This is a genomic window from Janthinobacterium kumbetense, from assembly GCF_023703445.1.
In the GTDB taxonomy this organism is placed as follows: Bacteria; Pseudomonadota; Gammaproteobacteria; order Burkholderiales; family Burkholderiaceae_D; genus Janthinobacterium; species Janthinobacterium kumbetense.
Genome location: NZ_JAMQGR010000006.1, coordinates 1 through 230,686 on the forward strand (window position 1 = coordinate 1; position 230,686 = coordinate 230,686).

A 230,686-nucleotide genomic window follows, 5' to 3' on the forward strand; every position below is an offset into this window, starting at 1 on the left:
GTAGCCGCAGCAAATCACAAAGTCGTTGATGCCATGGCTTGAATAGCTTTTCATGATATGCCACAAAATTGGCTTGCCGCCAATTTCAATCATGGGCTTGGGTTTGGTGTGGGTCTCTTCGGAGATCCGGGTGCCGAGGCCACCCGCAAGAATGACTGCTTTCATTTTTATTATTCCTATTGAACGAATTAAATTTGCCTGCCTCATTGGTTTGCGGGCTGGCGCCCGTACAACTGATCGGCCAGCGCAGTGCCTGGTGGCAAAGTATAAGTTCGGTGTACAGGTCAGGCCACACGCTACCATGTCTGCTCTTGTCCCTGCTTTTCCGCATCGCTCAAGTTGATACCTTGATGCTTGCCACTAACTCGCCGGCCCATGGCCTGATCGCGTAGCGTTGTTTTTTGGTATGGTAATTTTCGCAACGCCGGGCGTCATGAATAGAAAACCGGCTGGAAAAATAGCTCGGTAGACTGGATACCTGTTGCGCTAATTTTCCGAGCAAGCTTTCCGAGCAAGCGTGCTTATCACATCAGTTGCTGGTTCATCGTTCCGTGCAAGCCGAGTCAGCATGAAGTGAAATTATAAAATAATAAACTTCGGCTCTCCTGTTACCAAAATCATCTAAAATTTCCCATGCGACAAAAAACAATTAGCTCTTGATTATAATTCAGAACACATGGAATTGCCATGTATGCATCGCTTCAACGGACACCGTCCGGTTACAGGTGGATCGGAAAGAATGTGAAATAAAGCACGCAATAATGCCTGATATTAAAAATATCCAAACGGCAATTATTATTGTGGAGACGAACAGTGTTTATTAAAGCTCCAAGCAAATCCAATGTTGTTACATTTGCTTGCGTTTGGCGCGAGAGTCGGACGTGTATGTGGTGGAATATGTAATGATGTTAAAAGATTCTCTATCTAAACATTGCATGGCAACCATTTCAGGGTGCTGACTGCAATGTCTTGGAGCGTCAGGTTAGGCGTGCTGCGTCATGTGTGGCCACCAAGCCACACATTTCTTCACCATGATTTTGGGCTGACGTTATTGAGCGATTTTCTTGCCGTAGCAATGCGGGCATGACACTTCATACACATATTCCGGCGCCAGCTGCTGGCGCGGCGTGACGACGGCGCGGCAGACGAAACATTGCACGGTTTCCGTTGGTTCCAGTTTCGGGTTCAGCGCCGTGCGGTAATCGAAGACGAAGCAGTCGCCCGTGTAGTGCTCGCCGCCCACTTCCTCGAAATACTTCAGGATGCCGCCGTCGAGCTGGTACACGCTGTCATAGCCGATTTCCTTCATGTGGATGGCGGCCTTTTCGCAGCGGATGCCGCCCGTGCAGAAGGTGACGACGGTCTTGCCTTCCAGCTCATCCTTGTGGGCGGCAGCCACGGCCGGGAATTCCGTGAACTTGTCGATGCGGTAATCAAGCGTGTTGTTGAACGTACCCACGTCCACTTCAAAGGCGTTGCGCGTTTCCATCATGACCACGGGTTTGCCCGCATCGTCGACGCCGGCGTCGAGCCAGCGCTTGAGCGTATGCGCGTCGACGGACGGGGCGCGGCCCAGTTCCGGCTTGATCAGCGGCATGCGCATGGTGATGATTTCTTTTTTCAGCTTGACCAGCATGCGCTTGTGCGATTGTTCGTTCGACAAGCTTTCCTTCCACTCCAGATCGGCCAGACGCGCGTCGCTGCGGACCCAGGCGAGGAAGGCATCGATATGCTCGCGCGTGCCCGACAGGAACATGTTGATGCCTTCCGGCGTCAGCAGGATCGTTCCCTTCAGTTCCAGCGCCAGGCATTGCTCCTGATACAAGGGACGCATGGCTTCCGTATCGTCGAGCGTAATGAATTTATACGCGGCGATATTGACAAACGTGGTGGCGGACGGGCTGACGGCGGCGGAAACGGCGGGTGTTGCTGGGGTGATGGCTTGCATGATGGCGATCGGCTTAGACTGAACAGCCGATATTATAAGCCCGACAGGCCTGGCGGGATACCCGGCCAGCCACGTTTTGCCGTGCCGGCGGGCTGTGCAGGGCAGGAATTTCTTGCCCGCAACCGGGGGCCGCACCGCCGGTCCGGGGCCGCGACGCGGTAGAATAGACCCCATTGAATTTTGCACGAAACGGTACACAGGATGGAAATGGTAATGCAAGAGGCCGGCGCTCCGGCAGGTTCACAGCAAGCGATGCAGCCCGGCCCTGCCTTCGTCCATTTGCGCGTGCACTCGGAGTACTCGATCGTCGATGGCCTGGTGCGCATCGACGACGTGGTCAAGGCGGCGGCGAAGGACAAGCAGGTGGCGCTGGCCGTCACCGACCTGTCGAACCTGTTTGGCATGGTCAAGTTCTACAAGGAAGCGCGCGGCAAGGGCATCAAGCCCATCGTCGGCGTCGACGTGTGGATCACGAATGACGACAACCGCGAAAAGCCGTCGCGGCTGCTGCTGCTGGCGAAGAACCGCATGGGCTATCTGCAACTGTGCGAATTGCTGTCGACGGCCTGGTTGACGAACCAGTACAAGGGCCGTGCCGAGCTGCGCATCGAATGGCTGCAGGCGCTGGCGACGAATACCTATGAGCTGTATCCGGGCGAAAGCGCGGCGAATGGCTTGATCGTCCTGTCGGGCGCGCACTTCGGCGATGTTGGCACGGCCATCGAGAATGGCAACCTGGCCCTGGCCGAGCGCAATGCGCAACGCTGGGCCGAGATTTTCCCTGGCCATTTCTATATCGAGATCCAGCGCGGCGGCCAGGCCAACCAGGAAGCGCAGGTGCGCCACGCGGTGGCGCTGGCAGCCAAGCTGGGCCTGCCCGTGGTGGCCACGCATCCCGTGCAATTCATTTCCCCCGAAGAATTCATTGCCCACGAAGCCCGCACCTGTATCGCCGAAGGCGAAATGCTGGCCAATGCCAAGCGGGTAAAGCGCTTCAATGACAGCCAGCGCTTCCTGTCGCAGGCCGACATGGCGGAATTGTTCGCCGACTTGCCGGCCGCGCTGGCCAATTCCGTGGAAATCGCCAAGCGCTGCAATCTGACTTTGACCCTGGGCAAGCCGCAACTGCCGAACTTCCCCACGCCCGAAGGCATGACGATCGATCAGTTCCTCGTCGCCGAATCGCAGGCGGGCCTGGAAAAACGTTTATTACAGCTGTATCCCGATCCCGAACGGCGTGAAAAGGAGCGCCCGCGCTACGAGTCGCGCCTGAAATTCGAGACAGACACGATCTGCAACATGAAATTCCCCGGCTACTTCCTGATCGTGGCCGAGTTTATCCAGTGGGCCAAGGAAAACGGCGTGCCCGTCGGCCCGGGCCGCGGTTCGGGCGCGGGTTCGCTGGTGGCGTATTCGCTGCTGATTACCGATCTTGATCCATTGCAATACAACCTGCTGTTCGAGCGCTTCCTGAATCCCGAACGCGTCTCGATGCCCGACTTCGATATTGACTTTTGTCAAGAAGGGCGCGACAGAGTCATCCAGCACGTCAAGGATTTGTATGGCAAGGAGGCTGTCTCGCAGATCGCCACCTTCGGTACCATGGCGGCCAAGGGCGCGATCCGCGACGTGGGCCGCGTGATGGATTTCGGCTACAACTTCTGCGACGGCATCTCCAAGCTGATCCCGTTCAAGCCCGGCAAACCCGTGTCGATCGCCGACGCCATCGAGGAAGAACCGTTGCTCAAGGAACGCCTGGAAAACGAGGAAGAGGTCAAGCAGCTGCTGGACCTGGCGCAGCAGGTCGAAGGCATCACGCGCAATATCGGCATGCACGCGGGGGGCGTGCTGATCGCTCCGGGCAAGCTGACGGATTTCTGCCCGCTGTACACGCAGGGCGGCGATTCGGGCGTCGTGTCGCAGTACGACAAGGATGACGTGGAAGCCGTCGGCCTCGTGAAGTTCGACTTTTTGGGCTTGACCACGCTGACGATTCTCGACCGCGCCGTGCGCTACATCAAGCAGCTTGATCCCGCGCAAGCCAATTTCGATCTGGCCACCTTGCCGCTGAACGACAAACCATCGTATGACTTGCTGACCAAGGCCAAGACCGTGGCCGTGTTCCAGCTGGAGTCGCGCGGCATGCAGGGCATGCTGAAAGACGCGCGTCCCGACCGCTTCGAGGACATTATCGCGCTGGTGGCGCTGTATCGTCCGGGCCCGATGGACCTGATTCCGGATTTCTGCAAGCGCAAGCACGGCGAACGCTTCGATTATCCCGATCCGCGCACGGAATCGATTCTGTCCGAAACCTACGGCATCATGGTGTATCAGGAGCAGGTGATGCAGATGGCGCAGATCGTCGGCGGCTACTCGCTGGGCGGCGCCGACATGCTGCGCCGCGCCATGGGTAAAAAGAAAGCCGAAGAGATGGCCGAGCACCGCGAGATCTTCCGCGCCGGTGCGGCGAAAGATGGCTTGACGGCGGAAAAGGCCGACGAGATCTTCGATTTGATGGAAAAGTTCGCCGGCTACGGTTTCAACAAATCGCACGCCGCCGCCTATGCCTTGCTGTCGTATCACACGGCTTACCTGAAAGCGCACCACACGGCCGCCTTCATGGCCGCCAACTTGTCGCTGGCCATGGACGACACGGACAAGATCAAGATCTTGGTGGAAGACTCGCTGGAAATCTGCAAGCTGACCTTGTTGCCGCCGGATATCAACGAATCCGATTACCGCTTCATGCCGAGCGGCGCGGCGCCATCCGTGAGCGGCAAGAAAGTCACGCAGATCCGCTATGGCCTGGGCGCCGTGAAGGGGTCCGGCCAGAACGCCATCGAAGCCATCATCGCCGCGCGTGAGGCGGGCGGGCCATTCACCAGCCTGTTCGATTTCTGCAAGCGAGTTGATAAAAAGCAAATCAATCGCCGCACCATCGAATCCCTGATTCGCAGCGGCGCCTTCGATTGCCTGAAGGTCGACCGCGCCATCCTGCTCGCGTCCGTGGCGTTCGCCATGGAGTGCGCCGACCAGGCGGCCAAGGCGGCAAACCAGGTGAGCCTGTTCGGCGGCGACGACAGCGACATGGTGGCGCCGCCCGAGTACGTCAAGGTGCCCGTGTGGACAGATAAACAGCGCCTGACGGAAGAAAAGATCGCGCTGGGCTTCTACCTGTCCGGCCACCTGTTCGATTCGTATGCGCCCGAGGCACGTCGTTTTGCCCGCACGAAACTGTCGGAACTGTCGCCGTCGCGCGAACCGCGCATGATGGCGGGCGTCATCACGGGTTTGCGCACGCAGATGACGCAGCGCGGCAAGATCCTCATCGTTACGCTCGACGACAAGAGCGGTACGGTGGAAGTGACGGTGTACGGCGAATTGTTCGATTCCAACCGGAAAATCTTTAAGGAAGATGAATTCCTCGCCGTCGTGGGCAAGGTGTCGGAAGACCGCTTTTCGGGCGGCTTGCGCATCACGGCCGAGAGCGCCTTCGACATCATCTCTGCGCGCGTGCAGTATGGCCGCCAGCTGGGCTTGACTCTGCCCACGACGCTGGACATGAAGCGCATCAGCGACGTGATCATGCCGCACCGGGCTGCGGACGGACTGCCGATCGCCGCCAAGGTCAGCCCGCAAGGCGTCAGTTGCGTGCTGCAGTTCGGGGACGAATGGAAAGTGGCACCATCGGATGAATTGCAGATGGCGCTGGAGCAAATGCTGGGTGCGCAAGAAGTGGCGGTCGAATACTGACCGGCACCGCCCGGCGCATGCAACAAAGCCAAACCGCAGACATGCTGGTTTGGCTTTTTTCGTTTACATGTCTTTCAGGCCCGTGATCGCATAGCCCTTGGCGGCGATCTGCTGGTGCGGCTGTTCGATATGGTAGTTTGGCAAGATCTCGGCATCGTCAGCCACTTCGCTGGCGCGTACTTCCAGCTGCCAGTCGGTATTGGTAACTTCTTCCGGAATGAGCTTTCCTTCCGGCACGGCGAGGTAGGAAAAAATGCCGTCGTGCTCGGCCCGGCGGTAGATGTCTACGCGCATGACTTGCCTCCTAGTAAGCGTTGGGGGAACCGGCGCACCGCAGTGCATGCCGATAGTGCTAGCGTAACAGGATTGGGCCGCGCATGGGTTGAAGCGTGTGTTGCAGGAGGGGCGGCGGTGCGGCAGCGATGGCAAACAACGATGCGGGGGCGGGGCATCGTGCAGTGGCCGGGGGACTCAGGCGATAGCGGAAGCGTAGTCGTCGTCATCCAGATCGACCGCTTGCCGTACTTCGTTGGCGGCTGCCGCAGCGCCTGCCGTGGCGAGCTGCACCGGGCTGCGATGGGCGTCGAGGCCGTTACGCAGGCTGCTGATCATGGCCAGCGTCAGTTCGTGGCGTTTGCGTGCTTCCGAGCGCTTTTTCGAGGGAATGTCTTCCAGGGCAGGCAGGGGCAAGTTTTCGCATGGCAACTCAAAATCGCCATCCGTGCGTGCCTGAGCGCCGAGTTCTTGCCAAAGGGCATTGTAGTCGGCGAACAAACGCCCCTTTTTGGCGGAATGATGGACGGCGCGGTTGACGTTGCCTACAAGCACCATATTGCGGCAGCCATGTTCATGTGCCAGCTGGCGCACCAATCGCACCATCAGGGCCTTGGGGCGCATGCCATGCAGGTCGCGCGTGGCTTCGCGCACGCGGCGCAAGCCTTCCGCGCCGCGCGGGCCCTGGATGCAACCGATGCCCACGCTCATGCTGGCGCGCGCGCGCGAACCGAAAAAGGTAAACGCGACCGAGTAGATCACGTCATCGCCGTGCGCCAGTTGCAGGACCATCTCGCCTTCGCGGTCCATCGGTTGTAGCGAACACAGCTGCAGGTGGTAGGGCGCGCCCGACTTTCCCGGCACGGTGCCCAGCCGCACCGGCGCGCGCGCCGCCTGCGTCATCAACTTGCCCCAGCCCTGTTGCAGGATGAAATGATAGTGTTCGACCAGCAAGGCGACGCGCTGACGGCACGACAGGTTCGTGCTCAGGTAAGGGCGGTACACCTTGTGCATCAGGCGCGGGTAGGCTTGCAGCAAGTCCTGGAACACGGGGTGGGAATTGAGCAGCTGCAGCCAGATGCGCGTCTGGCGGCGCTGCAGTTGCGCCCGCAATTGCAGCTTGAGCAGCTCGCGCATGCGGGACATGCCTGGCGGCATATTGCTCAGGCCCGCATGCAGGGTAATAGCTTGTGTCATCAAAGAGTTTTCATGTGAATGTGGATGGGCCGGACGCGGGGTGCTGGCGGCGCTTCAGGCCGGCGGCGGCCCGCTCATGCCGTCGGTGTCGGCCAGCAATACCGTGGCGCTGCGCGTAGCGCGCGCCAGCTTGCGCGCGAGCGCACCGGAAAAACGACGCTGCCAGGGACTATGACGCAGGGCCGGCAGGACGATTTCGTGGCAACCGAGCAGTTCAGCCGTATCGAGGATCGTAAACAGCAGCTCGCCGGCAAAAATATGGGTATTGAAGGCGAGTTGAGAGCGGCTCAGGTACAGTCCCGCCTCGTGCATCATGTGCTGCGTGGCCGGGTCCAGCGCATGGCATTCGCCGGCGTTGTGCTGGGGCAAGCCATCGGCCCGGCGCGCTGGCGCCGGTGTCACGTGCAGCAGGCTGACGCTGACCTGGATACCCCATTCCTGCAGGCGCCTGGCGTAGCGCGCACCGTAGATGATGTCGCTGGCGCGCTTGACGGGCAGGAGCAGCAGCAAGGTATCCTGGCCCGGCTTGCCGCCCGTGCCCGCGGCGCTGTCCGGGGCGCGGTGACGTTGCGGGGCAAGGCGCGATGCATGCATGGAAGGGATCGCCATAGTGGGAAAACCATGTCATCTTATCCATGCCATCCCCCTCTGTAAATTGGCGAAACAGCGTACGGGTTTCCCTTATGCCGTCACGGTTTTAATAGCGGTAAGTGACGTACACGGCGCCGACCGGGGAGGTCTTGCGCTGCACGATGGGGCTCTTGGCCGCGTCGCCCAGGCGGCTCTCGACGCCGACCAGGGTATTGATGCCCCAGCGCGCATCGAAGCGGTGCTCCCAGTTGATGGTGGCCTGTGCTTCATAGAAACCGCCCTTGGGCGTGTATTGCTTGAACGAGGTGTTCGCGGCCTGGGTGGCCGTCACGCCATACATGGTCTGCACGTACTTGCGCTCGCCCCAGCCCAGCTGCCCGCCGATGGTTACGCTGTCCTGCTGCGCGCCCTTGGCATCGGTCCGGCCGTAGATCTGGCCCGTCGCGCCGAAATGCACATTCGCGCCATTTTCGCGGTTTGACAGGGGAATGTCGCTCGACACGCTCAGCGACAGGCCCGGCAAGGGCGAATACCCCGCGCTGAGCAGAGCGCTGGCGTTGCCCTTGACTTCGCCCATGCCCTTCAGGTAATCGCTGCCGCCCCAGCCATTGGCGCCATTGCGCTTGTGGTCTTCGCGGTTGCCGCGGTAGCCCAATGCCGCGCTGTAGCTGAAGGGGCCGGCCTGGCCGCCATAGCCGATGCCGCGCGAAGTGCTGAAGAACAGGCCATTGGCCATGGCGTAATCGAGGATGATCAGGGGCGAGGCCGACAGCTTGTCGGCGCCGGAATAGCTGGACACGGCAGCGACGCCGCCGCCGATGGTGAAGACATTTTGCGGGGCCGGTTCGGCCGCGGCGGCGGCCAGCGGGTTGAGGATCATGCCGCTGGCGAGTGCCAGCGCGGTCAGCAGGGTTGTGGGTGCGTGCATGGAATTTTCCGTCAGGTGGAGAACCGAGTCCGGAGTGGCTCGATTGACTGCCGACAGTATCCATCCTTGCCATGAAGGAAAAATGAGCCTTTTATTAAGATTGGATGAAGAACGCTTCTTTACCCATTCTTCAGCTTGCGGTGGTTTAATACTCACCATGAAGATACTGCTGATTGAAGACGATATGGACCTGGGCAATGGCGTGCGGATCGCCCTGCGCGACCAGGGCATGCAAGTGGTCTGGGTGCGCAGCCTGGAGGATGCGGCGCGCAGCATCGAGCACGACAGTTGCGAACTGGTGCTGCTGGACCTGGGCTTGCCCGACGGCGATGGCCTCGATTTGCTGGCCCGGCTGCGCGCGGCGCGTCTGCCGGTGCTGATCCTCAGTGCCCGCGATACGCTGGAGCAGCGCTTGCGGGGCCTGGACGGCGGCGCCGACGATTACCTGGTGAAGCCCTTCGTGCTGGCCGAGCTGCTGTCGCGCGTGCGCGCCCTGGCACGCCGCAGCTACGGTTTCGATGGCGACACCATCGAGTTGCGCGGCCTGCTGCTGCAGGTGCCCACGCGCAGGGTCAGTGTGCATGGACGGCCCGTGGAACTCACCGCCAGTGAATATGCCCTGCTGAAAACCTTGCTGATGCGCGCCAACCGGGTCATCACGCGCCGCGTGCTGGAAGAGCATATCCTGCCAGGCGGGCTGGCCAATGCCAGCAATACCCTGGATGTGCATATGGGTAACTTGCGCCGCAAGATAGGCGAGGGGTATATCCGTACCGTGCGCGGCGTCGGCTATGTCATCGATCAGCAGGGCGAGACATCCGTCCCGCCGGGTACCGGCGCATGATGGGCCGTTTATGGGCCATGCTGCGCCGGCCCACCCTGGTGCGCCGCCTGATGATGGCGCAAATGCTGATGCTGACCGTGCTGTGGAGCCTGGCCGTGGCGTATGTGCTGTTCGAGGGCACGAGCGAAGCGAGCAATGTGACCCGCGGGGTCTTGCACGCCATTATCAGCGTGGCCGACAACCTGGCTGACCAGCCCGTGCGCCAGGAGCAAAGCTTGCGCGCCATCGACGAAGCCTTGCGCGAGGAATTTGAAATGGGGAAGGTGCCGGAACTGGCGCCGCGCATCCTGGTCTGGCGCGAGGGCAAGCTGGTCTACAAGTCGCCGAATGCGCCCAGCGGCATCCGCAGCGCCGGCCCGGAACAGATGGAAGTGGTGTACGTCAAGGGCCAGGCCTGGCGCAGCCGTAGCCTGGCCGAAGGGGCCACCCGCGTGACCGTGCTGGAAGTGGGCGGCGCCTGGCAATTTTTCATCACGATCAATTCACGCGGCTACTACCTGCTGCCGTTGCTGATCAGCCTGCCGTTCCTGCTGGTGCCGGCCTGGCTGTCGATCCGCCTTGCCATGCGCCCGTGGCGCAAGGTGGCGCAGGAGGTGGCGGCGCGCGGGCCGCAGGATCTGCGTCCGCTGACGTTCAAGCCGCCGCATGGCGAACTGGCGGCGCTGGTCGACAATATCAATGCCCTGCTGCAGCGGGTCGATGCCAGTGCCGCGCGCGAACGCAGCTTCATCGCCGACGCCACGCATGAGCTGCGCACGCCGCTGGCGGCCATGCGCGTGAATGTCGAGGCCTTGCAGGGACAGGCGCATGATGCTCGCCAGCAAGAGCTGCTGGACGGTATCTTGAACAGCGGCAACCGGGCCGCGCGCCTGGTGGGCCAGTTGCTGCAGCTGACGCGCAGCGAAGTGCAGGCGGGCGGGGGCGAGCTGCCGCGGCGCCAGGCGCTCGATACCTTGCTGCAGGATCGGCTGGCGGCCCTGTCCGGCCTGGCGCAGGCGGGCGATATCGAGCTCGAATTGCAAGCCAGCGTTTCGCTCAGCGTGCCCGGGCAGCGCGAGAGCCTCGTGTCGCTGATCGACAACCTGGTGGAAAACGCCATCAAGTACAGCCCGCGCGGCAGCAGCGTGACGGTGTCGCTGCATGCGGAGCGGGGCCAGGCCGTGTTGCATGTGGCCGACCAGGGGCCGGGTATCGCGCCGGCGCTGTATGAACGCGTGTTCGACCGCTTTTTCCGCGCGCCGCAGCAGGCGCAGCCGGGCAGCGGCCTGGGCTTGTCCATCGTCGCTTCCGTCGTGCAACAGCATGGCGGCACGATTCAGTTGCACAGAGGCAATGGCGGCCTGGGCTTGCTGGTGGAGGTGCGCCTGCCGCTGGCCGAGGCCTGATTCTGTCGGCGCGCCTTGCGATATTGCATGAAAATTATTTTGTGTGCTTATAACGCAAGATGGCATGGCGTGGCGCACGCTTGCGATGCATAATGCGGGACAGTTAAAAAACACCGTTATGCGCCCACTCCTGTCCCGCTACCTGCCGTATCCCGCCTTTGTCGGCCTGTATCTGCTGTTTGACTGGGCCACGTATATCGATCCGATGTACGGGCTGAACATCACCCCCTGGAATCCCGATCCCGCGCTGGGCCTGGTATTTTGGCTGATCCACGGCCGCAAGGCGGCGCTGCCGTGGTTTATCGCCCTGGTGGCCGGCGAGGTGCTGGTGCGCGGCATGCCGGCAGGCCTGCCCCTGACCTTGCTCTGTTCGGCGTGGCTGATGCTCGGCTATGGCGGTATCGGCGCAGTCTTGCGCCGCAGTTTCAGTAGCAGCGACATCTTCGACAACCGGCGCCGCCTGAGCGCCTGGGTTGCCATCGTGCTGCTGGGCACCGTGCTCAATGCGCTCGGCTACATTTCCCTGCTGTCGCTGACGGGACGCATCCCGGCCGGCGAATGGGGGACGGCAGTCTGGCGCTTCGGCATCGGCGACATGGTCGGCATGCTGGTATCGATGCCGTTGATCTGGGTGCTGTTCAGCGAGCGGGGGCGCGAACGCCTGCATGCCGCCGTCTGGCGCTGGGAAACCCTGGCGTATCTGGCCCTGGCCAGCTTCGTGCTGTGGAGCCTCTTCGGTTCCATCGTGCGTTCCGAATACAAGCATTTCTATTTCCTGTTTCTCCCCGTGATCTGGGCCGCCTCGCGCCAGGGCTTGCATGGCGCCGTGCTGGCCGTGTTTGTATTGCAACTATGCATCATTACTCTGGTGAAATGGACGCATGCGGTCGATATCCAGTTTTATGAATTGCAGCTGCTCGATGCCGTGCTGGCGCTGGTGGGGTTTTTTATCGGCATCGTCGTCGATGAAATGCGCCAGGTGGCCGACGAATTGAAACACACGATGCGCCTGGCCGCCGCCGGTGAGATGGCGGCGGCGCTCGCGCATGAGCTGAACCAGCCGCTGACGGCCTTGTCGACCTATGGCAAGGCGTGCGAATACTTGCTGGAACGGGGCGAGACCGGCGCCCTGCTGCAGGGCGCCGTGGGGCATATGATCGTCGAATCGGGCCGCGCCGCGGACGTGGTACGCCGCCTGCGCGACTTTTTCCGCACGGGCGCGATGCAGCTCGAAGCGGTGGAGGCGAGCGTCTTGATCGAGGGCATGGCGCGGCAGTTCACGCCGCTGTTCCATGAGCATGGCATCGAACTGGTGCTGGCGCCGCCGTCGCCGCTGGCCGTCAACGCCGACCGCCTGCAAATCGAGCTGGTATTGCGTAATTTATTGGCCAATGCGCAGGATGCGGTGATGGGCCAGCCGCGCGGCCGGCGCCGCATCACGGTCTCTGCCGAGCGGCTCGAAGGCGGGCGGCTGCGGCTGTCCGTGGAGGATAGCGGCCCCGGCATTTCCAATAGCCTGGCGGCACGCCTGTTCGAACCGTTCGTCTCGACCAAGGCCAGCGGCCTGGGTCTGGGGCTGGTGCTCAGCCGCAGCATTGTCGAAGCGCATGGCGGCCAGTTATGGGCCGAAGTGGGCAAGCATGGCATTTTTCGTTTTGTCCTGCCCCTGGCGTGCGCCAGCGCGGCCGCTACAGGAGAGTATGGTGACAAGTAATTTGACGGTGTTTATCGTGGATGACGATCCCGCCGTGCGCGATGCGCTGGGTTTGCTGCTGGGCATACGCGGCTACCGCACGGCCCTGTTTTCCTGCGGCGAGGATTTCCTGCACAGCTGGCGGCCCGAGTGGGCCGGCTGCCTGCTGATCGATATCCGCATGTCCGGCATGGATGGCCTGAGCCTGCAGCGCCGTTTGCTGGAGTTGAAATGCATGCTGCCCATCATCATTATCACGGGGCACGGCGACGTCACCCTGGCACGCCAGGCTTTCAAGGCGCAGGCCAGCGATTTCCTGGAAAAACCGTTTGACCACGACAAGCTGCTGGCCGCCATCGATGAAGCGTTTTCGCGCGAGGCGCATGCGCGCGGCCAGTTGCTGCGCCAGGTGGAGGGGCAAGCCTTGCTGCGCGCGCTGACGCCGCGCGAGCGGGAAGTGATGCATCTGGTGGTGACGGGCCAGCACAACCGCGATATCGCCCCGGCACTGGGCATTTCCGTGCGCACGGTGGAAGTGCACAAGGCGCGCCTGATGGACAAGCTGGGTGTCGACAACGTGGCCGACCTGGTGCGCATCAGCATGCTGGGCACCGGCTAGCCGCTGCCGCGTTGTCTAGGCGATGGTCTGCAATACCTGATCGACCGAGATCGCCTTGACCCAGTCGCTGCGCCGGGCCACCGTGATGACGGTGCTGTTGGCGCTGTCGAACGGCGCCCATTCCGGATTCTTCTTGCGCATCAGCGCCACCACGGGCACATGCACGGCGTTCGCCAGATGCATGATCGACGTTTCCACCGAAATAATCAGGTCGCATTGCGCCAGCATGGCCGGCAGCTGGAAAAAGTTGTCGACGGCGCTGAAGGCTTGCGTGCGCGGCAAGTTGTGCGCCTGCACGACGGCATTCACCTTGGCCAGTTCCTGCGGCATGGCATTGATCAGGAAGCAGGCATTTGCCCACTTTGGCATCGCCTGCATGCGCGCGATCAGTTCGGCGATGCGCTCCAGCGGCCAGCCGCGCTTGTGCGACTTGGCAAACGGATTCAATAGCACCAGCGGACCCTGGCGCGGGGCAAAGCCCCAGGCGGCCAGCTGCTGCTGCGCCTGCTGCAACGCGTGCTCGGGAATGTGCACGAAGGGATAGCGTTCGGCCACGGGAATGTCGAGTCCCGTCAATTGACGGAACCAGTCCGCATAGACGCTGCTGATATGGTGCTCGCCCGCATCCTGTCCCGCATACGAGGCCAGCACGGCATCGATCTTGCGGTAGGCCAGGTAATGCCAGGGGCGCAGCGGACTGAACGGTTTGCGCGTGCCGATTACCAGTCCATTCGGGCTGATCGCGCGGGCAAGATCCGCGTATTGCTGTGGCCGTACGTGGGCCAATGACACGACGACAGGATAGCGTTCCGCCTTGGCCTCGCGCAGGGATTCTTCGTACAGCGCCGGGCTGTAGGTCTTGCGGTACACCTTGGCGAACAGGCCCGATTGCTCCACCCAGTCGTACAGCGAATAGGTACGCAAGCCTTCCCATTGCCTGGAGTCGGACGTGCGGCGGACTTCATCGACCCACAGGTGGATCTGGATATGGGGATAGGCCGCGGCAAAGGCGCGGAAGCCGTTTTGCAGGTAGGTAAAGTCTCCCAGCGCCAGATGGGCGATGAAAAGAATTTTGTCCGACTTTTGTAGAAGTTCGGCGGGAATCAAAGGCGTCATGTATCAGTACGATTTCAGGTATTCGGTCGATGGTGTCAAACCACTTGCTGGGAAAATTGCAGGCGATGCAGATTGGCATACGCGCCGTTGGCATCCAATAATTGCTGGTGACTGCCGGTTTCCATTATTTTCCCATGTGACAATACCACGATACGGTCCGCACGTTCAATTGTTGATAGCCTATGAGCAATAACTAAGGTGGTTTTTCCTTGCATCAGGTGTTCCAGTGCCGCTTGTACGGCCCGTTCCGCCTCCGTATCCAGTGCCGAGGTGGCTTCATCGAGGATCAGGATGGGCGCATCCTTGTAGATGGCGCGGGCGATGGCCACGCGCTGGCGCTGGCCGCCGGACAGGCGCGAGCCGTTGTCGCCCAGGCGCGTGTCCAGGCCATCTGGCAAGCCGTCGATGACGTCCGACAGGAAGGCGGCAGCCGCCGCCGCTTCGATACGCTGCCGGTCCGGCGCCGCATCGCCATACGCGATATTCGCGGCCAGGGTATCGTCGAACAGCACCACCTGCTGGCTGACCATGGCGATCTGGCTGCGCAGGCTGGTCAGGGCGATGGCATCGATATTCTGCCCATCGAGCAAGATCTCGCCACTGCTGGCCGAGTAAAAGCCGGGCAGCAGGCTGACCAGGGTCGATTTGCCGCCGCCGGACATGCCGACAAAGGCGACCGTTTGTCCTGACGCAATGCTCAGGTCGATGTGCCGCAGGGCTGGTTCCTGATGTCCGGGGTAGGCAAAGCTTACGTCCCTGAACTCGATGCGGCCTTTGCTGCGGCCAGCGAGCGGCGTGCCGCCCGTGCGCTCTGGCGTCTTGTCGATCAGTAAAAAGACTTCTTCGGCGGCGGCCATGCCGCGCTGCAGGGGGCCGTTGACTTCGGCCAGCTGTTTTAAGGGCGTCAGCAGCATCAGCATGGCCGTGATGAAGGATACGAAGCCGCCGACCGTGATCTGCCCCTGCTCCGACTGGAACAGGGCCATCACGATGACCAGGGCCACGGCGGCGGCCGTGATCACCTGGGTGATGGGCACGGTGGCGGAAAAGGTCGTGGTCATGCGCATGCTGTAGCGGCGCAATTGCTCGGCACGCTCTTCGAAGCGCGATTTTTCGTAGTCCTGGCCGCCGAAGATCTTGATCACTTGCTGGGCGCGCGTGGTTTCCTCGATGACCTGGGTCAGCTCGGCATTGACGGCCAGCGAGTCGCGGTTGAGTTTTTTCAGGCGCTTGCCCGTGGTGCGCACGACGATGGTCAGCAGGGGCAGCAGCACCAGGGTCACGAGGGTCAGCACCCAGTTCAGGTACAGCAGCCACGCCAGCAGGCCCAGCACGGTCAGCGAGGAGCGCACGATCGAGGTAAACACCTTGGTCACCATTTCGATGATCTGCTGCACCTCAAACATGATGGAGTTGATGACTTTGCCCACCGTGTGCGTGTTGTAGAAGTCGATGGGCAAGTTGAGCATGCTGGCAAACATCCTGCGCCGCAACTCGTTGAGGATGCGCGTGGAGACGTAGCTCATCAGATAGCTGCTGGCGAACGTCGACGCGCCGCGCATGGCAAAGATGCCGATGACGATCAGCGGCACCAGCCAGAAGGAAAAATTCACCTTGCCGCCAAAGCCATTGTCGAGCAGCAGCTTGAGCGCATACGGCAGCAGCGGTTCCGTGGCCGCCGTGACGACCATCGCCAGCAAGGCCAGGGCCAGGTGTTTCTTGTAGGGCGCGTGCAGTGCGGTGAGGCGCTTCAGGTCGGGCGTGAGCATCGGTATGGTTCCTTGCAGGGGACAGCAAAAACGGTCAGGCGAAAAACGAACTCAGGCAATGCGTTCTTGCTGGCGCAGCATGGCCCACAGTATCACCATCGGGAAGACCAGCATGATGATGCCGATATTCAGGGTGAGCGAGCTCGTCGTCAGGCCAAAAATCATGTAGCAGGTGCACAGCATCACGCCGGCCAGCGCAAATGGTTGCGCGCTTGCGGGGCCGTGACGCAATGCCCTCGTGAACAGAGTCAGCGGTAGCAGGAATAGCAGCAGCAGGGCCAGCAGGCCGAAGATGCCACGCTTGACCAGGGAGTCGATGTAATCGTTATGCGCGTTGGTGTAATGCAACACAATTTCGCTCATTTTTCCTTCCGTCGACAGTTTTTTCTTTGCCTCCAAGTAGCCGTTGCGTCCCATGCCGAACCAAAGATGGTCATTGGATAAAGTTAATGCTGTACGCCACATTTCCAGCCGTTGGCCGACTGACGTGCTGACGTTGTCGCTGTCTTCAAATTTTTTCAAATCTTCCACGGCATCCGTCGCGCGTTCAAGCACGGGGGAATTGGGCACTATGTAGGATAGTACCGCCACGGCCAGCAGCGCCGCCAGCAGGCCAGTCATATAGTGCTTGCCGCGTGTTCTCGCGTAGTGGACGACAAATATGCATCCGCAGACGGGCAGCGCCAGCCAGCCACCGCGGCTACCGCTGATGATGGAGCCGAAAATTCCGATTAAGCCGCCTGCCAGCAATAGCACGCTCCAGGCGATTCGATGGCGCTGTTTGATGGCCCACTCGATCCCACATAACGTCAACATGCCAAACAGCATGCTGACATTGCCATAGTGAATAGCGTTACTGGTGGCGGCTTGTGGCCGGAAGGGGCTGCTAGGAATATATTGCGTAGCCGCCAAGGCTGCCCCCGCGATGGCGCCAATTGCCAGGCCGCTCCACCATGCCGCCGCCCGCGGCGGATAAGCAATCAGCAGCAGCAGCACGGGCAAGGCCAGCAGCACCCGCAAGGGCATGTCGAGTTCTCGCGCCGGATCGCCGTGGTACAGCATATTGGCGGTGAAAATAAGGAAGTAGGCCAGCATCACGCCCATCAGCAGATAGTCCCGGCGCTGCAGATGCAGGCGGGGGCGCTTCCATAGCAGCCAGCTGCTGGCCAGCAGCAGGACCAGCGCGCCAAAGGAATATCCGCTGTTGACAGCCAACGCCAATGCCGAAAAGAGAAAAACACAAACAGAGGTCAGGCCGAGCATGAATATCCTTGTTAACGCACATCGTCGCCATTATGGCAACTGTAGCAACATAAAGTAGGCGTCATTGTAATCGAAGGTGGCAGCAAAAACGTCCCTGGGAGATTTACTCTTCGATAACTGTATAGGCGATCTCAAGGGGGAAATGAAAAAAACCATGGTTTTTAGACATGGTTTTTTTGTAAGCAATGGTAACTTGCTGTTATTTTGCCAAGACCGCAAGGTCGGTCATGCGTCTCAGGCGGTGGCTGGCACGCGGGTGGCCACGCCGGTGGCGATGGCCGCTTGCGACACGGCAGGCGCGACCCAGCTGCGCAGGCGTTCGTCGAACGGCGATGGAATCAGTTGCAGCGGCGTCAGCGCGCTGCTCTCGTGACCCGGCAACGGTTCCTTGGCCAGCGCGGCGATGGCGCGCACGCAGGCCAGCTTCATTTCTTCGTTGATGGTGGTGGCGCCCACGTCGAGTGCGCCACGGAAGATGTACGGGAAGCACAGCACGTTGTTGATCTGGTTCGGGTAGTCCGAGCGGCCCGTGGCGACGATGGCGTCGTCGCGCACGGCATGCACTTTTTCCGGGGCGATTTCCGGATGCGGATTGGCCAGGGCGAAGATCAAAGGCTTGGCGGCCATCGATTCGACCATCTGCGCGCTCACCACGCCGCCCTTCGAGACGCCGATGAAAATGTCGGCGCCAACCATGGCGTCGGCCAGGTCGCGGTCGCTGGTGTCGTTCGCGTAGCGCGCCTTGTTCTCTTCCATGTTGGCATCACGGCCCGGGTAGATCACGCCCTGGCTGTCGCATACTTTCAGCAGCGATTTATTCAGGCCCAGCGAGACGAGCAAGTCCAGGCAGGCGATCGAGGCCGCGCCGGCGCCCGAGACGGCCACTTTCACGTTGCCGATATCCTTGCCCACCAGTTCCAGGCCGTTCAGGATGCCGGCCGCGACGATGATGGCCGTGCCATGCTGGTCGTCGTGGAAGACGGGAATGTTCATGCGCTTGCGCAATTGCTGTTCGATGTAGAAGCAGTCCGGCGCCTTGATGTCTTCCAGGTTGATGCCGCCGAAGGTCGGCTCCATGCGCACCACGGTGTCGATGAACAGGTCGGGATCGTTCTCGGCCAGTTCGATGTCGAACACGTCGACGTCGGCAAATTGCTTGAACAGGCAAGCCTTGCCTTCCATCACCGGCTTGCTGGCCAGCGGACCGATATCGCCCAGGCCCAGCACGGCCGTGCCATTGGTGATCACGGCCACCAGGTTGCTGCGCGACGTGTAGGTGCCGGCCGTGCGCGGATCTTCCACGATCGCTTCGCAGGCGAAGGCCACGCCTGGCGAGTACGCCAGGGTCAGTGCGCGGGCGTCGCCCAGCGGTTTGGTTGGCGTGACGGAAATCTTGCCTGCGCGAGGTTCCGCGTGATAGGCGAGGGCGGCTTCTTTCAGGTTGAAGGTTTCGCCGTTCTGTTCGGCGTGCTTGCTGTGCGAAGTAGACATAGGAATTCTGGGAAGGGCATACAGGGCCCGAGTGGTCAATCCGAGCCATGGTATGCAAGCGTTTGCACGCTGTCAAGGCTGGATTGTACTTAAGAGTGTCAAAACCGCTTTGGGAAACGGCTTTATCTCAATGCAAGCGTTTGCTCAGTTTTTGACGGAATGGGGAATTTTTACGATAAAATCACGGTATTGCGATCCGGGAAGCCCATGACAAACAAGAACCCCACCTTAAGCGACGTCGCGCGGGCCAGTGGCGTGCACTTTTCCACCGTGTCGCGCGTGATGAACCCGGCAACGCGGCAAATGGTCAGCGCCGAGGTGGCCGCGCGCGTGCTGGCCGAAGCGGGCCGGCTCGGCTACCGGCCGAACCGCGCCGCCTCCACCCTCGTCACGCGCAAGTCGCGCATCATCGGCGTGGTCTTGCCCGACATTACCAACGCTGTCTTTCCGCCTATCCTGCTGGGCATCGAGGAAGGCTTGCGCAAGCATGGCTACCTGGCCATCGTCGCCAATGTCGGCGCTGACGAGGAAGAGCAGCTGTTCGTCATCAACCGCCTGCTGGGGCAGCAGGTCGATGGCCTGATTTTGGCTACCGCACGGCGCGACGATCCCGTCATCAAGATGTGCATCGACCAGAATGTGCCGGTGGTGACCGTCAACCGCAGCGACGAGACGGGCGTTGCTTCCTGCGTCGTCAGCGACGACGTGGTCGGCATGCGCCTGGCCGTGGAACACTTGCTGGCGCTGGGCCACCGGCATATCGCGCATATTGCCGGCCCGGAAAACCTGTCCACCGGCCACGTGCGCCGCCTCGGTTTCCTGGCCGCCATCCAGGCCAGCGAACTCGATCCCTCGCAAGCCTTCGTGTTTGAAAGCAGCGGCTATTCGCGCGAATGCGGCAAGGCCGCCCTGCTGGAACTGCTGCGCCAGTCGCCTCAGACGACGGCCGTGGTGACGGGCAGCGACCTGGTGGCCCTCGGCTGCTACGACGCCATCCGCGAACTGGGCTTGAGCTGCCCCGAAGATATTTCTGTCGTGGGCCACAACGACATGCCCTACATGGACATGATCCGCCCGCCCCTGACTACCATCCGCATCCGCCACCACGGCATCGGCACGGAAGCGGCCCGGCTGATCCTGCAAACCATCGATTCGCCCGACTCCGCCGTGCTCGACGTGCGCCTGAAACCCGAGCTGGTGGTGCGCGAATCGACGGCCGCTCCCCGAGGCTGAGGCCGCGCCTGGGGCCGCGCCGCTGCAAGGTGGTACACTGGCGCCCCTCAACGTATTTTGCCCCTCTATCGCCATGACCAAAACCAACACGCCTTCCCCGAAACGCCGCGAAGAGGGCGTCGCCAAGCTGACCGTCAATCCCTTCCTCGATGCCGAGTTTTACGCGCGCATGCGCGATTACACGGAGCGCGATGCGGCCATCATCAAGGAATTGAAGGCGATCGCCGAGATTCGTGCCGGCAACAAGCAGCCCGACCCCCGCCTGGCGCCGTCGCTGGAAGCCCTGCGCAGCACCGTCAAAAAAGGCTTGAGCTTTGGCGAGATGCTGGAGCGCATGGCCGCCGGCAAGGAAAAAGGCTTGTGGGAGCCGTGGATGACGACCTTCGGCATTGAAATTCGCGCCGTCAACTACGGCGCCGGCCCGCGCAACGCCTGCCTGGTGCTGGACCTGGCCGCGAATGCCCCCGCGCACGCCATGTTCGCCAAGGCGGGCATCCAGAACTGGCGCAGCCTGGCGGCAGACGACTGCTCCGTCGTGCGCTCGGAAAAGGCGACGGAAACCACGCCCTTGAAAGTGTATGCCGTGTTTTATCTGGACCCGCTGCCAGCCTGATCCGCCAGCAGTACCAGCGCCAGCACGATCAGCATCACGCCCGACAGCCGTTCCAGCGACGGCAGCGCGCGCGCAAAGCGCTGCCGCAGGGCGGCGCTGCCGATGGCCAGCGCCACCGCCATATCCCACGCCAGCACGGCAAAGACCATCCACGCGCCATACGCCACCATCGCAACGGGACTCGTCTGCCTGGCGGCCAGCACGGTGGCCAGGCTGACATAGAACAGCGCATTCTTCGGGTTCAGGATGGCGGAGACAAACCCCATCGCGACACCGCCGCGCCAGCGCGCCTTGCCGGTGGCGGGCTTTGCCTCCAGGCTGCTCTTGCCCGCATGGCGCAGGAACAGCCAGCCCAGGTACAGCAGATAGGCGCATCCCGCCAGCCGCACCAGCATGAATGCCGTGCTGCCCGCCCGCAGCACCGATAGTCCCGCAAACGCCGCCACGATAAACACCGCATTGGCCACGGTAATGCCCACGCACGTGCCGGCGGCGCCGCGCCAGCCGTGGGCCAGCGAGGTGCGCGCGATCAGGAAAAAATCGGGACCGGGCGACAGCAGGGAAAGAAAGTGGGCGGCGGCGATGAAGAGAAAATCCTGCATGGAGTTTGGCTCCGGCAATGGCGATGCGCGAGTATGCCGGGGCTGGCGACAGCCTGTATTGAAGAAAATTGCAGGCGTTCTAGCTGCCCTGGCCGCGATAGCGCCCCGGCGTGATACCCGCATGCGCCTTGAACACGCGCTGCAGGTGGCTCTGGTCGGCAAAGCCGAGCTCATGCGCCAGTTGCGCCAACGCCGTCCCGGCCTGCAAGCGGCTGCGCGCGCGGTTGACGTGCATATTCAGCTGGTAGGCATGCGGCGTCAGGCCCGTGGCGGCGCGAAAGGCGCGGATCAATTGATACGGGCTCAGGCCTGCCGCCTCCGCCAGTTGCCGCAGGCTGGCCGAGGGCAGCGCCTGCAGCGTTGCGAGCACGGGCGCCAGCTGCTGCGGCACCGGCTTGCGTTCCGAAGGCAGCAGATCCGCACAGACGCTGGTGCAGGCGACCAGAAACGCCAGCAGCGCCGCATTTTTCTCCGCCGCGCCGGCCGTTGAAAACAGCAGCGCATTCATGGCGCAAAACTGCGCGTACAGCAGCGGGCACTGCAACACCGCCGCCGTATCGCCATCGAGCGCCGGCGCGTGTGCTTGCAGCCACCGCGCATCGAGATGCAGCATCTGGTAGCTCCACAGGGCGTCGGGCAGGGGATTGCAGGCGTGTACGCAGCCGGCCGGCACCAGCACCAGGCTGCCATTGCCGAGTGCAACCTTGCCGTCTTTGCTGCCGGTAAAGATGCTGCCGCCAGAGTCGACGGCGCCGATGGAAAACGTGGGATGGCTGTGGGGCTTGTAGCAAGCCCGGCTGTGGCAGGCGCGCCGGCTCTCCACGTGGGGGAGAGACGGGTCGCGCCAGAAGGCGGTGGTGCCCGGCATGACTACATCAGGATCACGTCGTACTGCTCCTGGTGGTAGGCATTCTCCACCTGCAGCGAAATCTTCTTGCCGATGAAATCGCCGAGCATGGCCAGGTGCTGCGATTCTTCTTCGAGGAATAAATCCACGACTTCCTGCGAGGCGAGGATGCGGAATTCGCGCGGGTTGAACTGCTTTGCTTCGCGCAGCAATTCGCGCAGGATTTCATAGCAGATGGTGCGCGAGGTTTTCACTTGCCCCTTGCCGGCGCAGGCGGGGCACGGTTCGCACAGGATATGGGCCAGCGATTCGCGCGTGCGCTTGCGCGTCATTTCCACCAGGCCCAGCGGCGAGAAATTGCTCACCGAGACCTTGGTGCGGTCGCGCGACAGGGTGCGTTTCAGTTCGGCCAGCACGGCGTTGCGGTGCTCGGCGTTGTCCATGTCGATGAAGTCGAGGATGATGATGCCGCCCAGGTTGCGCAGGCGCAGCTGGCGCGCGATGGCGTGCGCCGCTTCCAGGTTGGTCTTGAAAATCGTGTCGGCAAAATTGCGTCCGCCGACGAAGCCGCCCGTGTTGACGTCGATGGTGGTCATCGCTTCCGTCTGGTCGACGATCAGGTAGCCGCCCGATTTCAGGTCGACCCGGCGGCCCAGCGCGCGCAAGATCTCTTCTTCCACGCCGTACAGGTCGAACAATGGACGCTCGCCCGTGTAGTGCTGCAGGCGCGTCAGTTCGCTGGGCGTGTAGATTTCCGCGAATTCCCGCAGTTTCACATAATTTTCGCGCGAGTCGACCTGGATGGTGGCCGTTTCATCGCCGACGAAGTCGCGCAGCACGCGCTGCGCCAGGCTCAAGTCTTGGTGCAGCAGGCTGGTGGCGGGACGTGTGCGCGCACCGTGCGTGATCGTGCTCCAGGTTTTTCTCAGGTAGTCGACGTCCGCCTTCAAGTCCGCGTCGGACGCGTCTTCAGCCATGGTGCGCACGATGTAGCCGCCCTTTTCATCGGTGGGCAGCAGGTTTTGCAGGCGCACGCGCAGCTGCTCGCGCTCCGCTTCCTTCTCGATTTTCTGCGAAATGCCGATATGTTTATCCTGCGGCAGGTACACCAGCATGCGCCCGGCGATGGAAATCTGCGTCGACAGGCGCGCGCCCTTGGTGCCGATCGGGTCCTTGATCACCTGTACCGTCAGCACCTGGCCGTCAAACAGGATTTTTTCGATGGGCGCCGGCGTGGCGTTCTGGCCGTCGTGGCCGCGCGCTTCCCAGATGTCGGCCACGTGCAGGAAGGCGGCCCGTTCCAGGCCGATGTCGATGAAGGCCGACTGCATGCCCGGCAATACGCGCACCACTTTGCCGGAATACACATTGCCGGCCAGGCCGCGCGTGAGCGTGCGCTCGATGTGCAATTCCTGCACGGCGCCCTGCAGGATGAGGGCGACGCGCGTTTCTTGCGGCGTGATATTGATCAGGATGTCTTCGTTCATGGAGGCGCGGGAGTGGAGGCAACGAATGACATCATACCCGATCAGGGCAGGGGCAAACCTGCCAGTCGCAGCAACTGTGCAGTTTCGTAAAGGGGCAGGCCCATGATGCCGGAATGGCTGCCTTCGATGTGCTCGACGAACAGCGCGGCGCTGCCCTGGATGCCGTAGCCGCCGGCCTTGTCGTACGGTTCCGGCGTGGCGCAATACGCGGCGATCGAGGCGGGCGACAGCACGCCGAAGCGCACTTGCGAGATCTGCGTGCGCTGCTCGGCGAAATCCTTGTAGTGCACGGCGATCGAGGTGAGTACCTCGTGCGTGCGGCCAGACAGCTGCTGCAGCATGGCCACGGCCTCGGCCCGGTCTGCCGGCTTGCCGAGGATGACGCCGTCGATGGTGACGGTGGTGTCGGCCGCCAGCACGGGGCGCGGCTTCAGGTGGCGGCGGCGCACCAGGTCCCAGGCGAAGGCGGCTTTTTCATTCGCCACGCGGGCCACATAGTCGAGCGCCGACTCGCCGGGGAAGACTTCCTCGGTGACGTCGGCGCCGCGCGGGCCGTCGCTGCGCAGCAGCAGTAATTCGAAATCGACGCCGATCTGGCGCAGCAATTCGCGCCGGCGCGGGCTTTTGGAGGCGAGATAGATCTTGTTATCAGCCGGTTTCATGGGGGAGTTCAGACGCGGTGGTAGGGGTGGTTTTGCGTGATCGACCAGGCGCGGTACAGCTGCTCGGTGAGGATCACGCGCACCACGCCGTGCGGCAGGGTCATGCTGGAAATGCGCAGCATGCCTTCGGCACGTGCCTTGAGTTGCGGATCGAGGCCGTCGGCGCCGCCGATCAGGAAGGCCGTGTCGCGGCCATCCTGCTGCCACGCCATCAGCTGCTGCGACAGGCCGACGCTGGTCAGGTCCTTGCCGCGTTCATCGAGGGCGATGATGCGCACGCCCTTGGGCAGGACGGCTTCGATGCGTTCGCGTTCCAGCGCCATCGCCGTGGCTGCGGTCTTGCTGCCGGAACGCTCCACCGGCTTGATTTCTTTCAGCACGATGCGCAATTCCGGCGGCATGCGCTTCGCGTATTCAGCGAAGCCCGTCTCTATCCAGGCCGGCATTTTATGGCCGACCGCAGCGATGATGAGCTGCATCGAGGCTTACGCTTCGACTTTTTTGATACGCTTGATCACGGTTTTTGCCGGTGCAGCATCGGCTGCCGGCTTGGCCGCGCGTGGGGCGCGCACTTTTTTCTCCGGCAGCGCTTTCAGGGCTTTCACGGCAGCCGCTTCGGTCTTGGTTGGCGCGACTTTCACGGTCTTGCCGACGGCTTTGGAAGCGGTGGCTTTTTTCGCCGGGGCTTTCTTGGCGGCGGTGGTGGCTGCCGCGGCTTTCTTGGCAGGCGCCTTTTTCTCGATCACGGGCGTCGCTTCCACATTGGCCTTGCTTGCCGCCAGGTGGCCGCTGACCTTTTTCGGCTCGTCGCCGGCCGCTTTTTTCGGCGCGCGCTTGGCGGCACCCAGCTTGACCGGGGTGTCGCCCCAGATTTCTTCCAGGCGGTAGTAGGCGCGGATAGGCGCTTGCATGATGTGGACGATCATGTCGCCCAGATCGACCAGCACCCATTCACCGGTGTCCTCGCCTTCCATGCCGATGATGTCGCCGCCGGCGTCCTTGACCTTGTTGCGTACCGAGGCGGCCAGCGCCTTGGTTTGACGGTTCGAGGTACCGGAAACGATCGCGATGCGGTCGAACAGGCTGGTCAGGTGGCTCGTTTCGAAGACGGCGATGTCTTGGCCTTTGACGTCTTCAAGGGCGTCAATGACGAGGGTTTGCAGTTTTTTGATGTCCATTTAGCTTTTGTATAAATTATGTTGTTCAATATAGTCTAGCACTAGCGGGGAAACAAGCGGGTTTGCCCGATTCCCCCGTTGTAATGCCGCACGTATTTCGGTGGCGGAGATATCCACCGCGAAGTCCTGTGCCAGATAAGTCAGACCGTGCGGCGTGTTGCGGATGCTTTCCAGTGACCCCAGGCGGCGCGAAAATTCTTCGGCGACCACTTGTGGCACTGCGGTGTCATTCAGCGCGAAGCCGGGGCGGGCCGCGACGCAGATATGCGCGTATTCAAATAATTGCTGCCATTCGCGCCATGTCGCGAGCCGCTGCAGCTGGTCGGCGCCCATCAGGAAAACGATGGAAGCGCGCGGACCCAGCTCGGCGCGTACCTGGCGCAAGGTATCGATGGTGTAGCTGGCCTGGCCATGTTCGCTGCGCGCGATTTCCTGGCGGTCGATCACGACCGGCAGGGGCAGGCCGGCAAACGCCAGGCCGGCCATCTCGGCGCGCTGCTGGCCCGTGGCGCCCAGCTTGCTTTTTTGCCAGGGCGCGCCTGCCGGAATCACGCGCAGTTCATCGGCGTGCAGCAGGCTGGAAAAATGCGTGCCCAGCGCGACATGCCCCATATGCACCGGATCGTAGCTGCCACCGAGCAGCGCCACGCATGCCCTGCTACCTGGGTTCACGCCTGCAGCCAGTCGCGATGCACGAGGAAGTCAGTATACAACGCCGCTTCGGGACTGCCCGCTTCCGGGTGCCAGTCGTAGCGCCACTTGACCACGGGCGGCATCGACATCAGGATCGCCTCGGTGCGTCCGCCCGACTGCAGGCCAAACAGGGTGCCGCGGTCGAACACCAGGTTGAACTCGACATAGCGTCCGCGCCGGTAGCACTGGAAGTCGCGTTCGCGTTCGCCGTAGGGCGTGTCCTTGCGGCGCGCCAGGATCGGCACATAGGCGTCGATGAAGGCGTCGCCGGCGCTGCGCATCATGGCGAAACTGTCGTCAAAGCCCAGGGCATTGAAGTCGTCGAAGAAAATACCACCCGCGCCGCGCGCTTCGCGCCGGTGCTTCAGGTAGAAGTAATCGTCGCACCACTGCTTGAACTTCGGATGCAGTTCCTCGCCAAACGGCGCCAGCGCATCATGGCACACCTGGTGAAAGTGCTTCACGTCGCCCGCGTCGCCATAATACGGCGTCAGGTCCATGCCGCCGCCGAACCACCATACGGGTTCGCCATCGGCATTCACGGTGGTGAAGAAACGCACATTCATGTGCACCGTGGGCGCATACGGATTACGCGGATGCAGCACCAGCGACACGCCCATCGCCTCCCACGCCTTGCCACCGAGTTCAGGGCGCGCGGCCGCTGCCGATGGCGGCAATGCGGCGCCGGTGACGTGCGAAAAATTCACGCCGCCACGCTCGAACACATTGCCTTCCTCGATCAGCCGTGAAATGCCGCCGCCGCCCTCGGGGCGCTGCCAGGCATCGGTCAGGAAGGGCTTGCCGTCCTGCGCTTCGAGCGCCTGCACGATACGGCTTTGCAAATCGAGCAAATAGGCCTTGACGGCCGAAGGAGAGGGAGTTGACGACATCGCGTGGGCCGACGAGGCCGAAATAAAAAAGTAAGGACGGATTGTACCCTGTTACGCGTTTTTGTGATAGGGCGGCGCTTGCGCTGTGCGTTTGTGTTGTGGATCAGCGTGCCGGTGGCGTGGCATCGTCCTGCACTACCGTGATGGACAGGTCCGCGCCGGCGCCGGGCAGGCGCGCGCTTTCCACGGCGTGCGCGGCGCGCTGCTGCAAGTCGGGCCGCCCGACGCCCTGCCCGGCGACGGGGGCTGCGGAGGAGGAGGGTGCCTGCCCGGAGACGATGGCGCGGCCGGCAAAGGCCAGTACCAGCACCAGCAGCGCGGCCATCACCCACGTTTCCGGGCGCGCATAGGCGGGGCGTTCCCGGCGGGCCTGGCGCGCGGCGCCATCGACGATGATGCGGCCCAGCTCCGAGCTGTGCTGGCGCGTGCGCAGTAGCTCGAATTGCTGCGCCGTCAAGGTGCCTTGCCGGAGCATTTCGCGCAGTGCGTCAATCGGCGAGGCGAGCAGGCGGTTCTCCGGCAAGCTGGCGTGGGCGGCATCGCGCTGCCACTGGTTGATCAGGTCTTCGTCGTACAGGGTGTCGATGGCCTGGCCGTTGACCAGCTTTAGCGCGTCGGCGGCCAGTTGCTGGCGCTCGAGCAGGGCTTCGCCGCCATGCCGGCGCGGCAGATCCTGTACGCGTCGCAGGAAGTCGTCCTGTGGCAGCAGGTCAGTGCGCAGCAGCCATGCCAGGGCCTCGGCGGGACCGGCGCCGGCGGCCAGTCGTGGCATGTCGACGTCGTCTTCCTCGTCCAGGGCGAGGATTTCTAGTTCGGCGATAGCGTCGTCGAGTTCATTGTCCGTGATCAGGCGGAGTTGGCGTACCTGAGCGAGGGCGGGATGGACGTGGCTGGTCATGGGTTGCAACTTTGTCTGAAAGGCAAAATCTTAGCGCAAGGTCCGTTTTCCCGGCGCGCCAATCAAAACAGGGCCGGGGCGGATGCATTCCGCGCCGGCCCTGCCGTTTGCCGCCTGTGGCGGGCTTAGTGCTTCAGGCCGCGCCAGCCGATGTCGCGGCGGTACTGCGCGCCGTCGAAATGGATTTTTTCCACGGTTTCATACGCCTGTTTCTGCGCCATCTTGATGCTGTCGCCCAGGCCCACCACGCACAGCACGCGGCCGCCGTTGGTCACCAGGCGTTCGCCCTCGATGCGGGTGCCGGCATGGAAGGTGACGGAATCATGCGTTTCGGCCGGGATGTCGCCGATGGAGGTACCCTTGACGGGATCGTCCGGATAGCCGGCGGCGGCCATCACGACGCCAACGGCCGTGCGGCGGTCCCATTCCAGTTCCACGGCGTCGAGCGTGCCGTTGACGGCGTGTTCCATGACGGTCACCAGGTCGGTCTTCAGGCGCGCCATGATGGGCTGCGTTTCCGGGTCGCCCATGCGGCAGTTGAATTCCAAGGTCTTCGGCGTGCCCTTGTCGTCGATCATCAGGCCCGCATACAGGAAGCCCGTGAACGTGATGCCGTCCTTGGCCATGCCCTGGATGGTTGGCACGATGATTTCGCGCATGACGCGCGCATGCATGGCCGGGGTGACGATAGGTGCCGGCGAATACGCGCCCATGCCGCCCGTGTTCGGGCCCTGGTCGTGGTCTTTCAGGCGTTTGTGGTCCTGGCTGGTGGCCAGCGGCAGGATGTTCTTGCCATCGCACATGACGATGAAGCTCGCTTCTTCGCCGGCGAGGAATTCCTCGATGACGATGCGCGCGCCGGCGTCGCCGAACTGGTTATCGGACAGCATCATGTCGACCGCCTGGTGCGCTTCTTCCAGGGTCATGGCAACGACGACGCCCTTGCCGGCGGCCAGGCCGTCGGCCTTGATGACGATCGGCGCGCCCATGGCGTCGACATAGGCATGTGCGGGAGCGACGTCGGAGAAGGTCTGGTAAGCGGCCGTCGGGATGCCGTGGCGCTGCATGAAGGCCTTGGCGAAGTCCTTCGACGATTCCAGCTGTGCCGCTTCTTTTGTCGGGCCGAAGATTTTCAGGCCGCGCGAACGGAACAGGTTGACGATGCCGGCCGCCAGCGGCACTTCCGGGCCGACGACGGTCAGGCCGATGTGTTCCTGCTGAACGAAGTCGGCCAGCAATTGCGGGTCGCTGATGTCGAGATTGACCAGGCGCGCATCGCGCGCGGTGCCGCCGTTGCCCGGCGCGACATACACCATCTGTATGCGTTCGGACTGGGCCAGTTTCCAGGCCAGGGCGTGTTCGCGGCCGCCAGAGCCGACTACCAGAATTTTCATAGGAACCGTTCGTTCAGTGTGGGTTGCAGGGCGGTGCTGCCGCCCTTGAGGTGTATAGCTTATTTTTTGCTTAGTTTTCGATCAGGGCATTCGTAAACACTTCCTGCACGTCGTCCAGCAGCTCCAGCGCATCGATCAGCTTTTGCATCTTGATGGCGTCGTCGCCCGTGTAGACGGTTTCCGTCGCCGGTTTCATGATGACTTCGGCCACTTCGGCCTTGAAGCCGGCCGCTTCCAGCGCCTCCTTGACGGCGGCGAAATCATGCACGGGAGTGACCACTTCGAAGCCGCCCTCTTCATCGGCGATGACGTCGTCGGCGCCCGCTTCCAGGGCCGCTTCCATCAGCTTGTCTTCATCGGTGCCCGGCGCGAACAGCAGCTGGCCGCAGTGCTGGAACATGAAGGCGACCGAGCCTTCGTTGCCCATGTTGCCGCCGTTCTTGTTGAAGGCGTTGCGTACTTCAGCCACCGTGCGTACCTTGTTGTCGGTCATGCATTCGACGATGACGGCTGCGCCGCCCACGCCGTAGCCTTCGTAGCGCACTTCTTCGTAGTTGGCGCCATCGACGCCGCCGCTGCCGCGGTTGATCGCGCGCTGGACGTTGTCTTTTGGCATGTTCGCATCGGCCGCCTTGTCGACTGCCAGGCGCAGGCGCGGATTGGTGATGGCGTCGGCGCCGCCCATGCGGGCCGCGACCGTGATTTCCTTGATCAGGCGCGTCCAGATTTTGCCGCGCTTGGCATCGGTGGCAGCCTTTTTATGCTTGATATTGGCCCATTTGCTATGTCCTGCCATGTCGAATCTTCCTTAGACGGGTGTTCAATTGTGGCCGACATTTTAGCATATCGGCCCCCTGCGAAGCGGCGCGGCCCCGTCATCAGGATGACACAATCTGTTGCTAAAGTGACGCGCTTTCACCATATCGAGGGCGCGACATCATGGCAAGTCAAATGGACAGGCGGCAATTTCTGAAATTGGGCGGCTTTATTACCGTCTCCGTGGCCACTGTCGGCCTCGCCGCCTGCGGCAGCACCGATTACAGCGATCCTGGCGTGCCGCTGGCCTCGGGCAGCGACTGGAAATTCCCGCAAAGCGTGGCTTCGGGCGACCCGCGTGCCGACAGCGCCATGCTGTGGACGCGCGTCGTGCCCGCCAGTTTCGACGCCGTCGCGCCCGCCGTGGCCGGCAAGTCCGACGTCGCCGTGCGCCTGATCGTCAGCGCCAGCGACAATACGGCCGCCCTGGGCGGCAACACGGCCCTGGCCGGCACACCCATCGTCGATGCGAAATTGCCGCTGAAAGCCGATTTCGACAATACCCTGCGCCACAAGGTGACGGGCTTGCAGCCGGGCCAGGTGTATTTTTACCAATTCATCGCCGGCGACGTGCGCTCGAACGTGGGCCGCTTCAAGACGGCGCCTGCCGCGACCAGCGACGTTGCTCAGCTGCAATTCGCCTACCTGACATGCCAGGACTGGAGCATCAATCACTGGGGGGCGCTGTCGCACATCGCCGCCAACGAATCGCTCGATTTTATCGTCCACCTGGGCGATTACATCTATGAAACGGTGGGCGAAGCCTTCCAGAGCGGCGCCGTGGAAAGCCGCCACGACCAGCTGAAATTGCCTGACGGCACGTATAAAAGCGGCACGTCCGGCGCCAAATACGCGACCACGGTGGCCGATTACCGCTATCTGTACAAGAAATACCGCACCGATGCGCGTCTGCAAGCCGTGCACGAGCGCTTTGCCTTCATCGCCATCTGGGATGACCATGAATTCACGGACGACGCCTGGCAGGATGCGTCCACCTATGAAGGCATCGTGGCGACCGACGGCAGCGATTTGCACCAGCCGGCCCGCCGCCGCAGCGCCAACCAGGCCTGGTTCGAATACATGCCGGCCGACGTCACGTTCGACGCGGCCGCGACGACGTTCCAGAATATCCAGATTTACCGCGATTTCCAGTTCGGTAAACTGATGCAGCTGGTGATGACGGACGAGCGCCTGTACCGCGCCGACCATGCGATCGCAGAGTCGACCACCAATCCCGCCACGGGCAAGCCGCTGGGCAGCATCGGCAGCCGCTACCTGGTGCCGCAAGCGCTGTTCGACAGCGTGGAAGGGCAGAAAATGGCGGCCGCCACCAAAGCCGGCGCCGATCCGCTGGCGGCAGTGGGCATGCTGGGCAACACACAGCGCGACTGGTGGAAGGGCAAGATGAAGGCGGCCACGTCGACCTGGAAGCTGTGGGGCAATGAAGTGTCGTTGCTGCGCATGGGCTTGAATGGCACGGATGCGATCGCCACCCTGCTGGCGCTGAGCGCCATGGCCAACGTGGGCAAAGCCATCGCCAGCACCCTGCCATTGGTGGGCGGCAGCGTGCCGCTGGCCTGCGCCATCGTGGCCGCTTCGACGGCGGGCGCATCGTCAAGCGTGGCGCAGGCCGCCGCCATGGCGATTGCCGGCGCGGCAGCCAATGCCGGCGCGCAGGGCGCCGCTGCCGTGGGTGCCGGTTTGAGCGCGGCCCAGGCCGGCATCACGGTGGCTGCCTACAACAGCGCTTCGCCGGCGGCGGCCGCGCAAGTGATCGCCTTCGGCTGGATCAAGCCCGACGTGCAAGCCAAGGGCGCCGCATCGAGCTTTGTCGCCGCTTCCGGCCAGCAAGCCGCGCTGACGCCATTCTTCACGCGCTTCCTGCTCAATTGCGACCAGTGGGATGGCTACAACAGCGAGCGCAAGAACCTGATGGCGCACCTGAAAACCAATGCCATCGGCAACGTGGTGGCCATCACGGGCGATATCCACTCGTTTTTTGCGGGTACGGTCAGCGACGATTTCGATGCAGCCGGCGGCGGCACGCCCGTCATGGTGGACCTGGTGTCGGCTGGCGTCAGCTCCGATTCCTTCTTCAGCTACCTGAAGTCGGCCGCCGGCAGCATGGGCGATATCGGCACCCTCGTCAGCTATCCGCTGGCCATTCCCGTCACGGGCCTGGGCACGGTCAATCTCGACATCAACCTGCTCGACTACACCATGGGCAAGGCGGCGCCTACCGTCGACAGCCTGCTGGAACAGTTGCGCGTGCAGCTGCGCGGCGCCCTGGCCGCCAAGGGCGTGCCGGAAGCGCAACTGGACGCGACGGTCGCCGCCGTGCAGGCTGGCTTGAAAGCGAGCACTGACTTCAGCGTGACCCTGCTGGGCCTGGCGCAGCAATTGTCCGGCCTGGGCAACAACCCGTGGATCAAGCATCTGAACACGGATGCGCAGGGCTACACGGTGGTCACCTTGACGCCGGGCAAGCTGGTGGCGCAGTTCAAGCAGGTGAATAAACTGGTCGGCACGGCGGCGCCGTCGAACGTGATTGCGCGCGTGACGACGGCGACGGTGACGGCGGGTGCGGCGGCGGTGGTGGTCTCTTAATCCGCCGCCGGTTTTATTCGGGGCCAGACGGGGACGCCGAGTCCCGCCGGGTCTGGCCCCGGCTTTTGCCTTACAATCTGGGCATGAGCTCCAGTTCCCCGCAAGCATCCCCTGCATCGATTCCCCGTTCCGTCTACCTCGGTGGCCTGGCCATCGCCGTGGGCGGGGCGGTACTGTTTTCCACCAAGGCCATCGTCGCCAAGCTGCTGTACCGCTACCAGATCGACGCCGTCACCCTGATCGCCTTCAGGATGATCTTTTCGCTGCCCGTGTTCGCCGTCATCGCTTGCTGGAAGATGCGCACGGAGCCGCCGCTGTCAAACAGCGACCGTTGGCGCCTCGTCGGGCTGGGCCTCGTCGGCTACTACCTGTCCAGCTATCTGGATTTCCTGGGACTGCAATACATTTCCGTGGGGCTGGAGCGCCTGATCCTGTTCCTTACGCCTACTTTCGTGCTCCTGATTACCACCGTGTACTTCAAGCAGCGCATCAGCCGCCTGCAATGGCTGGCCCTGTTCACCTCCTACTGCGGCATCGTGCTGGTGTTCGTGCACGACTTGCAGGGCGGCGCCAGCAATGTGGCGCTGGGCTCGACCCTGGTGCTGGGCTCGGCCTGTGCCTATGCCGTGTACCTGCTTGGTTCGGGCGAGCTGGTGAAACGCATCGGCTCGATGCGCCTCGTCAGCTATGCCATGTGCGTGGCCAGCTTTGCCTGCATCGCCCAATTCTTCATCCTGCGCCCCGTCGAGTTGCTGATCCAGCCCATGCCCGTGTACGGCTTGTCTTTGCTCAATGGCATCTTTTGCACGGTGATGCCCGTCTTCATGACGATGATCGCCGTCGAGCGCATCGGCGCGCCCGTCGCTTCGCAGGCCGGCATGATCGGCCCCGTGTCGACCCTGTTCCTGGGCGCCATGATTCTCGATGAACCGATCACCAACTGGCAACTGGCTGGCACCAGCCTGGTATTGGCCGGCATTTACTTGCTGTCGAAAAAGAAATAATTCCTCCACCCACTGAAAATGTCCCCACCATGAAAACACGCATCGCCCTGATTGCCCACGACAAGAAAAAAGATGACATGATTACCCTGGCGGGCGAATACCTGGACTTTTTGAAGGGTTGCGAACTGTCGGCCACGGGCACCACGGGCGGCCGCCTGATCACTGAGCTGGGCCTGGCGGTTGAGCGCAAGCATTCCGGCCCGTTCGGCGGCGACTTGCAGATAGGCTCGCTGCTGGTGGAAGGCTTGATCGATTGCGTGATCTTCCTGCGCGACCCGATGACGCCGCAGCCGCACGAGCCGGACATCAACGCCCTGGTGCGTGCCTGCGACGTGCACAACGTGGCGTGCGCGACCAATCTGTCGTCGGCGCACCTGGTGCTGTCGCAATTGCAGGCGCGGGCCAGCGCTGCCGCCTGACGTTTTCCCGATTCTTCTTCAAGGAGCATATTGTGAGCGCAACGATTACCACCAAAGCCATCCGCGTACAGCGCGTGGGCGGCCCGGATGTGATGGAATATGTGGATGTGGAACTGCCGCCGCCGGGTCCCGGCGAGGCGCGCGTCAAGCACGAGGCCATCGGCCTCAATTTCATCGACGTGTATTTCCGCACGGGCTTGTATCCGCAGCCGCTGCCCAATGGCCTCGGTGTCGAGGGGGCGGGCATCGTCGAGGCGGTGGGCGAGGGCGTCACGGAAGTGAAGGTGGGCGACCGGGTGGCGTATGCGGCGCGCATCAATGGCGCGTATGCGCAGCAGCGCAACCTGCCGGCGGCCCTGCTGCTGGTGTTGCCCGAGCGTATAGGTTTCGATACGGCCGCCGCCATGATGCTGCAAGGCTTGACGGTGCAATACCTGTTCCACCGCACGGTGGCCCTGAAGGCGGGCGATACCATTTTGTTCCACGCGGCCGCGGGCGGCGTGGGCCTGATCGCCTGCCAGTGGGCCAAGGTGCTGGGCGTGAATCTGATCGGCACGGCCGGTTCCGATGAAAAGGCGGCGCTGGCCAAGGCGCATGGCGCGGCCCATGTCATCAATTACAACACGGAAAACTTCGTCGAGCGCGTGCGCGAGATCACGGGCGGCAAGGGCGTCTCTGTCGTCTACGATTCCATCGGCAAGGATACGTTCACGGGTTCGCTCGACTGCCTGGCGCCGCTGGGCATGATGGTCAGCTTCGGCAACGCGTCCGGTCCCGTGCCGGCCTTCACTTTGAGCGAACTGGCATCGCGCGGCTCGCTCTTCATCACGCGTCCGGCCCTGTTCAGCTATGCCTCGAACCGCGCGAATCTGGAAGAGATGGCGACCTCGCTGTTCGGCGTCGTCAGCAGCGGCGAAGTGCAGATCGAGATCAACCAGCGCTACGGCCTGGCCCATATCGCCCAGGCGCATACGGACCTGGAAGGGCGCAAGACGACCGGTTCGACCATCATCGTGCCATGAGCGGCGGCAATGATGGCACGCCAAAGTTCGGCCGCCTGCTGATCGTGCTGTTATTGGCCGTGGCCCTGATTGGCGCGCTGACCTTTGCCGCCGAAGCGTATTATTCGTAGACATAAAAAAACCGGCTGGCGCATCGCTGCACCAGCCGGTTTTTTAAAGTACTCCAGACTTCTCGCGTCTGACAAAACCGTAGCGAGCGGCAGTGATTTGTGGCCGAGAAGCGCAACCGTACTTTAGTACGGGGGCGCCGAGCCGGTGAGCATCGCCGGCCGCAAAGCGCGACGCGCAGTAGGTTTTGGCTGGCGCTCTCAGTCTATCTTGACTTCCACCTTGCGGGGAACGCCGCTTTGTCCGGGGAAGTCGGCAAAGGCGCTGGCGACCATGGCGGGCATTACTTGCGACGTGGCGCGCTTGTTGCTGGTCGATTGCACGGTTACGTCGTAGAGTTTCTTGCCGTTGCGGTCATTGATCGTCACGCGCAATTCGCGTTCGTATTTATGGCGTACGGTTTCTTCCACGTCCATCGGACCATACCAGTAGGGGTTGTAGCCAAAGCGACCATAGCCTGGCCATGCGCCGTAGCGGTAGCCGTAGCGGCCAGGCCAGTAGCCGGGGCTATACCAGAATGGGTCGCTGGCTTGCAGCACGCGCTCAGGGTAGTCGACGGTGGAGAAATTCATTGCCACGCGCAAATTGGCTGCCGCGGGGCCGGACGCTTCGCCGAAACCGTGTTTGGCCAGTTCCGCGCGCACCAGGTTCTGGTAGCTGCGGTATTCCAGCGTGTCGTCTTCGGCCGCCGGCGCTTCAAATGCATATGATTTGTCCTGCAATTGCGCAGGCCACTCATGGAAGACGGTCACATCGCTGCGTATGGTGGTGGCGCATCCGGTGAGCAACACGGTCAATGCGGCCATCATGATGGTGAGATATCGTTTCATTGCATGACCTCCTGATTAGTAGACGCAATTCTTCGCTTAGTATTATAAGAATAGTTCTATTTGTTTCTATTCATTATTACAGAATGTTACCTGGCATGTCTGCGTGTAAGGGAATCCAACATTCCTGACCTGAATCGCGACTATCGGGGGCTGGTGTTGGTAAAATAGGCTTTTGCCTCCGCTCCCACCCAAATCCCTATGCGCACAGACAGCCCTCAGACGATTTACCGCAAAGATTACACGCCGCCCAGCTTTTTGGTCGACAGCGTCGAACTTGGTTTCGATCTCGATCCCGCCCGCACAGTGGTGGCGAGCCGGATTCAAATGCGCCATAACCCGGCCAGCACCAGCCGCAGCATCGAATTGCACGGCGAACACATCGAACTGGTGCTGGTGCGCCTGAATGGCAAGGTATTGAAGCCGTCGCAGTACAAGCTGACGGCCGGCATGCTGACCATCCCCAAGGCCCCGGACGAGGTGACGCTCGATATCGAAACCGTGCTGGCGCCGCAGGACAATACCTCGCTGTCCGGCCTGTATGTGTCGAACCATAATTTCTTCACGCAGTGCGAGGCGGAAGGCTTCCGCCGCATCACCTTCTTCCCTGACCGCCCGGATGTGATGGCCAAGTACACGGTCATGCTGCGCGCCGACAAGGACAACTATCCGGTGCTGTTGTCGAACGGCAACCTGATCGAAGAGGGCGACCTCGGCGATGGCCGCCATTACGCCAAGTGGGAAGACCCGTTCAAGAAGCCGTCCTACCTGTTCGCTCTGGTGGCGGCGCGCCTGGTATGCCAGGAAGAGCGCTATACCCTGAAGTCGGGCCGCGAAGTGCTGCTGCAAGTGTGGGTGGAAGACGGCAACCTGGATAAAACCGACTACGCCATGCAGTCGCTGAAAAACTCGATCCGCTGGGACGAGGAGCGTTTCGGCCTGGAACTGGACCTGGACCGCTTTATGATCGTCGCCGTGGGCGATTTCAACATGGGCGCCATGGAAAACAAGGGGCTGAACATCTTCAATACCAAGTATGTGCTGGCCAATGCGCGCGTGGCGACGGACGTCGATTACGCGGGCATCGAAGCGGTGGTGGGCCACGAATACTTCCATAACTGGACAGGCAACCGCGTGACGTGCCGCGACTGGTTCCAGCTGTCGCTGAAGGAAGGCTTGACGGTCTTCCGCGACCAGGAATTCTCGGCCGACATGATCGGCACGGACACGGGCCGCGCCGTCACGCGCATCGACCAGGTGCGCACCCTGCGCCAGGCGCAGTTCCCCGAAGACGCGGGCCCGATGGCCCATCCCGTGCGTCCCGATTCTTTCGTCGAGATCAATAACTTTTATACGGTCACCATCTACGAGAAGGGTGCCGAAGTGGTGCGCATGTACCAGACCCTGGTGGGCCGCGACGGTTTCCGCAAGGGTATGGACCTGTACTTTGAGCGCCACGATGGCCAGGCCGTGCAGTGCGACGACTTCCGCGCCGCCATGGCCGATGCGAATGGCCGCGACTTCAGCCAGTTCGAGCGCTGGTACAGCCAGGCGGGTACGCCTGTCGTGACGGCGTCTACGCGCTACGATGCGGCCAGCCGGACGTTCGAGCTGACCCTGGCGCAAAGCTGCCCCGCCACGCCGGGCCAGCCGAAAAAACTGCCTTTCCACATCCCCGTCACCGTCGGCTTGCTGGCCGCCGATGGTCGCGACCTGCCGCTGCACGTCGATGGCGTCGTGTCGAACGGCGCTGCCAGCGTCGTGCTGGAACTGACGCAAGCGTCGCAGACTTTCCGCTTCACGAATGTGACGGAGTTGCCCGTGCCGTCGCTGCTGCGCGACTTTTCCGCGCCCGTGGTGCTGGAATACGATTACACCGACGAGGAACTGCTGCACCTGTTCCGCCACGACAGCGACCCGGTCAACCGCTGGGAAGCGGGTCAGCGCCTAGCCATGGAGCGCCTGCTGAAACTGACCGGCGCCGTCGCCGCCGGCGAGCACCTGGCGCTGGACGACACCTTCATCGAAGCGCAACGCGCCTTGCTGGCCGACGACACGCTCGATCCCGCCTTCCGCGAGCTGGCCCTGATCCTGCCGTCGGAAACCATCATCGCCGAGCGCATGGCGCAAGTCGACCCGCAAGCGATCCACGCGGCGCGCCAGTTCATGCGCCGCACCATCGCGGCGGCCCTGAAACCTGAACTGCTGGCGCAATACCACGCCAACCAGACGCCGGGCGAGTACAGTCCCGACGCCCTGTCGGCCGGCAAGCGCGCGCTGAAAAACCTGGCCCTGTCCTATCTGCTGATCGCGCCGGGCGAGCAAGAGCTGGCCCTGGCGCAGCAGCAGTTCGACGGTGCCGGCAACATGACGGACCGCGCGGCAGCGCTGGGCGCCCTGATCCATTCGGGTTCGCCATCGCACGCGCAGGCGGCGCTGGCCAGTTTCTATGCCGACTTCGAGAACGAAGCGCTGGTGGTCGACAAGTGGTTCGCCATGCAGGCGGCCGCGCCATCGACCGATGTGCAAGCCGTGCGCCAGCTGATGACGCATCCGGCCTTCACCTTGAAAAATCCGAACCGCGCGCGCAGCCTGATCTTCAATTTCACGAACGGCAATCCGTCGCAATTCCATGCGGCTGACGGCAGCGGCTACGCCTTCTGGGCCGAGCAAGTCATCGCGCTCGACGCCCTGAACCCGCAAGTGGCAGCCCGCCTGGCACGCTCCATGGACCGCTGGCGCCGTTACGTGCCCGCACTGCAAAGCCACATGCGCGACGCGCTGGAAAAAGTCGCCGGCCAGGCCAGCTTGTCGAATGACGTGATGGAAGTCGTTTCCAAGGCATTGGCCAATTAACACCGTAAAAATTTATCAAAAAGCTATTAAAACAGAGGAATTTCATGAAACGCATCAGTCTTACGCAATACCTGGTTGAAGAGCAGCGCTCGAACAACAGCATTCCGGCCGAACTGCGCCTGCTGATCGAAGTCGTTGCGCGCGCCTGTAAAACCATCAGCCACGCCGTCAGCAAGGGCGCGCTGGGTGAGGTGCTGGGCACGGCCGACACGGAAAACGTGCAGGGCGAAGTGCAGAAAAAGCTCGACATCATCTCCAACGAGATTTTGCTGGAAGCGAATGAATGGGGCGGCCACCTGGCGGCCATGGCGTCGGAAGAGATGGAATCGATCCACCCGATCCCGAACCGCTATCCGAAGGGCGAATACATGCTGCTGTTCGACCCATTGGATGGCTCGTCGAACATCGACGTCAACGTCTCGATCGGCACCATTTTCTCGGTGCTGAAGGCACCGGAAGGCATGGGCGAGCCGACGGAGCAGGACTTCATGCAAGCCGGCAGCAAGCAAGTGGCGGCCGGCTACGCCGTGTACGGTCCGCAAACCATGCTGGTGCTGACCTTCGGCAATGGCGTGAACTGCTTCACCCTGGACCGCGAGATGGGTTCGTGGGTTCTCACGCAAAGCAATATGCAGATTCCGCCGACGACGAAGGAATTCGCCATCAATATGTCGAACGCGCGCCACTGGCATCCGCCCGTGAAACGCTATGTCGACGAACTGCTGGCCGGCGACACGGGCCCGCGCGGCACCAATTTCAATATGCGCTGGATCGCCTCGATGGTGGCCGACGTGCACCGCATCCTGAACCGCGGCGGCATCTTCATGTACCCGGCCGACCTGCGCGACACGTCGATGCCCGGCAAGCTGCGCCTGATGTACGAAGCGAACCCGATGGCTTTCATCGTGGAGCAAGCCGGCGGCGCCGCCACCGATGGCCAGCAGCGCATCATGGACATCGCCCCGCACAAGCTGCACCAGCGCGTGCCCGTGTTCCTCGGCTCGAAAGACGAAGTGGCCCGCGTCACCGCCTACCACGCGGAGTAAAAGCCGCACTTTTCCACGATTTTCAGCGGCCTGCAGCCGGGCCGCTAAAAAAATGCAAAAAAGTTCGCGTTGACACTAGCAAATTTTGTGCATTGTTTGTAGAATGTGGGTCTTCGCCGTTGTAGCTCAGTTGGTAGAGCAGCACATTCGTAATGTGAAGGTCGCCAGTTCGATTCCGGCCAACGGCACCAAGTTTCATCAGAAAACCCGCTCACTTGCAAAAGTCAGCGGGTTTTTTGTTGTCTGTCACGCTACCTGGCTCAGATCCACTGATCGTTCTCCACCGTGCGCTCGCCCGCCTCGCCGTCGCCCGTGTTGACCACGCCGCGCGGCTCGATCAGCAGCAGCCTGGTTTCGGCAGGCGCGCACGGTTTATGTTCGACCCCCTTGGGCACCACCGCCATCTGGCCGGCACGCAGCACGATGGCGTGTCCTTCTGCGTAGCCGGGGCCGCGCAGGGCGATGCGCAATTGCCCTTCCAGCACGATGAAGGTTTCGTCCGTATCGGCGTGCCGGTGCCACTGGAATTCGCCCAGTACCTTGACGACCTTGAATTGGTAGTCATTCATTTCGGCGATGACGCGCGGCTGCCAGTGCCCCTCTAACAGGGCGACCTTGCCCGCCAGATCGATGGACTGCCCCTGGCCGCGCGTGGTGATGGTAGTGATGGTAGTGATGGTGGTGGTGGACATGCTGTGCTCCGTTCAAGTGGCGATGCAGCCAGAATACGCATGCACTTGCGGGCCGTATTGAACGATCGTGGGTGTTTTCAGCTCTTGACGCTACCGCCGGCGAAGCGCAGCCAGCGGCCAGGCGTCAGTCCATGAGTTTTCAGGAAATGCCGTGTCATGTGGCTCTGGTCGGCGAAGCCCGCGGCCATGGCTGCCGATGCGAGCGTGGCGCCAGCCAGCAGCAGGCGGCGCACCATTTCCAGGCGCCGCATCGTCAGATAGCGGTACGGGCTGGTGCCATAGAACACGCGAAAGTCGTGCGACAGGCTCCAGCGGTCGCGTCCCGTTGCCGCTTCAAGTTCCGCCAGGGTGACGGCCTGCGTGCAGTGCGCCTGCAGGTAGTCGCGCGCGCGGCGTGCCGCCAGGAAGTCGCCTCGCAAGCGCCGAGCCGGCGTGCCGGCCACCGCCGCCAGCGCGTGCGCTAGCTCTACCAGCGCCTCGCTCTGTTCCAGCGCTTCGAGCGGGTGGCCGTCGTGCGGCAGCAAGGCGGAGGTGGCGGCCGCCAGGCGGGAATCGGTTGACACGCCGCCTTCGATGAAGGGCAGCGCGCGTCCGCCCAGCACATCCTGGAACAGCGCCGGTTCGATATACAGCATGCGGTAACGGAAGCCTGCGTCGGTACCGGCCTGGCCATCGTGCGCCTCGTCTGGATGCAGGATCATGGTATTGCCGGGCAGGCTGTCGCGCTGCCCGCGACGGTAGCTGAAACGCTGCACGCCCGCCAGCGTGCGGCCGATGGCGTAGGTGTCGTGGCGGTGCATGGCATAGGCCTTGCCCTTGAACCACGCCTCGATGCGTTCGACCCCTTGTACCGGTTCGGCGCACTTGACCCAGTCGCTGCGCGCTGGCGCTGATGCTCGCTTCATGATGTTTGTCCGTGGATGTCCGCCCTGGTTGCCGATTGCTGACTGTACCCGCCGCGCGCGGGGCTGTCCACGAAAACAGCCGAATCAGAAATTGTGCCGGATTCCCAGCGCCACGCCCGACATGGTGGCGCCCTTCGTTGCTGCATCGCGTCCCAGGCTGTTGATGGCAAAGTCGGCGACGCCGTTGCCGCCGTTGGCCAGGCGCGTGTAGTAGGCATACAGGCTGCTGCGTTTCGATAGCTGGTAGTCATAGCCGACGGTGGCGTGGGTGGCGCCCGCACCGGCTCCCGCGCGCACGGTGCCGATGCTTTCCAGCGCGCCGCCTGTGGCGCTTTGCGCATGCGCCAGGCCGAAACGCAAGCCATGGCGGCCGAACTGGCGCGTGGCGGAAAAGTAGACCGTGCGGCGGCGCAGTTCGCCCGTGGGCGTCGCATAACGCAGGCTTTCCAGCGCCACCGCCAGCTGCGTGGCGCTATCGACATGCCAGGCGAGGGCCAGCTTGCTGCCACGGTCGGTCAGTCCCCGTCCCTGGTAGTCGTGATGGTCTTCCTGCGCCAGGGTGGCGTACAGGGCGCCGCTGTCGTAGATCAATGCGGCCGAGGTCAGTGCCGGATGCGCGCCGCTGGCGGGCCGCTCTTCCCCCATGCCGCGCGCCACGCGCAGCGACCAGCCCTGCCACTGCGGCGTCCAGTAATGTACGCTGTTCTGCTGGCGCCGGTCGAAGGAATACGTGTTGCTGGTATGGCTTTCGCTGGCGCCGGCGCCGTTGCCCATCAGGCTCATGTGGCCGGCCGTGGTGGGGTAGAACGGGTCGAGCGCGGAAGTGGCGCTGTTGTAGGGCAGGGTCCAGCTCCCGCCAAACAGCGTGCCCCACGGGCCGGCAATGCCGACGCGCGTGTCGCGCGCGGCGATGGATCCCGCGCCCGTGTCGGGCGCCAAGGTGCCCTCGACCTGGAACAGCGCCTGCCAGCCGCCGCCCAGGTCTTCGCTGCCGCGAAAACCGAGTACCGAGCGGTTGTTGGAGACGCGCTGCACGCTGTCGCCGCTGCCTGACGAGTGCAGCGCTTCGAACGCCACGTTCAGGCGGCCGTACAGCTGCACATTTTCTTGTGCCGCGGCGGGCAGGGCCGCCGCCAGCGCCAACGCGCCGGCAGCCAGCAAAGGCAATCGCGTCAGCATGGCATCAAAACGCAAAGCAGCTGCATCCCAGTGCGCCCCAGAAGCCGGAGTGGCTGGAAACGGGGACGGAACTCTTGCGCGCCACGTCGTGGGCGTGGGCGTGCACGCCGCAGGCACCCTGGCACTGATGCTGTTGCATCACGCTGGCCGTTTGCGGCGGCGCGGTGCGGTAGTGGCCAGCCACGTTTTTCACGGGTGACCAATCTGGCAATACCGGAATGGGAGGCGGCGCCAGTGGCGTGAATTCCGCCTGGCCGTAGACGATCTTGCCGCCGACGATGGTGAGCACGGATTCGATCGACTTGATGGCCTCTTCATCGATGCTGAAAAAGTCCGCGCTCAGCACGGCCAGGTCGGCCAGCATGCCTTCCTGGATGCGTCCCTTCTTGCCTTGCTCGCTGGAGAACCAGGCGCTGCCCGCCGTCCACAGTTCCAGCGCCGTGTCGCGCGACAGGCGCGAACCTGCGTCGTACAGGCGCAAGCCGCCCACGGTGCGGCCCGATACCAGCCAGTACAGCGCCGTCCACGGGTTGTAGCTGGCCACGCGCGTGGCGTCCGTGCCGCCGCCCACGGGCACGCCCGAGGCAAGCATGCGCGCGATCGGCGGCGTGGCCTTGGCCGCTTCCGCACCGTAGCGGTCGACAAAGTATTCGCCCTGGAAGGCCATGCGGTGCTGGATGGCGATGCCGCCGCCCAGCGCCTTGACCCGGTCGATGTTACGCGGCGTGATGGTTTCGCAGTGGTCGAACATCCAGTGCAGGCCGTCGAACGGGATATCGCGGTTGACCTTTTCAAACACCGTCAGCATGCGGTCGATCGACTCGTCATAGGTGGCGTGCAGGCGGAAGGGCCAGCGCTTGGAGACCAGGTGGCGCACCACCTTTTCCAGTTCGTCGTCCATGCCGGGCGCCAGCTCCGGGCGCGGCTCGAGGAAATCCTCGAAGTCGGCGGCGGAAAACACCAGCATTTCGCCGGCGCCGTTATGGCGGTAATAATCGTCGCCCTGGCCCGGCGTGACCATCTGCGTCCATTTTTCAAAATCTTCCAGTTCGCGGCCCTTGTTTTGCGTGAACAGGTTGTAGGCGATGCGGATGGTCAGCTGCTCTTTTTGCGCCAGCTCGTCGACGACGGCGTAGTCTTCCGGATAATTCTGGAAGCCGCCGCCCGCGTCGATGGCGCTGGTCAGGCCGAGGCGATTGAGTTCGCGCATGAACTGGCGCGTGGAATTGACCTGCAATTCGCGCGGCAGGGTCGGGCCCTTGGCCAGGGTCGCATATAAAATCATGGCGTTCGGCCGGGCGATCAGCATGCCCGTGGGGTTGCCGGCAGCGTCGCGCACGATCTCGCCGCCGGGCGGGTTCGGCGTGTTCTTGTCGTAGCCGACGGCGCGCAGAGCGGCGCGGTTCAGCAAGGCGCGGTCGTACAGGTGCAGGATGAAGACGGGCGTGTCGGGCGCGGCCGCGTTGATTTCATCGAGCGTCGGCATGCGCTTTTCCGCGAACTGGAATTCCGTCCAGCCGCCCACCACGCGCACCCATTGCGGGTTCGGCGTGCGCAGCGCCTGTTCCTTGAGCATGCGCAAGGCGTCGGCCAGCGAAGGCACGCCTTCCCAGCGCAATTCCAGGTTGTAGTTCAAGCCGCCGCGGATCAGGTGCAAATGCGAGTCGTTCAGGCCGGGAATCACGGTGCGGCCACCCAGGTCGATTACGCGGCTGTCGGGAGCGCGGTGGCGCATGACGTCTTCAACGTCGCCGACGGCGAGGAATTTGCCGTCGGCGATGGCCACCGCGCTCGCTTGCGGGCAGCTCTTATCGACGGTGTGGAAGCAGCCATTGAGCAGGATCAAGGGTGCGGCGGCGGGGAGGGTGTGTTCTGGCATGGTGCAGCTCCATGGTTGCGGTGCGGGGAGGGCCGGCGTGCGCGGCGCGAAAGTCACGTCGTCCAGTGTAGCGGGCGGGCGGCGCTTGAACACGGGTCAAAAGATCAGGTGGAGCGGGCGCACTGGCCGAAGGACGGGGGCGGCGACCGGCCACATGGCTTACCATGCAGGCAGCGGCACCGGGGCGTTTTCCTGGCGCGTTTTTCGTTTTTTAGTGCATTGCACGGTATCAGGAGTCATTCGATGGATCAGCCACCACACAGCCGCTTGTTCGGCACCAGCCTGGGATTTTTAGCGGGGTATGTCGATACCCTGGGTTTCATTGCCCTGTTTGGCCTGTTTACGGCCCATGTCACGGGTAACTTCGTGCTGATCGGCGCCGCCCTGGCGGATGCATCGCGCGCGTCCATCCTGTTGAAGTTTCTCGCTTTCCCCGCCTTTATCGCCGGCGTCGCCGTCACGCGCCTGATGGTGCTGGCCGTGGAACGCCGCGCCGGCCCGTCACTGACCCTGGCGATGCTGTTGCAGTGGGCCTTGCTGGCCGGCTTCATGGTGTTTGGCTGCCTGGCTGAACCGATCGGCAAGGATGTCAGTTCCATGGCCATGGTGGCCGGTTTGCTGGGCACGGCCGCTATGGGCGTGCACAGCGCCACCAGCCGGCTGCTGCTGGCGCACCTGGCGCCCACCTCCATGATGACGGGTAACGTGACGCAGATCGTCATCGACACCGTCGACGTGCTGCGCGGCGCGGCCGATGGCGCCACCCATGCGCGCTGCGGGAAGTTCTTCTGGCCGTTGCTGGCCTTTGCCCTGGGCGCCATCGCCGCCGCCTTTGCCTACCTGGCCGTCGGCTTCGTGGCGCTGGCCGTGCCCCTGATTTTGCTGGGCGCCCTGATCGTAGTGCAGCAACGCAGCGTGCGGCCGGCCGTACCGGCGGCCTGAGCGTGCTGGCGCCGCTCAGGCGTCGAGGATGCCGCGCCGCAGCGCGATGGTGACGGCGTGGGTGCGGTCCCGGGCGCCCAGCTTGGCCAGGATGGTGCTCATGTGCGCCTTGACGGTTTCTTCCTTGATCTGCAGCAAGGCGCCCGTTTCGCGGTTGGAATTGCCTTGCGCAACCTGCTTGAGCACGTCCAGTTCGCGGTTCGACAGCACGTCGCTGCAGGCATACAGCGCCAGTTCCGCCTCGATCTCGGGCGTGATGTGGCGCCGTCCCGCGTGCACGTTCTGTATCGCCGCCAGCAATTCGTGGCGTAGCGCGCTTTTCAGCACATAACCGCATGCGCCCGCGCGGATGGCGCGCAGCACCTGCGTGTCGCCCTTGTAGGTGGTCAGCACGATGATGCGCGCCTGCGGATGGCGCGCGCGGATGGCGCCGATGGCGTCGAGGCCGCTCATGCGCGGCATCTGCAAATCCATCAGCGTGACATCGGGCTGCAGCGCGTCAAATTGCTGCACCGCCTGCTGGCCATCGGTGGCCTGGCCCACCAGCGCCACGCCGGGAAAGGCACTGAGCAGGGCCGCGATGCCGTCGAGCAGCAACTGGTGGTCGTCGGCGATGAGGACGCGTATCGGCGCCGTATCGCTGCGCATGATGTTGCCTGGCAAAGAGGTGTTATCGATCAAGAGTCGTCGGAACAGGGTGAGCAAAAGGTATTTTACCGCAGCGCTTGCCGGGCTGCAGGGGGGACTCCCCAGAGGCAAGCTCCATGTCAGCCTATATTTAGATAGTGGTGCGGGCACGCGGCCAGGCATACGATGCACGGCAGTACCCACTCAACCCTCTCTGCATGGATGACATCATGACCAATCCGAAACTGGAAGTCCTCACCCCCGACAATTGCCAGATCATCTTCATCGACCAGCAGCCGCAAATGGCGTTCGGCGTGCAATCGATGGACCGGCAAGCGCTGAAAAACAATACCGTGGGCCTGGCCAAGGCCGCCAAGGTGTTCAACATCCCCACCATCATCACCACGGTGGAAACGGAAAGCTTCTCCGGCCACACCTATCCCGAACTGCTCGACGTCTTCCCCGGCCAGGATATCCTCGAGCGCAGCTCGATGAATTCGTGGGATGACCAGAAGGTGCGCGATGCGCTGGCCGCCAACGGCAAGAAGAAAGTCGTCGTATCGGGCCTGTGGACGGAAGTGTGCAACAACAGCTTCGCCCTGTGCGCGATGCTCGAAGGCGACTACGAAATCTATATGGTGGCCGACGCCTCGGGCGGCACCTCGAAGGAAGCGCATGACTACGCCATGCGGCGCATGATCCAGGCCGGCGTGGTGCCCGTGACCTGGCAGCAGGTGCTGCTGGAATGGCAGCGTGACTGGGCGCACAAGGCAACCTATGACGCCGTCATGGCCATCGTGCGCGAACACTCGGGCGCCTACGGCATGGGCGTCGACTACGCCTACACGATGGTGCACAAGGCGCCGCAGCGCATCCATGGCGAGCACGCCACCCTGGCGCCGGTACCGGCCAAGTAAACGCCGCGCGGCTGTGCCATGCGTCGCGCGCCTGACCGCGCGCGGCGTTTTTTTCATCGAAAGGAATGCGCCATGAAGTTATATGTGATTTCGCTGGCGGTGGGCTTGCTGGTTGGCATTATCTACGCCGTCTTGCAGGTACGCTCGCCGGCGCCGCCCGCGATAGCGCTGATCGGCCTGCTGGGCATGCTGATCGGCGAACAGATCGTCCCCGGCGTCAAGCGCCTGATGGCGGGCGAAGCCATCACGGTGTCGTGGCTGCGCAGCGAATGCGTGCCGAAGATCAGCGGCGTGGAGGCGAAGCCAGCGCTGGCCAGGGCAGAACCGCAGCAGAAGGATGACAGCGCCGCTTGATATCCGTGGCGTCAGAACGCGCCCAGCAAGCCGCGCCGGGCGGCCACCGTGGCCGCCTCGGTACGGCTCGATACATTGAGCTTGGTCAAAATGTTGTTCACGTGAAATTTGACCGTGCCTACCTCGATGCCTGCGCTGCGCGCGATCATCTTGTTGCTCTTGCCCGCGGACAGGTGCAGCAGGATGTCGTGCTCGCGTTTCGACAGGCGGTTCGCCTCGATGCGGCCGGCCTGCTGCGCCGCCAGTTCCGGCGGCAGGTAGTGCCTGCCGGCAGCCACCTGGCGGATGCATTGTGTCAGTTGCAGGAAGCCGGAATCCTTCAGCAGGTAGCCGCGCGCGCCGGCGCGCAGGGCCCGGTGCACATTGTCCTCGCCCTGGTAGGTGGTGAGGATGATGATCTTTGCTTGCGCGTCGTCTGCGCAGATGCGCTCGATCGCCTCGACGCCATGCATTTCCGGCATGTTCAAATCCATCAGCACCACGTTGGGCCGCAGTTCGCGGTACAACTCCACGGCGGCGCGGCCCGTGCCGGCCTGCCCCAGCAGGCGCAAGCCGGGCAAGGACGCGATCAGCGAAGCCAGGCCGGCCAGGATCAGCGGGTGGTCGTCGGCGATCAGCAGAGTAGTCGGCGGAGCGGCCGGGGGGATGGTCGTGTGCATGGCTGTATTCATGGTGCGGGCAGGGTGAAGTGGAAGACGCTGCCGTGGGGTGCGCCGGGGGCATGCCACAGGCGGCCGCCATGCGCGTCGAGGATGCGGCGGCAGATGGCCAGGCCCATGCCCATGCCGTCCGGCTTGCTGGAATACAAGGCGTGGTACAGGCGGCCGGCCGCCCGCGGCGCGATGCCGGCGCCATTGTCGGCGATGCTGAAATGCTGCACGCCCCCATCCAGGCGCGAGGACAGCAGCACCGTGCGCGGCCGGCCGCTGGTGCCCTGCAGGGCTTCGATGGCGTTCATCAGCAGGTTCAGGATGACTTGCCGGAATTGCACCGGGTCGGCGTGCAGCAGCGGGCGGCCCGGCGCCAGCTGCATTTCCAGGTGGATGGCGTGGCGTTGCAGTGGCGCGCGCAGCAGCGGCAGCAGGTCTTGCACGGCGTCGTCGGCCACAAAATGGCCATGGCTGCCCGGCGCGTTGCAGGCCAGTCCATGCACGCTGCGCAGCACGGCGCTGGCGTGGCTGCCGGCGCTGGCGACCAGGGCCAGCGCCGCGCGCGCCTCGTCGAGGCGGGGCGGATCGTGGTCGAGCCAGCGCAAGGCGGCATCGGCATTGAGCGCGATGGCCGCCAGCGGCTGGCGCACCTCGTGCGCGACCGATGCGGCAAATTCGCCCATGCCGTCCATCCTGCCCATGCGCTGCGCCTGCGCCAGGCCGGGGTCTTGCTGCTGAGGGAAAGAATGCGTGCTGGCCATCGCGGGCTCCTGTCGTTCGCCGCGGCTCATGCCGCGCGGCAACAAGTATGCACGGCCCGGCAGGCAAGGCAGTTATACGAATGGGGGAGGCGGGCGTTTTTTTTGCGCGGCGGAGGCGCCGGCGGGGGAGATAGACACCGCCGGGCGGGCCGGCGGTGCGGGCAGCGCAGAGCGGTCAGGACTTGATAAAGGTCAACAAGTCTTCGTTCAGGCGATCCTTGTGGGTGGCTGGCAAGCCGTGCGGCGCGCCTTCATAGATGACCAGCCTGGCGTTCTTGATGAGCTTGGCCGCAGCCTTGCCGGAGGCGTCGATCGGCACGATCTGGTCGTCGCCGCCGTGCACCACCAGGGTCGGCACGGAGATTTTCTTCAGGTCGGCCGTGAAATCCGTCTCGGAAAACTGCTTGATGCAGTCATAGGCGTTCTTGATGCCGCACTGCATGCCCTGCAGCCAGAAGGTGTCGCGCATGCCTTGCGACACCTTGTTGCCGGGACGGTTGGCGCCGAAGAACGGCACCGTCAGGTCCTTGAAGAATTGCGAACGGTCGGCCAGCACACCGGCGCGGATGCCGTCGAAGACGGACATCGGCAAGCCGCCCGGATTGGTAGCCGACTTGACCATCTGCGGCGGCACGGCGCCCACCAGCACGGCCTTGGCCACGCGCTTTTCGCCATGGCGGCCGATATAGCGCGCCACTTCGCCGCCGCCCGTCGAATGGCCGACCAGGGTCGCGCCCTTGATGTCGAGCGCGTCGAGCAGGGTGGCCAGGTCATCGGCGTAGGTATCCATGTCATTGCCCTGCCACGGCTGGCTGGACAGGCCGTGGCCGCGGCGGTCGTGCGCGATCACGCGGTAGCCGTGGCTGGCCAGGAACATCATCTGGTCTTCCCAGGCGTCGCCCTGCAGGGGCCAGCCGTGGCTGAAGACGACGGGCGTGCCCGTGCCCGAGTCCTTGAAGCGGATGACGGTGCCGTCCTTGACGGTGACGCTATTGACGGTGAGCTTGCCCTGCGCCGCGGTAGCGGCAGGCTTGGCGGCGGCGCTGGCGCCACCGGCGGCCAGCAGTCCCGCGCCGGCGGCCACGCCGGCGACGCCGACGAGCAGCTTGCGGCGGGAGTTGACTTCTTCGGCTTCGATTTTCTTCGACATGATGCATTTCCTTCGGGGATGGGGGAGGGACCAGCCATGGCGTGGACCAGTGACGGCATCGGCCAGTCTAGGCCTTCGCGCGCGCCGGCGCCTCTGCCAAAAGACCAGTCGCGCCCAGGCGTCCGCCTGCCTATGATGGCTGGCAGCGGCGCGCCGCGCCGCCTGGCTTTCCCACTGGAGCGATCATGAAGAAAAACTGGAGGGCGGCGCTGACGGGCCCCTTTTTACCCGATGCGGGCTTGCTGTTTGCGCGCGTGGCGGGCGCGTTGCTGGTGCTGCACGTGCACGGCTTGCCCAAGCTGCTGCATTTTTCCGAGGAACTGGCACGCATCGACGATCCGCTGCACCTGGGCCGGGCCGTCACCCTGTACTGCGCCCTGTTCGCGGAAATCCTCTGCCCGCTGCTGGTCGCCGCCGGCCTGCTGACGCGCCTGGCCTGCCTGCCCCTGCTGTTCCTGCTGGGCGTGTCGATGCTGCTCGTGCACCCGGACTGGAGCATCGCAGACGGCCAGTTCGGCTGGTTGCTGATCATCGTCTTCGGCACGATTGCCATCAGCGGCGCGGGCAAGTATTCGCTCGATGCGCGGTTGCGCCGTTAAATGACGAATTCCCGCCGCACGGCCGGTTTGTGCGCCAGCAGCAGCGACAATTTCTTCAATGCGCCGGCCAGACGCGCGCGGTCGCGGATGCTGCCCAGCGAGATGCGGATGGCGTTCGGCGGACGGTTGTCGTAGAAGGCGTCGGACGCCGTGACGGCCACGCCCTGGGCGCGGGCGGTGGCGGCCAGCTCGCGCGAGGTCCAGTAGCCGGGCAGCGAAAACCACACGTGGATGCCATCGCTGCGCGGGTGAGTGGCGCCCGTCAGGATGGTGCGGATGACGTCCTGGCGCGCATCGGCTTCGCTGCGTATGCCGGCCAGCAGCGCGTGCGCGGAGCCGTCGTGTATCCATTGCGTCGTCAGCGCCGTCGTCACGGGCGTGGCCATCAGGCTGAAAGAGCGCAGGGCGTCCAGGAAGCGTTCGCGCAGCTGCGTGTCGGCGATCAAGGTATAGGCCATGCGCAGACCCGGCGCCAGGCATTTCGACAGGGTGGCGATGTAGGATACGTGGGCGGGCGCGTAATGCGCCAGGGGCGGCGGCGCATCGGACGCCAGCAGCCAGTACGGATCATCCTCGATGATGTGCATGCCGCAGCGCTGGGCCACTTGCGTGATGGCCAGGCGGCGCGCGGCCGGCATGGTGTGCGCCGTGGGATTCTGCAGGGTGGGATTCAGATACACGAGGCGCGCGCGGTGCTTGCGGCCAGCTTTTTCCAGCGCTTCGGGCAGCATGCCATCCGCATCCGTTTCCACGACGACGGCCTTGCGGTTCAGCTGCCCCGCCGCCGAGCGCAAGCCCGGATACACGGCCGGCTCCGTCAAGATGGCGTCGCCGGGCCGGCTCAGGGTCAAAATCAGCGCCGCCAGCGCCGCCTGCGCGCCGGGGCAGGCGACGACGTGTTCTCCATCGACGTTGCCGAACATGGGCGCGAGCCAGGCGGCGCCCGCCGCGCGGTCGGCCTTGCTGCCGCCGCCCAGGTGATAACTCATCAACATATCGCTGTCCGTGCGCATCAGCACCTGCGCCACGCCCTGTTTCAGCAGGTCGTCGAAATCCACGCCCACGGGCGGCGGCGGGATGTTCATGCTCAGGTCCAGCATCTGCGTCAATTCCACCTTCGGCGCCGCCACGTAGGTGCCGCGCGCGCCGTGCCCTTCCAGCAGGTTGCGGCGCTTGGCTTCGTCGTAGGCGCGCGTCACGGTCGTCAGGTCGACCTGGAACAGGGCGGCCAGGCTGCGCTGCGGCGGCAAGCGGTCGCCCGGGCGCAGGCTGCCGCCGGACAGCGCGCGCTCGAGCATGTCGGCGATCTGCAGGTAGCGCGGACCGCCGTGCTGCACGAACGGCATGATCCACGCGCTTGCATGGTCATCTTTTTGTATGGATTTAGACGGAGGCATTTTGTCTTGATGTATGTATTTTTATACCTACATTATGCGTAAAGTCTGCATAAAAATCCATGCATTTGTATGGGGCCGGCTTTCTCGTCGGGGCGGACCATGCATCACGCAGCGTTACTCCCCACCCGCCGCACCAGGCCGGCAGGGATTGTTATTTCTGGCAGGCATTTAAGTCTGGCCTTCAAGGTGTGGCAGCGCACGGTGGCGTGTGGCAGGCGCGGTTAAGGTAGTGCCAACAGCTTGCTGCTGATCCACTGTTTGATATGGCTCAGCCCGGCAGCGTTTAGCCGCTTCTTTTTCCCAGAAGCGAGGAGAATCATGATTCGGTCACGGCATCGAGCATGGTTGAAATTATTCACTGTTAAAGGAAACCATCATGAACGCGATTGAAAAAACCAGCTCCGATATCAACGGTACCGCCCAGGATACCCGCCAGGACTTGCACCGCACGATCGACAAGGTGGCAAGCCAGGCCCAGCCCCTGGCCGACAAGGTGGCCACGCGCGCCCACGACGGCGTGGACCAGGTGGGCGACCGCATCGACCAGGTCAGCGACAGCGTCAGCAAGGCTTCCGAACGCCTGATGGCGCGCGGCAAGCAATTGGGCGCCGCCTGCCAGCGCGCCGGCGAGACGGGCCGCGATTACGTGCGCGAACGGCCGGCCGTGTCCCTGCTGATTGCGGCAGCGGCCGGGTATGGCCTGTCGAAATTGCTGGGTTCGCGTAAATAAGTTTTACGCCTTCCTGGCCGGTATTTGTCGTGGGCGCTGTTTCCTTCGCCGTGATGGCGGAGGAAGCAGCGCCCACGCGCATAAGGTAGTAGTTAGTAGCAGGCCGTAAAGGAGAGTGAAGATGCGCTCCATTTTGTTGTGGTTGATCGGTGTACCTATTCCCATCATTGTTTTGATTGCCCTGTTCGTGCGCTGAATGAGGGAGTTGTAGCGTTCTCCCGGGGCAGACTACTCACAGGAGATGTAATGGCTACCAACAAGAAAACGCCGTCCACGGACGGTGCTGGTTCCGTATTGAGCAGCATGTCCGGCCCATCCGACAGCAATGCGCCGAACAGCCTGGGGGCGGATAATGAGCTGACCCGTGCGCTGCTGCAAAAGACGGCCGCCGGTCAGCAACTGTCCGCCGCCATGGCCGTCAATCCCAAGGAGGAGGGCCAGTATGGCGAGGCGGCGCGCACGCCGGCCGAAGGCGTGCATGTGGCAGCCGGCGAAGCGCTGGCCACGGCCAGCACCACGGGCGAAACGATACCTTCCCCGAAGACGGGCGATGGCCAGCCCGCGCTGGGCGAGAATGCGTTGAATAATTCGCTGGATCACGCCCGCAGCGACGACAGCGGCTGCGTGCTGACGACCAACCAGGGCGTGCCCGTGGGCGACAACCAGAATTCGCTGAAGGCGGGCTTGCGCGGCCCCACCCTGATGGAAGATTTCATCCTGCGCGAAAAGCTCACGCACTTCGACCATGAGCGCATCCCCGAGCGCGTCGTGCATGCGCGCGGCTCGGCCGCCCACGGCTATTTCGAATGCTACAAGGAGCAAAGCAGGCACACGCGCGCCGCGCCGTTCGCCAAGGCGGGCAAACGCACGCCCGTCTTCGTGCGTTTTTCCACGGTGGCCGGCGAACGCGGTTCTACCGATACGGCGCGCGACGTGCGCGGCTTCGCCGTGAAGTTTTATACGGACGAGGGCAACTGGGACCTGGTCGGCAATAACATCCCCGTCTTCTTCATCCAGGATGCGATGAAGTTCCCAGACCTGATCCACGCCGTCAAGCCCGAGCCGCACAACGGCATGCCGCAGGCGGCCAGCGCGCACGACACCTTCTGGGACTTCGCCTCTCTGTCGCCGGAAATCACGCACATGCTGATGTGGGCCATGTCGGACCGCGCCATCCCGCGCAGTTTCCGCATGATGCAGGGCTTCGGCGTGCATACCTTCCGCCTCGTGAATGCGAAGGGCCAGTCCGTCTTCTGCAAATTCCACTGGTCGCCCATGGCCGGCACGTATTCACTGGTGTGGGACGAAGCCGTCAAACTGAGCGGCGCCGATTCCGACTTCCACCGGCGCGACCTGTGGGAAGCCATCGAGTGCGGCGCGTATCCCGAATACGAGCTGTCCTTCCAGATCTTCACGGAAGCGCAGGCCGAAGCGTTCCCCTTCGACGTGCTCGACCCCACCAAGCTGATTCCCGAAGAACTCGTGCCGCTGGTCCCCGTCGGGAAGATGGTCTTGAACCGCAATCCCGACAATTTTTTCGCCGAGACGGAGCAGGTGGCGTTCTGCACGGCGCACATCGTGCCCGGCATCGATTTCAGCAACGACCCGCTGCTGCAGGGGCGCATCCACTCCTACGTCGACACGCAGATCACGCGCCTGGGCGGCGCCAATTTCCATGAAATTCCCATCAACTCGCCGCTGGCGCCGTTGCACAACAACCAGCGCGACGGCATCCACCGCCAGGCCATCAACCGGGGCCGGGTCGCGTATGAACCCAATTCCCTGGCGGGCGGCTGCCCGTTCCAGGCGGGCGCGAAAGGCTTCAACAGCTTTCCCGCCGCGACCGAAGGCGACAAGGTGCGCGGCAAGCCCGAGAAGTTTGCCGAGCACTTCGGCCAGGCGCGCCTGTTCTGGATCAGCCAGACGCCGGTCGAACAGGACCATATCGTGCATGCGTTCCGCTTTGAACTGAGCAAGGTGCAGACGGTGGCCATCCGCAAGCGCATCGTCGCCATGCTGCGCAATGTCGACGAAACCCTGGCGCAGCGCCTGGCCGACGGCCTGGGCCTGGCGCTGCCGCCCGTCATGCCGCGCGCCTCGATGCTGCCGATCCCCACGTATCCACCGTCGCCGGCCCTGTCGCTGTTTTTCCGCCCCGGCAAGACGGGCATCCATACCCTGCGCGTGGCCATCCTGGTGGGGCCGGGCAGCGATGGCGCGCAGGTGCGCAATATCTATGCCTCGCTGCTGGCCGATGGCGCCGTGCCGCGCCTGGCGGGCAGCCACCTGGGGAAAGTCGACACCAGCGGCGGCGCGCCGCTCGACGTGGAAATCTCGCTCGAGACGGGACCGTCCGTGCTGTTCGACGCCGTCGTGCTGCCGGACGGCCAGGGCGCCGTGCAGCAGCTGGGCGGCGACGCCAACGCGCTCGACTTCCTGCGCCTGCAATACCGCCACTGCAAGCCCATGCTGGCTGTCGGCGCGGGCAAGGACTTGCTGGACAAGGCGGGCATGCCGGTGACATTGCCCGATGGCAAGCCCGATCCCGCCATCATCGTCGCGCCGTCCGGCGACGTGGCGAAAGCCGTGGCGGCCTTCAAGAAGGCGCTGGCCGCGCACCGGGCGTTTGCGCGCGAGACGGACCCGCCGCGGGTGTGAGTGGCGGCATCGGCACAGGGGCCGGATCCGCCGGCCCCGTTGCATACGCTGTTTGAGCGACATGCGCAACGCCATGCAACAATGTAAACAATAAAAACGTCCTGCGGTGATATGCTGCTGGCTAGAACTGTTCATTTGCAACTATTTATATAACGGCAGCAAGGAACGGCTTCAGCAAACCGGATCGCGATTACCGCATGGACAAGTACACACCTCGCACCTGGGGGCCGGGCGAACGCCCGACCTTGCCCGGGTCGCCATCGATGCCCGAACATTCGACGCCCAAGCGTGTCGCGTACTTCATCGTCGGCCTGATCGTCGCGCTGACGGGGGGGCTGGGCAACGGCCTGGTGACGGCCAATCTGCTGAACCTGCAAGGTTCGCTGGCCGCCTATGCCTACCAGATGCAGTGGCTGCCGGCCGCCTACGTGATGACCATCGTGTCCATGAATCTGCTGCTGGTGAAGTTCCGCCAGCAGTTCGGCCTGCGCCTGTTCACGGAAGCGTTCCTGGTGCTGTATGCGCTCGTGACGTTCGCCCACTTGTATGCGAATACCTTGCCGTCGGCGATCGCCGTGCGCGCCGCGCATGGCATGGTGGGCGGCGCGTTGGGCGTGCTGGGCCTGTACTACACCTTGCAGGCGTTTCCTGCGCGGCACCGCCTGAAAGGCGTGGTGCTGGGCCTGGGTTTTGCCCAACTGGCGCTGCCGCTGGCGCGCATCTTCACTTCCGAACTGCTGCAGATCGGCGAATGGCACGGCCTGTACCTGTTCGAACTGGGATTGGCCCTGCTGGCGCTGGGCTGCGTGCTGGCCCTGAAACTGCCGCCCGGCGACAGGGTGCAGACGTTCGAGCCGCTCGATTTCCTCACCTTCATCCTGTTCGCGCCCGGCGTGGCCCTGCTGTGCGCCGTGCTGGCGCAGGGGCGCACGGCGTGGTGGATGGAATCGGAATGGGTGGGCGTGTGCCTGGCAGGCTCCATCGTGCTGATCGCCGCCTCGCTGGCCATCGAGCATAACCGCGCGCGCCCGCTGCTCAATACGCGCTGGCTCACCACGGGCAAGATCGCCAAGCTGTTCTTGTCCGTGCTGCTGTTTCGCATCGTGCTGTCCGAATCGACGGGGGCCGTGGGCTTCCTGCAGGCGCTGGGCTTGAACACGGACCAGATGCAGAACCTGTTCATCGTGGTGCTGCTGGGCAGCGTGGCTGGCCTGGTGGTCAGCGCGCTGACGATCAATCCGGCCACCCTGAACCGCTCGCTGATGTTCGCGCTGCTGCTGATCGCCGCCGGCGCACTGATCGACGCGCACGCCACCAGCCAGACGCGCCCCGTCAACATGTATGTCAGCCAGTTCCTGCTGGCCTTTGGCGGCACGTATTTCCTCGGCCCTACCATGGTGGCCGGCATGGGCGCCGTGATCGCCGAACCGCGCAACCTGGTGAGCTTTTCCGTGATGTTTACCATGACGCAGAACCTGGGCGGCTTGCTCGGCTCGGCCATCGTCGGCACCATCCAGACGGCGCGCGAAAAATACCATTCCAGCTACCTGGTCGAGCATCTCACCTTGCTCGACCCGCAGGTGGCCGCGCGCGTGCAGTCCGGCGCCGCGAGCTACGGCGGCGTGCTGACGGACCCTGCCTTGCGCAGCGCCCAGGGCGTGGCGCGGCTGGGCGCCATCGCCACGCGCGAAGCCAATGTGCTGGCCTATAACGATGTCTTTTTGATGATCGCCGGCGTCGCCATCGCCACCTTGATCTGGATGCTGGTCAGCCAATCCTGGACCCGCATCACCACCGGCGCGCGTCGCCTGGTCGGCCCCGTGCGCGATGCGCAGACGGCCATGGCCATCGTCCCCATTACCAATTCGGAACCGAGCAATGACAGAAAATAACAATCCACCGCCACCTCCCGCACCTGCATCGGCGGCGCCTGCAGCCGCACCCGCCGCCCCTTCCACGGCGCAGCCGGACCGGCGTCACCAGTGGCTGTCCGCGCTGGCCTTTGCCGCCGTGGCCCTGGTGGGCGTGCTGATCGTGCTGTACGCGTGGCGCCTGCCGCCGTTCACCAGCCCCGTCGTGACGACGGAAAACGCCACCGTGCGGGGGCAGGTGACGATCATCGGCACGCAGCTGTCCGGCTACGTGGTGGAAGTGACGGTGCAGGATTTCATGGACGTGAAGGAAGGCCAGCTGCTGGTGCGCATCGACGACCGCATCTACCAGCAGCGCTACGAGCAGGCGCAGGCCCAGCTGGCGGCGCAGCAGGCGGCGCTGTCGAACTGGGCGCAGCAAAAGGCCAGCGCGCAGGCGGGCATTTCCGTCAGCGAGGCGGCGCTGGCCAATGCGGAAGCGCAGGCGCGCAAGGCCAGCGCCGACCTCAATCGCGTGGAACAATTGGTGGCCGACGGTTCCCTGTCGCAGCGCGAACACGACCAGTCGCGCGCCACGCAGGCGCAGATGGCGGCCGCGCTGGCGCAGGCGCGCGCCAATCTTGACATCGCCCAGCAAAGCGTGCATTCCGTGGTGGTCAACAAGCAGGCCCTGGAAGCGGCCGTGGCGAACGCGCAGGCAGCCGTCAAGGCGGCGAAGATCGACCTCGATAACACGCGCATCGTTGCCCCTTCCGATGGCCAGCTGGGCCAGGTGACGGTGCGCCAGGGCGCATACGTGAATTCGGGTGCGCAGCTGATGGCGCTGGTGCCGCGCCAGATGTGGGTCATCGCCAATTTCAAGGAAACGCAGATGAACGGCGTGCAGGAGGGACAGAGCGCCACCTTCCACGTCGACGCCCTCGACGGCGCCGTGCTGACGGGCCAGGTGGAGCGCATCTCGCCGGCCACCGGTTCCGAATTTTCCGTGCTGCCGGCCGATAACGCGACGGGCAATTACCTCAAGATCGCCCAGCGCATTCCCGTGCGCATCCGCATCGATCCGGGGCAGGCGAATGCGCGCCGGCTCGTGCCCGGCATGTCGGTGGTGGTCAGCGTCGACACGTCCGCCGTGCTGAACGACTCGGCGGACAATCCGGCGCCGCCGCCAGCGCCGAAGAAGGTCAAGCCATGAAGCGCCATGTCCTGCTGATGGCCGGCGCACTGGCGCTGGCCGGCTGCGCCGCCAACGCGCCCTTGCAGCCGCCATCGGCATTGCAGCTGCCGTCCGGCTGGCGCGCGCAGGGGGCCGGTGCGCCGGTGCTCATTGCCGCCTCCGATGGCGCGCAGGTGGAGCAGCTGTGGTGGCAAGCGTTCGGCGATCCGGTCTTGAGCGACCTGGTGGGCGAGGCGCTGGCGCGCAACGGCGACTTGCGCGTGGCCCGCGCCCGGGTGCAGGAATACCGCGCGCGCCTGGTGCAGGCCGACGCGAACCGCGCGCCCAACCTGGCCTTCGACGGCTCGCCCACGCGCACGCGCACCCTGGCGTCCAGCGGCAAACCGTATGTGACGAATGTCTTCCAGGCCGAACTGCAGGCCAGCTATGAAATCGACGTGTGGGGCCGGCTGGCCAATCTGAGCGATGCAGCGGGCGAGAGCTACCGCGCCGAACAGGCCAGCCTCGATGCGGCAGCCCTGTCGATCGCGGCCAGCGTGGCGACGAGTTACCTGAATCTGCGGGGGCTCGACGCGCAGCTGGCGCTCACGCAATCGACGCTGCAGCTGCGCGAACAGTCGCGCGAGCTGGCGCGCAAGCAGTTCGAGGTGGGCTACAGCTCGCGGCTGGAATGGCTGCAGGCGCAGTCGGAATACCATGCGGCGGCCGAGCAGGTGCCGCAGCTGCAGCGGCAGATCTTTGAACAGGAAAACGCGCTGGCCATCCTCGTCGGCGGCAATCCCGGCCCTATCGCGCGCGGCTTGCCGCTGGCCGAACTGGCGGCGCCGGGCGTGCCGGCCGGCCTGCCGTCCGAATTGCTGCGCCGGCGGCCCGACATCGCGCGCGCGGAACACAACCTGGCGGCCGCCAACGCCAGCCTGGCCGCCACGCGCGACCAGTTGCTGCCCTCGTTCAAGCTGACGGCTGTCGGCGGCGGGCAAGCGACGACGCTCACCGATTTCCTGCATGCGCCCACGGCCCTGTGGCGGCTGACGGCGCTGGCGGCCGGTCCCCTGTTCGACGGCGGGCGCGTGCAGGCGCAGACGGATGCGGCAGGCGCGCAGCGCGACCAGCTCGCGTACACCTATGAAAACGTGGTGCGCAACGCCTTCGCCGAAACGGAGAACAGCCTGGGCGCCATCTACCGCCTGCAGCAGCAGGCCGTGGAAAACGACGCGCGCCGCGCCACGGCGGCGGACACCCTGCGCATCGCGCATAACCGCTACCGCAATGGCTATGCCTCGTACCTGGAAGAGCTGGACGCCCAGCGTACCCTGTACAGCGCCGACGTGGGGCTGCTGCAACTGAAGACGCGCATCCTCGTCGCCTCCGTCGACCTGTACCGGGCCATGGGCGGCGGCTGGGCGGCAACGGCCCGCCCTTAAAGCCTGTCCCGGCCTGTCCCGGCAGGGGATGGATCCCTCTGCCGGGACAAGCGCCTGCTCCCTCCTGTCGCAGCATCCGTTTTTTTTGCCTGGATGCAGGCGCTTCGGTAATGTCTTGCCGCCCTTTCCCAAAACTCCCCGCGTTTCCCCTGTCCGCGGCGGCGCGCCGCCGATCTTTTTTGTTGTATTTTCACAACTTCATTTTCACGTTGCTGTACATAAAAAATTTCCACATGGAATTCTTTTGCGATTTCTGCCGTGCTGCGCCTGTGATACCAATAAACATTGTCATTTGAATTATTTTTAGTATCACATGGGAAACACTTTTCTTTCTGATATGTACGCTAGAGTACATAGTGGCATATTGAGCGAAATTGGCATCTTTAGCCTTGATTTCTATCATTTCAAGGGCGTGAAGCCAAGAAACATGCCGTAGTACCAATTTCAAAAAATAACAAAATAGACACATTTGTTGGCATGAGTGCAAGTGCCTGTGAGTGATTTTTTCATTTCCTTGCTTAATCTCAATTGATTAATTTTTTAATATTTTTATTGCTTGTAAAGCATTAAAAAATGCACCAGAATGTCGCAAATCATCAATGTTGTCATAAATTACACATTGAATATTTGTTGACTTTCGTGCCGCCTTGCCATGTCCGCAGGGTGAAAAAGCAGGCCGTTCGCTGTTTTTTCTGGGCCGGAAGTGCCGTTGCAGCACACCGCACAACCCCCTGACGACTGCCATGCCTATGTCCTCCTTTTTGCGCACTATCTTTTCCTGTCTGATCTCCTGCAAGCGGGGAGGGCCGCGCGGTCTCCTGCAGCGCCTGTTATGGCTGGTCGCCTGTTTCTGCACCCTTGGCGCGGCGGGAACGGCGTCGGCGGCGGCAATCGACTTGTCCGTTTCCGCCTACCTGCAGGCGCCGGACCCCGTGCCGCGCGGCGGCAAGGCCAGCTTTTCGGTGGTGGTGACGAACAATGAGGACCTGGTCGATGCGACGGGCACCGTGCGCCTGGCGGTGGAATTGCCCGCCAATGTGAATTTTGCGTCGAGCACGGCGCCGGCCGGTTGCGCCTTCAATCTGGCAGCCAGTCCGCAACTGCTCACTTGCACGCGCAGCGGACTGGGCAAGACCGCGAACTGGACGGTCAATTTCAGCGGCACGGGCTCGGCGGCGTCTGCCGTGGTGACCAAGGCCAGCGTGTCTTTTGTCAACGTGGACACGGACGGCAACAGTTTCAACAACGATTCGATCAAGACGGTCACCGTCATCAAGGGCGCGGACCTGAGCGTCGCCGCCAGCGGCACGACGGGCTTGAGCGGTTGTCCCGCCGCTTGTACGGCAGCGGCCGGCGCAACGGTGGGCTACCGGGTGGACGTGGCAAATGCCGGTCCGGACAGCGCATCGCAATTCAAGGTCACGTACAACTTGCCGGCCAGCGCGGATTTTACCTACGCGTCGGCGTCCGGCACGGGCTGGGCATGCGCCCGTTCGGGCACCGTGCTGACCTGTACCTACAGCGGCGCGGCCATCGGCGTGGGGCAGCAAGCTCCCCCCATCACGATCGGCGGGCGCATCGTCAAGAGCATCGCCGGCACCATCACCAACGGCGCGTCGGTGGCTTCCAGCGACTTGCAGACGGGCGATCCGGAAGACGGCAACAACGGACCTAGCCAGGTCATCGTCACGGTCAAGCCGGGCACCGACCTCGATGCCCGGCAAACCCTGGTGTCGAACGCCAGCGGCCTGAGCTCGTTGACGCAGGGCGAGGCGGTCAGCCTGAACCTGTGGGCCGTCAATAGCGGCACGCAGGACGCCAGCGGCGTCACCGTGAAGACGACGGTGTCCGGCGATTTCACGATCGGCACCTTGCCGGCCGGCTGCGCCAAGGCTGGCCAGACGATCACCTGCAATGTCGGCGCGCTGGCGCTGGGCGCCACCTCTTCGAAGTTCCTGATTCCGCTGACCGTCGCCACCGGCGCGACGGGCGGCGCGAATGTGGTGGACGTGGCACGCAGCGCCCCGCTCGACGGCTTGAACAATCCCGCCTCGGCCACCTACACCATCGTCGCGCCATTCGCCCACCTGACCCTGAGCAAGAGCAAGTCGCCAGGACTGGTCGCGGCCAATGGCCTGATCACCAATACCATCACGGTCACCAATGCGAGCACCTCCACCAGTGCCGCCAGCGGCACCGTGACCGTGACCGATACCTTGTCGCCGCAAGAAAGCTATGTGAGCGCCAGCGGCGCGGGCTGGACGTGCAGCGCGGCGGGACAGCTGGTGACCTGCACCTACACGATCTCCGGCAGCCTGGCGCGCGGCGCGAAACTGCCTGCCCTGATTCTGACCACGCGCGCGCAAGCGGGGTTTTCCGGCACCTTGAGCAATACCGCCTGTACCGGCATGGCCGCCGGGTCGGCGCACCAGCCGCCGGACAATGCGAGTACGGGCAATTGCGACACCGCCAGCGTCACATCGACGCCGTTGAACGTCGACCTGGCCATCGTCAAGACGGCGTCCCTGGTCAGCTTGCCGGCCGCCTCGAATACCTTCAGCTATACCCTGGTGGTCAGCAATGCTGGCCCGGACAGCGCACCGACCGTCAAGGTGGTCGACGCCTTGCCGCACTGGTACAACGGCAGCGGCGGCACCACGGGCGGCAGCGTCGTGCTGGCCGGCAGCGGCGCAGGCGAAAGCTGCAGCTTTGCGTCGACCATCACGTGCACGCTGCTGAACCTGGGCAATGGCGCGTCGCGCACCATCACCATCACGCTCAATCGCCCGTTGAAGGACGGCGCCTTGCTCAATACCGCCACGGTATCGAGCCCGGATGCCATCGACACCGATGCGGCCAATAACAGCTCCGGCGCCACCGTCACCGTGGTGCCGCAGGCCGACGTCGGCGTCACGGCGATGGCCGGTGCGCCGAACCCCGTGCGCGTCGGCGTGCCGCTGGTGTTCACCACCTCGATCCGCAACAATGGGCCCAGCAGCGCGGCCAACGTGGTGCTGCGCCAGGTCATCGATCCGGCCCGCATGGCGTATGTGGCCGGTTCGGCCAGCATCGCGGGCAGCGCCGCGCAATGCACGCTGGTGCCCGCCTTCAGCGGCGCGCCCTATGCGGGACAGTCCGGCATCGAATGCCGGACCTTTGGACTCGGCGATGGCGAGACGCGCCAGCTGATCTTCTCGGTCATCCCCGTGTTCCCGTATCCCGATGCGCTCGACGCGACCTATGCCAGCAGCGCCACCATCAGCACGACGACCGACGACAGCAACGCGGCCAACAACAGCAACAGCACCACCGTCACCGTGATCAGCAAAGAGCTGGACCTGAGCGTGTCGGCCGTCGATACGGGCTACGAACAGAGCCCGTTCGGCGATGCGCTCGTGTACAAGGTCACCGTCCAAAACAATGGACCGTCGCTGGCCACCGGCCTGAAGCTGGTCATCACGCCCGTGCCGCCGCCGCAAAATGGCGCGGCCGTGCCGTATACCATGCTGTGGAATGCCGCCGGCAGCACCTTGCCGGCCGGCGCCTCGTGCAGTCAGCCGGGCGGCGCGGGCACAAACCTGGTGTGCTACCTGGCCAGCGTGCCCGGCGACAGCACGCTGTCCAGCGGCGCCAGCCGCGTGTTCGCCCTGAAATTCGATACGGGTCCCGTCAGCAATGCGCCGCTGGGATCGATCACCTACAAGATCAACGCCAGCGTCGAATCGCTGGAAACGGGCGCGGCGCCGTTTGCCGGCGACAAGCTGGCGACGAACAACGTGGTGGAAGAAACCACCACCGTGCTGCCGAAGACCGACCTGATGCTGGTGTCGAAAACCGTTTCGCCCGCATCGCCGTTCAGCATCAACCAGCCCTTTAGCTACACCCTGGTGGTGGGGAATCTGGGTCCCGCCCTGGCGGCCAGCACGGTCGTCACCGACGTGCTGCCGGCCGGCTTCGTGCTGACGGGCGCACCGACGGCACGCCTTGGCTCGGGCGCTTCGCTGACCTTGAACAACTGCGTCAGCGGCGGTTCGCCGGTCACCGTGACCTGCACGCTGGGCGTGCTGCCGATTGCCTCGGGCGCAGCCGACACGGCCAACCTGGTCAGCATCACCATCCCCGTGAAGGCGCCTTACCCGGCCTATGCGGGACCGTTCGCCAGCAATATCACGAATACCGCCAGCATCGTGCCGACGCCGGGCACCTCGCGCGATCCGAACGCCGGCAACAACAGTGCCAGCGTCGACGTGCAGATCGTCAAATCGAGCATCGCCGGCTCCGTGTATAACGATGCGAACCGCAGCAACGGCATGGATGCCGGTGAGAAGATCACCAGCAGCGTGACGTTCTCGCTGTACGGCCAGGATTTCTGGGGCAACGATATCGGCACGGCGGGCGCGCCGCTGACCCTCAGCACCAGCAGCGGCGACTTCCTGTTCGACCGCCTGCCGCGCTCCGCGGCCGGCGGCTATACCCTCGTCGAGACACAGCCAGCCAGCTACGCCGACCTGTTTGAAGTCGCGGGAACGGTCGGTGGCACGCCGCCGCCGGCCAGCTGCGACAACGGCGCCAACTGCTCCGCCAGCGCGGCGCACAACACCATCGGCCAGATCGTGCTGGCGCCGAATACGGCGGCAACGGGCTACCTGTTCCAGGAATACGCGCATGCGGCCATCAGCGGCTACGTGTACGCCGATAAGAACAACAACGGCTTGCGCGAGGCGGGCGAAAATGGCATCGCCGGCGTGCAGGTGAAGCTCTCCGGCCTGACCTTCTGGGGCGCCGACGTGTGCGTCGCGATGGGCAGCGCGTGCACGGCCACCACCGACGCCAATGGCAAATACAGCTTCACGAATGTCCCGCCTAGCCGTCTGGGAGAATCCTACACGGTGACCGAACTGGCCCAGCCTGCCGGCCATGCGGATGGCAAGGAGCAGAACGGCGCCGGCAATGTCGTGGCGAACAGCGCGGGACGCGCGGCGCCGGAAGGCATCGTCATCGGCAGCATCGAACCGGGCCTGAGCTACACCGAGCGCAATTTCGGTGAACTGGCGCTGGCGTCGATTGCCGGCAGCGTCTACATGGACAGCAACCGCGATGCGGTGCGCCAGGGTGGCGAAAGCACGGGCGTGGCCGGTGTCACGCTGACCCTGAGCGGCAACGACCATCTCGGTCATCCCGTCTGTCCGGGCATTGCCGTACCGAGCTGCACCTTCCAGACGGGTGCGGACGGCAGTTACCTGATTGCCGGCCTGGCGCCGAGCGACGCTGCCGGCTATGCCGTGACGGTCACGCCGCCGGCCAGCCTGTATCACACGGGTGCGCAGGCAGGCAGCCTCGGTGGCCTGATCGACGGCGCCGTGCGCGTGCCTGGCACGGGCGTGCCCGGTGCGGCGATCCGGACTGCCGGCGCCATCGTGCTGCTGCCCGGCGCCACGGCGACGGGCTACCATTTCGGCCAGGCGCCAGGCGCGGCTGGCGGCGTGGCGCAGTCGCTGTCCGGTTACGTGTATATCGATGCGAACCGCAACGGCCGCAAGGATGGGGGCGAGACGGGCATCGCCGGCGTGACGGTCACGCTGTCGGGCACCACGGCGGACGGCTTCGACGTCTGCAGCGTGATCGTGCCTGCCTTGTGCACGCTGCAAACGGCGGCCGACGGCGGCTACAGCTTCACGGGCCTGCCGCAAAGCGACGGCAACGGCTATGCCGTGGCTGAAACCCAGCCTGCCGCCTACCTCGATGGCGCGGAAAGCGTGGGTACGGTCAATGGCGTCGCGACAGGCCGCATCGGCGGCAGTGCGCCCCGTTTCGACCAATTCAACGGCATCGTGCTGCCGAACGGCGGCAGCGCGCGCGATTACAATTTTGGCGAACTGACGGGCAGCATTGCCGGCAAGGTCTACCTCGACGTGGACGGCAATGGCGCGGCCGGCAGCGGCGACACGCCGCTGGTGGGCGTGACCTTGACGCTGACGGGGGGCGCAGGCGGTCCCGTGACGGTACTGACCGATGCCAACGGCGCCTACCATTTCGACGGCCTGCTCGCCGGTACCTATGCCGTGACGCAAACGCAGCCGGTCAATTACGCCGATGCGGGCCAGGCGGCCGGCAATGGCGGCGGCAATGCCAGCGTGGCCAACGTGGTCAGCGCCATCGCGCTGGCGCCGGGCGCGCAATTGACGGGTTACGATTTCGGCGAGAAGACGGGCGCCATCAGCGGCGCCGTCTACGTCGACGCGAACGACAATGGCGTGCGCGATGCGGGTGAAACCGCGGGCATCGCCGGCGTTACCGTCACCCTGACCGGCATCGCCCGCGATGGCGTCACGCCGGTCAACCGCACGGCCATCACGGCCGCCGACGGCAGCTACAGCTTGCGTGACCTGCCGCACGCGAATGCGGCCGGCTATACGCTGGTGGAAACGCAGCCGGCCGCCTATCTGGACGGACGCCAGCGCAAGGGCCTGATCGACGGCGCCGCCGCCTGCGCCAATCCGGCCTGCGACATCGGCACGGCCAATACGATCGCGCGCATTCCATTCGATGCGGCGAAGAGCCATACGCGTTTTGACTTCGGCGAACTGCAGGCGGCGAGTATTTCCGGCCGCGTGTACGGCGATGCGAACGACAGCAGCAGCTACGAGAAGGGCGAAGGCTTGCCGGGCGTGAGTCTGACGCTGAGCGGCATCGACAGCCACGGCAAGCCGGTCAATGTCAGCGTCGTCACGGACGCCGATGGCAGCTACACCTTCCCTGGCCTGTATCCATCGGGTCCTGCCGGCTACACGGTCACTGAAACGCAACCGGCCGGCCTGGGGAATTATCCGGGTGCGACGGGTACCTTTGTCGGCAGCATCAACGGCAAACCGGTCGGTACCGGCGTGGTGGATGTCGTCAGTGGCATCGTCCTGCCGCCGCAGGGTAATGGCAGCGGCTATGATTTCCGCGAACAGGTGTCGTCGTTGCGGGGTTTCGTGTATCGCGACCTGAACGACAACGGCGCCATGGACGCGGGGGAAGCGGGCATCGCCGACATTGAAATCACTGTGCGCGGCGCGAACGGCTTGAGCCGTACGGCGGTGACGGGAAGCGATGGCAGCTACCGCTTCGACGGCCTGCCTGCCGGTACCTACAGCCTGCTGGAAAGCCAGCCTGCCGTGTATCTCGACGGCCGCGAAACGGCCGGCAGCGCCGGCGGCAAGGTCAACAACGCCAGCTTCGGCGCGGCGCCGGAACACAACACGATCGGCGACATCGTGCTGCCGGTGGCGACGCAGGCGAGCGGCTACCTGTTTGGCGAACGCCATATGCTGGGCAAGATCGGCGGCGTGGTGTATGCCGACCTGAATAACGACGGCATCCGCAACGATGGCGAGTCAGGCATTGCCGGCGTGACGGTGGTCCTGAGCGGCACGTCCGTCGATGGCAAGCCGGTCAAACTGAACGTGCTGACGGGCGCCGACGGCAGCTATCTGTTCGACACGGTGCCGGTCAGCGACGCCGCCGGCTACACCCTGACGGAAACGCAGCCGGCCGCTTATGTGGACGGCAAGACGGCGGTGCTGCCAGGATCGGTGGGCACGGCCAACGCCAGCAAGCCTGTCGGCGTGGGCAACAAGGATACGATCACCGGCATCAGGCTGGCGGCGGGCGACGACATGCGCGGCTATCTGTTCGGCGAGAAGGGCATCCCGCAATTGAAGCCGCCCATCATCAACGGCTACGTATGGCTGAACCACGACGGCAGCCGTGTGCGTCCGCTCGACGGCAGCCAGGCTGGCGTGGCTGGCTGGACGGCCGAGCTGCACCAGGAAGGCAAATTGATCTGCCGCGCCATCACGGACGAGAAAGGCTTCTACCAGTTCGACAACCTGCATTGCCCCGGCTACGAGGCGAGCGGCTTGCCGACGGGTTCCGGCTATGCGATCACCTTCCTCAAGGATGGCAACAACATGCCGAATGTGCCCGTGTCGACGGGAGGCGAAGGCGTGGTGGTGCCGGGCGGCAGCCGCATCACCAACCTGACCTTGCGCGACGGCGACCGTGTCGTCGAGCAGAATCTGCCGCTCGATCCGGCCGGCGTGGTGTACGACTCCGTGACGCGCAAGCCGGTGGCTGGCGCCGTGGTGTCGATCAGCGGCCCTGCCGGTTTTGACAGCGCCACGCACCTAGTCGGTGGTGTTGCGGAGCAGACGCAAACCGTGGGCAGCGACGGCATGTACCAGTTCCTGCTGCAGAACGGCTTCCCCAGCGGCGTGTATACGCTGAGCGTGGTGGCGCCGGCGAATTACCTGCTGGTGCCGTCCGGCAGCCTGCCGGCCTGCAAGGGACCACTGACGGTGGGCCTGGTGCCGGATCTGGCCTTTATCCAGGCCAGCGAGCTGGCGCCGGCATTGTCGACGAAGATGGAACTCGATCCGAACAACTGCACGGGACTGATCGCCGGAGGCGCCAGGACCACGCAGTACTACCTGAGCTTTGTCATCACGAATGGCGGTTCGGCTCCGATCCTGAACAACCATATCCCGCTCGACCCGCTGGGCAGCGACAGCATCATGGTGACGAAGACGACGCCGATGCTGAACGTCACGCGCGGCGACCTGGTGCCGTACACGATCACTGCCAGCAATCCGCAGGCGGCGACCCTCGGCGCGATGGAGGTGCGCGACCTGATACCGGCCGGCTTCAAGTACCGCGTCGGCAGCGCGACCCGCAATGGCGTGCCGGCGGAACCTGTCGTCGATGGCCGCGGCTTGCGCTGGAAGGAAAGCGGTTTCGCGCCGAAGGAGAAGAAGACCTACAAGCTGATGCTGATGGTGGGCAGCGGCGTTGGCGATGGCGAATACGTCAACCAGGCCTGGGCAGCGACGGACGAGACGCGTATTTCCAACCTGGCTACCGCCACGGTGCGCGTGGTGCCGGATGCCACTTTCGATTGTCCCGACATCATCGGCAAGGTGTTCGACGACCGGAACGCGAATGGCTACCAGGATGACGGCGAGGCGGGCATTGCCGGCGTGCGTATGGCGACGGCGCGCGGCTTGCTGGTGACGACGGATGCGGAAGGACGCTTCCACGTGGCTTGTCCGGCGATTCCGAATGCGGACCGCGGCTCGAACTTCGTCATGAAGCTCGATGACCGCACCCTGCCGAGCGGCTACCGCGTCACGACGGAAAATCCGCGCGATGTGCGCCTGACCCGAGGCAAGGTGGTCAAGCTGAACTTCGGCGCCACCATCCACCGTGTCGTGCGTCTTGAGCTGAGCGACGCCGCATTCGTCGCGGGCGAAACGGCCTTGCAGCCGGAATGGGCCGGACGCATCGAAGGACTGGTGGCCAGCCTGCGCGCCAAGCCGTCGGTACTGCGCATCGCGTATGCCGCTGGCGGCGATGCCGCGCTGGCGCAGCGCCGCAGCAAGGCGATCGAAAGCGAGATGCAGGCGCACTGGCAGGCACTGCAAAACGAATATCCCCTCGTCATCGAGATCGAGGGCGCACAATGAAACCGAAAATGACCATGAACGTTAGCAATCAAGGCACCTTCAAAGCGGCGGCCAGGCCGGTCCCCACGCGGCTCGTGTATTTGCTCGGCAGCATAGGCTTTGTCTGTCTGGGCGCGCATGCCCAAACGGCAAACGAGCACGCGCTGCGGGGAAAAATGCTGGACCGGAGCCACAGCATGGGGGCGCAGCAGCCCTCGAGCGGCGAGCAGGAGTCGCCCGCTTTCAGCGGCCTGGCGCCGTCTGGCCTGAGTCGCGCCGAGCGCCGCGTGATCCTGGAAGCGGTGCCGCCGGCCACGCCGGCGCAGCAGAGCGTGACCTTTGACGATCTGCTGTCGGGCACCAATTTCGAGTCCGGCCGCGATGTGCTGCTGCCGGCCGCCACGGCCCGGCTTGACGCGCTGGCCGCACGTTTGCGCGGCAAGCAGAAGGTGCGCGTGCAGGTGATCGGGCATACGGACAACCAGCGCATCGCCGCCTGGCTGAAGCCGACTTTCCCGACCAACCAGCATCTGTCGGAGGCGCGCGCGCTGGCCGTCACGGCCTATCTGATGCGCGCGCTGGACTTGCCGGCAACGGCATTTTCCGCCAGCGGCAAGGGCGAGAGCGAAGCGATCGCGTCGAACGCCACGCCGCAAGGCATGGCGCAGAACCGCCGCACGGAAATCCGTGCCTGGTACGAGGAAGCCGTCGAACTGCCGGCTGTCGCCGCCGCACCGCCGAAGCGCATCGAGACGGTGGTGCAGGTCGACGATTGCGCCGTTGCCAGCCAGGTGGCCAACCGCGATGCGGCCTTCTCCATCAGCATAGACGGCGTGGTGCAGGACACCGATACGCCGCAGCAGGAGGCGGACCGCCAGCGCTGCGTCGACGTGGCGCTGGAGCGTTCCGACATCCAGGTCAAGTACGACCCCCTGAACGTCGCGCCGGCCTTGAATGTCTGGCTGGCGGCGCCTTATGCGCAGCGCCACGCGCCCGTGCGTTTTGGCACCTATACCAATTATGCATTTTTCCAGCAGCGCGCCGAGATCCGCATCTTCGCCAAGGGACAGAGCACGCAGGAGCAGCCATTTGCCATCGTGCCCGCGACGATGGGCGAAGCGACGGCCTGGCAGGCGCCGGCCGATGCGCCGGAGCAGATCGGTTACCTGCTGCGCGTCTACGACGCAGGCGGCAAGTTCGACGAGACGCGTTTGCAGCCACTGCGCCTGCTCGATGCGGCGCCGCCCGAAGCGCCGGGCAAGAAGGCCGGCGGCGAAGCGTTGGCCGGCTGGGGCGAGTCGAGCCTGATCTTGCGCAATATCGATGCATCGGGCGGCAGCGTCACCATCAGCGGCGAGAAGATCAAGCCTGGCCAGCAGGTGACGGCGCTGGGCATGGTCGTGCCGGTCGACGCCAGCGGCAAGTTCGCCATGCGCCAGATCATGCGCCCTGGGCCGCATACGGTGGAAGTGGCCGTGAAGGATGGCAGCGGAGCTGGCATGACCTTCCGCCGCAACCTGAACATCGCCGACAGCGACTGGTTCTATGTGGCGCTGGCCGACCTGACCATTGGCCGCGACCGCACGAAAGGGCCGGCGGAACTGGTCACGGGCGACACGCAGCACTACAGGAACGAGACCTGGGCCGACGGCCGCGGCGCGTTTTACTTGAAGGGCAAGATCAAGGGCGACTACCTGCTGACGGCCAGCGCCGACACGCGGGAACAGCCGCTGCGCGATTTGTTTCACAATTTCCAGAGCAAGGATCCGAACTACCTGCTGCGCCGCATCGATCCGGACAAATACTATCCCGTGTACGGCGACGACAGCACCACCGTCGACGATGCGCCTACCCAGGGGCGTTTTTACGTGCGCCTGGAAAAAGGCGATTCGTCTGTCATGTGGGGGAATTTTCAGACCACCTGGAGCGGCTCGGAACTGGCCCAGTACAGCCGCGGCCTGTATGGCGCGAACCTGCTGTGGAATGGCGCCGCCAGCACCAGCCATGGCGAAAAGGCCACCACGCTCAACGCCTTTGCCGCTTCGCCGGGCACCTTGCAGTCGCGCGAAGAATTTCGCGGCACGGGCGGTTCGCAATACTATCTGCGCCATCTGGACCTGACGCAGGGTTCGGAACGCCTGTGGGTGGAAGTGCGCGACAAGGATTCGGGCCTGGTGATCGAGCGCATCCAGCTGACGCCTTCGCAGGATTATGAAATCAACTACCTGCAGGGACGCCTGACCTTGCGCTCGCCGCTGTCCTCCGTGGCCGATGGCGGCGCGCTGGTGCAAAGCGCCAGCCTGAGCGGCAACCCCGTGTACCTGGTGGCGACGTATGAGTATGTGCCGGGCCTGAGCGCCATTTCCGGCACCTCGGTGGGGGTGCGCGCCAGCCACTGGTTCAATGACCATGTGCGCATCGGGGCCAGCAATTACCACCAGGGCGAACAGGGTTCGGACCAGACCCTCAAGGAACTGGACCTGACCTTGCGCTACAGGCCGGGCACCTGGATCAAGGCCGAGGCAGCCCGTTCCAGCGGCGACGCCAGCAGCGTGCTCAGTTCATCGAGCGGCGGCTTCGATTTCAACCAGACGACGGCGGGCGGACGCCCCGCCAACGCGAAGCGCTTCGACGGCGCGCTGGACCTGGCCGACCTGGGCGGCGCGGCGCGCGGCCGCATCGCCGCCTACTGGCAGGACCGCGAAGCCGGTTACGCGGGACCGGGCATGCAGACCCTGAACGGCGAGGCCGTGCGGCAAACGGGCCTGGCGGCGACCGTGCCGCTGAGCGAGCGCACGGAAGTGTCGTTGAAGGTGGATGACCGCACGGCCACCAGCCAGGATGCGCGCGCCGTGGAAGCGGCGCTGCGCCACAAGCTCGATGCGGAATGGGGCGTGTCGGCAGGCCTGCGGCACGACCGCCGCGACAATGCGGCTGGCAGGGACAATGCCAGCGCCATCCTGAGCCAGGATGGCGGGCGCAGCGACGCCGTGCTGCGCGTCGACTATCGGCCATTGCAGGAGGGCCAGCAAGCCCGGGATGGCGCGCTGGAAAGGACACCGGCGTCGAACGCCGTGCCGCAGCAGGGACTGGAAGGCGGCATCACGGGCCAGCTCGTGACGCAGGGACGCGAGGCGGGCATGGCTGGCGGTCCGCAGTACGGCCCCGACACCACGCTCGCTTCCGGCGTGGCCTCGGCGCGCGTGGCAGGATTGCTGTACGCGCCGTGGGATATGTACGGCTTCGTGCAGCATACCTTGTCGCGCAGCGGCAACCGCGCCCTGAATGACCGCGCGGGACTGGGTGGCACCTACCAGGTGAGCGAACGCCTGCGCCTGGGGGCGGAAGCGTCGGGCGGCAGCGGAGGCGTGGGCGGCCAGCTGTTCGGCAACATGCAGATGGATGAGCGCAGCAGCGTTTACCTGAACTACCGCATGGAGACGGAAACGCCGGATGTGAACTACAGCGGCCGCCAGTCCACGCTGACGGCGGGCAGCCGCTACCGCCTGAACGACAAGGCGGGCCTGTTTGCGGAAAGCCGCTGGGGCAATGGCGCGGGGCCGCAAAGCCTGACGCACGCGTTCGGCGTGGACCTGGCGCCTACCGAGCGCTGGACCACGGGCATCAAGTTCGAGACGGGCACGCTGTCGAATCCCCTGTCGGGCGACTTGAAGCGCGACGCCATCGGCCTGACGGCGGCATATGCCTACGAGCGGCTGAAGTTTTCCAGTGCGCTGGAGTTCCGCACGGACCGCACGAAGTCGCTGGGGACGGTCGATGGCAGTTGCGCCACCATACCGGCTGACGGCGGCTGCGTCACGGACGCGAACAGCGAACACCGCAAGGTGTGGCTGACGCGTAATGCGCTGAGCTACCAGCTGGACCGCGATTGGCGCCTGCTGGGCAAGTTCAACCTGTCGCGCAGCAGCTCCACGCGGGGGGCCTTCTACGATGGCGATTACACGGAAGTGGTGACGGGGGCGGCCTATCGCCCGGTCGACAACGACCGCTGGAATACCCTGTTCAAGTACACGTACTTTTATAACCTGCCATCGCCAGGCCAGGTTGACGGCGTCACGGGTGGGGTGCTCGACTATACGCAGAAAAGCCATATCCTGAATGTCGATACGACGTATGACGTGCGGCCATGGCTGTCGGTGGGCGGGAAATTCGGCGTGCGCACGGGCCAGTTGCGCGCGTCGAAGACGCAAGGCGAGTGGTTTTCCAGCCGCGCGGAATTGCTGGTGTTGCGCGCCGACTTCCATATCGTCAAGGAGTGGGATGCGCTCATCGAGGGACGCAGGCTGAAGGCGCGCGAGGCGGGCGATGCGCGTGCCGGCGCCCTGGTCGGCGTCTACCGGCATGTGGCGAAGCACGCCAAGATCGGCATCGGCTACAACTTCACGACCTTCTCGGACGATTTGACGGATCTGTCATATCGCAGCCGGGGCTGGTTCCTGAACGCCATCAGCACGTTCTGACGCGCACAGGCGCAGCAGGGAAGCAGGACGGTCTCGCGGCTGTCCTGCTTTTTTTTCGCCGTTCGCGTGTCTCCCCGGCGGGCTTGCCGTGGTGGCCGGTGTAATATTGAGCCAGGGAAAGCGGCGGCATGGTGCCAGCGGCTCCCGTCACGAACGAGGTTGTAACATGACGATTTTTGGCATAGGCATCCACATCCTGATCGCGGTATTTTTTGCGATTCACGTGGTGCGCAACGGGCAGCAGCTGTACTGGCTGCTCATTTTATTCATGTTCCCGCTGCTGGGCAGCGTGGTGTATTTCTTCGCCATCTACCTGCCCAATTCGCGCCTGCCGCAAGGCGCGCGCAAGGTGGCTTCGGTGGCCGTGCAGGTGCTCGATCCGAACCGGGAATTGCGCGAGGCGAAAGCCGCTTTCGAGTACACGCCGACGGCGCAGAACCAGATGCGCCTGGCCAGCGCGCAGCTGGAAGCGGGCGATGCGCAGGAAGCTGCATCGACGTATGAAGCCTGCCTGCAGGGTGCGTTTTCCTCGGACCTGGAAATTCGGTTGGGCGCGGCACGCGCCTACCTGGAATGCGGGCGCGGCGCCGAGGCCTTGACGCACCTGGAGTTCATCCGTCGCACGGATATCCATTTCCGTCCCGAGATGGTGTCCCTGCTGACGGCGCGCGCGCTGGCGCAAAGCGGGCGCCAGCCGGAGGCGAAGGCGGAATTCGACGATGCGCTGGCGCGCTACAACAGTTTCGAGTGCCGCGCCGAGTGCGCGATCTGGGCGTTGCAGCAGGGCGACAAGGTGCTGTCGGAACGCCTACTGCTCGATATCGACAACGCCATGGCTCGCTGGAGCAGCCATACGCGTGCCATGTATGCGCCGCTGCTGGCGCGCCTGGAGGCGGCGCGCCGCTGATTTTTTACCACCGGTGCCTGGCTCAGACGCCAGGCACCGTGTTCTTGCCCTCGATTAGCTTGTAGCCCTTGCCATCGAAGCCATAGCGCGCGTGGCCGTTCAAGGGCGTGGCGATGCGCGGCGGGTCCTGATCCGGCTTGATCGTGACGCCCGGCTTGATCTTCTCTGAGGCGCCCTTGAAATCGATCAGCAGATCGTCGTAGGCGCCGCCATTGCGCGCGGGAGCGAAGCGCCACTTGCCGTCGACCATCCAGCACTCGTCCGTGTCAGGCCCGCAGGCGCCCATATTGTCCGAATACAGGTCGATGCCGCCATCGATCGCCGTCACCTTGCCATCGCCGATTTCAAACAGGGCCAGCTGCGTGATGGTGTAACCCTGGCCCGTGTAGCCATGGCGTATCGCCAGTCCCGGCTTGTTCGCACCCAGCATGACCCAGTGCACTTCGCCCAGCTGCCCTGAGGAGCCGAGGGTGGCGATGTTTTCCAGGCGTTTCACGACTTGCCACTGGCCGTCTTCCGGCTGGCCCTTCGGCGCCAGGAAAAACACGTTCAGCAGTCCCGGCGAGGCATGCGCCGATTCGGCCGTGCCTTCCGTGTTCGCCGTTTCCGCATTCGCCACCAGGATGGCACGGCCATCGGGCAGCAGCTTGTGGCTGATGGCGCTGACCACGTAACTGAGTTTGTCGACATGGTTGTCAGGATCGGACAGGTCGGCCAGCGCATCGTCGCTGTCGCTGCGGTAGTCCTTGCCGAAGACGGCGCGCATCATGCCCACTTCGAGCTCGCGCGCTTGCGGCGTGTTCATTGCCTCTGTTCTGGGCGCGGTGGCGGCCGGCGGCGGCACGTGTTCGGTCGATGCCGTGTCGGCTGCGGCGGCAGGGACATCTGCTGCCACGTCAGCCGCCGGGTCGGCGCTGGCGGGGGCGGTCTTGTCCGAGCAGGCGCCGAGCAGTGCGGATACCAGTAGCAGGACGAGCGGGGTGCGGTAATTCATAAGCAGGGCAGATTGCGTTCATGGAGAATGGGCGCAGTATGCCAGATAGATGGAAGCGAGGGAGCGCGGCCTGGCGGCCGGTCCTTCGCTTCCTTGCCCGCAGGGGGCGATTTTGCAAACGGTGGCGGCGCTTATTTTTCCAGCGCCACCTTGTCATCGCGCCGCAGCGGCGCCTTCTGGCGGCGCAGTCTGGCCATGCCGCGCTTGAGCAGGTGCTCCAGGTCGTCGATGTAGGTGAACACGGCCGGCACCACCAGCAGGCTCAATAAAGTCGACGTGATCAGGCCGCCGATGACGGTAATGGCCATGGGCGAACGGAAGCTGGGGTCGGCGCCCCAGCCCAGCGCCAGCGGCATCATGCCGGCACCCATGGCGATCGTCGTCATCAGGATGGGGCGGCTGCGCTTGTGGCAGGCGTCGACCAGCGCATCGAAGCGGTTCATGCCGGCCTGGCGCGCCAGGATCGCATAGTCGACCAGCAGGATCGAGTTCTTGGTGACGATCCCCATCAGCATGATCAGGCCGATCATCGATGGCATCGACAGGGCGCTGCCCGTGATCAGGAGGGCCACGAAGGCGCCGCCGATCGACAGCGGCAGCGCCGCCAGGATGGTCACCGGCTGCATGAAGTCCTTGAACAGCAGCACCAGCACGCAGTAGATGCACAACACGCCGATCAGCATGGCCAGGCCGAAGCTGGCGAACAGCGATGCCATTTCCTGTGCGTCGCCCAGTTCGGCGATCTTCACGGACGGCGGCAGATTCTTCATCGACGGCAGCGCGCGCGCTTCTTCGTTCAGTTCGCCCAGGGTGCGCGAACCGAGTTCCACGTCGAGGGTCACGTTGCGGCTGCGGTTCAAGCGGTCGATCTGCGCCGGGCCGCTTTCCATCGTCACGCTGGCCACGTTCGCCAGGCGCACCGGACCATTTTTTCCGGGCACCGTCAGGCGTTCGATGGCGGCCAGGTCGGCGCGCACGCTGTTGGGCAGCTTGACGCGAATCGGCACCTGCCGCTCGGGCAGGTTCATTTTCGTCAGGTCCGTATCGTAGTCGCCGGCCGTGGCCACGCGCACCGTCTCGCCGATGGCTGCCGCCGTCACGCCCAGGTCGGCCGCCTTGGCAAAATCAGGGCGTACGATGATTTCCGGGCGCACCAGCGAAGCGCTGGAATTGACGTTGCCGATGCCTTTCAGGCCGCGCAGCTCGCGCTCGACCTTTTGCGCCGCCGCCATCAGCGCCACGGGGTCTTCCGAGCGCAGCACCAGCTGCATCTTGACGCCCGTGTCGGGCGGCCCTACTGTGAAGCGCGCACCGGGTATCGCATCGAGCTTGTGGCGCAGCTGCGTTTCCAGGCCCGCCATCGATTCCTTGCGCTCCGTGCGGTGCACGGTGGTCAGGGTCAGCACGGCCCGGCGTGCCTCGGCAGCCGCGCCGGGAGCGAAGGCGTCGCCGCTGGAGCCGCCGCCAATCGAACTGAAGACGCCCTGGATGCCTGGCGTGCGCATGGCCGCATCGCGCGCCAGGGCCGCCACGGCCTGCGTTTCGCCCAGGGTGGAGCCGGGCGGCAGTTCCAGGTTGATCTGCGTCTGCGCGCGGTCGGCGGCCGGCACGAAGCCCGTCGGCAGCAGGGGCACGAGGGCGATGGCGCCGACAAAGAACAGGGCAGCGGCGATGGCCGTGGTGCCGCGGTGGTTCAGGCACCAGCGCATGACGCGCAGGTAGCGCGTCATCAGCCAGCCATCCTGTTCTTCCTTGTGCGGCAGCGGTTTCAATATGTAGGCTGCCATCATTGGCGTAAGCAGGCGCGCCACCACCAGCGAGGCCAGCACAGCCAGCACGGCCGTCCAGCCGAACTGCTTGAAGAACAGGCCGGGAATGCCGCTCATGAAGGCCGTCGGCAGGAACACGGCCACCAGCGCGAAGGTGGTGGCGATCACCGCCATGCCGATTTCGTCGGCCGCTTCCATGGCCGCTTCCATGGGCGACTTGCCCATACGCAGATGGCGCTCGATGTTTTCGATTTCGACGATGGCGTCGTCGACCAGCACTCCGACGACCAGCGCCAGCGACAGCAGGGTGACGGTGTTGAGCGTGTAGCCGAACCAGTAGATGCCGAGGAAGGCTGGCATCACGGACAGGGGCAGGGCGGCGGCGGCCACCAGGGTGGCGCGCCAGTCGCGCAGGAACCACCACACCACCAGCACGGCCAGCAGCGCGCCTTCGTACAGCAGCTCCATCGAGCCGTCGAAGTTTTCCTCGACGGGGAAGGCATTGTCGATCGACTGCTGCAGCACTACATTCGGGTTTTCCTTCTGCAGGTCGGCGATGGCGTCGCGCGCGCCCTTGGCGACGGCCACTTCGCTGGCACCCTTGGTGCGGAACACTTCAAAGGCGACGACCGTTTTGCCATCCTGCTCGGCCAGTGCGCGCGGTTCGGCGACCGTGTCGCGCACGGTGGCCACCTGGTCCAGGCGCACGTGGCGCCCGTCCGGCAGCGGCACTTCCACGCGCGACAGTTCATCGGCCGTTTTCACGGTGGCGATGGTGCGCACCGACTGCTCGGCGCCGCTGATGTCGCCCCGCCCGCCGGGCGCTTCGCGCTGCACCAGGCGCAGCTGGCGCGAGACGTCGAGGGCCGACACTTTCAAGGCGGCCATGCGCGCCTCGTCGAGTTCCACCTGGATCTCGCGGTAGACGCCGCCCACGCGGGTGACGGCGCCCACGCCGGGCACGGTCAGGAGGCGCTTGGCCACCGTGTTGTCGACGAACCAGGACAGGACGGGAGAATCGAGCGGGTTGTCGACGCCCGGCTTCGCCGTGGCGATAAAGGTCAGCACCACGCGCCCGGCCGTGGACGCCTTGGTGACGGTGGGGTCGCGCAGCTCGGCCGGCATGTCCGCCTTGACGCGGGCGACGGCGTCGCGCACATCGTTGACGGCTTCGGCGATCTGCTTTTCCAGGATGAATTCGACGGTCACCGTGACGACGCCGTCGAGCACCTTGGTGTAGATGTTTTTCACGCCTTGCAGGGTGGCGACGGAATCTTCGATCTTGCGCGCCACTTCGGTTTCCAGCTGGGCTGGAGCGGCGCCGGGCAGCACCGCGCTGACGGTGACGATGGGCAGTTCGATATCGGGGAAATCCTGCACCGGATTGGCCTTGTAGGCCAGCAGCCCGGCCAGGGTCAGCAGCACGAACAGCATGATGGCCGGGATCGGATTCTTGATCGAGAGGGAGGAAAAATTCATGGTTTTTCCTTACTTTTTCGCTGCGGCCGGCTTGGCAGCTGCTGCGACCGGGGTTGCCACCGGGTTTTGAACATTCCGCACCAGGTCGCCGTCATTGAGGAAGCCTGCGCCGCTGACGACGATGGTGGTGTCGGCCGTGATGCCGCCTAAAATCTCGATGCGGTCGCTCAGGCGCCGTCCGGCCTGCACCTTGATCTGGCTGACGCGCTGGTCGGCATTCAGGCGGAAGACATAACTGAAGCCATCGCGCACGGCGATCGCCTGCTGCGGCACCGTCAGCGCGCCCGAGTTACCCAGTTCGAATTCGCCGCTGGCGTACATGCCGGCCTTGAACGGTGCATTGTTGCCGGTGCTGGCCGGCAGGTCGACGTATACGAGGGCCGAACGCGTCTGCGGGTCGACGGTAGGGGCGATCATGCGCACCTTGCCGGTCAGGACGCTGCCGTTGGCAGCCTTGACCTGCGCCAGGGTGCCCGCTTTCAGGTTCAGCAGCTCGGTGGCCGTCACTTCGGCGCGCCATTCGAGGCGGCCCTGGCGGATCATGCGGAACAGTTCCGTGCCGGCGCCCACGACGGAGCCGACGGTGGCCGAGCGCGAGGAAATGATGCCGCTGTCGGGCGCCACCACCTGCGTGTATTTCAGGCGCAGCTGCTGCGACGCCAGCTGCGCCTTGGCGGACGCGATGCGCGCGTTGGCCGTCTGTTCGGCCGTCAGGTACTGGCTGATTTGCTGTGCGCTGATGGCGCCCGTGCTTTGCAGTGAACGGGCGCGCTGCGCGTTCGCGGCGGCTTCTGCCGCATTCGCTTCCGCTTCCAGCACGGCGGCCTTCGCCTGCGCCACGTCGGCATTGACCGTGTCGTTCGAGAACACGGCCAGCACCTGGCCGGCGCGCACCACGTCGCCGACATTCACGCGCACCTCTGTGAGGCGCAAGCCGTTCGATTCGCTGCCGATGACGGCTTCCTGCCAGGCGGCCACGTTGCCGTTGGCCTTCAGTTTGATGGGTAGGCTGGCCGTCTGCGGCTTGGCCGTGGTGACGGTGAGCGCCGGTTTTTGCGCCGCGTTCTTATCCTTGGCGTCGTCGGCCGCCGTGGAGGAAGGGGCGTACACGGCCACGCCGGCGCCCAGCACCATAAAGAGGGCGGCCAGCGCGAGCGTCATCGGTTTCAAGGTCATTTTTTTCATGTTGTCGTATCCGTCAGGGGGCGTTGTTGGCGATGGCGCTGCTGCTGTTCCAGCCGCCGCCGGCGGCGCGGTACAGCGCTACCCAGGCGGCGCTGCGTTCGCGCTCGAGGTTGACCACGGTGTTTTCGGCGGCCAGGCGCGTGCGGCGCGCGTCTTCCAGTTCGATCAGGCTGGCCAGGCCATTCTTGTAGCGGTCCTCGGTGGCGACAAACGACACGCGGTAGCCTTCCAGCGCCGTTTTCGCGTGGCCGCTGCGCGCGTCCGTGCTGGCCAGGTTGACCAGCGCTTCTTCCACTTCGCGCACGGCCTGGCGCACGCCGGCACGGTACTTCACCACGGCTTCGTCGTAGCGCGCCGTGGCCGCATCGACCTGGGCGCGGCGGGTGCCGCCGTCGAAAATGGGCAGGCTGACGGCCAGCGGGCCGATGCTCCAGGTGCTGGCCGTGATGCTGGTGCCGCCGGCGCGGATATTGCCCTTGCCGATGGAGCCGGAAAGGCTCAGGCGCGGGTAGCGCTGCGCTTGCGCACCGCGCACTTCAAAGCTGGCGGCCGCCACTTCGCGTTCGGCGCTGTAGATGTCGGGACGTTGGCCCAGGGTTTGCGCCGGCAGCTCCGCAATCGCCACGGGCGAGGGCAGGATGGCCGGGCTGGCCGCCAGCTTCTCGCGCAGCGACGCTTCCGGTATGGCCGACAGGGCCACCAGCGCCTTGACATTCACGTCACAGGCGGCGCGCTGTTCGATGGCGCGGCTGGCGCCTTCGGCGGCGCTGGCGCGGGCCAGGGCGGCGTTGGCGGGCGGCTGGAAGCCGGCGCCGGCGCTCAGCTCCGTCAGGCGTGCCGAGTCGCGGCGCGAGACGGCATCCTGTTCGGACACGGCTTGCAATTGCTGGCAGGTGCGCAAGGCGTAATACTGGTTTGCCACTTCGGCGGCCACCGAGACGCGGGCCTCATGCCAGCCCGCGCGCGCGCTGTCGTAGCGCTCCTGCGCCGCATCGCGCGTGGTGCGGTTGGCGCCAAAGACGTCGATTTCCCATGACGCCTGCAGCGCGGCCTGCGAGGTGGTGCCGCTGGGCTGGGCCGATTGCTGGCTGGTGCGCACCACGCTGCCCGTCGCATCGAGCGTGGGCGCCAGCGCGGCGCCGCTGGCGACTCTGTCCGCGCGCGCCTGCACGATGCGCGTGCGGGCGGCGGCGATGGTGGGGCTGACCTGCTGCGCGTCGGTGATCAATTCCACCAGCAGGCTGTCACCCTGGCCCTGCCACCAGCTGGCCAGGTCCGTCAGCTTGCCGTTATGCGGCAGTGGCACCTGCCACTGCACGGGTGCGCTGGCGGCCACCGCTGCGGGCGGCCCCTGCAGGGCGCAACCGCCCAGCGCCAGTACGATGCTGGCGGCCAGGACACGTTGAACGGTGCATCGAATAGTCGTCATGCTGGTCCTTCTGCTTGTCGTTGAGCGGTAGGGGTAGAGGGAGGAATGGCCAGGCGCTGGCGCTCCACGTCGGCCATGGCCAGCGCGTAGTCGCTCATGCGCGCCAGCCAAGTGTCGATGGCCTGCGGCGATTCCAGTAGTTGCGGGCGCAAGGTTTGCAGCACCTCGGCGCCCACCATGTGCTGCAGGGCCAGCGAAGCGATGGAAAAGGCCAGGCGGTGCATATCGTCGCTGTCGTCGGGTGCGCCCAGGTGGCGCGCCAGCACGCGCGTGAGCGCCTCGTGTTCGGGGCGGATATTCTGGTCGATTTCGCGCGCCCACAGGCCCGTCGGTTCGAGCATCTCGCGGCACCACAGGCGCATGCAGTCGCGCGCGATCTCGCCCTGCTGCATGGGGGCGAGCAGCTGCGCATAAAAGCCTTCCAGGCTTTGGCGCAAGGTGAAATGCGGTTGTTCGTACAGGGCGATATTGTCTTGCGGGTTGGCCGACTGCTGGGCGAAGGCGGCGCGGTACAGGCCCGCCTTGTCGCCAAAATAGTAGCTGATGGCTGCGGCGTTCGTGCCGGCCGCCTGCGCCAGTTCGCGCGTGGACGTCTTGGCGTAGCCCTGCTCGGCAAACAGGCGGATGGCGCTATGCAGCAGGCGCTCGCGCGACTGTTCGCCGTCGGAACGGGGCTTGCGCCCTTCGTCGGTGTGGGAGGTGGGGATGGCGTTTTTTTCAATCATGCCGGAGATTTAATCACATATCTCAAACGATTGATATAACTAAATCGTTTGATTTAGTTAAGGAAAGGTGAAGATGAGGGAAAACGCAGGCAAAAAAAAGCCCGCGGTTGTATTCGCGGGCGTAATCCAATGTTCGGAGAACGAATTGGAGGAGACAGTTCTACTATAGCGCTGAAAATGGTGCGGTGCAATACCGTAGAAATACTGTATCGATCTTTCCTGGATGGTAAAAAGTCAGCATTCCATGCTGCGGCGCACAGAAACTCAGGCCTTGCTGCGCAGGGCCAGTGTAAACGTGCTGCCGGAGCCGTAGTCGCTGTTGAAAAACAGGGCGCCGCCGATGGCGTTGGCCAGGTTCTGGCACAGGTACAGGCCCAGTCCCGCGCCTTCCACGTGGCGCGTGGAGGTGGAATCGAGCTGCGAGAAGGCCTGGAACAGCTTGGCCTGGTCTTCTTCCTTGATGCCGGCGCCGCTGTCGGCGATGCTCATTTCCGTCACCAGAACGCCGTCCTCGTCGCGCTGGGCAAGGCTGATGCGCACCGTGCCCTGTTCCGTGAACTTGATGGCGTTGTTGAGCAAGTTGATGAGGATTTGCGTCAATGCGCGGCGGTCCGTGTCGATGATGGCGGGCGGCTGGCCTGCTTCTCCCAGCGCCATTTCCAGCGCCAGGCCCTTTTGCTGGGCCAGGGGGCGCAGGGTGTCGGCCACGTCGGCCATCAGTTCCTGGCAGTGCACGGGTTCGATCGACAGGGTCAGCTTGCCCGCTTCGATCTTGGCCACGTCGAGGATGTCGTTGATCAGCGAGAGCAGATGACGCGCGCTGGCGCGGATGGTGTTCAGCTGCTTGTCCTGGTCGGATGTCAGGGGGCCGGGCAGTTTCATCAGCAGCGCGCCTGTGAAGCCGATGATGGCGTTGAGCGGCGTGCGCAGTTCGTGCGACATGTTCGCGATGAAGGCGGACTTCATGCGGCTCGCCTCGGCCAGCTCCAGGTTTTTCAGGGCGATTTCGCGGTTGATGGTTTCCAGTTCGGCCGCATGGTGCGCCAGGCGCATGTTCAGTTCGATTACCTGGCGTTCGCGCGCCTGCAGTTCGCCGTTGACCTGCACCGCCTGTTCATACGTGGAGATCAGCAGGTCGAGGATTTGCTGGCGTTCCGCATTGATGAAATGCTTCTGGTCGCCCAGGTACAGGGCGATGCCGATTTCCACATTCTGGTTCTTGCGCAGCTTCTGGTTCATCAGCATGTGGCTGATGCGGTTGAGCAGGTAGTCTTCCGCGTAGGGCTTGCGGATGAAATTGTCCGCGCCGCACTCGATGCCGCGGATGATGTCCTTCGGATCGTTGAGCGAGGTGACGAGGATCACGGGAATGTCGCGCAAGGTCGGATCGGACTTGATGGCGCGGCACAGGTCGTAGCCATTCATTTCAGGCATGACGATGTCGGACAGCACCAGGTGCGGCTTGCGCTCGCGGATGGCGGCCAGGGCCAGCTGGCCATTGGCCGCCACGCGCGCGTTATAGTGCAGGGACTGGATCAGGCGGCGCAAGCGCTCCGCCTGGGTCGGGCTATCCTCGACGATCAGGATCTCGATTTCGTCAGGCTTGATTTGGTTGTTGGAGTCCACAGACCTCTCCTAGAATTTCAGTGTGGTGATGCTGGGCGCGGTGAGCGCGCAATATCGACATCGTATGACTATATCGGATTTAGGTCTGCAAAAGTAACTTCCAAGTAACTATTTTGGCCACAGGGAATGCTGTGGCCGCTTGTCAGTTTTCGCCCTGGAACTGACCTGCGCGATAGGTCAGCACGAGCGTATCGCGGTGGCCATGTTCGCCGATTGGCTGGATCGGCGTCGATTCGTGGATGACAGACGCATCGTCGAGCAGCAGCAGCGACCACGGCTCGGTCAGGGTAAAGCGCTTGCCGTTGGGGCCATTGGCCTCGAAGATGCGCGTCTCGCCGCCCTTGACCTGTTCGCGCCCGATCAGCAGCACGGCGACGAAATCGACGCCGTCGCGGTGCGCACCTTCCGGCGTGGGGCGGCCGATGCCATCGGTCGTATCGATGCGGAACTGGTGCGCCTCGATGAACCACGGCTGGCTGCCCTTGACCTGCGAGCAGGCGTTGCCCAGCGCGCGGATCAGCTGCTGCCAGGCCGCTTGCGCAACGATAGCCGCTTCGACCGGTTCGAACAGGCGGTGCATGCCGCCGTGCAGGGCGTTGTATTCCACCGGTTGCCAGTGCGGACGGTGCGCCGTCTGCGTCAGGCGCTCGCCATCCTGCACGAAACACGAGTGGCGCCGGCGGCGATAGCGGCCGCCATCCTTCAGGTAATTGTCCAGCGGCAGGGTATTCCAGCTCCCTTCCAGCGCGCGCAGCGCGGCCAGCGGGCAGCCGGCCAGCGCGGCCACGTCCTGCGGGCGCAGGACGGCATAGCCGTCATCGCGCAAGGCTTCCTTGACGTGGGAAGGGTCGGTAAAGATCGGTGCGGAAGTGCTCATGGCGGTGCCGGCCGCAATGCGGCCTGTCTCAGTTTATCCAGCCTGGCATTCTACGACTTCGCGGCAACTCTTGTGTTAGGTCCGATAGGAATTATTCTTGTTGAGTTAAAAATTCTTTACCAGGGTCAGGCGCAGCGAACGCGATTCCACCGGATGGAAGTGGATATCGTCGACGGGCTGGGCTTCGCCGGGCAGGCGCGAGGCATAGTAATAGTCGATGGCCGAGTCGCGCCGGTTGGCCAGGTTGTAGCCTTCGACTTCCACGCGCAAGGTCTTGTCGATCTGATAGGCGATGCGCCCGTTCAAGCCCACGCTGGCCGCGGAGCGCACGCTGTTGTCTTCAATCAGCGGGCGCGGGCCGAAGTAGCGCAGGCGCAAGGAACCCGACCACGGCCCCGGCGGCGTCACCGTCATGGCCAGCTGGGCCACGCCTTCGATGGCGCCGGGGATGAAGTCGCCCGCCGGGTCGCTGCCGCGCGAGCGCGCCCGTGCATATGCCAGGTCCAGGTCCAGCGACAGCCAGCTGGCCGCCTTGTAGTAGCTGGAAAACTCCACGCCGTAGCGGCGGCTGGGGCGGCCCGCCTCGGTGGCGCCCGCGTCGCCGATGAACAGCAGCTCGGAATCGAAGTCCAGGCGGTACAGCGACAGCGAGGTTTGCAGGCCGGCGATGGCGGCGCTGCGCAAGCCCAGTTCCAGCCCCCGCGAGCGCACCAAAGGCGTGACCTTGTCGGCCGCCTCGCCCGTCTTCGGGTCGACGGTGATCGTCGTGCCGCGCGCGTCGTTGCTGTGAAAGCCATTGCCGATGTTGAGATACGCTTCCGTATCGCGCCACGGTCCCGCGATCACGCTCAGGCTGGGACTGAACAAATGGTCGCTGGCCGTGCCCGAATTGGCGGCGCGGTCGCTGCGTACGTCGAAGCGGTAGGCGTCCGCGCGCAGGCCGGCCACGGTGCGCAGCCAGCGCGACCAGCGCGTGCTGTTTTCGCCATACACGCCGATGCTCGACTCGACGATGTGGTCTTGCCGCGTGGTTGACAGGATCTGCCGCTGCCGCGTGTTGTACAAGCCGTTGTGGATATTGTCGTTCTGCAGCTGCACGCCGATGGTGGTGTCGCTGCTGCCCCTGTCCGTGTGGCGGTGCCAGGTATGGCTGGCATCCAGGCCGGACGTCACGCGCCGGTCGGGCTGGGCGAACTGGTCGCCGTTGTCGGGATCGTCCATCGCATACGTAAAATTCGAGAACAGGGCCAGGCGGTTGGCGATCACATACGCGCTGACCCTGGACGACACGTCGTCCGTCGTCTGGCGCCAGGCGCCCGACAGGCTGTAGCGCTGCGCCTTGCCGCCGTCGCTGGCATCGATGGCGTCGAAGCGGCCCAGCGTGCCGTCCTGCACGGCGCGCAGCGGAATCTGGTCGGTGGCGTTCCAGCTGGCGTCATACGCCATGGCCGTGACGTTGAAGCCGTTGTTGGCATAGCCTTCGCTGTAGCGCAGCACGCCATTGAGCTTGCGGTAGCGGTCCGGCTGCGTGAACGGACCATCGTTACGTTGTGCTTCGAGCGCGTACAGCAGGCTGCCGTCGCCCGCATCGGGCGAATCGGCCAGCAGGGCCCGGCGAAAGCCGTTTTGTCCGAGTCCCACGCTGGCGACGCCCTGCGTCAGGCGGTTCGCATACACGACGGACGCCGCCCCCGCCGAGGAAAAGTCGCCTTGCGCCGCCGAATACGGTCCCTTCTTGTAATCGAGGCGCATGGCCAGTTCGGGTATCAGGAAGTTCAGGTCCGTCCAGCCCTGTCCGTGGCCATGGCTGCGCTGGTTGACGGGCATCTCGTCGACGGTGGTGCGCAAGTCCGTGCCGTGATCGAGGTTGAAGCCGCGCAGGTAGAACTGGTTGGCCTTGCCTTCGCCGCTATGCTGGCTGACGATCAGCCCCGGCACGGCTTCCAGCAGTTCGCCGGGCCGGTAGCTGGTGCGCGCATCGAGCTGCTTTTGCGTGACGCTGCCCGCGTTGGCCGAATCGGCCACGCCCAGCTGGTTCAGGCGCGAACCGTCGACCAGCACGCGCTGGAAGATGTCGTCGGCGTGGGCGGCGGCCGGTGAAAACAGGGCGGCGAGGAGAAAGGCAAGATGGCGTGGCGTCATGGGTCTTTGGAAGTGGCGGAGCTTAGTGGATCGGCAGTTCCGTGTTCTGGCGGTCGAAAATCAGCGTCTGGATGGCGCCGCTGTCCTGCACGTTGAGGGTATTGCGCTGGCTGGGCAGGAAGTCGATCAGCAGCTGGTTGTGGATGCGCGTGGCGGGGGGCAGGCGCGTGCGTTCGATCTCCTGGAAGATCACCACGTTGTCGGCATTGACCTTCATGCCGACCCAGTTCAGGCGCAGGCGCTTGCCGTCCGGCGCCACGAGGTAAAACTGTTTTTCGACATAGCGGCGCAGCGCCGCTTCGCTGTCTTCCTGGCCCAGGTCGAACTGGCGCTGGTACAGGTTCGTCAGCAGCGCCTCGACGTCGTGGCCAGTGTAGGTGTGCACCACTTCGGTGCTGCCGCTGGCCGCGTTATAGCTGATATCGGCGATGCCCATATGAAAATTATGGGCACCCGCCGCCATGCTGGCGCAGGCCAGCGTGGCGCAAGCGAGCAGACGCCAGCGCTTCACGCCTCGTCGCCCCTGGCCGAGCTGCCGTTCTTGCCTTTCAGCGGCGTATGAAAATCGCGCATCAGGTTATCCTTGGGCGATTTCTCGCTCTTGAACAGTTCCAGGCGCGACGGCGTGATTTTTCTCGGCCAAGCGTTGTTGCTCGTGTCGATATCGGCCGTTTCCCAGTACGGGTCCTGCACCAGGCCCACCATCGGTTCATCCGTGATGACGACCTTGGTGATTTTCTTCGGCGAGTAGCGCCACACTTCGGCCGGCACGCGCTCGACGTACTTCTTGCCGCTTTTCAGTTCGATTTCGAGTATCAGCGGCATGACCATGCCGCCCACGTTCGACAGGTCGACCAGGTACAGGTGCTTGCCCTGTTTCAGCAAGTCCTTTTCCCACGGTTCCAGGGCGGCCAGCGTTTCGGCGTAGGCGTTGCGGTCCTTGTTGGTCACCGTGAAATCGTCGTGCTGGTTGTAGAAATCCTTCAGCTCCGGATGCGCCTCGACCCGGCGCGGCATGCCCTTGTTGGCGCGGCTCGTGACGGATTCCGGCTGGGCGTCCTTTTGCGCCTTCTTCCACGCTTTTTCCGTTGCCGGATCCTTTGAACTCACGCCATATTCGCTGATGCCGTCGATGCTGATGTCGACCGGGTCGGTCGTATAGAACCAGCCGCGCCAGAACCAGTCCAGGTCCGTGCCGGAGGCGTCTTCCATGGTGCGGAAAAAGTCGGCGGGCGTGGGACGCTTGAACTTCCAGCGCTGCGCATATTCCTTGAAGGCGTAGTCGAACAGTTCGCGCCCGAGGATGGTTTCGCGCAGGATGTTCAGGCCCGCCGCCGGCTTGGCGTAGGCGTTGTTACCGAACTGCAGCAGGGACTCGGAATTGGTCATGATGGGCACCTGGTCGCGGCTACGCATGTAGTCGACGATCTCGCGCGGTTCGCCGCGCGAAGCCGGGTAGTTTTCTTCCCACGCCTGCTGCGCCAGGTATTGCACGAAGGTGTTGAGGCCTTCGTCCATCCACGTCCACTGGCGCTCGTCCGAGTTGATGATCATCGGGTAGTAGTTGTGGCCCACTTCGTGGATGATCACGCCGATCAGGCCATATTTGGTGCGCTTGGAGTAGGTCAGCTCGCCGGTCTTCTTGTCTTTCACCGGACGGGGGCCGTTAAACGAGATCATCGGATACTCCATGCCGCCCACGGGGCCGTTGACGGAGATGGCCGTCGGATACGGATAGTCGATGCTGTACTTGTTGTACTGTTCAATCGTGTGCACGATGGCTTGCGTGCTGTACTTTTCCCACAGGGGATTGCCCTCTTTCGGATAGTAGGACATGGCCATCACATCGCTGCCGCCCTTCTTGTAGCCCTGCGCATCCCAGATGAACTTGCGGCTCGATGCCCAGGCGAAGTCGCGCACGTTGGCCGCCTTGAAGTGCCACATCTTTTGCGCGCGGCTCACTGTTTTTTCGGCCGCCTCGGCTTCCTTCTGCGTGACGATGACGACGGGCTTGTCGCTGCCGCGGGCCTTTTCCAGGCGCTCGCGCTGCGCGGAAGACAGCACGTCCTGCGGGTTTTGCAGCTCTCCCGTGGAGGCGACGATATGGTCGGCAGGAACCGTCAGCTGCACGTCGTAGTCGCCGAATTCCAGCGTGAATTCGCCGGAGCCGAGGAACTGTTTGTGCTGCCAGCCGGCCGCATCGTAATAGGCCGCCATGCGGGGGAACCACTGCGCCACTTCGAACAGGGCGTTCTTGTCGTCGAAGACTTCATAGCCGGCGCGCCCGCCCAGCACCTTCTGTTCGTTGATGCGGTAATCCCAGTCGATCTGGAAGACGAAATCCTGGCCCGGCTTCAAGGGCTGCGGCAAGTCGATGCGCATCATGGTGCGGTTCACTACATATTTCAAAGGCTGGCCATCCGCGCCTGTCAAGCGGCGGATATTGAAGCCGCCCTGGAAGTCGCCGCGCGCGAGGATGCCGCGCAAGCCTTCGAACTTCATGGTCTCTTCGCCCGTCGTCTTGGCCCACGCCTGGCGCGAGGGCGCCGTGGTCATGCGGCGCGCGTCGGAATCGGGCTTGTAGATATTCTGGTCCAGCTGCACCCACAGGTAGCCGAGGGTGTCGGGCGACTGGTTATGATAGGTGATGGTGCCGCTGCCGGCGATCTCGCGCCTGGCTTCGTCCAGCGTCGCGCGGATCGTGTAGTCGGCGCGCTGCTGCCAGTAGGCGTGGCCCGGCGCGCCGGAGGCCGTGCGGTAGGTATTCGGGGTGGGCAGCACCTCTTCGAGCTGGCGGAACTTGTCGTCGAATGGTTCGGCCGCGAAGGCCGACACGGTAAAACACAGAGCCAACGAGGCTACGGAGCCGAAAGATATGCGCATATTCACCCTGATGTTGTTGTAAGGAAATAGTGGCAACTATTCTATACGCAGGGCGGGGCCATCCATGTATCGATTTGTAATAAAGAAAGGCGGATTTCACGCCAGCTTTTGCCTGGCGCTGTCAGGGGGATGCTTTACCTGATTTTGCTCGGAAAAGCGGCGCCTTTACTCACTTTTCATCAGGCTGTCGCGCAATTGGTTCAGCTGTTGTTTCATGTCCACAACCTGTTCCACGCTGCAGTGGCTGGCCGTCAGGATGGCTTCGGGCAGCAAGGCTGCTTCATGGCGCAGCTGGTCGCCCTGTTCCGTGAGGGAAATGATGACTTGCCGCTCGTCGCTGGCAGCGCGCGTGCGCGTCAACAGGCCCGATTGCTCCATGCGCTTGAGCAGGGGCGTCAGGGTGGCCGAGTCGAGGAACAGCCGCTCGCCCACTTCCGACACCGTCAGGCCGTCGCGTTCCCACAACACCATCATCACCAGGTATTGCGAATAGGTGAGACCGAGCTTGCGCAGGAGCTTGCGGTACAGCTTGTTCATGGCAAGCGAAGTCGAGTACAGCGCAAAGCACAGCTGGCTGTCCAGGCGCGGCACCTGGTGCAAGGGATTGGGGGCGGGGGTGGTATCCATGGGCACAGTATATATAGCGCGCTACCTAATTGCAATGCGCGGCGCCGGACCTAGCGATCCGGCGCCGGGACGCGGACGCTTAGCCGGCGTAGCGCGTGCGCAGCAGATCGAGCATGGCGACGTTCTGTTCCCATGCGTCGCTCACGGGCTGCTGCGTCCAGGGCAGCGTTTGCGTGTACGGCGCGGGGCCGAATTCCGGCGTGAACGTCATGCGCTCGGCACCGGCCGCGCGGCGCAGGGCGACGATGGCATCCCACCAGGCCAGGTGGGCGTCGAGTGCCGGTTTCGCTTCCGGTGCGCGGAAGTCGGCGACCTGCGGCCCTTGCGCATGGCCCACGCGCGCATGCACGTGGCGCACCAGCGGCAGCACCTGCGCCAGGGTCTGCGGCTGGTCTTCCAGCAGCGATTCGCAGGCGCAGCACCAGTGCGACAGGTCGGCCGTCAAGGGCAGCTCGGGATACTGCTGCAGATACGGCAGCAGCAGCATCGGATGGCCGCTGAAGCGGCTGCGGTGGATTTCGTGCACGATGGGCACGCTGTGCTTTTCCGAGATGGCGGCGGCCAGGTCGAGCAGCTGCGCGTTTTGCGCCGGCGTATAGAAATCCTTGCCCGTATGGGTGTTGACCAGCACGGGGCGCGCCAAACAGGCGTTTTCCAGCAGTTCGGCCAGGGCGGCGCGGTGCAGATCGAAGTCGCTGTGGAACACGGTTTCCCACTGCGCGGCGATCAACTGCAGTCCCGCCTTGGCGATGCGCCCCGTCCACTCTTCGCGCAGGGCGACGTCCAGCGGCAGCGACATTTCGATGCCGTCGAAGCCGGCCGCCAGTACCTTGTCGATGAAGACGTCGGGCGGCAGGTCATTATTGCCCCAGTGGGCGGCAAAGATGTCGATGCGCATCAGACGAAGCCCCGCACGGGGAAGGCGTCGTCGCGCTGGATCCAGTTGTGGGCCGCGTATTCCGTCTGGCCGTCGGTGGCGTGCAGGGTGTAGGCGTGGCGCGAGACGGGCGAGCGGTTCGGCGCGCTGTAATGGGGCAGCAAGCCATGGAAGCAGACGAGGGCGCCGGCCTTGACTTCGAGCGGGACGGCCGTGCTGTCGTCGGGCCATGGCGTGGCGTCGAGTTTTTCCACGCGCACCTGGTCGCCGTTACGGATGAAGCGTTCGCGCAGCGGGCCGCGGTGGCCGCCCGGTTCCGCCCACAGGCAGCCGTTGTCCAGGGTGGCGTCTTCCAGCGCGAACCAGAAGGTGGTCACGCTGATGGGCGTGGTCGCGAAATACGTGGCGTCCTGGTGCCAGCGCACTTCGCCGCCGATGCCGGGCTGCTTGAAAATGTACATCGATTGCCACACCTGCGCATCCGCCAGGCCCAGGTCGCGCGCCACTGCTGCCAGCTTCGGGTCGGCCGAAAAGCTGCGGAAGACGGGGTCCAGGTCATGCATGGCGTGGCCGATCTTGTTGATCGACAGGGATTTGGCCTGCTTCAGCTGGCCGTCCGGTCCAAACGCCTCTTCCTCGAAGAAGCAGCGGATGGTGTTGTCGGAAGCGAGAAAATAATCGTTGGTGTTCTTCGCCTGGTCGCGCGTGGTGAAGATGGACTGGCTGACGCTGGGATCGAATTCGTTGACAATCTGCTCGGCGCGCGCGCGCAAGGCGGCGATTTCATCGGCGCCCTTGAAATCGGGCAGGATGATGTAGCCGTCGCGTTGGTATTGTTCTTGTTGTTCGATCGTTAGCATGGCGGCGGCTCCGGAGGTCAATGGAAAGCGCCATTGTAGGATGGGCGAAGGCGGCAAACAATCGCCCTGCGGTTGACAGATTGTCGCCAAAGCGAAGACAATCTTTGACATGGATCAACTAAAAGCGATGGAAATCTTTGTCGAAGTGGCGCGCCAGCGCAGCTTTACGGTGGCCGGGCAGCGCCTGGGACTGACGCGCGCCATGGTCAGCAAGACCATCATGCAGCTGGAAGAACGCCTGCATGCGCGCCTGCTGCACCGCTCCACGCGCGAAGTGAGCCTGACGGACGCGGGCCGCGCCTACCTGGCACCGTGCATGGCCACCGTCAGCCAGGCGCAGGAAGCGGCGCGCATGGTGGCGCACGTGGCGCAGGCGGGAGCCGGGGCGGAGCTGGCCGGGCCGCTGCGCATCCAGGCGCCATCGAGTTTCGGCAGCGCGTGGCTGGCCGACGCCGTCGCCCGTTTCAGTTTGCTGCACCCCCAGGTGCAGGCCGAATTGTTTGTCGACGATGCGCTGCTCGACCCCATACGCCACGGTTTTGACTTGACGATACGCGTGGGCGGCATCCCGGACAGCAGTGCTCTGGCCATGCGTCCGCTGGCGCCGTGCCGCGCCGTGCTGTGCGCCAGTCCCGCCTACCTGGCGCAATGGGGCGTGCCGCAGACGCCGCAAGAGCTATTGAAGCACCAGTGCCTGCATTTCAGCCACCTGACGGATGGCACGAACTGGCATTTCCAGCGCGGCGAGGGAGACCGGCAAGAAGCGGTGAGTGTGCGCGTGCAGGCGGGTTTTACGGCGAACAATGGCCTGGTGCTGCACCAGGCGGCGCAGCGGGGACTCGGCATCGTCTACAGCACCACGTTCCTCGCCTGGCGCAACCTGCTCGATGGCAGCCTGGTACCCGTGCTGTCCGGCTGGGAGCTGCCCCTGAATCACTTGAGCGCCCTGTATCCTGCCAGCCGCCAGCCCTCGCCCAAGGTACGCGCGCTGATCGATTTCCTGGTGGCCGAATACCAGCCCGTGCCGCCGTGGGACCGCGAGCTGGCGGCGGCAGGATTTTTCAGCTGAGGCTCAATTGAGTGCGACGGGTTCCACCGTCCACGCGCCATCCGCGTACACGCGCTCGTCGTCCAGATAAACGGCTTGCGTGACGGCGAAGATATCGACGTGGTAGCGCGCATCCTTGCGCTTGAATTGCGGCTTGGCGTAGACGCCGTGCTTGGCGCCCAGCGACAGATGGATGCCGCACATGCGTTCATACGTGCCGATGTCGTTGACCAGCTGCTCGCGCGAAAAGGCGCGGTTCATGCCGAAGCCCAGTTCGCGCACCCACACTTCGCCTTCGTGCGCGCGGATGATCTCCAGCATGGCGGTAAATTCCGGCGTGGCGTTTTCCGTGCCCGTCACGCGCCCCTTTTCGATGATCAGGGTGATCGGCGTGTCGGGGCGGTTGACCATGAAGTGTGTGTCGCCGAAAACAAAGATGCGCACGCGGCCATTGACGGCTTCCAGGTCCTGCGCTTCCGTAAACACTTCGCCCAGGGGGAACTGGCCGCCGATATTGTTCATGCCGCTGTAGTCGCCGATATTGAGCTTGGCCGATTCGAACGGGGAAGCGAAGACCAGCTGCTCGCCGCCGCTGTCGACCATGCCGTGACGGGCGCCGTCGATGCGCGCCTTGAGCGCATGGCCCACGCCGCGGTAATAGGCGGGGTCGTAGGCCAGCGAGGCGATGTAATGCAAGCCCTGCACGCCGGGCATGCGCGACAGGTGCACGTGTTCGATGACCTTCAGCCCCCGCTTGAACAGCTCGATGCGGATGCGGAACGCTTCCAGGCGGAAGCTGGTCGACTGGATCAGCACGACGAGGCTGCCGGAAGGCAGTTCGGCAAACGCGGCCAGCACGGCGTCGGGCGTGACGTCGTCGAAATCGATGAAGGCGGCGTCCGGCAAGGCCTGGCGATACGCTTCCGTCAGCACGACATTGAGCCAGCTGCGCTTGTCGCAGACGATCAGGGCCGGTTCGTCGGGGCGGTGGCAGATGGCCATGGCCAGCAGGTCGGCCACGTTTTGCGCGGCCACTTCGGTGGCGGCGGCGCTGATGGCGTCGAGCCGGCTGGTGTCATTCTCGGGAAGCGTCATGGTGCGGAGGTGGGGGACGTGAAGTAATCGCAGCATTATAAGGTGATTGCCACTGGCCACACCATTCCCCATCCGGCGGAGGGCAGGCGGCTGCCGCGCCCCTGATTACTTGTGTAGTGCTTTCCGGCAATGTATTATTTGATAAATGGTATTGCAGGGCATGGCAGCGAGCCTGGGAGTGGCCCGGCGCAGCGGCAAACGCATGCGCACGGCGGCTCGCTTCCAGTGATGCAGGGACAACAAGCCAACAGGCGATGATGAAGAGTGTGAAGTGATGAGCATAATCGGACAAGATATTCCCATGGAGCGGCCGGATACGGATGGGCGCGCCGCCGTCTTCGTTCCCGTCACGGGCGTCAAGGAAGATGTCCTGTTGACCATACGCAAGGGTGCGGCCATCGTCGGCTTTGCCAACCACGACCGTACCATCACCGTGTATTTTGAAAGCAACCGCTTTGACGATCCCGTGCTGGCCAAGTGGGAACACAAGGCGCGCAAGGCCTACGACCGCCTGGTCGACAATGCGCCCACCGTGTCGAAACTGACCACCAGCCCCGCCAATTTCGAGCAGATCGGTTATATCAATGGCAAGGGCATCACCATCCGCCGCATGGAAAGCCTGCAGCGCTGGCTCGCGTATTCGGATGCGATGGAGACTTGCCCGGCAACGGATATCATTCCGCGCACGGTGATAGCGAAACCTGAAAGCGTTAAAGTTTAAGAGCGGCTGATACAACGCCCTCGGCGTTGTTGCCTGCCCTGCATTTACCTCGCTGTACTGAAGTACTGTCTTCGGGGCGGCACCTGGCCCTGCGCATTTTCTCAGCGGCTCCTGGTCTGCGCGCATGAGTATCCAATGGCGCCGCTGGCGCTAATCCGACCTGCGCGACCTACGCCTGACCTCGCTTATCACTACACCACGACGATATTCGCCTGCGCCTTGAGCGGGCAGGGCAGGGTGTCGTCGAAGGTGATTTCGATGGCGCTGGCGACGAACATGCCGCCGATGTGCTGGGCGGCGATTTCGGGCGGCGTGCCGGGCTTGGTCAGGTTGACGTCCTGGGCGAAAACGAAGACGCGCCAGGTGCCGTAGACCTTTTGATCATATTGCAGCAAGGTGCGGTAAGCGCGCTTCAAGTCCAGGCTGCCTGCGTAGACGCCATCGTTGGCGCCCGGATCGAAGCCCAGGCCGTCATCGGTCAGCGATTCGACGAAATACAGTCCCTGCGGCGCCTGGAACAGCACGAAGGCATACAGCTCTGTACCGCGGAACACATTGCCATTGTCGCGCTTGAAGCTGGCGCGCAGCCACAGCGGTTCGTAGGCTTGCACGACGGCGGGCGTATCCGTTTCCACGGGCCCCGCCAGGTGGATGTTGACCTGCGTTTCGCTCACGGCATGCTGGTAGGTGGCGCCCGTGGTGAAGCGCTCGTACTCCCAGCTGATGTCGGCCGTGTAGGGCAGGCCCGCGTTCGGCGCTTCCGGCAACACCCATTTCGCCACCACGCGCTCGGCCAGGGTCAGTTCGCCGGCGGCCGGTGGTGTTGCTTCCTGGCCACGCCAGAACGGGTCCGCGATATCGGAGCAGGCGACGGCGATGGCGCCCGAGGCGATGGCCGAGGCCACGCCCGCCACCGTGAATTCGGGCTGGCCCGAGCCGGCCCCTTCCAGCGAGCAGCAGTCGACGCTGGGATCGGTTTCCTCGAACGGACCGCCCACGCTGAAGCTGGCCTTGCCGGAACCGAGCGCGGCCGAAATGATGGCCACCAGGGCGGCGATGATGGCGATGATGATGGCGAGTATCTTCCACCACGGGTCGGAAAACGGCAGCTCGCCATGCGTGCCCGCATAGGCGGGGTTCGGCGTCCAGACGAGGGTCATGCCGGTCGGCACGATGGGCCCCAGGCCGGGCGGGCAGCGGCACGCATTTGCCCCACCTTTCCCATCTGTACCCGTGCTGCCCCAGCGCTTGCCCGGCAGGTGGCCTTGCGGCTTGGACAGTTCCAGGGTGCCTTCCTCGACCGTGCACGTGTACGTGTTGGTGGCGCTGTCGAAGCGCGTCTGCGAGACGAAGATTTGCTGGATCGAGCGGTGCGGCAGGTAGCCGTCCGCCTTGGCGACGAAGCTGACGAGTCTCTTGCCGGGCGCCGCATGCTGGAAATCGGCATCCCACATCACCAGCATGGCCGCGCCGGCCGGGATGCTGGCAAAGAAGAAGGTGCGCGCCACGGGCACGATGCCGGGGTCGCCCACGCTTTCCAGGTACACGGTGACATTGTTCAGGGCGCTGCTGGACATATTGGTGACGTGGGCGGCGATGCGCAAGCCATAGATGGCATTGTCGAAGATGCCATCGGGCAGCATGATGTTGGTGACGGGCTCGATCGCGAACGGCCGCGTCAGCACCTGCAGGGGGGTAGCGCTCATGATGCTTGCTCCTCGGGGCTTTGCTGGTCTTGCGCTTGCTCTTTCTCGAGGTCGGTGACGATATACGTGATGCCGCCCATGAGCTTGCCTTCCTGGGTTTCGAGTACGCGCAGCAGCGCATACTGGCGCGGCGGCAAGGCTTCGGCGCGCACGCTCAGGTACACGGCCTGCGCCTGGCCGCGCGGCACTTCCAGCGCCAGCTTTTGCTCGCCGGGCGCATCGCCATTGCAGTGGGGCGTGCGCGCCAGGCCCGCTATCAGGCGGGCGTCCCTGGCCGGCTGCCAGCGCTCGAGTCCCAGGGTGGCCAGCAGGTGTTCCGGCAGCTCGCCGCCCTGCTCAATCTGCAATTCCACTTTTTTCGTTGTGCGGGGCAGGGCCGCCACCGCGATGGCCAGCGATTGCGCGCGCCTTGCCGCCAGCACCACGGTGACATTGCGCTGGGCAATCTGCTCGTGCAAGGTGGGCTGGAAGGGAAAGCCGTTGGGCAGGGGATCGGGCAGCGGGTTGATGTCGCCCGCGCCGTGGGCCACGGCCAGCAGGCATTCGTGGCCGCCATTGACGATGACGGGGACCCAGGGAACCAGGCACAGCACTTCCTGCGTGGCGCCCGGCGGCAAGTCGGCAAACGCGGAGCCGATCTGCGTGGCGGCGCCGACGGCGATCTGGCCGGAAGGGTCGGCCCAGTAAAAGTCCACGCGCACGCCGTTCGAGGCGCTGTTGCCCGTGTTGTGCACGCGGCCCCACAGGTAATTGCTGGTGCCGGCGATGGGGGCGCCGGGCGGGCCATTCGGATCATTGCCCGGCACGCCCCAGATATCCGCGCTGTCCCACCACCAGGGCTGGCCGTCTTCGATGATCAGGTGGGCTGGCATGGCGTTCTCCTTGTCCTTGGCCGCTGCTGGTAGCTTAGACCGCTGCGGCGGATGCTTTTTGATCGGTATCAAGGCCATGAAACACGGCGCCGTTGCGCCGTTGCCGTGCTTGCGTAAGGTAATATTGCGGCAGAACGCAGTGGAATGACTCCAGGAAAAGGTTGGAATGTGCTTGAAACAGTGAATGACGTTTGCATCAACGCCGCTTGCGGCCGGACCTTGCCGCTGCGCGTGGCGCATTGCCCGTTTTGCGGCGCGCGCCAGATAGCTCAAGCGCCTGTCCTGGAGAAAGCCGTGGCGCCGCCGGTGCCGCGCATGCCGCCGCCCGTGCCCGTCGCGCCTCCCACGCCTGCGCCTGCTCCAATGCCGCAGCCCGCGCCGCAGTCCGCACCCGCGCCCAAGCCCGTCCCGCCAGCGCCTGCCGCACCTGCCGCGCCGGCCAAGGCGCCGCCCGCGAAACCGGCTGTCAAGGGTTCGGTGCCGCCACCGCGCCCGCCCGTGCGCTTGCGCACGTGGATCGCGGCGGCAGTGGTATTGACCGGCATCTGGTTCTTCAACAAGCCCGCCGACAAGCCGGCCAGCGTGGCGGAACAGGTCGAGGCCGCCACGGCGCTGGCGGCGCAGTGCGACCTGGACGGGGCGCGCAGCGCGCTGGCCGTGCTGAAAAGCGCCAAGGCGCCCGCCGCGCACCTGAAACGTTTGCAGGCAAGCATTACCAAGTCCGCCGCCGCCTGCGACAGGCAACAGCAGCGGGCACAGGCGTGGACGGCGCTGCAGGACAGCGTCAGCCAGGCCCTCGATGAAGGCAAGCCGGATCTGGCCGCCACGCGCCTGGCCGCCTACGTGAAACGCTGGGGCGACGATCCCGACACCCTGGAACTCGATGCCAAGGTGAAAGTGGCGCTGGCCAGCGCCCAGCTCGACCTGGCCGACGCCTGCCTGGCGCGTTCGGACCGGGTTTGCCTGGAAAACAGCCTGATCGCCGCCGAGCGCTACAAACGGCCGGAACTGGCGGCGCGCACGCAGACGCTGCGCACGGCGTTGTCGCAATTGCTCGAGCGTTCGCTGCTCGATGCGGTGCCGGGCCAGTAGCGCTAGGCTGTCAAACGCTCGCCGCGGCCAGGCCGTGCGGGCGTCGCGCTTGTCGGCGAGAGCGATTACTCTTGCGGCACCAGCGCCAGCGCCGCGCTGAAGTCGCCCATCGGCTTGCCGCCGTTGGCCACCAGCGCCTTGTCGCGCGTGCTCAAGCCATCGAGCACAGGCAACGCAAAACGGTGCGTGATGGCGCGCAGGATGGAAGCCGAATCGTATTGCGTATGATCAACTAAACCCTTTTTCACGTAGGGCGAGACGAGGATGGCGGGCACGCGCGTGCCGGGACCCCAGCGGTCGCCCTTCGGCGGCGCCGCGTGATCGTAAAAGCCGCCGTTTTCATCGTAGGTGACGATGACCAGCATGTTCTTCCACTGCGGACTTTTCTTCAACTGGGCGATGACGCTGGCGATGTGCGCGTCGCCGTCGGCCACGCTGGCATAGCCCGCGTGCTGGTTCAAGTTGCCCTGCGGCTTGTAGAAGGTCACGGGCGGCAGCTTGCCGGCGCCCGCGTCGCTGAGGAACTGGCTGTCGAAGTCGCGCAGGTGGGCGGCGCGGTAGGCGGGCGCCTTCACGGGGTCCATATTCGCAAAGTAATTGAACGGCTGGTGGTGGAACTGGAAGTTCGGCGGATTCGGGAAGCTGCCGGCGCGCACGCTGGCCGTGGCCAGGGCCGTCGTGTCTTTCCAGGCGCCCGCATACCAGGCCCAGTCGATGTTCTTGCCTGAAAGCAAATCACCGATATTCGTCTGCGTCTGCTGCGGCAGGGTGGAGGCCTTGCCCGTGTCCGCATACAGCTTGCTGCTGTCGCCGGACGCCGGCGCGTTGCTGCTGGGCTGGAATGGCGGCTGCATGGTGTTGACGGCATAGAACATGCCCGTGCTGTCGGCCGGCGTCAGCGCGCCGTCGTTGGCATACGCGGGCGCGCCGTTCAGGACGGTGCCCGGCGCCGTGGCGGACGGCGTCAGGCGCAGGAAGTTGCCCTTGGCATCGACGTCGATCTTGGCGATCGAACCCTTGGCCACCGAAGTGTCGGCGTTCGGGTAAGTGGGGGCGCAGGCGCAGATCAGGTACTGGTGCGTGAGGAAGGAACCGCCGAAGGCGCCGATGAACAGGTTGTCGGCCAGCGCATATTGCCTGGCGATGTCCCACAGCTGCATCTTGCTGCCGTCGTAATAGCCCATGCTCAAACCACCCGCATCGGAATAGGCCGTAAACTTGTCGTTGGCGCCGCCGTTGATCTGCATCTGGTTGTTGTAGAAGCGGTGCACCAGGTCGCGCGTGATCACCGATTGCGGCAGGTACAGGGGGCTGGCGGCGTCGTCGATCTGGAACGGCTTGTTCGGCAGGTTGGCCGATTGCGCCTGGGTGATGACGGTGCTCTGGCCGGCTGCCGTCATGCCGCCCCAGGTGGGCGGCAGCACGGGCAGGGTGCTGCCGTCGTAGTCTTTCTGCGCCACGTAGGCGGAGGTCGACGTGGGATTGACGCCCGGCACGCCGTTCGCGCCCGGGAACAGGCCGTACAGATTGTCGAAGCCGCGGTTTTCCGCGTAGATGACGACGATGGTCTGGATATTGTTCAGCGCCAGGGCGCCGTTCAGGGCGGCCAGCGCATCGGCGGGCGCCGCTTGTGCGCTGGCGCTGGCGATCAAGGCCGTCACGCTGGCGTTTTCCGCCTTCAGTTTCGCCAGCTCGTCGCCGCTGGCCTTGTTGAAGTCGGACGCCAGGCCCGCTTCCGACACGCCCAGGCGCGCGGCCAGCTTGCTGCTGGCGGCCGCAAAGTCGCCGCCGTTGCCATCCATGACTTGCGCCAGTTCCGTCGACAGGGCGCTCACAAACGCGCTGTGCCCGGCGGGAGCGCGCAGCAGCAGTTTTTGCGTCACCTTGCTGCCGGCGTCGCCGATGGCTTCATGGCGGATGGCGTCCGTGCCGATGGTCACCAGCACGGCGCCCTGGCCATCGAGGGTGTAGCTGCCGTCGGCGGCCGTGCGCACGGCGGCGGAGGCGTTGTCGCACGTCAGCTTGGCGGTGGCGCTTTCCAGGCACACCTGGGCGTTTTCATAGTAGCTGCCGATCACCTGGCCTTGGGTGCCGGGTGTGATCGCATAGTCGCTGCCGCAGGCGGCCAGGCCCAGCGACAGTAACAACGGCAGGGGCCGCAGGGAGGGTTTTGCGTGCAAGTTCATGTTCATGCCTTCTGGGTGGAAAACGTCGCATGCTAGGCAGGCAATATGTCAGCTGCGTGACATGTCAGCGCCTGTTACATGACGTAATGTACGAACTTGATACATGAGGTTTTGCGGGGTTTTGTCACGCAGCTGTCACATGCCGTTGCTACGCTGCCAGCCCATGATGAAAACGATACCCCCTCTGCTGCTTGCCCTTTGCATGCTGTCCGCCTGCCAGCCCCCGCCGCCGCCGGAAGCCCAGGCCGCCCCCGCGCCCGCCTACCTGGCCGCGGCTTACGCGCCGAGCCTGAAGCGCCAGCCATCGGTGGCGGCTATGACGGCCATGGGCCGCGCCATGTTTTTCGAGCCCGGCCTGTCCGTGTCGGGCAAGCTGGCGTGCGCCAGCTGCCACAGTCCCGAGCATGCGTACGGTCCGCCGAACGGGCTGGCGGTGCAGCTGGGCGGCCCGGAATTGAAGGATGCGGGCACGCGCGCGGCGCCCTCGCTGCGCTACCTGCAGACGGCGCCCGCCTTCAGCGAGCACTATCACGACGACGATGGCGACGACAGCGTCGACGCGGGTCCCACGGGCGGGCGCAACTGGGATGGCCGTGCCCAGTCCGGCCATGAGCAGGCGCTGGCGCCGTTGCTGTCGCCGCGCGAGATGGGCAACCGCGACGGGGCCGCCGTCGTCGCCAAGCTGCGGGCCGGTCCGCTGGCGGCGCAGTTCCGCCAGACGTATGGCGCGGATATTTTCGAGCAACCGAGCCAGGCGCTGCGCTGGGCGCTGATGTCGCTGGAAGTGTTCCAGGAAAGCCCGGCCGACTTCTATCCCTACACGAGCAAGTACGACGCCGTGCTGCGCAAGCAGGCCGTCCTGAGCCCGCAGGAAGCGCGCGGCCTGGCCCTGTTCAACGATGAACGCAAGGGCAATTGCGCCTCCTGCCATATCAGCCAGGTGAGTGCCGGCGGCGCCTTCCCGCAATTTACGGATTACGGCTTGATCAATATCGGCGTGCCGCGCAACGGCAAGCTGCCAGTCAATGCGGACCCGGCGTTCTTTGACCTGGGACTGTGCGGCCCGGACCGCACCGACTTGACGCAGCACAAGGAATATTGCGGCAGCTTCAAGACGCCGTCCCTGCGCAACGTCGCCCTGCGCAAGGTGTTTTTCCACAACGGCAGCTTTACCAGCCTGGAACAGGTACTGCGTTTTTACGTGCAGCGCGACACGGCGCCGCAAAAATGGTATCCAAAGGATAAGCACGGCAAGGTGCGAAAATACAACGATATGCCGCCGGGAATGGAAGCGAACGTGAACGTGGAAGCGCCGTTCGACCGCCAGCCGGGCCAGGCGCCCGCCCTGAGCGCCGCGGAGATCGTCGACGTCATCGCCTTCCTGCAGACCCTGACGGATGGCTATCGGGCGCCCCATCCTGCGCAGGGAAAACATGGCTAAAAAATATCAAGATACCATTGCTTACAACTACGCCACAAAAGCGTGTTTTTATGTGCGTTAGCGCACGCTAGAAAATTTTAGGCAGGTGTATATTGCGAACTGATCTGTGTCTTTTGATAACAATGAAAGGGAATATCATGAAAGTAAGCAAAAATTGGATGACCGTATGCGCCGCCGGGATGATGGTCGTGGCACTGGCTGCCTGCCAGAAGAAGAGCGATGTCGCCGCAGGCCCTGCGGAACAGGCTGGCCAGAAGATCGATGCGGCCGCTGCCAAGGCTGAAGCCGACATCAAGGCCGCCGCTACCAAGGCTGACGCTGCCGTGAGCCAGGCCGCTGCCGATACGGGCGCCAAGATGGACCAGGTCGCCGCTGACGCCGACAAGAAAATGAGCGAAGCGGCCGACGCCGTCGGCAAGAAAGTGGAAAAAGCGGGCGAAAAGATGCAGGACGCCGCGCACAAGTAATCATCGCGATAACATCGCCAGGGCCGGCCACGGCCGGTCCGCTCCCCGCAGCGGTCGTCAGGTGACGGCCGCTGCGGTCACGCCATCGCTGGCGCCAGCCTGGCTGCCCCGCGTCGCAGCGCCTGCAGCGGCAGTATCGCCCCCGTCCGTTCCCCCCAGCACCACGCTCAAATCGACAAAGCCGTCGCGCCACGCGCGTTCCAGGTCTTGTTCCACCGCTTCCAGGGTCGTTCTTTCCACCTGCTGAAAACCGCGCAAGCCATACGCCCGGTTGCGCCCGTGCGCCTTGGCCAGGTACAGCGCCATGTCGATCAGGTTGACGCTGCGTTCCCACGTGAGCGGGCGTCCCAGCGGCGCCAGCGGATAGGGCGCAAAGCCCACGGAGACGTGCACCTGGATGGCCTGCCCCTGGTAGTGGATGACCTGCGCCGCCATGCCGTTGAGGATGCGCCGCGCGATATCGTCGAGCCCGTCGCGCGCGACGGCCGGCAGGAAGGCGAGGAATTCCTCGCCGCCCCAGCGCACGATCATGTCCGTTTCGCGCAACACGTCGTGCAAGGTTTCGGCGATCGTCGTCAGCACCAGGTCGCCCGCGGCATGGCCGTAACGGTCGTTGATGTGCTTGAAATGGTCGACATCGAGCAGGAACAGCGCGCCCACGACATCGGCGCCGCCGTAGGCCGGCTGCGGCTTGCCCGCATGGCTGCGCATGAATTCCTGGAAATGGCGGCGGTTGTACAGGGCCGTCAGCGGGTCGCGCGAACTCTGGCGCTTGAGTTCCTGGTTCTTCACCTTCAGCTGCACGTTCGCGTGGCGCACCTTGCGGTACAGCAAACCGACGATGGCGGACGCCATGGCCAGTACCAGCGCCAGCAGCCACCACACGCGCTGCTGCAGGCGGCGGTTGTCGATTTCCGTGCTCTTGAGCTGATTTTCGCGGCTCAGCAGCTCGATCTGGCGCTGTTTCTTTTCCGCCTCATACTTTTCTTGCAGCTCATACACGGCTTTTTGCCGTTGTTTCTCGAACAACTGGTTCGAGATGCCCCGCTCGCGGTGGTAGGCCGTCACGGCGCCGCGCAGGTCGCCCGCCTTTTCCAGCGCCGTGCCGTATTCCAGCAGCACGGCCTGCATGTCCGGCTGGTTGGCCGTGCGTTCGTAGTAGGCCAGGCCCGTGGCCACGCTTTGCTTGCCTTCCTGCAGGCGTCCCTGGCCGATCAGCGCCTGGCCGATGTTCAGGCGCGCCGTCGCCTCCACCTGTTCATTGTTGACCAGGCGCCCCGCCGTGATGGCTTCATTCGCATAGCGCAGCGCGCGCGCGTAGTCGCCTTCCTTCAGGTAGCTGTCCGACAGGTTGACGAGGGTAACGGCCACCATGCCGCGCGCGTCCAGCTGGCGTTCCAGCGCCAGGGCCGCCAGCAGGGCGCGCTGGCCCCGCTGCGGCTGCTGCGCGTCGAGCGCCAGCCCGTATTCCGTATTCTTCGCCTGCGCCATGCGGCCCGGCGACGCCAGGGTGCCGGAAACGGCCAGCAATTCATCGAGCACCGCGAAGCCCTTGTCGTATTCGCGCATCTGCGTGTACAGCAGGGTGAGGGCATTCAGGGCGGCGGCCAGGCTGGTGGGGGAGTTGCTCTGGCGTGCCAGGTCGACGGCCGCCTGCAGCTTGGCCAGCGCAAACGGGAAATTGCCTTCCTCGGCCCACGACTGGCCCGCGCTGATGGTCGCCTGCACGCGCACGGGCAGGTCGTCCGTGCGGTTGGCGATGCGTTCCGCTTCGAAGGCCAGCAGGTGCGAGGCGCGGCGTTCGTTCAGGGCAAACGTGATGTAGGCCTTGCAGAGCACGCCTTTCGCCAGCGCCACGTCGTTCTTGTTGGCGCGGGCGTAGGCGATCAGCTCTTCGGCCAGCTGCATGGCGAGATCGTTCTGCCCCAGGCGCATGCGGACGGTGCTCAGCTGGGTCAGGAATTCCGCGCGCACGGGCAGGGGGGCGCTGCGCGCCTGCGTTTCCACCTCTTGCAGGCGCTGCAGGGCGCGCGCGGGCACGAAGCGGCCATCCTCGCGCACGGCGGCAATCTGCTGCTCCAGGTTGCCGGACTGGGCATGGACGGCGGGCGGCAGCAGGCAGGCCAGTACCAGCAGCCAATGCGCCTTTCGCCATGATGCCCGTCTCTGTCTGCCTGCCAACGTCCCGCTCCCGCAATGACCACCTGTCTTGAACAGATTATATTCTGTTGCAATCAAGAAATATCATGCGGTGCGCAGAAATTTGCGAAAGTGCACACGGCAGGCATTGACAATGCCCCTTACTGCGCCAGCTGCTGCAGCAGGTACAGGCGCTGGTACAGGCCGCCTTCGATCTGCATCAGGGCGTCGTGCGGCCCCGCTTCCGTGATGCGGCCGTGATTCAGGACGATGATCCGGTCGGCTTCGCGGATGGTCGACAGGCGGTGGGCGATGGCGATGATGGTCACCTTGCCGCGCAATTCATTGAGGGCCAGCTGCACGATCTGCTCCGTCTGGCTATCGATGCGCGACGTCGCTTCGTCCAGCAGCAAGATGCGCGGCTGGCCGGCCAGCGCGCGGGCAATGGCGATCAGCTGCTTCTGCCCGGACGACAGGCGCGAGCCGCCTTCGCCCAGCGGCGTGTCGTAGCCGTGTTCCAGCGCGGCGATGAAGTCGTGCGCATGCGCGGCGCGCGCTGCCGTCTCGATCTGCTGCTGCGTGTAGCCGCGGCCCATGTCGATGTTTTCGCGCGCCGAGGCGGCCAGCAGGAAGGGGTCTTGCGGCACCAGGCCCACGTCGGCGCGGAAATGCTCGTTGTCGATGCTGTCGAGGGCGACGCCGTTGATGGCGATGCTGCCCTGTGTGACGGGGTAAAAGCGCAGCAGCAAGGAGAGCAGGGTCGACTTGCCGCTGCCCGTGTGGCCGACGATGCCGAAGAAAGCGCCTTGCGGGATGGTCAACGACAGGTCGTGCAGCACGGGCTGGTTTTCCACGTAGGCGAACGTCAGGCGGGAAATGTCCACGGCGGGCAGGTCGACGCCCGCTTTCGTTTGCCGCAGGGCTGGTGTTTCCCTTCCCTGCGCGTGTTCGAGCGCCTGCGCTTCGTCCAGCAGGGCCGAGACGCGCGCCGTCGCCACCACAGATTGCTGCAATTGACTGAACTGCATGGTGATCTGGATCAAGGGTTCGATCACGCGCGCGATGTAGCTGATGAATGCGTACAGCACGCCCACTTCCACAGCGCCCATCTCGCGCCGGCCGAAGCTGAAGATGACGACGGCCAGCAGCACGATGTTGAGCATGTCGAGCGCGGGGCGCAGCAGCCAGGCGTTGGCGCGCAATTCCTGCATGCGCGCCGTGTAGTGGTCCTGGTTGATGCCCGTGAAGCGCGCGCCGAAGCGCTTTTCCGCGTTATTCGCCTGCAGCACGCTCATGCCGCCGATCGATTCGGCGATCTGCCCGTTGATTTCGCTGCGCAGGGCGCGCGCGCGCGTGACGGCCGGCGCGCTCCAGCGCTGGTACAGGAAGACGATGACCAGCACGGCCGGCAGCAGGGCCAGCACGATCAGCATCAGCCGCCAGTCGAGGAAGGCCATGGCGGCCATGGTGCCGACCAGCACGATGGAGCTGTCGAGGATGACGAACAGCACTTGCACGTACAGCGATTTCACGGCTTCCGTGTCGTTGGTGACGCGGCTGACCAGCTGGCCCGTGATGGCGCGGTCGAAAAAACTCATCGGCAGGCGCAGCACGTGCTGGTACACGGTTTCGCGCAGGCGCTGCACCGAGCGCATGGCCAGGCCGGACAGGCGTACCAGCTGCAGGTAGCGCAGGCCGGAAGCGACCCAGCCCGTCAGCAGGCAGCCGCCCAGCAGCAGCGACATGCGCGTCCAGTCCAGGTTGCGCGGCAGCAGATGTTGGTCGATCAGGGCCTTGCCCAGGATCGGCCCCGTCACTTCCAGCGCGGCGGCGAGGATCAGCCAGAACGTGGCCCAGTACAGGTGGCGCAGGTCGGGCGCGGCGGCGCGGCGCAGCAGGCCGATGGCTTGCGCGGCCTGGCGGCGCACGGATTGCGTGGCGGTGGTGGCGTGGTCGTTCTTAGATGGCATCGAGGCTGGCCTCCAGTTGTTGATAGCGCCACTGGCTGGCATACCAGCCGTCGCGCTGCATCAGCGCGTCGTGGTTGCCCGTTTCCGTCACGTGGCCGTCGCGCAGGACCAAAATCAGGTCGGCGTTGACGACGGCGCTCAGGCGGTGGCTGGCGATGATGGCGCTGCGCTCGGGGCGGCGCGCGCGCAATTCTTCCAGGTGCTGCAGGATGCGCGTTTCCGTGCCCGTGTCGACGGCGGACAGCGCATCGTCGAGCAGCAGCAAGCCGTTGTCGGCCAGCAGGGCGCGGGCGATCGCCACGCGCTGGCGCTGGCCGCCGGACAGGGTGATGCCCTTTTCGCCCACGTGGGTCTGATAGCCGTCGGGAAATTGCAAGATGTCCGCATGGATGTCGGCCAGCCGCGCCGCCCGTTCCACTTCCTCGCGCGTGGCGCCGGGACGGGCCAGGGCGATATTGTCGGCGATGGTGGCGGAAAACAGGAACGATTCCTGCGGCACCCAGCTGATGGCAGCGCGCAGCGCATGCAGGGTGTAGGCGTCGAGCGGCTGGCCATTCCACGTGGCCGTGCCCGATTGCGGCGTGACCTGGCGCAGCAGCACGCGCAGCAGGGTCGATTTGCCGCTGCCCGTGGGGCCCACCAGGCCCAGGGTCTGGCCCGGCTGCAGGCGCAGCGAGATGCCGGACAGCGCGGGCGCCGTCTGGCCTGTGTACGCAAAGCCGATGTCCTGCAATTGCAGGGGGCCGGGCGTCAGCGTATCAATAGTGCCATGGTCGTCGATGGCCAGCGGCGCATCGAGCATCGGCTGCAGGCGCTGCCAGGCGGCGCGGCCCCGTTCGATCAGCGAGAGCACCCAGCCGGCGGCGAACATGGGCCAGATCAGCTGGCCCAGGTACATGGAAAAGCTCGTCAGCGCGCCGATGGTCAGCTGGTCTTGCCACACGAGGTAGCCGCCCAGGCCCAGGGTCAGCGCCGTGGCGGCCGTCAGGGTCAGGCCGACGGCCGGCTCGTACGCCGCTTCCCAGCGCTGCGCCGTCAGGCTGGCGTTGGCCGCGTGGCCGGCCAGGGTGGAAAACTGCTTGCTGCTGCGCTCTTCCAGGCCCAGCGCGCGCAGGGTGCGCACGCCCGACAGCGATTCCTGCACATGGTCGTTCAGCGCGGAAAAGCGTTTCAGCGAATCCGTCGACGCCGTGTGGATATGGCTGGAGATGCGCCAGAAGGCCAGTCCCATCAGCGGGAAGGGCAGGAGGGCGATGCAGGCCAGGCGCCAGTCCACGCCCAGCAGCATGATGCCCAGCACCATTAGCAGGGTCAGGGTGCCGTCGAAGCCGGCCAGCATGGCTTCGCCGGCGGCCATTTCGATGGCGTCGATGTCGTTCGTCGCCAGCGCCATCAGGTCACCCGTGCGCTGGTTCTGGTAAAACGACGCGCCTTGCTGCGACATGCGCGTGTAGAAGCGCGTGCGCAGCATCACACCCAGCTGGTAGGCGGCCTTGAACAGGGTGATGCGCCAGCCCACGCGCAGGAAGTAAATGACGACGCCCACGGCGAGCAGGGTCAGCAGCTCAAGCCACAGTTCGGCCGCCGTCATGCGGTGTGCGGCCAGGGCGTCGATGATGGCGCCCACGCGGCGCGGGATCCAGACGGTCAGTGTTGCCACGCCTGTCAGCATGACGGCAGCGGCGGCATACGCCGGCCAATGCTGACGCACGAAGCCGGCGATGAGCCTCGATAAACTCATGGTTACCTTTTGTTTTGAATAATGGGGTGTCGCGGGGCGGAAGGACGGGCACGCGGACGGAAAGTACGCGTAGGATACAACAAGGCGGAAAAGCGCGCTGTGGGCGGGCACGCAAAAAACGGGCCGTAGCCCGTTGTTTTGCTGCATCAGTGCCGTGCGCGAGGCTTACTTGCGACCGCTGCCTTTGCCACCCAGCATGTCGAGCTGTTTCGATGGCGTGCCCTTGGGCGCAACCTTGGCTGCCGGCTTGGCGGCTGGCGCAGGGGCGTGCTTCACGGCGGCCTTGGCCACGGTCTTGCCGGCGGCGCTGGCCGGCTTGGTGGCCGGGTTGCTCGTAGGAAATGGTTTCGCGGCCGGCTTGGCCGGTGCTGGCGCGGCGGCTTTCGCTGGCGCGGCGACGGGCGCCGGTGCGGGCTTGACCGCTTCAGGCTTGGCTGCCGGCTTGGCTTCGACCGCTTTCACGGCAGGCTTGTCGGCAATCTTCTCGGCAACCTTGGCAGGCGCCGCTTCCGGTTTGGCTGCCGGCGCGGCGACTGGTGCGGGGGCTGGCGCTGCCTTGGCGGCAGGCTTGACCACGTCTGCAGGCTTGGCGGCAACGGGGGCAGGTGCCGCTGCAGGCGCAGGTACGGCGGCCAGCGCGGGCTTGGCTGCTGCAGGCGCGGGAGCGATGGCAGGGGCGACCGCATCGAGGCGGGCCTTGGCCGAGGCCAGCAATTCAGCCTGGGTGCTCGAGGCGATGCCGAACAGCTGGCGGCTGTAGGCCAGCACGCTTTCGATGTTCGGCTGGGCCTGGCTGGTGCTGTAGCTGAAGAAGTCGCGCGGATCCTGCGTTTCCAGCAGGTGCTGCGCCGTTTCCGCCGTGTGCGACAGGGCGGCCTTGCCTGCGTTCAAGTTCAGGGCGATGATTTTCTCGGCGCTTTCAAAGACTTTGCTGGTGAGGGTGCTGAAGATTTGCAGCTGGTTTTCCAGTTGCGACTTGGCGGCGCTGGAAAATTGTTCAGGAAGCGGAAACATATTTACTCCTTTGTACGGATTAAAATGCTGGCAAAACGCTCTGCAAAATCCCGAAAACCAGAGTTGGCCGCGTTTTGTAAAGTGGGTAGCGCGCTAAAAGCTGATCATGGACTTTTTATGATGCAACGCAATATGAATATTCTAGCGGTGATTCGAGTTAGTTGAAAGCTATTTTCTCAAGGGCGTGCGCCGCATGTTTGCCACGGGCTGGCTGTATTCATGCGCCTGGCAGCATTTGCAGAAAGTTTGCGCGTGCGCAAAGCGTTGTCATGGAATCTATGGCTACGCTTTTGCCAGTGAGTATATTCGTGCACTGCAGCATCCTTGAGGAAATAAGATGACAATGCACTGGAAGCACCAGGTACCGTAGTCAACCGAAGGAGTGTCCGCATGGACCTAGTCATCCGCAATGCCAGCCTGCCCGACGGGCGCCGCGCCATCGATATCGCCATCGAGGGTGGCCGCATCGCCGCCGTCGGCCCCGCCTTGCCCGTGACGGGCGCGCAAGAGATCGACGCCGCCGGCGACCTGGTCACGCCACCGTTTGTCGACGCCCACTTCCACATGGATGCCACGCTCAGCTATGGCCTGCCGCGCGTGAACGCCTCCGGTACTTTGCTCGAAGGCATCGCCCTGTGGGGCGAATTGAAGCCGCAATTGACGCAGCAGGCGCTGGTGGATCGCGCCTTGCAGTATTGCGACTGGGCCGTGGCGCGCGGCTTGCTGGCCATCCGCTCGCACGTGGACATCTGCGACCCGCGCCTGCTGGCCGTCGAAGCGCTGCTCGACGTGAAACGCCAGGTGGCGCCGTATCTGGATTTGCAGCTGGTGGCCTTCCCGCAGGATGGCATCCTGCGCAGCCCCGGCGCCTTCGACAATCTGAAGCGCGCCATCGCCATGGGCGTCGACGTGGTGGGCGGCATCCCGCATTTCGAGCGCACCATGGCCGACGGCGCGGAATCCGTGCGCCTGCTGTGCGAATTTGCCTGCGAACGGGGCCTGATGGTGGACATGCATTGCGACGAATCGGACGACCCGCTGTCGCGCCACATCGAAACCCTGGCCTTCCACAGCCAGCGCCTTGGCATGCAGGGCAGGGTGACGGGGTCGCACCTGACGTCCATGCATTCGATGGACAATTACTATGTGAGTAAACTGCTGCCGCTGATCCGCGAGGCGGGCGTGGCGGCCATCGCCAACCCCCTCATCAACATTACCTTGCAGGCGCGCCACGATACGTATCCGAAGCGGCGCGGCATGACGCGCGTGCCCGAGATGCTGGCCGCCGGCATTCCCGTCGCCTTTGGCCACGACTGCGTGATGGATCCGTGGTACAGCCTCGGTTCGGGCGACATGCTGGAAGTGGCGCACATGGGACTGCACGTGGCGCAGATGACGGGCCAGCAAGCGATGCACGACTGCTTCCTGGCCGTGACGGAGACGCCGGCGCGCATCCTCGGTCTCGAGGGCTACGGCATCGCGCCCGGCTGCCATGCGGACTTGCTGATCCTCGATTGCAGTTCGACGGTGGAAGCGCTGCGCCTGCGCGCGGCGCGGCGCCTGGTGCTGCGCCGGGGGAAAGTCGTCAGCGAATCGCCCCGCGCGCAATCGCGCCTGCACCTGCCGGGGCGGCCCGATAGCGTGAATTTCCGCCTGGGGCGCTGATACAATCAGCCATCACTTGTTATCGGGAGCACTGCCTTGAAAGAAATTGACATCCGCCCGGCCACCGAAGCCGATTTTGACGCCATGTGGCCGATCTTCCAGACGCTGGTGGCCGCCGGCGACACCTATACCTTCCCCGCCGATACCACGCGCGAAGCGTGCCACGCCTACTGGTTCGGCCCCGGCGTGCAAAGCTTTGTCGCCGTGATGGGCACGGAGCGCCTGCTGGGCATGTACAAGCTGGTGGCGAACCAGCCGGGCCATGGATCGCACGTGGCCAATGCCTCGTTCATGGTCGACCCGGCCGCGCAGGGCGTGGGCGTGGGCCGCCTGCTGGGCGTGCACTGCATGGAGCAGGCGCGCCGCGCGGGCTACCTGGCGATGCAGTTCAACTTCGTCGTCAGCACCAACCTGGCCGCCGTCACCCTGTGGAAAAAGCTGGGCTTCACGGTCGTCGCCACCCTGCCGCTGGCCTACCGCCATGCGCAGCTCGGTTATGTCGACGCCTACGTGATGTACCAGCTGCTGACCGACCCGATGCAGTGGCCGGCATGAGCGGCGCCATCACCATCTGCGAGACGCCCCGTCTGCGCCTGCGCACGGTCACGCCCGACGATGCGGCGTTCTACATGGAACTGGTCAACGACCCGTCGTGGATCGCCAACATCGGCCAGCGCAATATCCACACCGTGGAGGCGGCCCGCGCGGCACTGGAAACGGGACCGATGGGGCAGTTCCGCGAGCATGGCTATTCCCTGTACATCGTCGAACGCCGCAGCGACGGCGCACCGGTCGGCATGGCCGGTCTGGTGCGCCGCGACAGCCTGCCCGGCCCCGATATCGGCTATGCCGTACGCCCCGTCTACTGGGGCCAGGGCTATGCTTACGAGGCGGCGGCCGCCATCGTGCGGCACGCGCAGCAGGTACTGCGCCTGCGCACCCTGTACGGCATCACCTCGCAGCAGAACCAGGCGTCGATCAATCTGCTCAACAAACTTGGGCTGCGCTTCGAGCGTTTCTCGCGCCTGCCGCCGGAGGGCAGGGAGACGAATATCTACCGCAAGGATTTTCGCCAGGACTGAGACGGAAAATCCGTATCGGTGAAGTGAAAAAAAGTATTTAGAAAGCCGCGCCTTTTGTAGTGGTGGTGCGCCGTCTTTGTTTTTATAGTGGTTTCACCGGTGGAAAACCGCCGGACTATAAAAATGGAGACGTGTTATGAAAATCATGACTGCTGTTGCATGGGGCGCCCTCATGTCCGCCGGGTTTGCAGACGCCTCGGCGCAAAGCTGCTCGGTGCCCGTGATCAAGGTGCTGGCGCAAAAAAGCCTGGGCCTGACGGTGATGGAAAAGACCCTCGCCGAGTATGAAAAGAAAAGCGGCACCAAGGTACAAATCAGCTATTTCGGCGAAAACGACCGCCGCTCCAAGGCCAGGCTCGATGCTTCCACCAAGGCCGGCTCCTACCAGATCTACTACATCGACGAAGCCAACGTGGCCGAATTTGCCACGGCCGGCTGGGTCGTCCCCCTGCTCAAATACTTGCCCAAGGAAGCCGACTACGACGACTTCCTGCCGGGCCGCCGCGCCGTCGCCTCGTACAAGGGCGTGGCGTATTTCGCGCCCCTGATCGGCGGCAGCGACTTCCTGTTCTACCGCCGCGACCTGCTGGAAAAGGCCGGCATTGCCGTGCCGAAGACGCTCGACGAGCTGGTCGCCGCCGTCAAGAAAATGAACAGCCCGCCAAATGTCTACGGCTGGGCGGCGCGGGGCCAGCGCGGCTCTGGCATGAATGTCTGGCGCTGGTCGCCGTTCATGCTGGCCGCCGGCGGCAAGTGGGAAAAGGATGGCGTGCCGACCTTCAATTCGCCGCAGGCCGTGAAAGCGACCACCCTGTACCGCGACCTGTTCAAGTATTCGCCGCCGGGCGGCGCCACCTACGACTGGAGCAATGCGCTCGAAGCGTTCAGGTCGGGCAAGGTGGCCTTCATGATCGAGTCGACGCCCTTCGCCGACTGGATGGAAGACCCGAAAAAATCGTCGGTGGTCGACAAGGTCGGCTACGTGCGCCCGCCCGCGCCCCTGGCGTCGGCCGCGTACGGCCATGGTCTGGCCATTTCCGCCACGGGCGCCAAAGATGAATGCACGCGCCAGGCGGCCGGCAAGTTCATCGCTTTCGCCACGGGCAAGGAGCAGGAACAGGCGCGCCTGAAGGACAACGTCTTCAGCGACTACAACCGCACCAGCACCATCAACAGCGACTATTTCCGCAAGCACGTCAAGCCGCAGATCCAGGCGGGCCTGACGGACACCACGCCCGTCTCGCGCGTCACCATCTGGCCTAGCCCCGAGTGGCCGGACATCGGCGACAACCTGGGCGTGGTGCTGGAAGAGGTGTTTACGGGCACGCGCGGCGACGTGCAGAGCGCGCTCGATGAGGCGAATGAGTATGCGACGGAAGTGATGCAGCGGGCCAACAGGCGTAAATAAGCCCTTATCGCCAACGACTCCACCAGCTAAAACCAGGGGTCAGACCCGACGGGTCTGACCCCAGCTCTTGCTTTTGGGGTAACGCCAGCGCTTGTCCGTTCTCGTTTGAAAGCCATCACCATGCCGCACTCTATCCGTAAAAAACGCCATACCTGGCTGCCGGCCGTGTTCCTCACGCTGCCGCTGCTGGTCCTGCTGATACTGGGCCTGGTGCCCACCATCGCCGCCATCAACCTGGCCCTGCAAAACCGCGTGCTGCGCTACAGCGACAGCGACTACGTCGGCTTTGCCAATTTTCTCCGCCTGTTCGGCGACCGCCGCTTCATCAATGCCGTGCAGGTGTCGGCCATCTGGGAAGTGGTGACCGTGGCCGGCTCGCTGATCGTCGGCGTGCTGCTGGCCGTGTTCCTGTTCGAAAGGGTCAAGGGCCGCACCCGCGACATCATCGCGCTGCTCCTGATCGTGCCGGTGCTGCTGCCGCGCGTGTCGGCCGCCTTTATCTGGAAGTTCATGTACTCGCCGCTGATGGGTATTTTGAACTGGATGCTTGAATGCGTGGGCCTGGGCGGCACGGCCTTGCTGTCCGATCCCGCCACGGCCCTGTATGCGGTGGCGCTGGTCGACATCTGGCAGTGGGGCCTGTTCTTCGGCGCCGTGATCCTGAAGCTGCTGGAAACCCTGCCCGCCGAACCGCTGGAAGCGGCGCGCCTCGACTACGCCAGCACGCTGCAGGTGTATGCGTACATTGCGCTGCCGATGCTGAAGGTACCCATCATGAGCCTGGTGTTCATCAAGATGGTCGAGTCGCTGCGCTCGTTCGACCTGATTTACGTGATGACCAAGGGCGGCCCCGGCATCTCCACCGAAACGCTGGACATGTACGCGTACGCGCAAGGCATCGGCCTGATGGGCAAGGTGTCGTACGCGTCCAGCATGGCCGTGCTGATGATGCTGGCGACGACTGTCATCTTCACCTTACTCTGGAAGCGGGTCGCCAAATGGGAAAACTGACTGTTACGCGCGGCCTTGGCGCCGTCACCACCACTGCCATCACCACGGTGATCGTCCTGGTGGCGCTGTTTCCCATCCTGTGGGCCGTGCTCAATTCCTTCAAGGAGCTGATGGACATCGTCACGCCCGTGCCGCGCTTTTTCTTCAGCCCGACCCTGGCCAACTACAAGCAGGTGCTGGCCAGTCCGGAAGTGCTGACGGGACTGGGCAACAGCGTGGCCATCGTCGGCGTGGCCGTGCTCCTGGGCGCCGTGCTGGGCGTGCCGGCCGCGTATGCGATCGCCCGCTATCCGGTTCCCGCCAAGAAGGATATCCAGTTCTTCCTGCTGTCCTTGCGCTTCTTGCCGCCCGTGGCCGTCGCCATTCCGCTGATTTCGATCTGGATCGACCTGGGCTTGTACGACTCGCGCCTGTCGATGGTGGTGACGTATCTGCTGGTGACCCTGTCGACCATCATCTGGCTGTCGATTCCCGCCTTTGCGCGCATCCCGAAAGAGATCGAGGAAGCGGCGGCGCTCGATGGCTATGGCCCGTACCAGGTGTTCTGGCACGTGGCCCTGCCGGTGGCCTCGAAGACCCTGATGGGCGGCATCGTCTTCAGCTTCGTGCTGGTCTGGAATGAACTGATGATCGCGCTGGCGCTCACCTCGTCGAAAAGCATGACCCTGCCCGTGGTGGCGTCGGCGTTTACCTCGATGGGGCAGGAAGTGCCGTGGGGCGTGGTGAACGCTTCCACCGTGCTGCTGGCGCTGCCGCCGCTGCTGTTCGTCGGCATCCTGGGCCGGTTGCTCAACTCCATGCTCAAACATAAATAACGATAAACAAGGAAGACAATCATGCAAGCACTCGTACTGGAACAGGCGCATTCAATCACCTTGCGCGACATCGACGTACCGCTCGCCGTCGGCCCGCGCGACGTGAAGATCAGGATTCATACCGTGGGCATCTGCGGCAGCGACGTGCATTACTTCAAGCACGGCAGGATCGGCCCTTTCGCCGTCGAAGCGCCGATGGTGCTCGGCCACGAGGCCTCCGGCGTGGTGGCGGAAGTGGGCGATGAAGTGACGCACCTGAAGGTGGGCGACCGGGTCTGCATGGAGCCGGGCGTGCCGCAGTTCGATTCGCCGGCCACCATGCGCGGCCTGTACAACCTCGATCCCGCCGTGCGCTTCTGGGCCACGCCGCCCATCCACGGCTGCCTCACGCCGTATGTCGTGCATCCGGCCTCGTTCACCTTCAAGCTGCCCGACAGCGTCAGCTTCGGCGAAGGCGCCATCGTCGAACCGCTGGCCATCGGCTTGCAGGCGGCGAAAAAGGCGGCCATCAAGCCGGGTGACGTGGCGGTGGTGATCGGCGCGGGCACCATCGGCGCCATGAACACCCTGGCCGCGCTGGCGGGCGGCTGCTCGCGCGTGATCCTGGCCGACCTGGTGCCGGAAAAGCTGGCCCTGTTCGCCGATAACCCCGCCGTGACCACGGTCGATGTGCGCCAGGCCAGCCTGGCCGACACGGTGCGCGAGGCTACCGATGGATGGGGCGCCGACATCGTCTTCGAGGCCAGCGGCAGCATGCGCGCCTACGACAATATCATCGATCTGCTCTGCCCGAACGGCTGCCTGGTGCTGGTCGGCATGCCGCCGGATAAGGTACCTTTGGATGTCGTCGCCATCCAGGCCAAGGAAGTGCGCATCGAGTCGGTGTTCCGCTACGCGAACATCTTCCCGCGCGCCATCGCCTTGCTGGCCTCCGGCAAGATCGACGTGAAGCCCTTCATTTCGCGTACCTTCGGCTTTGCCGACGGCGTGCAGGCGTTCGAGGAAGCGGCCAAGGGCCATCCGCGCGACGTCAAGATCCAGATTGAACTGGCAGGAGACTAACCATGGCAAATATCGCCTGCAGGCAGCTGCACAAGACGTATGACGAGAAGACGGCCGTGCTGCAGCCGTTCGACCTGGAAATCGAGGACGGCGAATTCATCGTCCTGCTGGGGCCATCGGGCTGCGGCAAGTCGACCTTGCTGCGCATGATCGCGGGCCTGGAAGACATCAGCGGCGGCGAGCTGCTGATCGGCGGCGCCGTCGTCAACGACTTGCCGCCCCGCGCGCGCAACGTGGCGATGGTGTTCCAGAATTACGCGCTGTATCCGCACATGACGGTGTACGACAATATCGCCTTCGGCCTGCGCCGCCTGAAGGTGCCGAACGACGAGATCGAGCGCCGCGTGCGCGAGGTGGCGGCCATTCTCAGCCTGGACAGCCTGCTCGAGCGCAAGCCTCGCGCCATGTCGGGCGGCCAGCAGCAGCGCACGGCGATTGCGCGCGCCATGATCAAGACGCCGCAGGTGTTCCTGTTCGATGAGCCGCTGTCGAACCTGGACGCCAAGCTGCGCGCGCAGCTGCGCGCCGACATCAAGCGCTTGCACCGTCGCTTGCGCACCACCACGTTGTACGTCACGCACGACCAGCTCGAGGCGATGACCCTGGCCGACCGGGTGGTGTTGATGAAGGGCGGGCATATCGAGCAGATCGGCACGCCGGCGGAACTGTACAACCATCCGCGCACCCTGTTCGCGGCTGGCTTCATCGGCACGCCGGCCATGAATTTCATCGACGGCGTCATCGAAAAAGAAAACGGGCAAACGGTGCTCGTATGCGCCGGCTACCGCTGGCCATTGATATTGCCCCGCTTCGCGGCGCTGCCGGCCGGCATGCGCGTGGTCTTCGGCCTGCGGCCGAACCACTTGCGCGCGGCGCTGCCGCAGGAACACGCCGGCAGCCATGGCCTGGCGTGCGCCATCGACCTGGTCGAGCTGCTGGGCGCCGAAGCGCTGATCAGCTTTCAGTGCGGCGCCCTGACCTTGTCGGCCCTGCTGCCGGCGAATGCGGCCAACAGCGCGGCGCAGGTAGGGCAGACCCTGGCGCTGGCCTTCGACGAAGAGCACATGCATCTGTTCGACGCCGACAGCGGGCTGGCCGTGGCGCCCGGTGGTCAGTAAGTGGTTAGAATAGGGTGACCAAGACCGTGCAAGGGAACTGCCGTGACGCCTGACCTGGAACTGATCCATAAACCGATCCACGAATCGTTTCGCGCGTGGGCGCACGGTTTTCCGCATACCGTGGCGAAATGGCATTTTCATCCCGAGTACGAGCTGCACTTCATCATCACATCGAGCGGCAAATTTTTTATCGGCGACCATATCGGCAGTTACGGGGCGGGCAATCTGATCCTGACAGGGCCGAACCTGCCGCATAACTGGGTCAGCGAACTGCCGGAAGGCGTGGTCCTGCCCGAGCGCGACCTGGTGCTGCAGTTTTCCAGCGACTTCATCGAACGTTGCGCGCTGCTGTTTCCGGAGATGGCGCCCCTGAAAGCCCTGCTGGCCGAGGCGGGCAGGGGCTTGCAGTTTCCCGATGCGCTGGGCCTGCGCCTGGTGCCGCTGATGAAGGAATTGACGACGGCGCAGGGCTTGCGCCGCGTCGAACTGTTTACGCGCCTGTTCGGCGAGCTGTGCGACTGCCGCGAGCGGCGCCCGCTGGCCAGCGTCACCTACCTGGCGCAGGCGGGGCGCTACATGTCCTCGACCATCAACCTGGTGCTGGCCTACATCAAGCAGAACATCACGCTCGATTTCTGCGAGCAGGACGTGGCCGACGTGGCGGAAATGAACACCCTGAAATTCACGCGTTTCTTCCGCAAGCATACGGGCACCTCGTTCATTCAATACGTGAACCAGGAGCGCATCGCGCTGGCCTGCGAGCTGCTGATGAACACGGACATGAAGGTCACCGATATCTGCTATCGCACGGGATTCAACAACCTCTCCAATTTCAACCGCCAGTTTTTGGCCCACAAGCAGATGTCGCCGTCGAAATTCCGCTCCTGCCTGCTGATGAACATGCCCGAGCCGTCCGGCGACGGCCATTCTTAACTTTCTTTTGGAATCAAATGACTTATCTCGGTATCGATATCGGCACTTCCGAAGTCAAGGCCATCCTCACCGATGACGCCCAGTCCATCCTTGCCAGCGCCGGCGTGACCCTGCGCGTCTCCAGTCCCCATCCCGGCTGGTCGGAACAGAATCCCGAGGATTGGTGGCATGCCACCCTGGACGTCATCGCCGCCATCCGCACTGCGCAGCCGGTGGCGTTTTCCGGCCTGCGCGGCATCGCCCTGTCGGGCCAGATGCATGGCGCCACCCTGCTCGACAAGCAGCAGCACGTGCTGCGCGCGGCCATCTTGTGGAACGATACGCGCGCGTTTGCCGAATGCGTGGAACTGGAAGCATTGGTGCCCGAGTCGCGCGCCATCACGGGCAACCAGGCCATGCCGGGTTTTACGGCGCCCAAGCTGCTGTGGCTGCAAAAGTACGAACCGTCGCTGTTCCGCGCCACGGCCAAGGTCTTGCTGCCGAAGGATTACGTGGCCCTGCGCCTGACGGGCGAGTATGTGTCCGACATGTCCGACGCTTCCGGCACCCTGTGGCTGGACGTGGCCAGGCGCGACTGGTCCGAGCGCATGCTGGCCGCTACTGGCTTGACGCGCGAGCATATGCCGCGCCTCGTCGAAGGCAGCGCCGCCGCCGCGCAGGTGCGCCCATCCCTGTGCCAGGAGTGGGGCATCGCGCATCCGGTGCTGCTGGCCGGCGGCGCGGGCGACAACGCGGCCGCCGCCGTGGGCCTGGGCGTGGTGGAGCCGGGCGCCGGCCTGCTGTCGCTGGGTACCTCGGGCGTGCTGTTCGCGGGCAGCGATGGTTTTGCGCCGAATCCGGGCCAGGGCGTGCATGCGTTCTGCCATTGCCTGCCCGAGCGTTGGCACCAGATGAGCGTGATCCTCAGCGCCGCCTCCAGCCTCAGTTGGGTGGCGCGGCTGACGCAGTCGGGCGACATCGGCGAGCTGGCAAGGCTGGCGGAAAACGTCGAGGCGCGCACGGCGCCCATCTTCCTGCCGTATTTGAGCGGCGAACGCACGCCGCACAATGACGCCTCCGCACGTGGCGTGTTTTTCGGCCTGTCGACGGAACACGGGCGCGCCGAGCTGGCCTACAGCGCGATGGAAGGCGTGGCCTTTGCCATGGCCGACGGCAATGCGGCCCTGCGCAGCGCCGGTACGCAGCTGCAGGAAGCGTCATTCGTGGGCGGCGGTTCGCGCAGCCGCTTCTGGGCGCAGCTATGCGCGAATGCGTCCGGCCTGGACGTGCTGCGCCACGACCATGGCGTGGCCGGCGGCACCATGGGCGCGGCGCGACTGGCGCAGATGGCGGTGACGGGCTTGCCGCCCGCGCAGGTGTGCACGCGTCCGCCCGTGCAGGAAACGGTGGCGCCGCAAGCGTCCGCCGTGCTGGACGACCGCCTGGCGCGCTACCGGCGCCTGTATCCGCTGCTGCGCGCGGAGTTCGCGGGAGCGGCTGCGCACTGACGCCGGCAGGTATTTTTGCATTGACATACGCAACGTATGTCAATAACATGCTTTCACATACGCTACGTATGTGAAAGGACTGTCCATGCCCGTCTCCACCGTATCACCCCCGCGCCGCAGCCGCAGCAGCATGATCGAGGAAACCCGCGCCCGGCTGCTGGCGGCGGCGCGCCATGCGTTCGCCGAACAGGGTTATGCGAATACCTCGATGGATGATTTCACGGCTGCCGCCGGCCTGACCCGCGGCGCGTTGTACCACCATTTCGGCAGCAAGGAAAAACTGCTGCTTGCCGTGATCGATCAGCTCGAGGGCGAAGTTGGCGAGCGCCTGCAAGCCATGGCGGACGCCGCCCCCTCTTCGTGGCAAGCGTTTCGCCGCCGCTGCCAGGGCTACCTGGAACTGGCGCTGGTGCCCGAACTGCGCCGCATCATCCTGCAGGATGCGCGCGCCATGTTCGGCGACGTGCCGCAGGCGCACCAGAGCGTCGGCATCGCCGCGTTGCAGGCGGCGCTGCAGGGGCTGATCGATGAAGGCGTGGCGCTGCCTGCGCATACTGGCGTGACGTCCCGCATGCTGTATGGCGCCGTGACCGAAGCGGCCTTCTGGATCGCCGAAGCCGATGGCGACCCGCCCGCGCGGCTGGCCATGTCGCTGGCGGCCCTCGACAAGCTGCTCACCGGCTTGTTGGCCGACCCCGCATCCGCTTTCACTTCCCAGGAACCGTCCCATGCAATGGAAAAATAACGCCGACCGTTTTGGCGCGCTCGCCAAGTTCTTTCACTGGACCAGCGCCGCCGCCTTTATCGGCGCGTATGTCGTTGTCTACTATGTGATCTGGTTCCTGGACGAGGAGGCGCCCGGTACGCTGGCTGTATTGAACGTGCACTGGATGCTGGGCTTGCTGGTGGGCGCGCTGGTGCTGCCGCGCCTGGCGTGGCGGCTGCTCGACGTGCAGCCGCAGGACCCGCCCGGCTCCGCGCTGGAGCACAAACTGGCGCACGCCGCGCACTGGGGCCTGTATGGCCTGCTGATCGCGCTGCCCCTGACCGGCTACGTGGGTACGGGCCTGCATACCGACTTTGGCCTGTTTGCCGTGCCCAGCTTTCGCGATACGGCGCTGTTCGAGTCGATGGCGACGACTTTCGGCATGACCTGGGAAAGCTTCGAGGCGCCGGTGGATAGCGTGCACCACTTCCTGGGCAAATGGGTAGCCTGGGGCGTGGTGGGCTTGCATGTGCTGGCCGCCGTGTTCCATCACCGCGTGCGCAAGGACGATGTACTGACCCGCATGCTGCCTTGATGCGGGTACGGGCAAGCTTGCCCGGATGACCATGACGGTGACGGAAAATCATGACCATCCAGTCAACCTTGCGCTGTAATTTGTTGTTTCTATGTTGAAAGTGTTTCTCTAACGAAAGCGCTGCTTGGTTTTTCACGGGGCGCGCCCCATGATTTCCCTATTTGGTGAGAATTGGATAGTTTTGGTGGCGCCTTTGTTGCCATCCTGTTCTTGCCGCCGGGAGAAACACATGCAACTCGCGAATCTGAAAATCTCCGTCCGCCTGGGTCTGTTGGGCGCCTTCTTCTTTCTTGCGCTGGTGTTCGTTGGCGCGCGTGGCTGGAGCGCGCTCGACGCGGCCAGTGCGCGCAGCGCGGACGCCATGCAGCGTTCCGTCGCCTTGACGGAAGCGGTCGACGCGGCGCGCAGCGCGCAGGTGGAATTCAAGATCCAGGTGCAGGAATGGAAAAACATCCTGCTGCGCGGCGGCGATGCTGCCGCCTTCCAGCGCTACCGCGAAGCGTTTGTCGCCAGCGGCGCGCAGACGCGCAAGGAATTGAAAAGCCTGCAGGCGATGATGGGCGCATTAAAACTCGACACGGCACCCGTGGAGCAGGCGCTGCAGGCGCACGACGCGCTGGGCGTGAGCTACCTGGCGGCGCTGCAAAAGTATGACGGCGCGCGCGCCGACAGCGCGCAGGCCGTCGATGCGCTGGTCAAGGGCATGGACCGCGAACCGACGCGCCAGATCGACGCCATCGTCACGGCCATCGGCAAGCAGTCACACGCCCTGATGGCGCAGATGAAGGAGCAGGATGATGCCGCGCACCGCAGCGCCAGCATCGCCATGCTGGCCACTGTGCTGGTGACCCTGGTCGTGGGCTCCATCACCGTGTGGTGGCTGATCCGCAGCATCACGGTGCCGCTGGGCGCGGCCGTCGGCATCGCCCAGCAGGTGGCGGCCGGCGACTTGCGCGCCGTGGTGGCCGACGGCAGCCGCGATGAAATCGGCGACCTGCTGCGCGCCTTGAAAGCGATGAGCGGCAATCTGGCCGCCATCGTGGGACGCGTGCGCGCCGGCACGGACGCCATCGCCACGGCGTCCGCTGAAATCGCCAGCGGCAACATGGACCTGTCGTCGCGCACGGAGGAGCAAGCCAGCTCGCTGGAAGAAACGGCCGCCTCGATGATCGAGCTGACGTCCACCGTGCGGCAGAATAACGACAACGCGGACCAGGCGCGCCAGCTGGCCGGCGGCGCTTCCGACGTGGCGCAGCGCGGCGGCGAGGCCGTGGCGCAGGTGGTGCAGACCATGAGCCATATCAATGCCTCGTCGAAGCGCATCGTCGACATCATCGCCGTCATCGACGGCATCGCCTTTCAGACGAATATCCTGGCCCTGAATGCGGCCGTGGAAGCGGCGCGCGCGGGCGAGCAGGGACGCGGCTTCGCCGTCGTGGCGACGGAAGTGCGCAACCTGGCGCAACGCTCGGCCGCAGCGGCCATGGAAATCAAGCAGCTGATCGGTGAATCCGTGCGCACGGTGGAAGAGGGCAGCGTGCTGGCCGGCCAGGCGGGGCGCACGATGGATGACGTGGTGAGCAGCGTGCAGCGCGTCAATGCCATCATCGGCGAGATCGCCGTGGCCAGCGTGGAGCAGCGCGACGGCATCGAACAGATCAGCATCGCCATCAGCCAGATGGATGGCGTGACGCAGCAGAACGCGGCCCTGGTGGAGCAGGCCGCCGCCGCCGCAGACGCGCTGCAGCAGCAGGCGGCCAGCCTTGCCGACGCCGTCAGCATCTTCAAGCTGCATGCGGCGCCGGCGCTGGCGTCGACGCCGGAACTGAAGCCGGGCCGGCTGGCGCTGGCTTAAAACGTGTACTTCGCCGTCAGCACGGCGCTGCGCGGATCGCCGAATGCATTGCCGCTGTCGATGCTGCTGATGGCCTGGTAGTAGCTGCGGTCGAAGACGTTGGTCACGCTCAGGCGCACGTCGAGCTGGCGGTTCACTTGCCAGCCCGCGTTCAGGTCGGCCACCGCGTAGCCGCCCTGGCGGATGGCGCTGTTGGTCTTGTAGATCTGGTTCTGCGCCCGTAGCGCGCCGCCGACGCGCCACGCATCGGACAGGCGATAGCTGGTGGACAGGCGCAGCAGGCGGCTGGGGCGCTCGGCCGCATAGCGCGCGCCGACGGCATTGCTGCCTTGCGCCTTGGCGTATTCGGCCGTGTTGTAGGTAAAGCCCGCGCTCACCTGCCAGCGCGGCGTCAACGCGCCGGACACGCTCAGTTCAAACCCGTCGCTGCGCACTTCACCGGCCGCCTCGGAGCAAGACAGCAGGCCGGGACCGCACTGCGTCAGCGGCAGCGCTGTCGCCAGGTTCTTTTGCACGATGCGGAACACGGCCGCCGAGGCGTTCAGCGCGCCGCCGAAGTACTCGCCCTTCACGCCCGCTTCCATGTTGATGCCCGTGACGGGATCGAGCAGCACGCCATTCCTGTCGACGGCGCTTTGCGGATTGAAGATGCTGGTCCAGCTGCCGTACAGCGAATGGTGGGCGTCGACGTCGTACACCAAGCCGGCATATGGCGTGACTTCCCGGCTCACCTTGTAGCCGGAGCGCGCGCCCGACAACGTGTTGATGGCGCGATAGTCGTACCAGTCGACGCGGCCGCCCACCAGCAGGGCCAGCGGATCGGCCAGGCTGAAGCGGGCCGTCGTGTAGACGCCCGTCTGCTTCGTCTTGCTGTCCTGGCCATAATAGAAGGTGCCGATCGCGGGTTTCACGGGCGCGCCCGTATCCCAGCGCACGGGGTTGAAGGTGTAGCTGTAGTCGGGCACCGACTTGTAGCCCTTGTCCTCGGTATCGCGCGTGCGGTAGTTGGCACCGAAGACGATTTCATGGCGGCGGCCCAGCAGGCTGAAAGGACCGGCTGCCTGCGCATCGACTATGCGCTGCTGGCGGTCGTAGACAAAGGCGTTGGCCGCGCTGAGGAGGAACAGATTCGTCTTCGGCACGCGGGCGATGCCCGTGACGACGGAGTCGAGTTCGTCCTGCAGCGCCTGCGCCGCCAGTTTGACCTTCCAGCCGTCGCCCAGCCGCTGTTCGAGTTCGGCGAACAGGCGCGTGTTTTTCTTGTTCCAGAAGGTCCAGTCGGGCGCGTTGCTGGCCGAGCGGTCGAGCGGCAGGAAACTGCCGTCGAGCGCCGTTGGCAAGCCGTACCACGTGGAGCCGGGATTGCGCTCGTCGTTGACGTGAAAGCCCACGCTCAGGGTCGTGTCGCGCGACAGGTCGGCATCGGCGGTGGCGTAGAGCAGGGCGCGCTTGTGGCGGTAGTTCGAGATGAACGTGTCGGTATCCTGATAGGCGGCCACGGCGCGCCCGCGCAGGCTGCCCGCCTGGTTCAATGCGCCGCGCGCATCGACTTCGCCGCGGTAGTCGTTGTAGCGGCCGATGCTGCCCGTGAGCGACACCTCGCTCTGTGCCGTGGGGCGCTTGCGCACGAAATTCATCGTGCCCGACGGGTTGCCCACGCCATTGAGCATGCCGGCCGCGCCGCGCAGGATTTCGACGCGGTCGTACATGGCCAGGGTAGCGAAACCGAGGGTGTCGCCGTCGGCCGACATGGTCAGGCCGTCTTCCGTGAAATTGCTGATCGAGAAACCGCGCGAATAAAAGCTGGCCCGCTCGGTGGCGCCCTTGTTCAGGCTCAGCCCCGGCGTGACATTGGCGATGTCCTCGACCGAGCGGATATTCATGTCGTCCATTTGCTGGCGTGTGACGACGCTGACCGATTGCGGCGTCTCGCGCACGGAAAGGTTCAGGCGCGTGGCCGCGTTCATGCTGCCGCTGGTGTAGGAGCCGCTGCCTTCGGTGGTGGCGGAGGCGGCCTGCGCGTTGACGCGCACCTCGGGCAGATTCTGTTCCTGCTGCTGCGTCTGGCCATGGGCTGGTGCACCCAAGGTGCCGAGAATGGCTGCGGCCATGAGGGTCGGCGCCAACGCGGCGGCCTTTCGCTGTGCGCTGTGTATTGTCATTGATTACTCCCGGTGTCGCGATGATGTGGTGGATGAAGCAGGCGGATGCCTGTTTCAAAATATGCGTCGCTGGGGGAGTGTTGCGCCTGGCTTGCCTGGCCATGCCGCTGCGGTCCTGGCGTGGGCGCAGGGACTCAGATGAATGGAGTTGATTCCCAATAATGAGAATCATTCTCATTTTAGTGTTGCGCAGCAATTGTTGCAATAATTGGTGAGATTGTCTGTGGGAGGATTGCAACAGTGATCACGCCCCGCCGTGATTGACACCAGTCAAGCGGCGCCCGATCAGGCAAATATCGCGCCGGAATTCTTATACTATTTCCTTTCCGCATGGTTCTGCGCCCGGCCGCATGGCGCGCGTTGCAAAGGAAAAGCATGTCTTCCACCTCTTGCCTGCCGGGGGACGCATGACGACGCTGTTGCTGGCGCTGTGCCTGACCCTGGCCGTGATGCTGAGCGTGCTGCTGGCCTGCCAGTGGCAGGCGGCGCGCACGTGGCGCCTGCGCCATGCGACAGGCGTGGTGCTGCAGGCGGCGCAGGCGCAGCGCATGGCAGATGCGCTGGCGCTGCTGCACGCCTTGCCGGCGGCCGTCGTCGGCACCGACCACGCTGGCGTCGTGCGCTACTTGAATCCCCGCGCCAGCGCCATGGGCGGGCTGCTGGGCGACGATGGCCTGGGCCAGCCCGTGACGCAGTTGCTGCCGCTGTTCCATGACGGCACGCCCATCGATGCGGCGCGCCAGGTGCGCGATTGTGTGGCGCAGCAGGAAGTGCTGGAAGTGGCGCGTGGCGCCGTGCTGCTGCGCCATCTCGACGGCAAGCGCATCGACGTGCAGTACAGCTGCGCGCCGCTGGCGCAGGGCGGTGCGGTGCTGCTGCTGCACGATGTGTCGGCGCGCCGGCGCGCCGAGCAGCAGCTGGAATTCATCGCCCACCACGACGGCTTGACGGGCTTGCCGAACCGGCTGCATTTCCAGATCCGCTTCGAGCACGGCATTGCCTACGCGCGCCGCCACCAGGCGTTGCTGGCGGTGCTGTTCGTCGATATCGACCGCTTCAAATCCATCAATGACAGCCTGGGGCACGACGTGGGCGACCAGGTGCTGACGGAGTTCGCGCGCCGGGTGCAGCAGTGCGTGCGCAAGGTCGACACGGTGGCGCGCCAGGGCGGCGACGAATTCATCATCCTGCTGACGGAATTGCGCACGGCGCACGATGCCGAGCGGGTGGCCGAGAAAATCGTCGGCGCCATCGCCGCCCCCTTCGTCATCGGCGAATACAGCCTGTCTGTGGCGGCCAGCGTGGGCGTGGCCCTGTACCCGGACGACGACGACGACGTCAATGCGCTGATCGAAAAGGCCGACCTGGCCATGTATGCGGCCAAGCGCCACGCGCCCGGCACCTGCCTGCGCTACGCGCCGCGCATGCAGACGCAATCGTATTCGCGCACCATCCTCGAGACGGCCTTGCGCCACGCGCTCGAACGCAATGAATTCGCCCTGTTCTACCAGCCGCGCATGGATTTGAAGACGCGCACGATCACGGGCGTGAAGGCGCTGCTGCGCTGGAAGCACCCGGAGCTGGGCCTGATGATGCCGCTTGACTTTTTACCGGTGCTGGAGGAAATCGCCCTGATCCTGCCGGTGGGAGCGTGGGTGATGGCCACGGCGGTGGAACAGGCGCGCAGGTGGATCGCGCAGGGGCAGATGCTGACGGTGTCCGTCAGCCTGTCGGCGCGCCAGTTCTACCAGCGCGACATCGCGCGCAATTTCGCCGCCGCGCTGGAAGCGGCCGGCGTGCCGGGGCATTGCATCGAGCTGGAAATCGCCGCCGGCATCCTGATCGACCGCAACCAGAACTGCGAACTGATATTGCGCCAGTTCCGCCAGCTGGGCATGGCGATCGCCATCAGCGATTTCGGCACGGGCGACGCTTCGCTCAATTACCTGAAGCGCTTTCCCACGGATGCCGTGAAGATCGAAAAATGCTTCGTCGACGACGTGGGCAAGCCCGGCGGCGACGGCGCCATGGTGCGCGCCATCGTGGCGATGGCGCGCACGCTGGGATTGCGCACCATCGCCGGCGGGGTGGAAAGCGGCGAGCAGCTGGAACTGCTGGCCGAGATGGGCTGCGACGAGGCGTTTGGCTATTTCCTGGGCCGCGCCATGGCACCCGAGGGCATCGAGGTGCTGCTCAAAAGCAGTGAAGCCATTCAGAACTGATAACGCAGCGACAGCATGGCGTTGCGCGGATCGCCGTAGTAGCCGCCCATGCCCGTCGAGTAGTACTTCTTGTCGAAGACGTTATTCACGTTCAGGGTCGCCATCAGCTGCGGCGTGACCTGGTACTGCGCCATCAGTCCCGTCACGGCATACGCCTTCTGCGTGAAGCGTTCGCCGTTCGGCCCGCGGTCATCCATGTAGATATCGCTCTGCCAGTTCACGCCGCCGCCCAGCACCAGGCCCGGCATGCCCTGCGCCAGGCGCCACGTGGTCCACAGCTTGGCCATGTTCTGCGGCTGGTTGGTCTGGATGCGCTCGCCGGCGGCGTTGCGGATGCGGCTATACGCATAGCTGGCCGTCAGCTGCCAGTCGGGGCGCAGCTGGCCCGATACTTCCGCCTCGACGCCGCGCGTGGTGGCGCCCTTCACCGTGTGATAGGCGTAGGAGCCGCCGCCCGTGCCGATGATCCAGATATTGCCCGGATCGGCTTCGGCCAGGTTTTCCTGCTTCAGCTGGAACAGGGCCGCGCTGGTGGTGAGCTTGCCGCCGAAGAATTCGCCCTTGGCGCCCACTTCGTAGTTCTTGCCTTCCAGCGGCGCCAGGAAGCGGCTGTTGACGTCGCGCTGGCTTTGCGGCGTGAAGATGCTGGTGTAGCTGGCGTAGGCCGACCAGTGCTGGCCCAGGTCGTAGACCAGGCCCGCATACGGCGTGATCTTGCCGTTTTCGCGCATGGCGTCGTACAGGTCCGTGTCGTTGAAATAATCGCTGCGGATGTCGCGCTTCCAGTACGACAGCCGCGCCCCGACAATCACCGACAGCGCGTCCGTCGGGCGCAGGCGCAGGGTCGAATACACGCCGCTTTCACGTTCCTTGTCGTACGAGGAGCCCAGGCGCGTGCCGCTGTAGTCGGGTACCGGCATGGCGCCATGCCAGGCGTGGATATCCGGCACCGTGTAGTCGTAGCCGTCGAGGCGCCAGTTCGGGTAGATGGGGCCATTCGTCTTGAGTTCCGAGGCGCTCACGCCCAGCACCAGTTCATGCTTGCGGCCGAAGGCCTGGAACGGGCCGCTCACGTACGCGTCGAGCGAGGTCTGTTGCGGCTTGCTGTGCCAGTTGGCCAGCCACAGCTTCATGCCGCCGCCCGTCACGCGGTCCGGGTAGCCGTTGCCGGAAAAACCCTGCAGGGCGTCGTACTGGTTGCTGCTGCGGCTGACGGCCACCTTGGCGATCCAGTCGTTGTCGAAATAATGGTCGAGCGTGGCGAACAGCATGTTCTGTTCGCGGTCATACGTGCTCCACGCGGCCGTGCCGTTCATCGAGCGGGGAAAATGGGTTTGCGAGCCGTCGGCGTAGAACACGGGGAATTCGCGCCCCGCGCCCTTGAGCTTTTCCTTTTGGTAGTTGATGCCGGCGCTGAGCACCGTCGAAGGCGACAGGTCCGCTTCGACGATGGCGTACAGCACGTCCTTTTTCTGCTGGTAGCGGTCGATGAACGAGCGCTGGTCTTCATGCGCGGCGACGAGGCGCGCGCGCACCTTGCCGTCCGCCGTCAAGGGCGTCGAGACATCGCCCTCGACGCGGTAACGGTCCCATGATCCCAGCTGCGCGCCGGCCGTGGCGGCGAACGTTCGGCCCGGGCGCTTGCGCACCAGGTTGATGGCGGCCGACGGGCTGCCCGTGCCGCTGATCAGGCCTGTCGCGCCGCGGATGACCTCGACGCGGTCGTAGATGGCCATGTCGTAGGTACGCGCTTCCAGGCTCTTGCTGGTCGGGATACCGTCGAACATGTACGACGTGACTTCGAAGCCGCGGGAAAACACCTGGTCGTATTCGCGCGTGCTCGACGAATGGTCCACCGTGATGCCGGGCGCCTGCAGCAGCACGTCCTGCAGGGTCTTCAAGCCCTGGTCCTCGATCTGCTGGCGCGTGATGACGCTGACGGCTTGCGGCGTTTCGCGCAGCGACAGGTTCAGGCGCGTGGCGCTGGTCAGGCCCGCGTAGCCGCGCTTGCCTTCCGTGGTGCCGTCGCGCAGGGCGCTGGAGCTGACGGACACTTCGCCCAGGGTGGCGGCGATCGGCGCGGCGGGCGATGCAGCGCCCGACTTGCGCAGCACGTAGCTGCGTTCTCCGCTGGGCAGTGCTTCGAGGCCCGTGCCGGCCAGCAGGCGGGCCAGCGCCTGCGGCACCGTGTAGCTGCCGCTCAGGCCCGGCGTGCGCACGCCTTGCAGCAGCTCGGCCGCCGCGCCCACGCTCACCTTCGCCTCGATGGCAAAGCTGGCGATGGCGGCGGACAGCTCGCCCGCCGGCATGTTGAAGGCCGTTTGCGCGGCAACTGGCGCGGCGGCATCGGCTGCCATGGCCGGCGCCTGCGCCAGCGACAGCAGGAGCACGGCGCTGCCGATGGCGCGCGCGAGGGGAGTCAGACGAGGAGGGTGCATGGTCTTGCCTTTCCGGTGAGTGTCGTTGTAATACTCACAGGACAGGCAGCGGTGAAAAAAGGGGCCAATTTTGTAAGTTATTTTTTGCGGGCCGCGATGGTGACCCAGTACGGGCTGCGGTACAGCACGTCGACGGGCAGCATGCGCGCCAGGCTGTCCAGCACGGCGTCCGTGTCGTCGAGCTGGAAGGCGCCCGACAGGCGCAAGCCCGCCACCTGCGGTTCCACGCGCAGCAGGCCGGGGCGGTAGCGCGACAGCTCGAAGGCGAAGGCGTCGAGGCGCATGTCCTGCGCCGCCAGCATGCCGCGCGCCCACGCGTCGGCTTGCGGCGGCGCCGACGTGGGCAGGCTGGCGTGGCTGGCGTCGAAGCGGCCCTGCTGGTTCGCCATGAGCGTGCGGACGGTGGCCGAGGGCGCGCGCGGCGTGATTTCCACCGCGTGTTCGAGCACCGTCACGCGGCTGCTGTCGTCGTCGACGCGCACGGTAAAGCGCGTGCCCAGTGCGCGGATGCGTCCATGGCAGGTAGCGACGATGAACGGGCGGCTGCCCGCGTGGTCGGGGCGCGTCTGCACCAGCACTTCTCCGCGGCGCAGGGTCAGACGGCGTTCGTCGGGGCCATACGCCACATCGACGGCGCTGTCCGTGTTGAGCACCAGGGTGCCGCCATCGGGCAAGGATATGTCGCGCCGCTCGCCCACGCCGCTACGGTAATCGGCCAGTATCTCGTTGCGCGCCAGCAGCCAGGCGGCGGGCGCCGCCATCAGCGCCAGCAGCAGCTGCACGGCCACGCGGCGCTGCGGGCGGCGCAGCACGGGCACGGCCAGTTCCGGCGGCAGCAGACCGGCGGTCTGGCTCACTTGCTGCACCCTGTTCCAGGCGCGCGCGTGCTCCGGGTCGAGCGCGCGCCACTGCGCACTGGCGGCCAGGTCGTCCGGCGTGGCCTGGCCCGACTGCTCCAGCAAATACCATTCGACGGCCTGGCGCGCCACCTTGCGCGACAGCGGAGGAGATGGCGAAGCAGCCGCGCTCATGCCGGAAAATCCGGCGCCAGCAGCACGCATTCCGTCAGCGCCTCGGCCATGTAGCGTTTCACGGAGCGCTCGCCGATGCCCAGCAGCGCGGCGATATCCGCGTAGGCATGGCCTTCGATCTGCGCCATGATGAAGACGGCGCGCACCTTCGGTTTTAGGCCGTCGAGCATGGCATCGACCGCTTGCAGCGCCTGCAGGATTTCCACGCGCTGCTCGGTCGATGGCAGATGCTGTTCGGGCAGGGCGGCGAGCGCTGCCAGCCACGCCCGCTCCAGCGACTGGCGGCGCAAATGGTTGATCAGCAGATGTTTGGCGACGGTCGCCAGGTAAGCCTTGGGGGCGCGCAGGGCAGGCGTTTGCGGCTGCATTGGCGCGCTGGCCAGCAGGCGCGCGAAAGTATCCTGCATCAGGTCGGCGGCCTCGGCAGCGTTACCCAGGCGCCGCTGCAGCCAGTGCGCCAGCCAGCCGTGGTGTGCGCGGTAATGGCTTTCCAGCTGCGTGGCCAGCAGGGGGGAGGGCGCGAACGGACTGCCTGGCATGGTGGGGATGGCCTTAATGCAAATAAGAATTATTCTCATTTTAGCGCGGTGAGCGTGCCGACGCAATGCGCTGTTGCTGTCCCGCCACGCACTTGCCGTCACGTGGCGGGACCGCCAGGTCCTCTACAGCAAGGCCAGCGCGACGGCGGCCAGTACGGCCGCGCCGCCGATGATGCGCGCCAGGCGCATGGCCTGGTGCGGCGCATAGGGCAGCAGCCAGATCAGCAGCAAGCCGCAGCCCGTCAGGCTGCCGACCCAGTAGACGAGGCCGTAGCCGCCGCCCGCGATGTGCATGGCCCAGGCCAGGCCGGCCGCCAGCGCCAGCCAGCCGGTCCATTGCAAGCGGCGGCGCAGTGGCGCGGGCGGTTCGGCGCCGCGTCCGTGCAGGTCGGCGTAGTGGCGGTCCATGGCCAGGCACAGCGAGGACAGGCCCGCATAGCACAATGCGAAGACGAGGAAATTCGCTAACAGTTCCATCACGCGGCCTCCATCGTTTGCGCCGGTTTCACCGGTGCTGCCTTGGCCGCCTTCACGGGCAGCGGTTTCAATTTGAACGCCGCATACGCGAGGCCCAGGCCCAGCACCAGCACCACCATGTCGAAGGCGGCGACCGCCACGGGGCCGCGGCCCAGGAACAGGGTCACGCCCAGGTGCGAACTGGTCGTGAAGACGTTCAGCACAGGCAGCGATGCCAGCAGGAAGGCGCCGGCGGCCAGCTGCATGCGCCACATGGCGCGCGACGGGCGCAGCTGGGCGATGATGGCGGCCAGGGCCCAGGCGCCGAAGAAGCAGGCGATTTCCTCTTTCGGCCGGTCTTCCATCGTCACGGACAGCAGGCGGTTGGCCCAGAAATAGGCGCCAAAGGCGATCGGGATGCCGGCGATGGCGCCGATGTTGAGCGCTTCCACCAGGCGCAGGCCGAAGCTGGCGCGCTTGCCGGCGGCCAGCGCCTTGGCCTGCTTCTGGCGCGTCTTGACGGCCCACAGCAAGGCGCCCGTGGCCACCATGGCGCAGCCGGCCAGGCCGGAGAGGAAGAACAGGGCGCGCAGCAGCGGTCCGCCGAAACGGGCGATGTGCAGGCCATACATGACGCCGTGCGTGGCGGCCGCGCCGGGCAGCGCGTCGCCGTCGGTGGCCAGCAGCTTGCCGGACACGCCATCGAATTCCAGCGACGGCTGCTTCGACGACATGTCGCGTCCGGACGCGCGCGACAGCGTCACGGTGGCGTTGGCGTCGCCCGGATTATTCACGGAGATGCGCTCGACCTTGCCGCCGCCCCAGTGCTGTTCCGCCTGGCGCACGAGGGGCGCGAACGGCGTCAGCGGCGCGGCCACGCCGGTCGCCTTGCGCTCGTCCGAGCGGCCCGGGAAGGCTTCGGCAAAGAAGGCATCCTGGTCGCCCTTGTAGGCGGCCGTGGCGCCGGACGGCATGTACAGGAACATCAGGGTGACGAGGCCCGTGTAGGTGATCATCATGTGGTAGGGCAGGGCCAGCACGGCCGTCACGTTGTGCGCGTCCAGCCACGAGCGCTGGCCCTTCTTCGGCCGGAAGGTGAACAGGTCCTTGAAGATGCGCTTGTGCGTGACGATGCCGCTGATGATGGAGACGAACATGAACATGGCGCAGAAGCCCACGATCCAGCGGCCCCAGATGGCGGACATGTAGTGCAGGTCGAAATGCAGGCGGTAGAGGAATTCGCCGCCCCGCGTCTCGCGCGGCTTGGACAGCACTTCGCCCGTGGCCGGGTCGGCCTTTTCGCTATGAAAATTGCCGCGCCGTCCGCGTTTCTTTTCGCCCGGTTGCGACGGCTTGCTCCAGCCCAGCTGCGTGGCGGGATTGCGTTCGCCGGGCAGGCTGATGAACCAGCGCGTGGCGCCCGTGGCCCGCTCTTCCATCGCCTGTTGCGCGACCTTGGCCGCCACTTCCGTCGTCACTTCGCTGGCGGCGGCGCCATGCAGTTCGGGCTGCATCCACAGGGTGATTTCATTGCGGTAGTAGCTGGCCGTGCCGGCGCAAAACACCAGCAGCAAGATCCAGCAGACGAGCAGGCCGGACCAGGTGTGCAGCCATGCCATCGACTGGCGGAAACCTTCTTTCATGCGAGACTCCAGGATAGTGCGTCCATCCACTGCAGGATGGCGGCGATGACGGCGGCGGGAATCAGAAGGCCCAGCCAGGCGCGCAGGGCGCTGCGCGTGGCGAAGACCCACATCACGGCGCAGGTATAGATGGCAAACGACAGCAGGGTAGCTGTCATGACGGCTTCGGAGCGGGCCATGGGCAGGCTCACCGACAGCAGCATGGTGACCAGCGCGGCCAGCACGTAGCCGCCGACGATGGCTGCCACGCTGCGCGAAGCCACGCCGAGGCGGTACACGGCCCCGGCGGAGAGCCGCAGGCGCGGCATTTTTTCAGTGGTGGCTGGCGCTTGCATGGTCAGTCGTGATCCTTGCTCGGTGGCAGGGCCGAGCCGGCCGGCAGCGGCGTCACGCCTTGCGGCTGCACCAGGCTCAGGGTCGTCACGAACATGGCCTTGTCATAGGCTTGCGTGCCGCGCTGGCCGGCCGTCTTGTCCGTGTGTTGCACTTCCAGCACATAGGTGCCCTTCCATGGCAGCGGGAAGCTGACCAGGCCTTGCGCATCGCTCCACGCTTCCTTGCCCCAGCCCGACTGCACCACGGCGTTGACCTTGGCTTGCGCCAGCGGCTTGCCCTGGTAGCTGACCTGGAACTGGCCTGGTTTGCCGGTCGGCACCAGGTCCAGGGTCAGCGCGGGCGTTTGCGCCTTGCCGTCGGCGATCAGGCGCGCGGCCGGGACCCACACGGTGCGCGTGGCCTTGCCATCCTTTTTCTCTTCCCACGACGGGTAGTTGTCTTCCTCGACGATGATGCTTTCGCCGGCGCCCACCTTGCCATTCAGGATGAACGCGCCGGCCGTCTTGCTCGCCTGCAGCGGCTGCGCGCCCTTGGCGGACACCCACGTCACGTTCTTGATGCTGAACTTGTCCAGCAAGCCGGGCGAGGCTTCGCGCAGGTTGTCGCCGAATTCGCCGAAGTACACGCTGGCCGCCTTGCCGTCCTGCTGCAGCCAGATCTGGTGCGCGCTGGCCATGCCGGAAACGAGGGCCGTGCCCAGCAGGGCGGCGGCGAGGGCGCCGAGGCGCGCGATGGAAGTGAGGTGCATGGTGTATGCCTTAGTTTGTGGTGAGAAACGTGGTTGTCGCAGCGGTGCAAAGTACCGGAAAGTGGCGGCGGCAGCGCCGGCCGGCGAACGTGCTCGCGCCATGAAACGACCTTTTTGCGTTATCGATATGGGAAGGCTTGCTTGGCAGGGAGGCCTGGCTGGCGCAGCGTGTCATCCAGCTGCGCATCGGCCATGCCGTCCTGGCCGGTCGATGGCAGGCGGGATATGCGAGATGCAGACTCCGAACGGAATCCAAATGTGAATGAGAACTATTCTTATTATAGTGCGAGGTTGCGAGACATGCAAGAGTGTGATGTTGTAAACGCGCACGGCCACCGCAGTGACGCGGCGGCCGTGCGTGCGCGGGAGCGCGGAGTTTACAGCTGGCCGCGCAGGGTCAGCATGGCGTTGCGCGGTTCGCCATAGAAGTTGGAACCATACGCGGCCCACACGCGCGTGTAGTACTTTTTGTCGAACAGGTTGTTCACCGTCAACGACAGCTCCAGCGTGGGACTGAGGCGGTAGCCCGCCTGCAAGCCCACCGTGGTGACGGGGCCCTGTTCGAATTTCACGGGCCCGTTCAGGCGGTACATGCTGCTGACGCTGCGCAAGCCGCCGCCCACGCTGATCTTGTCGAGCGCGCCGGCGAGCCGGTAATTGGTCCACAGGTTGAAGTTGTGGCGTGGCGCGATGAAGGAATACAGTTGCGCTTTCTGGTCATCGCTGCCTTCGAGGGTGCGCGTGCTGGTGTAGGAATAGCCGCTCGTGATGTTCCAGCCCGGCAGGGGGCTGCCGCTCAGCTCGGCTTCCAGGCCCTGGCTGCGCATCTTGCCGGCGCCGATGGAAAACAGCGGATTGGCCGGATCGGGCATGTCGCGGTTCTCGTCTTCCATGCGGAACAGGGCCGCATGCGCATTGACGTTCTTGTCGAACAGCTCCGCCTTCAAGCCCAGTTCGAATTGCTGGCCCGTGCGCGGCTTCAGGGTTTGGCCTGCTGCATCCGTGCTGGTCTGGGGCGAGAAGATACGCGTGTAGCTGCCGTAGGCCGACACCTGCTTGTCGAGCTCATAGACCAGGCCCGCGTACGGCGTGAACTTGGCCTTGATGGTGTTGCTGACGTCGGTTAACTGGTTGAAATACGTATTGCGGTTGACGGTATGGTTGTTCCGGTGCGTCAGGCGTCCGCCCAGGTTGACGGCCAGCCGGTCCGTCGCCTGCAGGCGGGTGCGCGCGTACAGGCCGAACTGTTTGGTGCGGTTGTCGTTGCCGTCAGTAAAAGTGTAGCTGGGTTGGGGGATATTGTTATCCGGATGGAAGATGTTGATCGGGGTGTCCTTGCCGCCGCCGTAGCGGAAATTCTTGTGCACCTGGCGGTAGTCGGCGCCCACGATCAGGTCGTGGCTGCGGCCGAACGCCTGGAAGGGCGTGGCCAGGTAAGCATCGAGTCCCTGCGTCTTCCAGTGGCTGCGGTAGCTCCAGGTGATCAGGCAGCTGTCGCCCGTGACAGGGTCTGCCGAACAATCGGACCAGCCGAAATGGCGCGATGGTTCGTCCTGTTCGCGGGACAGGGCGGTCACCTTGAACTGGCCGCCGTTGTCCAGCTTGTGATCGAGTTCGGCAAAATATTCCGTGACCTTTTCCGTGATGTGGTTCCAGGCCGGGTCCAGGTAGGTGGAGCGGGGCACGTCGAGCAGGCGTCCGTCTTCATAGGCGGGCAGGCCGAAGGCGGGACGGCCCTTGTATTCCTGCCAGGTGACGCCGCCCGTCAGCACGGTGCCCGGCGCCAGGTCGATGGCCACGGTGCCGTACAGCAGCGGTTTTTCCGCATACACATGGTCGACGAAGGAGCGCCGGTGTTCATAGGCGGCCACCAGGCGGCCGCGCACCTTGCCATTCGCGCTCAGGGGGCCGGTGACGTCCGCTTCCGCATAGTAGCGGTCCCAGGAACCCGCGCTGAGCACGCCGCTGGCGGCGAAGGTGTCGCGCGCCCGCTTGCGCACCAGGTTGATGGTGCCGCCCGGATCGCCCGCACCCTGGAACAGGCCGGCGGGGCCGCGCAGCACTTCCACGCGGTCATAGATGGCCAGGCCGTAGCCGGCCGACAGGTCGTTGCCCGTGCTGGCGGGCGTCATCACGCCATCGACCTGTACCGAGTCAAGCGCATGGCCGCGCGAGTAAAAATTGCCGTGGTTACCGCCCGTGCTGCTCGCTTCGACGGTGATGCCCGTCACGCCGCGCATGGCGTCGTCCAGGCTCAGCAAATTCTGGTCGTTCAGCTGCTGGCGCGTCAGCACGGAGACGGACTGGGGAATGTCGCGCAGGCTTTGCCGGCCCTTGCCGATGCTCACCGCTTGCGCCGCATACGACTTCGTCAGCTCGGTATCGATGGTCGCGTCCTGGCGCGCGCTGACGGTGATTTCCGCCAGGGTCGCCACCTTGCCCGTGGCGGCGGGCGCCGGGCGGATGATGACGCTGTTGCCGTCGATGCTGGCGGCCAGGCCGCTGCCGGCCAGCAGGCGCTCCAGGCTGTCGGCCACGCTCAGGGTGCCGCTGACGGCAGGCGCCGTCTTGCCGGCCACCAGTTCCGGCGCAAACAGCAGTTGCAGATTGGCTTGCCGCGCCAGCTCATTCAGGGCTTGCCCCAGCGGTTGGGCGGCGATGGCCAGTTTGACGGGGGACAAGGTTTGCGCCTGTGCCAGGGGGATGTTGCCCAATGCCAGCATGGCGGCCAGGGCGAGGGGAGCGGGTGTCAGATTGAGGCGGGGGGAGCACATGTTGCATTTCTCCAGGTTAATTTATTGTCGATTAACTTGGTAGACGCAGCAGCGGAGAAAATCCTCACCTGCGAATGCGAATTATTTTCATTTATTGCAGTTGCATGGCCGGCGCCTGCGCGGCGGCTTTCGGCGCCATGCCGATGGTGCTGACGGTGCCGTTGCGGACGATCTGCACGGGCAAGAGTTGCGGCAGGGCAGCGGCGAAACGGTCCAGCTGGGTCAGGCTGAAGCTGCCGCCGATGCGCAGCCTGGCGACGGCGGGATCGCGCACGACGAAGCCCGTGTCGCCATAGCGTTCGAACTCGGCCAGCGCCGCGCCCAGCGGCACATTGTCGAAGGTGATCCTGCCGTCGCGCCACGACGCCACGCTGCCCGGGGCCAGGCTGGCGATGGCCGACAGGCGGCCGCTGGCATCGCTGCTGACGCCCTGGCCGGCCCGCAGGTCGACCCGGTCTTGCCGCGCACCCGCCACGCGCACCTGGCCATGCTGCACGGCCACGCGCAGCTTGCCGTCGTGCTCGAGGGTATTGCGCACGGAAAACTGCGTGCCCACCACCGTCACTGTCAGGGGACCGCTGAGCACGTCGAAGGGCTGGCCCTGCTTCGATTGCACCTGGAACAGCGCTTCGCCGTGCGCCAGGCGCACTTCGCGCCGCTGGCGGTACAGGGTGACGTGCAGTTGCGTGGCCGTATCGAGCTGCAGCTTGCTGCCGTCGGGCAGCGCGACGGCCAGGCGCTGGCCACGCACGGTGGCATACGACTGGCTGAACACGGCTTGCTGTTGCCACCACTGGTAGCCGCCCGCGCCCACGCTCAGCAGCAACATGGCGGCGGCCGCATACGGCAGCGCGCGCAGCCAATGACGGCGCGGCGCCTGCGGTGTCACGTGCGTTGCGGCTGGCGGCACTGCCCAGCGCGCGGCGACCTGCGGGGGAATCCGGCGCGCCACGCGGTGCGTGCTTTGCAGTTGCGCGTAGGCTTCGGCATGGGCCGGATCGGCCGCCAGCCAGGCGGCAAACGCCGACTGGTCCTGTGCATCGAGGTTGCCGTGCCGGCTGAACCAGGTGGCGGCTGCCAGCGCCACGCCATCTTGCGTGGCGGCAAAGTCGGCGTACTCGCGCAAGTCCGCCTGCTCCTGGGCAGAGGGGCCGAAATCATGGCGGGGCGAGTGGGCGGTCATGGGCGCCATTATGTGGCTTCCCGCAAAGAATGCAACTGCGCCTGGCAACTGAGCATGCCGCGCGCGATATGTTTTTCCACCATGCTCACGGAAATGCCCATGCGCGCGGCGATTTGCGCGTGCGGCAATTCCTCGAACACGTGCAGCACGAAGGCGTCGCGGCAGCGGGGCGGCAAGGCGTCAATGGCGGCCACGCAGGCTTGCCAGTCCTGGCTGCTTTCCAGCGCCTGCTCCGGCTGCAGATGACGGGGGGCGGCCGGATGCGCGGACTCCGGCAGGGCGTCGAGCTCCTCGTGCTGGCGCAAGGCGGCGCGGCGGTGCTTGTCGATCAGCAAGTTGCGCGCCGTGCGGTACAGCAGCGCGCGCGGTTCGCGCACGGCCGCTTCACCCAGCACGCGCGCATAGCTTTCCTGCACCAGGTCGGCAGCGGCCTCGCGGTTGCGCAAGCTGCGCCAGCAAAAGTTCAACAGTTCTTGGTAATAGCGTGCAACCACGGCGTCCGATGTATGAGTCCGCAGCCAGGAATGCCGCATATGAGAATGATTCTCATTATATGTCATGCCGGGATGTGGCGCTAAGCGGCTTGGCGCACCGTGGCAGATGTACAACGCTTTGCCGCTTGCCTGGCATGCGTTAACATGGGAAGTTAATATGGAGGCAAGATGGCTATACAAATCATCAATACGGCGCCGATAGCCGGCCAGCGGCCCGGCACTTCGGGCTTGCGCAAGAAGGTGGCTGTCTTCAGCGCACCGCAATACCTGGAAAATTTCGTGCAGAGCGTTTTTGACACGCTGGGCGACTGCCGCGGCCAGACCCTGGTGCTGGGCGGCGACGGCCGTTATTACAACCGCGCGGCCATCCAGACGGTGCTGCGCATGGCGGCCGCGCACGGCTACGCGCGCGTGCTGCTGGGACAGGGCGGCATCCTGTCGACGCCGGCGGTCAGCTGCGTCATCCGCAAGCATGGCGCCAGCGGCGGCCTGATCCTGTCGGCCAGCCATAACCCGGGCGGACCCGACGGCGATTTCGGCATCAAGTACAACATCGCCAATGGCGGCCCGGCGCCCGAAAAAGTCACCGAGGCCATGTTTGCGCGCACGCAAACGATCACCGAATACCGCATCAGCGATGCGGCCGACATCGACCTCGATATCCTGGGAGTGGTGCGCATCGAGCAGATGACGGTCGAGGTGATCGATCCGGTGCTCGATTACGCGGAACTGATGCAGCAGCTGTTCGACTTCGACGCCATCCGCGCCCTGTTCGCGGGCGGCTTGCGCATCTGCTTTGACGGCATGCACGCCGTTTCCGGCCCGTATGCGACGGCCATCCTGGAAGGCATGCTGGGTGCGCCCAAGGGCAGCGTCATCAACGGCGTGCCCCTGGAAGATTTCGGCGGCGGCCACCCGGACCCGAATCCCGTCAACGCGCAGGAATTGATCGCCATCATGGCGGCCGACGATGGGCCCGACTTCGGCGCCGCCTCGGACGGCGACGGCGACCGCAACATGATCGTCGGCCGCCGCTTCGACGTGACGCCCTCGGACAGCCTGGCCATCCTGGCCGCCAACGCCACCGTGGCGCCCGGCTACCGCGCCGGGCTGAAAGGCATCGCCCGCTCCATGCCCACGTCGGGCGCGGCCGACCGGGTCGCCAGCGCGCTGGGCATACCGTGCTACGAGACGCCGACGGGCTGGAAGTTCTTCGGCACCCTGCTCGACGCGGGCCTGGCCACCCTGTGCGGCGAAGAAAGCTACGGCACGGGCTCGAACCACGTGCGCGAAAAGGATGGCCTGTGGGCCGTGTTGTTCTGGCTCAACCTGCTGGCTGAGAAAAAGCAATCGGTGGAAGAGATCGTGCGCGCCCACTGGGCGACCCATGGCCGCAACTATTATTCGCGCCACGATTACGAAGACATCGACAGTGCCGGCGCGGCGCAGCTGATGCAGGCCGTGCGCGGCCGGCTGGCCGCCTTGCCGGGCCAGGCGCTGGGCGGCTACACGGTGGCGCTGGCCGACGATTTCAGCTACACGGATCCTGTCGACGGTTCGGTGGCGACGCAGCAGGGCATCCGCATCATCATGACGGACGGCGCGCGCATCGTGCTGCGCCTGTCCGGCACGGGTACCGAAGGCGCCACCCTGCGCCTGTACCTGGAGCGCTACGCAGCCGATCCGGCGCAGCATGACTTGCCGACCCAGCAAGCGCTGGCGGGGCTGATCGCCGTGGCGGAAACAGTGGCGCAGATCCGCTCGCGCACGGGGCGCGACGGGCCGACGGTGACGACGTAAAAAAGGGCGCCCTCGGGCGCCCTTTTGCGTTACATCAAACCGGCATCAGGCTTTCGCCGGGATGACCGCCTGGCGGTAGTTGTCGACCATCTTGTAGCGCTTCGCATACAGGCCGAAGGCCAGCATGGCGACGGCGGCGAAGGCGGCGAAGAAGAACATCTGGAAGGCTGTCACGCTGATGCCGCTCTCGGCGATCTTGCCGATCACGCCTTCGTTCATGACGCTGCGGTTGACGATCAGCACCCACAGGTTGCCCACCGTGGTCGACAGGTTCCAGAAGCTCATGATGGCGCCCTTCATGGACACGGGCGCCTGGCTGTACGCAAACTCCAGGCCCGTGGCCGAGACCAGCACTTCGCCGAACGTCAGCAAGGCGTACGGCAGGATCTGCCACATGATGGAGACGGCGTTGCCGCTGTCGAGGGCCAGCTGCAGCAGACCGATGACGATCCACGCCAGCGAGGAAAAGCCGATACCGGCCGTCATGCGGCGCAGGGCCGTCGCTTCCAGGCCGAAGCGGTTCAGCATCGGGTACAGCACCAGGTTGTTGAACGGGATCAGGAGCATCACCAGCATCGGGTTCAGCGCCTGCATCTGCGCCGGGAGGAACCAGCTTGGTTTTTCCATGGTGTTCGCCTGCACGATCCACGTCGAGGCCTTCTGGTCGAACAGCGAGAAGAACGGCGTGACGAGGGCGAAGATGACGAGGATGCGCAACACGGCGCGCACGCCTTCGACGGCTTCGTCAGGGTGGATGCCGCGTGCGCGTTCCAGTTGCATGGCCGTGCCGATGCTGCCGAAGGCCAGCAGCAATACCAGCGCGGTACACGCGGCAATCACGAAGCCCCATTCGGGAATGCTGTAGAACGCATACAGGGCGCCGATCACGCCGACGTAGGCCACGTACAGGCCGGGACGCGAACCGCCATCGACACGGGCCAGCAAGGCCGTGCGGGCCACGCGGGTGAACGAATCGGGATTTGGCGGCGCCGGCGGCACGTGCACGTATTTCTTGGCGCCCATCCAGAAGACGATGGTGGCGGCCAGCATCATCAGGCCGGGGATGCCGAAGGCGATCGACGGGCCGAAGTCGCGCAGGAACATCGGCATCAGCAGCGAAGCGAAGAAGGAGCCGAAGTTGATGATCCAGTAGAACAGGTCGAATACCAGCTTGGCCTTGTGCTTGTTGGTCTGGTCGAACTGGTCGCCGACAAACGATGCCACCAGCGGCTTGATGCCCCCGGAACCGAAGGCGATCAGGAACAGGCCGAAATAGAAGCCGTTGACGCTGTTTTCAAACAGGGCCAGGCAGGCATGGCCGGCGCAATACACGAGGCTGAGCCAGAAGATGGTGTTGTACTTGCCAAAGAAGCGGTCGGCCAGCCAGCCGCCCAGCAGCGGGAAGAAGTACACGCCGATGACGAAGGTGTGGAAGACGTGCTTGGCTTCGCCCGTGCGCTGGTCGATCGGGATCATCAGCAGCAAGGTGCTGATGAGGAATGGCGTCAGGATGTTGCGCATGCCATAGAAGCTGAAGCGTTCGCAGCCTTCGTTGGCGATGATGTACGGTATTTGCCGCGGCATTTTGCCCGTGGCGGTTTGTGTCTCGGCCGATGACATTGGCTCTCCCCAAGTTTTTTTTGTAAGCCGCGATGCTAAGGCCTGCCGCGTTTGCTTGCAACAGAAAAAACGGCCTGTCCGCTATTTCGCAGAGATTTGTAAGGTATTGATTTTCATAAAGACATTACTTTCGGCACTTGCACGCGCCGGGCGGGGCAGCCACAGCTGCATTTGCAGCATGCCATCCGATGCGGGACAGTCTTCCAGGGTAAAACCGCAACCGAGGTACAGGGTCAATGCCGCGTGGTTGTCCTGCGCCACGGCCAGGCGCACGCGGCCCAGTTCGGGAATGGCGCAGGCATGGGTGATGGCGGCCTGCACCAGTTGCCGTCCCGCGCCGCGTCCGCGCGCCTGCGGCGCCACGTACACGCCCCACAGGCTGGCCTTGTCATGCACGACGGCAATCGGTTCGCGGCGCAGGCCGGCCAGCGCGATCAATTGTTCCTCGTCGAAAGCGCCAAATATTATTTGGTTGGAAGTGGCGCGCAAGCGCTGGGCTATCTGTGCCAGCGGCAAGCCGCTTTCCGCCGCATGCGTGGTGCAGAAGGCGGCGGGCAGTTCGGCGATGCCGGCCAGGCGCAGCGCGCGGTAGGCGGCAACGTCGTCTGGCGCGAGGGGACGGACAGTGATGGCTGGCATGTGGGCGAGTATCGGGCTTCGATGCCAGAAAGTAAAGCTTGCGCTGCAAGGCAAGCGTCCCTGGCCATCGCGCCCGCAGCCGGCGCAGGGGCGTTACTGCGTGGCGACGCGCTGCATGGGCGCATTGTCCTTGCGCCATTGTTCCAGGCTGATCAGCTCAGCGCTGACGATGTCGTCGACGAGGATGCGCTTGCCGTCGGGCGAAACGACGAAACTCTCCCACCGGTGCGCCGCATCGGGCGTGCTTTCGAAAAAGCTCAGCTGATAACAGGCGACGCCATCGACGAGGCGCGTCTCGGGCGACGTTTCCATCACGGCGCCATGGGCGCGGCCGCCCGATGCCTTTTCGATATGCGCTGACCAGGCCTTGATTTCCGGCAAAGCCATCAAGGCATCGATGGCGCGCGCGTTCTGCTCCGGCGCCGCCGTCTGGCTGCTCGCGGCGGGGGCATTGTCTGCCTGCGGCGCGGATTGCTGGTGCAGGTAGAACGCGCCGAGCCCGGCGGCCAGCAAGCCGGCCAGGATGCCGGCGATGATGGTGGTTTTGGAAGAGGAGGCGCGTGGCGGCATGATGGTGAGCGTGAGAAAGAGGGACGATGGCGGCCATGCTAAAGCAAAACGCGCAGGCCGGCAATCGCCGGGCTTGCCATACGGGTTTGCGAAACGGGTTTGCCAAATCGCCAGGCGAAAAAAAGCCACCTTCCGTAGAAGGTGGCTTTCGGGGCCGCCGGGAGGCGCTGGCAGCTTTTGGTCTGCCAGCCCTGTCCCTGCGTATGCGGCCAGTCGCGCCGTCGCCTGCGCGACTGGCCGCCGGACATTACATCATGCCGTCCATGCCGCCCATGCCGCCCATACCACCCATGCCGCCGCCCATGCCGCCGCCTGCTTTGTCGTCAGCGATTTCGCAGACCATGCAGTCGGTCGTCAGCATCAGCGAAGCGATCGAAGCGGCGTTTTGCAGCGCCGAACGGGTCACTTTGGCTGGGTCCAGGACGCCCATTTCAACCATGTCGCCATACGTGCCGTTGGCAGCGTTGTAGCCGTAGTTGCCCGAGCCAGCCAGTACGGCTGCCACGACGACCGAAGCTTCTTCGCCAGCGTTTTGCACGATCATGCGCAGTGGCTCTTCCATTGCGCGCAGGACGATCTTGATACCAGCGTCTTGATCAGGATTGTCGCCCTTGACCGTGATGTTGGCGCGTGCGCGCAGCAGGGCTACGCCGCCGCCTGGCACGATGCCTTCTTCCACGGCAGCGCGGGTTGCGTGCAGTGCATCTTCAACGCGGGCTTTTTTCTCTTTCATTTCGACTTCGGTGGCTGCGCCAACCTTGATCACGGCAACGCCGCCAGCCAGTTTGGCGACGCGCTCTTGCAGTTTTTCACGGTCGTAGTCCGAGGTCGCTTCTTCGATCTGTACGCGTACTTGTTTCACGCGTGCTTCGATCGAGGCAGCTTCGCCGGCGCCATCGATAACGATGGTGTTTTCCTTGCCCACTTCGATGCGTTTCGCTTGGCCCAGTTCGGCCAGGGTCACTTTTTCCAGGGTCAGGCCGACTTCTTCAGCGATCACTTGGCCGCCGGTCAGGACAGCGATGTCTTCCAGCATGGCCTTGCGGCGGTCGCCGAAGCCAGGGGCTTTCACTGCGCAAGTTTTCAGGATGCCGCGGATGTTGTTCACAACCAGGGTCGCCAGCGCTTCGCCTTCGATGTCTTCCGCGATGATCAGCAGTGGACGGCCAGCTTTTGCGACTTGTTCCAGTACCGGCAGCAGGTCACGGATGTTCGAGATTTTCTTGTCGCACAGCAGGACGAATGGGCTGTCCAGTACGGCAACTTGTTTCTCTGGGTTGTTGATGAAGTATGGCGACAGGTAGCCGCGGTCGAACTGCATGCCTTCAACGATGTCCAGCTCGTCGTTCAGCGACTTGCCGTCTTCTACGGTGATGACGCCTTCTTTGCCGACTTTTTCCATCGCTTCAGCGATACGCTCGCCGATCGAGTAGTCCGAGTTGGCCGAGATCGCGCCAACTTGGGCGATTTCCTTGGTCGTGGTGCAAGGACGGGCGATTTTCGCCAGTTCTTCGACGGTGGCTGCAACAGCCTTGTCGATACCGCGCTTCAGGTCCATCGGGTTCATGCCGGCGGCAACGAACTTCATGCCTTCGCGCACGATGGCTTGTGCCAGCACGGTCGCGGTGGTGGTGCCGTCGCCGGCGTTGTCGCTGGTGCGGGAAGCAACTTCCTTGACCATTTGCGCGCCCATGTTCATGAGCTTGTCTTTGAGTTCAACTTCTTTCGCTACCGATACACCATCCTTGGTGACGGTAGGGGCGCCGAACGAGCGCTCCAGGACCACGTTGCGGCCTTTCGGGCCCAGCGTTACTTTGACTGCGTTGGCGAGGATGTTGACGCCTTCGACCATCTTGGCGCGCGCTGCGTCGCCGAATACTACTTCTTTAGCTGCCATGTTCAATTCTCCTGAGTTTCGGGATGTATCTGTCTACAACGTGGAAACAATTACTTGACGACGATCGCCATGATGTCTTCTTCGCGCATGACCAGCAGCTCATCGCCGTCAACTTTGACGGTTTGGCCGGCGTACTTGCCGAACAGGACGCGGTCGCCCACTTTGACATCCAGAGGACGGACTTTGCCGTCGTCGAGAATCTTGCCATTGCCTACGGCAAGGACTTCGCCTTGATCCGGTTTTTCAGCAGCTGCATCAGGAATGATGAGGCCGGACGCAGTTTTGGTTTCCTGGTCGAGGCGTTTGACGATGACGCGATCGTTCAATGGGCGCAGATTCATACAAAACTCCTTAAAGTTCAATGGATAGGTGTTGCTAAATGAATACATGCCTGGCGCAGCGCCAGGCCTGCTTTCAGTGACCGCCGTTGAAAGCAGCCCGCAACGGTCAAGCAAACCCCATGTCATCGAGTGCGTGCCGGCGCTGGGCAGTGGTGGCATCGCGGCGTCGCCCGCCGCGTAGCGTTCCCTGCTGTTGTCCGGCATGCACCATCATGTCCTGAGGATTGCTACGAAAGAGTTTGTTAGCACTCTCTACTAACGAGTGCTAATTATAGGGACGGTAGGGGGCTTATTCAAGGGGAACATATAGATAGATGCTGAGCAGAGCCTGCATCTACACAGGGTTTGCGCCAGCACAAGCCTCGTTCCCGGGCGTCAGCAACAGGCGCGACTCTAGCATGTCGTTCGGAGAGGGGGTGTTCCTGTACGCACAGGAAACAGAGTTTGACTATGAAATTTGATAAGATGATTGCAATTGCATATCAATATCGCCACATATCACCGCTCGCGCCAGAAAGAACACCATGCCATTCCCGCTTTCCCGTCCCGCCCTGCGCCTGCTGGGCGTCACCGTCATCGGCTTCGCCTGCCTGGGCAATGCCGCCGCGCAAACGCCCACCATCGTCGATGAAATCACCGTGGCGGCCCTGACCCCGCTGGAAAAGAACATGCTGCTCAATGACTTGTTCAACGACTTGAACAAGGATGACGACGACCAGGAAGCCCATGTGTGGGACAACGGCGGCGACCGCGGCGTGCTGGTGAAAGTCACGTATAACTTCAGCAACTCCGGCATGACGGAACACAGCCTGAAGGCGCACGTCTGCCGCGACCTGAAATTCGTCGTCACGGCGGCTGGCAAGTCGCAGGACCTGAGCCGCCGCACCTGTTCGCAGAACAGCGGCAACTGGGATGTGCAGGGCAAGGATCCGGCGCCCGTCGTGTATCCGCCATTCCTGTCCGACGTGACCATCGCCAAGCTGAATGCGAAGGAACAGAAAGCCTTGCTGACGGCTGCCGTGCGCACCTTGAAGGATGAAGAGGATGGCAAGACGCGCCAGTGGAGCAACAAGGGCCTGGGCAATGCGGTGCCGCTGGCAGTGCGCCTGACGCCCTCGGGAACGGACGCCAAACCTGGCAGCTACCGCAGTACTTGCCGCGACTTGACGATGGTGCTTGACGGCAAGAGTGGACAACAGACGCTGACGCGCCGCTCTTGCGAAAACCGCTATGGCGGACTTGATATCGAACCCGATTACGTCGACGAGTAAAACGCTGCCATCGCGGCGCTGGCGGATGCGTGCAGATGGCGAAAAGCGCCGGAAAAAGCGTGTATTGTCCGCCAACTGCCCTGCATTGATGTAAATATGTGTGACAGCGGCGTGATTCGATTGACGCCCATGGAGCGTCCGCCCTATAGTGGCGGGATGATTTCCGAATTCAACGAATTATCCGACAAAATAGGCCTGCTGGCCGAAATGACCCATGCGCTGCGCCGTGAAAACGCGCAATTGCGCAAGGACAATGCCGCGCTGGCCGCCGACAACGCCCTGTACGTGCAACGCATGCGCGAGGCGCAGGAGCGGGTGGAAGCGTTGCTGGAAAAAATTCCCGAACTGGTGCAAGCTGGCCTGGAGCAAGCCGCTTCGGAAGCGGGCGCCTACATTGCCGAGAACGAGAAGGAAGCGTAATGCCGCGTGTCGATGTCAATATCATGGGCCAGTCCTACAGCATGGTGTGCCGCGACGGCGAAGAGCGCGCGCTGCGCGAAGCGGCGATCTATCTCGATAGCAAAATGAAAGCCATCCGCGACGCGGGCAAGGTCAAGGGCAACGACCGCATCGCCGTGCTGGCCGCCCTGGGCGTGGCCGCGGAATTCCTGTCCGTGAAGTCGCCGCAAGGTCCGCTGTCGGAATTGACGATACTGGAAGTGAAGCAGAAAATCTCGGCCATGCACACGGTATTGGATAGTGCTCTGACGCCCCAGGAAAACCTTTTTTAAGCGCGTACGCGACGATTTGTCTTTGCGATGCGCGATCAAAGGAGTAAACTTGGGTCTACCCTGCGGTGTTCGCGATTGCCATATATTCCTTGAACCATTTATGCGCATCGGTTGCGAATTTTGTTTGATGGGAGTGAGCGTCGCTCGTTCGACGAACCCGAAATTGAACTAACGTGACCACCTTGAACCGTTTGGTTCGGGATGCCGGCATAGCGGCACAGGCGGGGCCCAATTTGCAGTACCAAGAAAACGGTTGCAGCATCATGCTCAGCCGTTTTTTTACGCCTGTTGCTTTTGATAGGGAGTGAACATGAAACAATACTGGCTGATGAAATCCGAACCCGATGAAGTGAGCATCGACGACCTGATGGCCGCGCCGCAGAACACCATGCCGTGGTTTGGCGTGCGCAACTACCAGGCGCGCAACTTCATGCGCGATGGCATGCAGCCGGGCGATGGCGTGCTGTTCTACCATTCCAGCTGTCCGCAGCCGGGCGTGGCGGGCGTGGCCGAAGTGGCCAGCGGCGCGTATCCCGATCACAGCCAGTTTGAAGCGGGCGGCAAATATTTCGATGCCAAGGCGACGCCGGAACAGCCGCGCTGGATCAGCGTCGACGTGCGCGGCCTGAAGAAGACGGCGCTGCTGCCCCTGTCCGAGATGCGCCAGATGCCGGAGCTGGAAGATATGCTGCTGCTGAAGAAGGGCAGCCGGCTGTCGATCACGCCCGTGACGCCGGCGCAATGGAAAGTCATTACCGGCAAGTTGAAGGCCTAGTTTAGGCCTGGACTTCGACCCGGTTGCGGCCATTTTGCTTGGCCCGGTACAGGGCCTGGTCGGCGGCGGCCAGCAATGCTTCCGGCGTTTGTCCTGCGTCACTCAAGGCCAGGCCGATGCTGGCCGTGACCAGGCCGCCGCGCGACGGCGCGTGGGCGATGGCGGCCGCGGCGATCGCTTCCTGCATCTTGTGCGCCACCGCCAGGGCGCCCGCGCCATCGGTGGCGGGCAGGATGGCGGCAAACTCTTCGCCGCCGAAGCGGGCCGCCAGGTCGCTGGCGCGCGGCAGCGCGGAATGCAGGGCCGCCGCGATCCGCACCAGGCAGGCGTCGCCATACGGGTGGCCGAAGGTATCGTTGAGGCTTTTGAAGAAATCGATATCGATGATCAGCAGAGCCAGCGCTTGCTGGTTGCGCGCGGCCCGCTGCCACTCCAGCTGCAAGGTCTGGTCGAAGCAGCGCCGGTTGGCGATGCCCGTCAAGCCATCCGTCAGCGACAGCTTTTCCAGCTTGTCATGCGCCGCGCGCAAGGCCAGTTCGCTTTGCATGTAGCGGCTTTGCAGGGTGGCCGAGCGCAGCGCGTGGACCGTCAGCGCGACAAACAGGGCGCTGGCCGCCAGGTAGAAATGCTCCCGCAGCACGACGAATCCCAGTCCCAGCAGGGCTGCCGTGAAGAAGATGGGACTGAAGTTGTCAATCAGCAAGGTTAACGGCCGCGGCGGCCGCGCTTCTTCCTCGCCCGGCTGCACGCGCATGGCCAGCACCGCCAGCAGCAGGAAAGGCATGCTGGGCAGTATCTCGCTGGGACCGGATTCGGCCAGCGCGTGCAGGGTCAGGTAATTATAGGCGCCCGCGCAGGCGGCGTAACACCACAGGAACACGCTGAGCAGCAGGTAGAAACGCCCTTGTGCGCCATCGCGGCGGTGCGCCAGCAGGCGCAGCGAGGCGCAGCAGGCCAGGACGAGGTTTTCCACGTTGTACGTCGTCACCAGCAGGCTGGCGGGTATCGGCGCGATCGAGCGCTGGTCGAAGGGCGAGACGGAAAAGATGGCCGTGTAGGTCAGGTAGGCCGCCAGCAGCACTTGCACGGCGTCCAGCCATTGCAGGGTGCGCGAAGGGTGGCGGTCGCTGACCGAGGAAATGGCCAGCAGCAAGGGCGCGCCATACATGAAATAGGCAAAATCGGAGAAATACGTCGTGTCGGAAGCCACATGGCCGCTCAGGTCTTGCCAGGCGGAAAGGGCCATGCCCACGCTCCAGAAAAGCATGGCGGCCGCAAACAGGCCCCAGCCCGTGCGCACGACGCCGGGGGCGCTCAGGCTGGCGTTGCGGCAGCAGGCGGCCAGCGCCAGCAGTGGCGCCGTCACGCCGAACAGGTAGCTCACGGCGGGGCCGCGCGTCCCGGCCCAGGCCGTCAAGGCCAGCTGCGCCAGCACGTAGCCGCCCGCCAGCGCCAGCCAGAATGTCGTGGTCTTCCTCGCATACTGCATGGATGGGACTCCCCGCTCGAATTGCCAACACAGCATGATTGCATGCCCTGCTCTTGCTGCAGGGTAAAACGATCATTGCGCTATCGCAAGCGAAGATTCATTCCGCAAGGAAATTGTGCTGCTTTGAGGGAAAGGTTGCCGGGGGAGGGGGATGGCGCGCCTGCCTGGCGCGCCATCGGGGGAACAGCGGTTTACGTGTTTGCGGGGCGGGCCTTGGTGGGCGGCGTGCCCATCACCTGGCTTTTATACGCCCATACCAGCAGCGCGATGGCGCCGACGATCATCGGCAAGGACAGCATCTGGCCCGAGGTGATCGGCACGCCCAGCCACACGACTTCCCAGTCCGGCGTGCGGAAGTATTCCGTGAAGAAGCGCGCGCAGCCGTACAGCAGGGTGAACATGGCGCCGACGGCCATGCGCGGACGCTGCTTGCGCGCATACAGCCACAGGATGATGAACACCAGGATGCCGTCGACCAGCATCTGGTAGATCGGCGACGGGTGCACGGGATACGGGATGCCCGGCCATTGCATGGCCCATGGCAGGGTGTCCGGGGCGATGCGGCCCGGCAGTTCGGCATTGATGAAGTTGCCCAGGCGGCCGGCCGCGTAGCCGAGCGGCACCAGCGGCGCGATGAAGTCGAGCACGTCGAACAGGTTGCGGCCCGCCTTGCGGCTCCACAGGTACATGGCCAGGATGACGCCGAGGAAGCCGCCGTGGAAGGACATGCCGCCATGCCACACCATGAAGATCTCGAGCGGATTGTGCAGGAAGTATTCGGGGCGGTAGAACAGCACTTCGCCCAGGCGACCGCCGATCACCACGCCCAGCATGCCGTAGAACAGCATGTCGTCGAGGTCTTCCTTCTTCCAGCCCAGCACGGCGATATGCGGCTGCTTGATGCGCACGCGGCCCAGGATAATGAACAGGGCGAAGGCCAGCACATACATCAGGCCGTACCAGTGCACGGCGAGCGGGCCGATCTGGATGGCTATCGGGTCGGGCATCGGGTGTATCAGCATGGGGTTTCTTTCTTTGTTTAAAGCTAAGGTTGCGTAGTATGGGGGCGCTTGCGGTTTTTTGCCTTAGCGGCCACTTAATTTAACTGGCAGTACCGCCGATCTGCTTGCGCAGCAGCGCCAGGAAACCTTGCAGCACGGCGGACGGGTTGTCGCGGCGCCAGGCCAGGCCCGTCTCCACCAGCGGCGTGGCGTCCTGCAGCGGCCTGTATTCTACGCCCGGGCGCATCAGATTCGATACCGATTGTGGCACAAGCGCGATGCCCATGCCAGCCGAGACGAGGCTGACGATGGTTTGCATCTGGATCGCTTCCTGGCCGATCTGCGGCGTGATGCCGGCCGCGCGGAACACGCCGAGGATGGCGTCGTGCAGGGCGGGCGAGATCGCGCGCGGGAAAATGATCAGGGGCAGGGGCGGCACGTCGCGCAGGCGCACGGGTCCCGGCGTGTTCAAGATGTCGAGGCCGGACGGCGCGGCCAGCACCAGCGGTTCGGCCAGCACGGGCAGGTAATCGAGTTCCCCCTTCGCCTTCTCGGGCAGGGGCGGGATCAGCAAGCCCGCGTCCGTGCGCCCGGCCAGCAATTCGTCCAGCTGCAGGTCGGACGTGGCTTCCTGCAGCGCGATCTGTACTTGCGGATAGGCCGTCTGATACGCGCGCAGCAGCGGCGGCAGCACGCTGTAGTCGGCCGAGGAAACAAAAGCCAGGCTCAGGCGGCCCGCCTCGCCCTGCGCGGCCCGCCGCACCAGCGCGGGCAAGTCTTGCGCCTGGGCCAGCAGCCGGCGCGCCTCGGGCAGCAGGGCGTTGCCGGCCGGCGTCAGCTGCACCTCGCGGCGCGTGCGCACGAACAGGGGGGCACCCAGCAATTCTTCCAGGGCCATGATGGTTTGCGACAGGGGCGGCTGCGTCATGTGCAGGCGCGCGGCGGCGCGGCCGAAGTGCAATTCCTCGGCCACCGTGACGAAATAGCGAAGTTGTCGTAATTCAAGATTCATATGCATTTCCATGCTGATCGGATGCTGTGATACATAAAACGACTCACAGACACGTGCATCATATATTTGACAGTGGGACGCGCGCAAGGCAATCTGACGTACCCCCACTGCATGCAGGGTTTTGTTGAAAATCCGGGCAGTCAGGCATCATTCATTTCTCGGAAGGTCCCCATCATGCCGCAATACCGCTCCCGCACCACCACCCACGGCCGCAACATGGCTGGCGCCCGCGCCCTGTGGCGCGCCACCGGCATGAAGGATGGCGACTTCGACAAGCCGATCATCGCCGTCGTCAACTCGTTCACCCAGTTCGTGCCCGGCCACGTGCACCTGAAAGACCTGGGGCAGATGGTGGCGCGCGAGATCGAAGCGGCCGGCGGCGTGGCCAAGGAATTCAACACCATCGCCGTCGATGACGGCATCGCCATGGGCCACGGTGGCATGCTGTATTCGCTGCCGTCGCGCGACCTGATCGCCGACTCCGTCGAATACATGGTCAACGCCCACTGCGCCGACGCCATGGTCTGCATCTCGAACTGCGACAAGATCACGCCGGGCATGCTGATGGCCGCCATGCGCATCAATATCCCCGTCGTGTTTATTTCCGGCGGGCCGATGGAAGCGGGCAAGGTCGTCAAGGTGGTCAACGGTGCGCAGAAGATCATCAAGCTGGACCTGGTCGACGCCATGATCAAGGCGGGCGACAGCACGGTGTCCGACGCCGACGTGGCGGAAATCGAACGCTCGGCCTGTCCGACCTGCGGTTCCTGCTCCGGCATGTTTACGGCCAACTCGATGAATTGCCTGACCGAGGCGCTGGGCCTGGCCCTGCCCGGCAACGGCACCATCCTGGCCACGCACTCGGACCGCCAGCAGCTGTTCCTGCGCGCGGGCCGCCTGATCGTCGAACTGGCCAAGCGCCACTACGAGCAGGACGATTACAGCGTGCTGCCACGCTCGATCGCCACCAAGGCAGCGTTTGAAAACGCCATGGCGCTCGACGTCTCCATGGGCGGCTCGACGAATACCGTGCTGCACCTGCTGGCCGCCGCGCACGAGGCGGAAGTGGCATTCACGATGGCCGATATCGACCGCATCTCGCGCAAGGTGCCGTGCCTGTGCAAGGTGGCGCCGATGACGGATAAATACCATATCGAGGACGTGCACCGCGCCGGCGGCATCGTGGGCATCCTGGGCGAACTGGCGCGCGCCGGCCTGCTCAACACGACTCTGCCGACCATCCACGCGCCCACCCTGGCCGACGCCATCGCGCAAAACGACATCATGTGCACGGACAATCCGGCCGTACATGAACTGTTCCGCGCAGCGCCAGGCGGCGTGCCGACGCAGACGGCGTTCTCGCAGTCGGAGCGCTTCGCTGCCGTCGATACGGACCGCAGCACGGGCTGCATCCGCGACAAGGCGCACGCCTACTCGCAGGATGGCGGCCTGGCCGTCTTGTACGGCAACCTGGCCGAAAAGGGCTGCATCGTCAAGACGGCGGGCGTCGATGAAAGCATTTTGAAATTCTCGGGCAAGGCGCGCGTGTTCGAAAGCCAGGACGCGGCCGTCGCAGCCATCCTGGAAGACACCGTGCATGAAGGCGACGTCGTCATCATCCGCTACGAAGGCCCGAAAGGCGGCCCCGGCATGCAGGAAATGCTGTACCCGACGTCGTACATCAAGTCCAAGGGCCTGGGCAAGGCGTGCGCGCTGTTCACGGACGGGCGCTTCTCAGGCGGCTCCTCGGGCCTGGTGATCGGCCACGCCTCGCCGGAAGCGGCCGAAGGCGGCGCCATCGGCCTGGTGGAAGAGGGCGACTTCATCGACATCGACATCCCCGAGCGCACCATCAACCTGCGCGTGACGGATGCCGAACTGGCTGCGCGCCGCGCCGCCATGGAAGCGAAGGGCGATGCGGCCTGGCTGCCCGTCAACCGCGACCGCTATGTGTCGCAGGCGCTGCAGGCGTATGCGGCGCTGACGACGTCGGCCGATCGGGGCGCCGTGCGCGACCTCTCCCAACTGAAGAAGCGCTGACCACACCAGGCAAAACCTACTGCGCGTCGCGATTTGCGGCCTGCGATGCTCACTGTGCACCCGCACAGCTGCGCTTCTCAGCCACAACTCGCTGCCGCTCGCTACGGTTTTGCCAGGTGTTGAATACTGTTGCGCAGGTAAGACAGCCGGCCCCGATCTGCTGCGCGGGGCCGGCTGTCGTTACATCGCCTTACAAACAACATGGTCATGGGCGCGCAGATGGGGCAGAATATGACTGCCTCCCGTCTACATTGCGTTACTACATTGAAACGCTTGATCTGGGCTCGTGGTGCATCTGCGGAAACACAGTAAAATGCCGCAGGAAGTAACTTTGGAGAAAAGACAATGAAACGTTTTATGTTGGTGAGTGTATTGACCGTATCGGCTCTGGCATCGCAAGCAGCGTTGGCCAATCCGGACCTGGCGAAAGCAAAAAACTGCATGGCGTGCCACGCGGTGAGCACGAAACTGGTGGGCCCTGCGTTCAAGGACGTGGCAGCCAAGTACGCTGGCCAGAAAGACGCGGAAGCCAAGCTCGTGGCGAAAGTCATGAAGGGCGGTTCCGGCACCTGGGGCGCGATCCCGATGCCAGCGAACCCGCAAGTGAGCGATGCTGAAGCCCACACCCTGGTCAAATGGGTACTGGCACAGAAATAATCTGTGCCGCAGTACCTGCAGTCAGCGCGCCGGCAATCCCGGCGCATTTTTTTTGCCTGCCGCCTTCAGATTGCCCATGCCCTCCAGTGTCGCCCGCACCGCCTCGTCGAGCGGCGTATGCGCTTCCTGGCCCAGCACGGCCAGCAGCCGCGCATTGTCCATGGACAGGGGCGTTTGCCACAGATAGCGCATCTCGCGCATTTCGCGCAGGGTCGCCACGAACGGTGACGCCAGCGCCACCAGCCACCACGGAAAACGCCGGATGACAGGTGGCGCGCCGGTCGCCTGTTCCACCGCGCGGGCAATCGCGCCCGTCATTTGCCGGCCGTCGTGGTCCCAGTGGCCGGCCATGTGAAAGCGCGCAAAGGCGGGCAAGGTAGCGCGCATGGCCAGCAATCGCACCATCGTGCGCGCCACGTCGGGCAGGTAGGACCACTGGTGGCCCACGCCGGGCGCGCCCGGATACAGGATGCTGCGCACGCTCTGGCCCGGTTTCACCAGCCCCTGCGAAAACCAGTTATTGCCGGCGCGGGGGCCGAAGAAGTCGCCCGCGCGCACGATTAGCACCCTGGCGCCCTGGGTGCTGGCCCATTCCAGCCGTGCTTCCAGCGCCACGCGGATGGCGCCCTTGCGCGTGAGCGGGCGCTGCTGCGCGTCTTCTGTCAATACAGGAAAGGCGTCGGGGCCGAAGTTGTACACGGTGCCAGGCAGCACGATGGTGGCGTTTTCGGCAATCGCCGCGGCGATGGTGTTGTCCAGCATGGGCAGCACCAGCCGGCCCCAGTGGCGGTAGCCGGGCGGGTTGACGGCGTGCACGATGACGGCGCAGCCTTTCGCGGCCGCCAGCACGTCCGCGCGCGACAGCGCATCGCCGCGCAGCCATTCGACGTGATCGCCGCGTGGCGACGGCGTCTCGCCCCGCGTCAGGGCGCGTACCCGCCAGCCCGCCGCCAAAAGCTGGCGCACCATCTCGCCGCCGATGCCGCCCGTGGCGCCCAGTACCAATGCCGTGTTTTTCGTGTTGTCCATCCTGACCTCCGTGTGGTTGATGGAGCCAGTATCTGCCGCGCAAGGTTAATTGGGAATTGACGAGCATCGAGCACAGGCTATACATTTATGTATGACCAATTCGATTGCCTGGGAATACTATCGTTCGCTGCTGGCCGTGCTGAAGCACGGCTCCCTGTCCGGCGCGGCCCGCGCGCTGGGCATCACGCAACCCACCGTCGGCCGGCATATCGCCGCGCTGGAACAGGCGCTGGGCGCGACCCTGTTTACGCGCTCCCAGCTGGGCTTGCTTCCTACGGAAGTGGCGCTGGCGTTGCGGCCCCATGCGGAAACCATGGAGCACACGGCCGCCCTGATGGAGCGCGCCGCCAGCAGCCAGGGGCAGGGCGTGGCCGGCGTCGTGCGCATCGCGGCCAGCGAAGTGGTGGGCGTGGAAGTGCTGCCGACTATCCTGGCCCGCCTGCGCGCGCGCCATCCGGGCTTGATCATTGAATTGGTATTGAGCAACAAGGTGCAGGATTTGCTGCGCCGGGAAGCGGACATCGCCGTGCGCATGCTGCGTCCACGCCAGGAGCAGCTGGTGGCGCGCAAGGTGGGCGATATCGAACTGGGCCTGCACGCGCATGCGGATTACCTGGCGCGGCACGGCATGCCGCTGGCACTGGCCGATCTGGCGCGCCATGCCGTCATCGGCTACGACGAAGCGAGCCCCTTCGTACGCAACGCGGGCGCCGCCTTCCAGGGATTTTCGCGGGAAAACTTTGCCTGGCGCAGCGACAGCGACCTGGCGCAACTGGCCCTGATCCGCGCGGGCGCGGGCATCGGCGTGTGCCAGGCGGGGCTGGCGGCGCGCGATCCGGCCCTGCGGCGCGTGTTGCCGCAGGCGTTTGCGCTGCCCATGGAAACGTGGGTCACCATGCATGAAGACTTGCGCGGCAGCCTGCGCTGCCGCGCCACCTTCGACGCGCTGGCCGAAGGATTACTGGCTTATGTGGCCGGACAGCAAGAACCGTAGCGAGCGGATGTGAGTTGTGGCTGAGAAGCGGAGCTGTGCGAATGCACAGTGAGCATCGCAGGCCGCAAATCGCGCCGCGCAGTAGGTTCTATTATTTGACCACTTCCATCTTGGTCTTCTTGCCATCTCGATATGTAAACAAGGTCAGCGCGCCATCCTTGATGTCGCCGTTGGCATCGAACGAGATCGGCCCCGTCACGCCCTGGTAGTGCACCTTGGCCAGGAATGGCAGGTAGACGGACGGTTTCGACGACTTGGCGTCGGCCATGGCGGTGGCCATGGTCATCACGGCATCGTACACGTACGGCGCGTACAGCTGCACTTCCATATTGTACTTTTGCTTGTAGCGGGCGCGGAAGTCGTCCATGCCTTTTTGCTGCGCGCCCGTCACGCCGCCCGCTTCCGCGCAGGTGACCATGTCTTCGCCCACGGCGTCGCCCGCCAGCTTGCCCAGCGGTTCCGTGCACAGGCCGTCACCGCCCATGAACTTGGCCTTGATGCCCAGCGCCTTCATCTGGCGCAGCATGGGGCCGCCCACGGAATCCATGCCGCCAAAGAAGATCAGGTCGGGATTTTTCGACTTGATGCTGGTCAAAATGGCATTGAAATCGGTCGCGTTGGCATTGGTAAATTCCTTGCCGACGATTTGCACGCCTGGCGCCGCCTTCTTGGCGCCTTTGACGAACTGTTCCGCCACGCCCTGGCCGTAGGCCGTGCGGTCATCGATGACCGCGATTTTCTTCGCCTGCAGCTTGCCCACGGCATACGCGCCCAGGGTGCCGCCCAGCTTGTTGTCATTGGCGACGACGCGGAAGGCCGTGTTGAATTTTTGCTGGGTATATGTCGGGTTGGTGGCGGCAGGCGAAATCTGCGGAATGCCCGCATTGAAGTAAATGCGCGAGGCGGGAATCGTCGTGCCCGAATTCAGGTGGCCGACGACGCCGTTGACCTTGGCGTCGACCAGCTTTTGCGCCACGGCGGTGCCCTGTTTGGGATCGGCCGCGTCATCTTCGGGCACCAGCACGAATTTCACGGCTTTGCCGTCGATCTTGAAGCCTTTTGCGTTCAAATCCTCGATGGCCATCTTGGCCGCGTTCTCGTTATCCTTGCCCAGGTGGGAGCTGGCGCCAGAGACCGGGGCGACGTGGCCGATCTTGATGATTTCCTGCGCGCCCGCATGGCCGGCAAAGGCGAGGGCGAGGGCGAGAGGAATGACTTTGGTCTTGAGCAGCATAAACATTCTCCAATGGATAAAGATACGGCGGCGTCTCGTGAAAACCGCTTCGAGGGGCGGTGCATTTGAAGAAGGTACAACAAAAAACAGGCGGCGCAAAGCCGCTTTTGGGGCTTTTTGCATTTTGTCGCAACAATCACCAAAGTGAGGCGCGATGCACCGATTTTGCAGGCGCGAGCGCACCAAAGAATGGCGTTGGGGGAGATACAGGTGTAGAGAAATCAGGCCAAATATGCCTAGTAAACTGACAGCACCTGATAAAACCGTAGCGAGCGGAAGGGAGAGGTGGCTGAGAAGCGCAACCGTACCAGGGTACGGTGAGCATCGCAGGCCGCCTATACCGACGCGCAGTAGGTTTTTGCAGGTGTCTTAGTGCGCGGGAGGGTGCAGGTGACCCAGCTCGTGGCTGACGGCATGCGCCACGATCTGTTCCAGCGATTGCTGCAAGTCTTCGCGCAGGGCGCCGCGCATGCCGATCAGGGCGTTTTGCAGGGCCGTCTGCAGGACGTGGGCAATGCGCTCTTCCAGCAGGTGGTCGATCTTGCCCTGGACTTGATGCAGGATGCGCTGCGTCAGGCGCTGTTCGATGGCGTCCCAGTCGGGTTGCACTATGCTTGGTGGCAACACCTGCGCTTCCTCGACGGCAGGCGCAGCTGGCACGGCAGGGTCCGGCACTTCCGGCCCCAACAGCACTTCCGTCAGCAGGGGGATGCCCTGGTCGAATGGCTGCTGGCTCATGTCTTCCCTGCCACGAAGTGGGTCGGCTGCACGTTTTGCTGGCGGTAATGCAGGAAGCGCTGGCGGCCCGCCTGCGCATCTTGCTCATCCATGGAAACGATCTCGAAGACGCGCTGGAATTGCGCGTAATTAGCGGGCGGCAACTGCGACAGGTTGACGAGGATGTCGTGGTGCGGCAAGTCCGCCGCTGCATCATCGGTCAGGATGATGGGCGTCTGCGCCGCCAGCGGATCGCCGGCCAGCACGTGGGGCAGGAAATCCGTGGCGGAAATGGTCCACATGGCGCTGTTCAAGGCGTCGAGCTGGGCGCCATCTTGCGTCAGGACGACGACCTTGTTGCCGGCCATATACGCCTTGCGCGCCAGGCGGCAGGCGTAGGCCAGCTTGTCCGGCACGTTGCTGTGAAAATCGACGCGGCTCATGGCGGACTCAGGCGGCCATGCCGCTGTGGCGCAGCAGGGCGTCGATCGATGGTTCGCGGCCGCGGAAGGCCGTGAACGATTCCAGCGCGGGGCGCGAGCCGCCGACGGACAGGATTTCCTGCAGGTAACGCTTGCCTGCCGCCGTGGTGGCGGCTGGGCCCAGCACCTTGGCTTCCTCGAACGCCGCATACGCGTCGGCGGACAGCACCTCGGCCCATTTGTAGCTGTAGTAGCCAGCCGCGTAGCCGCCGGCGAAGATGTGCCCAAAGGAATTCTGGAAGCGGTTGAACGGTGGCGGGATGAGCAGCGAAAACTTGGCGCGCACGCCGTCGATCAGTTGCTGCACGCTCTGGCCCGTGCTGGCATCGTAGTCATAGTGCAAATGCATGTCGAGCAAGGAGAATTCCACCTGGCGCAGGGTTTGCAGGCCGGACTGGAAATTCTTGGCCGCCAGCATCTTGTCGTACAGCGCGCGCGGCAGCGGTGCGCCCGTGACGGCATGCGCCGTCATGTGCTCGAGCACTTCCCATTCCCAGCAGAAGTTTTCCATGAATTGCGATGGCAGTTCCACGGCATCCCATTCGACGCCGGCAATGCCCGACACGCCCAGCTCGTCGACCACCGTCAGCATGTGGTGCAGGCCGTGGCCGAATTCGTGGAACAGGGTGATGACTTCATCGTGCGTGAACAGGGCTGGCTGTACCTTGCCGTCGACCACGGCCGGTTCCGTAAAGTTGCAGGTGAGATAAGCGATCGGCGTTTGCACGTGTTGCGCGTCGGCGCGGCGGCCGCGCGCGTCGTCCATCCAGGCGCCGCCGCTCTTGCCCGCGCGCGCATACAGGTCCAGGTAGAACTGGCCGATCAGCTTGCCGTCGCGCTCGATGCGGTAAAAACGCACATCCTTGTGCCAGACGGGCGCCGCATCGAGCTTGATCTCGACGGCGAACAGGTTCTGGATCTGGCGGAACAGGCCGTCGATCACCTTGTGTTCAGGGAAATACTGTTTGACTTCCTGGGCCGAGAACGCGTAGCGGCGTTCCTGCAGCTTTTCGGAAGCGTACGGTACGTCCCATGCTTGCAGTTCGACAATACCCAGCTCTTCCTTCGCGAATTGTTTCAGTTCTAACAAATCTTTCTCGGCGAACGGGCGCGCGCGTTTGGCCAGGTCTTCCAGGAAAGCGATGACTTGCGCGGGCGAAGTGGCCATTTTGGAGACCAGCGACACTTCGGCGAAATTGGCGTAGCCGAGCAGTTTTGCCTCTTCTTCGCGCAATTGCAACAGGGTGACGATGTTGTGCGTATTGTCCCAGTCCGCTTTCTTGCTGAAGACGTCGCCCTGGTCCGATGCCTTGGTGGCATTGGCGCGGTAGATGGTTTCGCGCAGCGCGCGGTTGTCGGCAAATTGCAGGATCGGGTAATAAGAAGGGAAGTGCAGCGAGAATTCGTAGCCTTGCTTGCCTGCCTTGTCGGCGGCGGCGCGCGCGGCGGCCTTCACGTCGTCGGGCAAGCCGGCCAGGTCAAGCTCATTCTCGACCAGCAACTTGTAGTCATTGGTGGCGTCGAGCACGTTTTCGGAAAAGCGCGTCGAGACGGCCGCATGTTCTTCCTGGATGGCGCCGAAGCGCTCTTTCTTGTCTTCGGGCAACTCGGCGCCGCCCAGGCGGAAGTCGCGCACGGCATTGTCGACGATGCGCCGGCGCGCGGGTGACAGGCTGGCGAAATCGGCGCGGGCCTGCAATTGCTTGTATTTGCCGAAGAGGATTTCGTTCTGGCCCAGTTCTGTCCAGAATTCCGTCACCTTGGGCTGGTTCGCATTGTAGGCGGCGCGTAGCTCGGGCGTATCGACCACGCTGTTCAAGTGGTTGACGATGCTCCAGGCGCGGCCCAGGGTTTCGGCGATCTGGTCCTGGGGCGCGACGAAGTTTTCCCAGCTCACTTCTTCCATGGGCGCTTCCAGCTGCACCACCGTGGCGCGCGCCTGGGCCAGCAGGGTATCGATGGCAGGCGTGACATGCTCGTGCGTGATCGCGTCGAAGCGTGGCAGGCCGGAAAAATCAAGCAGGGGGTTGGTGTTCATCGTCGGTTCGTCCATTCTGTCTTCATATATGGAGCGCCTGAAAAATGTTCAAGGCCAGGCAACGCCGCCATGAGCATTGTCTCAGGTGCTCCTCTTAAATGCGCTCGGCGGCTTCGACCGTGTTCATCAGCAACATGGTGATCGTCATCGGACCCACGCCACCCGGTACCGGGGTGATGTGCGACGCCACTTCCTTGATGCCGGCAAAATCCACGTCGCCGCACAGCTTGCCGTCGTCGTCGCGGTTCATGCCCACGTCGATGACGATGGCGCCCGGCTTGACCATGTCGGCCGTCAGGGTGTTGCGGCGGCCGACGGCGGCCACGACCACGTCCGCCTGGCGCGTGTACAGGCCCAGGTCCGGGGTCGCGCTATGGCAGATGGTGACGGTAGCGTTCGCTTGCAAGAGCAGCAGGGCCATCGGCTTGCCGACGGTATTGCTGCGGCCGATGACGACGGCGTGCTTGCCGCGCAAGTCCACGCCCGTGCTTTCGATCAGTTTCATGCAGCCGTACGGCGTGCACGGGCGGAAGCCGGGCAAGCCCGTCATCAGTTCGCCGGCGCTCAGGACGGAATAGCCGTCCACGTCTTTCGTCGTGGCGATCGCTTCGATGACCTTGTGCGGGTTGATGTGCTTGGGCAAGGGCATTTGCACGAGGATGCCGTGGATGGCCGGGTCGGCATTCAGGCTGGCGATGCGTGCCAGCAAGTCCGCTTCGGACAGGTCCGCTTCATATTTTTCCAGCACCGAGTGGAAACCCACGTCGCCGCACGCCTTGACCTTGTTGCGGACATACACCTGGCTGGCCGGGTCTTCGCCGACGAGTATCACGGCCAGGCCGGGCTGGGTGCCCTTGGCCGTGAGGGCGGCGGCGCGCGTGGCGATCTCGCTGCGCAGTTTTTGGGAGAGGGCGATTCCGTCGATCAGTTGTGCTGGCATGGTAGGGAGGCTGAGAGCTGGTAGGAGGGAAAAGACAGATTATAAAGCCGGGCGGCGCAAAGGGGCGGTTTTGGCGCCAATGCCGTGACGTTAAAAAGCGGGCCGGAGACGCGAGCCTGAGAAAATGCCGATGGCGGCGTTGCAGCTCCTTGCCGTACTGGCGTACTGTCTGCGTCGCCGCGCCTTGCCCTCGACATTTTTCAGGCCCGCTTGGCCCGGTATGCCTGTGCTGGCGACTGGGGCTTTAATTCGGTTTGCTGGTGTGCTCGTAGAGCAGGGGCGGCCAGGGCACGCAAGTTTTCCGGTTTCGGCGCTATTTGCTACTCTGATCACCCTAATTTCCGGGCAGAATTTGCGGCAGTGCAGCATAAATTTCATAGGGTGATTCCACAATGCGAAATGCTATATCGTAATTTGAAAAATAGTAAATACGCTGTTAGAATCCCCACACTAAACCGACTTAATAGTAAATAATCAGCGAAATACCGTCCGACAGCGATCCGGAAAATCGGGGTGGGGCGTTCACAAAGGAGACTCAACAGATGTCAGCTCAACTGAACCAGGTAACGACACAGATCGGCACCGACCCGGATATGCAGGAAACCAAGGAGTGGCTGGACGCGCTCGAAGCCGTGCTGGAAAATGAAGGTCCGGAACGCGCGCATTACCTGATGGAGCGCATGGTTGACCTGGCTCGCCGCCGCGGCGCCCAGATCCCGTTCTCCAGCACCACCGCCTACGTCAATACCATCCCGACCAAACAAGAAGCACACTGTCCCGGCAACCTGGAATACGAAGAGCGCCTGCGCTCGTGGATGCGCTGGAACGCCATGGCCATGGTGGTCAAGGCCAACCGCGCCGACGGCGACCTGGGCGGCCACTTGTCCTCGTTCGCGTCGCTGGCGAACATGCTGGGCATCGGCTTCAACCATTTCTGGCATGCGCCAACGGCCGACCACGGCGGCGACCTGCTGTACATCCAGGGCCACTCCTCGCCCGGCGTCTACGCGCGCGCCTTCCTCGAAGGACGTTTGACGGAAGAGCAAATGCTGAACTTCCGCAAGGAAGTCGACGGCAAGGGCCTGTCTTCGTACCCGCATCCGAAGCTGATGCCTGACTTCTGGCAGTTCCCGACCGTGTCGATGGGCCTGGGCCCGCACATGGCGATCTACCAGGCGCGCTTCCTGAAATACCTGCACGCACGCGGCATCGCGAAAACCGACAACCGTAAAATTTGGGCCTTCTGCGGCGATGGCGAGATGGACGAGCCGGAGTCCTTGGGCGCGATCGGCCTGGCCGCACGCGACATGCTCGACAACCTGGTCATCGTGGTCAACTGCAACCTGCAGCGCCTGGACGGCCCTGTGCGCGGCAACACCAAGATCATCCAGGAACTGGAAGGCGAATTCCGCGGCGCCGGCTGGAACGTCGTCAAGGTCATCTGGGGTCCGGGCTGGGACGCCCTGCTGGCACAGGACAAGGAAGGCATCCTGCAGCGCGTGATGATGGAAACCGTCGACGGCGAATACCAGAACTACAAAGCGAAAGACGGCGCCTACGTGCGCAAGCACTTCTTCGGCAAGCATCCGAAGCTGCTGGAAATGGTTGCCAACATGACGGACGACGACATCTGGCGCCTGACCCGTGGCGGCCACGATCCGCACAAGATTTACGCGGCATTCAAGATCGCCCAGGAACACAAGGGCCAGCCGACCGTCCTGCTGGTGAAAACCATCAAGGGCTACGGCATGGGCAAGTCCGGCGAAGCGCGCAACACGGCGCACCAGACGAAAAAACTGGACGACGAAGCCATCCGCGAAATGCGCGACCGCTTCTCGCTGCCTATTCCTGACGACAAGCTGGCCGACATCCCATTCTTCAAGCCAGCCGACGACGCGCCGGAAATGGTCTACCTGCACGAGCGCCGCAAGGCCCTGGGCGGCTACCTGCCGCAGCGCCGCCAGAAGTCGGAAGAAACCCTGCCCGTGCCTGGCCTGGACGCGTTCAAGAACGTGCTGGAAGCGACTCCTGAAGGCCGTGAAATCTCGACCACGCAAGCGTTCGTGCGCGTCATCTCGACCCTGCTGAAAGACCCGAACCTGGGGCAGCGCGTCGTGCCTATCCTGGTCGATGAATCGCGTACCTTCGGCATGGAAGGCCTGTTCCGCCAGATCGGCATCTACAACCCGAAAGGTCAGTTGTACGAGCCGGTCGACAAAGACCAGGTCATGTACTACCGCGAAGACAAGGCTGGCCAGATCCTGCAAGAGGGCATCAACGAAGCGGGCGGCATGAGCTCGTGGATCGCTGCGGCGACGTCGTATTCGACCAACGACCGCATCATGATCCCGTTCTACACCTTCTACTCGATGTTCGGCTTCCAGCGCATCGGCGACCAGGTATGGGCTTCGGCCGACATGCGCGCCCGCGGCTTCCTGATGGGCGGCACGGCTGGCCGTACGACCCTGAACGGCGAAGGCTTGCAGCACGAAGATGGCCACAGCCATATCTTCGCCGCGACCATCCCGACCTGCATGCCGTACGACCCGACCTTCAGCCATGAAGTCGCCGTCATCATCCAGGACGGCCTGCGCCGCATGATCGCCAACCAGGAAGATGTGTTCTACTACATCACGATCATGAACGAGAACTACGCCCAGCCAGGCATCAAGCCAGGCCAGGAAGAAGGCATCCTGAAAGGCATGTACAAGCTGCAGGAAGGCCCGGCCGACGCCAAGCTGCGCGTACAGCTGATCGGTTGCGGCACCATCCTGCGCGAATCGATCTTCGCCGCCGAATTGCTTGCCAACGACTGGGGCGTGGCTGCGGATGTGTGGTCTGCGCCGTCGCTGACCCTGGTGGCCCGTGATGGCCAGGATGCGGAACGCTGGAACATGGTCAACCCGTCGAAAGAGCAGCGCGTGCCTTACGTGACGTCGCTGATGCAGGACACGGACGGCCCGATCGTCGCCACGACCGACTACATGCGCGCGTTTGCAGAACAGATCCGCGCCTTCATGCCGAAGGGCCGCACTTATAAAGTGCTGGGCACCGATGGCTTTGGCCGCTCGGACAGCCGCGCCAAGCTGCGCGAGTTCTTCGAAGTGAACCGTTATTATGTCACCGTGGCTGCGCTCAAATCGCTGGCTGACGAAGGCAAGATCGACGTGTCGGTGGTGGAGCAGGCGATCGCCAAGTACGGCATCGACGCGAACAAACCGAATCCGGTGACCCAGTAATCGTTGTGCGGACCCGATGATGCCAGGGCGGTGCGAAAGTGCCGCCCTGGCGTGTGTGCGGGTCCATCTGACAAATAAAATAACGGAGCAAGCTATGAGCATTGTGGAAGTCAAAGTCCCGGATATCGGCGATTTCAAGGAAGTCGAGATCATTGAACTGATGGTCAAGCCAGGCGATACGGTCAAGGTCGACCAATCCCTGATCACGGTCGAATCGGACAAGGCCAGCATGGAAATTCCATCGAGCCACGCCGGTGTCGTCAAGGAATTGAAAGTCAACGTGGGCGACAAGATCGCCGAAGGCTCGCTGGTCCTGCTGCTGGAAGTGGCGGACGACGCCTCGGTCCCGGTATCGGCGCCAGCGCCTGCCGCTGCCGTCCCTGCACCGGCTGCTGAAGCTGCACCAGCCGCCGCGCCAGCGCCAGCGCCTGCTGCTTCCGGCGCGCCGGCCCTGGTCGAGGTGACCGTGCCCGATATCGGCGACTTCAAGGAAGTCGAAGTCATCGAACTGATGGTCAAGGTGGGCGACAGCATCAAGGTCGACCAGTCGCTGCTGACGGTCGAATCGGACAAGGCCAGCATGGAAATTCCATCGAGTCACGCCGGTATCGTCAAGGAATTGAAAGTCAAGGTCGGCGACAAGGTGGCCAAGGGTTCGCTGGTGCTGGTCGTGGAAACGACCGCTGGCGCCGCTCCTGCCGCTGCCGCCCCGGCCGCAGCGCCGGCGCAAGCTGCCGCCGCACCTGCCGCCGCCGTCGCTTCGGCGCCGGTCGCTGCTGCTGCCCCGGCGCCAGTTGCCGCCGCCCCTGCCGTGAATGGCAAGCTGGCGCACGCGTCGCCTTCGATCCGCAAGTTTGCGCGCGAACTGGGCGTGGACCTGGCCCGTGTGGGCGGTTCCGGTCCGAAGGGCCGCATCACCCAGGAAGACGTGCAGAATTTCGTCAAGGGCGTGATGTCGGGCGCCGTCGCTGCGCCGAACGCACCGGTCGCCAAGGCCGGTTCGGGCGTGGGCCTGGACCTGCTGCCTTGGCCGTCGCTGGACTTCAGCAAGTTCGGCACGACCGAATTGCTGCCGCTGTCGCGCATCAAGAAAATCTCGGGTCCGAACCTGCACCGCAACTGGGTCATGATCCCGCACGTCACGCAGTTCGACGAAGCGGACGTGACGGACCTGGAAGCGTTCCGCGTCGACACCAACGCCGCCAACGCGAAGAACAAGGATGCGGCCAAGCTGACCATGCTGGCCTTCGTCATCAAGGCCTCCGTCGCCGCGCTGAAGAAATTCCCCGCGTTTAACGCTTCGCTGGATGCCAAGGGCGAAAACCTGATCCTCAAGCAGTACTACAACATCGGCTTCGCGGCCGACACGCCGAATGGCCTGGTGGTGCCCGTGATCAAGGGCGCGGACCAGAAGTCGGTCTCGCAAATCGCCCGCGAAATGACGGAACTGTCGCTGCAGGCGCGCGAAGGCAAGCTGAAACCGGCCGACATGCAGGGCGCCAGCTTCACGATTTCGTCCCTGGGCGGCATCGGCGGCACGCACTTCACGCCGATCGTCAATGCGCCGGAAGTGGCCATTCTGGGTCTGTCGAAAGCCTCGATCAAGCCGGTATGGGATGGCAAGGCCTTCCAGCCGCGCCTGATGATGGGCACCTCGCTGTCCTACGACCACCGCGTGGTCGATGGCGCGATGGGCGCGCGATTCTCCGTGTACCTCGGCGAAGTCCTGGCCGACATGCGCAAAATTCTGCTGTAAGGAGCGATTGATGAGCACAGTAGAGGTAAAAGTACCGAATATCGGCGACTTCAAGGAAGTCGAAGTCATCGAACTGATGGTCAAGGTCGGCGACACCATCAAGGTGGACCAGTCCCTGATCACGGTCGAATCGGACAAGGCCAGCATGGAGATTCCATCGACCCACGCGGGCGTCGTCAAGGAAGTCAAGGTCAAGGTCGGCGACAAGATCGCCGAAGGCAGCGCGCTGCTGGTGGTGGAAGCATCTGAAGGCGCTGCCGCGGCCGCTCCTGCGGCGGCTCCTGCACCTGCGGCAGCTGCTCCGGCGGCTGCCCCAGCGGCAGCACCGGCACCTGTCGCCGCCATCCCGGCCGGCAATTACAGCGGCCAGGTCGACATCGATGTCGACATGATGGTGCTGGGCGGCGGTCCTGGCGGCTATTCGGCGGCGTTCCGCGCGGCTGACCTGGGCATGTCGACGGTCATCGTCGAACGCTACGCCACCCTGGGCGGCGTGTGCCTGAACGTGGGCTGCATCCCGTCGAAGGCGCTGCTGCACGTCGCTTCCGTCATCGATGAAACGGCGCACATGTCGAACACGGGCGTGACGTTTGCCAAGCCGACCATTGATATCGATCAGGTACGCAAGTACAAGGAAGGCGTAATCTCGAACATGACGGGCGGTCTGGCCGGCATGGCCAAGGCGCGCAAGACGCAAGTCGTCACCGGCGTGGGCCAGTTCCTCTCCGCGAACCACATCGAGGTGACGGCAGGCGACGGCTCGAAAAAAGTCGTGCAGTTCAAGCAAGCGATCATCGCCGCCGGTTCGTCCGTGGTGAAACTGCCTTTCGTGCCGGAAGATCCACGCATCGTCGATTCGACGGGCGCGCTGGAATTGCGCCAGATCCCGAAACGCATGCTGGTCATCGGCGGCGGCATCATCGGCCTGGAAATGGCGACCGTCTATTCCACCTTCGGCGCGCGCATCGACGTGGTCGAAATGATGGATGGCCTGATGCAGGGCGCGGATCGCGACGCCGTCAAGGTGTGGCAGAAGTTCAACGAGAAGCGCTTCGACAACATCATGACCAAAACCAAGACGGTCGCGGTGGAAGCGTTGCCGGAAGGCATCAAGGTCACGTTTGAAGCGGCTGAAGCGGGCGCCACGGCGCCGGCGCCGCAGATCTACGACCTGGTGCTCGTCGCCGTGGGCCGCAGCCCGAACGGCAAGAAGCTGGCAGCCGACAAGGCTGGCGTGCAAGTGACGGACCGCGGTTTCATCAACGTCGACAGCCAGATGCGCACCAACGTGCCGAACATCTTCGCCATCGGCGACCTGGTGGGCCAGCCGATGCTGGCGCACAAGGCCGTGCATGAAGCCCATGTGGCCGCGGAAGCGGCTTCCGGCCAGAAGTCGCACTTCGACGTCAAGGTGATCCCATCGGTCGCCTACACGGATCCGGAAGTGGCATGGGCCGGCATCACGGAAGACGAAGCGAAAGCCAAGGGCATCAAGGTCGAGAAGGGCCACTTCCCGTGGGCAGCTTCCGGCCGCGCCGTGGCCAACGGCCGCGCCGAAGGCTTCACCAAGCTGCTGTTCGACGCGGAAACGCACCGCATCATCGGCGGCACCATCGTCGGCACGCATGCGGGCGACATGATCGGCGAGATCGCGCTGGCCATCGAAATGGGCTGCGACGGCACCGACATCGGCAAGACCATCCATCCTCACCCGACCCTGGGCGAGTCGATCGGCATGGCCGCCGAAGTGTACGAAGGCGTGTGCACGGACTTGCCGCCGCCGCGCAAGCGCTGATGTTTTAAGCGCACGTTGCAACATGAAAAACCCGCAAGCGATTGCGGGTTTTTTATTGGAGCGGGCTACCACCCGCATCCGCCCCTGAGTGAATCGATCTGCAGGTTGGCAAAAACCGCCGAAGTGTGCGAAGGCGTATGCACGGACTTGCCGCCGCCGCACAAGCGCTGATGTTGTAGCCGTACCTTGTTACACGAAAAACCCGCAAGCGATTGCGGGTTTTTTTATATCCCTTGATCCTGGCAGCGTAAATCGCAGATGGGGCGTGGCGGATACGCCCCATGTGAAAATTGGTGAGTATTGCCGTATGGAAAAAGTGGCAGAATGGAGGTCTGTCACCATGTTCTTCTTTTTGCTGCAATGGAAGCGTGTGATTTTTCCAGGAATGTTGCCAGCGTGGGGTTCGGTCAAGTTCCGCTGTACCGATGAGAGCCTGCCCCGGTGGATGAATGCATCCCCTGCTGGCGCCCCTCGGAAGCGGGGACTGCGGTGACCGTCGTCGCGTGGCTCGCCCCGCGTGCTCCTCACGCCTTGTCCGCGCTCCTGATGAACTGCCAGCAGAAGACGCTCCCTACTGGGATAGGCCCCAAGAAAGTTTTGCAACAATGAAAAAATTTACCGCCCTCCATATTGCCGATGTCCGTTTGCGCCGGGCCGATGAGCAAGAGCAAGCCGTGATGCTGCATGCCTTGTACCAGGATGTGGCCGCTATCCTGGCGGCGGGCAAGAGGATCGATGCGATTTTCTTCACGGGCCAGCTGGTGGCGCCCGACGCCTGTGCCGGCACGACGCCCGTGTATGTCTACGAATACTTCCTGCGCCCCTTGCTGCAGGCGGCCAGCTTGCCCGGCGCGCGGTTCTACCTGGTGCCGGGCAGCCGCGCGCAGGGTGTCGCGGCTGCGGCGCTGGGCAATGCCGGCTTCAGCTTTTTCTCCGCCGATGAGCACGCCAGTGCCGAGCAGCGCGCGCACTACAAGAATATCCACGCCGTGTTCCATGGCCACCAGCATACGGGCGATGCCAGTTCGCTGATGAAGTCGCTGGGCATCTTGTTCAAAAGCAATCCCGGCAGCCTGTACGGTGCGCATGGCCAGATGGCGGCGTTTGCCGTACTCGAGTTCGGCACGGACGCGGCCGATGACGGCAAGGCAGGCACGCAGTGGACGGTGTCCCTGCGCGAGTTCGATGACGTGAGCAAGAACTTCGCCCTGTCGGTGCTGTACACGCCGAATGGGCAGGAAACGGGGCAGGTGGATGCCGAGTATGTGTTTGCCACCTTGCTGCCGCAGCTGGCGGGCGAGCGCGCCTATCTCGATGGCTTGCTGGGCATGGCGGGCGCGCCGCGGCGCGTGGACGCCGGCGTGGCGGCCGATGCGCGCGAATTCCTGATGGAGCTGGCGTTCGTGATGTTCGAAGCGAAGACCGTCTTTCTCAGCGCGGCGGAGCTGGAGCGCTTTGCCGGCGACTATTGTGGCGTGAAGGGCTGGAACATGGCGGCCGGGGACTGGCTGGCGCCGTTGTATGCGCATGGCTTGCTGCTGCGGGCCGATGGCCAGGTGGCGTTTTCCTTCGATTACTTCCGCACGTATTTCCTGGCGCAGCGCTTTGAGACATCGTTCGACCTGATGCGCTATGGCCCCGAGCGCTATGATGGAAGTGAGTCTTCACTCAGTCTCGATGGCGCGTCGGCGGCCCAGCCTTTCCTGCGCGCGCTGGGCTTGAACGATGAACACGCCGACGCGGCGGCGATGGAAGACTGCAGCCGCCCTGGCTGACCTGGCCGGCCAGCCGTCCCGCGTCAGTCCGCCAGCGGCTGGCGCAGGGTGCCGCGCAGGAACAGGTCGAGACTGACCGCCACCTTGGCGCGCAATTGCGCCACGTCCGGTTGCGCCTGCGGCGGGAACAGCAGGCGCGACATCTGGTCGCCCAGCAGGCAATTGAGCAGGTGCAGCGCCAGCATGGACGGCGTCAACTCGGCGCGGAACAGGGGCGCGATGTCGGGCCGGCTGAAAAACTTGACCAGCATCTCGCGCGTCTGTCCCGGCCCCACCTTGTAAAACGTTTCCGCCAGTTCCGGGTGCGTGGCCGCCTCGGCCACCACCATGCGATTCAGGCGGATCGCCGCCGGCATGGTGACGAGCTGCACGAACAGCAGGCCGAACTCGCCCAGGATGGTGGGCAGGGGCCGCATATCCGTTTCCAGCGCCGGCATGGTCGAGAAGTAGGCGGCGCGGCGCAGTTCCACCACGGCATTGAACAAGCCCGACTTGCCGCCAAACTTCACATAGATCGTGCGCACGGCCACGTGGGCTTCGCGGGCGATCATTTCCAGGCTGACCTTTCCATACCCCTTTTCCAGAAACAGGCAACCGGCCGTGTGCAGCAGGTTTTCCATGCGCGCTTCCATGTCGGCCGCGCGCGGGCGGCCGGCTGGCTTGCCGCAGCAGGAAAGCTCCTGGGCAGCGTCGTCGGATTCTTTATCGGTTGGCAAGGTATCGCTGAGGCCGGGATCGGGCATGGTCTGGGTCTCTTTATAAGTGGGAAGGTAAGTGATGGCTCACACTGTAGTGCAAATTAAAATGAAATGCAATCGTTTCATTTCTTGACTTTGGCTTTTCTTTGCCCAATAATGAACCTACATCATTTCATTTCCGGAGCGAGTATGTCCAACCAGCCAGGCCAAGCAGAGCACAAGGTGCTGAGCGCCGTCCCACCCGCGGCTCCGGCCGCATCTTCCGCGCCTGCCGCTTCCGCCAGCTCCGCAGCACCGAATAACCGCGTGAAAATCATTGCCGGCCTGATCGTCCTGGTCGCCCTGGGCGCCGGCGCGCGCATGTGGTACCGCAGCCACTACTTCGTGGAAACGGAAAACGCCTATGTGGCCGGCCACGTGCATCCCGTCTCGGCGCGTATTTCCGGCGTCGTCACCAAGGTCTTCATCGACGACAATCAAATCGTGAAAGAGGGCGACGTGATCGCCGAACTCGACCCGTTCGACCAGCGCGTGAAAACCGAGCAGATCGCCGCGCAGATCGCCAGCGCCGAACAGCAGGTGCTGCAGGCGGACGCGCAAATCGCCCAGGTGCAGGCGCAAGCCAGCGGCGCCCAGGCGCAAGTGGCGCAAGCCGACGCGCAGCTGCTGCGCGCGAAACAGGATGCGGAGCGTTATGGCCAGCTGTACACGAGCCAGATGAAAGCCGTCTCGAAAGCGGAACTCGACGCGGCCAATGCGGCCCGCTCGAGCGCCGTGGCCGACCTGGCCGCCCGCCGCGACAGCGCTTCGGCCGCCAAGGCGCAGATCGGCGCCGCCCAGGCCGCGCGCGACGTGGCCAAGGCACAAGTGGCCGTGCTGCGCGTGCAATTGAAGGACGCGGAACAGCAGCTGCAATACAACCGCATCCTGGCGCCTGTCGCCGGCCGCATCGGCAAGCGCAACGTGGAAACGGGCATGCGCGTGCAGCCTGGCCAGCAATTGACGGCCATCGTGCAAGACAACGTCTGGGTCACCGCCAACTTCAAGGAAACGCAGCTGGCCGACCTGCACCGCGGCCAGAGCGTGCACGTGACGATCGACGCCATGCCGGGCAAGAAACTGGTGGGTACCGTGGACAGCTTCGCCCCTGCCTCGGGCGCGCAGTTCGCCCTGCTGCCGGCCGATAACGCCACCGGCAACTTCACCAAGATCGTCCAGCGCGTGCCGGTGAAAATCGTCTTCCAGCCGGAAGACATCAAGGCCATGAATGGCCGCCTGGTGCCGGGCATGTCGGTGATCGCCGAAGTGGAAGTGAACCAGCCCGTGTCGGAAAAGGATGCGCGCCACGCCGCCGCTCCTGCCGCCCAGACCGCCACCCGCTAAGCTTCCATGAGCAGCTCCTCCACCACGCTGGCGAAGCCGCCAGCGTTTCCCGTGATCGACGAGAAAGTCTCCGGGCGCACCTGGCTGGCGGTCGCCGCCGGCATGCTGGGCGCCTTCATGGCGGTGCTCGACATCCAGATCACGAACTCCTCGCTCAAGGATATCCTTGGCTCGCTGTCGGCCACCCAGGAAGAGGGCTCGTGGATTTCCACGGCCTACCTGGTCGCCGAAATTATCGTCATTCCCCTCACCGCGCTGCTGGCGCGCGTGTTCGGACTGCGTACCTACATGATCGGCACCACCGCCTTCTTCCTGCTGTTCTCCACCCTGTGCGGGGCGGCCTGGAACCTGGAAAGCATGATCGTCTTCCGCATGCTGCAAGGGTTTACGGGCGGCGCGCTGATACCGATGGCGTTCACCCTGGTGATGCTCAAGCTGCCGGCGTCGAAGCGCGCCGTCGGCATGGCCATCTTCGGCCTGACGGCCACCCTGGCGCCGGCCATGGGCCCGACCCTGGGCGGGTATCTCTCCGAGCTGTATGGCTGGCCTTCGATCTTCTACATCAACTGGGTACCGGGTGTGCTGCTGATCGCCGGCATGATCTATGGCCTGGACAAGGAGCCGATGCAACTGAAGCTGTTCTGGAAAGCCGACTGGCTGGGCATCTTCTTCATGGCCCTGGGCCTGGGCTGCCTGACCATCTTCCTGGAAGAGGGCAATTCGAAGGACTGGTTCGACTCGGGCTTCATCATCGCCTTCGCCGCGCTGGCCCTGACGGGCATCCTGGGCTGGGTCGTCACCAGCGCCACGCGCGCCGAACCGTTCGTCAACCTGGCCCTGTACGGCCAGCGCAATTTTCTCGTCGCCACCGTGCTGTCGGCCGTGACGGGCATGGGCCTGTATGGTTCGGCCTTTTTGCTGCCCCTGTTCCTGGGCCAGATCGCCGGCTATTCGCCGATGCAGATCGGTGAAGTCATCATGTGGGTGGGCTTGCCGCAGCTGTTCATCATGCCGTTTGTCGCCAAGCTGTCGTCGAAGGTGGACAACCGCATCCTGTGCTCGTTCGGCCTGCTGCTGTTCGGCGGTTCGTGCATGATGAATGCCTACATGGACGCTTCCACCGGCTACGACCAGTTGCTGTGGTCGCAGGTGGTGCGCGCGCTGGGCCAGCCCTTCGTCATGCTGACCCTGTCGAACTTCGCCATGAAGGGTATCGCGCCGAAGGACATGGCGTCCGCTTCGAGCCTGTTCAACATGACGCGCAACCTGGGCGGCTCGATCGGCATCGCCCTGCTGGCCACCGCCCTGAGCACCCGCGAGCACTTTCACTCGCAGCGCCTGGGTGAAGCGATCAACGCGTATTCCAGCGCCACGCAGCTGCGCATCGACCAGTTGACGTCCTCGTTCATGGCCAAGGGCTATGACGCCGTCACGGCCGGCAACCAGGCCTTGCAGGCGATCGACGGCATCGTGCGCCGCGAAGCGTATGTGATGGCTTACAACGACGGCTTCTTCCTCGTCGGCGCCATCCTGCTGGCCTGTATCGTGCCCCTGTGGCTGGCCGACAAACTCAAAGCCCCCGGTGGCGGTGGCGGCGGTCATTGACCGCGCACAGGCCGCACGTGCAGCACCTCAAGAACAAGAAGGTACACATCATGAACACAGTTATGACCAAAATCGCCGCAGCCGCCTCGCTGGCCGTGCTGCTTGCCGCCTGCGGCACCGTGGGCCAGGATTTCAAGGCGCCCGCCAATCTGGCCGGCATCGACACGGCCACGTTCCGCCACGGCGCGGGTAGCGCGGACGCCGCGCAATTGCCGGCCGAATGGTGGAGCGTGTTCGGCGACGACACCCTGAACCGGCTGGAACAAGCCGCGCTGCGCGACAACCCGAGCGTGAAAGCGGCCGGCGAACGCCTGCTGCAGGCGCTGGCGCAAAGCGGCACGGCGCGCGCCAACCAGGGCCCGAGCGTGAACGTCAGCACAGGCATCTCGAACTCGCGCACCTCGGCCAACACCTCGCAGGGCCTGGCCCTGGGCAACCGCTCCATCAGCGGCAACAATTTTTCCGTCGGCGGCACGCTGTCGTATGAAGTCGACTTGCTGGGCCGCGTCAAACGCATGGTCGAAGCGGCGGACTCGCAGGCGCTGGCGGCGCAGGCGGACCGCGACGGCGTGCTGCTGATGCTGTCGGCGCAAGTGGCCAGCAATTACTGGCAGCTGCGGGGGCTGGACGCGGAAATGGCGATTTTGAACGGTGCGCTCGATACGCGCCGCGAATCGGCCCAGCTGGTCGAGGCGCGCTTCAACGCGGGCCTGACGAATGAGCTGGACCTGGCGCGCGCGAAAGTGGAACTGTCGAACGCGCAAGCCGACCTGCATGAAGTCAAGCGCCAGCGCAACCAGCTGGAAAACAGCCTGGCCACCCTGACGGGCAAGCCGCCGTCGGCGCTGCAGCTGCCGGTGGCCGCCGAACCCTCGTCCTTGCCGCTGCCGCCAGGTATCCCTGTCGGCTTGCCTGCCAGCCTGCTGGCGCACCGCCCGGACCTGGTTTCCAGCGTGGCGGGCCTGCGCGCGGCGAATGCGCAGGTGGGCGTGGCCGAAGGCGCGTTTTACCCGTCGCTGCAATTGACGGGCAATTTCGGTTATGCGTCCGAAAAGCTGCGCGATCTGGCGCAGGGCGGTTCGCGCCAGTTCAGTTTTGGTCCGCTGGCCCTGTCCCTGCCCATCTTCGACGGTGGCCGCAACCAGGCCAACCTGGATTTGTCCAAGGCGCGCTATGCGGAAGCCGTGGCGAATCATGAAACCAAGCTCCTGACGGCCTTGCGCGAAGTGGAAGACGCCTTGTCCGACGTGGAGCAGCGCCAGTTGCAGGGCGACGCCCAGGCACTGTCGCAGGCAGCGGCGGCGCGCGCCTACCTGGTGGCGCGCACGCGCTACGAGCGCGGCATCTCGACCTACCTGGACGTCACCGATGCGCAGCGCAGCTCGCTGGCGGCGGACCGCGCCGCCGCGCAGATCAAGACCCAGCGCCTGCTGGCGACGGTCGCCGTGGCCCGCTCGCTAGGTGCCGGGTGGCAGCCGGACGGCGAGCTGGCCAAGCTGGCGTCGGCGCCCGCCGCAAAGGCCAACTAAGCTTCCCGGTTACGTGAGCGTGGCCGGCGGCGGTGTCGCCGCCGGCCCGTAGCGTTCCAGCAGAAAATCGATGAAAGTCGTCAGCTTCGGCGTGGGCTGGCGGTCGCGCGCATACACGAGGTGCATGGGGCGCGGCGCCGGCACGTAGTCGGCCAGCAGCGGCACCAGCTTGCCGGCGGCGATATCGCCGGCCATCAGGATTTCCGCCTGCATGACGATGCCGAAGCCGTGCAGGGCCGCCACGCGCAGCGCCTGCCCATTGTTCGAACGGAAGCGGCTCTCGCGCACGGGGCTGCCGTCATCGTCGCCGCTCCTGGCCAGGCGCCAGCGCACATGGCGCGTCCATTGCATGAAATCCAGGCATTCGTGGCGCGCCAGATCGGCCGGTGTGCGCGGCGTGCCGTGTCTGGCCAGGTAGGCGGGCGCGGCGCAGATCACCATCGCATACGGCCGCAGCGCGCGCGCCACCATGGCGGAATCTTCCAGCTTGCCGATGCGGATGGCGGCGTCGAATCCTTCTTCCACCAGGTCCACCGTCCTGTCGTTCAGGTTCAATTCCAGGCTCACTTCCGGATACGCATCGAGGTAGTCGGCCAGCAGCGGCGCGATGCACTCGCTGCCGAACGACACGGGCGCCGTGATCTTCAGCTTGCCGCGCGGCGCCGTGCGCATGGCTTCCGCACCCCGTTCGGCCGCATGGATGCTGGCCAAAATCTGGCGGCACTGCTCCACATATTGCTGGCCGATTTCCGTCAGGCTTTGCCGCCGCGTCGTGCGCGCCAGCAGCCGCGCGCCCAGCCGTTCTTCCAGGTATTTGATGTGCTTGCCCACCATCACGGGCGAAATCTGGAATGCCTCGGCGGCGGCCGTGAAACTGCCCGCATCGACGACGGCGACAAAAATTTCCATGCTGCGCAATTTATCCATGGCGCCTTGATTGCAAACTGTGGGTTGGTAATCTTGTAAATTCTAGCGTATTTATTCCTTTTTGTAAGCGGCGCATACTGGCTCCATCGTTCAACCAGACAAGGAAGCATCATGAAAATCGTTATCATCGGCGCCAGCGGCACCATCGGCACGGCCGTCGCCGCCCAACTGGCGCAACGCCATGAAATCATCGAGGTGGGCAGCCGCAGCGGCACGCACCAGGCGGACATGGGCGACATCGCGCAAGTGCGCGCCTTGTTCAAGCGCATCGGCAAGGTCGATGCCGTCGTCGTCACGGCCGGCAAGCTGCATTTCGGCCCTCTGGCCGAATTTACGCCCGAGCAATTCCAGCTGGGCCTGGACAGCAAGCTGATGGGCCAGGTCAACGTGGCGCTGGTGGCGCAGGAATACCTGAACGATGGCGGCTCGATCACGCTCACGAGCGGTATCGTGGCCGACCAGCCGATCCGCTTCGGCACGGCCGCCACCATGACCAACGCGGCCGTGGAAGGTTTCGTGCGGGGCGCCGCCATCGAGTTGCAGCGCGGCGTGCGCATCAATGTCGTCAGCCCCACGGTGCTGGAAGAGTCGCTGGAGTCGTATGGCCCCTTCTTCTACGGCTTCGAACCGGTCGCCGCCAGCCGCGTGGCCCTGGCTTACAGCCGCAGCGTGGAAGGTGCACAGACGGGGCAGGTGTACAAGGTCTGGTAAGCCGCTTGCCATGCCATGGGGCAGGTGGGACAATCGCAGGCTGAACAAGGAAGCGGCCGCGCCGTGACGGTGCGGGGCGCTTGCTTGCTGTGAACCATACACCGAGGCCCCATGAAAAACATCCTGATTCCCCTGCTGATGGCCGCCGCCGTCGGCAGCGCCTGCGCCGCGACGCCAGCCGCCGCACCAGCCACCCCGGCCACCGCGCAACAACTGACCAGCATGAGCGCCCGCTATGCGCCCGTCGCGCTGACGGCCGATGTCACGCACCTGTCCGCAGGCGACCGCCAGGCCATCGCCAAGCTGGTCGAGGCGGCCAAGCTGGTCGACGTGCTGCAGCTGCGCCAGCGCTGGTCCGGCAATGAAGCGCTGTGGGCGGCCTTGAAGAAGGACAAGTCGGCCCTGGGCCAGGCCCGTCTGAACTATTTCTGGATCAACAAGGGGCCCTGGTCGGTGCTCGACGCCCACGCCTCGTTCATGCCGGCCAGCTATGCCGGCATCGCCATTCCCGCGCACAAGCCGGAAGCGGGCAATTTCTATCCGCCGGGCGCCACCAAGGCCAGCCTGGAAACGTGGATGAATGGCTTGCCGGCGGACGACAAGCAGCAGGCGCAATGGTTCTTCACGACCATCCGCGCGGGCAAGGACGGCAAGTACCACACAGTAAAATATTCGGATGAATACAAGGTGGAACTGAAGCAATTGGCCAAATTGCTCGACGAAGCGGCCACCGCCACGGACAATGCATCGCTGAAGAAATTTTTGACCCTGCGCGCCAAGGCTTTCCTCGACAACGACTATCTGCCGTCCGACTTCGCCTGGATGGACCTCGATTCGCCCGTCGACATCACCATCGGCCCGTACGAAACGTATAACGACGAGCTGTTCGGCTACAAGGCCGCCTTTGAAGCCTACGTGAACATCCGCGACCAGGCGGAAACGCAAAAGCTGAACTTCTTCGCCAAGCACATGCAGGAGCTGGAAGACAACCTGCCGCTCGACGCCCAGTACCGCAACCCGAAAGTGGGCGCGCTGGCGCCCATGGTGGTGGTCAACCAGGTGTATGGCGCGGGCGACGGCAACATGGCTGTGCAGACGGCCGCCTACAACCTGCCGAACGACGAGCGCATCATCAGCGCGCGCGGCTCCAAGCGCGTCATGCTGAAAAACGTGCAGGAAGCCAAGTTCAAGGCCACCCTGACGCCGATCTCGAAACTGGTGCTGACGCCCGAAGCGCAGCAGGACGTGGATTTCAATTCTTTCTTCACGCACATCCTCGCGCATGAAATCATGCACGGCCTGGGCCCGCACTCGACCGTGGTCGACGGCAAGCCATCGACGCCGCGCCAGGACTTGAAGGAAGCGTATTCCACCATCGAAGAAGCGAAGGCCGACATCACGGGCCTGTTCGCGCTGCGCCACATGATGGACAAGGGGCAGCTGAACGATACCCTGGGCCAGGGCGACGTGGCCGAGCGCAAGCTGTACAACACTTTCCTCGCCTCCGGTTTCCGCACCCTGCATTTCGGCTTGACGGATTCGCATGCGCGCGGCATGGCCATCCAGATGAATTACATCCTCGACAAGGGCGGCTTTGTGTCGCTGGGCGATGGCAAGTTCGGCGTCGATTTCAGCAAGATCAAGCAGGCCGTGATCGACCTGGACCGCGAATTTCTGACCATCGAGGCGACGGGCGACTATGCGCGCGCGCAAGCGATGATGAGCAAATACGTGGTCATCCGCCCGGAAGTGCAGGTGGCGCTGGACAAGATGAAGGCCGTGCCGAACGATATCCGCCCGGAATTCGTCACGGCCCGCGCACTGGACAAGGCGGCGAAGAAATAAGCCCGAGCTTGATTATTATCAGTGTGAAAAGCCGGCGCTTTTGCGCCGGTTTTTTTTCGCCTTTATTTATGAAAAGTTGCCAGTTTTTCCTTGTGGAAATATCCGCGCCGCTTACCCTGCAATGGTTGCTGCCCCATTTGTCCTGTCGCCCCCATGCCCAATCCGCTTTTGCTGATGAGCTTGCTCATCGCCCTATCTCCTTTGCCTGCCGTGGCTGCCGCCAGTCTCACGGATCTGGAAGTGCGCTGGCTGCAGGCGGGCCAGCCCGTGATCGCGTTTGCGCGTGCGCAAGGTTTGCCCATCGATATCATCGTCCAGCCGCAGGAGGCCCCCGGCGCCGTGCCGCTGGCGCTCGGCTACGCAGCCGGGCGCTGCAAGCTGGTGCTGTCCTTGCGCGGCAATGCGCAGGCGGAGGGTATCTTGCAAGATGTCTTGCCCGCGCGCCAAGGTGTGATGATCGAAGCGATGACGGCGCATGAGATCGGCCATTGCCAGCGCTACGCGCAGGGCGACTGGCATGCCTTACCGCGCGGTTTTGTCGAGCCGCGCAGCATGCAGCGGGGCAAGTTGACACCGCTGGCGCAGGAGTTGCGCGAGACGCGCCGCGAAGAGGGCTATGCGGATCTGGTGGCCCTGGCCTGGATGCATGCACGCCACCCCGGGCAGTACAAAGAGGTGCTGGCCTGGATGCGCGGCGTGCGCGCGGCTGGCGAGGCCGTGGATGGTTCGCACGCCACGCAGGCATGGCTGGCGCTGGCCGATGGCGCGGGTGCATTTGATGACTCCGCTTCACCATTTGAACAGGCGCAAGTATTGTGGCGGAAGGGCTTGAGCGGCGACAAATAAACATGATTTTTTCCGCGGATGGCCTGTCAGCGTGTGCTGTCGCACGGAGCTTTGCGTCCGGCAGGGGTCTAATCTGGGCATCAATTAACCAGAGAGGAACCATCATGAACAAAATGATCGCACTCATGCTGGCCGCCAGTGCCAGCGCCTTGCTTGCCGCCACGCCCGCGTATGCGCAGGATGCCTCATACAAGAGTTTGACGGACAAGGCTTCAAATGATTACAAGCAGGCCAAGGCCGCCTGCGACAGCCACAGCGGCAACGCGAAAAAAGTCTGCGTGGAAGAAGCCAGGGTGGCGCGCGCCAAGGCCGATTCGGACGCCGTCGCCCAGTACCGCAACACGCCGCGCGAGCTGGGCAAGGCCCGCAAGGACGTCGCCAATGCCGAGTATGACCTGGCCAGGGCCAAGTGCGGCGACCGCACGGGGGCCGATAAAACCACGTGCATGACCGATGCCAAGGCGGCGAAAACGGCGGCCCTGGCCGATGCGAAAACGGGCGCCAGGGCCGGCACCAATGTGGCGCAAAATCCGCCCGCCACGACGAAGGAAAATTGCGACGCCATGGATGCGACGGCCAAGGCCGCCTGCGTGACGCGCAACGCGGCCGGCAGCACCAAGACGGCCGTGGCCGACTCCGTCATCACCACCAAGATCAAGGCCGACCTCGTCAAGGACAATGACTTGAAAGCACTCGATGTGCACGTGGAAACGGTGAACGGCGTCGTCATGCTCAGCGGCTTCGTGCCTTCCCAGGCGCAAGTGAAAAAAGCGGCCGACCTGGCCCGTGGCGTGGAAGGCGTGACGGATGTGAAGAATGGCTTGAAAGTGAAGTAAGCGCATTTTGCACAGGCGTTAAGGCCAGGACTGGAGTCGTATGCAACAGTGCAGCTCCAGTTTTTTTGATTGTATAAATTACGATCATAATATAACATGAGAAAAACCCGCCAGCAGGCGGTGCTGGGCTAACTCTTTTCTCATGGGGACTGCATGCTTTCCTATCCTTTTTCGCAATGGCTGGAGCGGCGCGGCATGCACTTTGCCTGGGTCATCGTCGCCATCACTTTTCTCACGGCATTAACCTCGTCGGCCGCGCTGGGCTTGCCGGGCGCGCTGATGCAACCCTTGAGCCGAGAATTCGGCTGGGATGCGGAGCAGATTTCCTCGGCCCTGGCCGTGCGCTTCGTGCTGTTCGGTTTGATGGGCCCGTTTGCCGCCATCCTGATGGAGCGCTTCGGCTTGCGCAATATCATTTGCGTGGCCCTGGGCCTGATCGCCGCCGGCATGCTGCTGGCCACGCGCATGACGCAGTTCTGGCACCTGGTGGCCCTGTGGGGCATCTTGCTGGGGTTGGGTTCGGGCATGACGGCGCTGGTCTTGAGCGCCGTGGTGGCGAACCGCTGGTTCGAGACGCACCGGGGCCTGGTGGTGGGCGTGCTGACGGCCAGCTCGGCTACGGGCCAGCTGCTGTTCCTGCCCGTGGGCGCCTGGCTGATCGAGCACTACGGCTGGCGCACGGCCGTCATGCCCGTGTTTGCCGCCTGCGCCATCGTCGCCGTGCTGGCCTTCCTGTGCATGCGCAACCGTCCGCAGGATGTGGCCTTGCGTCCGTATGGCGCCGATCCGGCCACGCCGCTGGCGCCACCGCCAGCAGCGAAGATGACGTTTGCCACGCCCTTTTTGATCTTGCGCAGTGTTGCCGCGAATCGCACCTTCTGGATACTGTTCGGCACCTTCTTCATTTGCGGCCTCAGCACCAACGGCTTGATCCAGACGCATTTCATTTCCCTGTGCGGCGACTCGGGCCTGTCCGCCGTGCCGGCCGCGTCCGTGCTGGCCATGATGGGCGCCTTCGACCTGTTCGGCACGATCCTGTCGGGCTGGCTGTCGGACCGCTATGACAACCGGAAATTGCTGTTCTGGTACTACGGCTTGCGGGGCTTGTCGCTGTTCTGGCTGCCGTATTCGGAATTCACCTTGTACGGGCTGTCGCTGTTCGCCATGTTCTACGGCCTGGACTGGATCGCCACCGTGCCGCCCACCGTCAAATTGGTGGGGGCCACGTTTGGCCGGGAGCGGGCGGGCATGGTGTTTGGCTGGATCTTCGCCGGCCACCAGCTGGGCGCCGCCGTGGCCGCGTATGGGGCGGGCCGTATCCGCACCCTGATGCTGACCTACAACCCGGCCCTGTTCGCGGCCGGCGCCGCCTGCCTCGTCGCCGCGCTGATGGTGCTGGCAATTCAACGCCAGAAGGCGGCCGTGGCCGCCGCCCAGCCCGCATGAAAAAAGCCAGGCCCGCGTGTGCGGAGCCTGGCTTTTTCATTTTTCAAGAACGTTTCAGGACTTATTTGAGGTACTTGGCCAGCCAGCCTTCCAGTTCGCTGTAGAAGAAGCGGCTGTTCTCGCCCTTCAAAATCCAGTGGTTTTCGTCCGGGAAGACAAGCAATTTCGCCGGCACGTTCAGGCGTTGTTGCACGGCAAAGTTCATCAAGGCATTGTTGGCCGGCACGCGATAGTCGAGCTCGCCCACGGTGATCAGGATCGGCGTGGTAAAGCCCGTGCCTTTTTCGTGGTTGCCCGCTTGCATGACCGGGCTTTGGTCGCGCCACACGGGCAGGTTCGACCAGACGGGGCCGCCTGCATTCGTTTCTCGGCCGAAACCGCCGTCGCTGGTGCCCCACTGCATGATCAGGTCCATTTCGCCCGCGTGCGAGACGATGGCCTTGTAGCGCGTGGTGGTCGCTTGCAGCCAGTTGGCCAGGTGGCCGCCATAGCTGGCGCCGCCGGCGGCCAGTTTCGTGCCGTCGATGAATGGATATTTCTTGATGGCTTCATCGACGCCCTGGTTGACTTCGTCGCCCGGGCCCTTCAGCGGGTCGAACTGAATCGAGCGCGAGAATTCCTCGCCATAGCCGGTGGAACCCTTGTAGTCCGTCAGCAGCACGACATAGCCGGGCTTGGCCAATAAATGATAGTTCCAGCGCAGCACGAACTGGTCGCGCCACATGCTAGCCGCGCCGCCGTGGATGACGGTAAACAGCGGATATTTCTTGTTCGGGTCGAAATTGGCTGGCTTGACGAGCATATTGTGGATCTGGCGGCCGTCGGCCGTCGTGAACCAGAAGTGCTCGGGCGCCTGCCAGTCGATCTTATCTGCCTTGTCCGTGTTGAAGGCCGTCAGGCGTTTCGGCTGCTTGCCGTTGAAGGCATAGATTTCCGGCGGGTTGATGGCGGACTCCCACACGCCGACCAAAGCCTTGCCGCCGCTGCTCAGCGAGTTGATGGTGCCCGTCGGCAAGGATGGCTCTTCGCGCACGTCGCCGCCCCTGGCGTCGATCGAGTACAGCTTTTCCAGGCCCGCATGTTCATAGCTGAAGAGGACACGCTTGCCGCCTTCGGGCAGCACGAAGCGCGAAATCGAACGGTCCAGCTTGGCCGTCAGGATGGTCGGCGCAGGGTTGCTCATCGGCCAGGCGAAGCTGGCCAGGCGCTTCACGTCATACACCTTGCCGGGCGTTTGCGCGTCGCTGAGGGCGAACAGGGTCTTGCCGTCGGCGGCAAATTTCAGGGAACCGTAGCTATGTTTGTCCTGCGTCAAGCGCTGCGCTTCGCCGCCCGCCACGGGCAGCAGATACAGTTGCGAGTAGACGGCTTCGCGCTGGGCCGCATCGCGGTTGGTGGCCGCGTTGAAGACGACGGCCTTGCCATCCGGCGTCCAGACGGCGTCCAGCGATTGTCCCTCGTCGCCCTGGCCGCCGCCGAAGCCCGGCAGGGTGACCAGTTGCGTGCCCGACAGGATGTCGCGCGGCGTGTTTTCACCTTTCGTATCAGGCTGCGCATCGACGATGAACAGGCGCACTTGCTTGTCGGTCAGCCATTTGTCGAAGTAGCGGGGCGCCGTCGTTTCATACGAACGGGCGCTGTATTTGCGTTCCTTGCGCTCTTTCGCGCTTTGCTTGACGTCGGCTTCCGTCTTGTTGCCTGGATAGATGTCGCTGATGAACAGCAGTTGCTTGCCGTCCGGACTCCATTTCGGCATGCGCGCGCCCAGGGTGAGCGAGGTCAGGCGTTGCGCTTCGCCGCCGGCGGCCACGTCGAGGCGGTAAATCTGGCCCGCTTCATCGCCGTCGCGCTTGGCAACGAAGACCAGCTGGCGGCTGTCCGGCGACCAGGCCACGGCGCTTTCGCCGCCCTTGGAAGAGGTCAGGCGGCGCGCGGGGCTGTCGTCAAGCAGCGACTTGATCCACAGGTCGGACGATTGGTCCTTGTTGTCGTAGGCGCTGTCGACCACGGAAAACACGGCCCATCGCCCATCGGGGCTGGCGACGGGCGCGCCCACCCGTTTCATCAGCCACACGTCTTCATGCGTGATGGCGTGCCTGGCGTTGGTTTGTGTGGCGGCAACTGGCGATGCCGGCGTGGTATCGGCGGCGTGGACGGTCGTTGCCAGCGAGGCGCAGGCCGCTGCGATCAGCAGCGAGCCGAGGGAACGGCGAAGACGGGGTGAGGTCATGGGCGTGGTCCGGAGTAGTGAAAAAAGTACAGCGGGCAACATTATTGCCTATCGTTTCCTGCACTGCCAAGGCTGTGTACCGTTACTTACCAGGCCGGCGCACGCATGGCGGACGGGTGGGGCGTATCCGATCAGTTAAACTTGCCGCTTTACTCACGCTGGCGACGATTCAACATGAAAATTAGTCTACCTTTATTGAAAACGCTATTGCTGGGCGCAAATTGCCTGCTGGCCGCCCCGGTTTTTGCCGCTGCCGCCGCACCGTACCCGAATACGAGCGCCATGGGCGTGGGTCACGCGGAAAGCACGGCCTGGTATGCGGGCTGCCTGAAGGTCAAGGATGCGGCGCCGCCGCCGGCCGACTTGCCGGCGCCGTCCGCCGCGGCGTCCCTGCAGCAATGCCAGGCAAAGGACCTGTATTACGATACCAAGAGTATGTCCTCGCCCAAGCCGGCCGACTGGCGTCCCGCGCGTCATTGCGCCATGGCCACGCAGAACAGCGCCGTCTTGATGATGCTGTACCAGAATGGGCAGGGCGTGCAGAAAGACCCGTTGCTGGCACTGAAGTATGCGTGCAGCATCGATGCGGCGCCGGCCGAGATGCAGGGGCGCATCGAACACTTGCAGCAGATCAATGCCAGCGGACGCGGCATGATCGACCTGTGCGACGACATTACCAGCGGCTACATGATGGGTGTGTGCAGCGCCATCGATGCGCGGCAAAAGCAGCGCGTGCGCGCGCAGGCGACCGGCAAGATCAGCGACGCGATGCCGGCCGTGGCGCAAGCGTCGCTGCAAAAGCTGCAGGCGGCGGCAAGCAAGTTTGCCGATGCGCGCGCGGCGAATGAAACGGATTTGAGCGGCACGGCGCGCGCCGCCCTGAGCATCGCCGCCCGCGCGGCCGAGCTCGACCAGCTGGCGCACGATCTGCGCGAGTATGAAGCGGGCAAGTTGCCAGAAAGCATGTCCAAGGAACAGGCGGCGGCGCTCGACAAGGAACTCAACGCCATCTACGCCAAGCTCATGAAAAAGCCGGCGGAAACCCATGCGGGCGCCGTGGGCAAGGATGGCATCCGTGCCACCCAGCGGCTGTGGCTGGCGTACCGCGACGCCTGGATGAATTTTGGCGCCGTGCGCTATCCATCCGTGACGAGCGAGACCTGGGCCGGCCGGCTGACGTCGCGGCGCAATGTGCAACTGCAAGATTTGCTGGGGAATTGAGCCATGCGGGAAGCCTACTACCACGAAGACGATTTTTGCATGATCGAATTGTTGCCGCTGGATAATTTACAGCATTGCCTGACGCAGATGGGCGAGCAGCAGGCGTTCGCCGACGCGCACCGCAGCGGCGCCGGCTGGACGGACATTTACGTGCCCGAGGCGCCGCCGTCGCCGCTGCGCGCGCTGGGCCTCACGGCGGACCAGCTGCGCCTGGCGCTGGCCGATGCCTTGCCGCCCTACGACGCCGTCTACACGGGCTACAGCAGTTACCGGGTGGAATGCAAGAACGTGCTGGCCTTCGGCGGCGAGCACACGGAAACCCTGTTCGCCGGCCTGGACGACAAGGGCATCGTGTGCGACCTGTGGTGCAGCGATGGCATGCCTGAGCTGTTGCTGCTGCCCTTGAAGGAACGGTTGCTGCTGGCCGACTGGGGCGCGGGGTTTGCCTGTCCGTTGGCCGATGGGGAACTGTTCGCCCGTTATCTGCAGGAATACGAACTCGACTGATTTATTCGCAGGCGATGGCGTTCGGCTGCGCCACTTTGATGACCGACGCCAGGCGCGCCATGTCGTTGCCGTCGCCTTGCTCCACATACGGTTGATATGTATCAATGACGATGCGCGCGCGGGCTTGCCAACCGCAATTGTCGGCCTGGCGCGCTGGCACGCGCAGCAGCCGCCGCGCCTCGCCATCGTTGCTGAAACAAAACCACGCATCGTGCGTGGCGGCAGGCCGGGGCAAACGGCCCCACTGCGCCTTGTCGGGCGCGAAGCAGACGCGGTTGCCGATGATCTCCAGGCTCATCTCGTCCGTGCGCGCGCTGTACTGGCCGTCGAGCACGATGGGCGTTTGCGCCTGCGCGGACAGGCAGGCGCAGGCCAGGAGGAGGGTGGCGGCAAGTTTCATGCGTTTCTTTCAGGGCGGGCAAGACGAAGGGCCAGTATAACCGGGGGCCGGAAACGAAAAAAGCCAATCCCGGAGGATTGGCTTTTTAGTACTGCGCATTCGTGGTAGGCCGTGCGGGATTCGAACCTGCGACCAACGGATTAAAAGTCCGCTGCTCTACCAGCTGAGCTAACGACCCGAAAGAGGCCGCATTATATATCAGTTGAAAAAGAATGCAAAGCATTCCTGCGAGAAAGTACTGAAGTTCACGGCAGGGCCGCCGTGAGCTTCAGCACTTCGTCGAGACTGGTCGTGCCATCGATGATCTTGCGCGCGCCGGCGATGCGCAGCGGCGTCATGCCGTCCAGCAGGCTCTGGCGGCGCAGCGCGTGCAGGTCGGCGCCCGCCTTGACCAGCTGGCCGAACGTTTCCGTCACGCCCAGCAGTTCATAGATGCCGGCCCGCCCCAGGTAGCCGCTGTGCCGGCACAGGGCGCAGCCGACGGGGCGGTACGTTGCGGCCGGCCGTTCCAGCTGGCCGCCCGTCAGGCGTTGCCAGGCAGCTGCGCCGGGGGCGGCGTCCAGCTGCTTGCAGGCCGCGCACAGGCAGCGCAACAGGCGCTGCGCCAGCACGCCGGCCAGGCACGCTTCCAGCAGGTAGGCGGGCAAGCCCAGTTCCAGCAGGCGCATGACGGCCGAGGGCGCGTCATTGGTGTGCAGGGTTGAGAGCACCAGGTGCCCCGTCAGCGCCGCCTGGATGGCCATCTCGGCCGTGGCCAGGTCGCGGATTTCGCCCACCATGATGATGTCGGGATCTTGCCGCATCAGCGCCCGCACGCCATCGGCAAACGACAGTTCGATGCCGGCCTGGGTTTGCACCTGCATCTGGTTGAAGGCCGGTTCGACCATTTCGATGGGGTCTTCTACCGTGCACACATTGACTTCGCTGCCGGCCAGCGCCTTCAGGGTGCTGTACAGGGTGCAGGTCTTGCCCGAGCCGGTGGGACCCGTCACCAGCACGATGCCGTGCGTGCGCGCCGTCAGCTGGCGCCAGCGTTCGGCGTCCGCGGGTGGAAAGCCCAGCTCGGCCAGGCTCTTGACGGCCACTTCCGGGTCGAAGATGCGCATGACGAGCTTTTCGCCGAAGGCCGTGGGCAAGGTCGACAAACGCAGTTCGATTTCCTGGCCCTGCGCATTGCGCGTCTTGATGCGGCCATCCTGGGGACGGCGCTTTTCCACCACGTCCATGCGCCCGAGCAACTTGATGCGCGCCGTCATGGCCAGCAAGACCACGGGCGGCAGCTGGTAGGCCTGGTGCAGGCGGCCGTCGATGCGCAGGCGCACGAGGCCCGCGTCGCGCTTCGGTTCCAGATGGATGTCGGAGGCGCGCTGGGCAAACGCGTATTGCCACAGCCAGTCGACGATGCGCACTACGTGCTGGTCGTTGGCGTCCAGGTTACCCTTGTTGCGCCCCAGTTCCACCAGTTGTTCGACATTCTGGCGCAGTGCCAGGTCTTGTGTGGAGGCTTGCCGGGCCACCTTGACGGAACTGGCCAGGCTGAAAAATTGCGCGATGGCGTCGGCGATGTGCAGCGGATTGGCGATGACCAGGCTCAGCTTGCGCGGCGCCAGCTTGCCCAGCTGGGCCTGCCAAGCGAGCGCGTACGGCTGGGCCGTGGCGATGACGATGCGCTCCGGCGTGCTTTCCACGGGCAGGATGTTGAAGCGGGCCGCATAGCCGGCCGTCATGACGTCGGCCACCTGGCTGAAATCGATGTGCAGGGGATCGATGCGCACATATGGCAGGCTTGCGCGTTGCGCCAGCCAGGCGCACAGGGTGTCGAGCGTCAGTGCGCCGTGGGCGATGCTGCACAGCGGATGCAGGGCCGGCGCCGGCAGCAGGGCGGCCTGGGCGCCGATGGCGGCCGCTTGCGCCGCGTCGAGCAAGCCGTCTTCCTGCAGCCAGGCCAGCAGTTGCGGCAGTTGCAGCGGCGTATCGGGAGAAGGAGGGGATGCGGGCATGGCCGGCGCCTTTCCGGGCTGCCGGCCTTGCCTGGACTTGCCGGCGGTTACAGGATGCTGACGATGCCCTTGACCCAGGACTTGGCGGGCAGCTTGGTCTCGGCGACGATCTGCTTGGCGCGCTCGAGCAGGGCGGCTTGCGCTTCGGCATCGAGTGCCACTTTCGTCTTGAAAGCGATGGCCACCACGTTCCCATCATGGACTTCCGGCAGGCAGATCACCTGTTCGAACGCAAACTTCATCGCCTTGATGTTCTTTGCATAGCTGGGATGGTCGCCAAACAGGTTGACCGTCATGATGCCGTGCGGCGCCAGGCAGGCGCAGCAGGCGGAATAGAACTCGGCGCTGTCGAGCACGGGACCGCGTGCCGTGGCGTCGTACAAGTCCACTTGCAGGGCGTCCAGGCTGCCATGGTTGGCCTCATCGTTGACGTAGTCGAGCGCATCCATCTCGCGCACGTGCAGGCGCTCGTCGTTGGGCGGCAGCTTGAACATCGAGGCGCAGATGGTGATGACGGACGGGTTCAGTTCGATGGCCTCGACCTGTGCCTGCGGGAACTGGCGGTAGCAGAACTTGGTCAGCGCGGCCGTGCCCAGGCCCAGCTGGGCGAGGCGCTGCGGCTGCTCGATCCACAGCATCCACGCCATCATCTGCTGCGCGTATTCGAGTTCCGGCCAGTCCGGCTTGCGGATGCGCATGGCGCCCTGCACCCATTCCGTGCCGAAATGCAGATAGCGCACGCCATCCATTTCCGACAGGGTGACAGGGGCGTAGCGTGGCTTGCGCGCAGGGCGCGAGGATTCGACTTGTTCGATGGATTTTCGTTTGATAAGCATAATGCGGCCTGAAAGTGTGCCGCATTATAGCCCGTGCCGGGGCGCCATAAAAAATGCCGGCCCCATGAGAAAGACATGGGGCCGGCATTTTAGTACTGAGTAACAACGCTTGACAGAAGCGTCGCGAGCGGAAGGCAGAGGTGGCCGAGAAGCGCAACCGTACTCCAGTACGGTGAGCATCGCAGGCCACCTATGCCGACGCGCAGCAGCTTATGTCAGGCGTTACTGTTGAGCAGGCTCGATGGAGACGCGCAAGCGGATGCGTTCGCCCGGATCGTAGGACATGATGCTCGTGTAGTTGCGGCCGCGGTAGTCGTAGGTGACCTGGTAGCCATTGTTGCGCGATTCCCAGTGGTCGACCTGACGGCATTGCTTGACGGCTTGTTCCTGCATGCCGCCCTGGTAATTGTTCTGGTTGTCGACACGGTCGCCGACGACGGCGCCGGCAATCGCGCCAGCGGCTGCCGCGGCCGTGCGGCCATTGCCGCCGCCGACCTGGCTGCCGAGCAGGGCGCCGGCGATACCGCCGACGATGGAGCCGCCAGCGCTGCGCTGTTGCGGCGGTGCCTGGACTTGCACGTATTCCGTACGGCATTCCTGGCGTGGACGATTGATCTGTTCCACTTGCGGCACGACGCGCACGACCTTGCCGAAATCTTCAAAGTCGGCGGCCTGGGCGAGTGGCAATGCACCGATACAAAGGGCTGACATCATCAATTTGGCTTGCAAGTTCATTTGTAACCTCGTTATCTAGAGAATCTTTCAGGGTATTTTTTACAACTTGGGGCTATAGTAATCCCGCCGGGCGGCGACAAGTGTTTCGCGTGGCAACAAAATGTAACAGCCCAAGCCCCTTGCCCCACAGTCTGTAACATGCACTTTCAATCGATACAAGATGTTGAAGTGACTTGAAACCAGCGGTTTGTAACAAATCTTGCGTTTGACATCATATTCGGGTTGATTCATGCAGGACAACACGTTACCCTAATACGCGTATGGCTTATATAAAATCGCACTGAATCGCATAAAAGTTGATACAGATCGAATCACCGCGTGCGCATTGACCCGCGTGCGGGGATGCAATAAGAAGAGCAGCTAGAAGATATCCATACATAACAGGTCGATTTGAGGGAAAAATGAGTTTGTTACTAACCGTGCCGCCCAACCTTGTCCAGTCCATCCGTGCCTTTCGCGTGACCGAATTACAAGACGAGGCGATCCGTCTCGGGCAGCACTTTTTATATGCGCATTGCAACGCTGGACAGACCAAACAACAAGTCATCGGCATTATTGCAGAAGCATTCCTGTTTCCGAAGAACCTGGCGAAGAATTTCGACGCCCTGCGCCTGTGCCTGACGGATACCATGTTCAAGGCGGGCACGCAAACGGGCTTCCTGGTGGTGCTCGAGCAATTGCCAAATACGCAAAAATTCGACAAGGAAGCGCGCGAGATCCTGCTCGACGTGTTCCGCGACGCGGCCGACTACTGGGCCGAGAAGAAAGTCCCGTTCCGCGTCTTCTATTCGTTCGAGTAAATACTTACTCTTGCCGCGGCGCCGTCAAGCGGGCCTCCGGCGCAGGTGAAAACCGGCATCGCCGGGCGGCTGCGGCGCGCCGGCGCTCATGTTGCGCCGCAACAATAATACCGGCCTTTCTAGATTCGCATCGCCATAGCGGGTACAATGCGCGCTATGAAAAATATCGTTATCCTCATTTCCGGACGCGGCAGCAACATGGAAGCGGTCGTCCGCGCGGCGCAAGCCGAGCAATGGCCAGCCCGTATTGCCGCCGTCATCAGTAACAGGGCCGATGCCCAGGGACTGGTGTTTGCCGCGGAACATGGGATAGCGACGGCAGTCGTTGCCAACAAGGATTATGCCAGCCGCGAACAGTTCGATGCGGCGCTGCAAGCCGTGATCGACGGCTTCGCCCCCGACCTGGTCGTGCTGGCCGGTTTCATGCGCATCCTGACGCCGCCCTTCGTCGAGCATTACGCGGGGCGCATGCTCAATATCCACCCGTCGCTGCTGCCGCTGTTCCCGGGCATGGCGACGCACCGCCAGGCGCTCGAGGCGGGCGTGACGGAACACGGCGCGACCGTGCATTTCGTGACTGCCGAGCTTGACCATGGCCCGGCCGTGGCGAGCGCGGTGGTGCCAGTCTTGCCAGGCGACACAGAAGACAGCTTATCGGCGCGCGTGCTGGTACAGGAACATCTGCTTTACCCGCGCGCCATCCGCCTGTTCATTGACGATAAACTGTCAGTCGAGCATGGCCAGGTCCGCGTGGACCCTCAATAAAATATTACAGGAAGAATAACAATGAGATTGCCACCAGCGATACTTGCCAATGCTGAAGAAGTATTGCGCGAAATTTTACGTTTCACGGCCCCGGCCGACACCACCCTGTCGCGCTATTTCCGCGACCATCCGCGCCTCGGTTCGCGCGAACGCGGCGCCATCGCCGAAGGCATTTATGCCGTCCTGCGCAACAAATCGTTCTTCACGGACTTCGCCGAAGCGGGCAGCGGCCCGACCATGCGCCGTTTGACCATCCTCGGCCTGGCCGAAGCCGTCGGTGCCGACTCCCTGGGCGGCCTGACGGAAGAAGAAGTGGAATGGCTGGAACGCATCACGCAGATCGACCGCAGCCTGATGCCGTCGAACATGCGCGCCAACATGCCGACCTGGCTGTTCGACAAGCTGATCGCCCAGTTCGGCGAAGCGGAAACCATGAAGCTGGCCGATGCGCTGAACGCGCCGGCGCCGCTGGACTTGCGCGTCAACTCGCTCAAGGCCACGCGCGACGACGTGATGCTGGCCCTGGCCGAAGCGCCTATCCTCAGCACGCCGACGCCGTATGCCCCGCTGGGCTTGCGCGTGATCAAGAAGCCATCGTTGCAAAACCTGCCATTGTTCCAGAGCGGCGCCATCGAAGTGCAAGATGAAGGCAGCCAGATCCTGTCGCAGATCGTCGGCGCCAAGCGCGGCGAGATGGTCGTCGATTTCTGTGCCGGCGCGGGCGGCAAGACCCTCGCATTGGGCGCGCTGATGCGCAACACGGGCCGTTTGTACGCGTTCGACGTGTCGGAAAAGCGTTTGGCCAAGCTGAAGCCGCGCATGGCCCGCAGCGGCCTGTCGAACGTGCATCCGGTGCAGATCGCGCATGAGCGCGATGCCAAGATCAAGCGCCTGGCCGGCAAGATCGACCGCGTGCTGGTCGACGCCCCATGCAGCGGCCTGGGCACCCTGCGCCGCAATCCGGACGTGAAATGGCGCCAGCAGCCGAACTCGATCGTGGAATTGCAAGCCAAGCAGGCAGCCATCCTGGCCGGCGCGGCGCGCCTCGTCAAGGGCGGCGGCCGCCTGGTGTACGCCACCTGCAGCTTCCTGAACGAAGAAAACGACTTTATCGCCGAGCAATTCCTGGCCGCCCATCCGGACTTCACCCTGGTGCCGATGAGCAAGGTGCTGGCCGAGCAGAAGATCGAGCTGGAAATGGGCGACTACCTGAAATTGTTGCCGCACCTGCACCAGACCGACGGCTTCTTCGCCGCCGTGTTCGAGCGCAAGGTCATGCCGAAAAAAGTCTACGCCGATGAAAAACCGGCCGACGACGCGGACGCTGAACAAGCCGAATAAGCCGTCACGGGCCGCCGCTGCACCTGGCAGCGGCGGCTTTCAATGCCGCCAGCCCGCCTGGCGGCATGGGCCTAGCCCCTCCGTATCACCTCCGTCCCACCCGTCTCACCTTCCGGACCGCATCCGCCATGAATGAAACCCCGCTGCTGAATCTGATCACTGACTTTGTCGATGATTTCCGTCAACCGGCCATCCTGTGGCAGGCGCTGGTTATCGTCGCCTGCCTGGCGCTGAGCTGGCTGCTGGTGCGGCAGTTGCGCGTGTTCCTGCATCAGCGGGCGGAAGCGGCCACCGTGCCGGCCACGCCGGAAACCTTGCAGCGCACGGACAGTTTCATCCGCATCCTGACGCCCGTGCTGGCGGCCATGCTGCTGGGCATTGCGCAGCATTTCCTGGCCAAGTTCCAGTCTGTGAACCTGCTCAGTATTGCCATTCCCCTGTGCACCTCAATGGCGCTGGTGCGCTTCGGGTTTTACGTGCTGCGCCGCATTTTTGCCCGCCACGGCGACATCAGCCCGACCATGTTGCTGCTGGAGAAGATATTCACGGTGGTGGTGTGGGCCGGCATGGCCCTGTACATCACGGGCCTGTGGCCGGAATTGCACACCTTCCTGGAAAGCATCGTCGTGCCGCTGGGGCGCAACAAGGTGTCCGTGGCTGCCATCTTGCAAGCCGCTATTTCCGTGGCCGTGCTGCTGGTGCTGGCCATGTGGGCCGGTACTTCGCTCGACGAGCGCCTGATGAAAATGCAGGGCTTGCACACTTCCTTGCGCGTGGTGTTGTCGCGCATGGGGCGCGCCGTGCTGATCCTCGTTTCCGTGCTGGTCAGCCTGTCGCTGGTGGGCATCGACCTGACGGTGCTGTCCGTGTTCGGCGGCGCCTTCGGCGTGGCGCTGGGCTTCGGCTTGCAAAAGATCGCCGCGAACTTCGTGTCCGGTTTCATCATCCTGCTGGACCGCAGCCTGACCATCGGCGACATGATTACGGTGGGTCAATTCACCGGCAAGGTCACGCAAATCAATACGCGCTATACTGTGTTATTGGGTGGCGATGGCGTTGAATCCATCGTGCCGAATGAAATGCTGATTTCCGGCGGCGTGCAGAACATGTCGCTGAGCAACCGCATGGTCTGGCTGTCGACGGCCGTGTCGGTGGGCTATGAAACGGATCTGGATGTCATCTTCCCCTTGCTGGAAGCGGCGACGGCCAAGGTGCCGCGTGTGTCGCAAAGCAATCCGCCATCGGCTACCCTCGTGCGTTTCGGCGCCGACGGCCTCGATGTGCAGATCGGCTTCTGGATCGCTGACCCGGAAAATGGCACCGGTGGCGTGAAGTCGAATGTGAACCGCGCCATCTGGCGCACCTTGCAGGAACATAAGGTCACTGTACCGTTTCCGCAACGCGAATTGCGTATTGTTGGTACGCCTCCTGCCCCGCTCGCCAGCGCGGCAGAGGGTGAGTCCGCCCCATCCGGCACCCAGCCTTAACCTCGCTGCCTGCCTCCGATTTTGCCTGACCGCACCCATTAGGGCGTACAATCACGCCTAAAATTAACTCTGCCGGACCTCCAGAGTCACTGGAGCGACCGTGCGCACGCCCTGTCCACTTGGAGTAGTAGTAATGACATTGAGTTCCGTTTTACACGACGTTTTGCAGTTCATGGCAACTGGCATTACCGATCTGTCCGCATGGCAAGTTTTCCTGTACACCATGGTGGTCACGCATATCACCATCGCCAGCGTCACGATTTACCTGCACCGCCACCAGGCCCACCGGGCGCTGGAATTGCATGCGATCCCCAGCCATTTCTTCCGTTTCTGGCTGTGGCTGACGACGGGCCAGGTGACCAAGGAATGGGCGGCCATCCACCGCAAGCACCACGCCAAGTGCGATACGGAAGAAGATCCGCACAGCCCCGTGACGCGCGGCATCAAGAAAGTCTTCTGGGAAGGCGCCGAGCTGTACCGTGCTGAATCGAAGAACATGGAAACCATGGCGAAATATGGCCACGGCACGCCGACGGACTGGATCGAGCGCAACCTGTACACCAAATACAGCTGGCTGGGCGTGGTGTCGCTGTTCGTCATCAATTTCATCCTGTTCGGCGTGATCGGCATTTCCGTGTGGGCCGTGCAAATGATGTGGATCCCCATCACGGCGGCCGGCATCATCAACGGCATCGGCCACTACTGGGGCTACCGCAACTACGACTGCGCCGATGCGGCCACCAACATCATTCCGTTCGGCATCCTGATTGGCGGCGAAGAGTTGCACAACAATCACCATACCTATGCGACCTCGGCCAAGCTGTCGTCGAAATGGTATGAAATCGATATCGGCTGGGCGTATATCCGCGCGCTGGAAATGCTGGGCCTGGCCAAGGTGAAAAAGCTGGCGCCGGAGCCGAAGTTCTCGCACGGCAAGCTGGAAGCGGACTTCGAGACCTTGCAATCTGTCATCGCCAACCGCTACGACGTGATGGCCAAGTATGCGAAATCGATCAAGCATGCCTGGAAGGAAGAGCTGGAACACTTGAAGCACAAGGCGGAACTGGAAAAGCGCTTCCTGAAATCGTCGCGCAAGCTGATGCAGCGCGAGCCGGGCAAGCTGGCCGATGCGCACCACGAACAGCTGTCGGAATTGTTCCAGCACAGCAAGGCGCTGGAAACCATGCACCACATGCGCGTGGAGCTGGGCGCCATCTGGGAGCGTTCGCACTTTACGCGTGAGCAATTGCTGCAAAAGCTGCAAGACTGGTGCACGCGCGCCGAAGCGTCTGGCATCAAGTCGCTGCAAGACTTCTCCTTGCGCCTGCGCAGCTATGCCTGAGTGAGCTGTTGCGTCATATCAAGGCCCTGGTTTCCAGGGCCTTTTTTTCGTCCCGGCACAAGGGGAGAGCGGCGAGATGAAAATCAGGGCGAAAAAAAACCGCTCATCGGAGCGGCTCTTTTTACAGAACACAATATCAATTACTTGATTTTGGTTTCTTTGTACGTTACGTGCTTGCGTGCTTTAGGATCGAATTTCATGATCTCCATTTTCGCAGGCGTCGTACGCTTGTTTTTGGTGGTCGTGTAGAAGTGACCCGTACCGGCGGTCGATTCTAACTTGATTTTGTCGCGGCCTGATTTTGCCATGATAGCTCCCTTATTCTGCTAATTAGACTTTTTCGCCACGAGCGCGCATATCGACCAATACGGCGTCGATGCCGACTTTATCGATGACGCGCAGACCGGCGTTGGACAAACGCAGGGAGACCCAGCGGTTTTCAGATTCAACAAAAATACGACGATTCTGCAAGTTAGGCAAAAAACGACGTTTGGTTTTGTTGTTTGCATGGGAAACATTGTTGCCGACCATCGGCTTCTTCCCAGTGACTTGGCAAACACGTGCCATGGCGCACTCCTTAAAGATATTCCAAATTGGAAAAACGAGAGTATATCCAAAATAAGCCGATTTATCAATGACTTGCGAAAAACAATTGTGTCATGTTGTATTGAAATAATTTAACAATCTGACTTTTCCCCTTCTTCATAGGGGAAGGCACTGGTAAACAGCGCTGTTTACTGTTAGATAAGCGTCTCGCTGCAGTGACGTATGTCCTTGTTTACACATGGTTAACTGTCGCCTGGCCGGCCACGGTCTAGATCTGGCCGTGTTCTGCGAACGAATGCACGTGCCGCCCGGCCACGACGAAATGGTCGAGGATGCGCACGTCCACCAGCGACAACGCTTGCACCAGCGCGCGCGTCAGCAATAGATCCGATTCGCTGGGCTCGGGTGTGCCGGACGGGTGGTTGTGCGCCAGCATGACGCTGGCCGCGTTGTGCAGCAGCGCCTGCTTGACGACTTCGCGCGGATATACGCTGGTGTGGGTGAGGGTGCCGCGAAACATTTCCTGGGTCGTGATCAGGCGGTTCTTGACGTCCAAAAACAATACGTGGAATGCTTCATGCGCCAGGTGGCCCAGGGTCAGGCGCAAATAATCTTTCACGGCGTGCGGCGAATTGAGGGCCTGGCCCGCCTGCAAGTCTTCGATGATGGCGCGCCGCGCCAGTTCCAGCACGGCTTGCAATTGGGCAAACTTGGCGCTGCCCATGCCATGCACGGCGGAAAAGCTCACGAGGCTGGCGCCAAACAGGCCCCGCAGGGAGCCGAAGTGCTCGACCGTGTCGCGCGCCAGTTCCACGGCGCTCTTGCCGCGCACGCCCGTGCGCAGGAAGACGGCCAGCAATTCCGCGTCCGACAGCGATTGCGCGCCATCCTCGATCAGGCGTTCGCGCGGCCGTTCGCCGGCCGGCCAATCCTTGATGCCCATCTTGCCTCCCGTTCGCGCCCGGCTGGTCGTGGCGCCTGCCGATGATTGTCGCGCCTTCCCCGGGCGGCCATGCTGCGCTAGCTCGTCTTCATGGCGAATCATATGAAAAAAACAAAAACCAAGATGCCCGGCCTGGCCATTTTCAGGCGCTATGATTTGCCTGTCGTTGCATTCCATGCAAGTTGCAGAGATGGGGAGTCAGGGCCCTGAACTCAATGTCTTCCACTTGTTTTACAGGAGTCGTCATGCCGTACATCAAAGTTATCAATGGAGTCATGCAAGAGTTCAACACCGCTGGCGTCAACACGGGCAAGGTCAGCGGCATCGGCCTCAATGCGCACGCGTATCTGGAACACCGCAACTGGAGCGTTACCGCACCGCTGACGCCGGACGTGAAGAATCCTGATTACAGCACCGATTTTCCGTATCTTGCGGCCAACGGCTTCAAGTACCTCCAGGTGATGCTGGCGCCTTTCAACGGCAAGGAGGGCGGTTGGAACTGGGGCGAGGTCGTAGGCAAGCCCGATTTCGCAACCGACAACACGCTGACCGCACTCAATATCAAGCCCGCATACTGGGCCGCGATCCAGGCGCTGCTCGATTGCGCGCTGGCCAATGGCATCGGCATCATCGCCTGCCCATTCTGGAATCCCTACGCCGTGCCGCAACTGGTGGGCGAGGCGGGCCCTGCGGGTGCTACAAAAGACGAGCAGGCCGCCGCCGCGCGCGTCGCACTGGCCAATCTGCAGTCGAAAACACGCCGCTACATGCGTGCCTTTGCACAGGCTTTTGCGCAGCACTACAGCAACCATGCCGGCATCGCCGCCTGGATGGCTGCGCAGGAACTGAAGGGCGTGACGGATATGAGCTTGAGCGCTTGCCGGGAAATCATCCAGGAAACGGCGCAATTGCTGCGTGACAACGATGGCCTGGCGCGCATGATTTCTTCCGGTAACGCGGGCATTGCCCATACTTGGCCCCGGCAAGGCTCTTTGCAGCAATACGTCACGGAAACCCTACCATTGATGAATCCGGACCCGGTCGACTGCCTTTGTGAAAACCTGTTTCTGGGTAATGAATATGTGAGCAGCGCCCTGGACAACAGCGCGGATTTGCCGGCCGACTTCGTCTCGTCTTCGCTCGCTTACCTGCAAGTGATGCAGCGCGCGGCCAAGGCCTTGGGCAAACCGTATTACCTTGGCAGCTTTTGCCTGTCGGAAAAGCAGGAGCAGGCGTTGCAAGATACCGAACGGCAAGACAACTTGCACGCCTTGCTGAGCGCCATACGCCGTACGGGCGTGCAACTGGCATGCTATTGGGACTGGAACGGCGGCAAGCCCATGCAAGACGACGGTCTGAACCTGGTGGAAACACCCGCCTACAGCAACGGACGCAAGGCCGTCTGGGACGCCTTGCGCGGCGACGACGCCGTCCGTCAGGCGCCGCCCACGCCTTGCTTCGGCGTCATGAAAACCTTGCAATTCCAGCCTGGCCTCCTGCTCACCGTGCCGTCATCCGCGCGCTACGAGAGCGCCGATTTTTCGCTGTCGTATTGCATCCGGCAGCAGGCATTTTCCACGATGGTGGGCCGGGGCGGGGCTTTTGTCGCGCGTCAGGCGAACCTGAAAGGATGGACGCTGCTGACGCAGGATATCCAGACGTTCCTGTTCCTGCGCAACAGTGCCGGTGCGGGCTTTAATAACAATGGTCACGGCGTGAACGTGGATGGCGCCAACCGCTGGTTTCGCTGCACCTACACCGTCAAGCATGATGGTTCCATCAGCCTGTACGTCGACGATTTCCTGATGTCGCAGGGCAGCAAGATGGTGACGCCATTCGTGCAGGCCATCGGCGCGCCCCTGGTGATCGGCCGCACCGTGGATGCGCAGGAGCAGGGCGCGCCAGCCTGGCAGTTGTCGGACGTCATCCTGTACGACCGCGTGCTGACGCCGAAGGAAGTGTATGACTATGGTCAGTATGGCATCGTGCACCGGCCCGTAGGGCGCTGGAAGCTCGACGGCAACCTGGAAGACAGCTCCGGCTTCGGCAACCACGCCAGCACGGCGGGCGGGTTGACGTACGTCAACGTCTGATTCGTCGATTCGACGTCGGATGTGTTGCGCGGCCATGTTTTTTGACAAAAGCATGGCCGCGCCGAGATGGCATGGGGCGCGCTGGCTCAGGGTGGCTTACAATATCGTTTTGCACCAGTTACTTGAAAACTACTATGTCCAACGAGCAACCAGCAGTCGTCACCGAAGCGGCTTACCTCACCCTGCATTATCGTCTTGCCACTGTTGACGGTACTGACATTGTCACGACCTTCAGCGGCAATCCCGCGACCTTGATGCTGGGACAGGGCCAGCTGGCGCCGTTCCTCGAGCAGCGCTTGCTGGGCTTGCCTGAAGGCACGCACCAGACGTTCGAGCTGGCGGCCGGCGAAGGTTTCGGCGAGCGCAATCCCGAGTTGGTGCAGTCCGTCTCGCGCGCCACGCTGGACGAGAACTCCGTGCCGGGCGCCGACTACAAGATCGGCGACCTGGTCGATTTCGCCGCGCCGGGCGGCGGCCGTTTTGCCGGCGTGCTGCGCGAAATGCGCGAGGACTCGGCCCTGTTCGACTTCAACCATCCGCTGGCTGGCCAGCCGCTGCGTTTTGAAGTCAAGCTCATCTCGGTCCTGTAAGGAGTAGCGATGGATAAGGAACTGTTACTGGCCCAGCCCCGCGGCTTTTGCGCTGGCGTCGACCGGGCGATCGAAATCGTCGAGCGCGCCCTGCAGCAATTTGGCGCACCGATCTATGTGCGCCATGAAATCGTCCACAACGCCTATGTGGTGGCCGACTTGCGCAACAAGGGCGCCATCTTCATCGACGACCTCGATGACGTGCCTGCAGGCAATACGCTCGTGTTTTCCGCGCATGGCGTGTCGAAAGCCGTGCGCGCCGAGGCGGAATCGCGCGGCCTGAGCATTTTTGACGCCACTTGCCCGCTGGTTACCAAGGTGCACATGGAAGTGAGCAAGATGCGCCGCGAAGGCCGCGAGATCATCATGATCGGCCACGATGGCCATCCCGAGGTGGAAGGCACGATGGGTCAGGCCGATATGGGCATGCATCTGGTGGAAACACTCGACGATGTGGCGAAATTGCAAGTTGCCAATCCGGAAAGCCTGGCCTATGTTTCGCAAACAACGTTGTCAGTTGACGACACTAGCGACATTATTGCGGCCTTGAAAGCGAAATATCCGAATATCGCCGAGCCGAAAAAAGGCGACATCTGCTACGCCACCACCAACCGCCAGGAAGCCGTGAAATTCATGGCCCCGCAAGTGGAAGTGGTGATCGTCGTGGGCAGCCCGAACAGCTCGAATTCGAACCGCTTGCGCGAAGTGGCCGAGAAGATGGGCACGCCTGCCTACATGGTCGACAATGCCTCGCAAATCGATCCCGCCTGGCTGGAAGGCAAGCTGCGCGTGGGTGTGACGGCCGGCGCCTCGGCGCCCGAGGTGCTGGTGCAAGCCGTCATCGACCGCTTGAAGGAGTGCGGCGTGAAGAGCGTGCGCCCGCTCGACGGCGTACAGGAAGCCGTCACGTTCCCGATGCCGAAAGGCCTTGATGGCATCAAGCGCGACGTCGCCTGAGTCTGTACGGTTGTTGAGTATCGATGAAATAGTTACCTCAAAACCGAATTTAATTCGGAAATGATCGATTTATTCCAAGTTTAGTTTTTGCAAAAGATCGTTATGATTGCCTCAAGCTTGAATATGTTGTCGTTATGACTAAGCAAGGTCACGCCCTTTTTGAGTGCGTGCACCATGCTGGTGAGAACGGTCCAGGGATGGCACTGCAGGAATTCTTCCTCCGGTGCCGTTTTTGTATCAGCGACCCATGTTCTGGCGGAAGTTGTTCCCGAAAAATGCATATTTGATAGGGCAATCATGGATACATTCATCCAGCAGATCATCAACGGCTTGGTGTTGGGCAGCATGTATGCCTTAGTCGCCCTCGGTTACACAATGGTGTATGGCGTCTTGAATCTGATCAACTTCGCCCACGGCGACGTGCTCATGATCGGCGCCATGGTGGGCTTGAGCATTCTCAAGCTGCTGGGCATCTATGTACCGGACTGGCCCGGCTATCTGAAACTGGCCACCGCCATCCTCGGCGCCATTCCCATCTGTATTCTGGTCAACATCATCATCGAGCGGGTCGCCTACCGCCGCCTGCGCAACGCCCCCCGCCTCGCCCCCCTGATTACCGCCATCGGCGTCTCCATCCTGCTGCAAACCTTCGCCATGATGATCTGGACGCGCAATCCCTTGCCTTTCCCGCAATTGCTGTCGACGGATCCCATCAACATAGGGGGCGCCGTGATTTCGCAAACGCAAGTACTGCTGCTGGCCCTGGCCGCGCTGTCGATGGGCGGATTGGTGTTGCTGGTGGAAAAAACGAAAATGGGCCGCGCCATGCGCGCCACGGCGGAAAATCCCCGCGTGGCGGGCCTCATGGGCGTCGATTCCGACAAGGTCATCGTCGCCACCTTTGCCATCGGCGCCGCGCTGGCCGCCGTGGCGGGCGTGATGTGGGGCGCCAATTACGCGTCCATCCAGTTCTCCATGGGCGCCATCCCCGGCTTGAAAGCCTTCTGCGCGGCCGTGCTGGGCGGCATCGGCAATATCTACGGCGCCATGCTGGGCGGTGTCTTGCTGGGCATTATCGAGAGCCTGGGCGCCGGCTATATCGGCGACATCACGGGCGGCTTCCTGGGCAGCCACTACCAGGATATCTTTGCCTTCGTCGTGCTGATCATCGTGCTGACCCTGCGCCCGTCCGGCATCATGGGCGAACGCGTGGCCGACCGTGCCTGATGTGAAACTGGGAGACTGAATCATGGCACTACTCGATTTTGACGCTAAGAAAAATCCGACCAAAGCCTACGCCGGCATGCTGGGCCTGGCCGCGCTGCTGATGGTGTTCCCGTTTTTTGCCGCGCAGTTCGGCAACTCGTGGGTGCGCATCATCGACATGGCCTTGCTGTACATCATGCTGGCCCTGGGCTTGAACATCGTCGTCGGCTTCGCCGGCTTGCTCGACCTCGGCTACATCGCCTTCTATGCCGTGGGCGCCTACCTGACGGCCTTGCTGGCGTCGCCCCAGTTCGCCATCCTGCTCGAATCGGTGGTGAACCAGTATCCGGTGCTGGGTGCATCCCTGGTGCAGCTGATGGGCCCGGAAATCCGCGAAAACGGCATCCACCTGTCGATCTGGATCATCGTGCCGCTGGCCGCTGCCGTGGCAGGCCTGTTCGGCGCCCTGCTGGGCGCGCCCACCTTGAAACTGCGCGGCGACTATCTGGCCATCGTGACCCTGGGCTTTGGCGAGATCATCCGCATCTTCATGAACAATTTGAACGATCCGATCAATTTCACGAACGGTCCGCAAGGCATCAATTTGATCGACCCGATCCGCATCTTCGGCGTCAATCTGGCGGGCGAGGCGGGCACGAACAGCACCGTGACGGTGGCCGGTTTTTCCATGCCGTCCGTCAACGCTTATTACTTCCTGTTCCTCTTCCTGTGCATCGCCGTCGTGTTCGTCACCAAGCGCTTGCAGCATTCGCGCCTGGGCCGCGCCTGGGTGGCCATCCGCGAAGACGAGATCGCCGCCAAGGCCATGGGCATCAACACGCGCAACGTCAAATTGCTGGCCTTTTCCATGGGCGCCTCGTTCGGCGGCGTGGCTGGCGCCATGTTTGCGTCCTTCCAGGGCTTTGTTTCGCCGGAATCGTTCTCGCTGACGGAATCGATCGCCGTGCTGGCCATGGTGGTGTTGGGTGGCATCGGCCATATTCCCGGCGTGATCCTCGGCGGCGTGATCCTCGCCTCGATACCGGAAGTGCTGCGCCATGTGGTGGAACCGGCCCAGCAGGCGCTGTTTGGCCACGTGGTGATCGAGGCGGAAGTGCTGCGCCAGCTGCTGTACGGCCTGGCCATGGTGTTGATCATGCTCAATCGTCCTGCGGGACTGTGGCCATCGCCGAAGCACGAAGACCGGCCCGACCACGATGTGGACCAGCCGAACAAATCCACAGGCGTCGTGTCCGCTTAAGGGAGGGAATCATATGAGCGAACAGATCATTCTCAATATCGCCGGCGTAAACAAGCGTTTCGGCGGCTTGCAGGCGCTCACCGACGTGGGCATCACCATCCGCCAGGGCCAGATCTATGGCTTGATCGGCCCGAACGGCGCCGGCAAGACGACGTTTTTCAACGTGATCACGGGCCTGTACCAGCCCGACACGGGCACCTTCGAATTGGCCGGCAAGCCGTATTCGCCGTCCGCGCCGCACCAGGTGGCGAAGGCGGGCATCGCGCGCACCTTCCAGAACATCCGTCTGTTCGGCGACATGACGGCGCTGGAAAACGTCATGGTGGGACGCCACGTGCGCTCGCACCAGGGCGTCTTCGGCGCCATCTTCCGCCACAAGGCGGCGCGCGAGGAAGAGGCGTCCATCCGCAAGCGGGCCATGGAGTTGCTCGATTTCGTCGGCATCGCCCAGTTCGCCAACCGCACGGCGCGCTTTTTGTCGTATGGCGACCAGCGGCGCCTGGAAATCGCCCGCGCGCTGGCCACGGACCCGACTCTGCTGGCGCTCGACGAGCCGGCGGCCGGCATGAACGCGACGGAAAAGCTGGCCTTGCGCGAGTTGCTGGTGAAAATCAAGGCGGAAGGCAAGACCGTGCTCCTGATCGAGCATGACGTGAAACTGATGATGGGGCTGTGCGACCGCATCACGGTGCTCGAATATGGCAAGCGCATCGCAGAAGGCTTGCCGGCCGAAATACAACAAAACCAGGCCGTCATCGAGGCTTACCTGGGGGGATCGCACGCATGAGCAATATATTGAAGGTGGCGGGCCTGCACGTGGCCTACGGCGGCATCAAGGCGGTGAAAGGCATCGACCTGGAAGTCAACGAGGGCGAGCTGATCGCCCTGATCGGCGCGAATGGCGCCGGCAAGACGACGACCCTGAAAGCCATCACGGGCACTTTGCCTGCCTGCAAGATCGAGGGCACGATCAGCTACCTGGGCGAATCGCTGAAGGGCACGAAATCGTTCCACCTGGTGGAACGGAAACTGGCCATGGTGCCGGAGGGGCGGGGCGTGTTTACCCGCATGTCGATCCGCGAAAACCTCATGATGGGCGCCTACACGCGCACGGACAAGGCGGGCGTCGAGGACGACATCGCCCGCTGGTTCGACGTGTTTCCCCGCCTGAAGGAAAGGGCGGCGCAGATGGCCGGCACCCTGTCCGGCGGCGAGCAGCAGATGCTGGCTATGGCGCGCGCCCTGATGAGCCATCCGAAGCTGCTGCTGCTCGACGAACCGTCGATGGGCCTGTCGCCCATCATGGTCGAGAAAATCTTCGAGGTGATCCGCAAGGTGTCGTCCGAAGGTATCACGATCTTGCTGGTCGAACAGAATGCCCGCCTGGCCCTGCAGGCGGCGCACCGCGGCTATGTGATGGATTCCGGCCTGGTCACCATGGGCGGCAACGCGGCCGCCATGCTCGACGACCCGCGCGTGAAGGCGGCGTATCTGGGCGAGTAAGCGCGTTCGGGAAGTGTTCAGGCATAAAAAATGCCCCAGCTGGGCTGGGGCATAATGGCATCCGTCGGGGAAGTGCGGGATGGATGCCTGGAGGAGCTGGTAACAGCAGACCGCCGTGGCGGCCGCTTGATAATTACTTGGCGGCAGTGCGCGGCACGATTTTTTCAGCCGCTTGCGTGAACTGGTTCACGGCCGACGTCAGGTTCGCTTCGATGGCTTCGACGGCTTGCTTGCTGGTTTTCGAGAATTGCTCGTAGCCTGCATTGGCGTTGCCGATGGCGCTTTTCAGGATGGCGACGGCGTTTTCCGAACCGGCTGGTGCGTTCTTGGTGACTTCTTCCACCAGCGACAGGACTTTACGGTTGGTTTCAGCGATTTGCGATTCAGCAGCTTTGCTGAATTCGGCTTGCGTGCCCGACGTGATGGCAGCCAGGTGACGGCCGTAAGCGATGGCTTTTTCGGCGCCAGGCTGGGCTTGGGCAGAGGCCAGCGAGAAGAATTCTTGTGGATCTTTTGCCGACAGCAATTGCTTGGCGGCGGCGGTCGATTCTTCCAGCGTTGCCTTGGCAGCGGTCAGGTTCAGTTCGACGATCTTTTCGATGCCTTCGAAGGCCTTGCCCGTCAGCGACGAGAACAGGGCGAATTGGGCTTCCAGGTTGGCTTTGGTAGCGGACGAAAATTGCTCAGGAATTGAAAACATATAAATCTCCAAAAAATCGAAATCTGGTTAATTTGATGCTGCGTGTACCGTTTGGGAAAGCAGGTGAATCTAAATTTTTCAAGCTGAACAAGAATTGTGCAACGCAACAAACCCTATTCTACGGCGAAAAAAACGTAAGTCAAGCGATTCTTGTGCGATGCAACAATTGAATAGATTTGCATCAAAAGTCATTGTTTCTAAAGAGAAATATTTGATTTCTACCTGTTAATGGTTTGTGCTTAAACTATCGTTTCCAGTGCCTGCGGGGACGATCGCGGCGCAGCATGCTAGACTTTGCCTCCCGCACTGGGCAACGCCCCGGTGCCGATCCCGTTTCCCGAGTCGATACCATGTCCAATCTTCCCGCCGCGGCTGGCGCCAGCGGCAAAGCCTCTTTCCTGACCACTGTGGCGCCGATGGCCTTGCCCGGCTTCTTTGTGTTGTTATGGAGCACAGGTTTTATTGTGGCCAAGTTCGGCTTGCCGTATGCGCCGCCGCTGACCTTTTTGCTGCTGCGCTTCCTGGGCGTGCTGGTCATTTTGTTGCCGCTGGTGCTGCTGTTGCGCGCGCCGTGGCCCGTGGGCCAATTCCGCCAGATCGCCGTGGCCGGCATCCTGATGCAGGCCGGCTACCTGGCCGGCGTGTGGTGCGCCATCAAGCTGGGCATGCCGGCCGGCCTGTCTGCGCTAATTGTCGGCATGCAGCCCGTGTTGACGGCCTGCGCCGCGCCCCTGATCGGCGAATCCGTGCGCCCGCGCCAGTGGCTGGGCCTGTTCTTTGGCTTGCTGGGCGTGGCCCTCGTCGTGTATGCGAAGATCAACCTCGTGGGCTTGACCGTGGAAAGCGTGCTGCTGTGCGTGTTCGCGCTGCTGTCGATGACGGCCGGCACCATGTACCAAAAACGCCACTGTCCGCACTTTGACTTGCGCACCGGCACGGTGGTGCAGTTTGCCGCTTCCATCGTGGTGGTCTTGCCATTCGCCCTGTATTACGAAGGACTGGACTTGCATTTTAGCAATGTTCAATGGACGGCGAATTTTATCGGCGCCTTGCTGTGGTCGGTGCTCGTGCTGTCCATCGGCGCCATCTTCCTGCTGTTCGCACTGATCCGCCGCAGCGATGCGACGAAGGTGACGGGCTTGCTGTACCTGACGCCGCCCACGACGGCCGTGATGGCCTGGCTGATGTTTGGCGAAGCCTTTAATATGTTAGGCATCGCCGGCATGCTGGTGGCCGTGGTCGGTGTGGTGTTCGTGGTCAAGAAATAATAAGCTATAGCGGGAGAGCAGGGCAGTGAACAAGCAAGCATTGGAAACACCAGCGGCGCAGCAAGCCGTCGATAGCGTCATCCTGTCGCGCCGTTCCATCCGCGCCTTTTTGCCCACGCCGGTGGCGCAGGACGAGATCGCGCGCATTCTGGAAGTGGCGGCGCGCGCGCCTTCGGGCGCCAACATGCAGCCGTGGAAAGTGTATGTGCTGTCGGGCGAGGCCCGCCTGCGCCTGTCGCAGCGCATCCTGGCCGCCTATGCCGCGCCGAAGGCGCCCGATGCGCCCGCGCGCACGGCCTCATATATCTATTACCCGCGCCAGTGGACGGCGCCGTTCATCGAGCGCCGCCGCAAGATCGGCCTGGACCTGTACCAGTTGCTGGGCCTGGAGCGGGGCGACACGGCCGGCATGGCGGCCCAGCATGGGCGCAATTTCCAGTTTTTCGATGCGCCCGTGGGCCTGATCTTTACCATCGAGCGGGTACTGGAACAGGGTTCCTGGCTCGACTACGGCATGTTTTTGCAAAACATCATGCTGGCGGCGCGCGCGCGGGGACTCGACACGTGCCCGCAAGCGGCCTTCATCCATTACCATGACATCATCCGCGACGAACTGGGCGTGCCGGCCGGTGAAATGGTGGTGTGCGGCATGGCCCTCGGCTATGCCGACCCGGACAAGGTCGAGAACCGCCTGAACACGGAGCGCGAGCCGCTGGCCGGCTTTGTTAAATTCATGGACAAATAGACATTGCTGGCGACGGGCGGAGAAAAACAGCCGGTTAAGGATGAGTTTGTTTGCTGATCGCCAACGATTTGTATTTCATTGCTGCAATAAATACTGTCCTAACTGTTAAATAGGCTTGCGATTGCTCTGCATTTCGCTACACTGCAATAAGGCAACAGCTTCACGGGGAATTATCGAATGGCTAAGTTTAAACTTGCGCTGGGTATCCTGGCTTCCCTGCTGTTTGCACTGGCGCCGGCTGCGGCCGTGCACGCCAAGGAAGCGAACGGCAAATCCTCAGCCTCGAAGAAACACAACACCAAGAAAATCAAAGTCGTGCTGCGCAAGGGCGCGACGGCCGCGCCGCGCGAAAAGACCGTGCGCCGGGTCGTCATGGTGCGCGGCAAACGCAAGGTCATCTATCAAAAAGTCAGCAGCGTGGCCGTGCCCATGGCCGCACCGATGCCCACCATGGGCGACCTGGCCGGCCTGAACCTGACGCGCGATCCGCTCGACCTGAAGTCCAGCGTGGCGCTGGTGCTGGACCAGGCGAATGCGGAAGTGCTGTTTGAAAAGAATTCCAATGTGGCCCTGCCCATCGCCTCCATCACCAAGATGATGACGGGCCTGGTGGTGGTCGAAGCGCGCCAGGACATGGATGAGTTGCTGACGATCACGGACGAAGACGTCGACCGCGCCAAGTTCAGCAGCTCACGCCTGAAAGTAGGTTCGCAATTGACGCGCGCGAATATGCTGCACATCGCCCTGATGAGCTCGGAAAACCGCGCCGCCTCGGCGCTGGGCCGCAATTATCCGGGCGGCTTGCCGGCGTTTGTCGACGCCATGAACAGCAAGGCGCGCCAGCTGGGCATGATGGATACGCATTACGTCGATTCCAGCGGCTTGTCGAAGATGAACGTGGCCAGCGCGCGCGACCTGGGCAAGCTGGCCATGGCCGCCTTCCGCCATCCGCTGCTGCGCGAGTACTCGACGGACCCGAAAGCCATCGTCGAAGCCAGCGGCCAGCCCATGCAGTTTGGCAATACGAATCACCTGGTGGCCAATCCGGGCTGGGAAATCGGCTTGCAAAAGACGGGCTTCATCAATGAGGCGGGACGTTGTTTGATGATGCAGGCCGTCATCGAAGGACGGGCCGTGATCATGGTCTTCCTTGATTCCAAGGGGAAACAGTCGCGTACGGCCGATGCGGGACGCATGCGCAAGTGGCTGGAAGCCTTGAAACCAGCCAACATGAGCCTGCCTGGTGGTTAATGCAGAAAGTTGTCGTCACGACGCCTGACAAAACCGTCGCGAGCGGTAGTGATTTGTGGCTAAGAAGCGCAACCGTACTCTAGTACGGTGAGCATCGCAGGCCGCAAAGCGCGCCGCGCAGCAGGTTTGGTCAGGCGTTCTCAGTCTTGCGGGATATAACCTAATGTGACGGAAATCTGGTTCGCCGTTTCCACCAGATCCACCAGCCACTCATCCTGCAGGCGGTCGGCCGGGGCCGAGATCGACAGGCCGGCGATCAGCTTGCCTGTATCGTCGCGGATGCCGGCCGCCATGCAGCGCACGCCCAGCTCCAGCTCTTCATTGTCGCGCGCATAGCCGCGCTCGCGCACCAGGCTCAGCTCGCGCTCGAGTTTTTGCAGATCCGTGATGGAATTCTTGTTGTGTCCGGCCAGTCCCGTGCGCGTGGCGTAGGCGCGGATGGCTTTCGGCTCGTCCACGGAGAGGAACAGCTTGCCCGTCGAGGTCAGGTGCAGCGGACCGCGGCCGCCGATGGCGCGCACCACCTGCATGCCCGAACGCTCGGAAAAGGCGCGGTCGATGTAGACGATCTCGTCGCCCTGGCGCACGGAAAGGTTGATGGTTTGCTGGGTTTTCTTGTGCAGCTGGCGCATGAAGTCCAGCGCCGCTTCGCGCACGCTGAGGCGGCTTTTCACCACATTGCCCAGTTCCAGCAGGCGCATGCCCAGCCGGTACGTGCCTGGTTCGATGCGGTCGACAAAGCGCGTCAGCACCATGTCGTTGAGGATGCGGTGCGCCGTCGAGGGGTGCAAACCGGAAACCTTGGATAATTCCTTCAGGCTGACCGGGTCGGAATATTTGGCCAGGGCATCGAGCAGGGCGACCATGCGTTCGATCACCTGGATCGTCGTCTTCGGGGCAGCGACCGGTTCAATTTTCATGATGGATTTGGTGCAATGCAGTATTCATGCTTCTTTATACCATGATGTGAAAAAATAGTGAAATGTTCCGAGATATTCAGCGAATAAATGGTCACACTGCCATGTCGCCCCCATAATGTGCCCACTGCGCCTGCTTTACATATGGAAAACTATGCAACCTGTAAACGAATTCAAAAGTAAAAGTGGCTTGAAACGGATTTTTTCCGCTTTTTTCTACTCGCTCGATGGCTTGAAAGCGGCCTGGCGCCATGAACACGCGTTCCGCCAGGAACTCGGTTTGTTCGTCGTCGGCACCGTGATCGCTTTGCTGCTGCGCATCTCCGCCTTTGAAAAACTGGTGCTGATCGGCGTGCTGCTGCTGGTGCTGATCGTCGAACTGATCAATTCCGCCATCGAAGCCGTGGTCGACCGCATCTCGCTGGACCGCCATCCGCTGTCGAAGAACGCCAAGGATTTCGGCAGCGCGGCCGTGCTGCTGACCTGCATCCTGGCTTTTGCAGCGTGGGCCGTGGTGCTGTTCAACCGTTTCTATTAACCGCTTTATCCCCGTTGCGCGCCGTCCATATACGAAAAATGTATATCAAACGGCGAAACGCTTCGTTCTCTTTGCGGCCATAGCGCCGTAATCTGGTGGCTCTGAAAGTTCAACCACACGGGGATCTTAGATGCTGTCGAAAAAAATCATCACTGCCGCCGCCATCAGCGCGTTTGCCCTTCTGCAAACGGCGCAGGCTGCCGATATCACCCTGCTCAACGTGTCATACGACCCGACGCGCGAGCTGTACCAGGATGTGAATACGGCGTTTGCCAAGGAGTGGAAAGGCAAGACGGGCGACAACGTCAAGATCAAGCAATCGCACGGCGGTTCCGGCAAGCAGGCGCGTGCCGTCATCGACGGCCTGGAAGCGGACGTGGTCACCTTGGCCCTGGCCTACGACATCGACGCGCTGGCCGAGCACAAGCTGCTGGCCGCCGACTGGCAAAAGCGTTTGGCGCACAACAGCTCGCCTTACACCTCGACCATCGTGTTCCTGGTGCGCAAGGGCAACCCGAAGGGTATCAAGGATTGGAATGACTTGATCAAGCCGGGCGTGTCCGTCATCACGCCGAACCCGAAAACCTCGGGCGGCGCCCGCTGGAACCATCTGGCCGCGTGGGGTTATGCCTTGCGCCAGCCGGGCGGCAACGAAGCCAAAGCCAAGGATTTCCTCGGCAAACTGTATAAAAATGTACCCGTGCTCGATTCCGGCGCGCGCGGCGCCACCACCACCTTCGTGGAACGGGGTATCGGCGACGTGCTGATCGCCTGGGAAAACGAGGCTTACCTGGCCGTCAAGGAACTGGGCCCGACCAAGTTCGACATCATCACCCCATCCGTCAGCATCCTGGCCGAGCCGCCCGTCGCCGTCGTCGACAAGTTTGCCGACAAGCACGGCACGCGCAAGGTGGCCGAGGCTTACCTGAACTACCTGTACACGGACGAAGCGCAAGACATTATCGCCAAGAACTACTACCGTCCGGCAACGGACAAGGCGGCGAAGAAATACGCGTCGCAGTTCGCCAAGGTCAACCTGTTCACCATCGAGCAAGTGGCCGGCGGCTGGACGGCAGCACAGAAGGCGCACTTTGCCGACGGCGGCATCTTCGACCAGATCTATCAGCCGAAGTAATCTTCACCGGCAGGCGGCAACGCTTGCCGGAATCGATCACGCAAGGACACATCATGGCGCTGCGCAGCTTTTCCGATTACCGGGTACTGATCGTGCCGGGCTTGCATAACAGCGGTCCCGAGCATTGGCAGAGCCGCTGGCAGCGCCTGTATCCGCAATTCGAGCGGGTCGAGCAGGACGACTGGAACGCTCCCGACCTGGCCACCTGGTCGGCGCGCCTGGACCAGGTGCGGCGGCAGGATGCGCGTCCTACCCTGATCGTCGCCCACAGCTTCGGCTGCCTGACGACGGCGCACAGCCTGGCCCGCGACCCGCAGGGCGTGGCCGGCGTGCTGCTGGTGGGGCCGGCCGATCCCGACAAGTTTGGCGTGGCCAAGGCCTTGCCGCAAAAGCGGCTGCCTTGCCCCGGCATCCTGATCGCCAGCCAGACGGATCCGTGGATGACGGCCGAACACGCGGCGCAGTGGGCACGGCGCTGGAATTGCAAGTATATTGATGGCGGTGCGCTGGGCCATATCAACGCCGAGTCGCGCCTTGGTGACTGGGTATATGGCCAGGCGCAACTGCAAACACTGTTTGATCTGGCGCAAAGCGACAAACGCCACCGTCAGGCAGCCTGATTCGACGCACATCCCATTGCCACACAACCTCTCAAGGAGATCACGATGACTTTACGCCTGGGCGATGTCGCCCCTGATTTTGAACAAGACAGCTCGATCGGCCCCCTCAAGTTCCACGAGTGGGCGGGCAATTCCTGGGTGGTGCTGTTTTCCCACCCGGCCGACTTTACCCCCGTGTGCACGACGGAACTGGGCTTGACGGCCAAGCTCAAGCCGGAATTCGACAAGCGCAACGTGAAGGCCATCGCCCTGTCCGTGGATGCGGCCGAGTCGCACAAGAGCTGGATCAAGGATATCGAAGAGACGCAAAACACGGTGGTGGGCTTCCCCATCATCGCCGACGTCGACAAGAAAGTATCGGTGCTGTACGACATGATCCACCCGGAACAGTCCGTCACGGCCACCGTGCGTTCCGTCTTCATCGTCGACCCGAACAAAAAGGTACGCCTGATCCTCACGTATCCGCTGAGCACTGGCCGCAACTTCAATGAAATCCTGCGCGTCATCGACGCCCTGCAACTGACGGACGGCTACACGGTGGCCACGCCCGGCAACTGGAAAGATGGCGACGACGTCATCATTCCATTGACGGTGCAAGACCCGGACGTGATCAAGCAGAAATATCCGAAGGGATTTACGGCAGCCAAGCCCTATCTCCGTTTGACGCCGCAGCCAAACAAATAAAAGTTGCCACTCCAATAAAAACGCACCTCACCGGTGCGTTTTTTTTCGCCCAGCATTTCCATCGGCAAGTATGCAAAATCCATCTAAGCAAATGAGAAATGGTTAGTTCTTTTTATAACGAATGCATGTGATTATTGCACTCTATAACTCAAAAATGTAATAAGAAGGAGTTTCTATGTCTGCAGCATCAGCAGCACCGCTCAAGGCGCGCGGAGCGCCGTTTCGGGTCATGCCGGGGTTTAAGCTGTCACTGGGCTTCACGCTCTTTTACCTGGCCTTGATCGTTCTCATTCCGCTGTCGTCGGTGTTCCTGAAAACTTTCACCATGACATGGGACGCCTTCTTCAGCGCCGTGACGTCCGACCGCGTGATGGCGTCGTACCGCCTGACGTTTGGCGCTTCGCTGATCGCCGCCCTGTTGAACGTGGTGTTTGGCGGCATCCTGGCCTGGGTGCTGGTGCGCTATAAATTCCCCGGCAAGCGCATCATCGACGCGCTGGTCGACTTGCCGTTCGCCTTGCCGACGGCCGTGGCCGGCATCACCCTGACGGCTTTGTATTCGTCGAACGGCTGGTTCGGCCAGTTCATCGAAGGCGTGCTGGGCATCAAGGTGGCGTTCACGCCGCTGGGCGTGGTGGTGGCGCTGACCTTCATCGGCTTGCCCTTTGTCGTGCGTACCGTGCAACCGGTGCTGGAAGACGCGGAAAAGGAACTGGAAGAAGCGGCCGCCAGCCTGGGCGCCAATTCGCTGCAAACGTTTATCCGCGTCATCTTCCCCACGATCCTGCCATCCTTGCTGACGGGCTTTGCGCTGGCGTTTGCCCGCGCCACGGGCGAGTACGGTTCCGTGATCTTTATCGCCGGCAATATGCCGATGGTGTCGGAAATCACGCCGCTGTTCATTATTACCAAATTGGAACAATACGATTACGCAGGCGCCACGGCCATCGCCGTGGTGATGCTGGTGGTGTCTTTCCTGCTGTTGTTGACGATTAACCTGCTGCAAGCATGGACGCGCGGAAAGGCGAAGAAATCATGAGTACGAATACGACTAGCGTCGCTGGCGTGGACAATGCGCGCCCGGCAGTGCGCCGCTTCGAGCCGAATGTCGGCCCCGTCGTGCTGGAACCGTTGTGGGTACGCACCGTCCTGATCACCGTCGCCTTGCTGTTCCTGACGGCGTTCCTGATCGTGCCCCTGGTGGCCGTGTTCGCGGAAGCGTTCAAGAAGGGCTGGGAAGCGTATATCGCCGCCATCATCGACCCGGACGCGATTTCCGCCATTAAATTGACCCTGATCACGGCCGCCATCGCCGTGCCGCTGAACCTGGTGTTCGGCGTGGCCGCTTCCTGGTGCATCGCCAAGTTCGAATTCCGCGGCAAGAGCATCTTGCTGACCCTGATCGACTTGCCGTTTTCCGTCTCGCCCGTGATTTCCGGCCTGATCTATGTGCTGATGTTTGGCGCCCAGGGCTGGTTCGGCCCGTGGCTGCAGGCGCACGACATCAAGATCCTGTTCGCCGTGCCCGGCATCGTGCTGGCCACCATCTTCATCACTTTCCCGTTCGTGGCGCGTGAATTGATTCCGCTGATGCAGTCGCAGGGCAGCGAAGAGGAAGAGGCCGCCATCGTGCTGGGCGCCTCGGGCTGGAATACCTTCCGCCGCGTGACTTTGCCAAATATCAAGTGGGGGCTGCTGTATGGCGTGATCCTGTGTAACGCCCGCGCCATGGGCGAGTTCGGCGCCGTGTCCGTCGTCTCGGGCCATATCCGTGGCGAAACCAACACCATGCCGCTGCAGGTGGAGATTCTGTACAACGAGTACAACTTCGCCGCCGCGTTTGCCGTCGCCTCCCTGCTGGCCCTGCTGGCGCTGGTGACCCTGGCCTTGAAAGCTTTCATTGAGTGGCGTTTGAACGAGAGCAACGCCGACGATTCCGCCTTACGTTCCACGGAGCACTGATATGACCATCGCAGTTAAAAACATCCACAAGCGCTTCGGCGATTTCGTTGCCCTCGACAATATCTCGCTGGACTTTCCAGCCGGCGAACTGACGGCCTTGTTGGGCCCGTCCGGTTGCGGCAAGACAACCTTGCTGCGCATTATTGCTGGATTGGAACATCCGGACAGCGGCCAGGTGCTGCTGGACGCGGAAGACGCGTCGAACCGCCATGTGCGCGAGCGCCAGGTCGGTTTCGTGTTTCAACACTATGCCCTGTTCAAGCACATGACCGTGTTCGAGAACGTGGCCTTCGGCTTGCGCGTGAAGTCGCGCAGCGAGCGCCCGTCGGAAGACCAGATCCGCCGTAAAGTAAAAGATTTGCTGGAGCTGGTGCAGCTCGATTGGCTGGCCGACCGCTATCCGCCGCAATTGTCGGGCGGGCAACGCCAGCGCATCGCCCTGGCGCGCGCGCTGGCCGTCGAGCCCCGCGTGCTGCTGCTGGACGAGCCGTTCGGCGCCCTGGATGCCAAGGTGCGCAAGGAATTGCGCCGCTGGCTGCGCCGCCTGCATGACGACTTGCACGTCACCAGTATTTTCGTCACGCATGACCAGGAAGAAGCGCTGGAAGTGGCCGACCAGGTCGTACTGATGAACAAGGGCACGGTCGAGCAACTCGGTTCCCCAGAGCAAGTCTATAACCACCCCGCGTCGCCGTTCGTGTATGGCTTCCTCGGCAACGTCAACCTGTTCCACGGCCGCGTGCATGACGGCGTGATGGCCACGGGCGACGCCAGTTTCGAGGTGCCCGACTACGCAGGCGTGAGCGACAGCAAGGGCACTGCCTATGTACGTCCGCACGACCTGGAAATCGACCGCTACACGCAGGGCGCGGAAGGCATCGTCGTGAAACTGAGCCGCGCCCATGCGATCGGCCCGCTGGCCCAGCTGGACTTGCAGCGCGTGGATAACAGCGAACTGATCGAAGCGGTGATGTCGAACGAGCGTTTTACCCACCTGCAGCTGAAGGAAGGCGAGACATTGGTTGTCCGCCCGAAACGTCTCCATGTATTTGTTGAACCCACCCGAACTTGATACAGGATAGCCATGAACTTTCAACAATTGCGATCGATCCGCGAAGCGGCCCGCCGCGGCTATAACCTGACGGAAGTGGCCAACGCCCTGTTCACGTCGCAACCGGGCGTGAGCCGGCAAATCCGCGAACTCGAAGACGAGCTGGGCGTGGTGATTTTCGAGCGCAACGGCAAGCGTTTGACGGGCTTGACGGAGCCGGGCAAGGGCATCCTGAAGATCGTCGACCGTCTCTTGATCGAGGCGGAAAACCTGCAGCAGGCCAGCCTCGAATACAGCGGCCAGACCAGCGGAACCTTGTCCGTGGCGGCCACGCACACGCAGGCGCGCTATGCGCTGCCGAAAGTGGTGCAGAGCTTCCGCGCCGCCTTCCCCGACGTGCGTATTGCGCTACAACAAAGCGCGCCCGAGCACATTGCGGAATGGGTGCTGTCCGGCAAGACCGATATCGGCATCGCCACGGAAGGCTTGAGCCAGTTCCCCGACCTGGTGTCGTTCCCGTGCTACCGCTGGAGCCATCTGATCGTCGTGCCCGACGGCCATCCGCTGCTCGAGCACTCGCCCATCCGCCTGGAAGACCTGGCGAAGTATCCGCTGATTACCTACGACAAGGGTTTCACGGGGCGCGGGCATATCGACGACGCCTTTGCCAAGGCAGGCGTGGCGACCGATATCATCCTGACGGCCATGGATTCCGACGTCATCAAGCAATACGTGGCGCTGGGCCTGGGCGTGGGCATCGTCGCCTCGATGGCCTTCGACCATGGCCGCGACAAGGGGCTGCGGGCCGTGGAAGCGTCGCATCTGTTCGCCACCAACACGACGCGCCTGGCCGTGCGCCGCGGCGCCTACCTGCGCGCCTACGCCTACGAGTTCATCCTACAGCTGGCGCCGGACTTGACGCGCGAAGACATCGACCGCGCGATGGCGGGCGAGGACGCCCTCTAGGCGATGGCCGCCCTTTGCGCGCGCGTCAGGCTGGCCACGGCGCGCGCGTAGCTATCCTGCACCAGTTCCGCCAGGTAATCGGCCGGGAAGTGCGCCACGTCGACGATGGTCACCCAGTGAAAGCGGCCCATGTAACGGGCCGGTTTCACGCCGGGCATGTCCGTCAGTTCGATGAAGCGCCCGGCGCTGGCGCGCAGGCTGAAGCGCCACTGCTCGGGTGCGCTGGTCTTAAAATAGGCAAACTTCTTGCCGCTCACTTCATACACGAGGATGTTCGACGGCGGGCCGTACAGCACGGCTTGCGCGCCGGGCAGGGCCGCGCAAACGTCTTTCAGTTCATCACTTGTCATTCGTCAACCGCCATGAATTGTTGGGTGTTATGGTCGAAGGCATAGGCCGCGCCGGCGGGTGCGTCGAGCAGCGCAATGAAACGGTCATCCACGCCGAGCACGGCGCCCAGCGACACGAGGGCCACGTTGGCGCTGTCGTTGATGTAGTCGTCGCTTTCATCGTTGGCCGTGAAGCGCCAGCCGCTGTCGTCGTCGTTGTCCGGTTCCTCGCGGTACAGGTAGCCGACAGGCGCGCCGTCTTCCAGCACTTTTTTCGTCACGAAGCACAGGCCCGCATAGCGGTTGACGAGGTTATCGTCATCGTCGTGCTGCGTATTGATGATGTGGCGTGCCGCGAAGGCGACGGGGTCTTTGGCTTGCAGATCACGGATGTAGCCTGGCGTGTTGTCGAGCTTGCCGGTGAAGTGTCCGTGCGGCTCGACTGTGTCGACCAGCACCCACATGCGCTCGGCGCCCGGCGCCTGCGGATCGTCGCTGTGGAAGGCGAAGATCAGCTTGACCACCTCGCCGGGGCGCACCTGGGCGATGGCCTCGGGCGGCGATTTGTAGAAGGTGTAGGGATGGCGCGCCGCCAGTTCGGCGGCGTCGGCCAGGTGCCAGCTGGGCATGGTGATCCGTTATCAAGAAGAGTAACACCCATGGTAGCCGATTGCGTGCCAGGATGACCACGCCTACCTGCCGGCTTGCCGTTGCCGCAGGGCTACACCGCTATCTGGCATGTGCCGATCTACAACAATCCTGCTGCCAGGAGCGGCGCCCGGACATGGCAGGGAGGGCTGCATGCCCCGCGATAGCCGGCACCGGCCATAAATCGATAAGGCCAATTGAAAATGCCAATGGTAAAAATTGTTTCTTTTATTGTATTTCGATTTCCTGAATGATATCTTTTGCTCTGCGATGTGAGAGTGATAGAAAAATAATTAAAATTGCAATTATTGAAATATTTATATCAGGGGAATATATGAACATGACCAAACGCGCGTTGCTGGGTCTTTGCCTGACCGCTGCGGCTTGCCTGGCGCCATTGGCCCAGGCGGCGAGCTGGGTGGAAATCACCGATCCTGCCATGACGGGCTTTTCGGTGGGCGGCAAGACCGTCACCTATGGCAGCGTGGCAGCGGACTCGGTCTGGGTCTATGACGGCGCCAACCCGCCCGGCGCGCAAAGCGCGGCCGCCATCCAGAGTTTGGTCAGCAGCACGTTTGGCCTGCCGTCCAGCGGTACCGGCTCCTTGGTCTTTGCCGCCCAGGGCGACTTGGCCAGCAGCAACTCTGGTTCGTTCACCGTCAACTCCAGCTTTGACTACCTGGCCGTGCATTATGGCCGTGGCGAACTGTTGTTCCACTGGGACACGCCGCTGGCCGCCAATACGGTTGTCAGCATTGCCAACCTGCCGCGTGGCCTGAGCAATTTCCGCGCGTTCAATTCGGTTTCGGCAGTGCCTGAGCCAGCGACCTACGGCATGCTGATGCTGGGCTTGGGCCTGGTCGGATTTGTCGCGCGCCGCCGCCGCGCCTGAGCCTGCAGCGCCTGCGGGCGCATGCGCTGACGCATGAAAAAAAAGCCTGGAAACGCGATGCGTTCCAGGCTTTTTGCATGGCAGAGCGCCATTTACCAGCTATAGCCGGCCTTGGCGTAGTAATAGCGGCCGTTGAAGCCGTTCGGCGCGAAGCCGCTGTACGGCTGGGTGCCGCCATTGTTGAAGTTGCCCACGCTGGTGACCTGGTCAGGATAGCGGTTGGTGACGTTGTCGATACCTGCCACCAAGCGCCAGTTCTTGCCCAGTTTCACGGAACCGGATACGTCCAGCACCCATTGCGGATCGTAATGCTGGTCTTGCAGGACATTGTTTTGCGGCACGATGAAACTGCCGTAGCGCGTTACGACGCCATGTGCATTCCAGATGCCGACGCTGTAGTCGGCGGCCAGGCTGAACTTGTCCTTCGGCGAGCCGACGGTGGCGCGCTGGATGGTCTGGCGGTCGATCAGTTTCAGGTCGTTGGCCGTCAGGATGGCCGGATTGTCCGCCAGTTTCTGTACCGAGGTCTTGTTGTGGTTGTAGGCCACGGTCAAGTCCAGGCGGTCCTTGTCCTGCAAGTCGATGCGGTAGGTACTGACGATGTCCACGCCTTCCGTGCGCGTATCGACGGCGTTGGTGAAATAGCGTCCTGCACCCACCGGCGTGCCTTGCGCGGCGAGGATGTTTTTCAAAGTAGTGCTGAGTATCAGATTGGAGGAAAACAGGATGCGGTCATCGATGTCGATGCGGTAGGCGTCGATCGTCGTCGTGAAGTTGCGCGTGGGCTGGAATTGCAGGCCCAGGCTGTAGTTGCGGGCTTTCTCCGCTTTCAGGTTTTGTGCGCCCAGTGCGCGCGCCTGCGGCGTGTTGACGGCAAAGGTGCCCGTTTCGATGGCCGTATTCGTGCCATTGATGACCTGGAAGTTGGTGGTGGTGATGGTGTAGTACTGCTGCGCCAGCGATGGCGCGCGGAAGCCGCTCGACACGGTGCCGCGCAGGGACAGGGCGTCCGTGAAGGCATAGCGGGCCGAACCCTTGGCCGAGGTGGTGCTGCCGAAATCGCTGTAGCGCTCATGGCGCAGGGCCACGCCGCCGGACAGTTTTTTCGTCGCTTCCGCTTCCAGGTTGACGTAGATCGATTCATTGTGGCGGCTGTGGCTACCCGCATTTTCGGGACGGAAGCCGGCAAAGCCCTGCGAACCGGTACCGGTATACGATGCTTGCTCGCCAGCGCCGATCGTGTATTTTTCATGGCGCGCTTCGGCGCCCACGGCCACCGTCAGCGGCCCCGTAAAGTAAGCGACGGGAAATTCGCGCGCCGCGTCGAGATTCAGGACGGTCTGTTCATTTTTCAGCGAGCCCACATAGAAGTGCGTGGGGCTGGCGGCAGCCAGGTCGAAATTGACGGTATTGTCGAGATCCAGCTTGAATTTGTTGCTGCCGTAATTCAGGCTGGCATCCCAGCGCCAGCCGGCCGCTTCGCCGCGCAAGCCTGTCACCAGCGACTGGTCGGTCAGGGTGCTGTTCTGGATCGGCAGGAAGCCTTCGGGGAAGATCGACGAGCGCGTGACGTATTGTCCATTTTTGTCCTTCACCAGGCCTGCGCGCCAGGTGGCGCCGGCCGAGGTGTCGCGCTGGCCGTAGCCGCCGAAGGCATACCAGTCGAGGTTGTCGCCAAGATGGTATTCGCTGTTGATGAAGACGGTAGCCGGTTTGCTCTCGGCATCGCCGTAGCGCAGGTTGACCTTGCCGTAGCGCGGTTCCAGCGGGTTGCTGAAATCGCGGCCGGCGCGGTTGGTGGGACCGCGATCGGCCACTTCCGCCGAGACGCGCACCCAGCCGTCGTCGCCCAGGGCGAAGCCGGCCGAACCCTTGATGGATTTCTGCTTGCCGTCGCGTTCCTGCGTCTGGCCATAGCCCACTTCGATGTCGCCGCCGGCCGCGCCTTTTTTCAGAATGATGTTGATCACGCCGGCGATCGCATCGGAACCGTACTGGGCCGCCGCGCCATCGCGCAGCACTTCCACGTGGTCGATGGCGGCCAGGGGGATGGCGTTCAGGTCGACAGGCGCCGAGCCGCGGCCCAGGGTGCCGTTGACGTTGACGACGGCCGACGTGTAGCGGCGCTTGCCGTTCACCAGCACCAGGGTCTGGTCGGGCGACAGGCCGCGCAGCTGGGCAGGGCGCACGGCGTCGCTGCCATCGGCACCCGTCGGACGGGGGAAGTTCATCGATGGCAGCAGGCGCGCCAGCACGGTGGCCAGTTCGGCCGAGCCCGTGCTTTGCAGGTCGCGCGAGGTGAGGATGTCGATCGGCGATTCGGAATCGATGGTGCGGCGGTTCTTGGCGAAGGTGCCGGTGACAACCACCGATTGCAATTCGCCTTCGGCCGGCAGCTCTTGCTGCGCTTGCGCCTGCATGGGCAGGCTGAAGCAGGCGATCAGGCTGGCGGCGATAACGGTTTTCACGGGCAGGGCGGGAAGCTGGGAGCGGGCGTTGCTTGAACTCATCGACGATATCTCTTCGGTTGGTGGTTACGCGGACCATGGCGGTCCGACGATGAAATCAGATTAACAGTGGGCACGTGGCGTGCTTACGAATCGTTCTGTCTATCGATATGCAATAAATATCTGAAACACGTCAACATGGCGCGAGTAGCGCATATGGCCTCGTTTCCAGCATACGGCCGGGCAAGGCAAGGCCGCAATGCTGCACAGCAGTAAATTGCCAGCTGTTGTATAAATACGACTATTGCGAGGAGAGGGGGGGAGCCTGGCGGCGGCATGCGCCGCCAGACGCAGGGCGGTTACTGCCCCGGATTGGGCGCACTGGCGTGGATGGCGTCGACGGCCGCCACCAGTTCCGGCGACAGGGTGACTTGATGGGCGTCGATATTTTGCTGCAACTGCTCCACGCTGGTGGCGCCGATGATGGTCGAGGCCACGAACCAGCGCGTGTAGCACCAGGCCAGCGCCAGCTGCGCCGGCGTCAAGCCGTGCGCGCGGGCCAGCGCCGCATACCGGCCGGCGGCCGCGATGGTGGCGGGGCGCACGTAGCGGGGGCTCCAGCCGGCCGGAAAGCGCGTCAGGCGGCCCTTGGCTTGCGGATCGTCGAGGTATTTCGCCGTCAGCTGGCCGAACGCCAGCGGGCTGTAGGCCAGCAAGCTGACATTTTCCCGGTGGCAGGTTTCGTCGAGCAAACTCGTCTCGAAATGGCGCGCCGTCAGGTTGTACAGGTTCTGGATGGAGGCGATGCGCGGCAAGCCCTTCAGTTCCGCCTGCTTGATGTATTCGCACACGCCCCACGACGATTCGTTCGACACGCCGATGTGGCCGATCTTGCCTTCCTCGACCAGCTTGCCCAGCACGGCCAGCGTGTCTTCGATGGCGACGCAAGCGTGCTCCTTGCGCGGGTTGTACACGCTGGCACCGAAGATGGGCAGGTTGCGGCTGGGCCAGTGCAATTGATACAGGTCAATGTGCTCCGTCTGCAGCCGGCGCAAGCTGTCTTCGACGGCGGCGCGGATGTTGACCGCGTCGTGGTCCGTCTTGCCCTTGCGTATCCAGTGCATGCGCGAATTCGGCCCGGCCACCTTGCTGGCCAGCACGATGCTGCCGCGCTTGCCGCTTTTCTTCAGCCAGCTGCCGATATGGCGCTCGGTGCTGCCCTGCGTTTGCGCGCTGGCCATCACCGGATACATCTCGGCCGTGTCGATGAAGTTGATGCCCCGTTCCAGCGCGTAATCGAGCTGGCTGTGCGCTTCGGCTTCCGTGTTCTGTTCGCCGAAGGTCATCGTGCCCAGGCAGATCCTGCTGACTTCCAGGCTGCTGGTACCCAGCGTGATCTTTTCCATGCGCTGTCCTTAGCGGGCCTGCTTGCCGTGCAGCGCGCGCGCGCAATCCTTGATCAGCGCGGGGCCGGCGTAAATCAGGCCGCTGTACAGCTGCACCAGCTGCGCGCCCGCCTCGAACTTGGCCACGGCGTCGCTGCCCTGCATGATGCCGCCCACGCCGATGATGGGCAGCGCGTCGCCCAGTTCCGCCTTCAGCAGGCGGATGACATTGTTCGACAGCTCGAACACGGGCGCGCCCGACAGGCCGCCCGCTTCCGCGCCGTGCGGCATGCCTTCGACGGCGCTGCGCGACAGGGTCGTGTTGGTGGCGATGACGCCGTCGATCTGGTGGCGCGTGAGCGACTCGGCGATGCTTTTCACCTGTTCGCCATCCATGTCCGGCGCGATTTTCAGGGCTAGCGGCACGTAGCGTTTGTGCTTGTCCGCCAGGCGCGCCTGGGCATCTTTGAGCTGCGACAGCAGGGCGTCGAGTTCCGACGCGCCCTGCAGCTGGCGCAAATTCTTGGTGTTCGGCGAGGAGATGTTCACCGTCACATAGCTGGCGTAGGGGTAGACTTTTTCCAGGCACAGCAGGTAGTCGTCGGCCGCGCGCTCGATGGGCGTGTCGGCGTTCTTGCCGATGTTCAGGCCCAGCACGCCGGCGCGGTTCTGGTAGAACTTCGACGCCTGCACGTTGGCGACAAACGCATCCACGCCGCCATTGTTAAAGCCCATGCGGTTGATGATGCCCTGCGCCTGCGGCAGGCGGAACATGCGCGGTTTCGGATTGCCCGCCTGCGCGCGCGGCGTGACGGTACCCACTTCGATGGAGCCAAAACCCAGGTCGGCCAGCGCGTCGATGTAGGCGCCGTCCTTGTCCAGGCCGGCGGCCAGGCCGACCGGGTTCGGGAAGGTGATGCCCATCACCGTGCGCGGGTCCGCCGCCGGTTTGCCGGCCAGCTTCGTCAGGCCCAGCGCGCTGGCGCGTTTCAGGGCGGGCAGAGTGAGATGGTGGGCCGCTTCGGCATCCATCGAAAACAGCAAGGGGCGGGCGAGGGAGTACAGGAATTTTTCAGACATGGGGCGCTTTGAGTAGGTATGCGGGCTGCCGGGAAGGGCTGGCGGCGCGCGAAATAAGTGGCGTATTTTACCGTGTTCCACGCGGCTGCCGGGTGTATAGTTCTTGTTGGTCAAATGCAATATTGATCCATTGATAATTCGCATTCGGCCGTGGACTTTCCTGTTTCTTCTCTGTTCTGTTGACTTCATAAGCGAGACATCGATTGAAAAAGACACGCATCCTGACCGCCATCGCGGCCGCCAGCGCACTGCTGCTGAGCCACCCGGCCCTGGCACTGCCCAATACGCAAGACACCCGCATGCTGAGCGAACCGGCCGTCTCCAGCCGCCACATCGCCTTCATCTATGCGGGCGACGTATGGCTGTCGAACCTGGACGGCGGCGGCGCGCGGCGCCTCACCTCGGACCTGGGCGACAAGTCGAATCCCGTGTTTTCGCCCGACGGCAGCCTGATCGCGTATAGCGCGAACATCGACGGCAATGTCGACGTGTATGTGATCGCGGCCGCCGGCGGCGTGCCGCGCCGCCTGACCTTCCACCCGGGTGTTGATCTGGCGCAATCGTTCACCCCCGATGGCCAGTCCGTGATGTTCACCTCGCCCCGCGCCGCCTTCAACAACCGCTTCCAGAAGCTGTTCACGGTGCCGGTGGCGGGCGGCGTGGAAACCCAGCTGGAGATCCCCAACGCCTCGCGCGCCACGTATTCGCCCGACGGCAAGCGCATCGCGTACAACCCGCTGGCGCCCGCCTTCAAGCAGTGGAAGCGCTACCGGGGCGGCACCAATTCCTGGCTGTGGCTGTTTTCATCCAGCGATAAATCGATTGAAAAAATCCCCCAGCCGACGACGCGCTCGAACGACGTCGATCCCATGTGGATCAAGGATACCGTGTACTTCCGCTCGGACCGCAACGGCGAATTCAACCTGTTTGCCTACGACGTCAAGACGAAAGCCGTGCGCCAGTTGACGCAGCACAAGGATTTCCCCGTGCTGAACGCGTCGGCGGCGAACGGCACCATCGTCTACGAGCAGGCCGGTTATCTCCACTCGCTCGACATCGCCAGCGGCCAGGCGCACAAGCTGGCCATCGCCGTGGCCAGCGACCTGGGGCAGGCGCGCCCCCGCTGGGTCAAGAACGCGAAATACATCCGCGACGCGTCGATTTCGCCGTCGGGCGCGCGCATCGCCTTCGAATACCGGGGCGAGATCGTCACCATCCCCGCCGACAAGGGCGACGTGCGCAACCTGACGCAGACGGCCGGCGCCCACGAGCGCACGCCGATCTGGTCGCCCGATGGCCGCTCGGTCGCGTATTTCTCGGACGAGTCGGGAGAATATGAACTGCATGTGCGCTCGCAGGACGGCAAGGGCGCCGTGAAAAAGCTCAAGCTCAATGGCAGCGGTTTCTATGACAACGCCGTCTGGTCGCCCGACAGCCGGAAGATCGCGTTTGCCGACAATGGCTGGAGCATGTACGTGATCGATGTCGGCAACGGCAAGGTGCAAAAAATCGCCACGGAGCCCATGTATGGCGTCGACAAGAGCATGCGCGCCTCGTGGGCGCCCGATTCGCGCTGGCTGGCCTATACGCTCAATTCACCCACCTACACGCGCAGCGCCTACATCTATTCCGTCGAGCAGAACAAGTCGATGCCCGTGACCGACGGCTTGTCCGACGTGGCCCAGCCCGTGTTCGACAAGAGCGGCAAATACCTGTACTTCTTCGCTTCGACGAATGCTGGCCCCAGCAACAACTGGTTCTCGCAGCAGAACGAAGACAACCTGGTGACGCGCACCGTGTGGATGGCCGTGCTGCGGCGCGACCTGCCGTCGCCCCTGATCAAGGAAAGCGACGAGGAAAAGGCGGCCGGCGCGGAGAGTAAAAAAGACACGGTGAAGGGGGAAGCGGAAGCGAAGAGCGAGCCGAAGGTCGATCCGAAGACGGGGCGCGACGACCCGAAAGTGGCCGTAGCCCCCGTGGCGCCGATCCACATCGATTTCGACGGCATCGCCACGCGCATCGTCGACTTGCCGCTGCCGGCCGCGCAATTCTCCAGCCTGACGGCTGGCGCCGCGGGGCAAATCTTTTTGCTGCGCGAAAGCGACGGCAAGAAGGCCGTGCAGCGCTTCGATCTGAAGGAGCGCAAGGCGGAAACCGTGGTGGCGGAAGCCGATGATTTCGAAGTCTCGGCCGACGGCAAGAAACTGCTGTACCGCCAGAAGGACAATTGGGCCATGGGGTCGGCCACGGGCAAGCTGCTGGCGCCGGGCGAAGGCAAGATCAAGGTCGACGCCATCGAAGTGAAGGCCGATCCGCGCGCCGAATGGACGCAGATTTTCAACGAGGTGTGGCGCATCAACCGTGATTACTTTTATGACCCGGGCATGCATGGCGTGGACTGGAAGGCCATGCGCGACAAGTACGCCGTGTTCCTGCCCGAGCTGTCCAGCCGCGCGGACTTGAACCGGTTGATACAGTGGATGTGCAGCGAACTGGCCGTGGGCCACCACCGGGGCGGCGGCGGCGACGACTTTATTGAGGCAAAGAAAGTGCCGGGGGGCTTGCTGGGCGCCGATTATGAAGTGCGCGACGGCCATTACCGCTTCAAGAAGGTGTATGGCGGCTTGAACTGGAATCCGGCCCTGCGCGCGCCGCTGACGGAGCCGGGCCTGAACGTCAAGGCGGGCGAATACCTGCTGGCCGTCGACAGCCGTCCTTTGCTGCCGCCGACGAATATCTACAGCGCCTTCGAGAACACGGCCGGCAAGGCCATCGACCTGACCGTGGGACCGTCGGCCGACGGCAAGGGCGCGCGCACGATCACCGTGGTGCCCGTTCCGACCGAGGATGCCTTGCGCAACCGCGACTGGATCGAAGGCAATATGCGCAAGGTCAATGCGGCCACGGGCGGCAAGGTGGCGTATGTGTACGTGCCGAATACGGCGGGGCTGGGCCACACCTACTTCAAGCGCTACTTCTTCCCGCAAGCGGACAAGCAGGCCATCATCGTCGACGAGCGTTTCAACGGCGGCGGCAGCGTGGCCGATTACTACATCGAGATCCTGCAGAAGAAGGAAATCGCCTGGTGGACCATGCGCTACGGCGCCGACATGAAGACGCCGTCCGCGTCGATCCAGGGGCCGCGCGCCATGCTGATCGACGAGACGGCCGGTTCGGGCGGCGACCTGCTGCCGTGGATGTTCCGCAAAAACAACATGGGCCCGCTGATCGGCAAGGCGACGTGGGGCGGCCTGGTGGGCGTACTGGGCTTCCCCGTGCTGATGGACGGCGGCTTCATCACGGCGCCGAACCTGGCGTTCTGGACGCGCGAGAATGGCTGGGGCGTGGAAAATGAAGGCGTGCCGCCCGATATCGACGTCGAGCAAACGCCGGCCGACGTCATCGCCGGGCGCGATCCGCAGCTGGAAAAGGCGATCGAGGTGATTCAGGCCGAACTGGCGAAGAGTCCGCCCGTGCAGCCCAAGCGTCCTGCGTTTCCGGACAAGAGCAGGTAAGCCGGTACGGCAGGCATGAAAAAAGGGGCGCGAGCCCCTTTTTTTACAGGATGACCCACTGCCCCTTGATGCGCGCTTCCAGCGGCTTGAAGTTGATTTTATATGCCATCTTCGGGCTTTGCTTTATCCAGTAGCCCAGGTAGATGTAGGGCAGGCCCAGTTCGCGCGCCTGGGCGATTTGCCACAGCACGTTGTAGGTGCCGTAGGAGGCGCCCGGCACGTCCGGATCGAAAAAGGTGTAGACGGACGACAGGCCGTCGGCCAGCACGTCGATGATGCTGACCATGCGCAGGATGCCCTCGGCATCGCGGAATTCCACCAGGCGCGTGTTGACCCGGCTTTGCAGCAGGAATTGCGCATACTGGTCGCGGCTGTCCTGGTCCATGCCGCCGCCCGCGTGGCGCGTGCTCTGGTAGCGCAGGTACAGCTCGTAGTGCTCGTCGAGGAAGGACAGGGTGGCCACGCCCGCCTGCAGGTCGGCGTGGCGGCTCCAGGCGCGGCGCTGGTTGCGGTTCGGGGTGAACTCGCCCGTCACGACGCGCACGGGTATGCAGGCCTGGCAGCCATCGCAATACGGGCGGTAAGTAAAAATGCCGCTGCGGCGAAAGCCGTTGCGCACCAGTTCCGAATACACGTCGCTGTTGATCAGGTGCGAGGGCGTGGCCACCTGCGAGCGGGCCTGGCGGTCGTCCAGGTAGCTGCACGGGTAGGGCGCCGTCGTGTAGAACTGCAGGGTGGCAAACGGTAGTTCGTTCAGGTGCGTCATGCTGATCCTGTCTGGTCTGTCCGCGGCAATGGAAGTCTGCGTGGAGATATCATAGCTTTTTTATGCCGGCGGTGCAGCCTGCCAATCCGTGATTTGCGCTGCTTCAATGGCGACGCGCACATGGGCCAGGAAGCGCGCGCGCGAAATGGGCGCCGCGCCCAGCGACGCCAGGTGTCTTGTTTCTTGCTGGCAGTCAATCATGGCCACGCCGCGGTCCTTCAGGAAGCGCACGAGGTGCGCCAGCGCGATCTTCGAGCCATCCGTCACGCGCGCGAACATCGACTCGCCATAGAACATGCGCCCGATCGACACGCCATACGCGCCGCCCACCAGTTCCCCGTCCAGCCACAGTTCCGACGAGTGCGCGTAGCCCAGCTTGTGCAAGCCCGTGTAGCCGGCGATGATTTCATCGGAAATCCACGTGCCCGGGCCATCCTTGCGCGGCGCGGCGCAGGCGCGCATGACGGCGTCGAAATCGCCGTCGAAACGCAGCTGCCAGCGCCCGTCCGTGGCGGCGCTGCGTTCGACCTTGCGGATCGCCTTGGCCAGGCTGTCGGAGACCTTGAAATGCTCCGTCATCAGCACCATGCGCGGATCGGTGCTCCACCACAAAATAGGCTGGCCTTCGGAAAACCAGGGGAAGATGCCGCGCCGGTAGGCGTCGAGCAGGCGCGCGGGCGACAGGTCGGCGCCGGCCGCCAGCAGGCCGGGCGCCTCGTCGGTCAGGGCGCGCGAGACGTCGGGGAACGGGGTGTGGATGTCGAGCCAGGGAATCATGCGGCGTCAAAGGTGGCAGGTGAGGGGAGCTTATTCTGCATCCGTGCGCGCCATCGGGCGCGTGATGTCGCCCGTATGGACGCCGTAGCTGCCGCCTTCGCGGATTTTCACGCGGTCGGCAAAGAACAGTTCCAGGGTGGCGCGGATGGTGGGGAAGGCCAGGTCGTCCCAGGGAATCTGCGCTTCCGTAAACAGCTGCACGTCCAGGCTTTCGATGCCCGGCGCGAAATCGAGGTCGCGCAGGCGGGCCAGGTAGAACAGGTGCACCTGGTGCACGCGCTGCACGTTCAGCAGCGAAAACAGGGGCCCCAGTTCGATATTGGCGCCCGCTTCCTCCACCGTTTCGCGCTCGGCCGCATCCGACGTCGTTTCATCGTTTTCCATGAAGCCGGCCGGCAGGGTCCAGTAGCCCAGGCGCGGCTCGATGGCCCGCTTGCACAGCAAGACCTGCAACTGGCCATCCTCTTCCCAGACGGGAATCGAGCCGACCACCATTTTCGGGTTCTGGTAATGGATGGCGTCGCAGTTGGCGCACACATAGCGCGGGCGGTTGTCGCCTTCCGGGATGGACAGGCTGACAGGATGGGCGCATTCGGAGCAGAATTTCATGGGCGGGCTTAGGAAAGGAATGATGTCTAGTGTAACGCTTACTGTACACCGCTTACTGTACACCGATTGCGTGCGGCGTGGCGTGACGGGCGGACACAATGCCAACCGGCAATTGGCGAAGCTGCTTGACGTACTTTGGAACGCATTTTTAATAAAATGGCTCTATTGCAGTCTAAGTTGAGATAGCTATTGCCTAAGCCACCTGTTTGCCCTTATAATTCTTGTGCGGGGTGGAGCAGTCTGGCAGCTCGTCGGGCTCATAACCCGAAGGTCACAGGTTCAAATCCTGTCCCCGCAACCAATACCGGAAAGCCGCTGATTCTTGCAAAAGATCGGCGGCTTTTTTCATTTCCGCCTGGCGCACCCCATCATCTGCCTATCGGCAATC

188 protein-coding genes, 3 tRNA genes, 1 other RNA gene and 2 pseudogenes are annotated in these 230,686 nt (G+C 63.6%); 94 read left to right on the forward strand and 100 right to left on the reverse strand.

Annotated features, from left to right (window positions below; all coding sequences use genetic code 11):
• Together NCG91_RS17140 and NCG91_RS17145 are read right to left on the reverse strand one after the other, a co-directional pair.
• Positions 1–165: sugar phosphate nucleotidyltransferase (locus NCG91_RS17140; RefSeq protein ID WP_251350738.1), on the reverse strand; the 165-nt coding region annotated here is incomplete at its 3' end.
• 883 nt (positions 166–1,048) lie between these two features.
• Entirely contained in the window at positions 1,049–1,948 is a 900-nt protein-coding gene (locus tag NCG91_RS17145) for a sulfurtransferase (RefSeq protein ID WP_099666672.1), read from the reverse strand.
• Between the two features lie 213 nt (positions 1,949–2,161).
• Here NCG91_RS17145 and dnaE point away from each other — a divergent pair, with 213 nt between their 5' ends.
• Positions 2,162–5,701, forward strand: a complete 3,540-nt coding sequence (gene dnaE / locus NCG91_RS17150) for a DNA polymerase III subunit alpha (protein WP_251350536.1) — start codon at positions 2,162–2,164, stop codon at positions 5,699–5,701.
• 63 nt (positions 5,702–5,764) lie between these two features.
• Here the strand turns inward: dnaE and NCG91_RS17155 are convergent, their stop codons facing one another.
• From NCG91_RS17155 to NCG91_RS17170, 4 genes are all read right to left on the reverse strand, one after another.
• A complete protein-coding gene (locus tag NCG91_RS17155; protein WP_092713976.1) occupies positions 5,765–5,995 on the reverse strand; it encodes a DUF6139 family protein in 231 nt (76 codons plus the stop codon).
• A 177-nt stretch (positions 5,996–6,172) separates the two neighbouring features.
• On the reverse strand, positions 6,173–7,171 hold the full coding sequence (locus NCG91_RS17160) for a VirK/YbjX family protein (protein ID WP_251350537.1): 999 nt from the start codon (positions 7,169–7,171) through the stop codon (positions 6,173–6,175).
• A gap of 54 nt (positions 7,172–7,225) precedes the next feature.
• Positions 7,226–7,765 (reverse strand): universal stress protein, encoded by a 540-nt coding sequence (locus tag NCG91_RS17165; RefSeq protein WP_143451469.1) that lies wholly within the window; start codon positions 7,763–7,765, stop codon positions 7,226–7,228.
• A gap of 103 nt (positions 7,766–7,868) precedes the next feature.
• Positions 7,869–8,690 carry a MipA/OmpV family protein gene (locus tag NCG91_RS17170; RefSeq protein WP_251350538.1) on the reverse strand — a complete coding sequence of 274 codons (822 nt, stop codon included), beginning with the start codon at positions 8,688–8,690 and terminating at the stop codon, positions 7,869–7,871.
• 157 nt (positions 8,691–8,847) lie between these two features.
• On the opposite strand from NCG91_RS17170, the gene NCG91_RS17175 reads away from it, so the two are divergent.
• From NCG91_RS17175 to NCG91_RS17190, 4 genes are all read left to right on the forward strand, one after another.
• On the forward strand, positions 8,848–9,534 hold the full coding sequence (locus NCG91_RS17175; protein WP_099666677.1) for a response regulator: 687 nt from the start codon (positions 8,848–8,850) through the stop codon (positions 9,532–9,534).
• Entirely contained in the window at positions 9,531–10,919 is a 1,389-nt protein-coding gene (locus NCG91_RS17180; RefSeq protein ID WP_251350539.1) for an ATP-binding protein, read from the forward strand. The genes NCG91_RS17175 and NCG91_RS17180 overlap by 4 nt, the downstream gene beginning before the upstream one ends.
• 118 nt (positions 10,920–11,037) lie before the next feature.
• On the forward strand, positions 11,038–12,633 hold the full coding sequence (locus NCG91_RS17185) for an ATP-binding protein (protein ID WP_251350540.1): 1,596 nt from the start codon (positions 11,038–11,040) through the stop codon (positions 12,631–12,633).
• On the forward strand, positions 12,623–13,231 hold the full coding sequence (locus tag NCG91_RS17190) for a response regulator transcription factor (protein WP_216350414.1): 609 nt from the start codon (positions 12,623–12,625) through the stop codon (positions 13,229–13,231). The genes NCG91_RS17185 and NCG91_RS17190 overlap by 11 nt, the downstream gene beginning before the upstream one ends.
• A 15-nt stretch (positions 13,232–13,246) precedes the next feature.
• Here NCG91_RS17190 and NCG91_RS17195 read toward each other — a convergent pair whose 3' ends face one another.
• From NCG91_RS17195 to NCG91_RS17210, 4 genes and pseudogenes are all read right to left on the reverse strand, one after another.
• Positions 13,247–14,347 (reverse strand): glycosyltransferase family 9 protein, encoded by a 1,101-nt coding sequence (locus NCG91_RS17195; protein ID WP_099666679.1) that lies wholly within the window; start codon positions 14,345–14,347, stop codon positions 13,247–13,249.
• A gap of 35 nt (positions 14,348–14,382) precedes the next feature.
• Entirely contained in the window at positions 14,383–16,116 is a 1,734-nt protein-coding gene (msbA, locus tag NCG91_RS17200; RefSeq protein ID WP_251350541.1) for a lipid A export permease/ATP-binding protein MsbA, read from the reverse strand.
• 51 nt (positions 16,117–16,167) lie between these two features.
• Positions 16,168–17,379 carry an O-antigen ligase family protein gene (locus NCG91_RS17205; RefSeq protein WP_251350542.1) on the reverse strand — a complete coding sequence of 404 codons (1,212 nt, stop codon included), beginning with the start codon at positions 17,377–17,379 and terminating at the stop codon, positions 16,168–16,170.
• A gap of 252 nt (positions 17,380–17,631) precedes the next feature.
• Positions 17,632–18,870, reverse strand: a pseudogene (locus tag NCG91_RS17210) (malic enzyme-like NAD(P)-binding protein); the annotation flags it as partial.
• Positions 18,871–19,077: 207 nt separating this feature from the next.
• On the opposite strand from NCG91_RS17210, the gene NCG91_RS17215 reads away from it, so the two are divergent.
• Both NCG91_RS17215 and NCG91_RS17220 read left to right on the forward strand, forming a co-directional pair.
• Positions 19,078–20,103 carry a LacI family DNA-binding transcriptional regulator gene (locus NCG91_RS17215; protein ID WP_251350543.1) on the forward strand — a complete coding sequence of 342 codons (1,026 nt, stop codon included), beginning with the start codon at positions 19,078–19,080 and terminating at the stop codon, positions 20,101–20,103.
• Between the two features lie 73 nt (positions 20,104–20,176).
• Positions 20,177–20,716 carry a hypothetical protein gene (locus NCG91_RS17220; RefSeq protein ID WP_077408222.1) on the forward strand — a complete coding sequence of 180 codons (540 nt, stop codon included), beginning with the start codon at positions 20,177–20,179 and terminating at the stop codon, positions 20,714–20,716.
• On the opposite strand, the gene NCG91_RS17225 is transcribed toward NCG91_RS17220, so the two are convergent.
• From NCG91_RS17225 to NCG91_RS17275, 11 genes are all read right to left on the reverse strand, one after another.
• Entirely contained in the window at positions 20,692–21,318 is a 627-nt protein-coding gene (locus NCG91_RS17225) for a LysE family translocator (RefSeq protein WP_251350544.1), read from the reverse strand. The two genes, NCG91_RS17220 and NCG91_RS17225, sit on opposite strands and share 25 nt — an antisense overlap.
• A gap of 79 nt (positions 21,319–21,397) precedes the next feature.
• The gene (locus NCG91_RS17230; RefSeq protein ID WP_251350546.1) at positions 21,398–22,186 is read right to left on the reverse strand and encodes an AraC family transcriptional regulator; all 789 of its coding nucleotides are present in this window, start codon (positions 22,184–22,186) and stop codon (positions 21,398–21,400) included.
• 2 nt (positions 22,187–22,188) lie between these two features.
• Positions 22,189–23,652 (reverse strand): ribonuclease G, encoded by a 1,464-nt coding sequence (gene rng / locus NCG91_RS17235; RefSeq protein WP_251350547.1) that lies wholly within the window; start codon positions 23,650–23,652, stop codon positions 22,189–22,191.
• Positions 23,653–23,693: 41 nt separating this feature from the next.
• Positions 23,694–24,314, reverse strand: a complete 621-nt coding sequence (locus NCG91_RS17240; protein WP_251350549.1) for a Maf family protein — start codon at positions 24,312–24,314, stop codon at positions 23,694–23,696.
• An 8-nt stretch (positions 24,315–24,322) separates the two neighbouring features.
• Complete coding sequence (gene rlmH, locus NCG91_RS17245) at positions 24,323–24,793, reverse strand: 23S rRNA (pseudouridine(1915)-N(3))-methyltransferase RlmH (RefSeq protein WP_251350550.1); 471 nt, start codon at positions 24,791–24,793, stop codon at positions 24,323–24,325.
• 6 nt (positions 24,794–24,799) lie between these two features.
• On the reverse strand, positions 24,800–25,492 hold the full coding sequence (gene rsfS, locus NCG91_RS17250; RefSeq protein WP_251350552.1) for a ribosome silencing factor: 693 nt from the start codon (positions 25,490–25,492) through the stop codon (positions 24,800–24,802).
• Positions 25,493–26,140, reverse strand: coding sequence for a nicotinate (nicotinamide) nucleotide adenylyltransferase (nadD, locus tag NCG91_RS17255; RefSeq protein WP_257218867.1), 648 nt, complete (start codon positions 26,138–26,140; stop codon positions 25,493–25,495).
• Positions 26,141–26,160: 20 nt separating this feature from the next.
• Complete coding sequence (gene hemF / locus NCG91_RS17260) at positions 26,161–27,075, reverse strand: oxygen-dependent coproporphyrinogen oxidase (RefSeq protein ID WP_251350553.1); 915 nt, start codon at positions 27,073–27,075, stop codon at positions 26,161–26,163.
• Positions 27,076–27,178: 103 nt separating this feature from the next.
• The gene (locus NCG91_RS17265; protein WP_251350555.1) at positions 27,179–27,973 is read right to left on the reverse strand and encodes a hypothetical protein; all 795 of its coding nucleotides are present in this window, start codon (positions 27,971–27,973) and stop codon (positions 27,179–27,181) included.
• Between the two features lie 125 nt (positions 27,974–28,098).
• Positions 28,099–29,367: a phosphoribosylamine--glycine ligase gene (gene purD, locus NCG91_RS17270; RefSeq protein WP_099666692.1), complete on the reverse strand. Its 1,269-nt coding sequence runs from the start codon at positions 29,365–29,367 to the stop codon at positions 28,099–28,101.
• A 70-nt stretch (positions 29,368–29,437) separates the two neighbouring features.
• Entirely contained in the window at positions 29,438–30,163 is a 726-nt protein-coding gene (locus NCG91_RS17275) for a YebC/PmpR family DNA-binding transcriptional regulator (protein ID WP_077408206.1), read from the reverse strand.
• A gap of 143 nt (positions 30,164–30,306) precedes the next feature.
• Between NCG91_RS17275 and NCG91_RS17280 the strand changes: the two genes are divergently transcribed.
• From NCG91_RS17280 to NCG91_RS17295, 4 genes are all read left to right on the forward strand, one after another.
• A complete protein-coding gene (locus tag NCG91_RS17280; RefSeq protein ID WP_251350557.1) occupies positions 30,307–32,790 on the forward strand; it encodes an alkaline phosphatase D family protein in 2,484 nt (827 codons plus the stop codon).
• An 83-nt stretch (positions 32,791–32,873) separates the two neighbouring features.
• Positions 32,874–33,794, forward strand: a complete 921-nt coding sequence (locus tag NCG91_RS17285) for a DMT family transporter (RefSeq protein ID WP_099666695.1) — start codon at positions 32,874–32,876, stop codon at positions 33,792–33,794.
• Positions 33,795–33,823: 29 nt separating this feature from the next.
• On the forward strand, positions 33,824–34,213 hold the full coding sequence (locus tag NCG91_RS17290; protein WP_099666696.1) for a methylglyoxal synthase: 390 nt from the start codon (positions 33,824–33,826) through the stop codon (positions 34,211–34,213).
• A 92-nt stretch (positions 34,214–34,305) separates the two neighbouring features.
• Positions 34,306–35,235: a quinone oxidoreductase family protein gene (locus NCG91_RS17295; protein WP_251350740.1), complete on the forward strand. Its 930-nt coding sequence runs from the start codon at positions 34,306–34,308 to the stop codon at positions 35,233–35,235.
• 308 nt (positions 35,236–35,543) lie between these two features.
• Here NCG91_RS17295 and NCG91_RS17300 read toward each other — a convergent pair whose 3' ends face one another.
• Positions 35,544–36,173: a DUF4136 domain-containing protein gene (locus tag NCG91_RS17300; RefSeq protein WP_251350559.1), complete on the reverse strand. Its 630-nt coding sequence runs from the start codon at positions 36,171–36,173 to the stop codon at positions 35,544–35,546.
• A 198-nt stretch (positions 36,174–36,371) separates the two neighbouring features.
• Here NCG91_RS17300 and pepN point away from each other — a divergent pair, with 198 nt between their 5' ends.
• The 3 genes from pepN to NCG91_RS17315 all read left to right on the forward strand — a co-directional run bounded on the left by pepN (position 36,372) and on the right by NCG91_RS17315 (position 40,263).
• Positions 36,372–39,026 carry an aminopeptidase N gene (gene pepN / locus NCG91_RS17305; RefSeq protein ID WP_251350560.1) on the forward strand — a complete coding sequence of 885 codons (2,655 nt, stop codon included), beginning with the start codon at positions 36,372–36,374 and terminating at the stop codon, positions 39,024–39,026.
• A gap of 44 nt (positions 39,027–39,070) precedes the next feature.
• The gene (locus NCG91_RS17310; protein ID WP_077408194.1) at positions 39,071–40,072 is read left to right on the forward strand and encodes a class 1 fructose-bisphosphatase; all 1,002 of its coding nucleotides are present in this window, start codon (positions 39,071–39,073) and stop codon (positions 40,070–40,072) included.
• Positions 40,073–40,187: 115 nt separating this feature from the next.
• Positions 40,188–40,263: transfer RNA gene (locus NCG91_RS17315), tRNA-Thr, on the forward strand.
• Positions 40,264–40,332: 69 nt separating this feature from the next.
• Here the strand turns inward: NCG91_RS17315 and NCG91_RS17320 are convergent.
• The 4 genes from NCG91_RS17320 to NCG91_RS17335 form a co-directional block, all read right to left on the reverse strand.
• Positions 40,333–40,764 carry a cupin domain-containing protein gene (locus tag NCG91_RS17320; protein WP_251350561.1) on the reverse strand — a complete coding sequence of 144 codons (432 nt, stop codon included), beginning with the start codon at positions 40,762–40,764 and terminating at the stop codon, positions 40,333–40,335.
• Between the two features lie 77 nt (positions 40,765–40,841).
• Positions 40,842–41,669 (reverse strand): AraC family transcriptional regulator, encoded by an 828-nt coding sequence (locus NCG91_RS17325; RefSeq protein WP_251350562.1) that lies wholly within the window; start codon positions 41,667–41,669, stop codon positions 40,842–40,844.
• Between the two features lie 84 nt (positions 41,670–41,753).
• Positions 41,754–42,848: a porin gene (locus NCG91_RS17330; protein WP_251350563.1), complete on the reverse strand. Its 1,095-nt coding sequence runs from the start codon at positions 42,846–42,848 to the stop codon at positions 41,754–41,756.
• 4 nt (positions 42,849–42,852) lie between these two features.
• Positions 42,853–44,727, reverse strand: a complete 1,875-nt coding sequence (locus NCG91_RS17335; protein ID WP_251350564.1) for an amidohydrolase — start codon at positions 44,725–44,727, stop codon at positions 42,853–42,855.
• A 243-nt stretch (positions 44,728–44,970) separates the two neighbouring features.
• On the opposite strand from NCG91_RS17335, the gene NCG91_RS17340 reads away from it, so the two are divergent.
• Entirely contained in the window at positions 44,971–45,669 is a 699-nt protein-coding gene (locus NCG91_RS17340; RefSeq protein ID WP_251350565.1) for a YoaK family protein, read from the forward strand.
• A gap of 15 nt (positions 45,670–45,684) precedes the next feature.
• On the opposite strand, the gene NCG91_RS17345 is transcribed toward NCG91_RS17340, so the two are convergent.
• Positions 45,685–46,317 carry a response regulator transcription factor gene (locus tag NCG91_RS17345; RefSeq protein WP_099666702.1) on the reverse strand — a complete coding sequence of 211 codons (633 nt, stop codon included), beginning with the start codon at positions 46,315–46,317 and terminating at the stop codon, positions 45,685–45,687.
• 209 nt (positions 46,318–46,526) lie between these two features.
• Here NCG91_RS17345 and NCG91_RS17350 point away from each other — a divergent pair, with 209 nt between their 5' ends.
• Both NCG91_RS17350 and NCG91_RS17355 read left to right on the forward strand, forming a co-directional pair.
• Positions 46,527–47,213, forward strand: a complete 687-nt coding sequence (locus tag NCG91_RS17350) for a hydrolase (RefSeq protein WP_251350566.1) — start codon at positions 46,527–46,529, stop codon at positions 47,211–47,213.
• A gap of 72 nt (positions 47,214–47,285) precedes the next feature.
• Positions 47,286–47,567, forward strand: a complete 282-nt coding sequence (locus NCG91_RS17355) for a XapX domain-containing protein (protein ID WP_099666703.1) — start codon at positions 47,286–47,288, stop codon at positions 47,565–47,567.
• An 11-nt stretch (positions 47,568–47,578) separates the two neighbouring features.
• On the opposite strand, the gene NCG91_RS17360 is transcribed toward NCG91_RS17355, so the two are convergent.
• The 3 genes from NCG91_RS17360 to NCG91_RS17370 form a co-directional block, all read right to left on the reverse strand.
• Complete coding sequence (locus NCG91_RS17360) at positions 47,579–48,226, reverse strand: response regulator (protein WP_251350568.1); 648 nt, start codon at positions 48,224–48,226, stop codon at positions 47,579–47,581.
• 8 nt (positions 48,227–48,234) lie between these two features.
• Entirely contained in the window at positions 48,235–48,978 is a 744-nt protein-coding gene (locus tag NCG91_RS17365; protein ID WP_251350569.1) for a sensor histidine kinase, read from the reverse strand.
• A gap of 175 nt (positions 48,979–49,153) precedes the next feature.
• A complete protein-coding gene (locus NCG91_RS17370) occupies positions 49,154–50,128 on the reverse strand; it encodes an alpha/beta fold hydrolase (RefSeq protein ID WP_251350570.1) in 975 nt (324 codons plus the stop codon).
• A gap of 185 nt (positions 50,129–50,313) precedes the next feature.
• On the opposite strand from NCG91_RS17370, the gene NCG91_RS17375 reads away from it, so the two are divergent.
• Entirely contained in the window at positions 50,314–50,727 is a 414-nt protein-coding gene (locus NCG91_RS17375) for a DoxX family protein (RefSeq protein WP_251350572.1), read from the forward strand.
• On the opposite strand, the gene NCG91_RS17380 is transcribed toward NCG91_RS17375, so the two are convergent.
• Positions 50,724–52,124 carry an aminotransferase-like domain-containing protein gene (locus NCG91_RS17380; RefSeq protein WP_435526495.1) on the reverse strand — a complete coding sequence of 467 codons (1,401 nt, stop codon included), beginning with the start codon at positions 52,122–52,124 and terminating at the stop codon, positions 50,724–50,726. The genes NCG91_RS17375 and NCG91_RS17380 overlap by 4 nt on opposite strands.
• Before the next feature lie 376 nt (positions 52,125–52,500).
• On the opposite strand from NCG91_RS17380, the gene NCG91_RS17385 reads away from it, so the two are divergent.
• From NCG91_RS17385 to NCG91_RS17405, 5 genes are all read left to right on the forward strand, one after another.
• Complete coding sequence (locus tag NCG91_RS17385; RefSeq protein WP_251350576.1) at positions 52,501–52,854, forward strand: ElaB/YgaM/YqjD family protein; 354 nt, start codon at positions 52,501–52,503, stop codon at positions 52,852–52,854.
• A 246-nt stretch (positions 52,855–53,100) separates the two neighbouring features.
• On the forward strand, positions 53,101–55,512 hold the full coding sequence (locus NCG91_RS17390) for a catalase (RefSeq protein WP_285817168.1): 2,412 nt from the start codon (positions 53,101–53,103) through the stop codon (positions 55,510–55,512).
• 197 nt (positions 55,513–55,709) lie between these two features.
• Positions 55,710–57,404 (forward strand): MFS transporter, encoded by a 1,695-nt coding sequence (locus NCG91_RS17395; protein ID WP_180278698.1) that lies wholly within the window; start codon positions 55,710–55,712, stop codon positions 57,402–57,404.
• Positions 57,391–58,575 (forward strand): HlyD family secretion protein, encoded by a 1,185-nt coding sequence (locus tag NCG91_RS17400; protein ID WP_251350577.1) that lies wholly within the window; start codon positions 57,391–57,393, stop codon positions 58,573–58,575. The genes NCG91_RS17395 and NCG91_RS17400 overlap by 14 nt, the downstream gene beginning before the upstream one ends.
• Positions 58,572–59,981: an efflux transporter outer membrane subunit gene (locus NCG91_RS17405; protein WP_251350579.1), complete on the forward strand. Its 1,410-nt coding sequence runs from the start codon at positions 58,572–58,574 to the stop codon at positions 59,979–59,981. The genes NCG91_RS17400 and NCG91_RS17405 overlap by 4 nt, the downstream gene beginning before the upstream one ends.
• Before the next feature lie 532 nt (positions 59,982–60,513).
• Here NCG91_RS17405 and NCG91_RS17410 read toward each other — a convergent pair.
• The gene (locus tag NCG91_RS17410; RefSeq protein ID WP_251350580.1) at positions 60,514–60,726 is read right to left on the reverse strand and encodes a hypothetical protein; all 213 of its coding nucleotides are present in this window, start codon (positions 60,724–60,726) and stop codon (positions 60,514–60,516) included.
• 151 nt (positions 60,727–60,877) lie between these two features.
• Between NCG91_RS17410 and NCG91_RS17415 the strand changes: the two genes are divergently transcribed.
• The 3 genes from NCG91_RS17415 (at position 60,878) to NCG91_RS17425 (ending at position 74,854) form a co-directional block, all read left to right on the forward strand.
• Positions 60,878–69,487 (forward strand): SdrD B-like domain-containing protein, encoded by an 8,610-nt coding sequence (locus tag NCG91_RS17415; protein WP_251350582.1) that lies wholly within the window; start codon positions 60,878–60,880, stop codon positions 69,485–69,487.
• A gap of 14 nt (positions 69,488–69,501) precedes the next feature.
• Positions 69,502–73,947 carry an OmpA family protein gene (locus NCG91_RS17420; RefSeq protein WP_251350583.1) on the forward strand — a complete coding sequence of 1,482 codons (4,446 nt, stop codon included), beginning with the start codon at positions 69,502–69,504 and terminating at the stop codon, positions 73,945–73,947.
• Positions 73,948–74,113: 166 nt separating this feature from the next.
• Complete coding sequence (locus NCG91_RS17425; protein WP_251350585.1) at positions 74,114–74,854, forward strand: tetratricopeptide repeat protein; 741 nt, start codon at positions 74,114–74,116, stop codon at positions 74,852–74,854.
• Positions 74,855–74,876: 22 nt separating this feature from the next.
• On the opposite strand, the gene NCG91_RS17430 is transcribed toward NCG91_RS17425, so the two are convergent.
• From NCG91_RS17430 to NCG91_RS17490, 13 genes are all read right to left on the reverse strand, one after another.
• On the reverse strand, positions 74,877–75,848 hold the full coding sequence (locus NCG91_RS17430) for a hypothetical protein (protein WP_251350586.1): 972 nt from the start codon (positions 75,846–75,848) through the stop codon (positions 74,877–74,879).
• A gap of 131 nt (positions 75,849–75,979) precedes the next feature.
• Positions 75,980–79,096: an efflux RND transporter permease subunit gene (locus tag NCG91_RS17435; RefSeq protein WP_251350587.1), complete on the reverse strand. Its 3,117-nt coding sequence runs from the start codon at positions 79,094–79,096 to the stop codon at positions 75,980–75,982.
• 9 nt (positions 79,097–79,105) lie between these two features.
• Positions 79,106–80,281 (reverse strand): efflux RND transporter periplasmic adaptor subunit, encoded by a 1,176-nt coding sequence (locus tag NCG91_RS17440; protein WP_251350589.1) that lies wholly within the window; start codon positions 80,279–80,281, stop codon positions 79,106–79,108.
• Between the two features lie 13 nt (positions 80,282–80,294).
• Positions 80,295–81,710, reverse strand: coding sequence for an efflux transporter outer membrane subunit (locus tag NCG91_RS17445; RefSeq protein WP_251350590.1), 1,416 nt, complete (start codon positions 81,708–81,710; stop codon positions 80,295–80,297).
• Positions 81,707–82,435 carry a CerR family C-terminal domain-containing protein gene (locus tag NCG91_RS17450; protein ID WP_251350591.1) on the reverse strand — a complete coding sequence of 243 codons (729 nt, stop codon included), beginning with the start codon at positions 82,433–82,435 and terminating at the stop codon, positions 81,707–81,709. Before NCG91_RS17450 ends, NCG91_RS17445 begins: the two co-directional genes overlap by 4 nt.
• A gap of 264 nt (positions 82,436–82,699) precedes the next feature.
• Positions 82,700–84,061, reverse strand: a complete 1,362-nt coding sequence (locus tag NCG91_RS17455; RefSeq protein WP_099378093.1) for a hybrid sensor histidine kinase/response regulator — start codon at positions 84,059–84,061, stop codon at positions 82,700–82,702.
• 142 nt (positions 84,062–84,203) lie between these two features.
• Complete coding sequence (locus NCG91_RS17460) at positions 84,204–84,938, reverse strand: 2OG-Fe dioxygenase family protein (protein WP_251350592.1); 735 nt, start codon at positions 84,936–84,938, stop codon at positions 84,204–84,206.
• A 105-nt stretch (positions 84,939–85,043) separates the two neighbouring features.
• Complete coding sequence (locus tag NCG91_RS17465) at positions 85,044–87,080, reverse strand: TonB-dependent receptor (RefSeq protein ID WP_251350593.1); 2,037 nt, start codon at positions 87,078–87,080, stop codon at positions 85,044–85,046.
• 22 nt (positions 87,081–87,102) lie between these two features.
• A complete protein-coding gene (locus NCG91_RS17470; protein WP_251350594.1) occupies positions 87,103–87,591 on the reverse strand; it encodes a DUF6702 family protein in 489 nt (162 codons plus the stop codon).
• The gene (locus NCG91_RS17475) at positions 87,588–89,963 is read right to left on the reverse strand and encodes a M1 family metallopeptidase (RefSeq protein ID WP_251350595.1); all 2,376 of its coding nucleotides are present in this window, start codon (positions 89,961–89,963) and stop codon (positions 87,588–87,590) included. The genes NCG91_RS17470 and NCG91_RS17475 overlap by 4 nt, the downstream gene beginning before the upstream one ends.
• Before the next feature lie 165 nt (positions 89,964–90,128).
• The gene (locus tag NCG91_RS17480) at positions 90,129–90,590 is read right to left on the reverse strand and encodes a MarR family winged helix-turn-helix transcriptional regulator (protein WP_152250410.1); all 462 of its coding nucleotides are present in this window, start codon (positions 90,588–90,590) and stop codon (positions 90,129–90,131) included.
• Positions 90,591–90,669: 79 nt separating this feature from the next.
• Positions 90,670–91,488, reverse strand: coding sequence for a sugar phosphate isomerase/epimerase family protein (locus tag NCG91_RS17485; protein ID WP_251350596.1), 819 nt, complete (start codon positions 91,486–91,488; stop codon positions 90,670–90,672).
• Positions 91,488–92,327 carry a phytanoyl-CoA dioxygenase family protein gene (locus NCG91_RS17490; RefSeq protein WP_251350598.1) on the reverse strand — a complete coding sequence of 280 codons (840 nt, stop codon included), beginning with the start codon at positions 92,325–92,327 and terminating at the stop codon, positions 91,488–91,490. Before NCG91_RS17490 ends, NCG91_RS17485 begins: the two co-directional genes overlap by 1 nt.
• Positions 92,328–92,436: 109 nt before the next feature.
• On the opposite strand from NCG91_RS17490, the gene NCG91_RS17495 reads away from it, so the two are divergent.
• Complete coding sequence (locus NCG91_RS17495) at positions 92,437–93,396, forward strand: LysR family transcriptional regulator (RefSeq protein WP_251350599.1); 960 nt, start codon at positions 92,437–92,439, stop codon at positions 93,394–93,396.
• 3 nt (positions 93,397–93,399) lie between these two features.
• On the opposite strand, the gene NCG91_RS17500 is transcribed toward NCG91_RS17495, so the two are convergent.
• Positions 93,400–94,470, reverse strand: a complete 1,071-nt coding sequence (locus tag NCG91_RS17500; RefSeq protein WP_251350601.1) for a M29 family metallopeptidase — start codon at positions 94,468–94,470, stop codon at positions 93,400–93,402.
• 301 nt (positions 94,471–94,771) lie between these two features.
• Between NCG91_RS17500 and NCG91_RS17505 the strand changes: the two genes are divergently transcribed.
• Positions 94,772–95,191 carry a hypothetical protein gene (locus NCG91_RS17505; RefSeq protein ID WP_077408133.1) on the forward strand — a complete coding sequence of 140 codons (420 nt, stop codon included), beginning with the start codon at positions 94,772–94,774 and terminating at the stop codon, positions 95,189–95,191.
• A 191-nt stretch (positions 95,192–95,382) separates the two neighbouring features.
• On the opposite strand, the gene NCG91_RS17510 is transcribed toward NCG91_RS17505, so the two are convergent.
• Positions 95,383–96,897 carry a hypothetical protein gene (locus NCG91_RS17510; RefSeq protein ID WP_251350603.1) on the reverse strand — a complete coding sequence of 505 codons (1,515 nt, stop codon included), beginning with the start codon at positions 96,895–96,897 and terminating at the stop codon, positions 95,383–95,385.
• A complete protein-coding gene (locus tag NCG91_RS17515) occupies positions 96,894–97,769 on the reverse strand; it encodes a hypothetical protein (RefSeq protein ID WP_251350605.1) in 876 nt (291 codons plus the stop codon). The genes NCG91_RS17510 and NCG91_RS17515 overlap by 4 nt, the downstream gene beginning before the upstream one ends.
• A gap of 168 nt (positions 97,770–97,937) precedes the next feature.
• Between NCG91_RS17515 and NCG91_RS17520 the strand changes: the two genes are divergently transcribed.
• A complete protein-coding gene (locus tag NCG91_RS17520) occupies positions 97,938–98,861 on the forward strand; it encodes a hypothetical protein (protein ID WP_251350606.1) in 924 nt (307 codons plus the stop codon).
• A 65-nt stretch (positions 98,862–98,926) separates the two neighbouring features.
• On the opposite strand, the gene acpA is transcribed toward NCG91_RS17520, so the two are convergent.
• Positions 98,927–101,047: an acid phosphatase gene (acpA, locus tag NCG91_RS17525; protein WP_251350607.1), complete on the reverse strand. Its 2,121-nt coding sequence runs from the start codon at positions 101,045–101,047 to the stop codon at positions 98,927–98,929.
• Between the two features lie 166 nt (positions 101,048–101,213).
• Here acpA and NCG91_RS17530 point away from each other — a divergent pair, with 166 nt between their 5' ends.
• Entirely contained in the window at positions 101,214–102,488 is a 1,275-nt protein-coding gene (locus tag NCG91_RS17530; protein WP_251350742.1) for a cytochrome-c peroxidase, read from the forward strand.
• Positions 102,489–102,625: 137 nt separating this feature from the next.
• Positions 102,626–102,955, forward strand: a complete 330-nt coding sequence (locus tag NCG91_RS17535) for a hypothetical protein (RefSeq protein WP_077408123.1) — start codon at positions 102,626–102,628, stop codon at positions 102,953–102,955.
• A 57-nt stretch (positions 102,956–103,012) separates the two neighbouring features.
• Here the strand turns inward: NCG91_RS17535 and NCG91_RS17540 are convergent, their stop codons facing one another.
• From NCG91_RS17540 to NCG91_RS17555, 4 genes are all read right to left on the reverse strand, one after another.
• Positions 103,013–105,136, reverse strand: coding sequence for a sensor domain-containing diguanylate cyclase (locus tag NCG91_RS17540; RefSeq protein ID WP_354004625.1), 2,124 nt, complete (start codon positions 105,134–105,136; stop codon positions 103,013–103,015).
• A 119-nt stretch (positions 105,137–105,255) separates the two neighbouring features.
• Positions 105,256–107,064: an ABC transporter ATP-binding protein gene (locus NCG91_RS17545; RefSeq protein WP_251350609.1), complete on the reverse strand. Its 1,809-nt coding sequence runs from the start codon at positions 107,062–107,064 to the stop codon at positions 105,256–105,258.
• Entirely contained in the window at positions 107,054–108,805 is a 1,752-nt protein-coding gene (locus tag NCG91_RS17550; RefSeq protein ID WP_251350610.1) for an ABC transporter ATP-binding protein, read from the reverse strand. The genes NCG91_RS17545 and NCG91_RS17550 overlap by 11 nt, the downstream gene beginning before the upstream one ends.
• 165 nt (positions 108,806–108,970) lie before the next feature.
• Positions 108,971–109,819: a phasin family protein gene (locus tag NCG91_RS17555; protein WP_251350612.1), complete on the reverse strand. Its 849-nt coding sequence runs from the start codon at positions 109,817–109,819 to the stop codon at positions 108,971–108,973.
• A gap of 390 nt (positions 109,820–110,209) precedes the next feature.
• On the opposite strand from NCG91_RS17555, the gene NCG91_RS17560 reads away from it, so the two are divergent.
• The 13 genes and pseudogenes from NCG91_RS17560 (at position 110,210) to NCG91_RS17620 (ending at position 123,556) form a co-directional block, all read left to right on the forward strand.
• Positions 110,210–111,484: an amidohydrolase family protein gene (locus NCG91_RS17560; RefSeq protein ID WP_099666739.1), complete on the forward strand. Its 1,275-nt coding sequence runs from the start codon at positions 110,210–110,212 to the stop codon at positions 111,482–111,484.
• A gap of 36 nt (positions 111,485–111,520) precedes the next feature.
• Positions 111,521–112,039 (forward strand): GNAT family N-acetyltransferase, encoded by a 519-nt coding sequence (locus NCG91_RS17565; protein ID WP_251350613.1) that lies wholly within the window; start codon positions 111,521–111,523, stop codon positions 112,037–112,039.
• The gene (locus NCG91_RS17570) at positions 112,036–112,566 is read left to right on the forward strand and encodes a GNAT family N-acetyltransferase (protein ID WP_251350615.1); all 531 of its coding nucleotides are present in this window, start codon (positions 112,036–112,038) and stop codon (positions 112,564–112,566) included. Before NCG91_RS17565 ends, NCG91_RS17570 begins: the two co-directional genes overlap by 4 nt.
• A gap of 136 nt (positions 112,567–112,702) precedes the next feature.
• On the forward strand, positions 112,703–113,974 hold the full coding sequence (locus NCG91_RS17575) for an ABC transporter substrate-binding protein (protein ID WP_435526496.1): 1,272 nt from the start codon (positions 112,703–112,705) through the stop codon (positions 113,972–113,974).
• A gap of 120 nt (positions 113,975–114,094) precedes the next feature.
• On the forward strand, positions 114,095–114,985 hold the full coding sequence (locus NCG91_RS17580) for a carbohydrate ABC transporter permease (RefSeq protein ID WP_251350616.1): 891 nt from the start codon (positions 114,095–114,097) through the stop codon (positions 114,983–114,985).
• The gene (locus NCG91_RS17585; RefSeq protein ID WP_099666743.1) at positions 114,973–115,800 is read left to right on the forward strand and encodes a carbohydrate ABC transporter permease; all 828 of its coding nucleotides are present in this window, start codon (positions 114,973–114,975) and stop codon (positions 115,798–115,800) included. The genes NCG91_RS17580 and NCG91_RS17585 overlap by 13 nt, the downstream gene beginning before the upstream one ends.
• A 21-nt stretch (positions 115,801–115,821) precedes the next feature.
• Positions 115,822–116,862: an NAD(P)-dependent alcohol dehydrogenase gene (locus NCG91_RS17590; protein WP_251350618.1), complete on the forward strand. Its 1,041-nt coding sequence runs from the start codon at positions 115,822–115,824 to the stop codon at positions 116,860–116,862.
• A 2-nt stretch (positions 116,863–116,864) separates the two neighbouring features.
• Positions 116,865–117,953, forward strand: a pseudogene (locus tag NCG91_RS17595) (ABC transporter ATP-binding protein); the annotation flags it as partial.
• 69 nt (positions 117,954–118,022) lie between these two features.
• Positions 118,023–118,913, forward strand: a complete 891-nt coding sequence (locus NCG91_RS17600) for an AraC family transcriptional regulator (protein WP_152250393.1) — start codon at positions 118,023–118,025, stop codon at positions 118,911–118,913.
• A gap of 17 nt (positions 118,914–118,930) precedes the next feature.
• Positions 118,931–120,400 carry a xylulokinase gene (xylB, locus tag NCG91_RS17605; protein ID WP_251350621.1) on the forward strand — a complete coding sequence of 490 codons (1,470 nt, stop codon included), beginning with the start codon at positions 118,931–118,933 and terminating at the stop codon, positions 120,398–120,400.
• An 85-nt stretch (positions 120,401–120,485) separates the two neighbouring features.
• Positions 120,486–121,145, forward strand: a complete 660-nt coding sequence (locus tag NCG91_RS17610; RefSeq protein WP_251350622.1) for a TetR/AcrR family transcriptional regulator — start codon at positions 120,486–120,488, stop codon at positions 121,143–121,145.
• Positions 121,129–121,701, forward strand: coding sequence for a cytochrome b (locus NCG91_RS17615; protein WP_099666748.1), 573 nt, complete (start codon positions 121,129–121,131; stop codon positions 121,699–121,701). Before NCG91_RS17610 ends, NCG91_RS17615 begins: the two co-directional genes overlap by 17 nt.
• 229 nt (positions 121,702–121,930) lie before the next feature.
• Complete coding sequence (locus NCG91_RS17620) at positions 121,931–123,556, forward strand: methyl-accepting chemotaxis protein (RefSeq protein ID WP_251350624.1); 1,626 nt, start codon at positions 121,931–121,933, stop codon at positions 123,554–123,556.
• Here the strand turns inward: NCG91_RS17620 and NCG91_RS17625 are convergent.
• A complete protein-coding gene (locus NCG91_RS17625) occupies positions 123,553–125,718 on the reverse strand; it encodes a TonB-dependent siderophore receptor (RefSeq protein ID WP_251350625.1) in 2,166 nt (721 codons plus the stop codon). The genes NCG91_RS17620 and NCG91_RS17625 overlap by 4 nt on opposite strands.
• Before the next feature lie 407 nt (positions 125,719–126,125).
• On the opposite strand from NCG91_RS17625, the gene NCG91_RS17630 reads away from it, so the two are divergent.
• Positions 126,126–127,940: a putative bifunctional diguanylate cyclase/phosphodiesterase gene (locus NCG91_RS17630; protein ID WP_077408092.1), complete on the forward strand. Its 1,815-nt coding sequence runs from the start codon at positions 126,126–126,128 to the stop codon at positions 127,938–127,940.
• Here NCG91_RS17630 and NCG91_RS17635 read toward each other — a convergent pair.
• The 10 genes from NCG91_RS17635 to NCG91_RS17680 all read right to left on the reverse strand — a co-directional run bounded on the left by NCG91_RS17635 (position 127,931) and on the right by NCG91_RS17680 (position 139,582).
• Positions 127,931–130,378 carry a TonB-dependent siderophore receptor gene (locus tag NCG91_RS17635; RefSeq protein ID WP_251350627.1) on the reverse strand — a complete coding sequence of 816 codons (2,448 nt, stop codon included), beginning with the start codon at positions 130,376–130,378 and terminating at the stop codon, positions 127,931–127,933. The two genes, NCG91_RS17630 and NCG91_RS17635, sit on opposite strands and share 10 nt — an antisense overlap.
• A gap of 77 nt (positions 130,379–130,455) precedes the next feature.
• Entirely contained in the window at positions 130,456–131,409 is a 954-nt protein-coding gene (locus tag NCG91_RS17640; protein ID WP_251350628.1) for a FecR domain-containing protein, read from the reverse strand.
• On the reverse strand, positions 131,406–131,948 hold the full coding sequence (locus tag NCG91_RS17645) for a sigma-70 family RNA polymerase sigma factor (RefSeq protein WP_251350629.1): 543 nt from the start codon (positions 131,946–131,948) through the stop codon (positions 131,406–131,408). Before NCG91_RS17645 ends, NCG91_RS17640 begins: the two co-directional genes overlap by 4 nt.
• A gap of 123 nt (positions 131,949–132,071) precedes the next feature.
• Positions 132,072–132,425 (reverse strand): DUF3325 domain-containing protein, encoded by a 354-nt coding sequence (locus tag NCG91_RS17650; RefSeq protein ID WP_251350745.1) that lies wholly within the window; start codon positions 132,423–132,425, stop codon positions 132,072–132,074.
• Positions 132,425–134,047, reverse strand: a complete 1,623-nt coding sequence (locus NCG91_RS17655; protein ID WP_251350630.1) for a PepSY-associated TM helix domain-containing protein — start codon at positions 134,045–134,047, stop codon at positions 132,425–132,427. Before NCG91_RS17655 ends, NCG91_RS17650 begins: the two co-directional genes overlap by 1 nt.
• Complete coding sequence (locus NCG91_RS17660) at positions 134,044–134,382, reverse strand: DUF3649 domain-containing protein (RefSeq protein ID WP_251350631.1); 339 nt, start codon at positions 134,380–134,382, stop codon at positions 134,044–134,046. Before NCG91_RS17660 ends, NCG91_RS17655 begins: the two co-directional genes overlap by 4 nt.
• Before the next feature lie 2 nt (positions 134,383–134,384).
• Positions 134,385–135,131 carry a DUF4198 domain-containing protein gene (locus NCG91_RS17665; protein ID WP_251350632.1) on the reverse strand — a complete coding sequence of 249 codons (747 nt, stop codon included), beginning with the start codon at positions 135,129–135,131 and terminating at the stop codon, positions 134,385–134,387.
• Between the two features lie 377 nt (positions 135,132–135,508).
• Complete coding sequence (locus tag NCG91_RS17670; protein WP_251350633.1) at positions 135,509–137,905, reverse strand: TonB-dependent siderophore receptor; 2,397 nt, start codon at positions 137,903–137,905, stop codon at positions 135,509–135,511.
• Between the two features lie 91 nt (positions 137,906–137,996).
• Positions 137,997–139,097 (reverse strand): FecR family protein, encoded by a 1,101-nt coding sequence (locus NCG91_RS17675; protein ID WP_251350635.1) that lies wholly within the window; start codon positions 139,095–139,097, stop codon positions 137,997–137,999.
• Positions 139,097–139,582, reverse strand: a complete 486-nt coding sequence (locus NCG91_RS17680) for a sigma-70 family RNA polymerase sigma factor (protein WP_180278703.1) — start codon at positions 139,580–139,582, stop codon at positions 139,097–139,099. Before NCG91_RS17680 ends, NCG91_RS17675 begins: the two co-directional genes overlap by 1 nt.
• Before the next feature lie 168 nt (positions 139,583–139,750).
• Here NCG91_RS17680 and NCG91_RS17685 point away from each other — a divergent pair, with 168 nt between their 5' ends.
• Positions 139,751–141,382, forward strand: a complete 1,632-nt coding sequence (locus NCG91_RS17685; RefSeq protein ID WP_251350637.1) for an alpha-D-glucose phosphate-specific phosphoglucomutase — start codon at positions 139,751–139,753, stop codon at positions 141,380–141,382.
• A gap of 45 nt (positions 141,383–141,427) precedes the next feature.
• Here the strand turns inward: NCG91_RS17685 and NCG91_RS17690 are convergent, their stop codons facing one another.
• From NCG91_RS17690 to groES, 5 genes are all read right to left on the reverse strand, one after another.
• Complete coding sequence (locus NCG91_RS17690; RefSeq protein WP_077408069.1) at positions 141,428–143,002, reverse strand: POT-type proton-dependent oligopeptide transporter; 1,575 nt, start codon at positions 143,000–143,002, stop codon at positions 141,428–141,430.
• Between the two features lie 81 nt (positions 143,003–143,083).
• Positions 143,084–143,641, reverse strand: coding sequence for a GNAT family N-acetyltransferase (locus tag NCG91_RS17695; RefSeq protein ID WP_251350638.1), 558 nt, complete (start codon positions 143,639–143,641; stop codon positions 143,084–143,086).
• Positions 143,642–143,734: 93 nt separating this feature from the next.
• The gene (locus NCG91_RS17700; RefSeq protein WP_251350640.1) at positions 143,735–144,211 is read right to left on the reverse strand and encodes a hypothetical protein; all 477 of its coding nucleotides are present in this window, start codon (positions 144,209–144,211) and stop codon (positions 143,735–143,737) included.
• 247 nt (positions 144,212–144,458) lie between these two features.
• A complete protein-coding gene (groL, locus tag NCG91_RS17705; protein WP_034786546.1) occupies positions 144,459–146,108 on the reverse strand; it encodes a chaperonin GroEL in 1,650 nt (549 codons plus the stop codon).
• Between the two features lie 50 nt (positions 146,109–146,158).
• Positions 146,159–146,449, reverse strand: a complete 291-nt coding sequence (groES, locus tag NCG91_RS17710; RefSeq protein WP_010400979.1) for a co-chaperone GroES — start codon at positions 146,447–146,449, stop codon at positions 146,159–146,161.
• Positions 146,450–146,973: 524 nt separating this feature from the next.
• Here groES and NCG91_RS17715 point away from each other — a divergent pair.
• From NCG91_RS17715 to NCG91_RS17735, 5 genes are all read left to right on the forward strand, one after another.
• Complete coding sequence (locus tag NCG91_RS17715) at positions 146,974–147,720, forward strand: hypothetical protein (RefSeq protein WP_251350642.1); 747 nt, start codon at positions 146,974–146,976, stop codon at positions 147,718–147,720.
• Between the two features lie 129 nt (positions 147,721–147,849).
• Complete coding sequence (locus NCG91_RS17720; RefSeq protein WP_306558416.1) at positions 147,850–148,140, forward strand: DUF904 domain-containing protein; 291 nt, start codon at positions 147,850–147,852, stop codon at positions 148,138–148,140.
• Positions 148,140–148,451 carry a cell division protein ZapA gene (locus NCG91_RS17725; RefSeq protein WP_034747344.1) on the forward strand — a complete coding sequence of 104 codons (312 nt, stop codon included), beginning with the start codon at positions 148,140–148,142 and terminating at the stop codon, positions 148,449–148,451. Before NCG91_RS17720 ends, NCG91_RS17725 begins: the two co-directional genes overlap by 1 nt.
• A gap of 54 nt (positions 148,452–148,505) precedes the next feature.
• A non-coding RNA gene (ssrS, locus tag NCG91_RS17730) (6S RNA) lies at positions 148,506–148,683 on the forward strand.
• Positions 148,684–148,761: 78 nt separating this feature from the next.
• Positions 148,762–149,226 (forward strand): EVE domain-containing protein, encoded by a 465-nt coding sequence (locus NCG91_RS17735; protein WP_251350644.1) that lies wholly within the window; start codon positions 148,762–148,764, stop codon positions 149,224–149,226.
• A 1-nt stretch (position 149,227) separates the two neighbouring features.
• Here NCG91_RS17735 and NCG91_RS17740 read toward each other — a convergent pair whose 3' ends face one another.
• From NCG91_RS17740 to NCG91_RS17750, 3 genes are all read right to left on the reverse strand, one after another.
• The gene (locus NCG91_RS17740) at positions 149,228–150,751 is read right to left on the reverse strand and encodes a GGDEF domain-containing protein (RefSeq protein ID WP_251350646.1); all 1,524 of its coding nucleotides are present in this window, start codon (positions 150,749–150,751) and stop codon (positions 149,228–149,230) included.
• A gap of 155 nt (positions 150,752–150,906) precedes the next feature.
• Positions 150,907–151,737, reverse strand: coding sequence for a prolipoprotein diacylglyceryl transferase (gene lgt / locus NCG91_RS17745; protein ID WP_077408057.1), 831 nt, complete (start codon positions 151,735–151,737; stop codon positions 150,907–150,909).
• 79 nt (positions 151,738–151,816) lie between these two features.
• A complete protein-coding gene (locus NCG91_RS17750) occupies positions 151,817–152,728 on the reverse strand; it encodes a LysR family transcriptional regulator (protein WP_251350648.1) in 912 nt (303 codons plus the stop codon).
• A gap of 174 nt (positions 152,729–152,902) precedes the next feature.
• On the opposite strand from NCG91_RS17750, the gene ilvD reads away from it, so the two are divergent.
• Together ilvD and NCG91_RS17760 are read left to right on the forward strand one after the other, a co-directional pair.
• A complete protein-coding gene (ilvD, locus tag NCG91_RS17755) occupies positions 152,903–154,768 on the forward strand; it encodes a dihydroxy-acid dehydratase (RefSeq protein WP_251350650.1) in 1,866 nt (621 codons plus the stop codon).
• Between the two features lie 345 nt (positions 154,769–155,113).
• Positions 155,114–155,425 (forward strand): c-type cytochrome, encoded by a 312-nt coding sequence (locus NCG91_RS17760; RefSeq protein WP_099666767.1) that lies wholly within the window; start codon positions 155,114–155,116, stop codon positions 155,423–155,425.
• Between the two features lie 21 nt (positions 155,426–155,446).
• On the opposite strand, the gene NCG91_RS17765 is transcribed toward NCG91_RS17760, so the two are convergent.
• A complete protein-coding gene (locus NCG91_RS17765; RefSeq protein ID WP_251350651.1) occupies positions 155,447–156,454 on the reverse strand; it encodes an NAD-dependent epimerase/dehydratase family protein in 1,008 nt (335 codons plus the stop codon).
• Positions 156,455–156,545: 91 nt separating this feature from the next.
• On the opposite strand from NCG91_RS17765, the gene NCG91_RS17770 reads away from it, so the two are divergent.
• Entirely contained in the window at positions 156,546–157,448 is a 903-nt protein-coding gene (locus NCG91_RS17770) for a LysR family transcriptional regulator (protein ID WP_251350652.1), read from the forward strand.
• A 91-nt stretch (positions 157,449–157,539) separates the two neighbouring features.
• On the opposite strand, the gene NCG91_RS17775 is transcribed toward NCG91_RS17770, so the two are convergent.
• The 5 genes from NCG91_RS17775 to folD all read right to left on the reverse strand — a co-directional run bounded on the left by NCG91_RS17775 (position 157,540) and on the right by folD (position 162,859).
• Positions 157,540–158,682 (reverse strand): branched-chain amino acid ABC transporter substrate-binding protein, encoded by a 1,143-nt coding sequence (locus tag NCG91_RS17775; RefSeq protein WP_251350653.1) that lies wholly within the window; start codon positions 158,680–158,682, stop codon positions 157,540–157,542.
• A 369-nt stretch (positions 158,683–159,051) separates the two neighbouring features.
• The gene (locus tag NCG91_RS17780; RefSeq protein ID WP_251350654.1) at positions 159,052–159,420 is read right to left on the reverse strand and encodes a DUF2486 family protein; all 369 of its coding nucleotides are present in this window, start codon (positions 159,418–159,420) and stop codon (positions 159,052–159,054) included.
• Positions 159,417–159,842, reverse strand: a complete 426-nt coding sequence (locus tag NCG91_RS17785; RefSeq protein WP_251350655.1) for a DNA polymerase III subunit chi — start codon at positions 159,840–159,842, stop codon at positions 159,417–159,419. The genes NCG91_RS17780 and NCG91_RS17785 overlap by 4 nt, the downstream gene beginning before the upstream one ends.
• A 7-nt stretch (positions 159,843–159,849) precedes the next feature.
• Complete coding sequence (locus tag NCG91_RS17790) at positions 159,850–161,934, reverse strand: M3 family metallopeptidase (RefSeq protein WP_435526497.1); 2,085 nt, start codon at positions 161,932–161,934, stop codon at positions 159,850–159,852.
• A gap of 79 nt (positions 161,935–162,013) precedes the next feature.
• On the reverse strand, positions 162,014–162,859 hold the full coding sequence (folD, locus tag NCG91_RS17795; RefSeq protein WP_099666771.1) for a bifunctional methylenetetrahydrofolate dehydrogenase/methenyltetrahydrofolate cyclohydrolase FolD: 846 nt from the start codon (positions 162,857–162,859) through the stop codon (positions 162,014–162,016).
• 542 nt (positions 162,860–163,401) lie between these two features.
• Here folD and aceE point away from each other — a divergent pair.
• From aceE to NCG91_RS17815, 4 genes are all read left to right on the forward strand, one after another.
• Positions 163,402–166,098, forward strand: coding sequence for a pyruvate dehydrogenase (acetyl-transferring), homodimeric type (gene aceE / locus NCG91_RS17800; protein WP_251350656.1), 2,697 nt, complete (start codon positions 163,402–163,404; stop codon positions 166,096–166,098).
• 94 nt (positions 166,099–166,192) lie between these two features.
• On the forward strand, positions 166,193–167,854 hold the full coding sequence (aceF, locus tag NCG91_RS17805) for a dihydrolipoyllysine-residue acetyltransferase (protein WP_251350657.1): 1,662 nt from the start codon (positions 166,193–166,195) through the stop codon (positions 167,852–167,854).
• Positions 167,855–167,864: 10 nt separating this feature from the next.
• Complete coding sequence (gene lpdA / locus NCG91_RS17810) at positions 167,865–169,649, forward strand: dihydrolipoyl dehydrogenase (protein ID WP_251350658.1); 1,785 nt, start codon at positions 167,865–167,867, stop codon at positions 169,647–169,649.
• Between the two features lie 605 nt (positions 169,650–170,254).
• The gene (locus tag NCG91_RS17815) at positions 170,255–171,424 is read left to right on the forward strand and encodes a hypothetical protein (RefSeq protein ID WP_251350659.1); all 1,170 of its coding nucleotides are present in this window, start codon (positions 170,255–170,257) and stop codon (positions 171,422–171,424) included.
• A gap of 23 nt (positions 171,425–171,447) precedes the next feature.
• Here NCG91_RS17815 and NCG91_RS17820 read toward each other — a convergent pair whose 3' ends face one another.
• Entirely contained in the window at positions 171,448–172,167 is a 720-nt protein-coding gene (locus NCG91_RS17820) for a TetR/AcrR family transcriptional regulator (protein WP_251350660.1), read from the reverse strand.
• A gap of 144 nt (positions 172,168–172,311) precedes the next feature.
• Here NCG91_RS17820 and NCG91_RS17825 point away from each other — a divergent pair, with 144 nt between their 5' ends.
• The 3 genes from NCG91_RS17825 to NCG91_RS17835 all read left to right on the forward strand — a co-directional run bounded on the left by NCG91_RS17825 (position 172,312) and on the right by NCG91_RS17835 (position 176,639).
• Positions 172,312–173,505, forward strand: a complete 1,194-nt coding sequence (locus NCG91_RS17825) for an HlyD family secretion protein (RefSeq protein WP_251350661.1) — start codon at positions 172,312–172,314, stop codon at positions 173,503–173,505.
• 6 nt (positions 173,506–173,511) lie between these two features.
• Complete coding sequence (locus tag NCG91_RS17830) at positions 173,512–175,110, forward strand: DHA2 family efflux MFS transporter permease subunit (RefSeq protein WP_077408028.1); 1,599 nt, start codon at positions 173,512–173,514, stop codon at positions 175,108–175,110.
• A 62-nt stretch (positions 175,111–175,172) separates the two neighbouring features.
• Complete coding sequence (locus NCG91_RS17835; protein WP_099666777.1) at positions 175,173–176,639, forward strand: efflux transporter outer membrane subunit; 1,467 nt, start codon at positions 175,173–175,175, stop codon at positions 176,637–176,639.
• Between the two features lie 9 nt (positions 176,640–176,648).
• Here NCG91_RS17835 and NCG91_RS17840 read toward each other — a convergent pair whose 3' ends face one another.
• Positions 176,649–177,566 (reverse strand): LysR family transcriptional regulator, encoded by a 918-nt coding sequence (locus NCG91_RS17840; RefSeq protein ID WP_251350662.1) that lies wholly within the window; start codon positions 177,564–177,566, stop codon positions 176,649–176,651.
• A 111-nt stretch (positions 177,567–177,677) separates the two neighbouring features.
• Here NCG91_RS17840 and NCG91_RS17845 point away from each other — a divergent pair, with 111 nt between their 5' ends.
• Positions 177,678–178,277: a short chain dehydrogenase gene (locus NCG91_RS17845; RefSeq protein ID WP_099666779.1), complete on the forward strand. Its 600-nt coding sequence runs from the start codon at positions 177,678–177,680 to the stop codon at positions 178,275–178,277.
• Positions 178,278–178,388: 111 nt separating this feature from the next.
• Positions 178,389–180,122: a dipeptidyl-peptidase 3 family protein gene (locus NCG91_RS17850; protein ID WP_251350663.1), complete on the forward strand. Its 1,734-nt coding sequence runs from the start codon at positions 178,389–178,391 to the stop codon at positions 180,120–180,122.
• 62 nt (positions 180,123–180,184) lie between these two features.
• Here NCG91_RS17850 and NCG91_RS28055 read toward each other — a convergent pair whose 3' ends face one another.
• On the reverse strand, positions 180,185–180,310 hold the full coding sequence (locus tag NCG91_RS28055; RefSeq protein ID WP_285817169.1) for a hypothetical protein: 126 nt from the start codon (positions 180,308–180,310) through the stop codon (positions 180,185–180,187).
• Between NCG91_RS28055 and NCG91_RS17855 the strand changes: the two genes are divergently transcribed.
• The 3 genes from NCG91_RS17855 to NCG91_RS17865 all read left to right on the forward strand — a co-directional run bounded on the left by NCG91_RS17855 (position 180,297) and on the right by NCG91_RS17865 (position 183,250).
• Positions 180,297–180,968: a hypothetical protein gene (locus NCG91_RS17855; protein WP_251350664.1), complete on the forward strand. Its 672-nt coding sequence runs from the start codon at positions 180,297–180,299 to the stop codon at positions 180,966–180,968. The two genes, NCG91_RS28055 and NCG91_RS17855, sit on opposite strands and share 14 nt — an antisense overlap.
• 104 nt (positions 180,969–181,072) lie before the next feature.
• Positions 181,073–181,804, forward strand: coding sequence for a BON domain-containing protein (locus NCG91_RS17860; RefSeq protein WP_251350665.1), 732 nt, complete (start codon positions 181,073–181,075; stop codon positions 181,802–181,804).
• 153 nt (positions 181,805–181,957) lie between these two features.
• A complete protein-coding gene (locus NCG91_RS17865; protein ID WP_251350666.1) occupies positions 181,958–183,250 on the forward strand; it encodes an MFS transporter in 1,293 nt (430 codons plus the stop codon).
• 61 nt (positions 183,251–183,311) lie between these two features.
• Here the strand turns inward: NCG91_RS17865 and NCG91_RS17870 are convergent, their stop codons facing one another.
• Positions 183,312–185,480 carry an alpha/beta hydrolase family protein gene (locus NCG91_RS17870; protein WP_251350667.1) on the reverse strand — a complete coding sequence of 723 codons (2,169 nt, stop codon included), beginning with the start codon at positions 185,478–185,480 and terminating at the stop codon, positions 183,312–183,314.
• Between the two features lie 174 nt (positions 185,481–185,654).
• Between NCG91_RS17870 and NCG91_RS17875 the strand changes: the two genes are divergently transcribed.
• A complete protein-coding gene (locus NCG91_RS17875) occupies positions 185,655–186,701 on the forward strand; it encodes a lysozyme inhibitor LprI family protein (protein WP_251350668.1) in 1,047 nt (348 codons plus the stop codon).
• Positions 186,702–186,704: 3 nt separating this feature from the next.
• The gene (locus NCG91_RS17880) at positions 186,705–187,208 is read left to right on the forward strand and encodes a hypothetical protein (RefSeq protein WP_251350669.1); all 504 of its coding nucleotides are present in this window, start codon (positions 186,705–186,707) and stop codon (positions 187,206–187,208) included.
• Position 187,209: 1 nt separating this feature from the next.
• Here NCG91_RS17880 and NCG91_RS17885 read toward each other — a convergent pair whose 3' ends face one another.
• From NCG91_RS17885 to NCG91_RS17905, 5 genes are all read right to left on the reverse strand, one after another.
• Positions 187,210–187,608, reverse strand: a complete 399-nt coding sequence (locus NCG91_RS17885) for a hypothetical protein (RefSeq protein ID WP_251350670.1) — start codon at positions 187,606–187,608, stop codon at positions 187,210–187,212.
• A 102-nt stretch (positions 187,609–187,710) separates the two neighbouring features.
• A tRNA-Lys gene (locus NCG91_RS17890) sits at positions 187,711–187,786 on the reverse strand.
• Between the two features lie 67 nt (positions 187,787–187,853).
• Positions 187,854–189,608 carry a GspE/PulE family protein gene (locus tag NCG91_RS17895; RefSeq protein WP_251350671.1) on the reverse strand — a complete coding sequence of 585 codons (1,755 nt, stop codon included), beginning with the start codon at positions 189,606–189,608 and terminating at the stop codon, positions 187,854–187,856.
• A gap of 47 nt (positions 189,609–189,655) precedes the next feature.
• Positions 189,656–190,444 (reverse strand): class I SAM-dependent methyltransferase, encoded by a 789-nt coding sequence (locus NCG91_RS17900; protein WP_251350672.1) that lies wholly within the window; start codon positions 190,442–190,444, stop codon positions 189,656–189,658.
• A 222-nt stretch (positions 190,445–190,666) separates the two neighbouring features.
• Entirely contained in the window at positions 190,667–191,179 is a 513-nt protein-coding gene (locus NCG91_RS17905) for a glycine zipper 2TM domain-containing protein (RefSeq protein WP_034785134.1), read from the reverse strand.
• 401 nt (positions 191,180–191,580) lie between these two features.
• On the opposite strand from NCG91_RS17905, the gene NCG91_RS17910 reads away from it, so the two are divergent.
• From NCG91_RS17910 to NCG91_RS17930, 5 genes are all read left to right on the forward strand, one after another.
• Positions 191,581–191,979, forward strand: a complete 399-nt coding sequence (locus tag NCG91_RS17910; RefSeq protein ID WP_034747450.1) for a barstar family protein — start codon at positions 191,581–191,583, stop codon at positions 191,977–191,979.
• Positions 191,980–192,135: 156 nt separating this feature from the next.
• Positions 192,136–192,744, forward strand: a complete 609-nt coding sequence (gene purN / locus NCG91_RS17915; RefSeq protein WP_099666788.1) for a phosphoribosylglycinamide formyltransferase — start codon at positions 192,136–192,138, stop codon at positions 192,742–192,744.
• A gap of 21 nt (positions 192,745–192,765) precedes the next feature.
• Entirely contained in the window at positions 192,766–194,085 is a 1,320-nt protein-coding gene (locus NCG91_RS17920) for an RsmB/NOP family class I SAM-dependent RNA methyltransferase (protein ID WP_099666789.1), read from the forward strand.
• A gap of 128 nt (positions 194,086–194,213) precedes the next feature.
• Positions 194,214–195,572, forward strand: a complete 1,359-nt coding sequence (locus NCG91_RS17925) for a mechanosensitive ion channel family protein (RefSeq protein ID WP_099666790.1) — start codon at positions 194,214–194,216, stop codon at positions 195,570–195,572.
• Between the two features lie 172 nt (positions 195,573–195,744).
• Complete coding sequence (locus NCG91_RS17930; RefSeq protein WP_369811458.1) at positions 195,745–196,914, forward strand: DesA family fatty acid desaturase; 1,170 nt, start codon at positions 195,745–195,747, stop codon at positions 196,912–196,914.
• A 140-nt stretch (positions 196,915–197,054) separates the two neighbouring features.
• Here the strand turns inward: NCG91_RS17930 and rpmG are convergent, their stop codons facing one another.
• From rpmG to radC, 3 genes are all read right to left on the reverse strand, one after another.
• On the reverse strand, positions 197,055–197,222 hold the full coding sequence (gene rpmG, locus NCG91_RS17935; protein ID WP_010400929.1) for a 50S ribosomal protein L33: 168 nt from the start codon (positions 197,220–197,222) through the stop codon (positions 197,055–197,057).
• Positions 197,223–197,244: 22 nt separating this feature from the next.
• A complete protein-coding gene (rpmB, locus tag NCG91_RS17940; RefSeq protein ID WP_010400928.1) occupies positions 197,245–197,481 on the reverse strand; it encodes a 50S ribosomal protein L28 in 237 nt (78 codons plus the stop codon).
• Between the two features lie 247 nt (positions 197,482–197,728).
• Positions 197,729–198,403, reverse strand: a complete 675-nt coding sequence (gene radC, locus NCG91_RS17945; RefSeq protein WP_099378018.1) for a RadC family protein — start codon at positions 198,401–198,403, stop codon at positions 197,729–197,731.
• A 245-nt stretch (positions 198,404–198,648) separates the two neighbouring features.
• On the opposite strand from radC, the gene NCG91_RS17950 reads away from it, so the two are divergent.
• From NCG91_RS17950 to NCG91_RS17980, 7 genes are all read left to right on the forward strand, one after another.
• Positions 198,649–200,496, forward strand: a complete 1,848-nt coding sequence (locus tag NCG91_RS17950) for a LamG domain-containing protein (protein WP_251350673.1) — start codon at positions 198,649–198,651, stop codon at positions 200,494–200,496.
• A 134-nt stretch (positions 200,497–200,630) separates the two neighbouring features.
• Positions 200,631–201,086: an FKBP-type peptidyl-prolyl cis-trans isomerase gene (locus NCG91_RS17955; protein ID WP_070224501.1), complete on the forward strand. Its 456-nt coding sequence runs from the start codon at positions 200,631–200,633 to the stop codon at positions 201,084–201,086.
• Between the two features lie 9 nt (positions 201,087–201,095).
• Positions 201,096–202,043, forward strand: a complete 948-nt coding sequence (gene ispH / locus NCG91_RS17960) for a 4-hydroxy-3-methylbut-2-enyl diphosphate reductase (RefSeq protein ID WP_251350674.1) — start codon at positions 201,096–201,098, stop codon at positions 202,041–202,043.
• A 297-nt stretch (positions 202,044–202,340) separates the two neighbouring features.
• Complete coding sequence (locus NCG91_RS17965; protein ID WP_077407985.1) at positions 202,341–203,270, forward strand: branched-chain amino acid ABC transporter permease; 930 nt, start codon at positions 202,341–202,343, stop codon at positions 203,268–203,270.
• A gap of 22 nt (positions 203,271–203,292) precedes the next feature.
• Positions 203,293–204,510, forward strand: coding sequence for an ABC transporter permease subunit (locus NCG91_RS17970; protein ID WP_251350675.1), 1,218 nt, complete (start codon positions 203,293–203,295; stop codon positions 204,508–204,510).
• Between the two features lie 13 nt (positions 204,511–204,523).
• Entirely contained in the window at positions 204,524–205,297 is a 774-nt protein-coding gene (locus NCG91_RS17975) for an ABC transporter ATP-binding protein (RefSeq protein WP_099666795.1), read from the forward strand.
• Positions 205,294–206,013 (forward strand): ABC transporter ATP-binding protein, encoded by a 720-nt coding sequence (locus tag NCG91_RS17980; protein ID WP_070256673.1) that lies wholly within the window; start codon positions 205,294–205,296, stop codon positions 206,011–206,013. Before NCG91_RS17975 ends, NCG91_RS17980 begins: the two co-directional genes overlap by 4 nt.
• 133 nt (positions 206,014–206,146) lie before the next feature.
• On the opposite strand, the gene NCG91_RS17985 is transcribed toward NCG91_RS17980, so the two are convergent.
• Positions 206,147–206,713: a phasin family protein gene (locus NCG91_RS17985; RefSeq protein WP_099666796.1), complete on the reverse strand. Its 567-nt coding sequence runs from the start codon at positions 206,711–206,713 to the stop codon at positions 206,147–206,149.
• A 350-nt stretch (positions 206,714–207,063) separates the two neighbouring features.
• Here NCG91_RS17985 and NCG91_RS17990 point away from each other — a divergent pair, with 350 nt between their 5' ends.
• The 3 genes from NCG91_RS17990 to pbpG all read left to right on the forward strand — a co-directional run bounded on the left by NCG91_RS17990 (position 207,064) and on the right by pbpG (position 209,977).
• Complete coding sequence (locus NCG91_RS17990; protein WP_370385282.1) at positions 207,064–207,981, forward strand: DMT family transporter; 918 nt, start codon at positions 207,064–207,066, stop codon at positions 207,979–207,981.
• 25 nt (positions 207,982–208,006) lie between these two features.
• Positions 208,007–208,726: a nitroreductase gene (locus NCG91_RS17995; RefSeq protein WP_099666798.1), complete on the forward strand. Its 720-nt coding sequence runs from the start codon at positions 208,007–208,009 to the stop codon at positions 208,724–208,726.
• A gap of 177 nt (positions 208,727–208,903) precedes the next feature.
• On the forward strand, positions 208,904–209,977 hold the full coding sequence (gene pbpG / locus NCG91_RS18000; RefSeq protein ID WP_099666799.1) for a D-alanyl-D-alanine endopeptidase: 1,074 nt from the start codon (positions 208,904–208,906) through the stop codon (positions 209,975–209,977).
• Positions 209,978–210,117: 140 nt separating this feature from the next.
• Here the strand turns inward: pbpG and NCG91_RS18005 are convergent, their stop codons facing one another.
• Positions 210,118–210,897, reverse strand: coding sequence for an IclR family transcriptional regulator (locus NCG91_RS18005; RefSeq protein ID WP_099666800.1), 780 nt, complete (start codon positions 210,895–210,897; stop codon positions 210,118–210,120).
• A gap of 151 nt (positions 210,898–211,048) precedes the next feature.
• Here NCG91_RS18005 and NCG91_RS18010 point away from each other — a divergent pair, with 151 nt between their 5' ends.
• The 8 genes from NCG91_RS18010 to NCG91_RS18045 all read left to right on the forward strand — a co-directional run bounded on the left by NCG91_RS18010 (position 211,049) and on the right by NCG91_RS18045 (position 217,850).
• A complete protein-coding gene (locus tag NCG91_RS18010; RefSeq protein WP_251350676.1) occupies positions 211,049–211,432 on the forward strand; it encodes a diacylglycerol kinase in 384 nt (127 codons plus the stop codon).
• 130 nt (positions 211,433–211,562) lie between these two features.
• The gene (locus NCG91_RS18015; protein ID WP_099666802.1) at positions 211,563–212,567 is read left to right on the forward strand and encodes a sulfate ABC transporter substrate-binding protein; all 1,005 of its coding nucleotides are present in this window, start codon (positions 211,563–211,565) and stop codon (positions 212,565–212,567) included.
• Positions 212,568–212,620: 53 nt separating this feature from the next.
• Positions 212,621–213,187: an RBBP9/YdeN family alpha/beta hydrolase gene (locus NCG91_RS18020; protein ID WP_034747509.1), complete on the forward strand. Its 567-nt coding sequence runs from the start codon at positions 212,621–212,623 to the stop codon at positions 213,185–213,187.
• Between the two features lie 45 nt (positions 213,188–213,232).
• Entirely contained in the window at positions 213,233–213,871 is a 639-nt protein-coding gene (locus NCG91_RS18025; RefSeq protein ID WP_034785187.1) for a peroxiredoxin, read from the forward strand.
• A 229-nt stretch (positions 213,872–214,100) separates the two neighbouring features.
• Complete coding sequence (cysT, locus tag NCG91_RS18030) at positions 214,101–214,910, forward strand: sulfate ABC transporter permease subunit CysT (RefSeq protein ID WP_099408869.1); 810 nt, start codon at positions 214,101–214,103, stop codon at positions 214,908–214,910.
• On the forward strand, positions 214,907–215,833 hold the full coding sequence (gene cysW / locus NCG91_RS18035; protein WP_251350677.1) for a sulfate ABC transporter permease subunit CysW: 927 nt from the start codon (positions 214,907–214,909) through the stop codon (positions 215,831–215,833). Before cysT ends, cysW begins: the two co-directional genes overlap by 4 nt.
• 1 nt (position 215,834) lies before the next feature.
• Positions 215,835–216,905 (forward strand): sulfate/molybdate ABC transporter ATP-binding protein, encoded by a 1,071-nt coding sequence (locus NCG91_RS18040; RefSeq protein ID WP_034747519.1) that lies wholly within the window; start codon positions 215,835–215,837, stop codon positions 216,903–216,905.
• Between the two features lie 12 nt (positions 216,906–216,917).
• Entirely contained in the window at positions 216,918–217,850 is a 933-nt protein-coding gene (locus tag NCG91_RS18045) for a CysB family HTH-type transcriptional regulator (RefSeq protein ID WP_070256667.1), read from the forward strand.
• On the opposite strand, the gene NCG91_RS18050 is transcribed toward NCG91_RS18045, so the two are convergent.
• Complete coding sequence (locus NCG91_RS18050) at positions 217,847–218,200, reverse strand: MmcQ/YjbR family DNA-binding protein (RefSeq protein ID WP_251350678.1); 354 nt, start codon at positions 218,198–218,200, stop codon at positions 217,847–217,849. The two genes, NCG91_RS18045 and NCG91_RS18050, sit on opposite strands and share 4 nt — an antisense overlap.
• Positions 218,197–218,808, reverse strand: coding sequence for an immunity protein Imm33 domain-containing protein (locus NCG91_RS18055; RefSeq protein ID WP_251350679.1), 612 nt, complete (start codon positions 218,806–218,808; stop codon positions 218,197–218,199). Before NCG91_RS18055 ends, NCG91_RS18050 begins: the two co-directional genes overlap by 4 nt.
• A 353-nt stretch (positions 218,809–219,161) precedes the next feature.
• Here NCG91_RS18055 and NCG91_RS18060 point away from each other — a divergent pair, with 353 nt between their 5' ends.
• Positions 219,162–219,719 (forward strand): PEP-CTERM sorting domain-containing protein, encoded by a 558-nt coding sequence (locus NCG91_RS18060; RefSeq protein ID WP_251350680.1) that lies wholly within the window; start codon positions 219,162–219,164, stop codon positions 219,717–219,719.
• A 92-nt stretch (positions 219,720–219,811) separates the two neighbouring features.
• Here the strand turns inward: NCG91_RS18060 and NCG91_RS18065 are convergent, their stop codons facing one another.
• From NCG91_RS18065 to NCG91_RS18075, 3 genes are all read right to left on the reverse strand, one after another.
• Positions 219,812–222,229 carry a TonB-dependent receptor plug domain-containing protein gene (locus NCG91_RS18065; protein ID WP_251350681.1) on the reverse strand — a complete coding sequence of 806 codons (2,418 nt, stop codon included), beginning with the start codon at positions 222,227–222,229 and terminating at the stop codon, positions 219,812–219,814.
• A 296-nt stretch (positions 222,230–222,525) separates the two neighbouring features.
• On the reverse strand, positions 222,526–223,572 hold the full coding sequence (locus tag NCG91_RS18070) for an aldo/keto reductase (RefSeq protein ID WP_251350682.1): 1,047 nt from the start codon (positions 223,570–223,572) through the stop codon (positions 222,526–222,528).
• Between the two features lie 9 nt (positions 223,573–223,581).
• Positions 223,582–224,631 (reverse strand): quinone-dependent dihydroorotate dehydrogenase, encoded by a 1,050-nt coding sequence (locus NCG91_RS18075; protein WP_099666807.1) that lies wholly within the window; start codon positions 224,629–224,631, stop codon positions 223,582–223,584.
• A 203-nt stretch (positions 224,632–224,834) separates the two neighbouring features.
• On the opposite strand from NCG91_RS18075, the gene NCG91_RS18080 reads away from it, so the two are divergent.
• Positions 224,835–228,146 carry a S41 family peptidase gene (locus tag NCG91_RS18080; protein WP_251350683.1) on the forward strand — a complete coding sequence of 1,104 codons (3,312 nt, stop codon included), beginning with the start codon at positions 224,835–224,837 and terminating at the stop codon, positions 228,144–228,146.
• Between the two features lie 43 nt (positions 228,147–228,189).
• Here the strand turns inward: NCG91_RS18080 and NCG91_RS18085 are convergent, their stop codons facing one another.
• Genes NCG91_RS18085 through NCG91_RS18095 form a run of 3 tightly spaced genes read right to left on the reverse strand, consistent with a single transcriptional unit; the run spans position 228,190 to position 230,298 of the window.
• Positions 228,190–228,912, reverse strand: a complete 723-nt coding sequence (locus NCG91_RS18085; RefSeq protein WP_099666809.1) for an arginyltransferase — start codon at positions 228,910–228,912, stop codon at positions 228,190–228,192.
• A 60-nt stretch (positions 228,913–228,972) separates the two neighbouring features.
• The gene (gene aat, locus NCG91_RS18090) at positions 228,973–229,689 is read right to left on the reverse strand and encodes a leucyl/phenylalanyl-tRNA--protein transferase (RefSeq protein WP_251350684.1); all 717 of its coding nucleotides are present in this window, start codon (positions 229,687–229,689) and stop codon (positions 228,973–228,975) included.
• A gap of 30 nt (positions 229,690–229,719) precedes the next feature.
• On the reverse strand, positions 229,720–230,298 hold the full coding sequence (locus tag NCG91_RS18095; protein WP_099666811.1) for an NUDIX hydrolase: 579 nt from the start codon (positions 230,296–230,298) through the stop codon (positions 229,720–229,722).
• A gap of 224 nt (positions 230,299–230,522) precedes the next feature.
• Here NCG91_RS18095 and NCG91_RS18100 point away from each other — a divergent pair.
• A tRNA-Met gene (locus NCG91_RS18100) sits at positions 230,523–230,599 on the forward strand.
• The last annotated feature ends 87 nt before the right edge of the window (positions 230,600–230,686 follow it).

What these genes read in the sequence shown, in the direction of transcription:
- NCG91_RS17145 (WP_099666672.1), bottom strand. Translation starts at nt 1,948, where the DNA reads ATGCAAGCCATCACCCCAGCAACACCCGCCGTTTCCGCCGCCGTCAGC.
- dnaE (WP_251350536.1), top strand. Translation starts at nt 2,162, where the DNA reads ATGCAAGAGGCCGGCGCTCCGGCAGGTTCACAGCAAGCGATGCAGCCC.
- NCG91_RS17155 (WP_092713976.1), bottom strand. Translation starts at nt 5,995, where the DNA reads ATGCGCGTAGACATCTACCGCCGGGCCGAGCACGACGGCATTTTTTCC.
- NCG91_RS17160 (WP_251350537.1), bottom strand. Translation starts at nt 7,171, where the DNA reads ATGACACAAGCTATTACCCTGCATGCGGGCCTGAGCAATATGCCGCCA.
- NCG91_RS17165 (WP_143451469.1), bottom strand. Translation starts at nt 7,765, where the DNA reads ATGCATGCATCGCGCCTTGCCCCGCAACGTCACCGCGCCCCGGACAGC.
- NCG91_RS17170 (WP_251350538.1), bottom strand. Translation starts at nt 8,690, where the DNA reads ATGCACGCACCCACAACCCTGCTGACCGCGCTGGCACTCGCCAGCGGC.
- NCG91_RS17175 (WP_099666677.1), top strand. Translation starts at nt 8,848, where the DNA reads ATGAAGATACTGCTGATTGAAGACGATATGGACCTGGGCAATGGCGTG.
- NCG91_RS17180 (WP_251350539.1), top strand. Translation starts at nt 9,531, where the DNA reads ATGATGGGCCGTTTATGGGCCATGCTGCGCCGGCCCACCCTGGTGCGC.
- NCG91_RS17185 (WP_251350540.1), top strand. Translation starts at nt 11,038, where the DNA reads ATGCGCCCACTCCTGTCCCGCTACCTGCCGTATCCCGCCTTTGTCGGC.
- NCG91_RS17195 (WP_099666679.1), bottom strand. Translation starts at nt 14,347, where the DNA reads ATGACGCCTTTGATTCCCGCCGAACTTCTACAAAAGTCGGACAAAATT.
- msbA (WP_251350541.1), bottom strand. Translation starts at nt 16,116, where the DNA reads ATGCTCACGCCCGACCTGAAGCGCCTCACCGCACTGCACGCGCCCTAC.
- NCG91_RS17205 (WP_251350542.1), bottom strand. Translation starts at nt 17,379, where the DNA reads ATGCTCGGCCTGACCTCTGTTTGTGTTTTTCTCTTTTCGGCATTGGCG.
- NCG91_RS17215 (WP_251350543.1), top strand. Translation starts at nt 19,078, where the DNA reads ATGACAAACAAGAACCCCACCTTAAGCGACGTCGCGCGGGCCAGTGGC.
- NCG91_RS17220 (WP_077408222.1), top strand. Translation starts at nt 20,177, where the DNA reads ATGACCAAAACCAACACGCCTTCCCCGAAACGCCGCGAAGAGGGCGTC.
- NCG91_RS17225 (WP_251350544.1), bottom strand. Translation starts at nt 21,318, where the DNA reads ATGCAGGATTTTCTCTTCATCGCCGCCGCCCACTTTCTTTCCCTGCTG.
- NCG91_RS17230 (WP_251350546.1), bottom strand. Translation starts at nt 22,186, where the DNA reads ATGCCGGGCACCACCGCCTTCTGGCGCGACCCGTCTCTCCCCCACGTG.
- rng (WP_251350547.1), bottom strand. Translation starts at nt 23,652, where the DNA reads ATGAACGAAGACATCCTGATCAATATCACGCCGCAAGAAACGCGCGTC.
- NCG91_RS17240 (WP_251350549.1), bottom strand. Translation starts at nt 24,314, where the DNA reads ATGAAACCGGCTGATAACAAGATCTATCTCGCCTCCAAAAGCCCGCGC.
- rlmH (WP_251350550.1), bottom strand. Translation starts at nt 24,793, where the DNA reads ATGCAGCTCATCATCGCTGCGGTCGGCCATAAAATGCCGGCCTGGATA.
- rsfS (WP_251350552.1), bottom strand. Translation starts at nt 25,492, where the DNA reads ATGGACATCAAAAAACTGCAAACCCTCGTCATTGACGCCCTTGAAGAC.
- hemF (WP_251350553.1), bottom strand. Translation starts at nt 27,075, where the DNA reads ATGTCGTCAACTCCCTCTCCTTCGGCCGTCAAGGCCTATTTGCTCGAT.
- NCG91_RS17265 (WP_251350555.1), bottom strand. Translation starts at nt 27,973, where the DNA reads ATGACCAGCCACGTCCATCCCGCCCTCGCTCAGGTACGCCAACTCCGC.
- purD (WP_099666692.1), bottom strand. Translation starts at nt 29,367, where the DNA reads ATGAAAATTCTGGTAGTCGGCTCTGGCGGCCGCGAACACGCCCTGGCC.
- NCG91_RS17275 (WP_077408206.1), bottom strand. Translation starts at nt 30,163, where the DNA reads ATGGCAGGACATAGCAAATGGGCCAATATCAAGCATAAAAAGGCTGCC.
- NCG91_RS17280 (WP_251350557.1), top strand. Translation starts at nt 30,307, where the DNA reads ATGGCAAGTCAAATGGACAGGCGGCAATTTCTGAAATTGGGCGGCTTT.
- NCG91_RS17285 (WP_099666695.1), top strand. Translation starts at nt 32,874, where the DNA reads ATGAGCTCCAGTTCCCCGCAAGCATCCCCTGCATCGATTCCCCGTTCC.
- NCG91_RS17290 (WP_099666696.1), top strand. Translation starts at nt 33,824, where the DNA reads ATGAAAACACGCATCGCCCTGATTGCCCACGACAAGAAAAAAGATGAC.
- NCG91_RS17295 (WP_251350740.1), top strand. Translation starts at nt 34,306, where the DNA reads ATGGAATATGTGGATGTGGAACTGCCGCCGCCGGGTCCCGGCGAGGCG.
- NCG91_RS17300 (WP_251350559.1), bottom strand. Translation starts at nt 36,173, where the DNA reads ATGAAACGATATCTCACCATCATGATGGCCGCATTGACCGTGTTGCTC.
- pepN (WP_251350560.1), top strand. Translation starts at nt 36,372, where the DNA reads ATGCGCACAGACAGCCCTCAGACGATTTACCGCAAAGATTACACGCCG.
- NCG91_RS17310 (WP_077408194.1), top strand. Translation starts at nt 39,071, where the DNA reads ATGAAACGCATCAGTCTTACGCAATACCTGGTTGAAGAGCAGCGCTCG.
- NCG91_RS17320 (WP_251350561.1), bottom strand. Translation starts at nt 40,764, where the DNA reads ATGTCCACCACCACCATCACTACCATCACTACCATCACCACGCGCGGC.
- NCG91_RS17325 (WP_251350562.1), bottom strand. Translation starts at nt 41,669, where the DNA reads ATGAAGCGAGCATCAGCGCCAGCGCGCAGCGACTGGGTCAAGTGCGCC.
- NCG91_RS17330 (WP_251350563.1), bottom strand. Translation starts at nt 42,848, where the DNA reads ATGCTGACGCGATTGCCTTTGCTGGCTGCCGGCGCGTTGGCGCTGGCG.
- NCG91_RS17335 (WP_251350564.1), bottom strand. Translation starts at nt 44,727, where the DNA reads ATGCCAGAACACACCCTCCCCGCCGCCGCACCCTTGATCCTGCTCAAT.
- NCG91_RS17340 (WP_251350565.1), top strand. Translation starts at nt 44,971, where the DNA reads ATGGATCAGCCACCACACAGCCGCTTGTTCGGCACCAGCCTGGGATTT.
- NCG91_RS17345 (WP_099666702.1), bottom strand. Translation starts at nt 46,317, where the DNA reads ATGCGCAGCGATACGGCGCCGATACGCGTCCTCATCGCCGACGACCAC.
- NCG91_RS17350 (WP_251350566.1), top strand. Translation starts at nt 46,527, where the DNA reads ATGACCAATCCGAAACTGGAAGTCCTCACCCCCGACAATTGCCAGATC.
- NCG91_RS17355 (WP_099666703.1), top strand. Translation starts at nt 47,286, where the DNA reads ATGAAGTTATATGTGATTTCGCTGGCGGTGGGCTTGCTGGTTGGCATT.
- NCG91_RS17360 (WP_251350568.1), bottom strand. Translation starts at nt 48,226, where the DNA reads ATGCACACGACCATCCCCCCGGCCGCTCCGCCGACTACTCTGCTGATC.
- NCG91_RS17365 (WP_251350569.1), bottom strand. Translation starts at nt 48,978, where the DNA reads ATGGCCAGCACGCATTCTTTCCCTCAGCAGCAAGACCCCGGCCTGGCG.
- NCG91_RS17370 (WP_251350570.1), bottom strand. Translation starts at nt 50,128, where the DNA reads ATGTCGAAGAAAATCGAAGCCGAAGAAGTCAACTCCCGCCGCAAGCTG.
- NCG91_RS17375 (WP_251350572.1), top strand. Translation starts at nt 50,314, where the DNA reads ATGAAGAAAAACTGGAGGGCGGCGCTGACGGGCCCCTTTTTACCCGAT.
- NCG91_RS17380 (WP_435526495.1), bottom strand. Translation starts at nt 52,124, where the DNA reads ATGCCTCCGTCTAAATCCATACAAAAAGATGACCATGCAAGCGCGTGG.
- NCG91_RS17385 (WP_251350576.1), top strand. Translation starts at nt 52,501, where the DNA reads ATGAACGCGATTGAAAAAACCAGCTCCGATATCAACGGTACCGCCCAG.
- NCG91_RS17390 (WP_285817168.1), top strand. Translation starts at nt 53,101, where the DNA reads ATGGCTACCAACAAGAAAACGCCGTCCACGGACGGTGCTGGTTCCGTA.
- NCG91_RS17395 (WP_180278698.1), top strand. Translation starts at nt 55,710, where the DNA reads ATGGACAAGTACACACCTCGCACCTGGGGGCCGGGCGAACGCCCGACC.
- NCG91_RS17400 (WP_251350577.1), top strand. Translation starts at nt 57,391, where the DNA reads ATGACAGAAAATAACAATCCACCGCCACCTCCCGCACCTGCATCGGCG.
- NCG91_RS17405 (WP_251350579.1), top strand. Translation starts at nt 58,572, where the DNA reads ATGAAGCGCCATGTCCTGCTGATGGCCGGCGCACTGGCGCTGGCCGGC.
- NCG91_RS17410 (WP_251350580.1), bottom strand. Translation starts at nt 60,726, where the DNA reads ATGGCAGTCGTCAGGGGGTTGTGCGGTGTGCTGCAACGGCACTTCCGG.
- NCG91_RS17420 (WP_251350583.1), top strand. Translation starts at nt 69,502, where the DNA reads ATGAACGTTAGCAATCAAGGCACCTTCAAAGCGGCGGCCAGGCCGGTC.
- NCG91_RS17425 (WP_251350585.1), top strand. Translation starts at nt 74,114, where the DNA reads ATGACGATTTTTGGCATAGGCATCCACATCCTGATCGCGGTATTTTTT.
- NCG91_RS17430 (WP_251350586.1), bottom strand. Translation starts at nt 75,848, where the DNA reads ATGAATTACCGCACCCCGCTCGTCCTGCTACTGGTATCCGCACTGCTC.
- NCG91_RS17435 (WP_251350587.1), bottom strand. Translation starts at nt 79,096, where the DNA reads ATGAATTTTTCCTCCCTCTCGATCAAGAATCCGATCCCGGCCATCATG.
- NCG91_RS17440 (WP_251350589.1), bottom strand. Translation starts at nt 80,281, where the DNA reads ATGAAAAAAATGACCTTGAAACCGATGACGCTCGCGCTGGCCGCCCTC.
- NCG91_RS17445 (WP_251350590.1), bottom strand. Translation starts at nt 81,710, where the DNA reads ATGACGACTATTCGATGCACCGTTCAACGTGTCCTGGCCGCCAGCATC.
- NCG91_RS17450 (WP_251350591.1), bottom strand. Translation starts at nt 82,435, where the DNA reads ATGATTGAAAAAAACGCCATCCCCACCTCCCACACCGACGAAGGGCGC.
- NCG91_RS17460 (WP_251350592.1), bottom strand. Translation starts at nt 84,938, where the DNA reads ATGAGCACTTCCGCACCGATCTTTACCGACCCTTCCCACGTCAAGGAA.
- NCG91_RS17465 (WP_251350593.1), bottom strand. Translation starts at nt 87,080, where the DNA reads ATGACGCCACGCCATCTTGCCTTTCTCCTCGCCGCCCTGTTTTCACCG.
- NCG91_RS17475 (WP_251350595.1), bottom strand. Translation starts at nt 89,963, where the DNA reads ATGCGCATATCTTTCGGCTCCGTAGCCTCGTTGGCTCTGTGTTTTACC.
- NCG91_RS17480 (WP_152250410.1), bottom strand. Translation starts at nt 90,590, where the DNA reads ATGGATACCACCCCCGCCCCCAATCCCTTGCACCAGGTGCCGCGCCTG.
- NCG91_RS17485 (WP_251350596.1), bottom strand. Translation starts at nt 91,488, where the DNA reads ATGCGCATCGACATCTTTGCCGCCCACTGGGGCAATAATGACCTGCCG.
- NCG91_RS17490 (WP_251350598.1), bottom strand. Translation starts at nt 92,327, where the DNA reads ATGCTAACGATCGAACAACAAGAACAATACCAACGCGACGGCTACATC.
- NCG91_RS17495 (WP_251350599.1), top strand. Translation starts at nt 92,437, where the DNA reads ATGGATCAACTAAAAGCGATGGAAATCTTTGTCGAAGTGGCGCGCCAG.
- NCG91_RS17500 (WP_251350601.1), bottom strand. Translation starts at nt 94,470, where the DNA reads ATGACGCTTCCCGAGAATGACACCAGCCGGCTCGACGCCATCAGCGCC.
- NCG91_RS17505 (WP_077408133.1), top strand. Translation starts at nt 94,772, where the DNA reads ATGGAGCGGCCGGATACGGATGGGCGCGCCGCCGTCTTCGTTCCCGTC.
- NCG91_RS17510 (WP_251350603.1), bottom strand. Translation starts at nt 96,897, where the DNA reads ATGAGCGCTACCCCCCTGCAGGTGCTGACGCGGCCGTTCGCGATCGAG.
- NCG91_RS17515 (WP_251350605.1), bottom strand. Translation starts at nt 97,769, where the DNA reads ATGCCAGCCCACCTGATCATCGAAGACGGCCAGCCCTGGTGGTGGGAC.
- acpA (WP_251350607.1), bottom strand. Translation starts at nt 101,047, where the DNA reads ATGAACTTGCACGCAAAACCCTCCCTGCGGCCCCTGCCGTTGTTACTG.
- NCG91_RS17530 (WP_251350742.1), top strand. Translation starts at nt 101,214, where the DNA reads ATGAAAACGATACCCCCTCTGCTGCTTGCCCTTTGCATGCTGTCCGCC.
- NCG91_RS17535 (WP_077408123.1), top strand. Translation starts at nt 102,626, where the DNA reads ATGAAAGTAAGCAAAAATTGGATGACCGTATGCGCCGCCGGGATGATG.
- NCG91_RS17545 (WP_251350609.1), bottom strand. Translation starts at nt 107,064, where the DNA reads ATGCCATCTAAGAACGACCACGCCACCACCGCCACGCAATCCGTGCGC.
- NCG91_RS17550 (WP_251350610.1), bottom strand. Translation starts at nt 108,805, where the DNA reads ATGAGTTTATCGAGGCTCATCGCCGGCTTCGTGCGTCAGCATTGGCCG.
- NCG91_RS17555 (WP_251350612.1), bottom strand. Translation starts at nt 109,819, where the DNA reads ATGTTTCCGCTTCCTGAACAATTTTCCAGCGCCGCCAAGTCGCAACTG.
- NCG91_RS17560 (WP_099666739.1), top strand. Translation starts at nt 110,210, where the DNA reads ATGGACCTAGTCATCCGCAATGCCAGCCTGCCCGACGGGCGCCGCGCC.
- NCG91_RS17570 (WP_251350615.1), top strand. Translation starts at nt 112,036, where the DNA reads ATGAGCGGCGCCATCACCATCTGCGAGACGCCCCGTCTGCGCCTGCGC.
- NCG91_RS17575 (WP_435526496.1), top strand. Translation starts at nt 112,703, where the DNA reads ATGAAAATCATGACTGCTGTTGCATGGGGCGCCCTCATGTCCGCCGGG.
- NCG91_RS17580 (WP_251350616.1), top strand. Translation starts at nt 114,095, where the DNA reads ATGCCGCACTCTATCCGTAAAAAACGCCATACCTGGCTGCCGGCCGTG.
- NCG91_RS17585 (WP_099666743.1), top strand. Translation starts at nt 114,973, where the DNA reads ATGGGAAAACTGACTGTTACGCGCGGCCTTGGCGCCGTCACCACCACT.
- NCG91_RS17590 (WP_251350618.1), top strand. Translation starts at nt 115,822, where the DNA reads ATGCAAGCACTCGTACTGGAACAGGCGCATTCAATCACCTTGCGCGAC.
- xylB (WP_251350621.1), top strand. Translation starts at nt 118,931, where the DNA reads ATGACTTATCTCGGTATCGATATCGGCACTTCCGAAGTCAAGGCCATC.
- NCG91_RS17610 (WP_251350622.1), top strand. Translation starts at nt 120,486, where the DNA reads ATGCCCGTCTCCACCGTATCACCCCCGCGCCGCAGCCGCAGCAGCATG.
- NCG91_RS17615 (WP_099666748.1), top strand. Translation starts at nt 121,129, where the DNA reads ATGCAATGGAAAAATAACGCCGACCGTTTTGGCGCGCTCGCCAAGTTC.
- NCG91_RS17620 (WP_251350624.1), top strand. Translation starts at nt 121,931, where the DNA reads ATGCAACTCGCGAATCTGAAAATCTCCGTCCGCCTGGGTCTGTTGGGC.
- NCG91_RS17625 (WP_251350625.1), bottom strand. Translation starts at nt 125,718, where the DNA reads ATGACAATACACAGCGCACAGCGAAAGGCCGCCGCGTTGGCGCCGACC.
- NCG91_RS17630 (WP_077408092.1), top strand. Translation starts at nt 126,126, where the DNA reads ATGACGACGCTGTTGCTGGCGCTGTGCCTGACCCTGGCCGTGATGCTG.
- NCG91_RS17635 (WP_251350627.1), bottom strand. Translation starts at nt 130,378, where the DNA reads ATGCACCCTCCTCGTCTGACTCCCCTCGCGCGCGCCATCGGCAGCGCC.
- NCG91_RS17640 (WP_251350628.1), bottom strand. Translation starts at nt 131,409, where the DNA reads ATGAGCGCGGCTGCTTCGCCATCTCCTCCGCTGTCGCGCAAGGTGGCG.
- NCG91_RS17645 (WP_251350629.1), bottom strand. Translation starts at nt 131,948, where the DNA reads ATGCCAGGCAGTCCGTTCGCGCCCTCCCCCCTGCTGGCCACGCAGCTG.
- NCG91_RS17650 (WP_251350745.1), bottom strand. Translation starts at nt 132,425, where the DNA reads ATGGAACTGTTAGCGAATTTCCTCGTCTTCGCATTGTGCTATGCGGGC.
- NCG91_RS17655 (WP_251350630.1), bottom strand. Translation starts at nt 134,047, where the DNA reads ATGAAAGAAGGTTTCCGCCAGTCGATGGCATGGCTGCACACCTGGTCC.
- NCG91_RS17660 (WP_251350631.1), bottom strand. Translation starts at nt 134,382, where the DNA reads ATGCAAGCGCCAGCCACCACTGAAAAAATGCCGCGCCTGCGGCTCTCC.
- NCG91_RS17665 (WP_251350632.1), bottom strand. Translation starts at nt 135,131, where the DNA reads ATGCACCTCACTTCCATCGCGCGCCTCGGCGCCCTCGCCGCCGCCCTG.
- NCG91_RS17670 (WP_251350633.1), bottom strand. Translation starts at nt 137,905, where the DNA reads ATGTGCTCCCCCCGCCTCAATCTGACACCCGCTCCCCTCGCCCTGGCC.
- NCG91_RS17675 (WP_251350635.1), bottom strand. Translation starts at nt 139,097, where the DNA reads ATGGCGCCCATGACCGCCCACTCGCCCCGCCATGATTTCGGCCCCTCT.
- NCG91_RS17685 (WP_251350637.1), top strand. Translation starts at nt 139,751, where the DNA reads ATGGCTATACAAATCATCAATACGGCGCCGATAGCCGGCCAGCGGCCC.
- NCG91_RS17690 (WP_077408069.1), bottom strand. Translation starts at nt 143,002, where the DNA reads ATGTCATCGGCCGAGACACAAACCGCCACGGGCAAAATGCCGCGGCAA.
- NCG91_RS17695 (WP_251350638.1), bottom strand. Translation starts at nt 143,641, where the DNA reads ATGCCAGCCATCACTGTCCGTCCCCTCGCGCCAGACGACGTTGCCGCC.
- NCG91_RS17700 (WP_251350640.1), bottom strand. Translation starts at nt 144,211, where the DNA reads ATGCCGCCACGCGCCTCCTCTTCCAAAACCACCATCATCGCCGGCATC.
- groL (WP_034786546.1), bottom strand. Translation starts at nt 146,108, where the DNA reads ATGGCAGCTAAAGAAGTAGTATTCGGCGACGCAGCGCGCGCCAAGATG.
- groES (WP_010400979.1), bottom strand. Translation starts at nt 146,449, where the DNA reads ATGAATCTGCGCCCATTGAACGATCGCGTCATCGTCAAACGCCTCGAC.
- NCG91_RS17715 (WP_251350642.1), top strand. Translation starts at nt 146,974, where the DNA reads ATGCCATTCCCGCTTTCCCGTCCCGCCCTGCGCCTGCTGGGCGTCACC.
- NCG91_RS17720 (WP_306558416.1), top strand. Translation starts at nt 147,850, where the DNA reads ATGGAGCGTCCGCCCTATAGTGGCGGGATGATTTCCGAATTCAACGAA.
- NCG91_RS17725 (WP_034747344.1), top strand. Translation starts at nt 148,140, where the DNA reads ATGCCGCGTGTCGATGTCAATATCATGGGCCAGTCCTACAGCATGGTG.
- NCG91_RS17735 (WP_251350644.1), top strand. Translation starts at nt 148,762, where the DNA reads ATGAAACAATACTGGCTGATGAAATCCGAACCCGATGAAGTGAGCATC.
- NCG91_RS17740 (WP_251350646.1), bottom strand. Translation starts at nt 150,751, where the DNA reads ATGCTGTGTTGGCAATTCGAGCGGGGAGTCCCATCCATGCAGTATGCG.
- lgt (WP_077408057.1), bottom strand. Translation starts at nt 151,737, where the DNA reads ATGCTGATACACCCGATGCCCGACCCGATAGCCATCCAGATCGGCCCG.
- NCG91_RS17750 (WP_251350648.1), bottom strand. Translation starts at nt 152,728, where the DNA reads ATGAATCTTGAATTACGACAACTTCGCTATTTCGTCACGGTGGCCGAG.
- ilvD (WP_251350650.1), top strand. Translation starts at nt 152,903, where the DNA reads ATGCCGCAATACCGCTCCCGCACCACCACCCACGGCCGCAACATGGCT.
- NCG91_RS17760 (WP_099666767.1), top strand. Translation starts at nt 155,114, where the DNA reads ATGAAACGTTTTATGTTGGTGAGTGTATTGACCGTATCGGCTCTGGCA.
- NCG91_RS17765 (WP_251350651.1), bottom strand. Translation starts at nt 156,454, where the DNA reads ATGGACAACACGAAAAACACGGCATTGGTACTGGGCGCCACGGGCGGC.
- NCG91_RS17770 (WP_251350652.1), top strand. Translation starts at nt 156,546, where the DNA reads ATGACCAATTCGATTGCCTGGGAATACTATCGTTCGCTGCTGGCCGTG.
- NCG91_RS17775 (WP_251350653.1), bottom strand. Translation starts at nt 158,682, where the DNA reads ATGCTGCTCAAGACCAAAGTCATTCCTCTCGCCCTCGCCCTCGCCTTT.
- NCG91_RS17780 (WP_251350654.1), bottom strand. Translation starts at nt 159,420, where the DNA reads ATGAGCCAGCAGCCATTCGACCAGGGCATCCCCCTGCTGACGGAAGTG.
- NCG91_RS17785 (WP_251350655.1), bottom strand. Translation starts at nt 159,842, where the DNA reads ATGAGCCGCGTCGATTTTCACAGCAACGTGCCGGACAAGCTGGCCTAC.
- NCG91_RS17790 (WP_435526497.1), bottom strand. Translation starts at nt 161,934, where the DNA reads ATGGACGAACCGACGATGAACACCAACCCCCTGCTTGATTTTTCCGGC.
- folD (WP_099666771.1), bottom strand. Translation starts at nt 162,859, where the DNA reads ATGCCAGCACAACTGATCGACGGAATCGCCCTCTCCCAAAAACTGCGC.
- aceE (WP_251350656.1), top strand. Translation starts at nt 163,402, where the DNA reads ATGTCAGCTCAACTGAACCAGGTAACGACACAGATCGGCACCGACCCG.
- aceF (WP_251350657.1), top strand. Translation starts at nt 166,193, where the DNA reads ATGAGCATTGTGGAAGTCAAAGTCCCGGATATCGGCGATTTCAAGGAA.
- lpdA (WP_251350658.1), top strand. Translation starts at nt 167,865, where the DNA reads ATGAGCACAGTAGAGGTAAAAGTACCGAATATCGGCGACTTCAAGGAA.
- NCG91_RS17815 (WP_251350659.1), top strand. Translation starts at nt 170,255, where the DNA reads ATGAAAAAATTTACCGCCCTCCATATTGCCGATGTCCGTTTGCGCCGG.
- NCG91_RS17820 (WP_251350660.1), bottom strand. Translation starts at nt 172,167, where the DNA reads ATGCCCGATCCCGGCCTCAGCGATACCTTGCCAACCGATAAAGAATCC.
- NCG91_RS17825 (WP_251350661.1), top strand. Translation starts at nt 172,312, where the DNA reads ATGTCCAACCAGCCAGGCCAAGCAGAGCACAAGGTGCTGAGCGCCGTC.
- NCG91_RS17830 (WP_077408028.1), top strand. Translation starts at nt 173,512, where the DNA reads ATGAGCAGCTCCTCCACCACGCTGGCGAAGCCGCCAGCGTTTCCCGTG.
- NCG91_RS17835 (WP_099666777.1), top strand. Translation starts at nt 175,173, where the DNA reads ATGACCAAAATCGCCGCAGCCGCCTCGCTGGCCGTGCTGCTTGCCGCC.
- NCG91_RS17840 (WP_251350662.1), bottom strand. Translation starts at nt 177,566, where the DNA reads ATGGATAAATTGCGCAGCATGGAAATTTTTGTCGCCGTCGTCGATGCG.
- NCG91_RS17845 (WP_099666779.1), top strand. Translation starts at nt 177,678, where the DNA reads ATGAAAATCGTTATCATCGGCGCCAGCGGCACCATCGGCACGGCCGTC.
- NCG91_RS17850 (WP_251350663.1), top strand. Translation starts at nt 178,389, where the DNA reads ATGAAAAACATCCTGATTCCCCTGCTGATGGCCGCCGCCGTCGGCAGC.
- NCG91_RS17855 (WP_251350664.1), top strand. Translation starts at nt 180,297, where the DNA reads ATGAGCTTGCTCATCGCCCTATCTCCTTTGCCTGCCGTGGCTGCCGCC.
- NCG91_RS28055 (WP_285817169.1), bottom strand. Translation starts at nt 180,310, where the DNA reads ATGAGCAAGCTCATCAGCAAAAGCGGATTGGGCATGGGGGCGACAGGA.
- NCG91_RS17860 (WP_251350665.1), top strand. Translation starts at nt 181,073, where the DNA reads ATGAACAAAATGATCGCACTCATGCTGGCCGCCAGTGCCAGCGCCTTG.
- NCG91_RS17865 (WP_251350666.1), top strand. Translation starts at nt 181,958, where the DNA reads ATGCTTTCCTATCCTTTTTCGCAATGGCTGGAGCGGCGCGGCATGCAC.
- NCG91_RS17870 (WP_251350667.1), bottom strand. Translation starts at nt 185,480, where the DNA reads ATGACCTCACCCCGTCTTCGCCGTTCCCTCGGCTCGCTGCTGATCGCA.
- NCG91_RS17875 (WP_251350668.1), top strand. Translation starts at nt 185,655, where the DNA reads ATGAAAATTAGTCTACCTTTATTGAAAACGCTATTGCTGGGCGCAAAT.
- NCG91_RS17880 (WP_251350669.1), top strand. Translation starts at nt 186,705, where the DNA reads ATGCGGGAAGCCTACTACCACGAAGACGATTTTTGCATGATCGAATTG.
- NCG91_RS17885 (WP_251350670.1), bottom strand. Translation starts at nt 187,608, where the DNA reads ATGAAACTTGCCGCCACCCTCCTCCTGGCCTGCGCCTGCCTGTCCGCG.
- NCG91_RS17895 (WP_251350671.1), bottom strand. Translation starts at nt 189,608, where the DNA reads ATGCCCGCATCCCCTCCTTCTCCCGATACGCCGCTGCAACTGCCGCAA.
- NCG91_RS17900 (WP_251350672.1), bottom strand. Translation starts at nt 190,444, where the DNA reads ATGCTTATCAAACGAAAATCCATCGAACAAGTCGAATCCTCGCGCCCT.
- NCG91_RS17905 (WP_034785134.1), bottom strand. Translation starts at nt 191,179, where the DNA reads ATGAACTTGCAAGCCAAATTGATGATGTCAGCCCTTTGTATCGGTGCA.
- NCG91_RS17910 (WP_034747450.1), top strand. Translation starts at nt 191,581, where the DNA reads ATGAGTTTGTTACTAACCGTGCCGCCCAACCTTGTCCAGTCCATCCGT.
- purN (WP_099666788.1), top strand. Translation starts at nt 192,136, where the DNA reads ATGAAAAATATCGTTATCCTCATTTCCGGACGCGGCAGCAACATGGAA.
- NCG91_RS17920 (WP_099666789.1), top strand. Translation starts at nt 192,766, where the DNA reads ATGAGATTGCCACCAGCGATACTTGCCAATGCTGAAGAAGTATTGCGC.
- NCG91_RS17925 (WP_099666790.1), top strand. Translation starts at nt 194,214, where the DNA reads ATGAATGAAACCCCGCTGCTGAATCTGATCACTGACTTTGTCGATGAT.
- NCG91_RS17930 (WP_369811458.1), top strand. Translation starts at nt 195,745, where the DNA reads ATGGCAACTGGCATTACCGATCTGTCCGCATGGCAAGTTTTCCTGTAC.
- rpmG (WP_010400929.1), bottom strand. Translation starts at nt 197,222, where the DNA reads ATGGCAAAATCAGGCCGCGACAAAATCAAGTTAGAATCGACCGCCGGT.
- rpmB (WP_010400928.1), bottom strand. Translation starts at nt 197,481, where the DNA reads ATGGCACGTGTTTGCCAAGTCACTGGGAAGAAGCCGATGGTCGGCAAC.
- radC (WP_099378018.1), bottom strand. Translation starts at nt 198,403, where the DNA reads ATGGGCATCAAGGATTGGCCGGCCGGCGAACGGCCGCGCGAACGCCTG.
- NCG91_RS17950 (WP_251350673.1), top strand. Translation starts at nt 198,649, where the DNA reads ATGCCGTACATCAAAGTTATCAATGGAGTCATGCAAGAGTTCAACACC.
- NCG91_RS17955 (WP_070224501.1), top strand. Translation starts at nt 200,631, where the DNA reads ATGTCCAACGAGCAACCAGCAGTCGTCACCGAAGCGGCTTACCTCACC.
- ispH (WP_251350674.1), top strand. Translation starts at nt 201,096, where the DNA reads ATGGATAAGGAACTGTTACTGGCCCAGCCCCGCGGCTTTTGCGCTGGC.
- NCG91_RS17965 (WP_077407985.1), top strand. Translation starts at nt 202,341, where the DNA reads ATGGATACATTCATCCAGCAGATCATCAACGGCTTGGTGTTGGGCAGC.
- NCG91_RS17970 (WP_251350675.1), top strand. Translation starts at nt 203,293, where the DNA reads ATGGCACTACTCGATTTTGACGCTAAGAAAAATCCGACCAAAGCCTAC.
- NCG91_RS17975 (WP_099666795.1), top strand. Translation starts at nt 204,524, where the DNA reads ATGAGCGAACAGATCATTCTCAATATCGCCGGCGTAAACAAGCGTTTC.
- NCG91_RS17980 (WP_070256673.1), top strand. Translation starts at nt 205,294, where the DNA reads ATGAGCAATATATTGAAGGTGGCGGGCCTGCACGTGGCCTACGGCGGC.
- NCG91_RS17985 (WP_099666796.1), bottom strand. Translation starts at nt 206,713, where the DNA reads ATGTTTTCAATTCCTGAGCAATTTTCGTCCGCTACCAAAGCCAACCTG.
- NCG91_RS17990 (WP_370385282.1), top strand. Translation starts at nt 207,064, where the DNA reads ATGTCCAATCTTCCCGCCGCGGCTGGCGCCAGCGGCAAAGCCTCTTTC.
- pbpG (WP_099666799.1), top strand. Translation starts at nt 208,904, where the DNA reads ATGGCTAAGTTTAAACTTGCGCTGGGTATCCTGGCTTCCCTGCTGTTT.
- NCG91_RS18005 (WP_099666800.1), bottom strand. Translation starts at nt 210,897, where the DNA reads ATGAAAATTGAACCGGTCGCTGCCCCGAAGACGACGATCCAGGTGATC.
- NCG91_RS18010 (WP_251350676.1), top strand. Translation starts at nt 211,049, where the DNA reads ATGCAACCTGTAAACGAATTCAAAAGTAAAAGTGGCTTGAAACGGATT.
- NCG91_RS18015 (WP_099666802.1), top strand. Translation starts at nt 211,563, where the DNA reads ATGCTGTCGAAAAAAATCATCACTGCCGCCGCCATCAGCGCGTTTGCC.
- NCG91_RS18020 (WP_034747509.1), top strand. Translation starts at nt 212,621, where the DNA reads ATGGCGCTGCGCAGCTTTTCCGATTACCGGGTACTGATCGTGCCGGGC.
- NCG91_RS18025 (WP_034785187.1), top strand. Translation starts at nt 213,233, where the DNA reads ATGACTTTACGCCTGGGCGATGTCGCCCCTGATTTTGAACAAGACAGC.
- cysT (WP_099408869.1), top strand. Translation starts at nt 214,101, where the DNA reads ATGCCGGGGTTTAAGCTGTCACTGGGCTTCACGCTCTTTTACCTGGCC.
- cysW (WP_251350677.1), top strand. Translation starts at nt 214,907, where the DNA reads ATGAGTACGAATACGACTAGCGTCGCTGGCGTGGACAATGCGCGCCCG.
- NCG91_RS18040 (WP_034747519.1), top strand. Translation starts at nt 215,835, where the DNA reads ATGACCATCGCAGTTAAAAACATCCACAAGCGCTTCGGCGATTTCGTT.
- NCG91_RS18045 (WP_070256667.1), top strand. Translation starts at nt 216,918, where the DNA reads ATGAACTTTCAACAATTGCGATCGATCCGCGAAGCGGCCCGCCGCGGC.
- NCG91_RS18050 (WP_251350678.1), bottom strand. Translation starts at nt 218,200, where the DNA reads ATGACAAGTGATGAACTGAAAGACGTTTGCGCGGCCCTGCCCGGCGCG.
- NCG91_RS18055 (WP_251350679.1), bottom strand. Translation starts at nt 218,808, where the DNA reads ATGCCCAGCTGGCACCTGGCCGACGCCGCCGAACTGGCGGCGCGCCAT.
- NCG91_RS18060 (WP_251350680.1), top strand. Translation starts at nt 219,162, where the DNA reads ATGAACATGACCAAACGCGCGTTGCTGGGTCTTTGCCTGACCGCTGCG.
- NCG91_RS18065 (WP_251350681.1), bottom strand. Translation starts at nt 222,229, where the DNA reads ATGAGTTCAAGCAACGCCCGCTCCCAGCTTCCCGCCCTGCCCGTGAAA.
- NCG91_RS18070 (WP_251350682.1), bottom strand. Translation starts at nt 223,572, where the DNA reads ATGGAAAAGATCACGCTGGGTACCAGCAGCCTGGAAGTCAGCAGGATC.
- NCG91_RS18075 (WP_099666807.1), bottom strand. Translation starts at nt 224,631, where the DNA reads ATGTCTGAAAAATTCCTGTACTCCCTCGCCCGCCCCTTGCTGTTTTCG.
- NCG91_RS18085 (WP_099666809.1), bottom strand. Translation starts at nt 228,912, where the DNA reads ATGACGCACCTGAACGAACTACCGTTTGCCACCCTGCAGTTCTACACG.
- aat (WP_251350684.1), bottom strand. Translation starts at nt 229,689, where the DNA reads ATGATTCCCTGGCTCGACATCCACACCCCGTTCCCCGACGTCTCGCGC.
- NCG91_RS18095 (WP_099666811.1), bottom strand. Translation starts at nt 230,298, where the DNA reads ATGAAATTCTGCTCCGAATGCGCCCATCCTGTCAGCCTGTCCATCCCG.